The 221,484-nt window shown below is 60.9% G+C and carries 222 protein-coding genes, 2 tRNA genes and 14 pseudogenes (1 of these 238 only partly in view); 116 read left to right on the forward strand and 122 right to left on the reverse strand.

The features are described from left to right. Window positions 1-239: 239 nt before the first annotated feature. The 3 genes from AC1DPX_RS08190 to AC1DPX_RS08200 all read right to left on the reverse strand — a co-directional run bounded on the left by AC1DPX_RS08190 (window position 240) and on the right by AC1DPX_RS08200 (window position 3,833). Complete coding sequence (locus AC1DPX_RS08190) at window positions 240-1,667, reverse strand: hypothetical protein (protein WP_477235804.1); 1,428 nt, start codon at window positions 1,665-1,667, stop codon at window positions 240-242. Then, the gene (locus AC1DPX_RS08195) at window positions 1,633-2,838 is read right to left on the reverse strand and encodes an MFS transporter (protein WP_477235806.1); all 1,206 of its coding nucleotides are present in this window, start codon (window positions 2,836-2,838) and stop codon (window positions 1,633-1,635) included. Before AC1DPX_RS08195 ends, AC1DPX_RS08190 begins: the two co-directional genes overlap by 35 nt. A gap of 107 nt (window positions 2,839-2,945) precedes the next feature. Continuing rightward, window positions 2,946-3,833, reverse strand: a complete 888-nt coding sequence (locus tag AC1DPX_RS08200) for a helix-turn-helix transcriptional regulator (protein WP_477235808.1) — start codon at window positions 3,831-3,833, stop codon at window positions 2,946-2,948. 278 nt (window positions 3,834-4,111) lie between these two features. Between AC1DPX_RS08200 and AC1DPX_RS08205 the strand changes: the two genes are divergently transcribed. Both AC1DPX_RS08205 and AC1DPX_RS08210 read left to right on the forward strand, forming a co-directional pair. Beyond that, window positions 4,112-5,107, forward strand: coding sequence for a class I SAM-dependent methyltransferase (locus AC1DPX_RS08205; protein WP_477235810.1), 996 nt, complete (start codon window positions 4,112-4,114; stop codon window positions 5,105-5,107). An 11-nt stretch (window positions 5,108-5,118) separates the two neighbouring features. Continuing rightward, the gene (locus AC1DPX_RS08210) at window positions 5,119-6,078 is read left to right on the forward strand and encodes a LysR family transcriptional regulator (protein ID WP_477235811.1); all 960 of its coding nucleotides are present in this window, start codon (window positions 5,119-5,121) and stop codon (window positions 6,076-6,078) included. 44 nt (window positions 6,079-6,122) lie between these two features. Here AC1DPX_RS08210 and AC1DPX_RS08215 read toward each other — a convergent pair whose 3' ends face one another. The 6 genes and pseudogenes from AC1DPX_RS08215 to AC1DPX_RS08240 all read right to left on the reverse strand — a co-directional run bounded on the left by AC1DPX_RS08215 (window position 6,123) and on the right by AC1DPX_RS08240 (window position 10,954). Beyond that, a complete protein-coding gene (locus AC1DPX_RS08215; protein WP_477235813.1) occupies window positions 6,123-6,347 on the reverse strand; it encodes a DUF2274 domain-containing protein in 225 nt (74 codons plus the stop codon). 1 nt (window position 6,348) lies between these two features. Next, window positions 6,349-7,590 carry a TraB/TrbI/VirB10 family type IV secretion system protein gene (locus AC1DPX_RS08220; protein ID WP_477235815.1) on the reverse strand — a complete coding sequence of 414 codons (1,242 nt, stop codon included), beginning with the start codon at window positions 7,588-7,590 and terminating at the stop codon, window positions 6,349-6,351. Further along, the gene (gene trbG, locus AC1DPX_RS08225; protein WP_477235817.1) at window positions 7,587-8,726 is read right to left on the reverse strand and encodes a P-type conjugative transfer protein TrbG; all 1,140 of its coding nucleotides are present in this window, start codon (window positions 8,724-8,726) and stop codon (window positions 7,587-7,589) included. Before trbG ends, AC1DPX_RS08220 begins: the two co-directional genes overlap by 4 nt. Further along, window positions 8,723-9,007: pseudogene (gene trbF / locus AC1DPX_RS08230) on the reverse strand (conjugal transfer protein TrbF); the annotation flags it as partial. The gene trbG and the pseudogene trbF, both read right to left, overlap by 4 nt. Window positions 9,008-9,010: 3 nt before the next feature. Next, window positions 9,011-9,850: pseudogene (locus AC1DPX_RS08235) on the reverse strand (ParB/RepB/Spo0J family partition protein); the annotation flags it as partial. Between the two features lie 141 nt (window positions 9,851-9,991). After that, window positions 9,992-10,954 (reverse strand): ArdC family protein, encoded by a 963-nt coding sequence (locus AC1DPX_RS08240; RefSeq protein ID WP_477235819.1) that lies wholly within the window; start codon window positions 10,952-10,954, stop codon window positions 9,992-9,994. A 319-nt stretch (window positions 10,955-11,273) separates the two neighbouring features. Between AC1DPX_RS08240 and AC1DPX_RS08245 the strand changes: the two genes are divergently transcribed. The 3 genes from AC1DPX_RS08245 to AC1DPX_RS08255 all read left to right on the forward strand — a co-directional run bounded on the left by AC1DPX_RS08245 (window position 11,274) and on the right by AC1DPX_RS08255 (window position 13,366). Next, a complete protein-coding gene (locus AC1DPX_RS08245) occupies window positions 11,274-11,999 on the forward strand; it encodes a hypothetical protein (RefSeq protein ID WP_477235821.1) in 726 nt (241 codons plus the stop codon). Between the two features lie 83 nt (window positions 12,000-12,082). Further along, a complete protein-coding gene (locus AC1DPX_RS08250) occupies window positions 12,083-12,676 on the forward strand; it encodes an SOS response-associated peptidase (RefSeq protein ID WP_477237455.1) in 594 nt (197 codons plus the stop codon). Window positions 12,677-12,784: 108 nt separating this feature from the next. Next, window positions 12,785-13,366 (forward strand): HD domain-containing protein, encoded by a 582-nt coding sequence (locus AC1DPX_RS08255; RefSeq protein ID WP_477235823.1) that lies wholly within the window; start codon window positions 12,785-12,787, stop codon window positions 13,364-13,366. Between the two features lie 212 nt (window positions 13,367-13,578). Here the strand turns inward: AC1DPX_RS08255 and AC1DPX_RS08260 are convergent, their stop codons facing one another. The 3 genes from AC1DPX_RS08260 to AC1DPX_RS08270 are packed head-to-tail and all read right to left on the reverse strand — an operon-like array spanning window position 13,579 to window position 19,041. After that, window positions 13,579-16,845 (reverse strand): error-prone DNA polymerase, encoded by a 3,267-nt coding sequence (locus AC1DPX_RS08260; RefSeq protein ID WP_477235825.1) that lies wholly within the window; start codon window positions 16,843-16,845, stop codon window positions 13,579-13,581. Beyond that, window positions 16,842-18,365, reverse strand: a complete 1,524-nt coding sequence (locus AC1DPX_RS08265) for a Y-family DNA polymerase (protein ID WP_477235826.1) — start codon at window positions 18,363-18,365, stop codon at window positions 16,842-16,844. Before AC1DPX_RS08265 ends, AC1DPX_RS08260 begins: the two co-directional genes overlap by 4 nt. Further along, window positions 18,277-19,041: an ImuA family protein gene (locus AC1DPX_RS08270; protein ID WP_441935411.1), complete on the reverse strand. Its 765-nt coding sequence runs from the start codon at window positions 19,039-19,041 to the stop codon at window positions 18,277-18,279. The genes AC1DPX_RS08265 and AC1DPX_RS08270 overlap by 89 nt, the downstream gene beginning before the upstream one ends. Window positions 19,042-19,218: 177 nt before the next feature. Between AC1DPX_RS08270 and AC1DPX_RS08275 the strand changes: the two genes are divergently transcribed. Continuing rightward, a complete protein-coding gene (locus AC1DPX_RS08275) occupies window positions 19,219-19,509 on the forward strand; it encodes a hypothetical protein (protein ID WP_156388968.1) in 291 nt (96 codons plus the stop codon). Between the two features lie 794 nt (window positions 19,510-20,303). Here AC1DPX_RS08275 and AC1DPX_RS08280 read toward each other — a convergent pair. Next, a pseudogene (locus tag AC1DPX_RS08280) lies at window positions 20,304-20,554 on the reverse strand (SDR family oxidoreductase); the annotation flags it as partial. A 138-nt stretch (window positions 20,555-20,692) separates the two neighbouring features. Between AC1DPX_RS08280 and ku the strand changes: the two are divergent. Beyond that, window positions 20,693-21,517 (forward strand): non-homologous end joining protein Ku, encoded by an 825-nt coding sequence (gene ku / locus AC1DPX_RS08285; protein ID WP_057143716.1) that lies wholly within the window; start codon window positions 20,693-20,695, stop codon window positions 21,515-21,517. Between the two features lie 34 nt (window positions 21,518-21,551). After that, window positions 21,552-21,857, forward strand: a complete 306-nt coding sequence (locus tag AC1DPX_RS08290) for a helix-turn-helix domain-containing protein (RefSeq protein ID WP_320410763.1) — start codon at window positions 21,552-21,554, stop codon at window positions 21,855-21,857. Between the two features lie 27 nt (window positions 21,858-21,884). On the opposite strand, the pseudogene AC1DPX_RS08295 reads toward AC1DPX_RS08290, so the two are convergent. Together AC1DPX_RS08295 and AC1DPX_RS08300 are read right to left on the reverse strand one after the other, a co-directional pair. Continuing rightward, window positions 21,885-22,189, reverse strand: a pseudogene (locus AC1DPX_RS08295) (hypothetical protein). Beyond that, window positions 22,156-22,401 carry a hypothetical protein gene (locus AC1DPX_RS08300; RefSeq protein WP_477235827.1) on the reverse strand — a complete coding sequence of 82 codons (246 nt, stop codon included), beginning with the start codon at window positions 22,399-22,401 and terminating at the stop codon, window positions 22,156-22,158. The pseudogene AC1DPX_RS08295 and the gene AC1DPX_RS08300 overlap by 34 nt, the downstream one beginning before the upstream one ends. 110 nt (window positions 22,402-22,511) lie before the next feature. On the opposite strand from AC1DPX_RS08300, the gene AC1DPX_RS08305 reads away from it, so the two are divergent. The 4 genes from AC1DPX_RS08305 to AC1DPX_RS08320 all read left to right on the forward strand — a co-directional run bounded on the left by AC1DPX_RS08305 (window position 22,512) and on the right by AC1DPX_RS08320 (window position 24,217). After that, complete coding sequence (locus AC1DPX_RS08305) at window positions 22,512-22,751, forward strand: hypothetical protein (protein ID WP_441935417.1); 240 nt, start codon at window positions 22,512-22,514, stop codon at window positions 22,749-22,751. A gap of 2 nt (window positions 22,752-22,753) precedes the next feature. Next, a complete protein-coding gene (locus tag AC1DPX_RS08310; RefSeq protein WP_477235829.1) occupies window positions 22,754-22,909 on the forward strand; it encodes a hypothetical protein in 156 nt (51 codons plus the stop codon). After that, entirely contained in the window at window positions 22,906-23,310 is a 405-nt protein-coding gene (locus AC1DPX_RS08315) for a GFA family protein (protein WP_477235831.1), read from the forward strand. The genes AC1DPX_RS08310 and AC1DPX_RS08315 overlap by 4 nt, the downstream gene beginning before the upstream one ends. Before the next feature lie 343 nt (window positions 23,311-23,653). Beyond that, entirely contained in the window at window positions 23,654-24,217 is a 564-nt protein-coding gene (locus AC1DPX_RS08320; RefSeq protein WP_477235832.1) for a hypothetical protein, read from the forward strand. 476 nt (window positions 24,218-24,693) lie between these two features. Here AC1DPX_RS08320 and AC1DPX_RS08325 read toward each other — a convergent pair whose 3' ends face one another. The 4 genes from AC1DPX_RS08325 to AC1DPX_RS08340 all read right to left on the reverse strand — a co-directional run bounded on the left by AC1DPX_RS08325 (window position 24,694) and on the right by AC1DPX_RS08340 (window position 32,393). Further along, a complete protein-coding gene (locus AC1DPX_RS08325; RefSeq protein ID WP_477235834.1) occupies window positions 24,694-25,713 on the reverse strand; it encodes an ATP-dependent DNA ligase in 1,020 nt (339 codons plus the stop codon). Then, window positions 25,710-28,379, reverse strand: a complete 2,670-nt coding sequence (gene ligD / locus AC1DPX_RS08330; protein ID WP_477237457.1) for a DNA ligase D — start codon at window positions 28,377-28,379, stop codon at window positions 25,710-25,712. The genes AC1DPX_RS08325 and ligD overlap by 4 nt, the downstream gene beginning before the upstream one ends. Window positions 28,380-28,655: 276 nt before the next feature. After that, window positions 28,656-30,197: an alpha,alpha-trehalose-phosphate synthase (UDP-forming) gene (locus tag AC1DPX_RS08335; RefSeq protein ID WP_477235836.1), complete on the reverse strand. Its 1,542-nt coding sequence runs from the start codon at window positions 30,195-30,197 to the stop codon at window positions 28,656-28,658. 165 nt (window positions 30,198-30,362) lie between these two features. Next, window positions 30,363-32,393 (reverse strand): sensor histidine kinase, encoded by a 2,031-nt coding sequence (locus AC1DPX_RS08340; RefSeq protein ID WP_477235839.1) that lies wholly within the window; start codon window positions 32,391-32,393, stop codon window positions 30,363-30,365. 311 nt (window positions 32,394-32,704) lie between these two features. Here AC1DPX_RS08340 and AC1DPX_RS08345 point away from each other — a divergent pair, with 311 nt between their 5' ends. Next, window positions 32,705-33,574 carry an alpha/beta fold hydrolase gene (locus AC1DPX_RS08345; RefSeq protein ID WP_477235841.1) on the forward strand — a complete coding sequence of 290 codons (870 nt, stop codon included), beginning with the start codon at window positions 32,705-32,707 and terminating at the stop codon, window positions 33,572-33,574. A gap of 61 nt (window positions 33,575-33,635) precedes the next feature. On the opposite strand, the gene AC1DPX_RS08350 is transcribed toward AC1DPX_RS08345, so the two are convergent. From AC1DPX_RS08350 to AC1DPX_RS08365, 4 genes are read right to left on the reverse strand one after another with little or no spacing between them, the layout of a single operon-like run. After that, entirely contained in the window at window positions 33,636-33,971 is a 336-nt protein-coding gene (locus AC1DPX_RS08350; protein WP_477237459.1) for a hypothetical protein, read from the reverse strand. After that, the gene (locus tag AC1DPX_RS08355) at window positions 33,971-34,330 is read right to left on the reverse strand and encodes a hypothetical protein (protein ID WP_477235843.1); all 360 of its coding nucleotides are present in this window, start codon (window positions 34,328-34,330) and stop codon (window positions 33,971-33,973) included. The genes AC1DPX_RS08350 and AC1DPX_RS08355 overlap by 1 nt, the downstream gene beginning before the upstream one ends. After that, window positions 34,330-35,550 (reverse strand): NRAMP family divalent metal transporter, encoded by a 1,221-nt coding sequence (locus AC1DPX_RS08360; protein ID WP_477235845.1) that lies wholly within the window; start codon window positions 35,548-35,550, stop codon window positions 34,330-34,332. The genes AC1DPX_RS08355 and AC1DPX_RS08360 overlap by 1 nt, the downstream gene beginning before the upstream one ends. After that, window positions 35,547-35,945 (reverse strand): hypothetical protein, encoded by a 399-nt coding sequence (locus AC1DPX_RS08365; RefSeq protein ID WP_477235847.1) that lies wholly within the window; start codon window positions 35,943-35,945, stop codon window positions 35,547-35,549. Before AC1DPX_RS08365 ends, AC1DPX_RS08360 begins: the two co-directional genes overlap by 4 nt. A gap of 348 nt (window positions 35,946-36,293) precedes the next feature. On the opposite strand from AC1DPX_RS08365, the gene AC1DPX_RS08370 reads away from it, so the two are divergent. Then, window positions 36,294-39,533 (forward strand): DEAD/DEAH box helicase, encoded by a 3,240-nt coding sequence (locus tag AC1DPX_RS08370; RefSeq protein WP_477235849.1) that lies wholly within the window; start codon window positions 36,294-36,296, stop codon window positions 39,531-39,533. A gap of 176 nt (window positions 39,534-39,709) precedes the next feature. Here AC1DPX_RS08370 and AC1DPX_RS08375 read toward each other — a convergent pair whose 3' ends face one another. Further along, a complete protein-coding gene (locus AC1DPX_RS08375; protein WP_477235851.1) occupies window positions 39,710-39,991 on the reverse strand; it encodes a hypothetical protein in 282 nt (93 codons plus the stop codon). A 353-nt stretch (window positions 39,992-40,344) separates the two neighbouring features. Here AC1DPX_RS08375 and AC1DPX_RS08380 point away from each other — a divergent pair, with 353 nt between their 5' ends. Beyond that, window positions 40,345-40,875 carry a YciE/YciF ferroxidase family protein gene (locus AC1DPX_RS08380; RefSeq protein WP_057143607.1) on the forward strand — a complete coding sequence of 177 codons (531 nt, stop codon included), beginning with the start codon at window positions 40,345-40,347 and terminating at the stop codon, window positions 40,873-40,875. A gap of 59 nt (window positions 40,876-40,934) precedes the next feature. Here the strand turns inward: AC1DPX_RS08380 and AC1DPX_RS08385 are convergent, their stop codons facing one another. Together AC1DPX_RS08385 and AC1DPX_RS08390 are read right to left on the reverse strand one after the other, a co-directional pair. Next, the gene (locus AC1DPX_RS08385) at window positions 40,935-41,615 is read right to left on the reverse strand and encodes a cysteine hydrolase family protein (protein ID WP_477235853.1); all 681 of its coding nucleotides are present in this window, start codon (window positions 41,613-41,615) and stop codon (window positions 40,935-40,937) included. Continuing rightward, window positions 41,554-41,799: a hypothetical protein gene (locus AC1DPX_RS08390; protein WP_082583231.1), complete on the reverse strand. Its 246-nt coding sequence runs from the start codon at window positions 41,797-41,799 to the stop codon at window positions 41,554-41,556. The genes AC1DPX_RS08385 and AC1DPX_RS08390 overlap by 62 nt, the downstream gene beginning before the upstream one ends. Window positions 41,800-42,033: 234 nt before the next feature. Here AC1DPX_RS08390 and lov point away from each other — a divergent pair. Next, window positions 42,034-43,052 (forward strand): annotated as a pseudogene (lov, locus tag AC1DPX_RS08395) (blue-light-activated histidine kinase). Window positions 43,053-43,214: 162 nt separating this feature from the next. Here lov and katE read toward each other — a convergent pair. The 3 genes from katE to AC1DPX_RS08410 are packed head-to-tail and all read right to left on the reverse strand — an operon-like array spanning window position 43,215 to window position 46,154. Beyond that, window positions 43,215-45,329 (reverse strand): catalase, encoded by a 2,115-nt coding sequence (katE, locus tag AC1DPX_RS08400; protein ID WP_477237461.1) that lies wholly within the window; start codon window positions 45,327-45,329, stop codon window positions 43,215-43,217. Window positions 45,330-45,364: 35 nt separating this feature from the next. Beyond that, window positions 45,365-45,832, reverse strand: coding sequence for a DUF6894 family protein (locus tag AC1DPX_RS08405; protein ID WP_477235855.1), 468 nt, complete (start codon window positions 45,830-45,832; stop codon window positions 45,365-45,367). Window positions 45,833-45,845: 13 nt separating this feature from the next. Then, on the reverse strand, window positions 45,846-46,154 hold the full coding sequence (locus AC1DPX_RS08410; RefSeq protein ID WP_477235857.1) for a hypothetical protein: 309 nt from the start codon (window positions 46,152-46,154) through the stop codon (window positions 45,846-45,848). 415 nt (window positions 46,155-46,569) lie between these two features. On the opposite strand from AC1DPX_RS08410, the gene AC1DPX_RS08415 reads away from it, so the two are divergent. The 7 genes from AC1DPX_RS08415 to AC1DPX_RS08445 all read left to right on the forward strand — a co-directional run bounded on the left by AC1DPX_RS08415 (window position 46,570) and on the right by AC1DPX_RS08445 (window position 54,653). Beyond that, window positions 46,570-48,966 carry an FdhF/YdeP family oxidoreductase gene (locus AC1DPX_RS08415; protein ID WP_477235859.1) on the forward strand — a complete coding sequence of 799 codons (2,397 nt, stop codon included), beginning with the start codon at window positions 46,570-46,572 and terminating at the stop codon, window positions 48,964-48,966. A gap of 30 nt (window positions 48,967-48,996) precedes the next feature. Continuing rightward, window positions 48,997-49,581 carry a c-type cytochrome gene (locus AC1DPX_RS08420; RefSeq protein WP_477235861.1) on the forward strand — a complete coding sequence of 195 codons (585 nt, stop codon included), beginning with the start codon at window positions 48,997-48,999 and terminating at the stop codon, window positions 49,579-49,581. Further along, window positions 49,578-50,567, forward strand: a complete 990-nt coding sequence (gene coxB / locus AC1DPX_RS08425; RefSeq protein ID WP_477235863.1) for a cytochrome c oxidase subunit II — start codon at window positions 49,578-49,580, stop codon at window positions 50,565-50,567. Before AC1DPX_RS08420 ends, coxB (AC1DPX_RS08425) begins: the two co-directional genes overlap by 4 nt. After that, window positions 50,564-52,474: a cytochrome c oxidase subunit I gene (gene ctaD, locus AC1DPX_RS08430; protein WP_477235865.1), complete on the forward strand. Its 1,911-nt coding sequence runs from the start codon at window positions 50,564-50,566 to the stop codon at window positions 52,472-52,474. Before coxB (AC1DPX_RS08425) ends, ctaD (AC1DPX_RS08430) begins: the two co-directional genes overlap by 4 nt. After that, window positions 52,471-53,073: a cytochrome c oxidase subunit 3 gene (locus tag AC1DPX_RS08435; RefSeq protein WP_477235867.1), complete on the forward strand. Its 603-nt coding sequence runs from the start codon at window positions 52,471-52,473 to the stop codon at window positions 53,071-53,073. The genes ctaD (AC1DPX_RS08430) and AC1DPX_RS08435 overlap by 4 nt, the downstream gene beginning before the upstream one ends. 292 nt (window positions 53,074-53,365) lie before the next feature. Beyond that, complete coding sequence (locus AC1DPX_RS08440; protein ID WP_477235869.1) at window positions 53,366-54,244, forward strand: cytochrome c oxidase assembly protein; 879 nt, start codon at window positions 53,366-53,368, stop codon at window positions 54,242-54,244. Window positions 54,245-54,275: 31 nt separating this feature from the next. Then, complete coding sequence (locus AC1DPX_RS08445; RefSeq protein WP_477235871.1) at window positions 54,276-54,653, forward strand: c-type cytochrome; 378 nt, start codon at window positions 54,276-54,278, stop codon at window positions 54,651-54,653. A 2-nt stretch (window positions 54,654-54,655) separates the two neighbouring features. Here AC1DPX_RS08445 and AC1DPX_RS08450 read toward each other — a convergent pair whose 3' ends face one another. From AC1DPX_RS08450 to AC1DPX_RS08460, 3 genes are all read right to left on the reverse strand, one after another. Then, window positions 54,656-55,576 carry a c-type cytochrome gene (locus AC1DPX_RS08450; RefSeq protein ID WP_477235873.1) on the reverse strand — a complete coding sequence of 307 codons (921 nt, stop codon included), beginning with the start codon at window positions 55,574-55,576 and terminating at the stop codon, window positions 54,656-54,658. Between the two features lie 49 nt (window positions 55,577-55,625). Beyond that, entirely contained in the window at window positions 55,626-56,519 is an 894-nt protein-coding gene (locus AC1DPX_RS08455; protein ID WP_477235875.1) for an SDR family oxidoreductase, read from the reverse strand. Window positions 56,520-56,883: 364 nt separating this feature from the next. Next, entirely contained in the window at window positions 56,884-58,038 is a 1,155-nt protein-coding gene (locus AC1DPX_RS08460) for a zinc-dependent alcohol dehydrogenase (protein ID WP_477235877.1), read from the reverse strand. 372 nt (window positions 58,039-58,410) lie between these two features. On the opposite strand from AC1DPX_RS08460, the gene AC1DPX_RS08465 reads away from it, so the two are divergent. The 5 genes from AC1DPX_RS08465 (at window position 58,411) to xth (ending at window position 61,894) form a co-directional block, all read left to right on the forward strand. Continuing rightward, a complete protein-coding gene (locus AC1DPX_RS08465) occupies window positions 58,411-59,151 on the forward strand; it encodes a DUF4142 domain-containing protein (RefSeq protein WP_477235879.1) in 741 nt (246 codons plus the stop codon). Between the two features lie 21 nt (window positions 59,152-59,172). Continuing rightward, window positions 59,173-59,769 (forward strand): hypothetical protein, encoded by a 597-nt coding sequence (locus AC1DPX_RS08470; RefSeq protein ID WP_441935460.1) that lies wholly within the window; start codon window positions 59,173-59,175, stop codon window positions 59,767-59,769. A gap of 609 nt (window positions 59,770-60,378) precedes the next feature. Continuing rightward, window positions 60,379-60,570 carry a DUF3606 domain-containing protein gene (locus AC1DPX_RS08475; RefSeq protein ID WP_441935462.1) on the forward strand — a complete coding sequence of 64 codons (192 nt, stop codon included), beginning with the start codon at window positions 60,379-60,381 and terminating at the stop codon, window positions 60,568-60,570. Between the two features lie 194 nt (window positions 60,571-60,764). Next, window positions 60,765-61,103: a SemiSWEET family sugar transporter gene (locus tag AC1DPX_RS08480; protein ID WP_441935464.1), complete on the forward strand. Its 339-nt coding sequence runs from the start codon at window positions 60,765-60,767 to the stop codon at window positions 61,101-61,103. Next, window positions 61,100-61,894, forward strand: a complete 795-nt coding sequence (gene xth, locus AC1DPX_RS08485; protein ID WP_441935466.1) for an exodeoxyribonuclease III — start codon at window positions 61,100-61,102, stop codon at window positions 61,892-61,894. Before AC1DPX_RS08480 ends, xth begins: the two co-directional genes overlap by 4 nt. Window positions 61,895-62,115: 221 nt before the next feature. Here xth and AC1DPX_RS08490 read toward each other — a convergent pair whose 3' ends face one another. Further along, the gene (locus AC1DPX_RS08490; protein ID WP_057143639.1) at window positions 62,116-62,364 is read right to left on the reverse strand and encodes a DUF6894 family protein; all 249 of its coding nucleotides are present in this window, start codon (window positions 62,362-62,364) and stop codon (window positions 62,116-62,118) included. Window positions 62,365-62,668: 304 nt separating this feature from the next. Here AC1DPX_RS08490 and AC1DPX_RS08495 point away from each other — a divergent pair, with 304 nt between their 5' ends. Beyond that, window positions 62,669-63,004: a hypothetical protein gene (locus AC1DPX_RS08495; RefSeq protein ID WP_441935470.1), complete on the forward strand. Its 336-nt coding sequence runs from the start codon at window positions 62,669-62,671 to the stop codon at window positions 63,002-63,004. Window positions 63,005-63,103: 99 nt separating this feature from the next. Here the strand turns inward: AC1DPX_RS08495 and AC1DPX_RS08500 are convergent. Continuing rightward, window positions 63,104-63,532: pseudogene (locus AC1DPX_RS08500) on the reverse strand (integrase core domain-containing protein); the annotation flags it as partial. 1,238 nt (window positions 63,533-64,770) lie between these two features. Here AC1DPX_RS08500 and AC1DPX_RS08505 point away from each other — a divergent pair. Further along, window positions 64,771-65,412: a methyltransferase domain-containing protein gene (locus AC1DPX_RS08505; protein WP_477235881.1), complete on the forward strand. Its 642-nt coding sequence runs from the start codon at window positions 64,771-64,773 to the stop codon at window positions 65,410-65,412. Between the two features lie 27 nt (window positions 65,413-65,439). Here the strand turns inward: AC1DPX_RS08505 and AC1DPX_RS08510 are convergent, their stop codons facing one another. Both AC1DPX_RS08510 and AC1DPX_RS08515 read right to left on the reverse strand, forming a co-directional pair. Beyond that, entirely contained in the window at window positions 65,440-66,636 is a 1,197-nt protein-coding gene (locus AC1DPX_RS08510) for a glycosyltransferase family 4 protein (protein ID WP_477235883.1), read from the reverse strand. Beyond that, the gene (locus tag AC1DPX_RS08515) at window positions 66,636-67,460 is read right to left on the reverse strand and encodes an amidohydrolase family protein (protein WP_477235885.1); all 825 of its coding nucleotides are present in this window, start codon (window positions 67,458-67,460) and stop codon (window positions 66,636-66,638) included. Before AC1DPX_RS08515 ends, AC1DPX_RS08510 begins: the two co-directional genes overlap by 1 nt. Before the next feature lie 171 nt (window positions 67,461-67,631). Between AC1DPX_RS08515 and AC1DPX_RS08520 the strand changes: the two genes are divergently transcribed. From AC1DPX_RS08520 to AC1DPX_RS08530, 3 genes are read left to right on the forward strand one after another with little or no spacing between them, the layout of a single operon-like run. Next, on the forward strand, window positions 67,632-68,798 hold the full coding sequence (locus AC1DPX_RS08520) for a glycosyltransferase family 1 protein (protein ID WP_441935478.1): 1,167 nt from the start codon (window positions 67,632-67,634) through the stop codon (window positions 68,796-68,798). Beyond that, window positions 68,791-69,921: a UDP-galactopyranose mutase gene (gene glf / locus AC1DPX_RS08525; RefSeq protein WP_477235886.1), complete on the forward strand. Its 1,131-nt coding sequence runs from the start codon at window positions 68,791-68,793 to the stop codon at window positions 69,919-69,921. The genes AC1DPX_RS08520 and glf overlap by 8 nt, the downstream gene beginning before the upstream one ends. Before the next feature lie 2 nt (window positions 69,922-69,923). After that, window positions 69,924-71,564 (forward strand): glycoside hydrolase family 1 protein, encoded by a 1,641-nt coding sequence (locus AC1DPX_RS08530; protein ID WP_477235888.1) that lies wholly within the window; start codon window positions 69,924-69,926, stop codon window positions 71,562-71,564. 91 nt (window positions 71,565-71,655) lie between these two features. Here the strand turns inward: AC1DPX_RS08530 and AC1DPX_RS08535 are convergent, their stop codons facing one another. Together AC1DPX_RS08535 and AC1DPX_RS08540 are read right to left on the reverse strand one after the other, a co-directional pair. Beyond that, complete coding sequence (locus AC1DPX_RS08535) at window positions 71,656-72,159, reverse strand: YciE/YciF ferroxidase family protein (RefSeq protein WP_477235890.1); 504 nt, start codon at window positions 72,157-72,159, stop codon at window positions 71,656-71,658. Between the two features lie 135 nt (window positions 72,160-72,294). Next, window positions 72,295-73,014 (reverse strand): Crp/Fnr family transcriptional regulator, encoded by a 720-nt coding sequence (locus AC1DPX_RS08540; RefSeq protein ID WP_477235892.1) that lies wholly within the window; start codon window positions 73,012-73,014, stop codon window positions 72,295-72,297. Window positions 73,015-73,091: 77 nt separating this feature from the next. Here AC1DPX_RS08540 and AC1DPX_RS08545 point away from each other — a divergent pair, with 77 nt between their 5' ends. From AC1DPX_RS08545 to AC1DPX_RS08565, 5 genes are all read left to right on the forward strand, one after another. Then, the gene (locus AC1DPX_RS08545; protein WP_477235894.1) at window positions 73,092-73,433 is read left to right on the forward strand and encodes a DUF6894 family protein; all 342 of its coding nucleotides are present in this window, start codon (window positions 73,092-73,094) and stop codon (window positions 73,431-73,433) included. Window positions 73,434-73,909: 476 nt separating this feature from the next. Beyond that, complete coding sequence (locus AC1DPX_RS08550) at window positions 73,910-74,059, forward strand: DUF2934 domain-containing protein (protein ID WP_441936139.1); 150 nt, start codon at window positions 73,910-73,912, stop codon at window positions 74,057-74,059. A gap of 87 nt (window positions 74,060-74,146) precedes the next feature. Next, window positions 74,147-75,931, forward strand: a complete 1,785-nt coding sequence (locus tag AC1DPX_RS08555; protein WP_477235896.1) for a thiamine pyrophosphate-requiring protein — start codon at window positions 74,147-74,149, stop codon at window positions 75,929-75,931. A gap of 690 nt (window positions 75,932-76,621) precedes the next feature. Beyond that, on the forward strand, window positions 76,622-76,915 hold the full coding sequence (locus tag AC1DPX_RS08560) for a DUF982 domain-containing protein (RefSeq protein ID WP_477237463.1): 294 nt from the start codon (window positions 76,622-76,624) through the stop codon (window positions 76,913-76,915). A gap of 123 nt (window positions 76,916-77,038) precedes the next feature. After that, window positions 77,039-77,227, forward strand: a complete 189-nt coding sequence (locus AC1DPX_RS08565) for a DUF982 domain-containing protein (RefSeq protein ID WP_477237465.1) — start codon at window positions 77,039-77,041, stop codon at window positions 77,225-77,227. Window positions 77,228-77,875: 648 nt separating this feature from the next. On the opposite strand, the pseudogene AC1DPX_RS08570 reads toward AC1DPX_RS08565, so the two are convergent. Both AC1DPX_RS08570 and AC1DPX_RS08575 read right to left on the reverse strand, forming a co-directional pair. After that, window positions 77,876-78,885, reverse strand: a pseudogene (locus AC1DPX_RS08570) (sensor histidine kinase). A gap of 68 nt (window positions 78,886-78,953) precedes the next feature. Next, window positions 78,954-79,409, reverse strand: coding sequence for a hypothetical protein (locus AC1DPX_RS08575; RefSeq protein ID WP_441935490.1), 456 nt, complete (start codon window positions 79,407-79,409; stop codon window positions 78,954-78,956). 155 nt (window positions 79,410-79,564) lie between these two features. Between AC1DPX_RS08575 and AC1DPX_RS08580 the strand changes: the two genes are divergently transcribed. Further along, window positions 79,565-80,020: a DUF982 domain-containing protein gene (locus AC1DPX_RS08580; protein WP_477237467.1), complete on the forward strand. Its 456-nt coding sequence runs from the start codon at window positions 79,565-79,567 to the stop codon at window positions 80,018-80,020. A gap of 225 nt (window positions 80,021-80,245) precedes the next feature. Here AC1DPX_RS08580 and AC1DPX_RS08585 read toward each other — a convergent pair whose 3' ends face one another. The 4 genes from AC1DPX_RS08585 to AC1DPX_RS08600 form a co-directional block, all read right to left on the reverse strand. Further along, complete coding sequence (locus AC1DPX_RS08585; protein ID WP_441935492.1) at window positions 80,246-80,605, reverse strand: hypothetical protein; 360 nt, start codon at window positions 80,603-80,605, stop codon at window positions 80,246-80,248. Window positions 80,606-80,717: 112 nt separating this feature from the next. After that, entirely contained in the window at window positions 80,718-81,179 is a 462-nt protein-coding gene (locus AC1DPX_RS08590; RefSeq protein ID WP_477235898.1) for a hypothetical protein, read from the reverse strand. A 77-nt stretch (window positions 81,180-81,256) separates the two neighbouring features. Continuing rightward, on the reverse strand, window positions 81,257-81,718 hold the full coding sequence (locus AC1DPX_RS08595; protein ID WP_441935496.1) for an Hsp20 family protein: 462 nt from the start codon (window positions 81,716-81,718) through the stop codon (window positions 81,257-81,259). Window positions 81,719-82,486: 768 nt separating this feature from the next. Continuing rightward, window positions 82,487-82,840, reverse strand: coding sequence for a response regulator (locus tag AC1DPX_RS08600; RefSeq protein ID WP_477235900.1), 354 nt, complete (start codon window positions 82,838-82,840; stop codon window positions 82,487-82,489). Window positions 82,841-82,993: 153 nt separating this feature from the next. On the opposite strand from AC1DPX_RS08600, the gene AC1DPX_RS08605 reads away from it, so the two are divergent. Further along, a complete protein-coding gene (locus tag AC1DPX_RS08605) occupies window positions 82,994-84,835 on the forward strand; it encodes a PAS domain S-box protein (RefSeq protein ID WP_477235902.1) in 1,842 nt (613 codons plus the stop codon). 1,065 nt (window positions 84,836-85,900) lie between these two features. On the opposite strand, the gene AC1DPX_RS08610 is transcribed toward AC1DPX_RS08605, so the two are convergent. Next, entirely contained in the window at window positions 85,901-86,269 is a 369-nt protein-coding gene (locus tag AC1DPX_RS08610) for a hypothetical protein (protein ID WP_477235904.1), read from the reverse strand. Between the two features lie 232 nt (window positions 86,270-86,501). Between AC1DPX_RS08610 and AC1DPX_RS08615 the strand changes: the two genes are divergently transcribed. Further along, a complete protein-coding gene (locus AC1DPX_RS08615; protein ID WP_477235906.1) occupies window positions 86,502-86,909 on the forward strand; it encodes a hypothetical protein in 408 nt (135 codons plus the stop codon). A gap of 544 nt (window positions 86,910-87,453) precedes the next feature. Here the strand turns inward: AC1DPX_RS08615 and AC1DPX_RS08620 are convergent. After that, on the reverse strand, window positions 87,454-88,314 hold the full coding sequence (locus tag AC1DPX_RS08620; protein ID WP_441935504.1) for a PRC-barrel domain-containing protein: 861 nt from the start codon (window positions 88,312-88,314) through the stop codon (window positions 87,454-87,456). 344 nt (window positions 88,315-88,658) lie between these two features. Here AC1DPX_RS08620 and AC1DPX_RS08625 point away from each other — a divergent pair. Further along, window positions 88,659-88,910 (forward strand): annotated as a pseudogene (locus AC1DPX_RS08625) (GlsB/YeaQ/YmgE family stress response membrane protein). A gap of 147 nt (window positions 88,911-89,057) precedes the next feature. After that, window positions 89,058-89,321: a YMGG-like glycine zipper-containing protein gene (locus AC1DPX_RS08630; protein WP_258589630.1), complete on the forward strand. Its 264-nt coding sequence runs from the start codon at window positions 89,058-89,060 to the stop codon at window positions 89,319-89,321. A 276-nt stretch (window positions 89,322-89,597) separates the two neighbouring features. On the opposite strand, the gene AC1DPX_RS08635 is transcribed toward AC1DPX_RS08630, so the two are convergent. Next, window positions 89,598-89,816, reverse strand: coding sequence for a hypothetical protein (locus AC1DPX_RS08635; RefSeq protein ID WP_477235908.1), 219 nt, complete (start codon window positions 89,814-89,816; stop codon window positions 89,598-89,600). A 75-nt stretch (window positions 89,817-89,891) separates the two neighbouring features. On the opposite strand from AC1DPX_RS08635, the gene AC1DPX_RS08640 reads away from it, so the two are divergent. Further along, a complete protein-coding gene (locus tag AC1DPX_RS08640; RefSeq protein WP_477235910.1) occupies window positions 89,892-90,119 on the forward strand; it encodes a hypothetical protein in 228 nt (75 codons plus the stop codon). A 712-nt stretch (window positions 90,120-90,831) separates the two neighbouring features. Here AC1DPX_RS08640 and AC1DPX_RS08645 read toward each other — a convergent pair. Then, window positions 90,832-90,969 (reverse strand): annotated as a pseudogene (locus tag AC1DPX_RS08645) (integrase core domain-containing protein); the annotation flags it as partial. Between the two features lie 1,352 nt (window positions 90,970-92,321). On the opposite strand from AC1DPX_RS08645, the gene AC1DPX_RS08650 reads away from it, so the two are divergent. Both AC1DPX_RS08650 and AC1DPX_RS08655 read left to right on the forward strand, forming a co-directional pair. Beyond that, window positions 92,322-92,480 (forward strand): MucR family transcriptional regulator, encoded by a 159-nt coding sequence (locus tag AC1DPX_RS08650; protein WP_477235912.1) that lies wholly within the window; start codon window positions 92,322-92,324, stop codon window positions 92,478-92,480. A gap of 75 nt (window positions 92,481-92,555) precedes the next feature. Continuing rightward, complete coding sequence (locus AC1DPX_RS08655; protein WP_477235914.1) at window positions 92,556-92,852, forward strand: hypothetical protein; 297 nt, start codon at window positions 92,556-92,558, stop codon at window positions 92,850-92,852. 30 nt (window positions 92,853-92,882) lie between these two features. Here the strand turns inward: AC1DPX_RS08655 and AC1DPX_RS08660 are convergent, their stop codons facing one another. The 3 genes from AC1DPX_RS08660 to AC1DPX_RS08670 all read right to left on the reverse strand — a co-directional run bounded on the left by AC1DPX_RS08660 (window position 92,883) and on the right by AC1DPX_RS08670 (window position 94,574). After that, on the reverse strand, window positions 92,883-93,113 hold the full coding sequence (locus tag AC1DPX_RS08660; RefSeq protein ID WP_477235916.1) for a hypothetical protein: 231 nt from the start codon (window positions 93,111-93,113) through the stop codon (window positions 92,883-92,885). Beyond that, on the reverse strand, window positions 93,110-93,325 hold the full coding sequence (locus AC1DPX_RS08665; RefSeq protein ID WP_477235918.1) for a DUF768 domain-containing protein: 216 nt from the start codon (window positions 93,323-93,325) through the stop codon (window positions 93,110-93,112). The genes AC1DPX_RS08660 and AC1DPX_RS08665 overlap by 4 nt, the downstream gene beginning before the upstream one ends. 883 nt (window positions 93,326-94,208) lie before the next feature. Further along, entirely contained in the window at window positions 94,209-94,574 is a 366-nt protein-coding gene (locus tag AC1DPX_RS08670) for a hypothetical protein (RefSeq protein ID WP_477235920.1), read from the reverse strand. A 191-nt stretch (window positions 94,575-94,765) separates the two neighbouring features. On the opposite strand from AC1DPX_RS08670, the gene AC1DPX_RS08675 reads away from it, so the two are divergent. From AC1DPX_RS08675 to AC1DPX_RS08690, 4 genes and pseudogenes are all read left to right on the forward strand, one after another. Next, window positions 94,766-95,026 carry a helix-turn-helix domain-containing protein gene (locus tag AC1DPX_RS08675; RefSeq protein WP_477237469.1) on the forward strand — a complete coding sequence of 87 codons (261 nt, stop codon included), beginning with the start codon at window positions 94,766-94,768 and terminating at the stop codon, window positions 95,024-95,026. A 238-nt stretch (window positions 95,027-95,264) separates the two neighbouring features. After that, window positions 95,265-95,514: pseudogene (locus AC1DPX_RS08680) on the forward strand (GlsB/YeaQ/YmgE family stress response membrane protein). A gap of 244 nt (window positions 95,515-95,758) precedes the next feature. Continuing rightward, window positions 95,759-96,352, forward strand: coding sequence for a BA14K family protein (locus AC1DPX_RS08685; protein ID WP_477235922.1), 594 nt, complete (start codon window positions 95,759-95,761; stop codon window positions 96,350-96,352). A 485-nt stretch (window positions 96,353-96,837) separates the two neighbouring features. After that, on the forward strand, window positions 96,838-97,035 hold the full coding sequence (locus tag AC1DPX_RS08690) for a hypothetical protein (RefSeq protein ID WP_477235924.1): 198 nt from the start codon (window positions 96,838-96,840) through the stop codon (window positions 97,033-97,035). A gap of 375 nt (window positions 97,036-97,410) precedes the next feature. Here the strand turns inward: AC1DPX_RS08690 and AC1DPX_RS08695 are convergent, their stop codons facing one another. The 4 genes from AC1DPX_RS08695 to AC1DPX_RS08710 all read right to left on the reverse strand — a co-directional run bounded on the left by AC1DPX_RS08695 (window position 97,411) and on the right by AC1DPX_RS08710 (window position 99,408). Beyond that, the gene (locus tag AC1DPX_RS08695) at window positions 97,411-97,764 is read right to left on the reverse strand and encodes a hypothetical protein (protein ID WP_477235926.1); all 354 of its coding nucleotides are present in this window, start codon (window positions 97,762-97,764) and stop codon (window positions 97,411-97,413) included. Between the two features lie 124 nt (window positions 97,765-97,888). Next, the gene (locus AC1DPX_RS08700) at window positions 97,889-98,098 is read right to left on the reverse strand and encodes a hypothetical protein (protein WP_477235928.1); all 210 of its coding nucleotides are present in this window, start codon (window positions 98,096-98,098) and stop codon (window positions 97,889-97,891) included. Between the two features lie 493 nt (window positions 98,099-98,591). After that, the gene (locus AC1DPX_RS08705) at window positions 98,592-98,855 is read right to left on the reverse strand and encodes a hypothetical protein (RefSeq protein ID WP_477235930.1); all 264 of its coding nucleotides are present in this window, start codon (window positions 98,853-98,855) and stop codon (window positions 98,592-98,594) included. Between the two features lie 31 nt (window positions 98,856-98,886). Then, a complete protein-coding gene (locus AC1DPX_RS08710) occupies window positions 98,887-99,408 on the reverse strand; it encodes a hypothetical protein (RefSeq protein ID WP_477235932.1) in 522 nt (173 codons plus the stop codon). Window positions 99,409-99,616: 208 nt separating this feature from the next. Between AC1DPX_RS08710 and AC1DPX_RS08715 the strand changes: the two genes are divergently transcribed. After that, the gene (locus AC1DPX_RS08715; RefSeq protein ID WP_477235934.1) at window positions 99,617-99,922 is read left to right on the forward strand and encodes a DUF1236 domain-containing protein; all 306 of its coding nucleotides are present in this window, start codon (window positions 99,617-99,619) and stop codon (window positions 99,920-99,922) included. 435 nt (window positions 99,923-100,357) lie between these two features. On the opposite strand, the gene AC1DPX_RS08720 is transcribed toward AC1DPX_RS08715, so the two are convergent. Continuing rightward, window positions 100,358-101,929 (reverse strand): TadE/TadG family type IV pilus assembly protein, encoded by a 1,572-nt coding sequence (locus tag AC1DPX_RS08720; protein WP_477235936.1) that lies wholly within the window; start codon window positions 101,927-101,929, stop codon window positions 100,358-100,360. A gap of 864 nt (window positions 101,930-102,793) precedes the next feature. Here AC1DPX_RS08720 and AC1DPX_RS08725 point away from each other — a divergent pair. Both AC1DPX_RS08725 and AC1DPX_RS08730 read left to right on the forward strand, forming a co-directional pair. Next, window positions 102,794-103,399, forward strand: a complete 606-nt coding sequence (locus AC1DPX_RS08725) for a hypothetical protein (RefSeq protein ID WP_477235938.1) — start codon at window positions 102,794-102,796, stop codon at window positions 103,397-103,399. 792 nt (window positions 103,400-104,191) lie between these two features. Beyond that, the gene (locus AC1DPX_RS08730; protein ID WP_477235940.1) at window positions 104,192-104,458 is read left to right on the forward strand and encodes a hypothetical protein; all 267 of its coding nucleotides are present in this window, start codon (window positions 104,192-104,194) and stop codon (window positions 104,456-104,458) included. Between the two features lie 573 nt (window positions 104,459-105,031). Here the strand turns inward: AC1DPX_RS08730 and AC1DPX_RS08735 are convergent. Further along, window positions 105,032-106,321 carry an NRAMP family divalent metal transporter gene (locus tag AC1DPX_RS08735; RefSeq protein WP_477237471.1) on the reverse strand — a complete coding sequence of 430 codons (1,290 nt, stop codon included), beginning with the start codon at window positions 106,319-106,321 and terminating at the stop codon, window positions 105,032-105,034. A 295-nt stretch (window positions 106,322-106,616) separates the two neighbouring features. Here AC1DPX_RS08735 and AC1DPX_RS08740 point away from each other — a divergent pair. Beyond that, window positions 106,617-106,783: pseudogene (locus AC1DPX_RS08740) on the forward strand (MBL fold metallo-hydrolase); the annotation flags it as partial. Window positions 106,784-107,162: 379 nt separating this feature from the next. Here the strand turns inward: AC1DPX_RS08740 and AC1DPX_RS08745 are convergent. The 3 genes from AC1DPX_RS08745 to AC1DPX_RS08755 all read right to left on the reverse strand — a co-directional run bounded on the left by AC1DPX_RS08745 (window position 107,163) and on the right by AC1DPX_RS08755 (window position 109,594). Beyond that, window positions 107,163-107,780 carry a DUF2062 domain-containing protein gene (locus tag AC1DPX_RS08745; protein WP_477235942.1) on the reverse strand — a complete coding sequence of 206 codons (618 nt, stop codon included), beginning with the start codon at window positions 107,778-107,780 and terminating at the stop codon, window positions 107,163-107,165. Window positions 107,781-108,086: 306 nt separating this feature from the next. Continuing rightward, the gene (locus AC1DPX_RS08750; protein WP_477235944.1) at window positions 108,087-108,491 is read right to left on the reverse strand and encodes an MAPEG family protein; all 405 of its coding nucleotides are present in this window, start codon (window positions 108,489-108,491) and stop codon (window positions 108,087-108,089) included. Between the two features lie 80 nt (window positions 108,492-108,571). Continuing rightward, window positions 108,572-109,594 (reverse strand): IS110 family RNA-guided transposase, encoded by a 1,023-nt coding sequence (locus AC1DPX_RS08755; RefSeq protein ID WP_477235946.1) that lies wholly within the window; start codon window positions 109,592-109,594, stop codon window positions 108,572-108,574. 409 nt (window positions 109,595-110,003) lie between these two features. On the opposite strand from AC1DPX_RS08755, the pseudogene AC1DPX_RS08760 reads away from it, so the two are divergent. Continuing rightward, window positions 110,004-110,414, forward strand: a pseudogene (locus AC1DPX_RS08760) (phosphatase PAP2 family protein); the annotation flags it as partial. A 108-nt stretch (window positions 110,415-110,522) separates the two neighbouring features. Here the strand turns inward: AC1DPX_RS08760 and AC1DPX_RS08765 are convergent. From AC1DPX_RS08765 to AC1DPX_RS08860, 20 genes are all read right to left on the reverse strand, one after another. Continuing rightward, complete coding sequence (locus AC1DPX_RS08765; protein WP_477235947.1) at window positions 110,523-111,524, reverse strand: YihY/virulence factor BrkB family protein; 1,002 nt, start codon at window positions 111,522-111,524, stop codon at window positions 110,523-110,525. Between the two features lie 107 nt (window positions 111,525-111,631). After that, complete coding sequence (locus AC1DPX_RS08770; protein WP_477235949.1) at window positions 111,632-111,841, reverse strand: hypothetical protein; 210 nt, start codon at window positions 111,839-111,841, stop codon at window positions 111,632-111,634. Beyond that, the gene (locus AC1DPX_RS08775; RefSeq protein WP_441935508.1) at window positions 111,831-112,241 is read right to left on the reverse strand and encodes a DUF4112 domain-containing protein; all 411 of its coding nucleotides are present in this window, start codon (window positions 112,239-112,241) and stop codon (window positions 111,831-111,833) included. Before AC1DPX_RS08775 ends, AC1DPX_RS08770 begins: the two co-directional genes overlap by 11 nt. 25 nt (window positions 112,242-112,266) lie before the next feature. Further along, a complete protein-coding gene (locus AC1DPX_RS08780) occupies window positions 112,267-112,752 on the reverse strand; it encodes a YidB family protein (protein WP_477235951.1) in 486 nt (161 codons plus the stop codon). 126 nt (window positions 112,753-112,878) lie between these two features. Continuing rightward, window positions 112,879-113,421 (reverse strand): dihydrofolate reductase family protein, encoded by a 543-nt coding sequence (locus AC1DPX_RS08785; RefSeq protein ID WP_477235953.1) that lies wholly within the window; start codon window positions 113,419-113,421, stop codon window positions 112,879-112,881. Window positions 113,422-113,529: 108 nt separating this feature from the next. Next, window positions 113,530-114,177: a hypothetical protein gene (locus tag AC1DPX_RS08790; protein WP_441935514.1), complete on the reverse strand. Its 648-nt coding sequence runs from the start codon at window positions 114,175-114,177 to the stop codon at window positions 113,530-113,532. Next, on the reverse strand, window positions 114,158-114,571 hold the full coding sequence (locus AC1DPX_RS08795; protein WP_477235955.1) for a phage holin family protein: 414 nt from the start codon (window positions 114,569-114,571) through the stop codon (window positions 114,158-114,160). Before AC1DPX_RS08795 ends, AC1DPX_RS08790 begins: the two co-directional genes overlap by 20 nt. A gap of 16 nt (window positions 114,572-114,587) precedes the next feature. Beyond that, on the reverse strand, window positions 114,588-115,103 hold the full coding sequence (locus AC1DPX_RS08800; RefSeq protein WP_477235957.1) for a hypothetical protein: 516 nt from the start codon (window positions 115,101-115,103) through the stop codon (window positions 114,588-114,590). Between the two features lie 577 nt (window positions 115,104-115,680). Continuing rightward, window positions 115,681-115,935, reverse strand: a complete 255-nt coding sequence (locus AC1DPX_RS08805) for a cytochrome C oxidase subunit IV family protein (RefSeq protein ID WP_477235959.1) — start codon at window positions 115,933-115,935, stop codon at window positions 115,681-115,683. Then, entirely contained in the window at window positions 115,932-116,570 is a 639-nt protein-coding gene (locus AC1DPX_RS08810; protein WP_441935522.1) for a cytochrome c oxidase subunit 3, read from the reverse strand. Before AC1DPX_RS08810 ends, AC1DPX_RS08805 begins: the two co-directional genes overlap by 4 nt. Next, complete coding sequence (ctaD, locus tag AC1DPX_RS08815; protein ID WP_477235960.1) at window positions 116,570-118,210, reverse strand: cytochrome c oxidase subunit I; 1,641 nt, start codon at window positions 118,208-118,210, stop codon at window positions 116,570-116,572. Before ctaD (AC1DPX_RS08815) ends, AC1DPX_RS08810 begins: the two co-directional genes overlap by 1 nt. After that, window positions 118,207-119,166 carry a cytochrome c oxidase subunit II gene (gene coxB / locus AC1DPX_RS08820; RefSeq protein WP_477235962.1) on the reverse strand — a complete coding sequence of 320 codons (960 nt, stop codon included), beginning with the start codon at window positions 119,164-119,166 and terminating at the stop codon, window positions 118,207-118,209. The genes ctaD (AC1DPX_RS08815) and coxB (AC1DPX_RS08820) overlap by 4 nt, the downstream gene beginning before the upstream one ends. Beyond that, window positions 119,163-119,918, reverse strand: a complete 756-nt coding sequence (locus tag AC1DPX_RS08825) for an SCO family protein (RefSeq protein ID WP_441935528.1) — start codon at window positions 119,916-119,918, stop codon at window positions 119,163-119,165. The genes coxB (AC1DPX_RS08820) and AC1DPX_RS08825 overlap by 4 nt, the downstream gene beginning before the upstream one ends. After that, complete coding sequence (locus AC1DPX_RS08830) at window positions 119,915-120,415, reverse strand: hypothetical protein (protein WP_477235964.1); 501 nt, start codon at window positions 120,413-120,415, stop codon at window positions 119,915-119,917. Before AC1DPX_RS08830 ends, AC1DPX_RS08825 begins: the two co-directional genes overlap by 4 nt. After that, window positions 120,408-121,538 (reverse strand): hypothetical protein, encoded by a 1,131-nt coding sequence (locus AC1DPX_RS08835; RefSeq protein WP_477235966.1) that lies wholly within the window; start codon window positions 121,536-121,538, stop codon window positions 120,408-120,410. Before AC1DPX_RS08835 ends, AC1DPX_RS08830 begins: the two co-directional genes overlap by 8 nt. Continuing rightward, on the reverse strand, window positions 121,535-122,074 hold the full coding sequence (locus AC1DPX_RS08840; protein WP_441935534.1) for a c-type cytochrome: 540 nt from the start codon (window positions 122,072-122,074) through the stop codon (window positions 121,535-121,537). Before AC1DPX_RS08840 ends, AC1DPX_RS08835 begins: the two co-directional genes overlap by 4 nt. Further along, window positions 122,071-122,598, reverse strand: a complete 528-nt coding sequence (locus AC1DPX_RS08845; RefSeq protein ID WP_477235968.1) for a DUF3341 domain-containing protein — start codon at window positions 122,596-122,598, stop codon at window positions 122,071-122,073. The genes AC1DPX_RS08840 and AC1DPX_RS08845 overlap by 4 nt, the downstream gene beginning before the upstream one ends. Further along, window positions 122,595-123,974, reverse strand: a complete 1,380-nt coding sequence (gene nrfD, locus AC1DPX_RS08850; RefSeq protein WP_441935538.1) for an NrfD/PsrC family molybdoenzyme membrane anchor subunit — start codon at window positions 123,972-123,974, stop codon at window positions 122,595-122,597. The genes AC1DPX_RS08845 and nrfD overlap by 4 nt, the downstream gene beginning before the upstream one ends. Further along, a complete protein-coding gene (locus AC1DPX_RS08855; RefSeq protein ID WP_477235970.1) occupies window positions 123,967-126,951 on the reverse strand; it encodes a TAT-variant-translocated molybdopterin oxidoreductase in 2,985 nt (994 codons plus the stop codon). The genes nrfD and AC1DPX_RS08855 overlap by 8 nt, the downstream gene beginning before the upstream one ends. Then, window positions 126,935-127,591 carry a cytochrome c3 family protein gene (locus AC1DPX_RS08860; protein WP_477235972.1) on the reverse strand — a complete coding sequence of 219 codons (657 nt, stop codon included), beginning with the start codon at window positions 127,589-127,591 and terminating at the stop codon, window positions 126,935-126,937. The genes AC1DPX_RS08855 and AC1DPX_RS08860 overlap by 17 nt, the downstream gene beginning before the upstream one ends. A gap of 195 nt (window positions 127,592-127,786) precedes the next feature. Here AC1DPX_RS08860 and AC1DPX_RS08865 point away from each other — a divergent pair, with 195 nt between their 5' ends. From AC1DPX_RS08865 to AC1DPX_RS08910, 10 genes and pseudogenes are all read left to right on the forward strand, one after another. Continuing rightward, window positions 127,787-130,252 carry a membrane-bound PQQ-dependent dehydrogenase, glucose/quinate/shikimate family gene (locus AC1DPX_RS08865; RefSeq protein WP_477235974.1) on the forward strand — a complete coding sequence of 822 codons (2,466 nt, stop codon included), beginning with the start codon at window positions 127,787-127,789 and terminating at the stop codon, window positions 130,250-130,252. A gap of 77 nt (window positions 130,253-130,329) precedes the next feature. After that, the gene (locus AC1DPX_RS08870; RefSeq protein ID WP_477235976.1) at window positions 130,330-131,298 is read left to right on the forward strand and encodes an SDR family oxidoreductase; all 969 of its coding nucleotides are present in this window, start codon (window positions 130,330-130,332) and stop codon (window positions 131,296-131,298) included. Window positions 131,299-131,308: 10 nt separating this feature from the next. Further along, a complete protein-coding gene (locus AC1DPX_RS08875; protein WP_441935546.1) occupies window positions 131,309-133,021 on the forward strand; it encodes an HAD family hydrolase in 1,713 nt (570 codons plus the stop codon). 20 nt (window positions 133,022-133,041) lie between these two features. After that, complete coding sequence (locus AC1DPX_RS08880; RefSeq protein ID WP_441935548.1) at window positions 133,042-133,242, forward strand: hypothetical protein; 201 nt, start codon at window positions 133,042-133,044, stop codon at window positions 133,240-133,242. Between the two features lie 112 nt (window positions 133,243-133,354). After that, complete coding sequence (locus tag AC1DPX_RS08885; protein ID WP_441935550.1) at window positions 133,355-134,548, forward strand: HlyD family secretion protein; 1,194 nt, start codon at window positions 133,355-133,357, stop codon at window positions 134,546-134,548. Further along, entirely contained in the window at window positions 134,545-136,137 is a 1,593-nt protein-coding gene (locus AC1DPX_RS08890; RefSeq protein WP_477235978.1) for a DHA2 family efflux MFS transporter permease subunit, read from the forward strand. The genes AC1DPX_RS08885 and AC1DPX_RS08890 overlap by 4 nt, the downstream gene beginning before the upstream one ends. A 69-nt stretch (window positions 136,138-136,206) precedes the next feature. Then, window positions 136,207-136,524, forward strand: a complete 318-nt coding sequence (locus AC1DPX_RS08895; protein ID WP_441935554.1) for a plasmid stabilization protein — start codon at window positions 136,207-136,209, stop codon at window positions 136,522-136,524. Window positions 136,525-136,541: 17 nt separating this feature from the next. Further along, window positions 136,542-136,985: a PPC domain-containing DNA-binding protein gene (locus AC1DPX_RS08900; protein WP_477235980.1), complete on the forward strand. Its 444-nt coding sequence runs from the start codon at window positions 136,542-136,544 to the stop codon at window positions 136,983-136,985. Beyond that, a complete protein-coding gene (locus AC1DPX_RS08905; RefSeq protein WP_477235982.1) occupies window positions 136,978-137,409 on the forward strand; it encodes a GFA family protein in 432 nt (143 codons plus the stop codon). Before AC1DPX_RS08900 ends, AC1DPX_RS08905 begins: the two co-directional genes overlap by 8 nt. A gap of 24 nt (window positions 137,410-137,433) precedes the next feature. Continuing rightward, a pseudogene (locus tag AC1DPX_RS08910) lies at window positions 137,434-137,802 on the forward strand (HD domain-containing protein). Window positions 137,803-137,861: 59 nt separating this feature from the next. Here the strand turns inward: AC1DPX_RS08910 and AC1DPX_RS08915 are convergent. From AC1DPX_RS08915 to AC1DPX_RS08925, 3 genes are all read right to left on the reverse strand, one after another. Further along, window positions 137,862-138,272 carry a DUF427 domain-containing protein gene (locus AC1DPX_RS08915; protein WP_441935559.1) on the reverse strand — a complete coding sequence of 137 codons (411 nt, stop codon included), beginning with the start codon at window positions 138,270-138,272 and terminating at the stop codon, window positions 137,862-137,864. An 81-nt stretch (window positions 138,273-138,353) separates the two neighbouring features. Continuing rightward, on the reverse strand, window positions 138,354-138,536 hold the full coding sequence (locus AC1DPX_RS08920; protein WP_477235984.1) for a hypothetical protein: 183 nt from the start codon (window positions 138,534-138,536) through the stop codon (window positions 138,354-138,356). A gap of 59 nt (window positions 138,537-138,595) precedes the next feature. After that, entirely contained in the window at window positions 138,596-138,784 is a 189-nt protein-coding gene (locus tag AC1DPX_RS08925) for a DUF2934 domain-containing protein (RefSeq protein WP_477235986.1), read from the reverse strand. A 251-nt stretch (window positions 138,785-139,035) separates the two neighbouring features. Between AC1DPX_RS08925 and AC1DPX_RS08930 the strand changes: the two genes are divergently transcribed. The 3 genes and pseudogenes from AC1DPX_RS08930 to AC1DPX_RS08940 all read left to right on the forward strand — a co-directional run bounded on the left by AC1DPX_RS08930 (window position 139,036) and on the right by AC1DPX_RS08940 (window position 140,085). Continuing rightward, window positions 139,036-139,296 (forward strand): hypothetical protein, encoded by a 261-nt coding sequence (locus AC1DPX_RS08930; protein ID WP_477235988.1) that lies wholly within the window; start codon window positions 139,036-139,038, stop codon window positions 139,294-139,296. Between the two features lie 119 nt (window positions 139,297-139,415). Next, window positions 139,416-139,517: pseudogene (locus AC1DPX_RS08935) on the forward strand (MgtC/SapB family protein); the annotation flags it as partial. A gap of 55 nt (window positions 139,518-139,572) precedes the next feature. Continuing rightward, window positions 139,573-140,085 carry an MgtC/SapB family protein gene (locus AC1DPX_RS08940; RefSeq protein WP_477235990.1) on the forward strand — a complete coding sequence of 171 codons (513 nt, stop codon included), beginning with the start codon at window positions 139,573-139,575 and terminating at the stop codon, window positions 140,083-140,085. Between the two features lie 38 nt (window positions 140,086-140,123). Here the strand turns inward: AC1DPX_RS08940 and AC1DPX_RS08945 are convergent, their stop codons facing one another. Further along, the gene (locus AC1DPX_RS08945; RefSeq protein ID WP_477235992.1) at window positions 140,124-140,552 is read right to left on the reverse strand and encodes a DUF6894 family protein; all 429 of its coding nucleotides are present in this window, start codon (window positions 140,550-140,552) and stop codon (window positions 140,124-140,126) included. Between AC1DPX_RS08945 and AC1DPX_RS08950 the strand changes: the two genes are divergently transcribed. After that, window positions 140,551-141,270, forward strand: a complete 720-nt coding sequence (locus AC1DPX_RS08950) for a Crp/Fnr family transcriptional regulator (RefSeq protein WP_477235994.1) — start codon at window positions 140,551-140,553, stop codon at window positions 141,268-141,270. The two genes, AC1DPX_RS08945 and AC1DPX_RS08950, sit on opposite strands and share 2 nt — an antisense overlap. A 3-nt stretch (window positions 141,271-141,273) precedes the next feature. Here AC1DPX_RS08950 and AC1DPX_RS08955 read toward each other — a convergent pair whose 3' ends face one another. After that, on the reverse strand, window positions 141,274-141,495 hold the full coding sequence (locus AC1DPX_RS08955) for a hypothetical protein (RefSeq protein WP_441935571.1): 222 nt from the start codon (window positions 141,493-141,495) through the stop codon (window positions 141,274-141,276). An 81-nt stretch (window positions 141,496-141,576) separates the two neighbouring features. Between AC1DPX_RS08955 and AC1DPX_RS08960 the strand changes: the two genes are divergently transcribed. After that, window positions 141,577-141,873 (forward strand): hypothetical protein, encoded by a 297-nt coding sequence (locus AC1DPX_RS08960; RefSeq protein WP_477235996.1) that lies wholly within the window; start codon window positions 141,577-141,579, stop codon window positions 141,871-141,873. 40 nt (window positions 141,874-141,913) lie between these two features. Here AC1DPX_RS08960 and AC1DPX_RS08965 read toward each other — a convergent pair whose 3' ends face one another. Both AC1DPX_RS08965 and AC1DPX_RS08970 read right to left on the reverse strand, forming a co-directional pair. Beyond that, window positions 141,914-143,263: a PQQ-dependent sugar dehydrogenase gene (locus tag AC1DPX_RS08965; RefSeq protein WP_477235998.1), complete on the reverse strand. Its 1,350-nt coding sequence runs from the start codon at window positions 143,261-143,263 to the stop codon at window positions 141,914-141,916. Then, window positions 143,260-143,700 (reverse strand): DUF2231 domain-containing protein, encoded by a 441-nt coding sequence (locus AC1DPX_RS08970; protein WP_477236000.1) that lies wholly within the window; start codon window positions 143,698-143,700, stop codon window positions 143,260-143,262. Before AC1DPX_RS08970 ends, AC1DPX_RS08965 begins: the two co-directional genes overlap by 4 nt. Before the next feature lie 487 nt (window positions 143,701-144,187). On the opposite strand from AC1DPX_RS08970, the gene AC1DPX_RS08975 reads away from it, so the two are divergent. Then, window positions 144,188-144,400 carry a hypothetical protein gene (locus AC1DPX_RS08975; protein ID WP_477236002.1) on the forward strand — a complete coding sequence of 71 codons (213 nt, stop codon included), beginning with the start codon at window positions 144,188-144,190 and terminating at the stop codon, window positions 144,398-144,400. Between the two features lie 113 nt (window positions 144,401-144,513). After that, window positions 144,514-144,918: an SRPBCC family protein gene (locus AC1DPX_RS08980; RefSeq protein ID WP_477237473.1), complete on the forward strand. Its 405-nt coding sequence runs from the start codon at window positions 144,514-144,516 to the stop codon at window positions 144,916-144,918. Window positions 144,919-145,377: 459 nt separating this feature from the next. On the opposite strand, the gene AC1DPX_RS08985 is transcribed toward AC1DPX_RS08980, so the two are convergent. From AC1DPX_RS08985 to AC1DPX_RS08995, 3 genes are all read right to left on the reverse strand, one after another. Next, on the reverse strand, window positions 145,378-145,566 hold the full coding sequence (locus AC1DPX_RS08985; protein WP_441935582.1) for a hypothetical protein: 189 nt from the start codon (window positions 145,564-145,566) through the stop codon (window positions 145,378-145,380). 314 nt (window positions 145,567-145,880) lie between these two features. Continuing rightward, complete coding sequence (locus AC1DPX_RS08990) at window positions 145,881-146,630, reverse strand: Crp/Fnr family transcriptional regulator (protein ID WP_477236004.1); 750 nt, start codon at window positions 146,628-146,630, stop codon at window positions 145,881-145,883. A gap of 168 nt (window positions 146,631-146,798) precedes the next feature. Further along, window positions 146,799-146,963, reverse strand: coding sequence for a hypothetical protein (locus tag AC1DPX_RS08995; protein WP_441935586.1), 165 nt, complete (start codon window positions 146,961-146,963; stop codon window positions 146,799-146,801). A 240-nt stretch (window positions 146,964-147,203) separates the two neighbouring features. Between AC1DPX_RS08995 and AC1DPX_RS09000 the strand changes: the two genes are divergently transcribed. Both AC1DPX_RS09000 and AC1DPX_RS09005 read left to right on the forward strand, forming a co-directional pair. Next, complete coding sequence (locus AC1DPX_RS09000; protein ID WP_477237475.1) at window positions 147,204-147,503, forward strand: PRC-barrel domain-containing protein; 300 nt, start codon at window positions 147,204-147,206, stop codon at window positions 147,501-147,503. A 148-nt stretch (window positions 147,504-147,651) separates the two neighbouring features. Then, a complete protein-coding gene (locus AC1DPX_RS09005; protein ID WP_441935588.1) occupies window positions 147,652-147,816 on the forward strand; it encodes a hypothetical protein in 165 nt (54 codons plus the stop codon). Between the two features lie 757 nt (window positions 147,817-148,573). Here AC1DPX_RS09005 and AC1DPX_RS09010 read toward each other — a convergent pair. After that, on the reverse strand, window positions 148,574-148,807 hold the full coding sequence (locus AC1DPX_RS09010) for a type IV toxin-antitoxin system AbiEi family antitoxin domain-containing protein (protein ID WP_477236006.1): 234 nt from the start codon (window positions 148,805-148,807) through the stop codon (window positions 148,574-148,576). Window positions 148,808-149,236: 429 nt separating this feature from the next. After that, complete coding sequence (locus AC1DPX_RS09015) at window positions 149,237-150,130, reverse strand: LysR family transcriptional regulator (RefSeq protein WP_477236008.1); 894 nt, start codon at window positions 150,128-150,130, stop codon at window positions 149,237-149,239. 149 nt (window positions 150,131-150,279) lie between these two features. Here AC1DPX_RS09015 and AC1DPX_RS09020 point away from each other — a divergent pair, with 149 nt between their 5' ends. Genes AC1DPX_RS09020 through AC1DPX_RS09040 form a run of 5 tightly spaced genes read left to right on the forward strand, consistent with a single transcriptional unit; the run spans window position 150,280 to window position 154,409 of the window. After that, entirely contained in the window at window positions 150,280-151,470 is a 1,191-nt protein-coding gene (locus tag AC1DPX_RS09020) for an MFS transporter (protein ID WP_477236010.1), read from the forward strand. Next, window positions 151,467-151,937: a cyclophilin-like fold protein gene (locus tag AC1DPX_RS09025; RefSeq protein WP_477236012.1), complete on the forward strand. Its 471-nt coding sequence runs from the start codon at window positions 151,467-151,469 to the stop codon at window positions 151,935-151,937. The genes AC1DPX_RS09020 and AC1DPX_RS09025 overlap by 4 nt, the downstream gene beginning before the upstream one ends. 19 nt (window positions 151,938-151,956) lie before the next feature. Next, window positions 151,957-152,352 (forward strand): (R)-mandelonitrile lyase, encoded by a 396-nt coding sequence (locus AC1DPX_RS09030; RefSeq protein WP_477236013.1) that lies wholly within the window; start codon window positions 151,957-151,959, stop codon window positions 152,350-152,352. Between the two features lie 31 nt (window positions 152,353-152,383). Then, window positions 152,384-153,127, forward strand: coding sequence for an SDR family oxidoreductase (locus AC1DPX_RS09035; RefSeq protein WP_477236016.1), 744 nt, complete (start codon window positions 152,384-152,386; stop codon window positions 153,125-153,127). Between the two features lie 46 nt (window positions 153,128-153,173). Next, window positions 153,174-154,409: an arabinose transporter gene (locus AC1DPX_RS09040; protein WP_477236018.1), complete on the forward strand. Its 1,236-nt coding sequence runs from the start codon at window positions 153,174-153,176 to the stop codon at window positions 154,407-154,409. A gap of 365 nt (window positions 154,410-154,774) precedes the next feature. Here AC1DPX_RS09040 and AC1DPX_RS09045 read toward each other — a convergent pair whose 3' ends face one another. Both AC1DPX_RS09045 and AC1DPX_RS09050 read right to left on the reverse strand, forming a co-directional pair. Beyond that, on the reverse strand, window positions 154,775-155,128 hold the full coding sequence (locus AC1DPX_RS09045; protein WP_477236020.1) for a type IV toxin-antitoxin system AbiEi family antitoxin domain-containing protein: 354 nt from the start codon (window positions 155,126-155,128) through the stop codon (window positions 154,775-154,777). 136 nt (window positions 155,129-155,264) lie between these two features. After that, window positions 155,265-155,627: a hypothetical protein gene (locus tag AC1DPX_RS09050; RefSeq protein ID WP_202354056.1), complete on the reverse strand. Its 363-nt coding sequence runs from the start codon at window positions 155,625-155,627 to the stop codon at window positions 155,265-155,267. A 107-nt stretch (window positions 155,628-155,734) separates the two neighbouring features. Here AC1DPX_RS09050 and AC1DPX_RS09055 point away from each other — a divergent pair, with 107 nt between their 5' ends. Beyond that, window positions 155,735-155,887: a hypothetical protein gene (locus AC1DPX_RS09055; RefSeq protein ID WP_202354055.1), complete on the forward strand. Its 153-nt coding sequence runs from the start codon at window positions 155,735-155,737 to the stop codon at window positions 155,885-155,887. Between the two features lie 82 nt (window positions 155,888-155,969). Further along, entirely contained in the window at window positions 155,970-156,401 is a 432-nt protein-coding gene (locus AC1DPX_RS09060) for a cupin domain-containing protein (RefSeq protein ID WP_202354054.1), read from the forward strand. A 104-nt stretch (window positions 156,402-156,505) separates the two neighbouring features. On the opposite strand, the gene AC1DPX_RS09065 is transcribed toward AC1DPX_RS09060, so the two are convergent. Next, window positions 156,506-156,961 (reverse strand): carboxymuconolactone decarboxylase family protein, encoded by a 456-nt coding sequence (locus AC1DPX_RS09065; protein ID WP_202354053.1) that lies wholly within the window; start codon window positions 156,959-156,961, stop codon window positions 156,506-156,508. A 259-nt stretch (window positions 156,962-157,220) separates the two neighbouring features. Here AC1DPX_RS09065 and AC1DPX_RS09070 point away from each other — a divergent pair, with 259 nt between their 5' ends. The 3 genes from AC1DPX_RS09070 to AC1DPX_RS09080 all read left to right on the forward strand — a co-directional run bounded on the left by AC1DPX_RS09070 (window position 157,221) and on the right by AC1DPX_RS09080 (window position 159,035). Then, a complete protein-coding gene (locus AC1DPX_RS09070) occupies window positions 157,221-157,991 on the forward strand; it encodes a copper homeostasis protein CutC (protein WP_202354052.1) in 771 nt (256 codons plus the stop codon). After that, window positions 157,988-158,476 carry a GNAT family N-acetyltransferase gene (locus AC1DPX_RS09075; protein WP_477236022.1) on the forward strand — a complete coding sequence of 163 codons (489 nt, stop codon included), beginning with the start codon at window positions 157,988-157,990 and terminating at the stop codon, window positions 158,474-158,476. Before AC1DPX_RS09070 ends, AC1DPX_RS09075 begins: the two co-directional genes overlap by 4 nt. Window positions 158,477-158,537: 61 nt before the next feature. After that, window positions 158,538-159,035, forward strand: a complete 498-nt coding sequence (locus AC1DPX_RS09080; protein WP_477236024.1) for an SRPBCC family protein — start codon at window positions 158,538-158,540, stop codon at window positions 159,033-159,035. Window position 159,036: 1 nt separating this feature from the next. Here AC1DPX_RS09080 and AC1DPX_RS09085 read toward each other — a convergent pair whose 3' ends face one another. From AC1DPX_RS09085 to AC1DPX_RS09100, 4 genes are all read right to left on the reverse strand, one after another. After that, window positions 159,037-160,059 carry an acyltransferase family protein gene (locus AC1DPX_RS09085; RefSeq protein WP_477236026.1) on the reverse strand — a complete coding sequence of 341 codons (1,023 nt, stop codon included), beginning with the start codon at window positions 160,057-160,059 and terminating at the stop codon, window positions 159,037-159,039. A gap of 215 nt (window positions 160,060-160,274) precedes the next feature. Then, complete coding sequence (locus tag AC1DPX_RS09090; protein ID WP_477236028.1) at window positions 160,275-161,072, reverse strand: FAD binding domain-containing protein; 798 nt, start codon at window positions 161,070-161,072, stop codon at window positions 160,275-160,277. A 108-nt stretch (window positions 161,073-161,180) separates the two neighbouring features. After that, window positions 161,181-163,529: a xanthine dehydrogenase family protein molybdopterin-binding subunit gene (locus AC1DPX_RS09095; RefSeq protein WP_477236030.1), complete on the reverse strand. Its 2,349-nt coding sequence runs from the start codon at window positions 163,527-163,529 to the stop codon at window positions 161,181-161,183. A 115-nt stretch (window positions 163,530-163,644) separates the two neighbouring features. Next, window positions 163,645-164,145, reverse strand: a complete 501-nt coding sequence (locus AC1DPX_RS09100; protein WP_477236032.1) for a (2Fe-2S)-binding protein — start codon at window positions 164,143-164,145, stop codon at window positions 163,645-163,647. 314 nt (window positions 164,146-164,459) lie between these two features. Here AC1DPX_RS09100 and AC1DPX_RS09105 point away from each other — a divergent pair, with 314 nt between their 5' ends. Further along, window positions 164,460-165,596: an FIST N-terminal domain-containing protein gene (locus AC1DPX_RS09105; RefSeq protein ID WP_477236034.1), complete on the forward strand. Its 1,137-nt coding sequence runs from the start codon at window positions 164,460-164,462 to the stop codon at window positions 165,594-165,596. Window positions 165,597-165,614: 18 nt separating this feature from the next. Next, a complete protein-coding gene (locus AC1DPX_RS09110; RefSeq protein ID WP_477236036.1) occupies window positions 165,615-166,955 on the forward strand; it encodes a hybrid sensor histidine kinase/response regulator in 1,341 nt (446 codons plus the stop codon). Between the two features lie 119 nt (window positions 166,956-167,074). Here the strand turns inward: AC1DPX_RS09110 and AC1DPX_RS09115 are convergent, their stop codons facing one another. Beyond that, entirely contained in the window at window positions 167,075-167,758 is a 684-nt protein-coding gene (locus tag AC1DPX_RS09115; protein ID WP_477236038.1) for a response regulator, read from the reverse strand. Between the two features lie 225 nt (window positions 167,759-167,983). Here AC1DPX_RS09115 and AC1DPX_RS09120 point away from each other — a divergent pair, with 225 nt between their 5' ends. Genes AC1DPX_RS09120 through AC1DPX_RS09130 form a run of 3 tightly spaced genes read left to right on the forward strand, consistent with a single transcriptional unit; the run spans window position 167,984 to window position 169,794 of the window. After that, on the forward strand, window positions 167,984-168,679 hold the full coding sequence (locus tag AC1DPX_RS09120) for a fumarylacetoacetate hydrolase family protein (protein ID WP_477236040.1): 696 nt from the start codon (window positions 167,984-167,986) through the stop codon (window positions 168,677-168,679). Window positions 168,680-168,683: 4 nt separating this feature from the next. Further along, complete coding sequence (maiA, locus tag AC1DPX_RS09125) at window positions 168,684-169,334, forward strand: maleylacetoacetate isomerase (protein WP_477236042.1); 651 nt, start codon at window positions 168,684-168,686, stop codon at window positions 169,332-169,334. After that, on the forward strand, window positions 169,324-169,794 hold the full coding sequence (locus AC1DPX_RS09130; protein ID WP_477236044.1) for a DUF4262 domain-containing protein: 471 nt from the start codon (window positions 169,324-169,326) through the stop codon (window positions 169,792-169,794). The genes maiA and AC1DPX_RS09130 overlap by 11 nt, the downstream gene beginning before the upstream one ends. Here AC1DPX_RS09130 and AC1DPX_RS09135 read toward each other — a convergent pair whose 3' ends face one another. Next, on the reverse strand, window positions 169,795-171,039 hold the full coding sequence (locus AC1DPX_RS09135) for an MFS transporter (protein ID WP_477236046.1): 1,245 nt from the start codon (window positions 171,037-171,039) through the stop codon (window positions 169,795-169,797). Between the two features lie 100 nt (window positions 171,040-171,139). On the opposite strand from AC1DPX_RS09135, the gene AC1DPX_RS09140 reads away from it, so the two are divergent. After that, window positions 171,140-171,601: a winged helix-turn-helix transcriptional regulator gene (locus AC1DPX_RS09140; protein WP_477236048.1), complete on the forward strand. Its 462-nt coding sequence runs from the start codon at window positions 171,140-171,142 to the stop codon at window positions 171,599-171,601. Window positions 171,602-171,710: 109 nt separating this feature from the next. Then, window positions 171,711-172,751: a zinc-dependent alcohol dehydrogenase family protein gene (locus AC1DPX_RS09145; protein ID WP_477236049.1), complete on the forward strand. Its 1,041-nt coding sequence runs from the start codon at window positions 171,711-171,713 to the stop codon at window positions 172,749-172,751. A gap of 21 nt (window positions 172,752-172,772) precedes the next feature. On the opposite strand, the gene AC1DPX_RS09150 is transcribed toward AC1DPX_RS09145, so the two are convergent. Continuing rightward, window positions 172,773-173,636 carry a DMT family transporter gene (locus AC1DPX_RS09150; protein ID WP_477236051.1) on the reverse strand — a complete coding sequence of 288 codons (864 nt, stop codon included), beginning with the start codon at window positions 173,634-173,636 and terminating at the stop codon, window positions 172,773-172,775. Between the two features lie 105 nt (window positions 173,637-173,741). On the opposite strand from AC1DPX_RS09150, the gene AC1DPX_RS09155 reads away from it, so the two are divergent. Beyond that, window positions 173,742-175,157: an aminotransferase-like domain-containing protein gene (locus AC1DPX_RS09155; protein ID WP_477236053.1), complete on the forward strand. Its 1,416-nt coding sequence runs from the start codon at window positions 173,742-173,744 to the stop codon at window positions 175,155-175,157. 2 nt (window positions 175,158-175,159) lie between these two features. Here AC1DPX_RS09155 and AC1DPX_RS09160 read toward each other — a convergent pair whose 3' ends face one another. Next, window positions 175,160-176,050 carry a LysR family transcriptional regulator gene (locus AC1DPX_RS09160; RefSeq protein WP_477236055.1) on the reverse strand — a complete coding sequence of 297 codons (891 nt, stop codon included), beginning with the start codon at window positions 176,048-176,050 and terminating at the stop codon, window positions 175,160-175,162. Window positions 176,051-176,179: 129 nt separating this feature from the next. Between AC1DPX_RS09160 and AC1DPX_RS09165 the strand changes: the two genes are divergently transcribed. Both AC1DPX_RS09165 and cml read left to right on the forward strand, forming a co-directional pair. After that, window positions 176,180-177,622 (forward strand): MFS transporter, encoded by a 1,443-nt coding sequence (locus tag AC1DPX_RS09165; RefSeq protein ID WP_477236056.1) that lies wholly within the window; start codon window positions 176,180-176,182, stop codon window positions 177,620-177,622. A 243-nt stretch (window positions 177,623-177,865) separates the two neighbouring features. After that, the gene (gene cml / locus AC1DPX_RS09170; RefSeq protein WP_477236058.1) at window positions 177,866-179,083 is read left to right on the forward strand and encodes a CmlA/FloR family chloramphenicol efflux MFS transporter; all 1,218 of its coding nucleotides are present in this window, start codon (window positions 177,866-177,868) and stop codon (window positions 179,081-179,083) included. A gap of 26 nt (window positions 179,084-179,109) precedes the next feature. On the opposite strand, the gene AC1DPX_RS09175 is transcribed toward cml, so the two are convergent. From AC1DPX_RS09175 to AC1DPX_RS09185, 3 genes are all read right to left on the reverse strand, one after another. Next, complete coding sequence (locus AC1DPX_RS09175) at window positions 179,110-179,607, reverse strand: MaoC family dehydratase (protein ID WP_095772891.1); 498 nt, start codon at window positions 179,605-179,607, stop codon at window positions 179,110-179,112. A 257-nt stretch (window positions 179,608-179,864) separates the two neighbouring features. Then, window positions 179,865-180,293, reverse strand: a complete 429-nt coding sequence (locus AC1DPX_RS09180; RefSeq protein WP_202354030.1) for a phasin family protein — start codon at window positions 180,291-180,293, stop codon at window positions 179,865-179,867. 104 nt (window positions 180,294-180,397) lie between these two features. Continuing rightward, window positions 180,398-181,693 (reverse strand): DUF445 domain-containing protein, encoded by a 1,296-nt coding sequence (locus tag AC1DPX_RS09185; RefSeq protein ID WP_477236060.1) that lies wholly within the window; start codon window positions 181,691-181,693, stop codon window positions 180,398-180,400. A gap of 311 nt (window positions 181,694-182,004) precedes the next feature. Here AC1DPX_RS09185 and rirA point away from each other — a divergent pair, with 311 nt between their 5' ends. Next, complete coding sequence (gene rirA, locus AC1DPX_RS09190) at window positions 182,005-182,466, forward strand: iron-responsive transcriptional regulator RirA (protein ID WP_010909941.1); 462 nt, start codon at window positions 182,005-182,007, stop codon at window positions 182,464-182,466. Window positions 182,467-182,476: 10 nt separating this feature from the next. Here the strand turns inward: rirA and AC1DPX_RS09195 are convergent, their stop codons facing one another. The 5 genes from AC1DPX_RS09195 to hemP are packed head-to-tail and all read right to left on the reverse strand — an operon-like array spanning window position 182,477 to window position 186,612. Then, on the reverse strand, window positions 182,477-183,265 hold the full coding sequence (locus AC1DPX_RS09195; protein ID WP_477236062.1) for a heme ABC transporter ATP-binding protein: 789 nt from the start codon (window positions 183,263-183,265) through the stop codon (window positions 182,477-182,479). Window positions 183,266-183,304: 39 nt separating this feature from the next. Continuing rightward, window positions 183,305-184,408 carry a FecCD family ABC transporter permease gene (locus AC1DPX_RS09200; RefSeq protein ID WP_477236064.1) on the reverse strand — a complete coding sequence of 368 codons (1,104 nt, stop codon included), beginning with the start codon at window positions 184,406-184,408 and terminating at the stop codon, window positions 183,305-183,307. Window positions 184,409-184,419: 11 nt separating this feature from the next. After that, a complete protein-coding gene (locus AC1DPX_RS09205; RefSeq protein WP_202354026.1) occupies window positions 184,420-185,310 on the reverse strand; it encodes a heme/hemin ABC transporter substrate-binding protein in 891 nt (296 codons plus the stop codon). Window positions 185,311-185,321: 11 nt separating this feature from the next. Continuing rightward, window positions 185,322-186,383 (reverse strand): hemin-degrading factor, encoded by a 1,062-nt coding sequence (locus AC1DPX_RS09210; RefSeq protein WP_477236066.1) that lies wholly within the window; start codon window positions 186,381-186,383, stop codon window positions 185,322-185,324. Window positions 186,384-186,405: 22 nt separating this feature from the next. Beyond that, window positions 186,406-186,612: a hemin uptake protein HemP gene (gene hemP / locus AC1DPX_RS09215; RefSeq protein WP_010909946.1), complete on the reverse strand. Its 207-nt coding sequence runs from the start codon at window positions 186,610-186,612 to the stop codon at window positions 186,406-186,408. Between the two features lie 200 nt (window positions 186,613-186,812). Between hemP and AC1DPX_RS09220 the strand changes: the two genes are divergently transcribed. From AC1DPX_RS09220 to AC1DPX_RS09240, 5 genes are all read left to right on the forward strand, one after another. Continuing rightward, window positions 186,813-188,999: a TonB-dependent hemoglobin/transferrin/lactoferrin family receptor gene (locus tag AC1DPX_RS09220; RefSeq protein WP_477236067.1), complete on the forward strand. Its 2,187-nt coding sequence runs from the start codon at window positions 186,813-186,815 to the stop codon at window positions 188,997-188,999. A gap of 4 nt (window positions 189,000-189,003) precedes the next feature. Continuing rightward, a complete protein-coding gene (locus tag AC1DPX_RS09225; protein WP_202354023.1) occupies window positions 189,004-189,447 on the forward strand; it encodes a hypothetical protein in 444 nt (147 codons plus the stop codon). A 98-nt stretch (window positions 189,448-189,545) separates the two neighbouring features. Then, window positions 189,546-190,577, forward strand: a complete 1,032-nt coding sequence (locus AC1DPX_RS09230) for an energy transducer TonB family protein (protein ID WP_477236069.1) — start codon at window positions 189,546-189,548, stop codon at window positions 190,575-190,577. A gap of 60 nt (window positions 190,578-190,637) precedes the next feature. Beyond that, the gene (hmuQ, locus tag AC1DPX_RS09235; RefSeq protein WP_019858631.1) at window positions 190,638-190,952 is read left to right on the forward strand and encodes a heme-degrading protein HmuQ; all 315 of its coding nucleotides are present in this window, start codon (window positions 190,638-190,640) and stop codon (window positions 190,950-190,952) included. Between the two features lie 2 nt (window positions 190,953-190,954). After that, complete coding sequence (locus AC1DPX_RS09240; protein WP_477236071.1) at window positions 190,955-191,326, forward strand: bleomycin resistance protein; 372 nt, start codon at window positions 190,955-190,957, stop codon at window positions 191,324-191,326. Here AC1DPX_RS09240 and putA read toward each other — a convergent pair. After that, the gene (putA, locus tag AC1DPX_RS09245; protein WP_477236073.1) at window positions 191,323-194,931 is read right to left on the reverse strand and encodes a bifunctional proline dehydrogenase/L-glutamate gamma-semialdehyde dehydrogenase PutA; all 3,609 of its coding nucleotides are present in this window, start codon (window positions 194,929-194,931) and stop codon (window positions 191,323-191,325) included. The genes AC1DPX_RS09240 and putA overlap by 4 nt on opposite strands. 164 nt (window positions 194,932-195,095) lie before the next feature. On the opposite strand from putA, the gene AC1DPX_RS09250 reads away from it, so the two are divergent. After that, on the forward strand, window positions 195,096-195,548 hold the full coding sequence (locus tag AC1DPX_RS09250; protein ID WP_202354020.1) for an Lrp/AsnC family transcriptional regulator: 453 nt from the start codon (window positions 195,096-195,098) through the stop codon (window positions 195,546-195,548). 1 nt (window position 195,549) lies between these two features. Here the strand turns inward: AC1DPX_RS09250 and AC1DPX_RS09255 are convergent, their stop codons facing one another. Both AC1DPX_RS09255 and AC1DPX_RS09260 read right to left on the reverse strand, forming a co-directional pair. Then, entirely contained in the window at window positions 195,550-196,749 is a 1,200-nt protein-coding gene (locus AC1DPX_RS09255; RefSeq protein ID WP_477236075.1) for a cytochrome-c peroxidase, read from the reverse strand. A gap of 7 nt (window positions 196,750-196,756) precedes the next feature. After that, window positions 196,757-197,206, reverse strand: a complete 450-nt coding sequence (locus AC1DPX_RS09260) for a FixH family protein (RefSeq protein ID WP_202354018.1) — start codon at window positions 197,204-197,206, stop codon at window positions 196,757-196,759. Between the two features lie 151 nt (window positions 197,207-197,357). Here AC1DPX_RS09260 and AC1DPX_RS09265 point away from each other — a divergent pair, with 151 nt between their 5' ends. After that, a complete protein-coding gene (locus AC1DPX_RS09265; protein ID WP_477236077.1) occupies window positions 197,358-198,278 on the forward strand; it encodes a sugar kinase in 921 nt (306 codons plus the stop codon). A gap of 138 nt (window positions 198,279-198,416) precedes the next feature. On the opposite strand, the gene AC1DPX_RS09270 is transcribed toward AC1DPX_RS09265, so the two are convergent. The 3 genes from AC1DPX_RS09270 to AC1DPX_RS09280 form a co-directional block, all read right to left on the reverse strand. Continuing rightward, complete coding sequence (locus AC1DPX_RS09270; protein WP_477237477.1) at window positions 198,417-199,439, reverse strand: aldose epimerase family protein; 1,023 nt, start codon at window positions 199,437-199,439, stop codon at window positions 198,417-198,419. A gap of 90 nt (window positions 199,440-199,529) precedes the next feature. After that, window positions 199,530-200,987: an NAD-dependent succinate-semialdehyde dehydrogenase gene (locus AC1DPX_RS09275; RefSeq protein ID WP_202354016.1), complete on the reverse strand. Its 1,458-nt coding sequence runs from the start codon at window positions 200,985-200,987 to the stop codon at window positions 199,530-199,532. A 198-nt stretch (window positions 200,988-201,185) separates the two neighbouring features. Beyond that, window positions 201,186-202,136, reverse strand: coding sequence for an AEC family transporter (locus AC1DPX_RS09280; RefSeq protein WP_202354015.1), 951 nt, complete (start codon window positions 202,134-202,136; stop codon window positions 201,186-201,188). Between the two features lie 127 nt (window positions 202,137-202,263). On the opposite strand from AC1DPX_RS09280, the gene AC1DPX_RS09285 reads away from it, so the two are divergent. After that, entirely contained in the window at window positions 202,264-205,284 is a 3,021-nt protein-coding gene (locus AC1DPX_RS09285; protein ID WP_477236079.1) for a caspase family protein, read from the forward strand. Window positions 205,285-205,444: 160 nt separating this feature from the next. After that, window positions 205,445-205,993 (forward strand): histidine phosphatase family protein, encoded by a 549-nt coding sequence (locus tag AC1DPX_RS09290; protein WP_202354013.1) that lies wholly within the window; start codon window positions 205,445-205,447, stop codon window positions 205,991-205,993. On the opposite strand, the gene AC1DPX_RS09295 is transcribed toward AC1DPX_RS09290, so the two are convergent. Together AC1DPX_RS09295 and AC1DPX_RS09300 are read right to left on the reverse strand one after the other, a co-directional pair. Further along, on the reverse strand, window positions 205,990-206,460 hold the full coding sequence (locus AC1DPX_RS09295; protein ID WP_477236080.1) for a hypothetical protein: 471 nt from the start codon (window positions 206,458-206,460) through the stop codon (window positions 205,990-205,992). The genes AC1DPX_RS09290 and AC1DPX_RS09295 overlap by 4 nt on opposite strands. Further along, the gene (locus tag AC1DPX_RS09300) at window positions 206,444-206,710 is read right to left on the reverse strand and encodes a hypothetical protein (RefSeq protein WP_202354011.1); all 267 of its coding nucleotides are present in this window, start codon (window positions 206,708-206,710) and stop codon (window positions 206,444-206,446) included. Before AC1DPX_RS09300 ends, AC1DPX_RS09295 begins: the two co-directional genes overlap by 17 nt. 244 nt (window positions 206,711-206,954) lie before the next feature. On the opposite strand from AC1DPX_RS09300, the gene AC1DPX_RS09305 reads away from it, so the two are divergent. The 9 genes from AC1DPX_RS09305 to AC1DPX_RS09345 all read left to right on the forward strand — a co-directional run bounded on the left by AC1DPX_RS09305 (window position 206,955) and on the right by AC1DPX_RS09345 (window position 214,743). After that, window positions 206,955-207,030, forward strand: a tRNA-OTHER gene (locus AC1DPX_RS09305). Beyond that, window positions 207,031-207,098: transfer RNA gene (locus tag AC1DPX_RS09310), tRNA-Met, on the forward strand. A 360-nt stretch (window positions 207,099-207,458) separates the two neighbouring features. Then, window positions 207,459-208,601, forward strand: coding sequence for a slipin family protein (locus tag AC1DPX_RS09315; protein WP_477236082.1), 1,143 nt, complete (start codon window positions 207,459-207,461; stop codon window positions 208,599-208,601). Between the two features lie 234 nt (window positions 208,602-208,835). Continuing rightward, a complete protein-coding gene (locus AC1DPX_RS09320) occupies window positions 208,836-209,129 on the forward strand; it encodes an acyl carrier protein (RefSeq protein ID WP_027029416.1) in 294 nt (97 codons plus the stop codon). A gap of 56 nt (window positions 209,130-209,185) precedes the next feature. Further along, complete coding sequence (locus AC1DPX_RS09325) at window positions 209,186-210,376, forward strand: beta-ketoacyl-ACP synthase (protein ID WP_096446918.1); 1,191 nt, start codon at window positions 209,186-209,188, stop codon at window positions 210,374-210,376. A 50-nt stretch (window positions 210,377-210,426) separates the two neighbouring features. Beyond that, window positions 210,427-211,704 carry a beta-ketoacyl-ACP synthase gene (locus AC1DPX_RS09330; protein ID WP_477236085.1) on the forward strand — a complete coding sequence of 426 codons (1,278 nt, stop codon included), beginning with the start codon at window positions 210,427-210,429 and terminating at the stop codon, window positions 211,702-211,704. Window positions 211,705-211,739: 35 nt separating this feature from the next. Continuing rightward, window positions 211,740-212,768, forward strand: a complete 1,029-nt coding sequence (locus tag AC1DPX_RS09335) for a zinc-binding dehydrogenase (RefSeq protein ID WP_477236087.1) — start codon at window positions 211,740-211,742, stop codon at window positions 212,766-212,768. 13 nt (window positions 212,769-212,781) lie between these two features. After that, complete coding sequence (locus AC1DPX_RS09340) at window positions 212,782-213,774, forward strand: lipid A biosynthesis lauroyl acyltransferase (RefSeq protein ID WP_477236089.1); 993 nt, start codon at window positions 212,782-212,784, stop codon at window positions 213,772-213,774. Window positions 213,775-213,909: 135 nt separating this feature from the next. Then, window positions 213,910-214,743: a class I SAM-dependent methyltransferase gene (locus AC1DPX_RS09345; protein ID WP_477236091.1), complete on the forward strand. Its 834-nt coding sequence runs from the start codon at window positions 213,910-213,912 to the stop codon at window positions 214,741-214,743. On the opposite strand, the gene AC1DPX_RS09350 is transcribed toward AC1DPX_RS09345, so the two are convergent. The 3 genes from AC1DPX_RS09350 to AC1DPX_RS09360 all read right to left on the reverse strand — a co-directional run bounded on the left by AC1DPX_RS09350 (window position 214,728) and on the right by AC1DPX_RS09360 (window position 217,926). Next, on the reverse strand, window positions 214,728-215,945 hold the full coding sequence (locus AC1DPX_RS09350; protein ID WP_477236092.1) for an NAD(P)-binding domain-containing protein: 1,218 nt from the start codon (window positions 215,943-215,945) through the stop codon (window positions 214,728-214,730). The two genes, AC1DPX_RS09345 and AC1DPX_RS09350, sit on opposite strands and share 16 nt — an antisense overlap. 1 nt (window position 215,946) lies before the next feature. Then, a complete protein-coding gene (locus tag AC1DPX_RS09355) occupies window positions 215,947-217,230 on the reverse strand; it encodes a carboxylate--amine ligase (RefSeq protein WP_477236094.1) in 1,284 nt (427 codons plus the stop codon). Window positions 217,231-217,494: 264 nt separating this feature from the next. Beyond that, a complete protein-coding gene (locus AC1DPX_RS09360; protein ID WP_202354005.1) occupies window positions 217,495-217,926 on the reverse strand; it encodes a L,D-transpeptidase in 432 nt (143 codons plus the stop codon). Window positions 217,927-218,146: 220 nt separating this feature from the next. Between AC1DPX_RS09360 and AC1DPX_RS09365 the strand changes: the two genes are divergently transcribed. From AC1DPX_RS09365 to AC1DPX_RS09375, 3 genes are all read left to right on the forward strand, one after another. Beyond that, a complete protein-coding gene (locus AC1DPX_RS09365) occupies window positions 218,147-219,424 on the forward strand; it encodes an acetylornithine deacetylase/succinyl-diaminopimelate desuccinylase family protein (protein ID WP_202354004.1) in 1,278 nt (425 codons plus the stop codon). Window positions 219,425-219,565: 141 nt separating this feature from the next. Next, on the forward strand, window positions 219,566-221,044 hold the full coding sequence (locus tag AC1DPX_RS09370) for an ABC transporter substrate-binding protein (protein ID WP_477236096.1): 1,479 nt from the start codon (window positions 219,566-219,568) through the stop codon (window positions 221,042-221,044). Between the two features lie 252 nt (window positions 221,045-221,296). Further along, window positions 221,297-221,484, forward strand: partial view of an ABC transporter permease gene (locus AC1DPX_RS09375; RefSeq protein WP_477236098.1) — the start only. The gene runs 760 nt beyond the window's last position; only the first 188 of its 948 coding nucleotides appear in the window; it begins with the start codon at window positions 221,297-221,299; its stop codon lies off the right edge, out of view.

Raw genomic sequence — 221,484 nt, forward strand, 5'->3', positions numbered from 1 at the left:
ACCCGTGAATATCTCAAGCCGTCGAACCGGCTCCTCGTCCCTGGACTTAAGCGTAAGCTCTGAAATCGTCATGTGTCGAAGCCCTCAAAGGCACCGAGCATCGTCGCTCACGACAACGCGCGAAAGGTGCCAACGGGACAGCGCTTACGGTGGCGCATCAGACAGTCCGAGATTAGGCGCGAAGCAGCCATTCGCAATCGGGCTTGCACATGCCAGTTGCTGGGAGCGCATAAAGCATTTCAGGAGAAGGCCCATTCCGTATCGGCCGGCGTGACCAACCCCTGCCGAAGTCGTCTGTGAAGTTCATGCCACGACGGGTCCGACACGAAGCCTTTCATGCTTCCACATGCCTCGGCGAAGGAAATGTCGCCCAAACGGTCGATAAGATCACTCATCCCGCCGTTTAGGAACAACTCCAGCGGATCATCATCACACTCAATTACTCGATGTCCCCAAGCACCCGGTACGTCGTCGGTTGCGAGAGCCTGCCGAAGATCCCCATCCACGCCTGCGGACTCGAGCGCCCGGCAGACGACATAGCGCATAAGGGGATAGTAGATCGGCTGATAGCTGCCTCCAAGCGCGCGCACGCCGGGCAGGATCGACAAAACCAGAAACATCAGCAGGAGATTCGGGACAAGACTGCGGTTTGCCAGCCGCTCGAGGATGTCGGGGGCTGTGAAGCACGCCACCTTCATACCGGTCGCAGGATCGATGAGTTCGCCGGCGATCAGACGCAGCGGACGGCGTTTGCCGTTTTCGTAGAACCAGAAGAAATCAGTACCCCGAGCGAGCCAGCCGCTCCAGGGGCCGGACGCAAGCCGATCGAGGCCGGCAAGGACGCTGGAAGCGAACTTCGGGTCTTCCAGCAGTCTCATGCGTAGCCAGGAATTTTCGTCCGACAGATGGTCGGCCACCAGGTCTGCAACATCCTCGTCGTCGATCTGCAGGAAGGCAAAGCGGCCTCCGAACATTTTTAGCCAGAGGAGCTGATTGGCTGCCTTGATGGCATGCGCGGGCCGCTCGAATTGCGTCTTCGGCAGAAGGCTACGAAGCAGCATGAGCGCGTCTCCCCCAGTGTTTGGCTCCGTCGGTAACAACTCGAACCTAAAGGGTCCCGGCCCGGCTAGCAGGCTGTATCCGATCATCCGGCTTCGGCTGAGGCCAAAGACGTTGACCGGCTTCCCGTCAACGGTGAGCCAGCCTGGCCCCTTGCGTGGCTTTTCAACGAGATTCACCGTCGAAACGGCGTAGGAAACATAGGTCGAACAGCCATGCGCCGAGAGACCAAGGAGGCTGAAGACGTGTGTGTAAAAGGCTTCCGGCTCCATGAGGAGAAACAAATGAGGCCCGGTCTGCATCACACGGCGCCTTTCGAAATCCCTGCAGATTTCCGAGGCCGTATCGGTCGATAATCCGTTTCGTGTCGCTGCCTTCCTGATGATGTCGAGTAGTTTGGTGAAGGCTCGAAGCCGGATTTCTGGCATGTACGTGGAAGCTGGCGCCTCGAACAGGCGAAACGCATAGTCGCGTATCGGCCGGGAATGATATGGGCTCATCCAGGGGTAGAGTGCCGTCAGCGACCCCAGGACTGCCTGTTTCGCATCTGCACCTGCTGTTAGCTCTTCCACCTCACGATTCACCTTTTTCTTGTGGCTGACCGGCACCGACGCTCAAACACAAAATACTGATGAGAAGCACCACTCCGAAGCTGAAGAAAATCGTCGAAGGAAATGCTCGATCTCCTGCAGCGGCGGCGATGCCAAAGACGAGTAACCCGAGCACCACGGCCACACTATGCATAATGCCTTTGGCCCGGCCCAACAGATAAACGGACACATGCGACTGCAATGTGACTTCAACGCTGACGCGTCCAAGATTGTATAGAAATCCGATCGTGGCAAAAAGGATCACTGTCCAGGGCGTGGGCAGAGAAGTCAGCGCCATGAGTACCAGAGCCGTTAAGCCCAAAAGCAAGAGATGCCGCGCGTGGGTACTCATCGCTCTTTCAATCCGGCATAGTGAGACCGCGCCGATCAGTGAGCCCGCCGACCATGCAGCCTCGAGGTAGCCGAAATCCACGGCAGTACCCTTCTGCTCCTGGAAGACGAAGCTCGATCCCATGACGCTGACAAGCACCGCGCTTGTATAGAGAAGCGCGTAGACGACGATGAGACGACGCAGGCTCGGATCGATTAGTGCTGCAGAGATCTTGGCGACGCGGAGATCGCGCGAAACCGATTCCAGCCGCATCAAGGCAAGGCAGCCCGCCGAAAATAGGAAGAAGGCAGCAAGAACGGTGAATGGCAGGGCTGGTGAGCGCTGATGCAGCAAAGGCCCTGCAAGCAGAGCTGCGCCGAGATTGCCGAACTGCATGACGAAAAACACAGCGGAATTCGAAGCCACCAGATCGCGGCCGTCAGCTATCACGGGGATCATTGATTGAGAGCTCGTAAGCGCGACACGGTCGCAAAACGAAAACAGGACCGCTGACAGGCAGACAATCAGAAACACGTCCATGTAGAGGAGCGCGCAAGCGGTCGCCAGCATAACGACGAAGCGGCTGAGGTCTGCCGCAACGTTCAAGCATCGCCTGTCAAATCGATCCGCCGCTACGCCGGCCAGTGGGCTCGCGATGAATTCGACAATGCTTGCGATCGCAAGGAAGGTTGCCACGCCGGCAGTTCCGTACCCTCGTTCGACGAGAATCCAGGCGGATACGATGTAGTAGCCGTTTCGGGCCACAGCCGCCGATAGCGTGCTGGCCAGGAATCCGAGGCAGGGTTTGGCCCGGCCGGCCCGTCCTTTGGCATGATGAATTCGAACCAGGTTTGACATGAGCGGCGTATCCGGGCTGACCGCCGATGGATACCTTCTTCCGCCAAGCCTGCTTTACTGTGATGTTGGGGTTTTCCGATACTTGCTGAGAACCGACAAGCGGCGGCCTAGATTCTGCACTTACGACGAAATTCCGTGGGGGCCGCGCCGAAGGCCCGCTTGAAGGCGGTCGTGAAATGGCTCGAACTGCCGAAACCGCATTCCATGGCGATTTCCGTCGCCGACAAATCTGTCGATCGCAGCATATCCGCGGAGTCCTCCAATCGGCGCTGCGCAATGAATGCGTGCGGTGTCATGCCTGTCGACTGCTTGAAGGCCCTCCAGAAATGGAACCTGCTAACTCCAACCTCTTTTGCCAAATCGGCGAGCGTAGGCCTGCCGCCCGACAAGGCCTCGATCATTCCCACCGCTCGCTTGAGATCGAACGATGACAAACCGCCTTTTGCCGGTTCCTGATGGACGCCGTTCAACCTGAACATTTGCCCGAGCAATTGCGTGGCCTGGCATTCCACCATCGTTGCGCTGATGGGGTCAGGCTGCTTGAGCTCCAGGACAATCCTCTGCAACGCCAACTCTACAGTGGTGTCCCGAAACCCGATCGAAGGCGGTAGCACTACCGCGCGATTGCGAGCCATTCCCGCAAACACGTCATCGGCGAACCCTCTTTCAATCGAGACCAGGAGGTAGGAAGCGGTCGCATCCCCCTCGTCCCACCCATTCCAATCACTGCCGGCGGGCATGAAGATTATCGAACCGGCCCGGCGCGGCAAAAAGGCAATCCGGCGCCCGTCCACAATGTCTTCTCCGCGGCACGCCGTGCCCTTCAGGTTCATCAAGAACACATGGTTTGGCTGGAGGATTCTTGTCTCCTGGCGCTCGAGCCCGGTCCTTTTGACGACGTCGGCGCGCACGCTCCCCCAATTTTCATACTTGTGGGAAAGCGATTGGTGGTGTGAACGGCGGTTCTCGGTCGGGTCGAGGGCAAGAGTACTCACGTATCCACAGTCTCCTTACTGGCGAATGGCCAGTCGTTGCGTGATGTGGCGAACCACCGGTTGCTGAACAACACGCAAATAACTCTGGATTGGTAGAAGATGTGACTTTAGCGAAAAAATGACAATCGAGTGAAAGCCGTCTGTATCCGGCAGGCCTACCAGTTGGCTCAGCCGATACTTGAGCAAGGTGAAATATTAGACCACTCTTATCTTAGTGGAATTTCCCCCGTCGACGTATCGGCATCTCACCAATGGAACGGTGCTGGAGGCATACTGCGATGCGTGGACTCGACGACTTTCTGGCTGAGTGCGACCATGGCCCACGGATCAACGGACTAGCCGGCTTTTTCGCGGCGACCGCCGCTGGCAAGAGCGGGATGCCAATCCGCAAACCCGTCGTCGACGCCCGCCTTCTGCCGAGCGATGAAATCTTACGCGACCTGGTTGCCCTGCATGCGGCACGACAAGGTTTTTTCGACCAGCACTATCACGGCAGCATTCCCTACAGACTAGAGGAAGAGTGCCGGATGGCCTACGCAGTGCTGAAATATGCCCGTCATCGTGGCGCTCCGCTTTCGCTAAACAGCCTTGGAACGGCGGAAGGCACGATGGCGAGAACGTTGTCGGAACTGTCCGGGGGACAGATACGCACGCTGTCGTGCAGCCCGAATGCGGAGAATTACAAATGCTTCATGGCCTATGGCGAACCGCAGCACGCCGACTTCTTCGTCGGCCCCTTCCATCATTTGACGAAGGACGTCCTGCGTTCAGATCCGCGACTGGCAAATTTCGCCCACGGCTTCGATATTATTCTGGAAGATACGACCTTTCAGATGTACTCGCCAAACAGAGCAAGCCAGATCGAGTTCGTGACCCAGCACCTCAAGCAGGACGGAATCTTCGTCTTCGTCGAGAAGTTCCGGGCTACCGAGGAGCCGGACTACAGGCGTCGCGAATACCAGAAGGATTTCGGCTTCAAGGCGCGCTATTTTCCCCCAGACGAAATCGAGAAGAAGCAAACCCTCGTTCTGGATACGATGTTCGGCAATGAGGTCACTTTGGCGCAGATGGCTGACGCGATACGCGCGCATTTCAGCCACTGCTCCCTGACGTGGAACAGCGGAAATTTCTGTAGCCTCGCTGCGAGCAATAGCGAGGAAAACCTGAACCGGTACCTCTCCCAGATGGCCACGCCAGCCATTCCGCACGAGTACGTCTACGAAACCAGCTTGTATCCGACCCTGCCGGTGAGCCGCGCCGCCCCGCAGAAATAGGCTCCTGAGCCTTGGGACAGGTCAACAACACGCTCCGCCGTTTGGACCATGTCTTCGCAGCTGTCGATCACGGCAGCCTCAGGCAGGCTGCAAGAGTTCTCAGAGTTAGGGAATCCTGTGTCAGCCGCAACATCGTTGCTCTCGAGCAATTGCTCGACATGCAGCTGTTTGACCGCGACGCCCATGGCGTTCGGCTGACCGAGGCGGGCCGGGCCTGGACTGACCTCGTCCGGGCTCATTATGAAGGCTTGCAAGATGCCCTGGCTGGAGGTGGTCGTGGCTACCAGGATGCCAAAACAGTCAAGATAGGGTTGTGCGGCCAGATAGGCCGGGCATTCGTTGCGCGCCTTGTCGATCGATTTTGCAGCTTACATCCGGACGTGAGCATCGCCATCGAGGACGTGCAACATGAACAGTGTCTTGCGGCAATACGTCGTCGGCGCCTTGACGTCGCCTTCACGCACGGGCTCGAGAACGGCGCCTTATGCCGTAGCGAGCTATTTGGACACGAGCGCCTGTTCGTTCTCCTGCCCGGTGGCCATCCGCTCGCTGAAAGTCCGGCAGTCAGATGGATGGATCTTGCAGATACTGGTCTGCTGGTTTCGGTCGGATCGCCGCAGGATCCGGTTTTGCTGGAAAAGATTGCCGCAGATGGTGGCCCCGCTATTCAAATATGTCGCGCGAGCGAAGCGACGGTCATCCTCAAGGTGCAACTCGGTCAAGGCGTGACTCTGGCAGGCGAAGGTTTTGCCAGGACAGTCGCCATCGACGCTACGGTGTGGAAACCCATCGACGGTCCAAACAGCATCGGCTCGATCAAGGCAGTGTGGCTGGAATCGAACCCAAAGCGCGCGCTTTTGCGACTGGTTGGGACGGCAAGAAACATGGTGACTGCAACGCAACCCGGCCCTACCCCGGTCAATGCAGGAAGTACGGAACGCCGCGGCTCGATTTCTGAAATCACGTCATGACTGGGAGGCGCGCCTGACCCGGTTCGACTTCAGTGTTCCGGCCTCTAACCACCCTCCGAACGCTTTGCCCTGGCAAAACCCCGATCCGTCGCAATGAACCGATCCAACATCGCAACGATGAGGCGCGGCGCATCGGCTGGCCGTTGCCCCGCGTCGCGGCCGAGTATCTCGGCATAGGCGGTCAGATCGCGGTGCAGTGCCGCCGGGAGTTCCACCATGACCTTGACGGGTTTGTCGTCGGCGATTGGTCCCAGTTTCAGCTTGGCCATTTCAGCCTCCATAAGGTTCGAGCAAGAGATCGCGCGTGACGATGACGCGCACCGGGAATCCCGGCCGGATGGTGAGTGTCGGCGCTATGTTGAGCTGCCGCTGGACGATCTGCTGGCCTGTCTGGCTGATGCTGTCGGAAGCACCCTGGCGAAGGGCGCGCATGATGTCGCTCTCCTGGCCCGATGAGCCTGCCTGCGCCCCGATGCTCAGAACCGTGGAAAGTGCTGCAGCCTTGAACAGTTCGCCCCAGTGATAGTCGACGCCGTCCTCGAGGCCAGCATAGCCCTCGGCGTCCGCGCCAGGCTCGCGTTCCAGAACGATGGAGCGGCCGTCTGGAAAAATCAGTCTGGTCCATACCAGCAATACGCGACGCTGGCCGTAACCGACACCATTGTCGTACTGGCCGATGAGGCGCGTCCCTTGGGGAATGAGGCGGATTTGTCCGGTGGGGCTGTCATAGACATTCTCCGTCACCTGCGCGGTAATCTGACCCGGCAGGTCGGAACGAATGCCGGTGATGAGGGCGGCTGCGATGACCGCGCCCGCCTGCAGGACGTTCTTCGACGCCGGCGCCGCGACACGATCCGACGAGACGGTGCGTTTGTCCGGTGGCTGATCGAGGAATGCGCGCTGGCGGTCCTGCGCCGAGGGCGTCGCTGGCTGCGGCGCGAGGCCAAGGCTGGCGAGATCGGGCCTTGGCATGGTCTCTGTCGTGGCTTGAACGGCAGTCGCCTCACCCGCAAGCGTTTGCGTGGACGCGAACAGGCGCGCGGTCCTCGCCGCTTCCAGCTCCTGCTCCCGGCGCTGCTGCTCAGGGTCGGGTCCAATGGGCCCTGCCGACAGCGCGGGGCCGCCATTCTGTGCGGCGAGGATCGGGCGGCCGAGATCGCCGGGAAGTGGTGGGCCAAGCTTCGGAACGCCCGCATAGTCCTTTGGCAGGCCGGCGAGCCCATCGGGCGTCGATCGATTGTCGGTGGAATACAGCTGCTGCCCCTCGCCTTGGTGACGGTTCTGCAGCGCGTAAATCAGCGCGCCGCCGACAGTCAGGCTTGCGGCGAGCCCTAATCCGGCCAGCGCCTTGCGGGACAGACGCGTCACGCGCGGCGGCTCGGCGCGCAGCCGCATGGCCGCGGCCGGCTCGCCTGTCAACGGCCGGGGGTCATCCTCGACCGGTGCCTCCGGCCGGGCGTCATTCATCGGCCCCCGGCCTTCTTCCTTCCCGGGATCCACTCTGTCGCTCATGATGATGACCCTCCCCTGTCTGTTCGGAGGCTCGTCGCTGGCGGGGTCTCACCAGGGCCACGCATCCATGAAAATCGACTGCTCCTTACCCCATCGCTGCGGGAGATGCGGATGCGCTGCTGGTTCTTGCCTGCGCCGAAGCGCAACTCGGCGGCGGCAAACAGCCGGTCGACGATCATGTAGTTGCCGCGGACGCGATAGTTCACCAGTTCCGACGTATCGCCTTGCGGCCCGACCACGAAGAGTGGCGGCATCTCGCCCTGGCCGATGCCCCGCGGGAACTCGATGAACACCTGCTTGCCATCGTCGAAGGCGCGCAGCGGCCGCCACGGTGCGCGATCGCCCGTCACGTCGTAGCGGAAATTGACGCGAGAAAGATCGATGCCCGTCGAGACCGGCTGCGCAGCTTCAGCCTGCTGGTTCTGCGTGCGCAAGGCGATGAGTTGGTCCTGCGGGTATTGCCAGGAGACCAAGGCCATATAGGTCGACGGCGTCGAGCGAAGTTCCATGTGATAGGTGCGCCGATCGGTATTGATGACGAGATTGGTTATGAGTTCGGCGCGCGTCGGCTTGACAAGGATGTGGACTTGCTTGGTCCCGCCTGTACCGCTCTCGGTATCGCCGATGATCCAGCGCACGGTGTCACCGGCGGCGACGGGGCCGGAGCCGACGAGCTGCTCGCCGGGCTGGAGCGCGATGTCGGTGATCTGTCCCGGCGAGGCATAGACCTGATAGAGCGCGCCATCGACGAAGGGATAGACCTGCATCGAGTTGATGAACCCGTTGCGGACAGGCTGCATGCGCGCGGCCGCATTGGCCAGGTTCACGCGCGCGGTCGGATCGGACGGTTCCGGCTCGGGCTTTGCGTCCTTGCCGACCGGCTTCAACTGGCCTGGAAGCGGCAGCGGCTTTGACAGCTCTACCACCTTGACGGGCGGGGGCGGATCGACGGCCTGCACGGCCGGGATCGGATCGTCATAGGAAATCTCCGGCGGCTTCTGCCTGGTGGCACAGCCTGCAAGCGCCGAAGTGCAAAGCAGCAGTGCTGGAAAGGCCATCTTGCGGAAAGCCGGCACTGCGTGGATGAGGAAAGTTGGACACCCCCAGCGGGCGGCCTTGAAGAGTGCGGGCGTCATTGTCCAAGCTCCTTCGACCAGTTGATGGCGTTGATGTAGATGCCGAGCGGGTTCTTCCTCAGTGCGTCGGCGTCGCGCGGGGGCTGCACGACAATTGTAAGGATCGCGGACCAGCGCTCCGTGGAGGCAAGGGAACCGTCCTGATAGCGGCGTTCGACCCAGGCGATGCGGAAGCTCACTGGGGATGCGCGGATGACCGACGACACGTCGACGGCGATCTGCTGTTTGCCGACCTTGGTGAACGGGTCATTGGCGCGCGCATAGTCGTTGAGAGCCAGCGCCCCGCCCTGCGTCGCGAAGTCATAGGCGCGCAGCCAGAGCTTTTCGGTGACAAGACGGTCGAGCAGCGGCACGTCTTGGAGCCACCCGCCATCATCCGATTGGAAGAGATCACGCAGCACCTGACCGCCTGCCGCTTCATAGGCATCGAGCCCTACGAACACGGCCCGTTTATCGGACGCTCGGACGGTGTTCTCCGTCAACATACGGCGGATCTGGTATGGCTCCCTCGACCAGCTATTCTTGATCGTCTCCCACACCTGCTCTTGGCGCGCGTGATCATCGCTGACCGAGAAGGCTTCGAGCTGGGCGATCGTCATGCCGTCGTCGGCATAGATGTCGAGCAGCGCCGGCGACACGGCGGTGAGCTTTAGGCGCTGCTTGACGATGGTGATAGAGATGAAGAAGGCGACCGCAATCTCCTCCTCCGACATGCCTTTGTCGCGCATGTCCTTGAAGGCGCGGTATGCATCGAGTGGATGGAGCGGAGCGCGATCGATGTTCTCAGCCAGCGAGATTTCCTCCGCCAGATTCGTGCTGCTGCCCAAGACACAAGGAACGGATGCAGTCTTGGCAAGCCGCTTCTGTTTCACGAGCATTTCGAGGGCACGGTAGCGGCGGCCGCCGGCCGGCACCTCGAACATGCCGGTCTCATCGCCGCCGGCATCGAGCACCGGACGAACATGAAGGCTCTGGATCAGGCCCCGGCGGACGATCGACGCTGCCAGGTCCTCCAGCGAGACGCCGGCCTTGATGCGCCGGACGTTGGACTGGGCCAGCACCAGCTTGTTGAACGGAATGTCGCGCGAGGACGACAAGGTGATCTTTTGGACAGCCGTAGCCATGGTGTTTTCTCCGCGACGGGCGCCGAGAGCCTCTCTCTCAGCCCTGAACCCGTCATGAAATACCGGCGCGCCTCTCACTCTCCGGCCACCGAAGCGGGAAAACTGAGAGGCGCATTCGCGACGGCGGTCCGGCGTGACCTTTCACGCCGCCTCCCTCTCGTCGTTCGCTGTCGCTGCGGTCGCTGGCTCATCGGCGCCAGGCTGGAAAGCGAGGATGAACTCGGCGGCTTTCGACGCCGCGCTGGCAGCGCGGAAAATGGCGCGATTGTCCTCGCCCAGGACCTCCAGCCATGAACCGATATAGTCCGCATGGCGCACCGTCGGCACGATGGAGAGCGAGGCACAGATGAAGGCGCCCGCCATTTCGGCCACCAATTCCTCCCGCGAATAGGATTTGGAGCCGAAGGAACCGGCCATGTCACGGCCGAGCCGGGAGGAATGACCCGACCAATGCCCCAGTTCGTGAAAGGCGGTGCGGTGCCAGTTGATCGTTTCGAAATAGGCGGCTGGCGGCGGGACCTGCACGAAGTCGCTCGCAGGGCAGTAGAATGCGCGATTGCCTCCGATCCGAAAATCCGCGGCGGTGGACCGGATCAGTGCCTCTGCTTGCGGTTCGATCATGCCGGGCGGAGGTGGTGGTCCGACGGCGGCAACGTCCTGCGGCAGGTTCTCACATTGATCTGCATTGAAGACGGTGAAGCGTTTGAGGAATGGGATAGCCTGCGCTTCATCACCGCTTTCGCGGGCTCGCTTCCTCTCGTCGTTGGGAATGAAGCGGTCGGCGTAGAAGACGGCCGTACCATGCTCTCCCTTCCTGACGTTACCGCCGAGGGCGATCGCCTGCCGGAAAGTGAGCCAGCTCTGGCCGGTGAATCCGTGCTCGATGACCGCGCCCCACAAGATCAAGACGTTGATGCCGGAGTACCGCCGATGCGTCGACGCATTCCGCGGCATGGCGAGCGGCGCCTTTGCCGCCGCGGTTCCCCAAGGCTGCACCCAGGGGATACGTCCGGCTTCCAGTTCGGCGATGATCTTGCCGGTGACTTCCTGATAGAGGCCCGTGCGGTCGTTACCGGAACGGGCGCGAGCGGTGTCTCTGAACATCGCGATTCTCCGCGACGGGCGCCAGGAGCCTCTCTCCCGACCTTCAACCCGTCACGGCAAACCCGGTCCGCACTCTCACTCTCATCGATCCGTCTCAATACCCACCGGCGGAAGGAAGGAACGTCGGCGTGACCGATCTCGCGTCAGGGACGGAAGCCCGCATGGGGAAGACCCGTCGCAGGCGGGGCTTCAGCTTTGCTGACGGCCCGGCCCCAAAAGAGAGGGACGCCCTGTAGCACCCTCGCTCGATCAGCTGCTTCCACGCGGAACGAAATTCACCCGCGGCAATTATCGGTGCAAACCGAGCGTGGGTGTTTGCATGCCTAAGGTTCACGAAACATGGCAAGTTGAGCCGCATGGCCGATTGGAGACGGTTGCTACCGGTCTCTTGACAGTCAGCGGCGAGATTCAGATGCCGCTCGGCCATTTTCCGCGGCGAATGACAGTGATCGGCCTGACGGGAGAGCGCACGGCGATCTGGAGCTGCATACCTCTTGCAGAGCCGGAAATGCGGGAAATCGAAGCGCTCGGCGATCCAGCCTTTCTCATCGTGCCAGGCGCTGGCCATCGGCTCGACATCAAGCCTTGGAAGCTTCGCTATCCCCAGGCGAAAATTGTCTGCCCGCCGGGGGCGCGGGAGGCTGTGGAGAAAGTCGTCAAGGTCGATTCGACTGCCGATATCTTTGATGATCCTTCCGTTCGGATGGAGACGGTCCCGGGTTTAGGGGAGAAGGAGGCGGCTCTATTCGTGCGGCGTGACGGCCACACCACCCTTGTCGTCAACGACATCCTCGCCAATGTGCGCCACCCCCATGGAATTGGCGCCCACATCATGGCGCGCGTTCTTGGCTTTGGGGTCGACCGGCCGAGCACTCCGCGCGCTGCCAGATGGTTTTTTGTCCAGGACGGAAAGGCGCTGGGAGCGGCTTTTCGCAAGTGGTCAAAAGATCCCGACCTGGAGCGCATCATTGTCAGCCACGGCGATGTCATCGCCAACAAACCGCGCAAAGTGCTCGAGCGTGTCGCCCAGGATTTCGGAGCATAGCAGAAAATCACAGCGTGCTGGCGCCGCGGCCAAGCCGCGCTATTTTGCATAACTCTGCAATAGACCGAACGTATGGGGCAGCCATGTGCAATGACTACGAGCAGCATGTCGTCTGGGCCGAATATTGCCGGATGATGCAATCGCTGGCGCTCGATATTCCCACTCATCAGACGGAACTTGATTTGCCGCTGTCGGATGATATCCGCATCAGTGACCCCGCCCCGATCATGCGCGCGGCTGGCGACGCGATCGAGCTTACGCGCATGACCTTTGCCTTTCCGCCGTCCGGGCCAAAGGGCGGGCCTGTCTTCAACTTCCGCTCGGACGGACGGAGTTTCGCCAACAGCAAGCGCTGCCTCATCCCGGCATCGGCGTTTTTCGAGTTCACCGGAAAGAAGTCTCCGAAGGCGAAGCATCGCTTCACCCTCAACGGCACCCCGTTCATGGCGATTGCCGGACTATGGCGCGAAGGCGAAGGCAACAGGCCGCCCACATTCGCCATGCTCACCACGGAACCCGGGCCTGATGTAGCGCCCATCCACAATCGCCAGATCGTGGTACTGCGGCCGGAGGACTGGGCACCATGGATACATCTCACAAAACCCGAGGCAGAACTCTTGAAGGCCTTGCCAGCTGGGTCGTTGGCGGTCGAAACCGTACGGCAAGGGAGCGACTGACCCCGGGGGCCGGCACTCCTCAAGCCAAGAAGTGTATTCTTCGATTTGATGAGGTCGGAACAGGCTGGACGAGATTCACTGGATATTGCGGGTGATGGGAACTGTTGCATGAGCGCTCGTGAAATCACCCCACTTGACGTGAGGCAGATCGCGGAAGCGGCACTTTTTGCCTCACATGCTCACAAGGACCAGATGCGGGAAGACATGAAAGATCCTTACATCGTCCATCTTTCCGAGGTGGCAGCGATGTGCGCAAGCATCGAGCCGCTGGATCCAGTTCTGGTGGCCGCTGCGTGGCTGCACGATACGCTCGAATACACTGATACCGATGAGAGCGCCCTCCGTGAGCATTTCGGCGAGGCAGTGGCTGATCTCGTCGCCGATGTAAGCGATCCAGCGGGGCTCAAAGGAAAAGCGCGTCGTCAGCGACAGGTTGACCACACCGCCACGGCCTGCCTTCGAACCAAAAGGCTCAAGCTGGCGGATCGGACGTCCAACGTCGAGGAGGTTCTAAACGGTCCCGATGATCGTTTCAGGGCAAAGAGCGGAGCCAGATATCTGAAATGGTCGCGCCGCGTCGTTGATGTTTGCCGTGGCGCCGCTCCCACGCTGGAAGCGCGCTTCGACAAGTCGGCAACGCGGCTTCAGGAGCGCCTCGACAAAGTTTTCGGCCAAAGCGTTTCACAATAGCGCTAGCTGAACCCGCATTATCGCAAGTTCACACCAAGAGAGGAGCTCCGGGTGTCGAACAGCGCACGCTCGACGGCCGCATCCCAGAGCTCATCTATCGGCCGACCTTGCATCGCTAGGACAACCTCGCTTCTTCCCGTCAGCCGCCTTTCGGCTGGCAGAGCGGCGTTGGCCAGCGTGCGCATCCTCGTCGGCAAAGCTGAAACCCCAGCCTATTTGAAATCTCGTGTCTTCACCTTGATCTGGTCGATGTGCAGATAGGGGTCGATGATGTTTCGCGGCCTCGGCCCCTTCGGCAGTCCGCGCGGATCAGGCGTCGGGCTGCCGTGATGGAACTCGTCGCCACGGCCATGCGGCAACGGGAAAGCGGCATTCCGATCACCGACGCTGGCGAGATCGACTGACAGATCGGTGAGCCGATGCGCGACGAGATGGACCACCTCGCCTTCTCGCTGAATGCGCCCATAGACGCCAATCATGCCGGCACCAAGGACTACCCTGCGATATTTTTCGAAGACCTTCACCCAAACGACCAGATTGGCGATCCCGGTCTCGTCCTCGATGGTGATGAACATGACGCCCTTGGCTGAGCCCGGCCGTTGGCGAACCAGTACGAGGCCCGCCGCCTCCAGCCATTGTCCGTCACGCGCCTGCATGGCCTGCCGGCACGAGACGATGCGTTTGCGCCGCAGATCTGCACGCAAGAAGGACACGGGATGATCGCGCAGGGTCAGCCCGACATGACCATAGTCTTCAACGACCTCGCCACCGGCGGTCATGGCACGCAATGTGACGCCGGGCTCCTGGAGCTCGGCCACCGTCCGCTGCTCGCGTGAAGACGCGGCGGCAAACAGCGGCAGCGGTTCGTCGCGTAGTCCCTTGATCGCCCACAGAGCTTCACGCCTGGCCAGCGACAATGACGATTGAAACCCATCGGCCTGCGCAAGTTTAACCAGAGAGGCAGCGGGAACGCCGGCTCGGCGCCATAAATCATCGACCGAAGTGAACGGCCGGTCAGCGCGTGTGGTTACGATGGTGGCCGCGTCAGCATTGGCCAGGCCGCGAACCATGCGCAGGCCAAGGCGAACGGCAAACCGATCCTCGTCCTCAGTGGGCTCGAGCGTGCAATCCCAGCGTGAGGCATTCACACACACCGGGCGCACCTCAACCCCATGGTCGCGGGCGTCACGAACGATCTGCGCCGGCGCGTAAAAACCCATCGGCTGAGCGTTGAGAAGGGCTGCGCAGAAGACATCGGGGTGATGGCATTTCAGCCAGGACGAAGCGTAGGCGATCAGCGCGAAGCTCGCCGCGTGACTTTCCGGAAAGCCGTAGCTGCCAAAGCCCTCCAGCTGCTTGAAAGTTTTTTCGGCGAACTCGCGCTCGTAGCCGTTCTTGACCATACCGCCGATTAGCTTGGCGCCGAAGCTGGAGACGCCGCCGGTATGCTTGAAGGTCGCCATGGCGCGGCGCAGCTGATCGGCCTCGCCCGGGGTGAAGCCGGCGCATTCGATTGCCACCCGCATCGCTTGCTCCTGGAACAGCGGCACGCCCAGTGTTTTTCCGAGCACCTTTTCGAGCTCGGGCTTGGGATAGACGACGTCCTCCTTGCCTTCGCGCCGACGCAGATAGGGGTGCACCATGTCACCCTGGATCGGCCCCGGGCGAACGATCGCGACCTCGATGACCAGGTCATAGAAGGTGCGAGGCTTGATGCGCGGCAGCATCGACATCTGCGCGCGAGATTCGATCTGGAAGGTGCCGAGCGTGTCGGCCTTGCGGATCATCGCATAGGTGCGCGGATCCTCGGCCGGGATCGTTGCGAGATCGAGAGTGATGCCCTTGTGTTGCGACAGGAGATCGAAGCCGCGCTTCATGCAAGACAGCATGCCCAGCGCCAGCACGTCGACCTTCATGAACTTCAGCGCGTCGATGTCATCCTTGTCCCATTCAATGACCTGACGATCCTTCATCGCGGCCGGCTCGATCGGCACCAGATCGTCGAGCCGGTCCCGGGTCAGCACGAAGCCACCAGGATGCTGCGACAGGTGGCGCGGGGCGCCGATCAACTGCCGGGCCAGATCCAGCGCCAGGCGAAGGCGGCGATCGCCGAGATTGAGGTTCAATTCCTCGGCGTGCTTGGGCTGGACGCCTTCGTCCGACCAGCCCCAGACCTGCGACGACAGCATCTTGATGAGGTCTTCAGGCAAGCCGAGCGCCTTGCCGACATCGCGCAAGGCGCCTTTCGAGCGATAGCGGATGACGGTCGAGCAAAGTGCGGCGTGTTCACGGCCGTAGGTGTCGAACACCCACTGCATGACGATTTCTCGCCGCTCATGTTCGAAATCGACATCGATGTCGGGCGGCTCGCGGCGTTCCTCCGATACGAAGCGTTCGAACAGAAGATCGTTACGGTCGGGATCGATTGATGTGATGCCAAGCACATAGCAGACGGCGCTGTTGGCGGCAGACCCCCTGCCCTGGCAGAGAATGTCCTGGCTGCGGGCAAAGCGTACGATTGAATTCACCGTCAGAAAATACGGCGCGTATTGCAGCTTCTCGATAAGCTGCAATTCATGTTTGAGCGTGCCGACAACCTTGTCCGGCACGCCCTCGGGAAAGCGCTCCGTGGCGCCTTCCCATGTGAGTTTCTCCAGCGCCTGCTGCGGCGTCAGGCCGGGCAGCATCCGCTCCTCGGGATATTGGTAGGCAAGCTCGTCCAGTGAAAACCGGCAGCGATCGGCGATTTCAAGTGTCCGAGCGATCGCCTCGGGATAGCGGCCGAACAGCCGCGCCATTTCCTCGGGCGGCTTCAGATAGCGATCGGCATGCCGCTCGCGCCGAAACCCGGCATCATCGATCGTGACATTGTGCCTGATGCAAGTAACGACATCCTGCAGGATGCGCCGTGACGGCTCGTGGAACAGCACGTCGTTGGTGACGACTGTTGGCACACCGGCCTGCCCGGCGAGGTTGGAGAGGTTGTGCAGCCGCAAAGCGTCATTGGGACGGCGCCGCAAGGTCAGCGCCATATAGGCGCGCTCGCCAAATGCCTCGCGCAGTCGCCGCAGCCAGAGCGCGCATGCGTCGTCGGCCTGATCGGGAACGAACAACGCAATAAGGCCCTCGCCGTAAGCGACAACATCGGCCCAGTCCAGCACGCATTTTGCCTTGCCCCCGCGCTTCTTGCCCAGCGACAGCAACCGGCACAGCCGCGAATAGGCGGCCCGATCGGTTGGATAGACCAGGATGGAAATCGCCTCGGCCAGATCCAGCCGGCAGCCGACGATCAGCCTTACGCCAGTCGCTTTCGCTGCTTCATGGGCACGAACGATGCCGGCTAGGCTGTTGCGATCGCAGATGGCGAGCGCCGGCATATCCGAGACGGCAGCCTGCGCAAACAACTCCTCGCAGGAACTGGCGCCGCGCAGAAAGGAGAAATGCGACGTGCATTGGAGTTCAACGTAGGGCGTAGTCATCCGAAGATGCCGTGCAGGAACCAGCGATGGGACCCGGTCGCGACATCCTCGCCATCGCCGGCGCGATAGATCCAGAACCGTTCGCCGGCGTCGTCCTCGACCTGGAAATAGTCGCGCGCGGCCGCAAGCTCGGCGTCACGCTTCCACCACTCGCCAAAAACCCGCTCGGGACCATCGGCGCGCCTGACCCGCCGCCGGATGCCTCTCCAGGTGAAGCTCGCCGGCGGATGATCGGGCAACAGCGCTATCGCCTCGATCAACTCCGGCACGGCAAACAAACGCGCCGGACGCGGCCAATGGTCAGGCCAAGCGTCGCCGGTTTCAACCGACGCGGGTGCCACGCGCCGAACAGACCGTTCGGGCACGTCGCTGGCAACAGGGGTAAACCGATAGAGCCTTTCCTCACCGACACGATTGCCGAGGATGTCGATCAGATCTGAGATGTCCGCGTCGCGTTGCTCGATGAGCGATGAAATGGTCTGTCTGGGCGTCAGCGGTTCAGCCAGCGGCGCCGACAGGCGCATCAGTTCGATGCCGAAGCCCGGGTCGATTTTCTCGATCTTGTCGCAGATGAGACGCGTCAACCGCTTAACATCTCGGACCGGCAAGGCTGTGCCGACGCGAATGGCTTCGATCCGATTGTCGACGCGGTAGAGCAGCAGGTCAAGCCGCCGCGCGCCGAGGCCCTTGGCCTCCAGCTCGAGACAAAGCGCTTGAACAAGCTTGCCGACATAGCGCGCGATTGTCTCGGCGGCACCGATGGGTTCGCCAAAGGCACGCTTGACCTCGATCACATCAGCCGGCCGGACCGGCTCTATCGGTTCGGCGAGGCGCCCCGTCGCCTGGTCAAGGCGGCGACCCAGTTCCGGTCCGAAGCGCAGGGTCAGCGGCGCGCGCGGCTGCTTCAAAAGCTCGCCTACCCTGTCGAAGCCCAAGACACGCAGACCGCTGACCATTGCATCGGGCAAGCGCAGCGCCGGGATAGGGAGCGAAAGGATTGCATCATAGGTAGCGTTCACGGCAACCACGCTGACGGTCTGCCTGACGTATCGCGCAACGGCGTGTGCGGCACCCCAGCTGTCCGCAACTGCTGCCCGCGCCAAGATGCCGGCCTGGCTGAGACGCTTGACCATATCAATCAGCATCAACTTCTCGCCGCCGTGAAGATGATCGGCGCCCGTGGTGTCCATGACCAATCCGTCCGAAGGATCTGTCGCGACGATCGGCGCGTACCGCCGCAATGCCCATAGCGCCAGCCGCTCCAATGCCTCCGCGTCGGCATCGGGTTCGGCATCCATGACCGCCAGCCCCTGGACCAGTGCCTGCGCCTTCGTTGCAGGCATTCCGACCCGCAAGCCGGCTTCCAATGCGGCGCGATCGACCGCGGTCACCAGGCGACGATTGCCGTGCCGCCCCACTGTCACCAACGGCTTATCCGATGGCGGCGAGACGTCGCCCAATTTCCTTCTGAGCCGGTCGGTCGACCAGCTTGGAAGGAAGAGCGAGACGACCCTTGGCATCACAAGCCTCCACTTCGATATCGAGCGTTTCCCCTCCACGGGATCTGATCAATTCAAGTTGCCATCGTGCCCGGCCAACACCCGGAACGGGGAGCGGCCGCGATGGCAAAACAGAAACCCGCCAGCGGCTGACGGAGGCTGTCGGCTGGCCGAAATCGGCAGCTTCGGTCTGGCGGCGCCAGCGGCGGATTGCGATGCCCATCGCTCCCGACGCTTCTGACGCAAGCTGCAGGCGTCGCGAAGCCGTCATCGACAGCCGCGCAACCTCAGCGACCACAGCCCCAAGTCCGACATGCCGCAGGCCTTCCTCGAAGCAGGCGAGCAAGGATTTGTCGTCACCGGCCTCGACATAGATTACCCGATCAGGGTGAAGTCCGACCTGTGCGATTGCCGGCGCAAACAGATCCTGGCGCGTCACACACCACAGCACCTTGCCTTGCGTCCTAGCCGCAATGCCTGCAGCAAAAAGCGATGCAGCAGCGCCATCGATTGCACCATTGCCGCCACCGGCCACCTCATGAAGAGCACCAAGCGCCACCCCGCCCCCAGGCAGATGGCTGTCGATGGAAGCGACACCGAAGGGAAGCACCGCTCGTTCGCGCGTGCTTCCGCCTTCGAGACGCGCAATGCGATCTCGGAGATCGGAAATGGCAGCAGTCGGCGTCGATGCACTCATCTGTCCTCTGAACGCGAAATGCTGATGGCATGTTCCTCATTTGTTCTCTTCCTGACAAAGAGTCAATGGGACGTGAGGTCGGCGGGAAGATCGGATATCGGTCTTCGAGCTTCCCCGTACGTCGGTTCTCGGGAACCCAATTTGTGCACGGACATTGCTTGGTGACAGGAGATGTTCATGCCGAAGTTCCGCTTTGAGACCACAGAGTTCGACCAGACCACAACATTCGAGGAAGAGTTGGCGAGTCCCGATTTGGCTAGCCCACGAGCAATCGAAAAGGCCCACGCGGCGCTTGTTGCTGGTGCTCCCACCGGTCTCGACCAATCCGGATCGGTCACAAGGGTCTACGACGAAGCCGGCTATCTGGTTGCCACAGTCAACTTTTCAGACGTGGTGCTCGACAGCTCCCAGCAGCAGCCAATCAGCGATCAGCCGACAGAGGAGCCCGGTGTTATGCGGTCGGGCTGACTGCGCTGGCCTTCCAACTTTGAACCAACCGTCACACCGAGTTCGATTTCCAGAGAGTGTCCAATGCCCATTATCACCGGAATCGCTTTTACCTTGCTGATTTTGTTCGTTGTCCTGTTCATGACGCACGCCGCGCGTGACTTGCAGAGCTCCCCGGCGTTCTATCGCTTGAGGCGCCGGCTGCGTTACTAGGTCGTGGAAACGAAGTTCAGAGATTCGATGTAGACTCAAAGGTCGCGGTTCTGCGGGCCGCTGGACGGGTCGAAGACCCCTTCTCGATGTAAACCCTCGGTCGGCCCTCTAAGGAAAGACGGCGTATAAGCCGCAGTTCTGCGCGCGTCCGCAACAGCGGACAATTGTCGCGCGCGGGACGGAGGAAATTCGCCCCGCCGCGGGCGGTGAACGGGACAGCCGTAGGAGCGTCAGCATAGCGCCGGCCGCAGGACGGGACGCGGGACCGACTGTCCCCGTCCGCGGCGGTCCGCATGAAGCATCGGCCAATGAGTGAAGTCGCCTTGGATGGCCCACGCCGGCAATGGTGTATTTCTCGATCACCTCGTTGCCATCGACGTCGCTCCAGACCTGCCGCGTTTGTCCATCGACGGTCTCTTTTCGAGCAGGGCTTGCCCCCAACGCGGTGAACGCCCTGCCATTGGGCGACAAGGGCGTCAGCATTCGCCGGCGCCACCGTATGGTCGGCCGTGCCCTGCTAGTCAAAATCTTCGGCCAGCTTCCGTGATGTGGCGACGCCTGCGCCAGGCGACTGGAGATTGCAGCGATGCCAGAAACACTTAGGCGGGTGCAATTTCTTCCGGCTGCGCGGGCCGTTTCATCGGCCTTCGCGCCAAATTTCGAGACGTCCGCGGCCTGCTTTTCCGGCGGGTTGAGCGGTGGCGACATTGGACCGGAGCAACGTCGTTCACGCGGATTCCCTTATCTGTCAGATTGCCAGATAGCACCCTGGCGAAGGCATGGATTCCGCTCTTCGTCGTGTCAGTACCTTGGAGCCGTCGAAGCCGGTTGCCGAACCGCTGTTGACGATCGCTGGCGCCGCGACACGGTCGATCCCGCCATCTTGGCTTTCAAGCTTCTTGCTGGATCTAGTCGACTCCGCCGAACCCGCGGCGGAGGGAACGATTTGAAAGAAAACTCGTTTGCACTGACCGGAAACAGGATGAACGACATGGCTGCGCCACGTGCTGTCTGGAAGGGCTTTTTGAAGGTTGGATCGGTGACTTGCGGGGTGAAGATTGTCGGCGCCACCAGCGAGGCATCCAAGATCCACTTCAAAATTTTGAACCGCAAGGACGGTCTTCCTGTCAAAAGCGTCTATGCCGACGAGAAGACAGGAAAGACCGTCGACGCAGAAGACCAGGTCAAGGGGTTCGAGGTCGAGAAGGATGAATTCCTTCAGATCGAGCCCGCGGATATCAAGGCGCTTAAGCTCACCTCGGATCACACGCTCGAAGTAGGCGAGTTTGTCGCGATCAGCGAGATCGACACCCGCTATCTCGAGAAGCCCTACTACCTCATTCCCGCCGACGGCGCGGCCGTCGAAGCCTACGGTGTGATCCGCGACGCGATGAAGAACAAGGGCGTCGCAGCACGGTCGTGCATCGTGCTCTATCAGCGCGGCCGGGAAGTTGTGATCCAACCCTATGGCAAGGGCATGGTGATGACCGAGCTGCGAAACCACAACGAGATGGTCGCCGAGGACAGTGTTTTTGAGGGCTTGACCAAGGCGAAGTACGATCCCGAGTTGCTGGAAATCGCCGGCATGCTCATCGACAAGAAGGTGACCACTTTCGATCCCTCGAAATTCGAGGACACCTACGAAGATGCGCTGATTGCCATGATTGACGCGAAGCGCAAGGGCAAGGCGCCACCGAAGGCGGCTCCTAAGCCGAAAGAGAACGTTATCAACCTGGCTGAGGTGCTTAAGAAGAGCCTCAAGCAGGAGGGGCTAGCGACACCCAAAAAGAGCGAGCCGAAGCGCAAGAGCGCGTAGGCCAACGAGCACCGTGTCGATCGAGGAGAAGTTTGTGACCCAATTGACTGTCGAGCAATGCCGGGCGGCGCGTGCTCTGCTGGATTGGTCACAAGCCAGGCTTAGCGCCAAAGCGCAGGTCAGCGAGGGGACGGTTCGGGACTTCGAGAAAGGGAAGCGCATTCCGGCCGCCGGCATGATTGTCGCGATGCGATCGGCGCTCGAACTGGCGGGGGTTGCCTTTCTAAGTGATGGCGAGACGATCCATGGCGGCCCTGGCGTTCGGCTCAAGAACACAACGGTATCGCGCAGGCCTATCCAAGATGGCGAAGCGGGAATTATTCAGAACAGCGAGATGTAAGCCGTCACCGAAATCGAGCCATCGTGGTTACCGCTGATCGTTATACGGCTCTTTCGTTTGTCCAACCATCTTTTTTCCGAGAACGGTGGAATGTCGGATTCGCCTTGGGCATTGTTTGCGATCTGCAGAAGCCGGATCGGGAAGCAGATGGCGTCGCGATTGGCCGGCGACATATCTTCATAAGTCCGCTCGTCGCCCGTCACATTGGCCTCGGCCTTTCGCAGCGCAATATCGATGTCGTCGATCGAAAGCAGGCCTCTGTGGACAAGCAAATTGTTGATCGACGCGACTGCCATCATCAGACCTTCAAGCTGAAGATTGGCGACGTACATGGCCGAGCACTCTTTACCTGTCCTGATGGGTTCTGTCCGTCCGATTGATGCGTCTTGTCATCGACTTCGTCCACGGGACGCGTCAATCCAACTCCGCCCTTGGGCTTCTTGTTTCCAGCTGCGTCCTGGGAGAACGCATCCGATGGTTCGGCACCCGTCTTGGCGGGATATTTCGTCGCGCCGGTTTCACGATGGTTTTCATTGTCAGACATTTTTCGGTGCTCCTCTGTGATCATCGATAACAGGCCTGCACCCCTGCGAGTTCCGCGCGGCATGGAACATTCCTGACGGCCGGTCGTTGGCCAGCAAAGGAGATGACGGGATGGCCAAGATCAAAAACCTCAACGCTGCAATTGCCAAGGAACCAGAGGCAGCCGGTGTCGAAATCCAGCGTAAAAACCCTGGCACCAATGACTCCGGCCAGGCGCCAGCCAGCCCCAAGACGGCAGGCGCTCCGCCCAAACGTGCCAGCGCTTTGGCGGACCCCTTCACGACCAGACGAAGCGACGCACGTCCGGTGGCTGGCAAGACACCTCGCCCAACCGACACACCAGGAGAATAGGCATGCCGCCCAAACCAGAGCCGAACGACGAACCGCCGGTGGATGCGCCAAGCTGGACACCAGACGTGCGCGAGCCCGACCCGGAGCTTTTGCCGGACGAGTTGCCAGTCCCCAACCCCGACGAGAACCGTGATCCTCCAAAGCGAGCTCTGACATGAGCGAAGATGATATTCGCAGAGGTGAGTGCCTCTGTGGTGCGGTTCGCTTCTCGGTCACAGGCGCTCCGCTTCGTGTTGGCCTTTGCCATTGTCAGGATTGCCGCCGCTCGAGCGGCAGCGCGTTCAACTTCTTCGGTGTTTGGGCGCGGTCGAATTATCGGGGCACTGGCGACCTACGGGCGTTCAATGGCCGAAGCTTTTGCCCCAATTGCGGATCGCGCATCGCCTCATTGCGGGACGACGAGGCGGAGATCATGCTGGGCGCTCTGGACCTCGCCCCGAGCGACATCATTCCAGGCTATGAACTCTGGATCGGCCGGCGCGAGCCTTGGCTGATGGATCTGCAATGGGCAGAGCAATTCCAACATGATCGAGAGGCCGAAACGCCCGACTCGGCTTGAGCCGCCGGACACATCTGCTCCCGCGGTCCGCTCTCTCGATCTTCTCGCGATCGATACGTCTTGTCATGGCAGCCTCCCTTGGTCTGCCCCAGAAGTGCGACCGGGTGCAAATATTCCCGACAAATAAGCGTTTCCGTCAAATGACATTGGCGGATGTTCCGCGATATTTCGTGGCGGATTACACGATTGCTGGGTGGGGTGACTGTCGAATGTGTTGCCGTTCTGCCGGGTACGGGAACCGCGCCTCTCGACGCTCGTTACTTCCGTGCTGCGCAGACTAACGGCCCGACAAAGCTTGCATGCGCGGCCGTACGCTGTTCCATCGATTTCTCAGGACATCATGATGACCCACGACGACACCGAACTGACCGCCCGTCTTGCGCGCGAGCATGGCATCTCCGAAGGCGCTGTCACCGCTGTTCTAGACGCTTTGCGGCGTGGCGGCGGGACCATGGCCCAGTTCAGCCATGTCGACTTCGGAGGCATGTCGCAATGGTCTTCCGGCATGACGATGGTCGGCGACATGTTCAACGGCAGCCTCAAGGCGAAGCTAAACGCTATCGCGGGCGAGCTCTCCGCCTACCTCCGCGATCATCCAGCCGAGGGGCGCAACGACGATACGAATGTGAGCTATCGCTCGGCTGGTTTGGCAACCGCCGGCTCGTGGTGGCCTGACGAGTTTGGAAGCCCGTCTGCCGCTGGCTCCCAGAACCATATGCGCTACGCGGCGTTTAACGAGAAGCGCCGTCTGGTCATCGACGATCATGGAAATACGATAATCTACGATACCGGAGATCATCGCATATCTGGTGTTTCACAGAGCCAGAGCACGGACACGACCCTGACCTTCGTCAGCCAGCACGGCGTGGTCCGCGTCTCTGATCTCCAGCGCGTCGATGCTGCTTAGGTCAGGCCCGCAATTACGCAAACAGTAACGCTCATTGGCGCACGTGCAGCGCAGTAACCGGAGGACTCCACAATGACGCAATCGACACCGATGCCACCTAACCCAATGGTTGAGCAGCCTGCCAGCGAGGTTTTTCGGACCATCAACGGGGGAGAGCTCCCGCTGTCTAAATCCGGTCAGCAGCAGGCGCTGCAACCTCAGCACTCACCGAAGGCACCAAGCGGGTATGAGAACTTTCGGTGACGCCGAACGAGTCACTGCAGCGGAATTTGGCTCGGCGGATTAAGGAATGGATAGTTCCAGGCGGATTGACGCGCTGATCGATTAGCGCCGCCGCCGGAGCCAGTGGGTCGTTGCGGGAATCACGCCAGAGGCCCAGCCTAACTACGAAAGGAGGTCAAGAAGCGAACACTGGGCAGTCGAGCGCATGGGGCTAAGGTTTGAGCGCAACGCGCGCTACAGACCGCGTGCCGATTTCATGTTTTCAGCATCTGTTCGAAGGTGCACTGCTTGGGATTCTTGTCGGGGCGCCATCGCAGAAATTTGGTACCGTGCCGGAAGCGATCATTCGTGACGTGATCGAAGCGAACTTCGACCACCAATTCGGGGTGAACCGGTTCCCACTCCCCACTCCTCTCGGTGCTCCAGCGGCTTGGGCCGCCCGGAGCCTTGCCGGTAAAACCAGGAGGCGACCGCAAAGCTTCGAGTTGTCGGGTCAGCTGCGGTCGATCCTCCCGCGCGATTGTCGACGTGAACCCCACATGGTCGAGCTTGCCCAGGTTATTGTAGAGACCCAGCAGCAAGGAGCCGACCTCACGCGCATTTGCCAGATAGCGAAAGCCTCCGACTACGCAATCGGCTGTACGCAGCCGTTTGACCTTGACCATGGCGCGTTCGCCGGGCCGATATTCGTCGTCGACAAGCTTGGCGACAACGCCGTCCGTCGAACCATGACCGGATGCGCCAAGCCACTTCGTTGCTGTCGCCAAATCCCGAGTACAAGGAGACAGTTCGATATCGGCATGACCAGCCGATTCTGCGAACAGTTCCAGAGCTTGGCGCCTTTCGGACAGCGGCTGGTCCATCACGTTGAAGTCCGCCCTAGCCAGCATATCAAACAAGATCAATCTGGCGGGGGTTTCGACTGACAGCTTTCGAACCCTGCTTTCCGCTGGATGCAATCGCATCTGCAGCGCATCGAAAGAGAGCGCGCCATTCACCTCGATGACGATCTCACCGTCGACCACGAAATCAGTGGCCCTCAGAACACGCAGCATCGAGACGACTTCCGGAAAGTATCTGCCGAGCGGCTTGCCAGACTTTGCCCTCAGGTCGACCTCATCGCCAGCTTTGAAGGCAAGGCAGCGGAAGCCGTCCCATTTGGGTTCGTACTGCCATTGGCCAGCGCTGTCAGGCAACGTGGCGGCGGCCTTTGCCTCCATCGGTTCCGTGTCCAATGGGACGGCGAAAGACGGTTTTGCATGTTTCGATGTCATGCCGCTAGCTTTGCTGAACCGAGCCGTTTGATCGCGCTCGCGATAGACCTTTCGCCATCGTCGTAGTCGGCCCAGGCAACCGTCTTCTTCAGCAACCCCGGCACGGTGCGGACTGTGTATTTTTTCGGGTCGAGATCCGCCTTCACCTGGCTCCAGGTCAGTGGCATGGAAACAGTTGCACCTTCTCTGGCACGCGGTGACAGGGGTGCAACGGCCGTCGCCATGCGATCATTGCGGAGGTAGTCGAGAAAGATCCGGGACGTCCGCAACTTCTTGGCCATGTTGACGAGGTAGAGATCCGGACGGTCCGCCGCCATTTGCACGCACACCGCCTTCGCGAAGGCCTTGGCCTCGGGCCAGTTCGTTTTGCTGCGCTGGCCGGCCAGCGGCGTCACAACGTGCAGGCCCTTGCCGCCCGTGGTCTTGCAAAAGCTGACCAGCCCCAAATCTTCGAGACGGTCGCGCATCTCCTTGGCGGCCGCGACAACTTCGCCAAAGGAAACCTCCGGACCGGGATCCAGGTCGAAAACCAGCCTGCCGGGAACCTCGGGATGAGCGGGGTGGCAATTCCAGGGGTGCAGTTCCAGGCCGCCGATCTGGGCGATCGCAGCCAGGCCCTCGACGCGGTCGATCTGCAGATACGGCTTGTGGTCGCCGAAGACTTTCACCAATTCCAGCAGATTGGACGTGCCAGGCATGGCGTGGCGCTGGAAGAACTGCTCGCCGGCGTAACCGTCCGGCGCGCGCACGAGTGAACAGGGGCGGCCCTTGAGATGCTTGATCATCCAAGGGCCAACGGCCTCAAAGTATTCCGCGAGGTCGAGCTTGGTGACTGGCTTCCCGCCATCACCGGCATTCGGCCAAAGCGGCTTGTCAGGTTTCGAGATGATGACGCCCATGACGATTGGGGTTTTTCCGGTCCGGCCGGACCCTCTGGCAGGTTCGGCAATCTGCGTCTCTTGTGGATTGGCGGGACGCTCCGCCTCTACCTCCTTTGCTGGCTTGTCTTCGCGAAGGCCCTTGAAGGCCGCCTGCCTGACATTGCCGCCGCCGGTCCAGCCGGCGAACTCGATTTCCGCGACCAGTTGCGGCTTCGTCCAAAAGACGGTTGAATCCTTTTTCGGTGCGCCATCGCCTGTAAACGGCGACTTCGCTGTCTTCATCTCCTTCAGCCGCGGCAGCAGCTGCTTGACCTTTGCCTCGCTGTATCCAGTCCCGACACGGCCGACATAGGCGAAATGTTCGCCCCTGTTGACGCCGACCAGCAATGAGCGGAATTTTCCGTTGGTCGTCGACCAGCCGCCGATAACAACCTCATGCCCGGCGCGGCATTTCGACTTTGCCCAGGTGTCGGTTCTGCCCGAGACGTAGGGTGCATCAGCTTTTTTGGAGATAATGCCTTCGAGTTCAAGTCGGCAGGCAGACTGCAGCACAGCGTCACCGCCATTGGTGAAGTGCTCGACATAGCGGATGAGGTTCTCCTCACCGCGCTCAACCTCGCCGATCATCTTGCTTAGCCTTACCTTGCGTTCCGAGAGCGGCAGCTTTCGCAGATCGACACCGTCCGAAAACAGCAAATCAAATGCAAAGAAGATCAAATCCTTTGTCCGGCGCTCCGACAACGCCGCTTGCAAGGCGGCGAAATCCGGTGCGCCATTTTCGCCGAGCGCCACGATCTCACCATCCACGATAGCGTTGGGAAGGCTGGCCGCCTCTTTGGCAATGGCGCCGAACTTCTCTGTCCAGTCCAGGCCTTTTCTGGTCTTCAGCGTGGCGACGCCATCTTCGACCCGCAGCTGGACGCGATAGCCATCGAACTTGATTTCGTGAACCCAGTTTGCTCCTACAGGCGGCCGGGAGAGCGTCGCGCAAAGCTGTGGTGCGATGAAGTCGGGCATCTTGACCGCATCGGCACGAACGGCGCGTTTCGGACGTGGCGATGCTTTCGGCGACGGCTTTGGCGATGCCTTTGACGACTTTGCGCGTTCCTCGGCGGCGAGGCCGCGATTGCTGTCCCACACGGCGTCCGAATCGGGCACCGATGAGCCTTGCATCATGAACGGCTTCGGGCCGGCCCCCTTCCCGGCTGCAATCTTTTCCATGCTCCGGCCCGAGGCGACGGACCGGTCCTGCATCAGCACTGCGTCGCCATTGCCATCAGTCGCGTATTTGTCGCGGTGCTTGATCAAAAGCCAGTTGGTTCGCTTTCCGCCATTGCGGTCGTGCTTCATGCGCACGAGAACGAAGCTTCCATGCAGGCGCTTGCCGTCAAGCGTGAATTTCAGATCGCCTTTCTCCAAGGCTTGTTCAGGAGACATAGCGCCTTCTGGCTCCCAATATCCACGGTCCCACAGCTGCACGGTGCCGCCGCCATACTGTCCCTTTGGGATCGTGCCTTCGAAGTCGCCGTAGTCCAGCGGATGGTCCTCAACCTCTACCGCAAGGCGTTTATCCTGGGGATCGAGCGATGGACCTTTGGTGACGGCCCAGGACTTGAAGACACCGTCGAGCTCGAGGCGAAGGTCGTAGTGGAGCCGTGTGGCTGCGTGTTTCTGGATTACAAACCGTAGCCGGTTTGATTTCGCGATCAAACGCTCGCCGCTGGGTTCTTTCGTTTTGGTGAAATCGCGTTTGGTACGATAGGTAGATAGCTCGCCCTTTGTCATGGAAATGCCCCCGGCTGATGACGCAACGCGACTCAACGTCTTTGACGACATTTGGTTCGGTCCGCGGCGTTCCAGTCCGGTTTTGCAGTGTTCCGGTTGGAACTCTGGCGCCGCCTGCTTCGGAAACGGCGGCGCCGGATATTTCGCGCACCAGCCTGCATCGCGCCGCCGAACTTGGTAATTCCGCATGAAAGCGGCCTGCTCGCCGCCACACAGCTGCTTCCCTTTGTAAACTCGGTTTAGTCAGGCCGCTTGCAGGATTAGTGCGAACGCACACTACCCCTCGCCCGCGAGCGCGGCGAGAAATGATCGCCGCCATTCTGCTGCGTCATTGCGCTTGATGCGCTTGAGCAGTGCGCCGTGCCTAGCAATTCGTTCATCAAGTGGCATCACGAGCGCTTTTGCGATGGCATCGGCAACCTCGTCAACCGCATAAGGATTCACGATCAGGGACTCCGCAAGCTCTTCCGCCGCACCTGCAAAACGAGACAATACAAGCACTCCGGGATCGGCTGGATCCTGGGCGGCTATGTATTCCTTTGCCACGAGGTTCATCCCGTCACGCAAAGGCGTGACCAAGCCGACCTGGCTAGCGCGCAACAGACCAGCTAGCCGCGAGCGCGCTACGGCTCGGTGGATGTAGCGGATCGGGGTCCAGGCCAGATCGGCGTACTTCCCGTTCACCGCGCCAGCAGTTGCCTCTAGCTGTGACCGGATGTCAGCATAGGCGCTAACCTCCTCGCGCGTGGGCGACGCAATCTGCAAATAAGTTGCCGCCCGCTCTTGTTCAGGGTGCCTTTCCAGGAGGCGAGCGAAAGCCTGCATGCGGCCGGGCAGACCTTTGGAGTAGTCCAGCCGGTCGACGCCGATGATTTGTTTCAGTCCCAGAATCTGGCGGCGCATGGAATCAATCTGGACATCCTCGGCCGCGTCGTTGGCCATGCGAGAGAATGAATCGACGTCGATGCCTATTGGGAAGCACTTCGACAACACTGTCCGGCCATTTGCCTCAGCTGCGCCGTTGGTATCAAAGGTCGTGGAATTGGTGGCCTGCACCGAGCGCCGAAAATTCGCCACGTCCGTTTCGGTCTGGAAACCCACAACGTCATACTGAAGCAGATCGCCGATGAGCTCTTCATGGTCGGGTGTGGCTGCAAACAGGTCAGGCGGCGGGAACGGAATGTGCAAGAAAAAGCCGATCCGATTGCGGATTCCGAGCCGCCGCAACTCGGCGGCCAAGGGGATAAGATGGTAGTCGTGAATCCAGATTAGGTCGTCGTTGCCCGACAATAGTCCCACGAGCGCTTTCGCAAACCGCGCATTGATCTGCCGGTAGGCGGCTAGAAACTCTGCCCGGTGGTTCACCAGGTCTAGCCGATAATGGAACAGCGGCCATAGCGTACTGTTTGCGTAGCCGTTGTAATATAGCGAATACTCCTCGCGCGGCAGGATGAGCGCAGCCGTCTCGATCCTACCCAAGCGTTCGAGGCGGATCAGCGGTTGGTCGCTCGCGACAGAGTCCTGATGTTCGTCGCTTGCTCCGAGCCATAAGCCACCACGCTCGGCCAACGCATCCTCGACACCAACCGCCAGCCCGCCAGCTTGCGACAGATCGCGAATGTTACCCAACCTATTCGAGATGACAACCAGTCGGCGCGCAACGTTGGCGATTTGCCTGGGCTCGGCCAATCCGCCCTGGCCATGAGTGGCATCGCCAGACCTTTGCGAGGTAGCGAGACTTTCGTTGGGTCGCTGGAACAAGGCAAATCCTGAGCTTGAAGACCGCTTGGCAACGGTCTGGGCATCCGATTGTTCCACGAAATTCGCCGTAGATTGTATTGCTATGCCACGCAAATTCGGCCTCGCGCCGGCCATGCCAGAAATGCGCACGCAACGACGAAAGACCTGCGCGCGCCAGGGAGTTGGGCCGGAGCCAGCGTCCGCAATCCCACTCGGCGTAGTGTCTCACATTGAGATGAGCTCTTAGGTCGTTGCCCCCGCAATTGTCTGCCTGGAGAGGCTCACATGGAAAACGCAAAGCAGGCCGGATGGCTCGTATCGCAAGACAACTCCGCCAGATTGCTCATCGTCGAAAACGCGCGTCAACAATTGCGTACCAAAGCCCTTGCGCGTTGCAGGTATGACCGGAGGCCCTCCTGACTCACGCCATTCCAGCTTGAGTTTACGCCCATCCTCCTCGCCGGTAATCGTCCAGGCGATTGAAATTGTCCCGGCCCCGTTGGAGAGCGCCCCGTACTTGATGGCGTTGGTCGTGAGCTCATGAAGTGCCAAAGCAAATGAAAGCGCTACGGTTGGCGCAAGCCAGACATCCTCCCCGCTGATCCGAAAACGGTCGAGCGGTGCGTGCGCGGTGATCGAGTTGGCGATCAGATCGCCGAGGTCCGCACCGCTCCAATTTTGGCGTGTCAGGGCATCGTGAGCCTTCGCCAGCGAGACGAGCCGGCTGGACAGGTTGCGTCCTGCCTCCGGCAGATCCGCGGCGTTGCGGATTGTCTGGGTGGCGATCGACTGGACAACCGCCAGCGTGTTCTTCACCCGGTGATTGAGTTCGTTGAGCAGCAGCTGACGTTGCTCTTCGCCACGCTTACGCTCCGAGATATCCAAACTGATTTGCACGGCACCAATGATGGATCCGCTCGGATCGCGGATCGGACGTGCGCTGGAGAGCAGGTAACGGTGAACACCCGACGGCAGAATGTATGCAAATTCCTGGTTGTCGATCGTCTCACCGCGCATCGCCCGGCTCAAAGGACGATCTTCGCGAGCGACACGCTGCCCGTCCTTGACGGCCACTGTGTCAATAACGAGATCGGGTTCGCCGAATGACTTGGACGTTACTGTCGGTAGACCCATCAACTCGGCCGCGAAGCGATTTCGGATAACCTGGCGAGCTTGAGGGTCATAAGTAAACCATACGGCTGCCGGCACCGTCTCAAGCACGGTCTGCAGCTCTCGCGTGCGTTCCGTAATAGCGTGCTCTGCATTGACCATCGCCTGGGCGATCGTGGCGAACTCGGCGACCGAGGTGGACATTGGCCGAACTTCGCGGCCATTACCAAGCGACTCTGCGCGGCCAGCAAGATCAATCGTGGCTTGGGTCAGCTTTTTTCCAACGATGTAAGCGAGGGCAAGGGAGATGAGCAGCGCCGCCGCGCCAATTCCACCAATCGCTGCGAGCGAACGCCAAAGCGGCGCCTGGACTTCCGAGAGCGGCACATTGGCGGTGTAAAACCATCCAGAGTACGGAGAACGGTAGTAACCTGCCAGCAGCGTTGTCCCTTCGAAATTGCGGGCCGTGAAACTGCCATGAGGCCTGACGATTTTTTCGACGTACTCCGGCAACCCAGGCTTTCCCGTCATCTCCTCGTGTTGCTTCGACCGTGCGACGTAACTGCCGTGGCGATCGCCAATGCCCACAGTCCAGCCTTGCGGCACGGCGGGCAACATGACATCGCGAATGCGGGCAGTCGGCACGGATACCGAAAGCAGCCACTCTTCGCCGTTCGGTCCGGACACGCGTCTCTCGACCGCCGCCCGATAGTCCGTGGTGTCTTTGGCCGCGAACACATTGCTGACCGAGATGCCGCCCGATTTCAGCTTTTCGCGCTCGTCGGTCGTCACAGGGTCGACGGGCGGCAATGGCTCTCCCTGTGCAATCTGTGTGTTTGCAAGTTGGCGGCCATCGAGGTCGCGCAATGCGATGATCTTATCCGTGCCCTGCGCAAGCCGACGCGCTTCATCCTCAAACGCTTTCAGATCCCCCTTTGCGAGAGACCCCGATTTTGACAACCCATCGAGGATCGTCTGTAAATTGAGGAGTTCGGCCTCGACCACCAAGGAGACCTGTCGTGCCGTCTGCAATGCATCCTGTTCAAAGCGGCTTTGTTCATGAAGCGCATATTCTACAAGGAGGTAGGCAGCAAACAGCCAGACTGGCAAAACGGCCACCGCGATGAGACCAAGCAAATGAGCCCGAGCCGATCGACGAGGCATGCCACCCTCCGGAAATGGGCTAACCATAGAGACAAGAAAACAAACAACAAGGGACAGCGCGGAGGCATGAGAGCGCCAGCGATACCCCGAGGTTTAGTTTGCTTTGATACTACCGACCGGCGGCTCTGCAACGGCTTGCAAGCTTTTCGCTCCATCAAGTGTTGATGGCAAGGACAAATCTATCTGACGGGGAGCCCGTCACGTCCCGGGATTATTCCGACTGGGGCACGGAGAAATGGCGATCCCGCCGTGAACCGTTCCTCGGTGAGAAGGTTTTATAAGCTCATGGTTGACCCGTGGGTAGATGGTACATGTTCGACAACTTCGAGCTTGAAATGATTGATACCGAGGGCGGACCGATACGGCTTCGGCACGGCGGATCTGGGCCGCCTCTCCTTTTGATCCATGGCCATCCTCGCTCGCATATGACGTGGGGCCAGGTCGCGGACTTGCTGTCAGCACATTTCAGGATCGTGTGCCCCGACCTTCCGGGCTTCGGGCGCTCCTACATACCGGCCGATGACCCCGAGAGCAGGTTATCGTCCAAGCGAGCAAAGGCTTCGGCGCTGGTTGAGATGATGGAAAGATTGGGCCACCACACTTTCTTCGTCGCCGGGCATGATCGTGGCAGCCTGGTCGCTTTCAGAATGGCGATGGACCATCCCGACCTGGTGCGAAAACTGATTGCCGTGGATGGATTGCCAGTCATCGAGCATCTGGAGCGTGCCGACTGGAAATTTGCCCGCGATTGGTACCACTGGTTCTTCTTCGCTCAACCCGAGAAGCCAGAACGGGCCATCCTGGCAGACCCAATGGCATGGTACAGCGCCTTGCGGCCAGATCAGATGGGACGTGAGGCCTATGACGAGTTGGTTTCCTTCATCCACGATCCTGCTGTCGTCCATGGGATGATCGAAGACTACCGCGCAGGTGTCAGGATCGACCATCGCCACGACCGTGATGATCGAGATGCAGGCCGGAAGGTGCGCTGTCCGATGCTTTGCCTCTGGTCGCTCGACGATGACTTGGAGCAGATCTATGGCGATCCGGTCGCAATATGGAAGCACTGGGCCGACGACGTGGGAGGCTTTGGGATAAAGAGTGGGCACCATGTCGCAGAAGAAAATCCAGCCGCTCTCGCAGCAGCATTCAAGGCCTTTCTCCAATATGATATCGGTTGATCGATCGCCGTTGCGTGCCAGTTACTGATCGTCTGAAGCTCGACTGACCGGTGACCGGACCTCAGCGTTCGACCCGCACGCTGGATTGCATCGCTGCGAGCTCCTGCTCGGAGCAGCGAAGGACGGGCCGCGCGGGGTCGGAAATGTCAAGCTTGTCCCACGGAATCCGATAGATCCCTTTGCGATGGCGCAGCCGGACGAGGTCGAGCAGGGCCGTGCCGATTGACGAGGCGGACAGACGCTCGAACACCGCGAAAATACCGACATGATACTCAGTGACGACAAGGTCGTCGCCATCTGCTTCGGCGACGATCTCTTCCAGATGGCCGATGCATTGACCCTCCTTCGAGAATACGCGCCGACCTGCCAGTTGGTCGAGATTTGCGGTTGCCATCATCAAGCTCCCGGAATCCTTCCGACGACGTGGTCGCGCAACCAGCCCTGCCAGTCAAAAATCGCAGTCTTGCGCACATCGACATCGACCTCGATGTCAAGGCCGATGTCGCGAACCTTGCTCCATGCCACCCGATGAGGCTTGGCATGGCGTTCGCCCCCCAGCTTGGCGGCCAGAATGACCATCCAGCGTCCAGGGAGCGGTCCCAAGCGGCGCGCCAGCGCAATCGAGCCGATCTCGACGGCGATGATCCTTGGGGGCTTACCTTGTCTCAACTGGGCCACTATCCCGTCCACCTTGCCGATCTTGACCTGATTGCGGTCGACAACCTGCTTGTCCAAAACGTCGCGTATCATGAGCATCAACTGCCTCCAAATATTTGCAGGGGAATGGTGACAACCGCGAGGATGAAGCCAAGTGCGATAACAAAGAGCACTGCCGCGTTGGAGATCACGCCGTTGCGATGTTCGCCCATATAAGACCGGTCATTGAGCAGAAAAAGAAATGGCACGACTGCCAGAGGCAGGCTTGCGGCCGTAAGGGCCATTGAAAAGATGGTAAGCTTCAGCGGATCAAGGCCGAGCGCAATCGGAATGGCGGCCGCGAAGATTGTGACGGTATAGACAATCGTGAAGCCTGGATCCTCGCGAGGCTTGCGGTCCTCGCCCCAATTCCATCCGAACCCCTGCGCGACGAGGTATGCCTGCTGAAGGGCGATCTCGACCGTCGCGCCGAAGCAGGCGATGCCGAGCGACGCAACGAACAGCACAAAGCCCCAGAAACCGAACACCGGAGTCAGCATCAATGGCAATTGGTGGTAATCGTCCACTTGGGTGATGCCGTTTGCTCCAAGCACCAGCGCAGCGACAATAAGCACGGCTATGGAGATGGTCCCGCCGAAACTCATGCCGAGCCCGGCAATGGCGCGATTGATACCGAGATAACTCTTGTCCCATTTGTCCTCGATTGCACCCGCGGAATAGAACATGAAGAGATATGGCGAGATGGAAGCACCCAGAATGCTGACAGCCATAAACCAGTAAGTAGCGGTGTCGTGATGTGGCAAGGAAGGCACCGAACTGACGGCGACCCGCGTCCAGTCGGGCTTGAGGAGGACCGCCGCTACGACGAAGCAGAGCGTTACCAGCCCCAACAGCGAAACGCCTTTCTCAATCAGGCCGAAAGTGCCTTTCCACAGCAAGAGCCACGCAATGAAAGCTACCGGCAGCGCCCACCATTGGAAGCCGATCCCGGTGGCGAGTTCAGCAGCAACGGAGACACCGCCGATTTCAGCAGACAGCACCAGGAAATTGACCAGCAATGTACTGACCAGAGGCCAAAGGAACGCATTGAAGCCGAAGCGCTCGCGAATGCCGTCGGCTATCGTGTGCTTGCTGACGGCTGCGAAACGGCCGGCCATCTCCACCAGGAAAATAATGCAGATAGTCCCAAGGAGAATCGCCCAGACCAGCTGAAAGTGGAACAATGCACCGGCCTGGGCTGCTGTCGCCAACGATCCGACCTCAAGGAATCCGCCAACGCTGGTCACCACGCCGAGCGAGATTTCAAGCAATTTTTTCATGGATTTGGCGCTTGATCGGCGGGATCTGCCATAACGAACTTGGCAATGACAGTTCGAAGCTCCTGACCGGCCTGCCCCGCTTGTGCTCTGTCGCCGCTCGTGACGGCATTTTCGGCCCGCTCGGCAGCGGCTGTGAGTTGTCGCGCCAGTCGCCTGGAGGAGTCCGAACCGTCCGCCGTTTGTAGTTGCCGATCGTAGTCAGCTAACGCTTCGGCCAAAGACCGCAACGTGGCTCCCGCATAGTGGGAAGGTGCGGCGCCGGCGGTCCAACTGTCGATGACCATGATCGCTGAACTGGCGGTGGACTTGGCGTTCTGCGCCTGCTTGTCTTCAGCATCGGACGAAGAACAGGCAGCTACGCCGGCGAGCAACAAAGCCGCCAGCAGACGCGACATGATGGTATTGGCGAACGTTACGACGCTGCGTGACATCGGATGCGTAAAGCATTGCGGTCGAAAAGGTTCCGCAAGCGTTCGGCTCAGGAACTACCCTCCCTGCTTGTGATCGCCACGTTCGCCGCGATTTCATTACGGGCTTTGCTAACGACCGTATCCGGAGGCCCGACTGCATCCTGCACGTCCTGCCGCCGAGGGGTCACTCGCGAACGGTCGAAGAACAGCCACTCGCACGCTGTCCGTTGGCCGCCGCATTCGGGCTACACGCCTTCTCGGAGCGCGCCCGCCGCCTTTGGAACACACCGTGCGCAAGCTCGTTAGAAGCGGGCAACCTCGGACCGATATTTCATGAAACGACAAAAAAACTCAAAACCGCCGATCGACGTGGTTGGGTCGAGCACGCTTTCAGAATCGGGTGTTCCGAGCGAAGCACACGCAACAAGATCGCGTCGTATACCAGCTTCGGCGATTGCCGCGCGGCTGCTCCAGGCCGTACGGGATAGCGGCGCGGATGACATGATTTTCATCGCACGGAGCGAGAACCAGGCCGAAGAAGTCTCAATTTCTTTCAAGCAGTTTATGCCGGAAACGCAGGTGATTTTATTGCCGCCGTGGGACTGCCTGCCGTACGACCGTATCCAGCCATCGCGTGAAAGCATGGGACGACGCGCAACCGCGCTTCTCGCTTTGGCCAAGGCAGCCAACAATCGCGGTCGCCTGGTCGTCATGTCACCCGAGGCGGCGCTGCAGCGCTTTCCTCCCGCCGATGCCATTGCGAAGGCCTTCACATCCCTGGCCACCGGCGACCGCGTTGATGTTGAGGCATTTTGCGATCGCCTGCAGACTTATGGCTACCTGATGGACGATCGGGTCGACGAGCCTGGGGAATTCGCCTTGCTTGGTCAGGGCATCGAGGTGTTTCCATCAGGAGCGCCACATCCCTATCGCATTCTAATCGAACGTGGAGCTGTAGACAGCATTCGTTCATACAACCCTGTGTCGCAACGCACAGATGAGAGTTTCGAGACCATCATGCTCGCGCCTTCGACGGAGTTGCTGGAATGCAGCTCAGCGCCGGCTGGACCTACGGAAGCACAATGCATGGAAATGCTGATGGTCGGGGCCGGGTACAAGCTCAACACCATTTTCGAACTCTTGTCGCACGCCCGTATCGCAATGGAGCCGGCTGTGGACGAACGCTTCGACGCCGCGATCGCGTTGATCAATGACGCCCGCCGGATGCGCGACAGGCAGCAAGGCCGCAAGCCGACCTCGGAGCGCTTCTACCTGGATCGCCCGACCCTTGATAAGCACCTGGCGAAACGTCGGATGAAGATCGATTTGCAGGGCTTGTCGCCAACGCCCGATTTTATCGTTGAGGTCAACCCGTCAAAGGCCATGGGGAACTTTATTGCCGAACAGATCCAAGGTGGCCGGCGCGTCGCCCTCGCCGGCCCTGCGGTGGACCTCGATCGAATGGTCAAGACGCTGCAGCGTCATCTGACGCTTGATGTCGGCCACGCCGAAAGCTGGGCATCGGCACTGGGCGCCGAGCCCGCAACCTTGGTCAGCCTCAATGTCGATATCGATGACGGCTTTGTCGATGACAAGGCCGCTCTTGCGGTCGTATCGGCCGCCGACGTCTTCGGTACACGATTAAACCCGGGAGATCATGGAGCCCCCTCTCTCGCTCAGGAGCCAGAGTTGCGAATCGGCGACGTCGTTTTGCATGAAGGTCACGGCATCGCCGTTCTGCGAGACCTTGAAACCGTCGAGGTCGAGGGGATGGTCACCGATACCGTACGGCTTGAATATAATGGAGGAGCCACGCTTCTGGCGCCCGTAGAGGAATTCGGCCGCATCTGGCGTTACGGGGCCGATGAAGAGGCAGTGACACTCGACAGGTTGAAAGGGGATGGCTGGGCCAAGCGCCGGGCACAGCTCGACATGGAGATTGCTGAGGCGGCAGAACAGCTTGTCAGACTGGCTGCCGAGCGTGACAGAACTGGTGCCCGAGCGTTGAAACCACCGCGTATTCCTTATGCTCGTTTCGCCGGAAGGTTCCCTTATCCGGAGACCGCCGATCAGGCCGAGGCGATTGCCGCAGTCATCGACGACCTGTCATCTGGCAAGGCGATGAACAGGTTGATTTGCGGCGATGTTGGTTTCGGCAAGACTGAAGTGGCCTTGCGCGCTGCCGCCGTTGTCGCGTTGAATGGTTGTCAAGTCGCGGTCGTCGCACCGACTACAGTGCTGGCGCGCCAGCACTACGAAACATTTTCCCGCAGGTTTGAGGGCACCGAGGTGAGTGTGGCCCTTCTTTCGCGCGTCGTCAGCGAGGCCGAGTCAAGAAAGGTCAAGGCAGGGCTCGCCGACGGATCGCTTCGAGTCGTCGTTGGGACGCAGGCAATCGCGGCCAAGGACGTCACCTTTGCCGACCTCGGTCTGCTCGTTATCGACGAGGAGCACCGCTTCGGCGTCAAACTCAAGCAAACGCTTCGCGGCCTCGGCCAGAAGCTGCACGTTCTGTCGATGAGTGCCACTCCCATACCGCGTACGCTTGCGGCAGCCATGGTTGGTGTGCAGGAAGCCAGCCTGCTTTCTACGCCACCGGCAAGGCGGCGTCCGGTGCGCACAGAACTTGCCCCATTCGATAGAGCGTCGGTCAAGACAGCACTGATCCGCGAGCATCGACGGGCTGGCCAAAGTTTCTGCGTGGTCCCACGCATTGAGGACATCGAGCCCACGCTTGCTGAACTGCGCAAATTGCTGCCCGAATTATCCGTGCTGGTGGCCCATGGCGACATGAACGCCGCCGAGATGGACGAGGCTATCGTGACCTTTGCCAACGGGGATGGCGACATCCTTCTGTCGACAAACATCATCGAGAATGGCCTGGATGTGCCACGCGCCAACACCATCGTCGTGTTTCGAGCGGACCGGTTCGGGATGGCTCAACTGCACCAGTTGCGCGGCCGTGTCGGCAGGGGGCGGGTGCAAGGTTTGGCATACTTGTTAACCGAGGCTGGGAAGGACATCGCGCCGCAAACGCGCTCGCGGCTCTCGACACTGCTCGCTTTCGACCGGCTCGGTTCAGGGCTTGCCATCAGTGCCCGCGATCTCGACCTGCGCGGCGCGGGCGATCTGGTTGGAGAGCAGCAAGCCGGCCACATGAAGTTGATCGGGTTGAGCCTCTATCAGCGGCTGTTGGCGCGGGCGGTCGATAAGGTGCGGGGTAATGATGACACCTCGACCCTTGAAACCGAGATCGAACTGCAATTCTCGGGCACTCTTCCGTTCGACTATGTTTCCGAGGCTGTGGTGCGCCTCAATCTCTACTCGCGTCTGCAACGCTTTGAGACCCTCGCTGAAATCGATGCTTTTGCCGAGGAGCTTGAAGATCGGTTTGGAAAGCCGCCACCTGAGACGGCCATGCTACTCGATTTCGCACGCCTCAAGGTTGCGGCGGTGAAGGCCGGCATCTCCAAGATCGGCGCTGGCCCCCGTTGCCATAGCCATCGAATTTACGACGCCCGGTTCCAAATCCTACAGCCGCTTGGCCCAGCGCACGGACTGCGTTCGYCGTGACGGGCGGCTCATCTTTAAGATCGCCACCCAGCCCGGGCCGGAGCGGTTGGCCGCTGTTCATGAACTGGTGCTAGACGCTTTGGAACCAGCCCATCCGGCGTGATCGAAGCTCAACACTGGCTGGGCAGGTCCACAGACGATACCTCGTCCCACTGAGGGCCTGCCACGGCGAGCGCCTAGCGCGATACTGGCTGGTCCGCTGGCAAATCCGACTGAACTTGGCTTCCTTCACTGATCGATATGATCCCGTGCTTGAAAAATACCGTGTTTGTCTCCCGGCCGGAATGCTCGAGCTCTCGCGGCCTGACAGCCAGTTCGCAATAGCCTTTCGTGCTGCACTGGTCTACGAGGCTCGACAACCGGGCATTCTCGCTGCTGGCACGAAATTGCCTCCCATCAATCGTGGTCACCACAAAATCAGTCACCTTGTTCTCCCATGGCCTGGTGAATTGTTTCATTGATGTCTCGGATTCGCTCGGCTTGCCAGTCGGCCTCCCCGACACAAGAACGATGCGTAACCCGCGCCGAAGCAGTTCGTTCCCCTGCAGCGTCGGTGAAGCCCCCGTATGTCGCCCTTCGTCGTGCATCAAGGCGGTCATCCGTTGAAACGCCCAGCAGCAAACAGGAGTTCAAACGATAGCATCGAGCAGGTGCGCCGAGCACAAAAGTCGGTCACGTTTCGCGTCGCTTTGGAGGGGTTCTCGAGGCTAAAAAGAAAATTGATCTCACCTGATTTCCGGAGGAACCCGGTGCGACCATCCGAGTTGGATTAGCACCCGAAGGGGTGATTTCAACCAAAGGAGATTGTCAGATGGCAGCCACCAAGAAAGCCAGTGCCGGCACCAAGGGCCTCGAGGATCTGTTCCTCGACGGCCTCAAGGACATTTACTACGCCGAAAAGAAAATTCTCAAAGCCCTGCCGAAGATGGCCAAGGGCGCAGAGGACGCCCAGGTGTCCGCCGCTTTCGAGAAACATCTTGTCGAGACGGAGGGCCAGGTCGAGCGACTTGAGCAGGTGTTTGATATCCTTGGCATCGCTGCGCGCGGCAAGACCTGCCCTGCGATCGACGGCATCATCGAGGAAGGATCCGAAATCCTGGAGGAATACAAGGGTTCGACCTCGATCGACGCAGGCCTTGTAGCCGCCGCGCAGGCGGTCGAACACTATGAGATCGCACGCTATGGCACGCTGATCGCCTGGGCAACATCGCTGGGCAAGGATGACATCGTCGAACTCCTCAACGCCACACTCGAAGAGGAGAAGGCCACCGACGATGCCCTGACCTCACTCGGTGAGTCCGGCGTGAACGACAGGGCGGCCGAGCAGCAAAAAGCGGCTTGATCTACGCACTTAAAAAAGGGCCACGGCGACATCGTCGTGGCCCTTACCGTTAGGATCGGTCACCCACCAATCCAACAGTTTACAAGCTGCTCAGTGGTCGCGGTCTCGATATGCTGGCCGTAGCGATTGCTGAACAGCCCGATCATGGCATCATGGGCCTCATCCGAGGCGCTGCAGACCGCATCCTGGACCACGATGGTACGCAAGCCATAGTCTGCCGCGCCCAACACCGTCGAAAGCACGCACATATCTGTTTCGCCGCCGGTGACGATTACGGTGTCGCAGCGCCGCTGCGCCAGTAGAGTGCGAAGGTTCGAGCCAAGCCAAGGCGAATACACCGGCTTGTCTACAACTGGCGCCGGCGGCGTAAACGCTCGAAGTTCCGGGACCAAGTCCACCTTTCCCGGGCCAAGGCGCTCAAGCGTCATGTCTGCCCATCGTTCATAGTAGCGTTTCCAAGTCCCCTGCCCGGCGCCGGGCCGCCTAGCCGGTATAAACCGCGTGAAGACCAATCTCGACGGCTGTGTGCTGCAAAGATCTACGATCCTGGGAAGCACACGGTCCATCCATGGCAACGACCATTGCGACGGTTCGCGGAACATCGCCTGCATGTCGACGCAGATGTGCACTGCGTTGCTGCCAATGGGTTCCTCGCGCAGCGTAGGGTCAGCGGCCATGTCAGCGCGAGATCGAAAATTGTGGCGGGGATTGCTGCGCATCGAACGCAACACCCAGGCCATGAGCCACGGCGCTTGCGGCGATCATGTCGTCGAGCTCGCTTCTGGAAACCGGACAGGCTTTCATGACAGTCAGGACAGCCGCTGCTGCCTGCCTCACCGACACAACATCGTGCCGCTTCTTCCGCACCTCGACGTACTGCTCGATAAGCATTTTGAGGCGGCGCTCCTCTACCTCGTGTGACATCTTGATCCTCCACCCAGATCAACCGCGACCGGCGGTGCCCTTGTGGCACCCGCCGGGATTTCGATTGCTGTTAATTTGCGGCCCCGATCCTTGTTCCACCGCTCGGGCAGAAGGGCGTCAACTTCGTCAACGATTGTCGCGACCAGATTGGCGTCCGCAGCGAATTCGCCAACGATCGGCAACGCTTTTACGCCTCTCACGTTCAAGGTTTTAGTCGGTACCAAGGAAGCCTTAATGGACGAAAAAGACCTGTCCCATATTCACGGTGATCAGCCGGCCGCGGTGACGGCGGATGCGCTGCCAGACCGCAAGGAGTTGGCGGCCACAGCGTTTCAGCGGACACGCATGCCGATGGTGGTCACCGATGCCACACAGCAAGATTACCCTATAGTCCTGGCAAACGAAGCTTTCCTGAAATTAACAGGATACGATGCAGGAGAGGTTCTCGGCAAAAACTGCCGGCAACATCCAAAATCGCCGTTTCCGAAATACGAGCCGCGATAAGAGAGGAGCGCGAGGCCAGTGTCGAACTCCTCAACTACCGCAAGGATGGATCGCCCTTCTGGAACCAGCTCCATTTCAGCCCAATTCACGATGACAGCGGCCGTGTTGTGTATCACTTCGGCTCTCAAATCGACCGCACAGACTATCGCAGGATCCAGTCTCTGGAAGACTCCGAGCACCGGCTTCTTCTAGAGGTAGACCATCGCGCCAACAATGTGCTTGCGCTTGTCGACAGCATCGTTCGGCTTACTCGATCGGACGACGCTGCCTTGTATGCGGCCTCCGTACAGCAGCGTGTGCAATCTCTGGCCCGAGCCCACACTTTGCTTTCCCGGCGCGGCTGGCATCAGATTCCGCTACGGGAGGCCATTCGCACTCAGATAGAGCCCTACGGGGCGTCACGGGCAGTTTTGAGCGGCCCAGAGATCATGCTTGCAGCTCATGCGGTCCAACCGCTTGCGTTGTTCATTCATGAGCTCGCCGTAAACGCGGCGTCGCATGGCTCGCTCTCGCACGACACCGGCCAGGTCGCAATCAGTTGGAACGAAATCCCGCAAACCAAAGGGCTCGCGCTCGTTTGGGAAGAAACGGGAGGCCCGCCGCCTGCGGGCATCCGAAAGGCAGGCTTTGGCACCGTGATCGCCGAAGCTACGATACGGCGGCAGCTTCAAGGATCTACCGAGCGCGAATGGTTAGATCGCGGCGTTCGAATCGTCGTCGAAGTACCTAACGTCACCAGCGAAACGTAGCAACCGTTCATCCCACATGAGCGGGCAGTCGTAGCGGCAAAAGCTGCGTCGGTCAGCGCCGACACGATGTGCACACCATTCGGAGCTGTGCTCTGTCAGAAATTCAGCAAAATGAAGGGCCCACTTTGCGGGCTCCTCTTTTGCAAGCCTGAAGACGCGGCCTCACAGCTTGACTGCGGCTTCCCGCGCCCACAGCCGCAGACCCCTGCAACTTTCAATGAAATCCGTGGCACTCGCCTTGTCAGCCAGCGGCAGCATTCCCTCGTCAGCCCCGGGCTCGACGCCCGCTTTGGCCAGAAGCGGCACGGCGCCGGGCGTGAAGCCGATGAACTTGCAATGGGAAAAGGCATCCGCCACGAAATCGCGAGCCGCTGCTTCGCCGGCCAGCAGATTGGCACTCTCTTCGGTGAGCAGGATGGCGACCGCGTCAAACAATACCGATGGGCCGCCATCGATCATATGCTTAGCCACAATCTTGGTGCCATCGCTGGCCACCGCGCCGCCGACCTTTGCCGCGATAACTTCCATGGCGGCCCCCTCATTCTCAATGGCAGCCTGCAAGGCTTTGAAGAGACCGGCGTCCGTGCCGGTGCCGATCAGGACGCCAACCTTGCGGCCAGCAAAGCTCTCCGGGCCATTGGCAATGATGCTCAGCGCTGGCGAGGGCTCGAGATCCGTGCGCGGCGATACAGCGGCGTCGGCCGGCTTCGGCATCTCGGTGATGCCAAGCTTGTCGGCGACCGTGACAGCCAGTCCCTCATCGATGTTCAGCAAGTGCGCGATCATCCGCTCGCGGATGGCTGGGGTTTCAACCTTGCTCAGTTCAAAGGTCAAGGCCTGAGCGATGTGGCGTTGCTCGGGTGGGGTCTGGCTGTTGAAGAACTGAGCGGCCTGGCTGTAGTGGTCGGCGAAACTTTCGGGCCGCAGCCGGACCTTCTGGCCCTCCTCTCCGTCAGCGAAGGACCGAAACCCACGCTCCGGGGATTCGCGCGGGCCGACGCCGAATGAATTCGGCTGGTAGTTGGCCCGTCCAACCGGATTGCGCATCGCCATATGGCCGTCCTGCTGGAAATGATGGAATGGGCATTTCGGCGCGTTGATCGGCAGATGCGTGAAATTGGGGCCGCCCAGGCGTTTCAGCTGTGTGTCGAGGTAGGAGAAGTTGCGGCCCTGCAGCAGCGGATCGTTGCTGAAGTCGATACCAGGCGGAACATTCTGGGTCATGAACGCGACCTGTTCGGTCTCGGCAAAGAAATTGTCCGGCATCCGGTCGAGAACAAGACGCCCGACAGGTATCGGCGGCAGGATCTCCTCCGGAATGATCTTGGTCGGATCGAGGATGTCGAAGTCGAAATTGTCGGCAAACTCCTGGTCGAACAATTGCAGGCACAGCTCCCATTCGGGGAAATCGCCTGATTGGATGGCGTTCCAGAGGTCCCTCCGATGAAAGTCGGGATCGGCGCCGTTGATCTTGACGGCTTCGTTCCACACGACTGATTGCATGCCAAGCTTGGGCTTCCAGATGAATTTCACGAAGGTCGATTCATCGGCCGCATTGACGAGCCGGAAGGTGTGCACGCCGAACCCTTGCATGAAGCGGAAAGAGCGCGGGATGGCGCGATCCGACATCACCCACATGATCATGTGCATCGATTCCGGCGTCAGGCTGATAAAGTCCCAGAACGTGTCGTGCGCCGACTGCGCTTGCGGGAAGTCACGGTCAGGCTCCGGCTTGACCGAATGGATTACATCGGGAAACTTGATCGCGTCCTGAATGAAGAACACCGGGATATTGTTTCCCACGATATCCCAGTTGCCCTCTTTGGTATAAAGCTTCACGGCAAATCCCCGGACGTCGCGGGCAAGGTCGAATGACCCCTTGCTGCCGGCCACCGTCGAGAACCGCACGAATGCCGGCGTTTTTTCTCCAGCTCGCTGGAAGATGTCGGCGCGCGTATATTTTGCGAGCGACTCGTAGGTTTCGAAAAAGCCGTGGGCGCCATAGCCACGCGCATGCACTACCCTCTCAGGAATGCGCTCATGGTCGAAGTGGAAAATCTTCTCGCGGAAATGAAAATCCTCGATCAGCGTGGGACCACGTGCGCCGATCTTGAGCGTGTTCTGGTCATCTGAGACCGGGCCGCCCTGGGCTGTTGTCAGGACGTCAGTGTCGCCCTCCGCAACTTGATGCAATTCCCCGCCTTGGCCTCTGGCCAAGGTCAAGTCGTGGACGGTGGCTGTCGGTGCGTTGGCTTCGGCTGCTGGCTTACGCGGCATAGTGCTCTCCTTTGAAACGCTTGAGAATGACGGGTTCAAATTTCGGACTGAGGTCGTTGATCCAGCTCGGCGGCGGCGCGTTGCAAGTCGGAAAAATCGACCGTGGCGACGATGTCACCGCGACGGTCACGCGCCCTGACGGCCCAGCCCACCGGTGCTTCACCCCGAGACAGGGCGTCTTTCCACAAATCCTCCGCCGAGCGCCTGCATTCGTCGCGCACCGCGTCCAGATCGGGAAAGACCAGGCCACTCACGTCACGGATCTCCCCATTGTCATGATACTCAAGCCGATACTCATCCCCCGCATCGGCTATTCGCTGTTCGCCAGAATTCTCTTCCTCGACACCAAATTTGGCGGCATGCAAAAGCATGATCTTGGATTTTTCGATCAGCTCTTCAGGGGATAAAACCGCCGGTTGCGCGACAGTGACGAGTATATTGTCACCACCCTCGCCGCGGAATTCCACCACGTTGTTGGCAACGATGATTTCCAGAACCTCCATACCTATGCTCCCTTCACATCTGGTCGTTGTAAGGCTGTTTGGTGATCCCAACCTGCTTGGCCAACTCTGAAAACGGTGGCACGCCGGCTTCGAACTGGCTGGTGTTCGCGAGTTGCAGAAGGCGCAAAGGGAAGCAGACGGCATCACGGTTTGCCGGTGACATGTCCTCGAACAGGCGCTCGTCGCCGGTGAACGAGGTTTCCGCGGTTTTCAAGGCCCTATCGATATCATCGATCGAGAGGAGTCCCTTCCGTACCAGGGCATTGTTGACCGCTGCGACCGCCATCAGCAGCCCCTCCAGCTGTAGGTTGGCGACGTTCATGGATTTTTCTCCATCACATACGTCCGATGGTGGGCGGGACAACGGGTCTGCTAGCTGGACGCGCCATGGCGGAATCTCCTTCGGGACGTTCGACAACTTTCCACACGAGACGAGGTTCCAGAGCCGCCATGCATCCCGAAGCGGCCGACGCAACGCTTCTCCGACGCCAGGAATCGGTGGCAAAAGTTGAGGAAAACGAAGTCGGTCCCATGCGTGGAACCGTCAGGCAGATCCCAAGTTTCATATTGCCGGGAAACGTCGATTGGCCTGCCTTTCGCATTGTCGCGCATGTCGCAGCCAGCAAGTCATCCCGTGCCGGCGGGAGGACGCCGTGGGCGAGGTAGCGTTGCTTGCGCGTCCACGGCAAATGAGAGCGAGACCGACGGAAATCTCGCTGTGGCAAACGAGGCAGGAAATGGCGTCGAACACGAGAACAGCCACTATCAAGCCGTATAAAGGGCCCGCCGGTGGGTGGGGCTCAGCGAAATCCGTGGCTGGTGTCCTCCTCAAGGAACATGTTCCCTCGAAAGGGAGCCGATTGCTGTCGACGCAGAACAAGCCCGAAGGCTATATGTGCGTGAGCTGCGCCTGGGCAAAGCCGGCGCAGCCGCATCCGCTCGAATTCTGTGAGAACGGCGCCAAGGCGACAGCCTGGGAAACCACGTCGCGACGTGCAGGCCCGGCGTTCTTCGACAAGCACACGCTGAGAGAACTCGAGCGATGGTCGGATCACGACCTCGAAGAGGAGGGTCGGCTGACGCACCCGATGCGCTGGGACGCTGCCAGCGACAAATATGTGCCGGTCGAATGGCCCGCTGCATTCGAAGAGATCGGCAGGGAGTTGCGCGCTCTGGACCCGCATCAGACTGATCTTTACACATCCGGGCGGGCGTCACTCGAGGCGAGCTACATGTACCAGCTGTTCGCGCGGATGTACGGCTCCAACAACATGCCCGACAGCTCGAACATGTGCCATGAAAGCTCCTCCGTTGCGCTTCCCGAGAGCATCGGCGCATCGGTCGGCACCGCCATTTTGTCCGATTTCGAGAACACGGACTGTATATTCTACATTGGCCAGAATGTCGGGACATCCTCGCCACGCCTGCTTCATGATCTGCAAGACGCAGTCAACCGAGGCGTGAAGATTGTTACTTTCAACCTGCTGCGGGAGCGCGGGCTGGAGCGCTTCGTCAATCCGCAATCACCCGTCCAGATGCTGACCGGGAAAGAGACACCGATTTCGTCGCAATATTATCAGGTCAACAACGGCGGCGATATCGCAGCGTTGTTCGGCGTCTGCAAGGCTCTCATCGAAGCAGACGACGCCCTGAAGGCCTCCGGTCAAAACCCTGTCGCCGGACGCGATGCGACGCCAAAAGATCCGGACAACGCAGCCATGATTGCCTTTGCGGCATCGATGGCATCCGCTGCCAAGAAGCACGTTCTCGATCACGATTTCATCAAGGAACACACGACCGGCTTCGAGGAATTCGCAGCAGCTGCGCGCGCCCACCAATGGAACGAGCTTGAGCATGTATCGGGGCTGGCACGCGCCGAAATGAAGGAGGCCGCCGCCACCTATGCCAACTCAAACGCAGTCATGATGGTCTACGGCATGGGCCTGACACAACAGCTCATGGGCGTCGAGAACGTTCACATGGTCTGCAACCTCGCGCTGCTGCGCGGCAACATCGGAAAGCCCGGGGCGAATATTTGCGCCGTTCGCGGTCACTCCAACGTGCAGGGCCAGCGCACCGTCGGGATTACGGAGAAGCCCGGCCTGGCGCCCCTCGACAAACTTTCCGAGCTCTATGGCTTTGAGCCGCCGCAATGGACCGGCCGCTCGACGGTGGAAACGTGCGAAGCGATTATGACGGGTCAGTCCCGCGCGTTTATCAGCCTTGGCGGCAATTTCCTCAGAGCGGTGCCAGACACCGCGGCCATGGAAGAGGGATGGCGCAAACTTCGTTTGAGCGTTCAGATAGCCACCAAACTCAACCGCAGCCATGTTCTGCACGGAGAGGTCGCATATCTGCTGCCGTGCCTTGGCCGCATCGAACTCGACCAGCAGGCGAGTGGGCCGCAAGCGGTGTCCATGGAAAGCTCGATCGCTCATTTCCATGGTTCGCGGGGCAAGACCAAACCGGCAAGCTCTGAACTTCTGTCCGAACCGGCCATTATTGCCGGCATTGCCAAGGCTACGCTTGGGCAAACCAAGGTCCCATGGGACGCCTGGGTTGGCGACTACGCCGAGATCCGCAATGCCATTGAGCGGACTTACCCCGAAACTTTCAAGGATTTCAACGAAAGGCTTTTCAAGCCCGGTGGATTCGCGAGACCGCTGCCGGCGCGCGAGCGCAAATGGGTGACGAAAACAGGAAAGGCGAACTTTATCACCCCGGGCAAGCTTTTCCCCGACTTTTCAACCGCCGACAGAGCAGATGTTTTGCATCTCGCCACGCTGCGCTCCAACGACCAGTTCAACACCACCATCTACGGCTACAGTGACCGCTTCCGTGGCGTTGAAGGCACGCGCCGGATTGTATTCATGAATGCACAAGACATCGCTCGCCTGGGCTTCGTCGATGGTGACATCGTCGACATGACGACAGCAATCGATGACAGCAGCGTTCGCAGCGTCGGTGGCCTCAGGATCGTCCGATACAACATTCCCAAGGGCTGTTGTGCGGCTTACTATCCTGAGACAAATCCGCTGTTTCCCTTGGCGCATCACGATCCAAAGTCCAAGACCCCTTCGTACAAACTTTTGCCAGTGCGTTTGAGCCGATCAACCCTGTCCCAGGATGGTTGAGTCCCTTGTAGGCGAATGATGAAGAGGGAGATGAGCTACTCGAATGGCGCCTTTGCGGCTGCGGCGATAGCGCTCGGCATCGCCAGCGCCGTCTTGGGATGGCTTGGCGAGCCCCGAGAGCTTCGGCTGGATCCGCCTGTTGCTTCTGATCTTGATGGATTTCGGCTGATGCCAAATGGCATCAGCGGAACGCCGCCCGAGAGTTATTTTGCGTCGGGCAAGCCATACGAAACGGACGCCTACAATTTAAGCCAGGGCAAGCGGCTTTACGCCTGGTTCGGCTGCCCGGCATGCCATGGTGATGGTCGCGGCGGCGCTGGCCCGTCGTTCCTGGACGGCTGGTGGCTGTACGGACCCGAGATCGTGTCCATCGTTGCGTCCGTCAGGGACGGCCGGCCGCATGGGATGCCGGCCTTTCGCGACCGGATGACGACCGAGCAGATATGGCAGCTCGCCGGCTATGTTCAAACGATTGGCGCTTATAAGCCCAAAGTTGCGGCGCCCAGTCGCAACGATGACAAACAGACCCGCCCTGCCGAAAATCGTGGTCCGGCGAAAATCCTCTTCGACCAGGGGCCGGCGGGGGTTCACCCTGACCAGGGGCCATCGCCGTGAGAGCCGCGGGCGTCATCGCGTTGTGGGCCGCTACGACCGCGTGCGGCTGCAGCGGAAACCAGTCCGCGCTCGACCCCTCTGGCGCGCCCGCGCTCCATATCGAACACCTGATTATCGGCATCGTGGCCCTGTGCTCGGTAATCTGGCTTGCTGTGATGCTCGTGCTTGGTGGCGCACTGTGGCGCAGACGCCAGCAGGACGAAACGGAAATCCGGCAACGGCGGCTGACTGTGGTCGTAACTGCGGCAGTGGCCGCGACCGCCATTATGATTGCCGGCATGACGGTTGCCAGCTTCTACACCACCCGCGGCATCGGCCTTCCGGAAAAAGCCTCTATAACGATCACTGTAAGAGGGCAGCAATGGTGGTGGCAGGTAATCTACGCCGATTCCTCCGAAACACCTGGCTTTCAGACCGCCAATGAAATTCACATCCCTGTTGGTCAGGATGTTCATGTTCGGCTTGAAAGCGCCGATGTCATCCACTCATTTTGGGTCCCCAGTCTTGCCGGCAAGCAGGATCTCGTCCCGGGTCGTTCCAACAGCCTGCTGCTGCGGGCCGAAAAGCCCGGTGTCTATCGCGGTCAGTGCGCCGAATTCTGCGGACTGCAGCACAGCCATATGGCGGTGATGGTCATCGCCGAGGCGCCAGCCGACTACGCACGCTGGATCGCATCACAGAGTGCTGATGCAATCCCGACGACGGGTCCTGACGTCGCCGCCGGACGCGCGGCTTTTCTGGCAAAGCCGTGCGCCGCCTGCCACACCATTCGGGGCACAGCCGCCAACGGCACCACCGGACCTGACCTTACCCATGTCGGCAGTCGTCAAACAATCGCGGCCGGCCTCGTCGAGACCACGCGCGGTTCAATGGCGGCATGGATCGCCGATCCGCAGACGCTGAAGCCCGGAAACAACATGCCGATGGTGCCGCTGACCAGTATCGAGCTCCAGGATATCTCGGCCTATATGGAGAGCCTGAAATGACCCGCTCGAAGGATGATGGGCTCAGGGACACGGCATTAAGCGACAAGGAACTCAACCGCGCCCTCGCCTCGACCTGGTCAGCGCAGCCTGGCCTGTGGGGCGCCCTGTCGACGGTGGATCACAAGGTGATCGGCCGACGCTACATCGCGACAGCTTTTGTTTTCCTGGCGTTTGGAGGGGTGCTGTCGCTGCTGATGCGGCTGCAACTGTCGCAGCCTGAGGCCAGGTTCATCGGACCCGATCGCTACAACCAGATCTTCACCATGCACGGTTCGAACATGATGTTCCTGTTCGCCGTCCCCGTCATGCAGGCAGTGGCCGTCTACCTCGTGCCTTTGATGGTGGGGACACGCAACATCGCCTTCCCGCGCCTCAACGCGTTTTCCTACTGGATCTATGTCGCGGGCGGCTTGCTCTTGTGGATTGCCTTCATCGTCGACACCGGCCCAGACGTCGGATGGTTCGCTTACGTGCCCTTGTCGGGGCCGCAATATGGCGTGGGAAAACGCGCCGATATCTGGGCACAGATGATCACCTTCACCGAGGTTTCCGCCCTCGCCATCGCCGTCGAGATCGTTGTGACCGTGTTCAAGCAGCGCGCGCCAGGGATGTCGCTCGACAGGATTCCATTGTTTGTCTGGTCGATGATGGTGACGTCGTTTCTTATCATTCTGGCCATGCCGGCGATCATGATCGCAAGCACAAGCCTTATCCTCGATCGCCTTGTCGGCACGCACTTTTTCAACCCTGCCGAAGGCGGCGATGTGTTGCTGTGGCAGCATCTGTTCTGGTTCTTCGGTCATCCCGAGGTCTACATAATCTTCCTGCCGGCAGTGGGCATGGTGTCGACCATTGTAGCGACGTTTACGCGTCGGCCAGTGTTTGGCTACCTGGCGATGGTTATGGCCTTGGTGGCGACGGGGGTCCTCGCCTTCGGCCTTTGGGTCCATCATATGTTCGTTGCTGGTCTTCCACGACTGGGAGAGAGCTTTTTCACCGCCTCCAGCATGGCGATTGCAGTCCCGGCCGGATTGCAGATTTTCTGCTGGCTTGCCACCATCTGGGCGGGAAAGCCGATCTTCAAAACGCCGTTCCTGTTCGTCATCGGCTTCATGGTGATCTTCGTGATTGGCGGCCTCACCGGCGTCATGGTGGCCTCGGTTCCGTTCGATACCCAGGTCCATGACACCTATTTCGTTGTCGCCCATTTCCATTATGTCCTGGTCGGCGGCGCGGTTTTTCCGCTGCTCGGCGCGATTTATTACTGGTTCCCGAAGCTGACGGGCAAAATGATGAGCGAGACCCTTGGCCGCTGGGTCTTCGGCCTGATCTTTGTCGGCTTCAACCTGACGTTTTTTCCCATGCACATCCTGGGTCTTCAAGGCATGCCGCGTCGCATCTACACCTATCAGCCCGAGATGCCTTGGGCCGGCCTCAACATGTTCATTAGCCTTAGCGCAATCGTCCTGGCCGCTGGCTTCCTTCTGTTTTTCATCGATGCCATCCGCAGTGCCAGGTCAGGCGCCGTCGCGAGTGCTAACCCCTGGGGAGCCTCTACGCTTGAATGGGCGACGGCGTCGCCGCCGCAACCTTACAATTTTGCCAGGCTACCCGTGGTCGGCAGCAGTGAACCCCTGTGGGCGGAGGAGGCCGCCCCGCCCGTCGCCGCCGGCTTGCGGGTCGACCGTCGTGAGCTTTTGATCACCAGCGTCGTTGAGGGCATTCCGGAAGCGCGGGAATCATCGGTCGGCAATTCTATCTGGCCGCTTTGGGCAGCGCTTGCGACCACCTTGACGCTGGTCTGGTCCATATTCAGCCCATGGGCGGTTGTCTGGGGTTCCATCCCGGTAGCGGTCTCACTGATAGGCTGGTTCTGGCCCAAGGGCGTGCCGGAGGACGAGTCATGAAAGAAAACATCGTGCTCGATCTGACCGAGCTCCCAGCGCATGGCCTTGGCACCGCAAGCCCGTCATGGTGGGGAACGCTCGCTTTCATGCTCATCGAAGGGACCGGCTTTGCGCTCTCGATCGTGATCTATCTCTACCTGATGAGCCTGGAGCCGCGATGGCCATTGGGCGCCCCGCCGCCGGATCTGTTCGCCGGCACGGCCCTGACGGCCCTTCTGCTGGCAAGCGTTGTTCCCAACATCCTCGTCGCACGCTGGGCGCGCGAGCAGGATCTGCAAAAAGTTCGCCTCGGATTGATCGTCATGGCCGTACTGGGAATAGTGCCTCTGGTCCTGCGTGTCTTCGAGTTTCCGGCGATGCATATTAAGTGGGATCAAAACGCATACGGGTCGATTGTATGGGTCATGCTTGGCCTCCACACCACCCACATCCTGACGGATGTGATCGAGACGCTGGTACTCGCCTGCCTGATGTTTTCCCGGCATGGCGACACGCCGCGCCGGTTCGGAGATGTCAGCGACAATGCGATGTACTGGAACTTCGTGGTTGCGACGTGGTTGCCCATGTACGCCTGCCTCTATTGGATACCTCGGCTTTGAGAAAAACATGGCTGCAATGGACCGGACTTGGTGTCGCGCCGCTAGCCTGGGCGCTCAGCACCCAACTTGGCCAAATCATGCCCTACATTGACTGCCGACAGAATAGTTCGTGGAGCGCCGTCCTCTGCGGGGTTCTTCTGGTTGTTTCGATCGCTGGCCTAACTGCAGCGCGTACGGCTTCACACGGGACGGTCCAGACAAGGCGCTTTATTGTTGACGCGGGATTTCTGATCGCGCTGGCATTTGTCTTTGCCCTGGTGTTGCAGGAGGCAGCCACGATGCTGCTGGACGCATGCCAACGCTGATCTGCGCCCTGATCTGCGGTATGATGGCCTGGCCGGCCATGGCGCATGGCGACGATGCGCATGGCTTGGAGCCTGCCTGGACTTTCGATCCGTGGATGGTGGTGCCACTCGGGACGCTGGCCGTACTTTATTGCGTGGGAGCGGCAAGGCTGGCCCGACGCACAAGGCGGACCGGGGGTATGCACCGCCGCATCTGCCTTTACAGCGCTGGAATGCTCACCCTGGCTGGTGCGGTGCTGTCCCCGCTGCACTGGCTTGGCGAACACCTCTTTACCTTTCATATGATCGAGCACGAGATCGTCATGGCTGTATCGGCCCCTTTGATCGTGTTGGCGCGGCCGATTGGAATCCTGCTGTGGGGATTGCCCGCCAGGACCCGTATGGCGGCGGGAATGCTGATGCGGGCGCCTCTGATGCGCGAGTTGTGGGACAGGGGCACAAGCGCGACCAGCGCAACCATTTTGCATGGCGTTGCAATCTGGGCCTGGCACGTGCCGATAGTCTTCGACGCCGCCGTTACAAACCCCGCAGTGCATCGCTTTCAGCATCTCACTTTCTTCGCCACGGCGATCTTGTTTTGGTGGGCGCTTGTTTGGCGAAGCGATTACGGCTCGGCTGCCTGGCATCTGTTTTTCACTATGATCCACACAAGCGTTCTGGGCGCATTGATGGCTCTCGCTCCCCGCGTCTTGTACGCCGCGCAGACGCAAGCCGCGATGGCATGGGGCTTGACGCCGCTTGAAGACCAACAACTGGCAGGCATGATCATGTGGATCCCCGCCGGCACCGTCTATGCAGGTGCGGCACTGACGATGCTGGCGCTTTGGATCAGAGGCTCGAGCGAGAGAAAGGCGCAAAATGTCTAGTCCGCTCGCATCAGCCCCCGGCGGGGTCGCCATGGCCACGGTGTTTATCGTCGTGGCTTCCGCCGCGTTTGTCACGACCAGTGTCGTGCGTGACAACCATACCAGAGCTGCCATTGCCAGGGTGATGACCGGGGGCGATCCCGGTCCAGCGCCGGCGATCTTTCGTCGCTATGGCTGCGCCGGATGTCACACGATCTCCGGGATTCCTGGGGCGGACGGCCAGGCTGGGGCGCCACTGACGGAACTGTCGAAGCGCGTCTATATCGCGGGTGTCCTGGAAAACCGTCCAGACAATCTGGTCGCCTGGATCGTTTCGCCGCAGCGCTTCTCCCCGCAAACGGCCATGCCGCAATCGGGGATTTCTGAACAGGAAGCGCGGGATCTTGCAGCGTATCTTTATGCCCAATGAACCTATGGGTGTGGGGTCGCGACCGGCGGAAGCGCTTTGATGTAGTGCGCGATCGCCTCGCGGTCGCCTTCAGGCAGCATGGCGGTATTCGTCACCACGTCGGCCATGGACGATCCCACCCGGCCGTGGTTGGGCGTCTCTCCGGTTCTAAGCATCGTGGCAATATCGGTCTYGGTCCAAGCGCCCAATCGTTCCTGCGTAATGTTGGGCACGAACCCGGCGCCTTGCGGGTCGATGCCGCCGGCAAACAGCGTATCGGACCGGATTGCTCCAAACGCATTTCGGCTGGAGTGGCATTCCGCGCAATGAGAAACGGTTTCGACGAGGTATGCGCCGCGATCAGGCATCGTCTTGACTTCTGCGTTCGCAGCCGACCGGCCCTGGCGGAAAAACATCAGCTTCCAAAATCCGACGGACCGGCGAATGCTGAACAGGATTGCGGGATCGTGCGGCGGCGCACGTCCAGACACTTTTGGCAGCGTCATGAGATAGGCGTAGACATCGTTGATGTCGGCGACGGTCATGCCGGTGAAGCTGGTGTAGGGGAAGGACGGGTAATAGTGTTCGCGCCTGGGAGACACTCCACCGATCAGCGCATTTGCCAGATCGGCGGCGCTCCATCTGCCGATACCGTCAACCGGATCAGGGGAAATGTTGGGCGGCCTGAAAGTGCCGAACGGCGACCCAAGCGCCATGCCACCGCCCAGTTGTAGTCGATCTGACTGTCCGGGGGTAGCGTGGCAGGAGGCGCAGTCCCCCGCCGCGAAGACCAGCTTGCCGCGGCCCACATCCCCTTTCACTTCGAATCGCGGATCGTCTGGCGAGAACGGCGGGCGAGCCGAGGTCACCAGGAACGCGGCGATCGCAGCAGCCGCTGCGGTCAGGAGAATGGCGACAGCAACTTTGTATGCAATGCGCCCCATGGCGTCCCTAAACTTCGATGTCTCTATATGGGGTCACGCGAATATAGGGTCACGCGACACCCTTGCCGCCAGTGACGCCATAAACTTCGCCATTTATGAAACTGGCTTCCCGCGAGGCCAGCAGCACATAGACGGGCGCTAGCTCGACCGGCTGTCCAGGACGGCCGAAATCGCTGTCCTCACCGAAATGCTTGACCTTTTCATCTGGCTGACCGCCGCTTGGCTGCAGCACTGTCCAGACAGGCCCGGGAGCCACGACATTGGCCCGAATGCCCCGCTTGATCAATTGCTTGGCGAGCGCCTTGGTATAAGCGACAATGCCGGCTTTGGTGGTGGCATAGTCGAGCAGGATCGCCGAAGGCTCGTAGGCCTGGATCGATGCCGTGGTGATGATGGAGGCGCCGGCAGGGAGATGCGGCGCGGCTGCTTGAGCGATCCAATGAAGTGCGTACAGATTCGTTTTCATGGTCTTGTCGAAGTCGTCTGTCGTCAACTCATCAATGCTCTCGCGATATTGCTGCCTCCCGGCATTGATCACAAGCAGATCGAGGCCACCGAGGGCGGAGACAGCTTTGTCTACCAAACCCCGACACCAAGCCTCGTCCTTGATGTCGCCAGGCAGCGCCAGCGCCTTGCTGCCCGCGGCTTCGATAAGGTGGATGACCTCCTTGGCATCCGCCTCCTCTTCCGCGAGGTAAGAAATGGCTACATCCGCTCCTTCCCGCGCAAAGGCTATAGCGACGGCCCTCCCTATCCCGGAATCGCCCCCTGTCACGAGCGCCTTGCGCCCAGCTAGCTTACCAGAGCCCCGATAGCTTTCCTCGCCGTGATCCGGCACCGGATCCATATTTCCGGCAAGGCCAGGAGTGGTCTGCGGCTGTTTTGGAAAAGGCGGCGCCGGATACTCCTGACGCGGATCCCGAAGTAATGCACGATCATTCACCGTGAAGCCTCCATATCCTCGTTGACCTTGCCGCAACGCGAGGAGAAACCCTTTGTTCCGCTGAGAGTCTGGTTAGAAAAACAGTCGCCGCGCAGCAAAAGTCATCTCCCGCCCAATAGTTGCGTCGGCCTCGGAACGCGACAAAGCCGCAAAGGTTGACATCAGCTGGCGTGGCATCAGATTCGCTTCGGTCTACCGCGCAAAGGAACACACAAAGTTGCTGCATGTCGTAACATGGCAGGAAGCTTCATCTCGGGCGGTTCGCCCCCATGCAAGATGGAATTCCCCGCCGCAGCCCTCAACGTTGCGCAATCGAAGTAAGTTTCCATCGAATTGAAGGCGATTGCCGGGCKGGTGATTGAGCCTACGGTTTGATGACGACCTTGATGCAGCCATCCTTCTTGTCGCGGAAGGTCTTGTAAGCCTCCGGTCCTTCTTCGAGCCCAATGCGGTGGGTAATCAGAAAGGACGGGTCGATTTTTCCGTCCTCAATGAGCTTCATCAACGGCTCCAAGTAGCGCTGGACATGTGTTTGGCCCGTTTTCATTGTCAGCCCTTTGCCGACGAACATTCCCATGGGCACAGTAACGCTTCCAACGAACACCCCCGGCAACGAGACAGTGCCGCCCGGTCGGCAGGCCATCAGCGCCTGTTGCAGCGCATAAGGCCTCTCCATCGCCGTAAGGTCCGTTTGCAAGGTCTCCATGACGCCACCGGGGCCATGGCTTTCCATGCCGACCGCTTCGATCACAGAATCCGGCCCTTTACCGCCCGTCATAGCCAGGATCTGCTTTTGCAGATCTTCGTCGTCGTATCTCAGCGTTTCCGCTCCCGACGCTTGCGCAAGCGCCAGCCGTTCGGGGACGATGTCCAGCGCGATGACCCGGCCCGCGCCTAGGAGAAAGGCTGACTTGATTGCGAACTGGCCAACTGGTCCGCAGCCGAAGACCAGCACTGTATCACCGGGTTGAATGTTGCAGTTTTCCGCCGCCTGATACCCGGTGGGAAAAATATCGGAGAGAAACAGTACCTGCTCGTCTGTCAGGCCATCTGGCACCTTGATAGGGCCAACGTCGGCATAGGGTACGCGCAAGAATTCTGCCTGGCCACCCGCGAAGCCGCCATACATGTGCGAATAACCGAACAGCCCAGCAGTTGGATACCCCATCCGCTCGGCTTGCTTGGCGCCGGCTGGATTCGACCTCTCGCAGAGCGAAAACAGCTGCCATTTGCACATCCGGCAATCGCCGCAGGCGATCGTGAACGGCACCACGACGCGCTCGCCCATCCTGAACTTGGAGTGACCCTTCCCGACTTCAACGACCTCGCCCATTGTCTCGTGCCCAAGCACGTCATGGGCGTGCATTTCTGGGACAAATCCTCCCATCAGATGAAGGTCTGACCCGCAGATCGCACAAGCCGTAACCTTGATGATAATATCGCGGTCGTTCTCAATGATCGGGTCATCCACCTGCTCGCACCGTATGTCACTTTTGCCGTGCCAGGTGAGCGCCTTCATCGTCATTCTCCGTTGGTTGTGCCTCGCTAACCTGCCGCTTGACAAAATGTTCCTGATCCAGCGCGAACCTTTGCTCGGTTTGAATATTCATACCGCAAACAACCAGTGAACTCGCCCGTACGGACTTGACCTGACACCACGTCAGCCTGTGAGAGGACGCATTTAGCACCGAGAAGGCCGCTCATAGGCTCGATGGCGAACCACCGGCTCTTCCGCGCAATTCGCGCCGCGCCAAAACTTTTTCGCCTGCTTCACCGCATGTGAACGACGAACAGCGCCTTCAGTCAATTTGGCAGCGCGTTCGTATTTGCCTGGGAACAAACACGCCGCGAGCAGGTTTGGATTCACCAATCTCAACTGAGGAACATCACCATGAGAAACAGTCTTCGTCTGGCGTCGCTATCGTTAGCCGCGTCGGTGGCATTTGCCTGGCCATCGCTCGCTGCCGAGACCACCCAGGATTTCGTCACCAAGGCCGCGATCGGCGGAATGTTCGAAGTCCAGTCGAGCAAGGTAGCCCAAGACAAGCTGCAGGACCAAGGCCTGAAGGACTTCGCCCAGAAGATGATCTCCGATCATGGCGCCGCCAATGCGAAGCTTGAGAGCATCGCCGGCGAACAGAAGCTGAAGGTGCCCGCCGACCTCGATGCAGCACACAAAAGCGATGTCGACAAGCTGCAGGCGGCTGCGGCGCCAGTAGACGCATCTTATGCAGACATGCAGAAGGCGGCCCATGCCGATGCAGTCAGCCTCTTCGAGGCCTATGCCAAGGACGGCGACAACGCCGCCCTGAAATCCTTTGCGGCTGACACGCTGCCCACACTCAAGATGCATCAGGACATGATTCAGAAGGTTGCAACGACGGCGCCTGCTTCTGAAGGCAGCACACCGGCTGTCGCCAGCGGCGCCACCAATCCGGCAGCTCCAGTTCCCGGCGCCAACAGTTTTACCGAAGCCCAGGCCAAGAGCGCGATCGAGAAGGCGGGTTATGCCGACGTCTCTGCCCTGACAAAGGATGACAACGGCATCTGGCGCGGAACAGCGAGCAAGGACGGCAAGTCGACGCCGATCGCGCTCGATTACCAAGGCAACGTTGTTGCCGGCACCAAGTGAATAGAAAGCCAGGAGAACCAGATGAAAACCGTAACCGGACTGTTCGACAATTATGACGATGCCAATGATGCCGTAGGCGAACTCGTGGCCACCGGCGTCCCGCGCGATGACATCAGCATTGTGGCCAACAATGCGACCGGCTGGCACAAGGATGAGGAGAGCGAAGCCGGCGAGGACGCGGCCACTGGTGCTGGCGTGGGCGCCGTCATTGGCGGCGCCGGCGGCCTGGCAACAGGCCTCGGCCTGATGGCCATTCCTGGGGTGGGACCTGTGGTTGCAGCCGGGTGGTTGGCTGCCACTGCTGTCGGCGCGGTTGGCGGGGCCGTGGTCGGTGGTGCAGCAGGGGGCATCATCGGCGCCATGACAAACGCCGGCGTCCCTGAAAACGACGCCCATGTCTATGCCGAAGGCGTTCGTCGCGGCGGGACGATGGTCACGGCCAAGGTCGACGATAATCTTGCGCCGAATGCCGAACAAATCCTCAAGCAATACAATTCGGTCGACGTCGCTGGCAGACGCAATGAATACGAGGCTGGCGGCTGGACCGGTTTCGACCCGAACGCCGACGTCTATAGCGGAGAAGACCTACAGCGGGATAGACGTGGACGCGATCTTTGATGTGACACTCGCAAGGGGCCAAGGCCGCCTTGCTCCTTTCAGATCCGCTCATCGCTCATCAGCGGGAGCGTGAATTTACGTGCTCTAAGCGGCTGCAATCCCGCAGCCGAGCCGTGGCTAGGAGCAGGGTTCAATTCTATGAGCGTAAACAAGTCGAACGATTCAAGTCGCGTCGTAAAAGGGCAAGAGCTTGAGATCGACCATCTTACACAGGTCGCATCGATAACACCGAGGCAGGCACGCAGGCTTCTTCAAAAGCACGGCGCCGACTGGCCCAAACTCAAGCGGGAAGCAGAAGCACTAAAACCAAAGACTGACGATATTTAACGTCAGCAGCCGCGTCAGTCCAACACCGTCGATAAGATGGAAAATGGCCTTGGCCTCGCCCGGCTTTAGCTTCTGGATACGTCTGTCAGGTTCGACGATATCTTGTATATATGCGTCGCACTTCCACGTCTCGACAAGATGCGCCCCAAGAGCCCGGCGGGTAGCCTCACGAATCCGGGGTCCAAGTCAGCGTCAAAAAATCTGCCAGCCCGCCAATGAGATAGATTGAAACAAATCGCCTCGAATGGCGTTTCCGTCGATCGCTTTGTATGGAGGAACAAAATGGCTGATGATAAGAGCAAACGAGACTTTCGCGACCGCGATCGTGTATCGGCTGACGAGGACTACGAGGTCGAATATTTCGCCAGCAAGACAGGCATCACCCCCCAGCAAGTGAGGGAACTCATCGCAAAGCACGGCAACAGCCGTGAGATACTGGAAAGGGAAGCACTGGCGCTGAGAGGCCGAGCCTGAGGTAGGTGTTGAACTGGCCAGTCCTGTTGGTTGCGTTGCGTATTCCAGCGCGTTTCACGTTATTGAGCAGGCGGAAAAGTAACCGAAAACCCTATTCCCGGAATGGGTCTGCAGCTTAGGCGGGAAGCTCCGGCGCCTGCTTGCGCGACAGCTGGCACGCATGTCCGAAGACCAGCTTCATTAGGGCGGCACGCATGAACGCAGTCACGCTTATTGGTTACCTCGCAACTGTCTGCTCCATGACCAGCTTTACACCACAGGCTTGGAAGATCATCAAAACGCGAGACACAGGCGGGATCTCCGCGCCGACGTATGGAATCACGGTTTTGGGTTTTGCCCTGTGGTTGGCTTTTGGCATGATTAAGCTGGAATGGCCCATAATCATAACCAACGGCGTCTGCCTTTTGCTGTCAGCCTTCATCTTTACGATGACGGTTCTACCTCGCGATGAGAAGGATGCAGTCGCCGACGTTCTTGATCCGGATCATCAACGCGCATCCAGAACTCAACAGGGCAATAAGAGGTCCGCATGACCCGTATTGCAACTTTCAATGTAAACGGCGTCAACGGTCGACTGCCAGTACTTCTCAGATGGCTGGATGAAGCCAAGTGCGACATCGTTTGCCTTCAGGAACTCAAAACATCTGACGAAAAGTTTCCGTTGGATGCGATCAGCCACGCTGGATACGGCGTTATCTGGCACGGCCAGAAGTCCTACAACGGCGTTGCAATCCTTGCCCGCGGGACGGATCCCGTAGAACGCCGACGCGGTCTGCCTGGCGATCCCGATGATACGCATAGCCGCTACATCGAGGCCGACGTAAATGGGCTTGTGATCGGCTGCCTCTACTTGCCTAATGGCAATCCAGCGCCCGGTCCCAAGTTCGATTATAAGCTCGGCTGGTTTGAGAGGCTTATCAGCTACGGTCAGTCTTTGCTTAAAGCCGGCAGGCCAACTGTGCTCTGCGGAGATTACAATGTGGTTCCGACCGCACTCGATGCGGTCGTGCCGAGGCGATGGACCGGCGACGCGGTGTACTTCCCCGAAAGCAGGGACGCCTACAGCCGGATGCTTGCTGAAGGATGGATCGATGCCGTTCGTCACACTCATCCAGGGAACGCCATCTACACCTACTGGAACTTCTCCTATCGAGGCGGATACGACCGGAGTTCAGGACTTCGAATGGACCATCTCCTGGTGAGCCCTTCCCTCTCTTCCCATTTGCGCAGTGCCGGCGTCGATGTGGAGACACGCGGATGGGAGAAACCAAGCGATCACGCGCCGGCCTGGATCGAGATCGATGAGCAGAACGGCCGAAGCTGAACGGTGCGCAATGCTATATGGCATCCGCAAATTCCGCATCAGTTCCCCACTCTCACGACGGGTCAAGCGACATTTCTGGGCTTCAGGTCGCATGGAGGGCCGCAAAGAAGATCGTCGAGCAATGCCCGCGCCAGACCAAGCAACAACGACGAGCGGTATCGGCAGGTCCACACCTCAAGCCGCGACCAGCCTAAAAACGTGACGTCCTTACGGTCGCCGGGTTAATGGCTTGCCATGGAAGGATGGCCCGGTGCATCCCTCCATTCAAGCGTGATGGTAAGGTGCAGATGGTGTCGGCCTGCTTCATCACAAACGTTGAATTCGAAGGCACGCTTGGTGCCGTCCGGATGTGATTCCCTCATGATCGCTGCAAGGGCCCGAAGTCCTGCCTCACGCGCGTCGTGCACGTCGACAAGATCGTTTGGATCAGCGATATCGGCATCCGGCACGTCGAAGAAATATCTCGCCATAGCCGTCTAATTTGCGGAATTGGAAAAGGTTCAATGTTGAATTTTTTCCGACCGCACGCACGAGCGATCCGCAAGGGTACCCCTTTGAACGAACAATTCGAACGGCAATGCCACTTCTTGGCACGTCGGAAGTTGTCCTGCTGTTCCAAGAATTGGCTGGGTCTCTCATTGGCCGGAACCTTTGAGACCAGTCAAGGTTGAACTGACGTACTACGTTTCATCGGTCCCTGCCGCTGGCCAAGATGTTCCTCGGCCGGCCCGCCTGTGGCAGGCAAGGGACAGACTTCCTTCCCCGAGGTGTCCTATGACGAACAACGTTCCCGAGAACCAAGCCCGACAAGGCCCTCTTGGCAGGCCCGTCCTTGTTGTGCTCATAGCCGCGCTGCTGCTAGCCATTGCCGCCTGGGGTGTCGCCGAAATCTATGGCGTGGTCATCAAAGGACCGTCGACAGACCAGCAAGACAGCCAGGCGCATGCGAGCACCAGTCCAAACCCGGCCTCGACTGATCCAGTTCAATCTCAGTCTGACAACAGCCAGCCGATAGACCAAAATCCCAAGGTGGACAAGAATCCAACACCGCAGTCCAGCACAGGCGGTGACCAGCAAGGGGTGCAGCCCTCACAACCCGCGGCACATTGATGATTAAATCGGGTCCACCGACGCCGACTATCGTCGTTAAGTTCTCGTCCGCATTGAATCGGTGCGGGCTCTGATCCGCAGGGATCCGCGCGACTGGGTGTTTGGTCCCAACATGTCATGGGTTGGGGTTCGATTGAAGGTTTCCGGCTTTTTGTCACTGAGTTGCCGGATGGCTTCGAAAGGGGTTTTGAATCGCAGCGCCTTGAGCTGCTTGGCATAGTTGTAGGCTAGCAGCCAGTCCCTGACGTGACGACGGAGGTCGATGATTGAGGCGTAGTGGAAGGATCTAACGGTCGCGTCTTTGATCGTCCTGACCATTCGCTCGGCCTGGCCATTGGTCCATGGGTGGTAGGGCTTGGTCCGACGATGCTCGATACCATTCTCTACGCATACGGCGCCGAAGATATGATCGACGAACCCACGTCCAGTACGCTTGTCATGCTGCACGAACTGCACCCCGTTATCCGTGAGCACGGTGTGGATTTTATAGGGTACCGTTTTGACCAAAGCCTTGAGGATCGCTGTAGCTCTGCTCGAACGGCGTGCGTGGTCTTGGCGCTGCCGTGAAGAAATTGGCCCATAGGGTTTCCCTCTGTGATCGCGACAACAATACGCCATCACACTCTGGGACTAAACACCTAGTCGATGTCGAGGAGGTTTATCAACCGGCCTGCTTGCCGCTGTGCGACCGCGTCTTTGAAAGCCACTGCAGCGGCATCGCATGCCGGCCTGGATGGCCCATAGAGATTTAGAATGATCACAGCGGACTTCTCGGACAAGGCGTGCTTCGATGCGAATTCATCTGCGCCGTATTGCCCCGTCCGCTCGTGTGACCTTCGGCCCTGCATTGCCCGTTCCTCGATCGCCAAGGTGGATCGGCGATCACAAAATTCGCGCGCATTGCGGCAAACGTCAAGACTTTAGCCGGCCGGCTTTTGCAACGGTAGTTGACCAATGACAATCGCTCGCCGTCTGTTGAACCGCGAGATACCGGTTGCTTAGGCAATTCGCTCTATTGGACATCGGGCCCACCCATGCGGTGAACGCTTCCCTCAGTGCATCTAAGCCAACAAGCCGCCAACAAGGGGCGACGTTACAGACCGACCTTGACGCGTCGAGACGAGCGTCCAATTCGCACAACTGCGCGATCTTTTCCTCAGTCGAAAGCATTACGTCTTCAGCTATCTTTTGAGCCTTGGTCTCGGCGAACATCACCATACCGAAGTGTCCTCAAGTGGAGGTCATCGGCAACGTTGATCGGTTACGGACGTTCCACAGCCTCGGTCGCAAATCGACGTCCGCCATAAAGCGACGCATCGCGCGAGCCTGCTCGATTTGAACGACATCAAGCCTGCTCCTGGAGGGAACAAATCATCTCCCGGAAAATTCCTATTAGGCATTTCTGAAATGCTTGAACGAGGAGGAAATGATGGGGTTTTTTGGGAAGTATTTTTCCGGCCTCTTGGGCAAAAAGGAACAGCCAGCAAAGCGCAGCGGCGACATGCGTAAGGCGACCGGCGCTGGTCCCGCTTTGGCAGCTCACTCAAAGGACGCAAAGACAACGGCTCCCAGCGGTCAAAATGCGACGGCAGCGAGGAAGAAAGCGGATGGCTGATCCAGAAGGACTCCGCAGAGATGCCTCACCGTTGTGCCAGCGATCTGCCCCCAGGTCGGGTGGGCCTGAACGGTGCGACCCGGTACGATCCTTGCTGCGCTACGCCCCTGCGGTTTAATCACACATGCGAACTATCCCGGCGCCCGGTACGGTGGTTTTTGGAGACCTCGGCGATATCGAGCCCCTAAGCCGTAAATTTGGCGGCGATCGCGGCACGCCACTTGACCGTTACTACATCGAGAGTTTCCTGCAGCGTCATGCGGAGGACATTCGAGGACGCGTCGCGGAGATCGGCGACAATGTCTACACGCTCCGTTTTGGTTTGGCACGAGTCGTCACTTCCGACATTATCGACTCACCCGAAAGCGCCAATCCTCAGGCCACGATTTGCATCGATCTCCAGAACGAGAAAGCCGTGGAGGCCGGGCGCCTTGACTGCATCATCGTGACCCAGACGCTGCACATGATCTACGACGTGCGTGGTGCAATTACTACGATCCATCGCGCCTTGGCACCAGGTGGCGTCGTGTTGGCGACGGTACCAGGCATCACTCCCATCGACGCGCAGGACGGGCCAGAAAAATGGTTCTGGGCCATGACACAGAGTGCCGCACGACGCCTGTTCGTGGAAAGGTTCGGGGCCGCCGGAGTGGAGGTACAGCAATTCGGCAACGTGCTTGCCGCCACAGCCTTTCTGCAAGGCCTCTCATTCGAGGAGATGGACCGCGCAAGCCTTGACGTTGTTGATCCGCTCTACCCTGTCATTACCGGAATCAGGGCCACCAAATTCTGATCCTGCTGTGCTCGTGCTACCCTGAGGTTAGGGAACGGAGTGGAGGCGCGCCTTGTCGGAACGAGGTCCCAGCAACTGACGGAAAATGTGGCTCGTCATAGTGGCCGACTGACGGATATCGAAGCTGGATTGCGCCCGCCTCACGCTCGCGCCAGCCATCGACTTTAGCCTGGCGGGATTGGATAGCAGCGAGATTGCCGCCAGGGCAACACCTTCCCAGTCGCCAGGATATTCCGAGACGATGCCGGGCCATTCGGTGGTTCCTATAAGAATCCCGGTCTCCCCCGCAGAGACGATTTCCGGGACGCCGCCGACGCCGATAGCCACGACCGGCACGCCAGATGCCATAGCTTCCAGAATGGTAAGCGGCATCGCGTCAGCGCGCGACGTATGCAACAGCAAATCTAGGGCCGGATAGATCCGATGGGGTTCGCGCGCGAGCCCGACCATATGGATGCGCGACTCGAGTCCCGCACGCCGAACGGTGGCAGTCAAATCCTTTTCCATCGACCCCGTGCCAACCACTGCGAAGTGCACCTCGGGCCGCCTTTGCAGTATGAATTCGGCTGCTTTGAGGAATTTGTCGGGGCCCTTTTCCCAGGCCAGCCTGCCAACGAACCCGACCAACATATCGTCAGCGGCGACGTTGATCGTTTGCCGGAATTCAAAGGGGTCAGCCGACATTGGATGATATATTGCGAGATCGACCCCGTTAGGAACGAGACTTACATTCTCAGGCGACAATCCCACCGCAAGTGCTTGCGACCAGGCTTCGCGGCACACCACAATGGTGTGGCTCCCGGTTGTGCGCGCCACACTGATTTCCTGCGGATGCAAGCTCATCCCATGCAGCGTAGCAACTGTCGGCGTCGCGCTCAGTCGGCCGGCCATAGCAGCCACGGTATGCGCGTTCATCAGGTGAGCGTGGAGCAGGTCGATACCGGTTTCGCGAACGAGCGTGCAGATGAGTTCGATTGTCTTCCAAGGTGGATCGTCACGCAGGGGCGCAATGTAGACGTCCCTGCCCTCAGACCGCAGCAATGCGGTGTATGGGCTTTCATACGGGCACAGGAGCGAGACTTTGAACTCGTTCGAGGGCAGGTTCGCAGCCAGATTGCGCACGTAATTTTCCATGCCGCCAACAATGGCGTTGCCCAAGACCTCAAGGATATGCGCGCGCTCATCGGTCTGGYCGCCTGGCAGGACACGCGGGGTCCGGGCCATCAGTTTCCTCCTTGCGACGGGTGCAGCCTCAGCCAATCCATTGCCGTCCCCGACATGATCGCAATTCGGTCATCGGATGCGACTTCGAGTTGATCTAGAATTGCCGTGACCTCGTCTATTGCCGCGTGGATGTGGGCACCGCTGCACGGCAAGAAACGGTCGCTGCCGAATTGCAGTGAGCGTGGGCCGATCACGTCGATCGCCTTGCGAAAGACCTCGCCGCGGTAGATCGGAGGCGGTCCAAAGGACAGGTCGAAGCGAAACTGGCTCTCGGCTGGCTCGACGCCATTGATCCGATCGATAACGCCAACTGCGTTGGCTTCGTCACACCATGGCCAGCCAAGGTGAGCCAAGGTGACGCGAAGGCCGGGGTGATCGCGAACCGCCTCGTAGAAGGATGGCCGGCAGAACCGGCCAGATCGGCCGTCAATGAAAATTCCGCTATGAAACAGGATGGGAAGATCTAGCTTTGCGGCGACCGCGTATACACGGTGAGCGCACTCATCATAGGGATACCATCCGGTCGGAACCATTTTCAGCGCGCGAATACCGGGGAGCGCAGCTGCCTCCTCAAGATCGTCGGCTGCTTGGGGATGCAGCGGATTGACAACCGCGAACCCGATGAGCCGATCCGTGTGGCCTTTGACAAGCTCGGAAAGGTACCGGTTGCCAGCGCGCAGCGACTCCCGGTCATTAAGCGAATAGGGTGGTGTCAGGAACGGCGCCAGCAGGAACGCGATATCCACGCCCGCATCGTCAAGTGATTGCAGTACATCCGCCGTTGTCTCGCGGCCCGACGTATGAAGATGTGCATCGACGATCATTGGCGCCTCCCCGCCGACAACTTACGGAGGCGAGGCCCGTTCCAGCCATAACGAGAAATCGTGGCGCCTTTGATGTTCGGCTAAGAAAGACAAAATTCCGCGTTGCCGTGGAACCCGATCTGCGAACGGAGCTTGATCCACCATAAGCCAACCCTAATGCGGATTGTTGCAATGGATCAGACTGTATCCAACCCCTTGCTCGTGCCTTTTGACAACCCACTCCTGATATGTTTTTCCCACCTGCGGTGGGACTTTGTTTTTCAACGCCCGCAGCATTTGATGACGCGCGCCGCGGCCGACTACGCCGTTGTGTTCTTCGAGGAACCCCTGTTCGAGCCTGTTCAGATGCCTATTCTGCGCCGCAAGGCGGTGGCGCCAGGCCTGGAAGTTGTGACGCCAATACTGCCGCAGTGTCACTCCGGAATTGAGGTCGACAGAGCTATCGCCATTCTGCTTGAGAATCTCGTCGCAGGCATCGAGCACGACCAGTTGTTGACTTGGTACTACACCCCCATGGCCCTGAAGTTCACCGATGCGCTGCAGGAGGATGTCTGCGTCTATGACTGCATGGACGAACTTTCTGCCTTCAAAAACGCGCCTCCTGAACTCGAGCGACTGGAAGAGCAGCTCTTTGGCAAGGCCGACGTCGTGTTCACCGGTGGAATGAGCCTTTATGAGTCCAAGCGCCGCCGGCATCCCTCCGTCCACGCGTTTCCAAGCAGCATTGACACGGCACACTTCCATCAGGCGCGCCGGCCTCAGGCAGACCCTGCAGATCAGCAGAGCATTGCGCATCCCCGCGTCGGCTTCTTCGGAGTCATCGACGAGCGGTTCGATATTGACCTCATGGCTCGAACCGCTGCAGCGATGCCTACCGTCCAGTTCGTCACGATCGGTCCAGTGGTCAAGATCGACCCGGCCACCCTGCCCGCCGGCTCAAACATTCATTGGTTGGGCGCCAAGCGGTATGCCGAGTTGCCCGGATACATGGCCGGTTGGGACGTAGGGTGGATGCCTTTCGCCTTGAACGATGCGACGCGTTATATCAGTCCGACGAAGACCCCTGAATTCCTTGCCAGCGGACTGCCTGTAGTATCGACTGCAATCGTTGATGTGGTGGAAACCTACGGCCGTCGCGGCTTGGTCGACATTGCTGACGCAGGCTCGATGCCAGCCGCCCTCGATGCCGCTCTGCGAAAGGGCTGTGAAACGGCCAAGGTCGACGCGTTCCTTTCAGGAATGTCTTGGGACACGACCTGGAGCACAATGCACGATTTGCTCAAGCCTGCGAAGGTTTTGCGTCATCAGGAATTCAGGAGCTTGGTCGACCATGTTTGATTGGCTTGTTGTCGGCGCAGGTTTTGCCGGAAGCGTTTTGGCAGAGCGCCTGGCCAGTCAGCGCGGAGAGACAGTGCTGGTCGTCGACCGTCGCAGTCACATCGGCGGCAACGCTTTCGATTGGTACGATGAAGCCGGTATTCTTGTGCATCGGTATGGGCCCCACATCTTCCACACCAATGCTGAGGCCATTGTCGCCTACCTGTCCCAATTCACGGCGTGGCATCCCTATGAGCACCGTGTGCTGGCAAAGGTAGATGGTCAGCTTTTGCCAATCCCGATCAATCTGGACACGATCAACCGCCTCTATGGCCTCGACCTGACCTCCGACCAGATGGAGCGGTTTTTGGCCGAACGCAGGGAGAGCGTGGAAGAGATCCGCAGCGCCGAGGACGTGGTCGTGGGAACGGTGGGGCGGGAGCTCTACGAGAAGTTCTTCCAAGGCTACACGCGAAAACAGTGGGGCGTCGACCCCTCGCAACTGAGCAAGTCAGTGACCGCGCGCGTGCCGACACGAACCAATCGTGATGACAGGTATTTCGCCGACACGTTCCAGAGCATGCCGGCGGGCGGGTACACACGCATGTTTCAACGGATGCTGGCCCATCCCAATATCAAGGTGATGCTGCAAACTGACTATCGCGAGGTTCGAGAAGTCATCCCCTATCGCCGCCTCATCTATACCGGTCCAATCGATGAATTTTTCGACTTCAGGCTGGGGAAATTGCCGTACCGATCGTTGCGTTTTGAGCACGTCACACTCGACACGCCACGGTTTCAGCCGGTCGCCGTCGTCAACTACCCGCAGACCGAGGCCTTCACCAGGGTCACGGAATACAAGCATATGACGGGACAGCACCATCCGCAAACCAGCCTGACCTACGAATATCCGACCGATGACGGCGATCCTTATTATCCGGTGCCCCGCGCCGAGAATGAAGTGCTTTACAAGCGATATGAGGCACTCCCTGCCCAGCAAACCGATGCGATTTTCGTCGGTCGGCTGGCAACCTACCGCTACTACAATATGGACCAGGTGATCGGTCAGGCGCTGGCGGCGTTCAATCGCATTCAGAAGACGGGCGCGCCGGAACTATCCCTTGCCAAGGGCGCGGCGGGATAGTCATGGTGGAAGTTTGGGGCGGTATTGAATGCAGTGTGGTTCGCGTCGGTGGCGTGATCCGCGATCAGCTCGCCGAAACCGGTCATTCAAACCGCATCGAGGATTTAGACCTCGTCGCTTCCCTTGGCATCAAAACGCTTCGATATCCTGCGTTGTGGGAACACGTCGAGGTAGTGGAGGGGCGGGATGACTGGAGCTGGCACGACGAGCGATATCAAAGGATGCGCCGTCTCGGCATCAGTCCAATCGCAGCCCTTATCCACCACGGGAGCGGGCCATCCTGGACGTCCATCCTCGCGCCGGATTTTGCAGAACGCCTCGCGGCGTTTGGAGGGCGGCTTGCTCTTCGGTACCCCTGGGTAAAGACTTTCACGCCGATCAACGAACCGATGGCAACCGCCCGTCTAAGCGGCCTTTATGGGTTTTGGCATCCGAACCGCGCTGACGAGCCAAGTTGCCTGCGGCTTCTTGTTGCCCAGTGCCGTGCGATAGCCATGACAATGCTGGCTATCCGAAAGGTCATCCCCGATGCCCGCCTTCTGCAGACCGAGGATTTCGGAAAGATTTTTGCGACGCCAAAGCTGGCATACCAGGCTGAGTACGAGAATGGCCGGCGATGGTTATCGCTGGATCTGCTTTGTGGGCATGTCGACGCGCGCCATCCGTTCCATGGGCGCCTCCTCGACGCTGGTATCGATCCTGACCATTTGGCCGATTTGGAGGCTGCGCCCTGCCCTCCGGACCTTATCGGCGTTGATTATTACCTCACCAGCGACAGGTTCCTCGAGCATCGTGTCGAACGGCATCCTCGAGAACCCGTTGGCGGTAACGGCACAGAACCTTATGTCGACGTCGCCGCTTTCCGCGCCGGCGTACCGGCCGGTGCACTCGGGTTTGCCTCCCGCCTGCGTGAGGTGTGGCGCCGCTACGCCCTGCCGGTGGCAATCGGAGAAGTGCACAACGCTTGCACCCGTGAGGAACAGCTGCGCTGGTTCATGGAGGGATGGCAGGGTGCAGTCGAATGCGCGGCTGAGGGCATTGACGTACGTGCCGTCACGGCTTGGTCACTGTTCGGCGCCGTGGATTGGAATTCCATGATGATGCGCGAGGATGGGTACTACGAATGTGGGGTGTTCGATGTGAGGGCAGACCTTCCGCGCAGAACAATTATGGCTGATGCCATCTCGGCCTTGGTGAATAAGCAGTCGTTCGGCCATCCCGTGCTTGCACAGACGGGCTGGTGGCGTGCGCCGCGCAAGAGGTTGGGAAAATCGCCGACAATCCGGCTCCGAGGATTTGACCGGCGGCTATCGATCCTGGGAGAATGTTGCAGCCGCCGGCGACTTCCAGCCAGAGCCGCATCCCAGCAGGCAGGATCGCCGAATGCATGGGTTGAGCTGAGCATAGGGGACAGCGGAGGCAGCTTACCAGTTGTCTTGTTTGCCAGCTATTGCTCCGGCAAGACTATCTCGCTCGCGGTGCGTGACGGTGTGGACTGGGTTGCCGTCTGCGACGCGTTCCTCGACCTTGTGATCGACGGACTTACCGGGACCTACGAGTTGGTTGCCGCAAATCGCGACAACCAGTACCGGGTCGCCGAACACCCGCCACCACATACCTCTGCCACGGCACATCAGCGCTGATCCATCCTGGTAACATTGCCGGCCGGAGCTATTGACCTGCCTAAAAAAGCGCGGCGGCGGGGAACGGTGATCCGCCGCCGCGCCTGGGATTTTATGGTGCTTGGCGGTTCACGCCGCTTTCGGCCATTTCGGTCAGTTTCTGGTCCGTCGCCCGCTCTTCCTCAAGCGTCTCCGCCAATATCCTGGCAGAGTCTTCATGTCCCAATTCCTTGGCCCAGGCGATCAGCGTTCCGTAGCGGGTCATCTCGTAGTGTTCGACCGCTTGCGCCGATGCAATCAAAGCCGCATCCAGCACCTGTTTGTCATCAACGTCACCGCTCACGTCGTCGGCTTCCTCAAGGATGCCGTCGATGGCCGGGCAATCGACGCCTTTCACGGCTTCGCCATGAATTTCAAATACCTGTTCAAGGCGGACGATATGCTCCCTCGTTTGTTCGAGGTGCTCTTCGAAGCCAGCTTTCAGGTCGGGGTCGGTCGCCTTTTCGACCATCTTGGGCAGTGATTTTTCGATCTGCTGCTCGGCATAGTAGATGTCCTGCAATGTGTGCACGAACAGGTCATTGAGCGTTTTGATGTCCTTGGAGAAAAATCCCATGGCGTTATCCTTTTTTTGTTCCAGTGGCAGTTGACACACACAGGCGACGGCGCGGGGGCGACCGCGGTTCAGCGCGTATCAGGGCGGCAACGTGCAATAAATGCGACGGTTCCGTTGCTGAGGTGATGGCGCCGGTTAGCGCGGATCTCGCACCATACTGAGGTAGGTCGGATCAAATTCCGCAATCTCCTGGAGGCGCTCCCAGTCGACAATCGTCAACGACTGATCCGCCCAGGTGATGGCGCCGAGCTTGCGAAGTTCGCCCACTATGCGATTCATATGAACGACCGACAGTCCCAAGACGTCGGCGAGTTCCGTTTGCGTTATCGGCAGGCGAAAACTCAGGCCAGTTGTGCGATTCACCACCTTCAACCGGACGTAAAGTTCGCAGATGAGATGGGCCAGATGGGAGATCTTTGACCGGCGTCCCATAGCAACGATCCATTCCCGATGGATCGCCCCGTCGACCAGCGTGTCCAACCAGAGAAGGCGCGTGAGATGTGGCGCGGTCTCCGTAATCTTTCGCAGCCGGTGATGATCGGCGAAAAGCACACGACAAGCCGACAAGGCGATAATGCCATGGTCCATGGTTTTGAGCAGGAAAGCGTGAAGGTCGACGAAATCGCCCGGCACCTGAAGCGACGTGAATTGTCGGCCGCCGTCCTCCAGCATTTTGTAGCGCGCTGCCAGTCCTTCGACCAGCAGGGTGCTGTAGGTCGGACGGGATCCGGCAGCCACCAGATCCTGGCCGATGGCGAAATCACGTCCGGTTGATATCGCCTGCGTTAGCAAAGCCCGTTCGGAATCTGACACAACATCGTGTTGTTCAAGCTGCAAAAAAAGAGATTCAAGCATCACGGCTCTCGCGGCTTAGGCGGAGATTGCCGCCTTGGCGGATCAACCCGGAAGAGCTGCAAGGCCGCCAACTCCAAATGCATTCGCCGGAACAATCTGATGTATTTTTTACCGAAACGCCAGCAGTGAAGGGACCACGATTCATCGAGGAGATTTATCTGATCTCTTGGGGTGGTCTCTCAATGAACCGATATTTTTTCGATGTTTACAACAGTGACGGCCAGGTTCTCGACGATGACGGCCAATTATTCGAGTCGCGCGACCGCGCCCGAGCCGAGGCCCTGCGAATCCTGCACGACATAGCGCGCGATGAGATGCCTGACCGCGACCTGGTCAAGCTTACAGTGAAGGTCAGGAGTGATGGCGGGGCACAGATGTTCGAAGCGTCTCTGATCCTGACATCGGGCTGGAGTGCTTAGGATCGTGGCACAGTCGCGCCGGGATGTTAGCAGCCACGACGAAGATGGCGGCGATCCGTTGTTGCCAGAGCCTTGCGAGAGGCCTTGCATAATCCAGCACCCAACGCTTCTAAGGCGTAGGCTCCCGGCACCACCACACCAGTCGCGTCCTAAGTTGTTCCGAGAGTTTTCCTTCGGCCATTTTTCGCGGAAAGAATGGACGAAATGGAACTTCATCGCGCTGTCGCAGTTCGGTCACTGATGTAGAAAAAAGAGGCATCGTCATGAGCAAAAAACCGAAAGACGGCCCACCGGGCACAACTGATCAGTCTCCGCGTTGGGAGGGTCCCCCGGAAACAAGGCCCCGGGGCTATCTCCCACCGAGTGATGACCCGAGAAGCAATCCGGACGCAGCTGGCGAGGTCCTAAAGGACTCCGACGGCGATCTGGGCGATGCTTTCGGCCGAGACCCGCCAGCGGACAGGCGAACCGATCGCATTCGAACCAGAGCTTACGAAATCTGGGAACGCGAAGGCCGTCGCCACGGCTCCCATGAACAGCATTGGCACCGAGCTGCGACAGAGATTGACGGCGAAGAGGCAGATGGCGCTGTGCCTGACGAGCCGAACGTTGAGCGGGATTCCTAACGCGCCACAATCGCTCCAACTCGCAGACCTGCTTTCTGCCAGTGATTGGCCTTTGCGTTCACAACAGCAGTTACAAGGTTCTTCCTCATGTCTCGGACCGTTGGCGATTTTCTTGTCTCACGCCTTCACGCCTGGGGCGTACGGAAGCTATTCGGCTACCCGGGTGACGGCATCAACGGCGTGTTCGGCGCGCTCAGTCGGGCGGAAGGCGCAATCGAATTCATCCAGGCCCGGCATGAGGAAATGGCTGCTTTCATGGCGTCCGCTTACGCCAAGTTTTCCGGCGAACTGGGGGTGTGCATTGCGACCTCAGGTCCAGGCGCTACGCATCTTGTGACCGGGCTCTATGACGCGCGGCTTGATCACCAACCAGTCCTTGCCATTGTCGGCCAGCAGGCGCGCGCTGCCATCGGCGGGCACTACCAACAAGAGGTCGACCTCGCGTCCCTGTTCAAGGACGTCGCCGGCGATTTCGTTCACCAGGCTGCCGTCCCCGGGCAAGTGCGCCATCTCATCGATCGCGCCATTCGGATCGCGCTGGCAAACCGCACGGTGACAGCGCTGATCCTGCCCAACGACCTGCAGGAGATGGCGTACGAAGAACCGGCGCGCGCGCACGGCCCGGTGCATTCCGGCATCGGCTACGCACCGCCGTTGATCGTTCCCCACCGTAACGATCTGGAGGCCGCGGCGAGTGTTCTTAACAACGGCAAACGTGTCGCGATTCTCGTTGGCGCTGGCGCTCTTGGCGCGACGGCGCAAGTGATTGCCGTTGCCGACCGCCTGGATGCTGGCGCCGCCAAGGCACTTCTCGGCAAAGCTGTGCTAGCGGATACCCTTCCCTGGGTCACGGGCTCCATAGGACTGCTCGGCACCGAGCCGTCCTGGGATCTTATGCGCGACTGTGACACGTTGCTGATGATCGGGTCGGGATTTCCGTATTCGGAATTCCTTCCGAAAGAAGGCCAGGCTCGAGGCGTTCAGATCGATATCGAACCCGGCATGATGTCGCTACGCTATCCCATGGAGATCAACCTTGTCGGCGACGCCGCCGAGACGCTCAAGGCCTTGCTGCCGTTCTTGAAGCAGAAGAAGGGCAAATGGCGCAAACAGGTCGAGAAGGGTGTTATCGAGTGGTGGAAGCTCCTCGACAAGCGGGCACACGCGAAGGCCGATCCCGTCAACCCTCAACTGGTCGCATGGGAACTGTCGTCAAGGCTGCCAGACGACGTCATCCTGACCAGCGACTCAGGGTCCTGCGCCAACTGGTATGCGCGCGATATCAAGATGAGACCTGGAATGATGGGCTCTCTTTCTGGCGGGCTTGCTTCGATGGGAGCAGCCGTTCCCTACGCGATCGCCGCGAAATTCGCCCATCCAGGTCGGCCGGTGGTCGGACTGGTTGGCGATGGCGCGATGCAGATGAACAACATGGCGGAGTTGATCACCGTAGCGAAATACTGGAAGGGTTGGGCAGACGGCCGGTTCGTCATCTGCGTCTACAACAACCAGGACCTCAATCAGGTCACCTGGGAACAGCGCGTGATGCAAGGCGATCCGAAATTCGAGGCCTCGCAGGATATTCCGGACGTGCCCTATCATCGGTTCGCCGAACTGATCGGTCTCAAGGGGCTGTTCGTCGATCGCCCTGAAAACCTTGCGGCTGCGTGGGACGAGGCACTCGCGTCGGACAGCCCGGTTGTGCTGGAGGTCAAGACCGATCCCGAAGTGCCGCCGCTGCCGCCACACCTTACATTCGCGCAAGTCAAAAACCTGACGGCGACGCTGGCGAAGGGCGACCCGGATGAAGCCGGCGTCATCCGGGGGACGGTAAATCAGGTGCTCAGTTCGATCTTGCCGGGCAAAGGCTAGAGTGCGATTGGTGCCCCGCGTTCGTGCAGCGACGGCTCTTTCACCTCATCTGGTCTGGAAAACACACGGGGGCTGTCGAACCCTCGGACAGGGCGGCTTTGGCACCGTTGTTCCACCCTCTGCGGTGGGCGGGCAAGGAAATCTTGATTACGGCCGCATGAATTCGCATGGAAGCTGGAGGCACCGCTGGCTGGGGTTCGATTGCCAATCGCGCCTTAAGCACAATCCCTCCCACCGGCTATCGTCACTCGATTCGCTTGATGCGACCTTTTTCAAGACGGAATACCCCCGAGTTGCCGCCCTGCTTTTCAAAATCTGTCTGAAGGTCGTCCCAAGTACCTAGGGATTCGCCGCAATCACTGCAGACTATCCACGTGTCGGGCTGAGCATCAGCTGGGATTCTCAGCCGGATGGTCAGGCAGTGTGGGCACTCGAGGCGATGATTGAGAAATCGGTTAGTCATGGCGGACGGCAATTTACGCTCCAATGCCCCGTTTGCAAGCGAGATGGTGTTGCCGAAAACCCTAGGCGGCGCGTCATCCCGACAATGGTTCAAGGCGAGGTGGTACGAATGAAACTCGCTAGGCCCGAAATCCTAGACCCATATCCGCTCCGGGTGATGACCTTTGACGGCTCGCCCACTTCAAAATTTATGGTTCGTACGACTTAGAGGATCCTATGAACGATCGGATGTTCGACAAACCTGTTTTTGTGCAGAGTGGGGACACCCTCATAGAGGGAATTACAGGCATCGAGGATGCCTTGGAGTTCCTATACTCGTGGCCGAAAGACAGACACGGGGTGATTTACGAAACTGCTCTTAGGGCTTGCCAGAGGGCATTTGATAGCGGGTATCCGCTGTCGGCTGCGCGCGAAGCATTTTGCGGCTTTGCAAAGTCAGCCCGGATTTACGAGGACGTGAGCACTGCTTCGCTGTGGACGATCCCGGGCAACCGGGGCCAAGGCGGCGGCTTGTCCGCTTAGTGGCATTGCGAAAAAAGGGGTTCGCGATGCTATCAAGACCTTTTGAAAAACCGATCCGCGTCTGGGTTGGATTTAGGCTTCCCCTGCCAACTCAACACAGTTGCCGACGCCTATCATTTTGCCATGGAATGGTGCGGCAATAGCCCGGAGCAGAAAGCGGCTATACGCACGTGTAAGGCTGCTCTGACTGGGGAAGTCGAAGCGGAGACTGCACGAGGCAAATTCATCGCCTTTGCTCGCAAGAAGGACATTCTCATGCAGGACGGTGACACGCCCTCGCCTCTTGGAAAACTGACGCCGACCCACGTTTGACACCACCGCAAAGCAGGCGGCCATCATCAGGTTGGCCGCCTCCCGTCATTCATTTTCGCGAGCAAGTTGATGACAAAGGAAACGGCGATCAGGGCGCCCATCTATGAAGTAAACGCAACTCCCTATGACACCGACTGCCAAGCCGCCTTGGCCTCACGCGTGGATGAATTGATAAGCCTTGCAGAGGGTGCGGGATGGGACCGGAATCGTGCGGCTTCAGCATTAATGTACCTGGCTGCCAAGCGACTCACTTCGCCTTCTTAAAGCACCTAATTGCCTGGCGCGCAGCGCCGAATGGCCGGCCCAATAGGCGATTAACCAAGACGCCCGTTGGGCCAGGCAACTTGGCGTAATGTCTCCATATCTGCGGGGACACCTTTGAATGCAACGACTGCGAATATGACACTACTTTGGCCGCCAGGATTTGTAGACCGAAGCACGTACCTGCAGCCCGTTGTTTACACAGCGGTAAATGTCATGCTTGCCGCGATTTTTTGGTGATGCTGCCATGGTTCAGGTCGGAAGGACTGGGTATCGCCGGCTTGCCTGTGAGAGTCGTCTTACAGCTCCCCAGGCGTCGAAGGAGCGGCGACAGTTTCTGCGTACTGTCGGTGGCATTCTGGGCGATGTCCATCTGGAGCGAACCAGCTATTGTGCGAGGCGCTCTGGCCGGACCTTGAGGGTGCCAATCAGGCCCTGTTTTGACCAATCGTAATCGATAGACCCACGCAGATGTCCTGTGACACTCCGCTCAACCAGCCTGCTGCCATAGCCGGGCGCAGCGGAAGGTGCCTCGACGAGCGGCCCCCCATTTTCTGTCCAGACGATGATCACCGCTTCGTCCTGCGCCGTGCAGGAAACATCAAGCGTACCGGCCTCGGCCGACAGGGCACCATATTTGAGAGAATTGGTGGCAAGTTCATGGATGATAAGCGCCAGAATGGTTGCTGAGGACTCACCGACGCTCATCCGAGGCACCGACACCCGGATGCGCCCACTGAACGCTCCCAGGTCGTCATAAGGCGCGAGCAGGACAGTCAACAAATCGCCAAGCAGCGCCGAGGCGGCCTCGGTTTGGCCGGGCACCGGCCGCACCAGATCGTGGGCGCGCCCCAAAGCCGTCAGTCGCTGGGTAAGCTCGCGGGCCATGTCATTGGTCGTGGTCGTCGAACGCGAGCTGATCGCCGTAAGGCCCGAGGCTATGGTGAGCAGGTTCTTGACGCGGTGGCTCATTTCCCCGGCGAGAAGCTCACGGCTCTCTTCGGCCTGTTTGCGTCCGGTCACATCAATGAAAATACCGAACATCAGCCGCTGGACATTCCTTCGTCGTCGCCCTGGCCACGGGCGGAGATCCACTTGAGTTCGTCGCCGATCATGATCCGGAAATCGATCTCGTAGGGGCCGACGATCGAACGGGTGGCGTTGAAGGCCGCTCGAACCCTGTCGCGGTCGGCAGGATGGATGTGCGCGGACAGGTCTTCAAACTTGACGTCGTTGGTGCGCGGGATGCCCCAAAGGTCATAAGCGCGGTCATCCATGGCCAACGCATCACTGTCCACGTTCCAGGACCAAAGGGTCACGCCTGGGGCTTCGACAGCTCGGATCAGGTTCTTGGGTTCCCAAAGGAGAGGTTTGAGATGTTCAGCGCTGGTGGTCATTGCAACTCGCAAGGATGTCGAACGAACAAAACGGATTCGATGCTCAGAAACTGGCTCGGCCGACCTGGTCATTCCAGGTCAGTGAAGAAGTCGCAGATCAGGTCTGCAACTTTAACCGCCTCGAAATCCGTCATATGCGCGGCTGTTTCCACTGCAGTCGTTTCCAGGTCATCGTTATCGACCGCCAGAAGGTCGAGGATACGGGCGAACCTGATCTTGAGTTCCCGGTTCTCTTCGAATTCTGTGATGGTGACCCGCAGGATGTTTGGGGTGGCCTCGATCAGGCGGGTCTGGATGCTGTCTGGCGATGCCGCAAGGATGCGTATCGCCGCGAAAAAATGCTCTCGCGCATTGGAGTGGGTTTCGTCCATGTGAATACCTTCTTCGCTTTCAGGCACGCCTTGGACGTGTGGCGCGGCGGCGATGATGAGCTCGGGGATGCAGTAGAGCGAGACTGACCGCGCCTTGGCGGCGCTTGGCCCTGCCTCCCCTTCTGTATGAGGAGGTCGGCCAGTCTGTAGCATAGGTTTGTCCGATTACCTATCCGAACTGGGGTCCGCGAAGGCCAAGGAACTCTCGAGAGCCCACCTTGCTGCAACATGGAACGAAAACCTCGCTCCATCGTTCGCGTTGCCCATCCGGACGAGGCAGTACATGAACGATGTGTTTTTGACGTTCCCTGAATGTCGAGACGTCAAAGCCAGGAGAGTTCCGGAGGTTGGCCAGTGTGGCTCAGGCCGCCGTATTCATGATGGAGCGCTGGCCCGAACCCCATGGTCCCCGCTATCGCGCCGCCCTCCAGGCCTGTACCGGGAGATTGACGTCCAACGACGATGTCGAAAACGCCCGCTGCGCCTTCCTGGCGGCAGCCAACGAAGCTGACCTCCTGGTGAAGAATGAGGATGAGGACGCAGACTTGGATCAGGCGGGCGACCGTCGGGCAGCGCCGCCATCACCGAGCGATCAAAAGCGGCGGGAGCGCGCGCGAATGGAGGAGGAAGAGGACTTTCTGGTCCCGGTTCGTCGACCGGGAAACGGGTATTACAGAGGCTCAGGCCCGCGAACTCTTCCACATGGTTGGGGACGACGGGGCTTGTGGCTGAGCGAAGCGAAGAGGTTGAAGACCCAGCATTGAACGCTCCAAGAGAATCCTGCTGGCGCGTTGCATTGATCGTAATTCCCCGACCAATCGGTCGGCACCGGTTGTAGGGGCATCCGTTCTTCAACTAGCCGGAACGAAATGCGTGGGCAGTCGTTCGATCCATGCGGGGATGGCATACCAACGTGAGAAGGGACGTCTCACCATGGGTGACGATAAAGACCAAGGCGCTCCGATGACGGAGCGCAACAAGCTTGCAGATCAACTTGCCAAGGAGACGGGGATCACAGAAGCGCAGGCTGCAGACCTCATCAAAATGCTTGGTACGGATCGCAATTCGCTGCTTCGCGAAGCGCGCTTGATATACCGCAGGCGCCTTCGATAGGCGCCAACAGGCCCGCCTACCGCCCAGTCGATAGGCGGATCAATAATCCCGAAATCCGTGGATTTTGCGGGCCACTCTGCGCTGTCGCCCGGCGCATCCTGACCAAGTCGCATCAACTCCCGCACCGCGTCGGAACGGCTAGGCATGCGTCTTTCGAAGCGCCAAGCATCCAGAACCGCGAGTTCATCGGTATTCAGCATGATCTGCAGACGATAGGTGCGCTTTGGAATTGTCATCCGCTCTCCGCTTCGTTTTCGGCCCCATTCTCTGCGCCCAGGCCTCCTCTCCCGCGATTGCATCCATACGGCTGCCCTCCGAGGCAGCCGTATGGATGGTGACAAAAAAATGTCAAGCACAGGCGAGTTCGACGCTGGCGGTTGCGCCCACTCCACCTGGCGCGCGTGGACGCGGCGCGACTGCTGCAGGGCATGGCGGCGGATCGTTATCACCGTCGGGGCCGAAGAACCGGCCGCTCCGTCCCCAGCCCGCGCCACGACGTGAAGACAACCGCCAAGGCAGGACGCGGGCCGAAAATTTGTCCACGGCCTCGGGCGTCTTATCCAAGGCCTTCAAAGCGCTCAGAATGCGCTCGACAGGGATAACCGCACCGTTGTCCAGCCGGCGTAGGGTTGGATGGTTCTCCACCGCATAGACGTCGGATGCCCAAGAGGCGAGCAAGGCCCGTTTCTCCGCACGACTGAGACGCGGATGGTCGACCACCTTAGCCGGATCGTCGAGCAGACAGAAAAGTGCTTCGAGCTTGCCAAGGCATGGCAAGAAGTGTGTCGGTGTCTGATAGCGTGTGTTCATCTCCGTTCTCCGCAATCTGGGCCTCCCGGCCGTGACCGGGAGGCGGACCGCAGTATTATGGTGAAAAGTCGCGTTGATCAGGCGGCTTTGCGTGCGCGTTCCGTATCCTGCGAGATCTGCTTGCTGACCGCAGCGTCCCCTGACCCGATGCTGATGCGGCGGGGCTTCAATTCCTCGGGAACCTCCCGGACGATGTCGATGGCGAGCAGGCCGTTCTCAAGGCTTGCCGCCTTGATCTTCATGTGGTCGGCCAATCTGAACGACTGCCTGAAGCTGCGGTAGGCGATCCCCTGATGGAGCAACTGGCGACCACTCTGGTCATCGGCCTTCTGGCCGACAACGAGCAGTTCGGGTCCATGCTGGGTCAGTTCAACCTCGTCCGGGCTGAACCCCGCAATCGCCATGGCGATCCGATAGTCGTTCTCGCCGACCTTCTCGATGTTGTAGGGCGGCCAGTCGGACCGGGTGCCGCTGTCGAGCATGTCGAACAGACGGTCGAAACCAACGGTGGTGCGATACAGAGAGTCAAAGGTTCTCATAGCCACATTCTCCTTAAAGCAACATGGGTACAAGGGACGCCGCCCTATGCGGCGCCGCCAGTCTTGCCGAGCCATACGGCCTCGACGGCGGATCAGTTAGGAACGGACCAAAACGGCTTCAAGAGGCTAAGTTGCAAAAAAATTCGAAGAATCTGAATCACCATTCTCCCGAAAGGCAGTTGAGCCTCGCCGTGCCTCGCAGGCTTGGCGACCGGCCCCTCAAGTCGGCATGGCGAGGCACCGACATGCTGGAACCTCTCTAACTGCAGGTTGGCAAGCACGATACGCTTTCCGACGACGAGAAGGCTCTTTTGGCCGACGTGTGCTCCGGGGAAAATGCCCCATCTGGCCGCCGCCCCACTGGGCACACAGCGAACGCATCCGCCGGTCCGGCAAATTGCGGTGGCAAAGCAAAATCCTCGGCGTGGTTAATGAAATTCCAGCGAGAGACCGGCCTGAACGCGGGTTTTACTCGCCCAAGCCCGGGCTGCGGCCGGCGACGAGAATGGACATTCGCCAGTGTGCGCTTGGCGTGCAGTGCCTATTACCGAACGCCGTAAGAGTTTGAGAAGAAATCAGCTGGAAGTCGCCGTCTTTTCCAGGGTCGCCAAGGGTCAATCGTGGCCGTGAAATGAGACGCTTGCGCAGTCCATTGCCAGGGAGCCTGGCATCACCGGGGCCACGCGCGAGAGCTATCCGCCTGATCGACACGACCGCAATGCGCGGCAGGTGCTACCGCAGCTGCGTGACGTCCGCAGAGCCGCTCTGCTATCCAGTCATCTTCTGTTGCCGCCCGGTGGCCATGGCCTTGAGAAGCCGGACGACTTCTGCCGGTTCGGTTGGCTTGAGCACCGTAACCCCATGGGCAAAGGCTTCGTGCATATCGACCGCGCCCAAGCCGGTATATACCACGAAGGGTACGCCGCGGTCAGCCAGCGTGATCGCCGCCTCATGGCACTCGCCATCCGGGAGTCTGACGTCCAGGACCACGGCGGCGGGCGTGTGGCCCTTGAGGAACCGAATTGCCTCGCCGCAAGACGTCGCCACCGCGACCGTGAAACCGGCGTCGGCAAGGGCACACTCCACGTCCAAGGCAATCAACGCTTCGTCGTCAACGACCAAGACAAGAGGTTTTTCCATGAGCGTAGAGTTGCACAGCTGTAGCTAAAACACGAGTGAAGGCCGATGGCCTCATAAGGGTCAAGTTTGCGCGGCCACTGTTTGATGTCAGGTTGAGCTTCGGGCACGGCATCAAGGGCGGGACTCTGGAACGGAATGATCACCAGCCGCGTTGTGGGTGGTTATGGTCAGACGGGGATTGGGATGGATGAAGTAGCGCAGGCGAAGGTTATCGCCTTCAAGAAGCCGGAAGTATCCGGCGAGGAAAGCCGCGAGTTCGACTATGAGGATTTTTTCGAAAACGGCGCCCTAGCACTCCATCTGGTGAGCGCAGATGGCGTCATTCTGCACGCCAACAAGGCTGAGCTCGATCTCCTCGGTTATCCCGCAGAAGACTATGTAGGCCGCCATATTGCCGAATTCTATCCCGACAGGCACGTCATCAATGACATTCTCGAGCGGCTGACCAGAGGCGAGAAGATCGCGAGATATCCGGCGCAGTTGCGGGCCTGTGACGGTTCGATCAAGCATGTCGAAATCACGTCGAGCGGCTATTTCAGGGACGGCAAGCTGATTAACACAAGGTGCTTCACAGCCGATGTAACCGATCTTCAACAGACCCGCTCCGAACTTAAGCAGCAGGACAGCACTTACCACCAGATTCTCGACGGCCTTCCGGTCGCCATCTACACGACGGATCAGCATGGGACGATTACCTACTACAACCGCGCCGCGGCCGATCTTGCAGGCAGGGAGCCCGTTATCGGCAAGGACAAATGGTGCGTGACATTCAAGCTGTTCACTGCCGACGGCAACGAATTGCCGCACGACGAGTGTCCTATGGCGATCACGCTCAAGGAAAACCGGCCGATCCGCAATCAGCAGGCCGTAGCACGGCGTACGGACGGATCCTTCTTTCCGGTTCTGCCCCACCCCACGCCGCTGCGGGATGAGCAGGGCAACCTGATTGGTGCGGTCAATATGCTGCTCGACCTGACGGACCGCCAGCGTGCCGAAGAAGCCAGGCAGCATTTGTCAGCGATCGTAGAATCCTCGTTCGACGCAATCGTCAGCAAGGATCTCAACACCATCATCAAGAGCTGGAACCACGGTGCTGAGCGGCTGTTCGGCTATACCGCCGCCGAAGCGATCGGCAACTCCGTTACCATGCTAATCCCGGATGACCATCAGGACGAGGAACCCCGCATTCTCGAACGCATTCGGCGTGGCGAACGCGTCGAACCGTTCGAAACGACCCGCCAGCGCAAGGATGGCAGCCTGGTTCCGGTTTCGCTGACGATATCGCCCGTGCGTAACGCAACAGGGCAGATCGTCGGCGCATCGAAGATTGCGCGGGACATCACGTCCGCGAAGGAGAATGAATACCGCATCCGCATGCTGATGCGCGAGGTCAACCACCGCGTGAAAAACCAGTACTCGGTCATCCTCTCGATGATCCGGGAGACCAACAAGCGGTCGGAGACGCCCAAGCAGTTTGAATCCCAGGTGCGCGAGCGCATCATGGCGCTGTCGCGATCCCACGACCTGCTTGTGTCCGCCGACTGGAAGGGCGCCTCCGTTGATGGGCTCTTGAAGGCCCAGGCCCAGCCTTTCCCAAGGGGCGACGTGATCGATATGTCAGGCCCATCATTGGTCCTCAGTCCCAATGCGGTCCAGTATCTCGGCATTGCCTTTCACGAATTGGCGACGAACTCGGCCAAATACGGCGTGCTTTCAGGGGACGATGGTAAGATATCCGTCACCTGGAGCATCAGCGGTTCCGGTGCTTCAAGACTCTTTCACCTCACCTGGGCAGAAATCGATGGGCCGCAAGTCCAGACCATCGGACAGGGCGGTTTTGGAACGGTGGTCCTCAAGCGGGTGGCGCCTGCGGCGGTTAGTGGGCAAGGCAGTCTCGAGCACGGCCCGCATGCGGTGACGTGGAGCTTGGAAGCACCGTTGGCCGCCGTGGAGGCGTCGGTTTCCGGTGGAAGCTAGAGGTCAGCGTCTCCGCATCTGATTGCTTTGTATTGATCGCAACGCCATGATGCACGTGGACGTTCAGTTTGCTCTCGAAAACGGTACCTTCGGCCCCTTCCGCTCGCCGACGGTCTGCCCGAAACGCACAAGAAGTCCCGTAGCGATCTGGCGCGCCGTCCAGGAAGCAACCGAGCGTGGCGTCACGCTGCGAACAAGCGAGACTGTATGGATTCGGGTCACGGACGAAAAGCGCGGTCACGTCTTCGAATACAGTTTCAGCCTATGACAAAGCTTTCTGACCTTGGCCCGCCAATCCCCGGCACGCTACACGGGCCGGAGCCTGCCAACGACGCCCATTTCTATCCGTGCTCCTACTGCGGCCAGAAGGTCGACCAGCGCGATTTGCGCCAGGTGTTTTGGCACGAAGAGCCGGGGCACGAGCCCGCTTCAGTCAGATCCCGAGGGGACAGTCTTAAATAGGGGGTAAGCGGCCCGCGCCCGCCGCCCCATTCACGGCAGCGGCGGGCCGTCCGGGGCTCTGGTCCCGGCCATGCAGCGCTACCCAGGGAAGGGACGCTGCAATGCTCCTCGACTTGCCGATGATTTCGCGGTTCCATATTGAAAAACAGGACAGAACCCGCATACGACCCTGCGCCGTTGCCGCTGATCAAGAGGACATGATCACAAGGCCCAGGAGAGCAGCAGCAGGCCAAAGGCGACGGGCAGAACGGCAGCTAAGACGCTCTAAATCATCAGCAATTCGTTATGTTTGAACATCGGAACCTATGCCATTGAACTTGGGTAGAATTTCCAAATCGCCAGAGAGTTCCGCTTGTTGCAGGATTTCCTGGATGGCCAAGGCACGCGGCGCTTGAGCCAAGAAGCAAGGGGAAGTTTTGAGTTCCGCAATCCCCAAATGAAAGAAGCCTCGCCGGTGGGACACAGCGAGCTTTGCATTGGTAATCGGCTAGATCAAAAAACGCACTGTGCGGTTCCCCGGAAAGGAAAAACCCGCCGCCGTGAGGCGACGGGCTTTCGAGCGCGAGGTCTGGAGAGTGCGGGGCAAGCCTCGCGCTCAGTGACTTATCGGCTGGCGATCAGCAGGCAGAGTTGACGCAGATCGCGATCGTAGGCGCCTTCACTGCTGAGCACGTCCGCGCAGCGCTTCTTAAGGCGTGCGATTTTGCCGTCCGACATCTGGGCCACCCTGCCCGGCGGACTTGGATTGCTGGGGTTCGAAGGATTGCTGGGGTTACTCGGATTGCTTGGGTTTGACGGATTGGTTGGGTTGGCGCCGCCAATTCCCACCCCCACGCCGACGCCAACACCGCTTGTCCCGCCGACGTTGGCGCCTAAGCCAGCTGTAATGCCACCTGTGCCGCCAACATTGGCGCCAGCTCCGGCGTTCACGCCGTTGTTGCCGCCGACAGAAGCGCCGAGACCAGCGCTCACGCCGTTTGATCCGCCGACGTTGGCGCCGGCTCCGGCGTTAACGCCGCCAGCCCCGCCGATGGATGCGCCGGCTCCAACGCCAATACCTCCGGCCCCGCCAATGGATGCGCCGACACCCGCATGTACACCGCCGCCGCCCCCTACGGATGCGCCAGCGCCCACGCCGATTCCGCCCGCGTTTAGGAGCCCCTAATGTCAGAGACTAAGAATCGGCATTCTAGGAGGAAATGTCATGCCTAAGGTTTCGGATCTCTTTTTCAAAACGGCCGTAGTCTGGCTCATTCTGGGAATTGCCGCCGGCCTGCAGATGGCGATTTCGGGCGACCACGGCGCCTTCCCGGCGCATGCACACATCAATCTGCTCGGATGGGTCACAAGCGCAATCTTTGGCGGCTACTACGCCCTTAACCCGGAAAAGGCAGAGCGGAAACTCGCGATGGTCCACTACGGCCTCTACAACGCCGGCTTGGTGGTGATGCTACCGGCGCTGTTTTTGATGCTGCAAGGGAATACGGCACTTGAGCCGGTCGTCGCCGTAGGCTCGCTGACCGTGGCTGCTGCGGTGTTACTGTTCGCCTTTGTGGTCTTCTCAGGTGCCAGCGTGCGCTCGGCATCTGGGTTGTCGCCGGTCCCGCGCTAATCGGCCGCTTAGCGACGATAGCACGACACCGCGAGGCAGGGAGCTATCGTCCCCAACTTGCTCCCGCCGGATATCAACGGCACGCCGATCGAAGATCTGCATATTTGAGTTACCTCCGTTGTGCCCCAGTGATTACAAGAATGCCGCCACCGCTAGCCAGCACGGAACGGTTACTTGGGGCGGCGATGCCGCAACATGATCAAGGACATCGCTACGATCATTGTGCCGATCGAGGTCAAGGGGACCAAGAAGCCGATGGTTCGTGTCTCCTACCAGAAGGCGACCATAGCGGCCGTCCGCCCAGCGCGGCGAGCCGCCCAAGGCGCCATAAGCGCCTGCAGACATCGCTCTGAGGACCGCTGGACGACCTTCTTGAGAACGTGGCTGCGAGCCACCGATAAGCACCCTGAACGTGCTAGCTTTTCAGGCGATCGAAAGATCGAGATGATCTCGTCTTGTGCTCACCAGCCCGGAAGGCTCAGATCGCGCATACACGATTGAAAAAAACGTGGCCCGCTCCTAAACAGCGCGGGCCACGTTGGGGTTACTGGCCAACAATGATCCGCTGTTTGTCGCGGTTCTGCGCGTAGGAGCCCTTGTCATAGGCGGTCTGCGCCTCGAGCTGAGCCTTGGTGAAGTTGGTGTAGAGATACCGGTTGCCGTCCTTGTCCGACATGAACTTCAGTTTCTCCAGGCCGATGGCGACTTGTTTTGCCCCCATGCCGAGGAAGCCGCCCACGTCGACGATGACGGCATCGACTTTCTTGTCGCCGGTCATCACCACGTCGCCGATCTCGCCAACCTTTGCATCGTCCGCGCCATAGACGTTGGTGCCGATGAAGTCCTTGGTGCTGATTTTATCCATCGGCATCTCGGTCAGCGAGGACTTGTCGATAGCCGCGGTGGCCGTCTTGTCTGTCGTCGCCGCGGCCGGTTCGTTTTTCGCGATAGCAACATTGTTGCCGGACGCCGATGCCGTGTCGTAGGCCTTGAGATCGAAGGCAGGCTGCGCCTGAAGGTCTTCCTTGGTGGTCTTGGCGACCAGCCACCGATCCCCCTTCTTATCTACCCACTCGGCCTTGCTGAAATCGTAGGCGACGTTCTTTTCACCAATCCCCAGGAATCCGCCGACGCCGATGATAATGTACTTGGCAGTGCCGTCCTTAGAGAGGACGATGTCTTTGACGTCACCGATCTTGGCGGCATTGTCCGCAGCGCTATCATAGACGTCGGCGCCTATGATCTTGGTGACGAGGCTGCCGTCTGCAACAGCCGCCGGTGCCGTTGCCGCAGTGGTCGTAGCGGTGGCAGGTTTGGTGGCATCTTCAGCGGCGGCCCCTGATACCCACAGGCCAGACGACAGCAGGGTTGCTATTGCGGTGGTGGCCAAAAGTTTGCCGATCATGGTACGTTTCCTTGTGCGTTAGTGTTGATGCACGCCGCGTTCGGCCGAACCATTGCAGGGAGGCTGAACGCGGCACTGTTTGCGACGTCACAACGACCCGCACGATGCGAAGTTCCCCTTGGAATTCGGACGTTGCGTGAGATAGCTGGGATGACTACCGATAACCGCGGCGACGTTGTCGAGATCCGAAACACCGCGCAAGGCTCGCTGCTGCGGTTCGCATTTTTCTGAGCGGATACGGCACATGTATCGCGGGGAACTTGTTGGCCCCTCAACGCTCCCCTGTCGAACAATTTGCGGTTCGAGGAACGGGGGACAATTTTGCAGAATCGTGGCTCGGCTGGCTGGCAGCGATCATCATCGGCGGTATCGCGGGATGGGTCGCCGAGATGTCATGAAGAGCAACATGGGCGTGCTCATGAACATCATTTGGGGGTTCGTGGGTGCCATTGTCGCCAACCTCATCCAGAGCGTGATTGGCATATCGCTGGCTCGGCTGTTTGGTCGCCGGCTTGATCGGCGCCTGTATCCAGATCGCGGTGGCTCTACCGATAAAAACGCCGATCTGCGAACTATTGCGGTCACGCTCAAGCTGAGGCCTTCGCCCGGCGAAGGGCTGTCCCTCAGCCTATGCAGGCCCCTTCGAGCGGAGACGAGATGTTTGATGAAGGCGACACGGCCATGGATCGAAAAACCCCTTGGCGCATTTATTCTCCGGCCAATTAAGGCTTCAGGAGAGGACCATGAAAAAGACACTGCTCATTTTGAGCCTGCTAATTCCGCTCGTAGCGTGTTCCCGTACCGAACAAGGTGCCGCCGTCGGTGGCTTGGGAGGTGCCGCGATCGGTGCCGCGGTGGCCGGCGATCCGGTACAAGGCGCTGTCGTTGGGGGTGCAGTCGGCGCGATCGCCGGTGCGGTGATCGGGCACGCCAGCGAGGCTGGCCAATGCCGATATCGCGATCGTCATGGCCGGGTTTACATTGCCCGGTGCCCGGACGGCTACTAATACCTTACTAATACCTAAGGCGCGTGATCTGTTGCGATCACGCGCCTTCCGCGAGCCCTAACGAGATGGCGCAGCGTGTTGGCTGCTGCCGAATTCAGGCCTATCGACTCCACGCGGCCTATACCGCACGGATGCTGCCGCCTATCGCTTCTCAAGCTGGAAAGGTGGTGGTCCGGCACGACCACCACCTTCAACGTTATGGTTGCCTTATTCGCCGAGCTGCTTGGTCATCTTGCAAAAATCAGCGTGCGCCTTGGACATTACCGCGTCTCCGCATTACTTTATCATCTCGGCGCGATCTTCCTTCCTCATCGCTTTCCACGTGGTTCTGATTTCTTTGTCCGACTTCATCGTTTTCATCCCGGAATCGGTGAAGAACGGCGACAGCTTCCCTGGATCGTCGAGTGCCGACGTTCCGGTCTCGGACCCCGCGAGCGCGGCACCGGTGACTAATGAAAGCGCCACGACGCCCGTGCAGAGCTTCTTGATATTCATAGTAGGTTTCCTCCTGAGTGAGAGACTTTAGCCGCACACTCTCGTGCGCTCGACTACCCGGTGATGATGACGCCAATGCGTAGTTACAAATATGCGGCAACCATGGTGGTGGTGGTGATACCGCCTATATTGTCCGTCGTTGTACTGGCTATCATTGTACTGACCATCGTTGTAGCTGTCTTGATAGTGATGCCGATGGTGGTGACGGTACTCGCCGCCATTGTCCGAGGAGTACTGGTCAGCGTAACCTGCGCCGTTGTCAGGCTGAATAATTACGCTTTGGGCAGCGGTAGGCGCCAATGATATAAGTGTCGTCGCAGTCGCGATCGCAGCTCCCAATAAAAGTTTCATCAATTTCCTCCGTGTCTGGATTTAAGCGTTCTCACAACGACGTGATGAATTGTATGTTCCCAGCTTCCTTGTTTACAAATTCGTAAGCCACGCAGGCCCGCTCCGACGCTCCTTCGACGCTTACCGAAAGCGAGGCTTAATCTCTGGAACCCTTATCAGATACGAGCACTGGTTCGGCTTATTTCTGAAGCTTGCCATCCCCGACGATGCCTGAGTTGACGGTGGCGATTAAGTCTGGGAAGTGCGCAGGAAGGTCAGGCCAATGAAACGCTTTGCGAGCAGTTCGAGATGGAGGGTCGACCGACACTGAAGCCGGGCACTACGACCTGCTGATGCGAAAATCGCATGGAAGGCGTCATATACCGGAGGCGAGCGCAATGCAGATAGCGGGAAAAAGAGTATGCGAACTGCCATCGCAAAAACCACCACAGTGGCMATGCGCTCAGTCCGTGGGACAAGCGCTGCAACCTCCTTCTCGTCATTTGCCAACGAAATGAGTGGATAACCGAGAGGGATCAAGGAACATGATCATGGTTGTCGTTTGCAGCGTGGACGTCAGCGGTAACTGGGTTGCTCCATAAGACCTTAGTCGGCGTCGCAACAGACCTTAGCCCTAGTACGGAACCCTGGACGTGGAGTTGCCCCTATTTGACCGGACAGTCGGCTATTGAGTTTGAGCTCGGATGAACTCCCTTGGGGAGCGCATTCTGAGCCCTGAATGAGGATGGTTTTCGTTGTAATCCTGGAACCACCCGGCGATTTTGCCGAGTGCGGTGACCGCATCTGGCAAAGGATTGACGCGATCGTTGTCTTGCTGGTTTTTACCGGCGTCATCAACATCCATGGAGGAGGCGGAAAGGACATCAACGTCAAGGTTGAAGCGCCAAAAGTGGAGGCTCCGGCCGCCCCAGCTAAGCCAGCGGCACCTGCCCCGGCCAATGGCGGCTGATGCCCGCGCGGTTACCGAATGACTTGATCTAATTACAACCCACCGTTTCCCTCGCCGACAGGGTGGGTTCTTCGCACTTCGCGAGAAGGGCACGGCCTCCATGAGAGTCCGTTATAGAAAGTTGAGGACTCGCCAGCCACTGCGAGGGGCTCGCGAGTCCTATCAGCACAGGATGGGACTTTAGCTGCGCCGATTCACGGCGGTACAACCAACAGAGAGGTGAGTCGTTCCGGGCAAGTCGATAATAAGACCTTTGCTTTTTTAAACGGGACCTTGGTCCTATCAGATTCAGACTGAAGGAGGGTCACGGGGCAGACCCACTTGGCGTGGTACTGATCGGGCATCATTCCTAGCGCTCTGATGCCCGATGTCGAAGCCAGACTCTCCAAAATCACACGCGTCGGGGACGCGCGTTGCTGCCGTCAAAAACCGTTTCCAGCAAGATGTAACAGCGGGCAACATGCAAACCTCTCAGCGGGTCTTCTCAGATGCTAGACCACTATTCTCCGGAACCCACAGTTCAAATGCCTCCAGTTTCTGCGGAGCCAAGACGCTGTTGAGTGCAGTCGCTTCGGCGCCCTAACGAACCGACGATCAAGCTCAAGTTCACACAAAAGACCTGAGGCGCGTGGCACGAGGAACAGCTTGGCGTCGGCCGAGCGGTTAGCACTTCGATCTCTTCAAGCTGATCCCAAGCAATCTTGCCTCGGCAAACATGCGGGTGTAGCTTCGGCTACCCGAGATCACATCCTCGTTCGTGATAGCGCCAAGTTTTCGCTTAGCCATTCGTCTAGGAAGTTTGTGCCGCGTGTGCTCCTGTCGCCATAAGCTCGATGTGGCGGTTAAGGTCCGGGGCGCTGCTGCCCGATCGCCCATGCGGCTTCCTGGTAAAAATTCGCGAAGGCTTCGGGACGGCCTGACCTCGATCCACTACCAACCATATCGCGCTGCGTCACGGACTATCGGGCGAATCGCGCTGAACTAGTCGCCAAATGTGGTAATGTCCCGGTCGCTCTCCTGATCGTAAATGATGTACTCCGCTGCCTCATCGGCGGATATCGGACCGTCCTCAGGCTCAGTCTTCGATGTACACGTTCGCGGCTCAGGCCTGGTTGCATCAGTTCACTTGTCCCTGACGGGGCGTTGGCGGGCCAATCGCGCCTGTCGTTAAACCACAAGCTCAAGCGGTCAACCCGAAGAAGTCGGTGTTCCCCGACTACGTTATCTGCCTGGATGACGGCGAGAAATTCAAGTCGCTGATACGGCATCTCAGAGCGCTAGGAATGATGCCCGATCGGTACCACGCCAAGTGGGCCTGCCCCGTGACTATTCCATGGTTGCAGCGAGCTATGCTGCCACGCTAGCTAGGTTGATCGGTTTGGGCCGCAAACCTGCGCACGTCCCTCCAGCGAAGAAGTACATGCGTTGATCCGACCGACTTGAACATCTGCCAAGGTGTCTTCGATCAGGTGATTGACGAAGAGATCGTCAGCCACGGCCGCATCGATACCAACATATTGGCAGCAACGACATTTCAGGAGTTCTATCGTCAACCCAAACGGGACCACGCGAACCTGCTGATCGCGGTTAGGATCCGTAAGAGCGAGGATTCGCATCCTGCCGCCCAACGAGCAAACGCTGATCGTTTAGGTGTCGCCAACGCCAACCGAAGGTCCGGTCAGGAGGTCTCGCGAGAATCACTGTTGCACACCCCGTCCACAAAGGAATGTTCCTGACGACGCACAGGATGGTTCCGGGGCCGCTACCTACTGCTCCAGCGTCGGCGTTCTATTGCCCCCCCATATGAAGCCGACGAGACCTTTATCAACTTCGTCAAAGCTATCCGAAAGTTCTTGTTCGTCGATGCCTTCAGCTTCGGCTTCGAGGAACATCTGAGTGGCAAGTTTGGAGATTTCGACATCGTCCACCGCGCGGTAGTCCAGCAGATCATTTCGCTCCAACCAAAGGTGCAAAAAACGGATAGCTCGTTGGGTCATTCAAGGCGTGCCGCCTTCACGATGATACATCGCTTCAGCGATGACCTCGAAACGCCGGAAACTTCCTCGCTGATTTCCGTGGTGGGAATGCCCGCCTCCTCGGCCGCCCTCATGACCTTGTACGCAAGGTCGCTAATGACCACAGGATCGTCGGTCGCGGGCAGCTGTTCCGCCATCCATTTGTCGAGAAAATCAATCCCACGTGTGGTCATGAGGGTCTAAGTTCGATTGCCGCCTTAGGTTCCGGTCAGCCCAATTTTTAGGCCGGTGGATTTATGGTTCGAGGGAGGTGCTTGGCATGCCGTAGCTAAATCCTATCGACCGGCCTTTGCATTTCGGGCAGCGAACCTTTGGCGAAAGGTCAGATGCCATCGCCGATGCGTCCGGGCCATGCATTTCGCGCCAGCGAACTAGTTCTAGCTTCACAGTATGGCCGCAGCGAGCGCAGTGCGCCCTGAGCTCAACGCCTGCATCGATCAAGCTTTGAAAGGTCCACCTCATACCAGCTCCAACTCGTTCACCGTCCGAGTTGAACGATTTGGTATCGAGGTGGGTTTCGGATCAGCGCGCGGACAGACTGTCGCAGTCGCGCACGAGAGCCTGGATAGGGCGGGCGAGCGGCTCGTTCACTCACTTCTCGACGGCAGATTCATCGACCTCCGCCTCCATCTGATCACTAACCGACGTGCCCTTGACTGCACCGTCTAGCGGTACGCCGTCGAAGCCTTGCAGCCAGGCGTCGCGCCACTATTCCCAGTCTTCGGGCACCGCACGTTCTTTGCCGTCCTTGCATGACTGCGCCATACATCCAGGCAATGAATTCGTGCCGCAGACCCTCCTCTCCGCGTAAGCGCCTTACCCGGCCGATGATGCCCGGCGTCACCCATTGCGTCGCCGGCCGCTTCATGCCCTTCGGCGCCGTGCCGGCATGCTCCTGAACGCGCTTCCACGGCCTGTCGCGCACCGCGCTTTTGGAATTGATGAAGGCAGACCCGATGTATTTACCTTTGGTTCGGTCGGCCATCAGTTGGTCGTCAGTGCAACCAAATTCCGGCTTTGACGCAAGGGCGTACGACGCCAATGTCTCAACCGCATCTACAAGCGCGACGCCGTCCGCAAGCACAGCCCCGACGACGAATTCGTTCGCGGCGGTCGAAACAAAACGCTGACGGAAATGCCCATCAACAAGATCCGTGGGGAGGACCTGATGGTACAACGGTTTATGGCGCTGCCGACGCCAATGTTGGCAAAATTCGCGATGTGGTCCTCACCGGTAATAAGAAAATCGATGCCGTCATTATGCTGCGAAAGGCCGTCTTCAGCGAATTCCAGCCGCAATGCGTTCACCTGAGTTTTTGCTGGCGAAAGAGCAGCCTTCCATCGATCGCCGCCAGGCTGTTGCTCGCCGCCTACAGTTTCAATTATCCAGGCGGAGGCGAGCGTTAATGTGGCTCGGAACATGTATGGCACGGGCTCCTCGCGCGCGACTGACCGAGATTATTCTCCTCGGACCATGGATATCGAAAAGTATTGGGCCGCATTGTTCGCCCAAGTCCGATTGTCCCAAAGCCACGCCTGCTTGTCGGAATGGCACGCTTAAAATGCAGAAGGTCAAGGGGAACATTTTAGCCATATTGAATGTTCGTGTCCCTATGGACAGACGAAACCCAATCTCAGCAGCTCAATTGAGAGCAGCACGATCCCTATTGAACTGGTCGCGCGTGCGACTTGGCGCAAAAGCAAATCTTAGCGAAATGGCAATCAGCGATTTTGAGAACGGCGTTAGGACACCGCGCCCGCACAATGTCATGGCTATACGCCAAGCGATCGAGGACGCCGGAATCGTCTTCACTGATGAAGGAACTCCCTCGATCGGACCCACTGGTGAGACCGGTCTCGCCACCAATCGATAGAATGTTTAGCTAACGCCAGCAGAATCAAGGCCGACCCAGACAGTTTCCCCCCGCGAGAGGCAGGTTGTGTGGCAGCCTCCTATCTCGGAGATGCGGCGACAGGTGACGTCTCGGCCTATATGGTGTTGCGCACCAACGCGACCGGGCCTGATTGCAGCTCAGTAACTCACCCAGGAACTTTTTTCGTTTGTCGCACGTTTTCCCGCCGAACCAATTTCGGTTCCAGTGAAGGGGAAATATGGAAAATCCGGGCGTAGGTTGGGTAGCGGCTATCGTCATCGGCGGTATCGCCGGCTGGCTCGCCGAGATGTTCATGAAAAGCAACATGGGCGCTTATGAACATCATTTTGGGTATCGTCGGCGCCATCGTCGCCAACGTCCTTCTGGGGCTTCTGGGCGTGTCATTGACCGGCTGGATTGGCTATCTTGTCGCCGGCTTCATCGGTGCATGTATTTTGATTGCCGTGGCCCGAATGATTAAACGCTGAACCAACAATCGACAGCGTATTCGCCTCTGTGTGATTGAAGCGCGTGGTCTCTGCGATTACGCGCTTTTTCACATCTCCCATGCGACGCCTGCCCCTCAGTTTCACTCGCAATCCTGAAGCGGGCGCATCGGCGCTTACGCGGGCGCATCGACACCCCGCTCCAGTTGCCGACCCTTGCCATGTGCTCGTGCTCTGGAACCAGTCTTCATGCTCCGCATTCTATTGGCTGGGGCTCAAGGAGTGTATGATGAAAGCGGGTTTGGCACTGGTCGGAGGCTTCGTTCTGACCCTTGCGGTCTTCGCCAGCGGGCTGGCTTTCGCTGCCTGGCTGATTGTCGCCAAGCCCGTGCCTCAGGCAAGCCCCGCCAACAGTGTCTCGCAGCTTTGGACCAAGGATGCACAGCCAGTGGACAAGGCCGCCCTAGGCCTGGAGCGCGTGGCCGCCGTGCAACCTGCGGTACCCGACGCTGCCGCTAGGGTGCAGGCGCCCCCGACGAAGACAGGCGCGGTGGCGCCGGACGCCGGCGAGCAGCAGGCCGCCCTGCCGCCTGCCCATGTCGGCTGGTGCGCCGACCGCTATCGCTCCTATAATCCCCACGACAACAGTTACAGGTCCTATGGAGGACAGCAGCGGCCCTGCGTGTCGCCCTATCTCGACATCGCGGCCGCGCAGCCAGCCGAAGCCAGCTATGTCGAAGGCGGCGCCAGCCCTCTGGTTGCAACAGCGGACCTTTCGAACGACCACGTCCAATCTTGCTTCAGCCGGTACAGGTCCTACCGTCCCGAAGACAATAGCTACCAGCCCTATTCCGGAGGGCCTAGGCGCCAGTGCGAATAGGCGCGGCGCTGTGATCTACCCTCTCTGAAATCGACCCGTGCCACTTGCCTGCGAGGTCGCCGTCGGGACGCCCGCATCGGATGCGAGACACGACCTTTTGCCTCGCCCATATCCACCAGAGAGCCAATTTGGCAAGTATTGAAATCAAACTCTGACGGAAATTTATTTGGAAGCGGCGGCACCGGCCGACATGGGCCTGTTATGATTGGACCACTTAGCCCGTCCAAGTGCCAAGCCCACACCCCGCTGGCGGATGTGGCGGGCGCGGGAGGTCTCGCTATTCCCTCGTCGAAACCGGCCTGTGAATTCGATAGATCTTTATCCTGGAACAACCGTCGCTCCGTGCTATTTCCGACGCACCGTATCCCGCTCCGTCAACCTCAGACCATCATGTTGACGTTGCGCCCATTGGGGTACAACATCAGGGTGCGCGTGGTAGTGTGTTAAAATCGAGCGGTATGCTTCGGATATCGGTGAAACCTCGAATGAGAAACTATCGCGTAGACGAAATGGAAGATGACAACGTGCGCAAGACTCATGCAATAAAAGCGCCCACTCCGTTCAAAGCTGCGGGAAAAGTCCTTGGCCAAAACGTGAAGCTGACCAAGCAGCCTGGAGGCGACTGGGTAAGGGTTTCCGACGAAGAGAAGGGGCTGGTTTTCAGCTACATTGCCACGTTGTGATATCATGCCGGGTGCTCCACTGCGATGTGAACGGGGACGCCCGAACCGAGCTGTCGGTCCATCGGTATCGGCAAGTGACAGTCGAGGGCAATTTACAAAAATGTAAATTCGGCTAGGTCCTGGTGGACGGCGCTGCTGTCGCCGGCAGCAATTGTCCTGTAATCGCGGCGTGGTCGATCATCCTCGCCGATCATAGTGAATTGCTAGCTCAGCAAGTCTGATACCGGCGCCGCCCTTTCCAAAGCGCTCTGCACTTTCGTCTCGGGCTCCCGCGCTGACGAGGAGTCGGGGACCGCGCCGCTCCATATGGATCATGTTTCGCCCGACCACTCGGCTAGCTGTTGATTCAGAGGCGCCAGCGCCCGGGTCGCTGGATTAAAGAATGATCCCGCCGCGCTGGCACAACTCGACCACTTGTGCGTGTTTTTCCGCGTCCTCGCCGAGGAGGACGAGCTTGAAGCGGCCGCCAGGTTCCATGGCTCCGATAAAGGGAGTGGAGCCGCTACTTTTCTTCACGAACCCACACACATTCACCAAGCCGTTACGGGTCTTAGTGGCCTGCAGGCTCGATAGTTCGGCCGACAATGAAACCCCTCGCACGCCGGTTTCGACGGTTTTCACCTCCGCTTGTGAAAGCGGGTAGAATTCTCCGTGCTCGATATCGACCGCATAGGCCGCCGCGCTACCAGCCGCGAGTAGGATGCCTGCAAGAAGAATTCGACGAAACATTTGCAACTCCAACCATGCGGCAACCGGCGGCACGGACAAGATTTAGGCTGCGAGGCTTATCTCATTGGCCTGCCGGAAGGACGCGGACGCCGGGCCGGCGTCCCGCAAAACAGGGTGGCGCTGCTCAGCCGCCGCCATGTAAAAAACCACCGCCGCCCGCCAAGCTAAAAACAACCGTGCCATCGTGTTTGCGAACTTCCACCGCCATGATGCCGTCATTCTGCTGCCGAGCAGCGAACGACATCTGCGCATGATCCCGGGCGTCTTTCTCGGCATCGAAGCGCTGCTTTTCGACGACGCCTTGTTGCCCGTACCAAATCACTGTGAAGACCATCGTTACGCTCCCGGTCCGAGCGCGAAACTATGCGCCATGTCGCTGGATGGGTCTACAGTGGGCTGGTGCTGCCAACCCTGTCGAGGCAACGAACTCATGTCGCTTTGTGAAGGCCGGCACCGAAGGGTGGTATATCTTTGGTCCAGCGCCGACTACGAAGACAATTTTCTGAAGAGGCGAGATAGCATTTTCTCGGGTTCTCACGAATATGATCCCATAGTGCTTATCCAAACCAGCCAAACGTAAGGGTGGCCATCAAAACCGCGATCACGATTGAGAGGGGCACAGCGACGAACAGTCCTGCCTCAAGAAATCGTGTCTCTTTGTCACTGAACATCGGGCCTCCCTTATTCACCTTCGGCGAATGCTAGGAAGCTGCGACCCGTGATACGGTTCCGTGCGCCACCTTACAAATTCGTATGACTTCGCCGCCGCCGTCTTTCCCGTCGCCGAAGGGTCTTTCCCTGGGATGCGTCGCTCACCTACAAGAACGCTACGACCTGGTCCTGCCGAACCCCGCCCTGTCGCCGCCATCTACACCAACGCGTAGCCCGCGCTGCGATCCGACAAAAAGGATGTGGTCCGCCAGTTTGTAGTCACCGAATTCCAGCACGATCCGGATCTCAGCGCGCCGACCACTGACTGCGACAAGGTAGCGCTCACGCAGGAAAAGGATGTCAGCACAGCAAAGCTGCATGGTCTTCGCTGCGATTGGAACCGTCTGGAGAAACGAATGCCGGTGCGGGAACAGCGACATCTGCGGCGTCGATTGCACCTGCGTCCGGACTCTAAATGAGCAATGCGTAGCCAGTATCTGGATTCCGCCGGAAGAGCATTCCAGACATGAATACGTGATCATCACGCCCGCTATGAGCGCTCGACGATGAACGATTGGGAGCACATACCCATCCCGCAAAATGAGTCCTTATTCGTTGCCAGACCAAGAACGGCTGCGTGTGGCCAACGAACTCGACCTTAATAGAGCAATCATAGTGAGGCCGCGTCATCGTCGTATTCGATGCATCTGGTTTGCTTGCACTCTCGTTATCCAGTTCGGATCGGTTGCGTGCTGTCTTAGATGAACCAGTGGGTTTGCTCGGTCGCGTATGCTGGCTGACAATCTTCGTTTTTTCTCGATTGGATGAGGTACCAGTTGCTGCGAGTTTCTTGAGTGTACTCTGCGTCAGATGCTCCTCAAGCTCCTCGACCTCGACCCAGTCGTTAAGCAGTGCTTGCACCGCGCGGCTATAGAGGCCGGCGTTCTTGGCTGCGGCGCTTCGCGCTGCTTTCGCTGAGATGGGCGATCTCAAGGCCTCCGTTCCTTCTCAGTGGGCTGTTGCAACGGCCGGCTAGGGTCCACCATGAATGCTGCATGCCGGGCGGTGATTCCTCTGATGGACCGCTTAGCACCTCGTGCACCTCCTGAAGGGATCGAGTGCTGACGGGAACAAAAGGGCAGCGGGCACCTTATATTCGCGGCGCCTAACGTAAGCGCCATAAAGCGGAAAGGAGACAAAGATGAAAAAGTATCTGATCACTGTAGCGACCGGCGCCATGCTGGTGTCGGGATTTGGCGCGGCAATGGCCGACACCATCATCGTGAAGCCGGAGGACCAGAAGGTATACCGAGAATATGTCCACAAGAACCCGATTGCCTCTATCAAACTTCCCGGCGTCGAGCTGAATGTTGGCACGAAACTTGACGACAAGGTGGAACTGCGCGAGGTGCCAAACGAGCGTTACCGCTACACTGTCATCGACGGAAGAACGGTGTTGGTTGATCCCGACACCCATCAGATCGTCCAGGTGTATGACGCAGACTGATCTGCTGCAGCCTAGCGAAACTCCGATGAGAGCCCGCCGCCGGAGCAAAACTGGCCGCGGGCTTTTGCACGAAGCGCCACGATACCGATTCGGCGAAAGGGGAGATCCTTTGTGATAGTCTCGGCACGCCGGCCGAAGTGGTGACCATGCGATACCGGATAATCGGATTGCCGAGCGTTCAGGGCGTCGCGCGCCAGGACCATCGCCTTCAGCGCGTCGATCGTGTGGAGGCTTGTCAGCAGTCATCGCCATGACCGGATCAGATTGACGGGCTGCCCCCCGACAACGGGACCCGGATGGGTTCACTTCGTCGTGGTTCAGGGTGGAATCAATCACGTAAGGCGGTACGTTATCCTTCATACACGGTGTCGCCTTCGGTCAATGGTCGCAAGCGCGTCGGTGGCTACCACTCGAGCACACCAATGCGAGGTGAACTCAGTTGACGAGTTGCAAAGCGGTGAATTTTCCTGCGATTTCTTGAAACACGTTCGGCAATTTGCTGGGGTCATTGACGGCGTAATAGTCAATTGGATCGCTAGCGCACTTTCCATACAGCGTCCGGTTGGCCGCCGTGTCCGATTGCAGGGTAATCGTATAGATCTGAACTTGCTGAGCCTTCAGTTTCTGGCACACGTCAAGGGTCCACCGATCCACCGTGCGCGCGGCATCTGTCTGATTGCTGGACCCGAAGCGGCCGGACGAAAGAAAGCCGTACGAGGTATAGTCCGACTTCTCCGGTTCGTCGCTGGCGCCAAAGACAACATTCTCGCCATCCGTCAGCAGCACGACAATCTTGCTCGTGTTGGGAGACTTCCATGCGGCCCCGTCTGTGTAAGGTGGGTCCGGCGACAAAACACGCATACCCCAGGAGAGCCCTTCAGAGACATTAGTGCCAGAGCCATTCCATTCTTGCATTTGGGCGGCAGCAGTGCGCAACTTGTCGAAGTCGGTGGTCAACGGGACCACTGGGGTTGGGCAGGCACGGTTAGGCCCGACTGTGAGCGGCCCCTTTTTATCATTGATTTTTTTGGCCTTGGGATTCTTGTATTTCGCAATTTTCTTGTCTTTTCCTTTCTTGTCCGTGCCGTCCTGGACGTCATCGGAGAGATAGGAGTTGTTGTAGACCTTGGTGTCGTTGCCATAGCTCGCCGATGGATCCGTGGCATCGCCGGGATCATCAGGAGCGAGGTAGGGCACGAACAAGGTGTCGCCATCAGATTGGTTTGGCGTAACATCGGAGATGCCAGCATTTCCTGGACGTGCTTCGACACAGCCTTTCCAGCCTGTGCCTTTCCAACCAGTCCCCTCTGCCAAGTCCTTGAACAGGTTCATGTGATTGACGCGATTGCCGTCTGGCAGCAGAGGGACGTTCACTCCGTTGTTGGGCGACTTGCCATCCATGTCGATCCAGGATGGGTCAAACTCGTCGCCATTGATGTTGACGGCGGTGACAAACGGGACAAGTGCAGCAGTCACCTTCCGGCTCGGTGACGTTGCTGCCTCCAGGTTGTCGAGCAGTGCTTTGGCAGCGTCGCGCAGCGCCTTGATCTTTGGCCCTGCCATAGATCCGGTGTTGTCCAAGACCATTACGACTTCGAGGTTGTTGGTGGCCTCTACCGCCCCCGCGTCAACCTCGATGTGCTGGTTGGCCCCGAATAGGAAGGCGAAATTCAGGGCTACATCGGCGGATGCGACGGCTTTGGTCTTGACGTAATTTAGACCTTTGTCCACGGAAAGCGTGACTTTCGCGTTCAAGAGCTCGCGATGATTGGCGACGTTCACCTGAAAATAGCGATCGAAAGCTTGCCGACGATCTGCTTCGCCGTCCGACAGATGCGATGACGCAAGGGTCGCCGTGTCCAGCGAATTCTGCAGGTTGACCTTTGCCCGCATGATGGTGGAGACATCGATCGCGAAGCCGACTGCCGCCAGAATAGCAGGCAACGCCAAGCCCATTAAAATTGCAAAATTACCCGTCTGGGAACGCCAGAATTCCTTGAGAAACATATCAACCCCCGCCGTCTCTGTCTTTTTGAGCCAGCTTGGTTGATGGAAAGTTGAGAGCTGTAGACGACGGGACAAAAACCACTTGGGTGGTTAAAAAGATATTCGGTCGAACCTTCCAATCGGGGTGCACTTTCCACCTTCCTGCCGGATTGCAAGCCCGCGGCGCCGCCGCCCGGGCGACCACTCAACTGCATCATCCGTCAGCTGGCGGATTGGCTCGAAAGGCTCGTGTTCCGAGTTACGGAATCATAGAAGTCGGCGGCCCAGACCAGAACAGCCTGCTTCTGGCCGCGGAGCTTTAATTGGACGGTGCATTGTAGGGACAACGAGACTTCGGAAATGATCTAATCACCGCCAACGTGAGGTGAAGTTCATCAGATGCCCGGTTGGCCTCGACCGGCATTTCCACCCCCAGACTTCGCCCGCTGCCGAGAGGCGCCGGGCTTTGTTTGCGCCAGGGGGATGCCGGGCTTTCAATACAGCAAGTCTGCGAACTGAAATTCGAACACTCTCCCGCTGCTCTCATTGGTCACTTCGAGGAAGTAGTCTCCCGATCGGTGGAGCGTTACGGAGCGACCCGTCGCCTGTTCGGCCGCGCGGTATGACGTGGGTGCCTCAGCGCGATATACCGCTATCACCTGTCCCGCCAAAAATTCTCGAAGTTGATACGCCACGGGTGGGCCTCGCTTCGAATCAATGATCGGGTGTATTTCGCCTTTAATCTAAATATTAGACATATCTGATATAAAAAAGAAGTCGTCTTTTGACGAAAGCTTTTCCGTTAAGCACCCGAGAAGCTCTGCCTATCGTTATTAGCTCACAGTCGAATTTCCGGCTGTCGAAGCAACGCAACAGGAGAGTGCCATGAAATCTTTCGTGAGGACCTTCGCCAGGACTCTGGCTAGCAGTGCATTCGTTATTGCAATTTCATTTCCCGTGAACGCTGGCGGAATCGGCGTGGGCGCTGGGGCATCCGTCGGCGGCAGCGGTGGCGTACATGCCGGCGTTGGCGCCTCTGTCGGCGGAGCTGGTGGCATCGGCGTTGGAGCCGGGGCATCCATTGGCGGGGCGGGCGGCGCTAACGCCGGAGCCGGCGCCAACGTCGGCGGATCTAATGGCGTGAGCGCTGGTCTCGGCGCTTCTGTCGGCGGCAGCAACGGCGTGAATGCCGGGGTTGGAGCCAATGTTGGCGGCACAGGCGGGATCACCGCTGGGTTGGGGGCCGACGTCGGCGGCACAAGCGGTGTGGGCCTGGGTGTAGGTGTTGGCATTGGTGGAACAAATCCGAGCACCCCGTCAAACCCAAGCAATCCTTCAACTCCGACCAATCCTGGCTTGCCGAACAGGGTTGCCCAGATGTCGGACACCCAAATCGCGCGGATGAAGAAGCGCTGCGTCGATGTTCTGAGCAGTTCAGGCACTTATGACCGGGATCTTCGCCAGCTCTGCCTATTGATCGCTCGTCGATAGCAGCTACGGGACTGCACAAGCTTTCCGCGAGGCCTTTACGCTCTCCTGGCCTCGGTCGGTGAGATGCCCGCCACCTGAGGTGGCGGGCTTCTTTCATTTATGGCATGGAAATTCAATCACCTCGGCTGTCGGCTCTGGCTCGAGCGGCTCATGCCCCCGGCTCTTCAAGCCGCGAATCGCGCTGAGCGACCCTGCGGCCACAGTTCGGGCAATTGTAGAAACGCCCCTCTTCGCGGATCAGATCGTGCCCGTGCAGCGCGCCAGGGATCGGGGGTCCGGGGTCTAACAGCTTCGTCATGGCTATCGAATTCAATTCGTATAAAATGTTCCGGGAGCTATTTTAGCACATGCTCATTGAATTGCGATTTCGTGTTCGAGCACCTGCATGCGTCTGAAATTCGTCCCGCCATTGATGCCCATGATGGTCGAGCAGCCTCAGAAGGCGCTCGTATTCCGACATTGATGACGGCGTGCGCACCTTCACACGCAATGGCATCAACTGGACACACAAATACCGAAGTTTTGCCGGCGCAAAGGGCCTCGGCGTTGAGAATGCTATCGTCGTCTTGAATGGCTTCCTTCAGTCGAGCGCCAGCGACGCTGACGCCGCGCTTACCGTGCCGAGTGTGTCTTGAGGGAAGCCGAAGCCGGCACCGGGGCTTACGGCCGGGATCATCCCGATGAGGACGCCGTCGACCTTGCCGAAGCCGCCCTGCGGGGCAGCGCCCGCGAACTGGGCAGTGTTGGAAACGATCTCCTGTTTTCGTCGTTTGGAATGACAGTTGCGTACACATGGACATTGCTCATTACTCCTTCGGTATTGGGGCAAGTGAAATGGGGGCGCCGGGACATGGCGAGTGCGAAGTATTACGTTTTCAAAGAAGGGAACCGCTGGAAGGTCCGTTACGAGACGGCACCGAGTACGATTATATATCGAACGTCGCCGCCGCCGTAGCAGCCATCAAGGCAGCAAGAAGTGCCGCTTCGTATGGCTACGAGGCAGAGGTTTTACTGCAAGGGGTAGACATGAAATGGCGCACTGAATGGGCGAGTGAATAGCGGCGCTCACGGTTCTTTCGAGTCATTTGTAAACGATCCAGCTACGATAATATTTTCTTGCGGACCGATCAGGTCGTAAGGTTGTGGGCGGATCTGAAACAACGAGGACAGCCCTGCGATGCACCGTCTATAACATAACAAGCCGAATCGATCAGAACGTGTATGCCAAAGCTGCGCGTTTTCCTTTGGCCATTAGGCGTGCATGAGCGCCACGCGCTTTCAATGATCGTCGATTGCAGCACTCGCTGGCCGCGGCACTCGAACGTCAGGGCTTACTTTTTGCGGAACGTTACGTCGCCTTGCCGCATGTTGCCGATAGCTTCGTAGCCGGCTGCCTGCCATGCCTTGCATTGGACGTGGAGCGTCCTCTTGACGTCCTCGTTCGCCCACCACGGGCCGTTGCTTCGAGCCGCTCGCGGCAAAGGCAACAATCTGGTCGACCTCATCGAACGTCAATGTGATCACAGCTCCCGTCTGAGCCGCGAGATAGTCGCGTAGCGCGTCATACTTGGACATAGCCCGTTGTAGACCAGCGCGGAAATTCGGCAACGTCCCATCTTCATGGCCGGGCCGTTACAAGACAAGCTGCATGACCATCACCGCCGCCGCTGCCGCCATTACAGCGGTTGCAACCCAGCCAATGACACGCATGACCAGCGGCACGGTCACTTTGCCCATCACGTCGCTCCGCGCCGTCATCAGCATCATCACCGCCATGACCGGCACAGCCACTATGCCGTTGACCACGGCGCTCCAGTACAGCGCCTTGAAGGGGTTGATCGGCGTGAAATTGAGGCCCACGCCAATGATCGTTGCGACGGCTATCGTGGCGTAAAAGGCTTCGGCTGCCAGCGGCTCGCGTTCGAGGCCTACGGGCCACTTTCGCGCCTCGCCGAGAGCGTAGCCTGCCGAACCAGCAAGGACCGGGATGGCGAGCAGCCCCGTCCCAATGACGCCGAGAGCGAAAATGGCGAAGGCGAAGACGCCGGCGACTGGCCGTAGGGCTTCGGCTGCTTGGCTTGTGGACTCGATGTCCGTAATCCCTTTGGCGTGGAGAGTGGCGCCAGCCGTGATCATGATGGCAAGGGCGACGATGTTGGAAAATGCCATGCCGACATAGGTGTCGAGCCGGATGCGCTCGATGGCATTCTGCGCCTGCTCAGGCGCTTTCTTCAACGGCTCGCGCTTGGGCTTGGCCTTCTGGTCTTCGACCTCCTGAGAGGCCTGCCAGAAGAAGAGGTAAGGGCTGATGGTGGTGCCGAAAATTGCGACGACCGCCGTCCAGAACGACGAATCAAGCTTGAATTTGGGAATGATCAGGCCTTGGGCGACCTCGCCCCACGGCACATGCACGAACAGGACGGTGCCAAAATAGGCGAACAGCGAAAGGGTCAGCCATTTCAGGATGGAGACGTAACGGCTATATTTGAGGAACACCTGCAGCAAGACGGAGATGGCGCCAAACAGGATAACGTAGAGCAACGCGGGGCCGCCAATGATGAGTTTCAGTGCATCGCCCATGGCACCGAGATCGGCGCCGATGTTGATGATGTTAGCGATGAGGAGCAGCACGACGACCGACTGCAGCAGCCAGTTTGGATAGTACTCGCGCATGTTGCCGGCGATACCGCGCCCGGTGGTGCGGCCGATGCGGGCACTGATTTCCTGTACGACCGACATCAGCGGATAGCTGAAAACCATCGTCCAGAGCAGGCCGAACCCGAACTGAGCGCCAGCCTGGGAATAGGTAGCGATCCCGCTCGGATCATCGTCAGAGGCGCCAGTAATAAGGCCAGGACCGAGGACCCCAAGCAGCCGTGGCTTCGAAGGTCCAACGACCGATTTACGTGTTTTCGTGCTCATGACGCCTCCCCTGCCCAGTTGCGTTAGTAACTCCGCATGTTCGGAAAAGCTCCACTCCAGCCTGCCATAGAACCATCTGCAAAAAATCAGGGCGCAGCCGCCGCAAAGCTGGGGGCCGGCTATGGTAAGGTTGGGGTAGCCGGGAAACGTCCGCTCCAAGATCAATACGCTAAGGGTACTGGCCAGCGCGATTGCAGCGGCAGCCCCGGTCAAGCGCGCAACATGCGGTGGTCGACGTTGTAATGATCGCCTGATTGCAGGGAGTGCCGCCATGCGGCAGGGGCGGCGTCGCAGTCCACCGGATGACTTTGATTGGGCGCTGAACGCGGTTGTGGTGAGTAGCGCGATCGGACGATCCTGATTGACGCCGGGCTCGGGCTGGATCCCGAATTGAACTTTCCCCCGAGCTGGGCAGCTGATCAACTCGAGAACGCCGGCCTCGATGTTGGGACCGTGACCGACCAATAGCCCACCTGCCTGCGGTGTCCGATGTCTCACATTGGGCCGGAACCGGCCGGTCCGCTATCGGGGCGAGTTCGGCGGATAGCTGCCATTCGGCAGACGACCTCTGAGCGTACGTTGATGCGAGTTGCATGCATAAAGATGCCCCCGGGGCCCTGATGGGGGTTCTCAGATAGCGCTGTCTGTACAGGGAGCTTCATGAGCGTCTATCGGCCTGACATCGCGCCAAACAGACAGGGTGGGGCGTTCATCAATAAAAGTGCGGCGAGGAACCCATGACGGAGGCTCCAGGATATCCGGGCCGCCAATTGTAGGGAAGCCCTTATAGCGGCGATATTGCCGACGAGCGGACGCATTTCTACAGCTGCCATACCCGCAATCACCCTCCAGAGCGGCGATGTCGAGTGGGCAGAGGGGGTGATAACACGATGTCTTCCTGCTGCCGGAGCAGGCTCCCCTTTTCAGCCAGTCGCTTGCGCCTCTGTTCGCGGAAGGCTGTCATGCCATAGCGGGTGATGCCGTAGAACAACAGGCCAAAAATCAGCCCGAGTGGCACCGCGCCGCACAGCATGGGCTTTAAGACCGGTGCCCACAATTGCGAAATTGAAAGGGTCTGCAACATCTCACTCAGATGGGCTGGCCGTTCATGACTTTGCATGTGGCCGTGCAACATGATCTTGCCAGTCTCCCAAGTCGCTCCCAGAACAAACGGGAGGGTCAGCGGATTGCCAAAGACAAATGTTCCTAGCCCTGCCGCCACCATGTTTCCTGAAATCAGCCAGCACACTATGGCGGCAATGGCGAAATGAGACCCTAGTGGAAAGAAAGACGCGAAAACCCCAGCCGCCACCCCAGCCGCGACGGCGTTTGGAGTGGCTTTCAGACGGAGGATACGCTTTGAAACATACTGAAACGATCGCGAGAAGGAGCGGCGCGGCCACATATAAATGCGCAATCGCTCGAAGAGATCATCAGGATTTCGGCGTCTAAAGAGCACTCTCTTGCCCGCTTCAAACGCGGTCGGTTGAACGGATGGACCTCGTCTCTGAAAAACGCAGCCTGTGCTGCTTTGTTCCGAATTTGCTGATCAACCGGGTGTCCGAAAGCGCAAGTGCGGATAGTCGGGCAACAGTCGGAAAAAACCCAGACTGAGAACGCGGGATAGTTTTGTAGTTGAATGGGTAGAGCGTCTGGTTATCGGCATTCCGCCAATCCGCTAACCCGCCCCTACGTCGGGCGCCCCGTTTTTCGGCTCCTGCGCAATGCGCCACTGGCCGCTGGGCTTCTGAAGTGGCAGCACCTTTCACCTCAACAGCGCCCAGGACCAATACGCACCAATTACCATTTGCACAGCGAACGCAGTGAACCTGAGACTGACTGCGACCTGGGTCGTGGAGATGAGGTGAACTATCGATTGAACTATTCGCGCGCCTAACAGTGTAGAGGCCAGCGTATCCGTGACATCTGTCTTTGAAATAATGATCGCGACTCCGAGCAGACCTCCGAAAATTGGAAGCCCTTCTATGCAGTTGGCGTGGGCGCGGGCTAACCTCTGCATAAAGGGGGAAAGAGCCGCGTTATCTGGCGTAAAGCCGTTTGCTGCGACCTTTCCAGAGATCACCAAATACGTACGGATCACTTCCATCACGATCAGCAGTCCCAGTGCCCACGAGATGAATCCAGTCAATGCAAACGCAGTCGCCGACATATGCCGTCCCCGTTGCTAGCAGTCTCGGTCGTCGTAACCAACCAACTAGTCTACCGCTATGCGTTGGTGGAGGCCAATGGCTATGCGATGACCGGCTCCCTGTAGCGCTCGCCGCCGGTCATCAATGCCCAGACCATGCGGGCTGTCTTGTTAGCCAGCGCAACCGCCGCGACCTTGGTCGTTCGTCGTGCCATCAACTGCACGAGCCAGGGCCGCCTGGTTCCGTTCCGCTCGGCGTAGCGAATGACTGCCATCGCCCCGACGACGAGCAACTGTCGCAGGTAGCGATTGCCGGCCTTGGAGATGCTGCCGAGCTTCTCCTTGCCCCCGCTAGAGTTCTGCTTCGGCACGAGTCCGATCCAAGCCGAGAGGCATCGCCCCGACTTGAACGCGTGCGGATCGGCGACGGTCGCAACGAACGCACTCGGCAGCAGCGGGCCAACACCCGGAATCTCCATCAACCTGCGACCCAGTTCGGTCTCTCGCGCACTCGCACGGACCCGGCGATCGTTTTCGAGGATCTGTTCCTTCACGACACGAAGCTGTGCTTCCAGCATCCTCAGGCAAAGCCGTGCGTCGGCCGGTATCCTGGCATCGTTCTCGTTGTTGATGACCACGAGAAGTTGCTCAATTCCATTACGCCCGATCGGCGCCGCGACCCCGAACTCGGATAGGTGCGCCCGCAACGCGTTCGATATCTGTGTCCGCTGGCGGTTGAGCATCAATCGAACCCGGTGCAGCATCATCACACTCTGCTGCTCGGGCGACTTCACCGGCACGAAGCGCATCGTCGGTCTTGTCACGGCCTCGCAGATCGCCTCTGCATCTGCAGCATCATTCTTCTGCCGCTTCAGATAAGGCTTCACATACTGTGCCGGCAGCAGCCGCACATCGTGGCCACGCGCGATTAGCTCGCGAGCCCAATAATGCGACGAACTGCACGCCTCGATCCCTACAAGGCATCGCTGCAAACTCTCGAAGAACGGCAGCACACGCCCACGCGTCAACTTCCTGCGAACTGCAACCTCCCCAGCCGCATCCACGCCGTGGACTTGAAACACGGACTTCGCAATATCCAGACCGATTGTCGTAACGTTGCTCATCATAGCGCTCCTCCAGCTCTAATCCCGCGATCATACCGCAGGAAGGGAGGAGAGCCGTCCACCGCATCAAAAGCGGAACGTCCGCTATTGGGAAATTTCGATGTGCAAAGCGCAGTTAGGACGAGCACTCTTCGATCACACATCGAAGGCCGTGTAGAAGGCACGTGTGGCTTCACGGGATGTCATAGCGTTCTGAAGCTTCACGCCTAGCCGTCACCCCGACGGCTGCCGCTGCAGCTGCGAACGGTGGCACCGCCGACATCCATCCAATCGAAGATAGGTTCATGTACACCCGGACCTCGCCGCCCCGATGGCCATTCCCTGGGTGCGATGTGGATTGACCTTTCCGCACTGCCTTCGAGCGACAAGGCGGACTGACATTTACGGACCCAGCATGGAGGAGGAGGATCTCCTCCTGATCCATAGGCGCGCTCTCGCCGCCTTGATGGCAGTATCGGTGGTCGGCGGCGAGCTACTCGGCACGATGCTCAAGAAGAGCTTCGACCGGCCTAGACCGGACATACCCCACGTCACGCAGGTGTTCACAGCGAGCTTCCCGAGCGGGCATGCAATGCTTTCAGCAATTACCTTCCTCACCTTGGGAGCCTTGCTTGCCCGCGCAAATGAGGATCTGCGCCTTAAAGCCTATTTCATGGCGCTCGCTGTATTCCTGACGGTGGCCGTGGGCGTGAGCCGCGTCTATCTCGCGGTCCACTATCCCACGGATGTCCTGGCAGGATGGTGCATCGGGTCTGGCTGGGCAATCTTGTGCTGGACGGTCGCTCTGCGGATTCAGCAGAACAACCGAATTCGTCGATGAAGGGTTTTGGCGCTCATCAACCAAAGTGCGAAGCGGGTGGTTCCCTGCACGGAATATGTCCGCCCGGGTGCCGAACTGGTCGTTAGGGATCGCCAGCCTATCGCCTGGTCAGCGTCGAAGACCCAGCATCAAGGTGGTCAGTGTTGCGCTCGCGCATGCCACCGCAAACAGCACGACAACGCCAGCAGAGTTGGACTTTTGCACTGCGCGCAATGCGACGACCTGTGTTGCAGGCAAAGCACTGTGAACCACCGCATCCAGATCGGGTCTGCTGCCATGTCGAACGGAATAGGCGCGAGTGATTTCCGCACCGAGGAGAAAGATTTCCGCCGAGTAGTAAACCCAGAGCAGAATGACGAGCAGCCCGCCGGCGGCCCCATAGGAGGAAGCGATCGCGCTGGAGCCGATATACCAACCGATAAGCGATTTGCCGAGCGTGAACAGGGCAGCGGTCACAACAGCGCCAATCCCGACATCGCGCCATTCCAGGGTTCGATCAGGCAGGATCTTGTAGATGGCAGCGAACATGGCTGCGATCAGAACAAATGAAACAACCGCATTGATCACGCTGAGGACGATTGTGCCCAACGGCAGCTGAGCGTTGATGATGTTGCCCAGTGCCAAGATCGCCGCGCTCGCCACGAGAGAGACGAGCAACATGAAACCAAGTGCCCCGACCAGTCCTAGACTTGCGGCGCGTGCGCGCACCAGGCGCGACAACGAACTGCCCTGCGCTTCGACCTTCCAGATTGTGTTCAACGACTGCTGCATTTCGCCAAAGACCCCGGAAGCGGTCACGAGCAAGGTGATGATGCCAATGACCGCCGCCCAGGTGCCGGATGATTTTCCGGATGCGCTCTCTAGCGCGGTTCGAAGGAGATTTGCGCTCTCTGGACCCATCAGGCCCGAGATCTGAGCAGACAAAGCCAATTGCGCGGCTTCATGACCGAAGGCAAGACCTGCGATTGCCACCACGATAAGCAGAATTGGCGCCAACGATGTGGTGGCGTAAAAAGCCATTGCCGCGCCATGGCTAAGAGCATTGTCGTTTACAAAGCCAACGACGCTTTCTCGCATCAGGGCCCATGTATCCATCATCGCGCGTCGCATCTTGTGCCCCGTTCTGCATTGCCGTTCACTAGCAATGCAGTAGCGATTGCGACGTTCCGCTGGCGAGCGTCGCCAAGTTTTTGCAGGCCGCCAACTGAAATGACGCCTTACTGCACCTGATCAGCCGCTTCCACCGTTGGCCCCGAGCGTGGTGTTTTGCTCTCTTCAGCCACAACCAGCAAGGCTTCAAGCGTCAACGCGATGCCTGACATCAACGCGGCGATATCGGTGTTACCATCAGGCGTCGCCAACTCGGCAGCTCGGGCTTGCATGAGCGCGCGGTGATCGATCAACTTCTGTCTTAGATTATCGTCCATGTCGTTCTCTCCGGCTTTGGAGGTGACGGCGAAGCAGTCTGACGTTGCGATTGTTCGCCTTGAAATAAACGTCGAAGATTGAGCCGAGAATGGGAACGCTTCCTACGACCGTATCAAGCAGCACGTTTCCCAGCATGCGGGCGACGAGGCCGTTTCCAGCACCGCAGTTTCTGGCACGCAAAACGATGTAGGCCGAGACTACGCCCGTTGCGGCGTCTCCGAGGACGGGCACCAAACCCACGAGGGCATCCAGTCCAAAGCGAATTGATGTGCCCGGAATGAGCCAACCGGAATCGAGCAGTGCGGCCAACAAGTCTAACTCTGCAATGACTTTGTCGGTCTCGGCGCCACCATATCCATGCCTGTTCATCCCAACTGCCGGGCCTGCACGAATGGACATGGCTCCTCTGGATCGTGCCATAATCCTAGCGATCGCTTTGACCGGCTGAGGCCCGGGTCGTGCGCGGAGGCACGTCGTCAAGCAGCGTCGTCTCGTCGTTGCCTTCCGCAGGTGGCAATTCACCATTTGGCGTCATCTTGCTGACTGCCTCAGGCAAATCTCGAGTGATCCTTCTGATAAGTTCCTCGCGCGAAAGGCCGGTCTGCATCGAGAGTGCTGTCAACGTGTTTTCGTCCAGCGCTGCTTCCACCTCATTTGGCTTGATCGGCTCATTCGGCCCTGTGCCAACCCAAGAATCGACCTTTGATCCAGCCCCCGCCCCTCTAAACCGGTCAAGTATGTCGCCAAGCGCGGTCCCCGAGACGCCTTTGGAGATCTGATCCAGAATCCCGTCCTGCGTATCGTTTGGGTTACGCTCGCCCGCTTTACGGATCATGTCGCCGAGCTTGTCGCGATTTTGGTATGCCAGGACGCCAAGCATCGCGATCGCCAATTTACCCAGATTTGCCATTGCTACCTCCACGGTTCACAGGAGAAGGGCTAAACCCCACAAAAGTTCCGCCAGCGACGACCTTAAGCACACACTTCTATGATGCGACCTTGACGGTCTGGGTGCTTGGCCGGGCGACGGTCGTGGTCACTGTGGCTGGTACAAGTGAAGTGTGGTCCCGCTCGCGTAAGTTGTAGAGGCGAGGACTTCGAGGTGAAGTGCCTCCGGCAGATCGCGGAACATTGGCTTGCCGCCTCCATAGACAACCGGCCGCGTCACCACGACGTATTCGTTGACGAGTCCAGTTTGCGACAGCGACTGGGCAAAGCTGGCTCCGCCCCAGGCAATGATCTCCCCGCCTGCTTGTTTGCGTAATGCAGCGATTTCGTCGGTGAGGCTTCCGCGCGCAATGGAGCTTTCGGGCCAGTTGGCTGCCTGAAGCGTCTTGGAGAACACAACTTTGGGGATTTCATTCATCGGCGCGGCGTAGTCGTCCGTGGAGGTCGGCCAAAAGGAGGCCATCTGTTCATAGGTCACCCGGCCCATGATGTGCGTTCCGGCGGGCCGAATGCGCTCAAGTTTCCAGCGCTTCAGCTCTGCCGGTTCAGCCACCGCGCCGACGGCTATTCCGGCCGGCGCAACGACGAAACCGTCGATCGAGGCAGTCATGATCAGTACGACCTTGCGCATGTCTGTCCTCCCAATAAAGCGCCCAACGTCGTGATTGGGATGCGTATTCGCCGGACTTTGAACATGATCTCGCGATCACGGGCTTTTCCCAGGGCTAGATGACAACAGTCAGGTATTGCTACCGTCGTCCGGCTTGCGCATGTAATCGCTCATCGCCGCCATGATAGCCAGGAAAGCGGCAGAGTACCGTGCGAAGCCAAAGGCCTGCGCAGCCGCCACTTTCGCGCCATGCGAGTGCTGCCTGACGAATTCAGCAGCTGCGGTCTGAACTTCGGCTCCAGCCTTTCCGAACAACGAACGTTCCTTGTCCGTCGGCTCGAACGCCTGGCCGATCGCGCGGCCAATCAATAGCCCTCCGGCAGACGCGGCTAGCGCCTTGCCCCGATCAAGGTTCGTGACAGCCCTGTTGGGTGGCGCTGAGTAACGGATCGACGCCGCGTCCGCATGCTCGCCGCTCCCGAAGTTCTTCGGGGCCTCTTCGACATCAGCCCCGCCGTGAGAACTTCTCCTACCGGCATCGAAGACCGCGACAGCACCCAGGGCCACTGCGGCCGCTGTGCCGCCATTGTCCTTGATGGCATCGGAAACACCACCAACGACGTTTGCCACTTTTTGCTTGGCATAGTTGGTTGTCACCTCGACCAGGTGCCGAGGTTGCAGTCTACGGCTTAGCTCGCTGATCGGCTCAAACAGCGCCTGCCGCTCGGCCCGGCTTTGCACCATGATGTCGCGGATTTCATCGTTGAGTTGAGCCAAAGCGCACCCCCTGCTTCAATGCAGCAAGATCGCTGCGCACCTGGTTGACGGTCTCGCCCGGCGTAATGGTCCATCCAATCAGCGCGCGCCTGGCTAGATGAAGGGACAGCAGACCACCGCCGACAAGGGCTATGCCGACGATCAGACACGCAAACATCGCGCCGACGCCAAAATGGATCATTGCCAGGATTAGAAACTGGACAAGCGCGAAAGCGGCCAACACAAAGAAGAGCACCGCCACAACTCCGCATGCTCCCGAAGACGCGATCGTCGAGGCCTTGCCCCGCATTTCCGCCTCTAGCAGGCGCAGATCGAGCCGCATCAACGAAGCGAACTGACCGAACGCTTCATTGACTACGGTCCCGAACGGACGGCGATCGACACCATCATCCATCTGGCAAGCCCTTCTGTCAGGACCGATCGGAGCTTCGCATAATCCGGGTCAGCATCACGCCGGCGAGGATACCGACGCCGAAAAAGGCGGCGGGCTGGCGCTGCGCGAATTTCGTGACCGAATCGAACAGTTCGCCGACGTTGCGATCCCGGATGTCGGTCGAGATTCGCTCCACGCCTTCCGCCGCGCTGCGAACCATGCCTGCGACCTGCGGCGACTGCTTTTCGATACCGTCCGCGGCCTCCTTGACGGAATGCGCGATGTTGGCGATCGCGTCTGCGCCAGCGGTCTTGTTCGACTCGACGGCTTCCTTGAACGCACCGGCAGCGTCGGCCGCTACAGAGCCGGCATAATCCTTTGCGTCGGTCGATACGGAGGCGGCCGCATTTTTCAGATTCGTCGCGGTTTCCGCCGCACTCGTCTTCAATTTGCCGATGGCTTCGGCGCGTTTGCCGGCGCGCTCGGCATTCGTCTGCAGATCGTCTCCAGCAAAATCGGATCCGCCAAAATCGTTGGTGTTCAGCGTGTTCATGGGGTCATCCTCCTGTTGTTCGAGTTGAACTCCGCGAGCACCTTGCGGTTCCTAGCGTCGACGAATTTTCTTGCTGGAGGGGGCTGACACCGGATGATTGCCACCGAACAGGCGTGGACAAGTGCGGGCGCAGTTTCCAACGCCGTTCGCGCCCTAAGCGAAAGCGCTCAGCTGTAATCCCGGTTGACCCTTGCTTTGGCTATGTCAGTCCACGAAGGCAACCAAGCCAAACGGCATTCTCGGGTGTTTGGTGTACGGAACCGCGTGCGGATTTCTATTGTGCTGATAACGCTCCACTAGCAGTGACTGCACCTTTTCCAACGGTGCGGACAATGTCTGGTTTACAGTCAGTGCAGAGCTGAACTCTAGGTCCGATATTGGGCGCTAAGCTGTCGTATGGCCAGTCAAATGCATAAATCCGGTTCTGGTAGGCGAACGCCTTCAAGGTTCATTGCTCCTGGGAAGTTGGTGTACGTGTTGGTGGGCCTGTAGGACATCCTCCGGGCGGCGATTTCATTGGTTTTCATGGGCCAGAATCTGAAATCCGTACTGCTTCGTATTGTCCTGCGACCACATTTCACTGCCCAACGAACGCCAAGCCAAACAGAATGGCCATCCACAGGCCCGTCGCGGCAACGGCAAGGCGCGGTAGGATGCCCTCTTCCGCCAACTGCATGAACAGAATGGCTATGATGACGGCCTTGACAGCGGCTATCGCGAGATTGAGCGCGGAGTTCAGCCCGCCGAGGTCGAGGAAAGACGAGCCGACCGTCAGAGCCAACAGGGCCAGCAGTCCGCAATAGGCTAATGTGAGTTTGCGAAATTCGGTCATCGGTTGATCAGGTAGAGAATTGGGAACAGGAAGACCCAGACGATGTCGACGAAATGCCAGTAGAGACCGATCGCCCGCACGCGGCGGAGCCGGCTGGACTGCGTCGCGCGCGGCCAAAGCACCAGCATGCCCGCGATGACGACGATGCCGCACATGAGATGCAGCGCGTGCAGCGACGTCATCGCGAAATAGAGGCCGAAGAAGAACTCGGCGTGCGTGGGATCGGGTCCATCATAGGTGAACGGGGCGCCAAGCACCGGAGCGACGCCTTCGCGGAATTCCATCGTGTATTCCGCTGCCTTGATGCCGAGGAAAGCCAAGCCCAACAACGCCGTTCCAGCGAGCGACCAGGTCGATGCGCGCCAACGGCTCCTCCTGGCGAAGAGATGGGTGAGCGCCATGGCGAAACTGGACGAGATCAGCACGAAGGTGTTCAGCGTGCCGAGTGGGAGCGATAGGTGGTGTGATGCGGCGGAAAAGGCCGGCCCGTAGCTGATCCTCGCGATGAGGAATACCAGCAGGATCGCACCGAAAAGCATCGCTTCCGACCCGATGAAGATCCACATCGCAAAAGTATCGGCAGCCTGTTCGCGGGCCGGCGTGTCGAAGGCAACGCTTTCGGTCGGCGCGCCCATCAGGCTTCGTCCTTGTGCGGACTGAACTTCTCGTGTTGCAGCCCCTTCATGTCGTAATCGTAAGCAGGACGGCTGACCTTCGGCATGACGTCGAAATTTTGCGGCGGCGGCGGTGAAGCAGTCCGCCATTCCAGCCCTGTCGCGCCCCACGGATTTGCGGGCGCGCGGGCGCCGCGAAACAGCGACCAGCCGAGATAGAACAGCGGCATCAGGTAGCCCACCGCCAGCACGACGGCGCCGGCGGAGGACAGGATGTGCCAGAACTGAAACTCCGGCGGATAAGTGTGATAGCGTCTTGGCATGCCGAGGAAGCCGAGCACGAACTGTGGGAAGAAGGTGAGGTTGAAACCAAGGAAGGTCACGGTCGCGGCAATGCGTCCGCAGGTCTCGGAATACATCCGGCCGGTCAGTTTGGGCCACCAGAAGTGCAGCCCGGCCATGTAGGCTGTCACCATGCCACCGACCATGATGTAGTGGAAATGCGCGACGACGAAGTAGGTGTCGTGGACATGCACATCGATGGCGAGCGCCGCCAGGAACAGGCCCGCCAGTCCGCCGAAGGTGAACAGCGCCAGGAAGAACAGCGCGTAGAGCATCGGCGTCTCGAAGGTGATCTCGCCCTTGCGCAATGTCAGGCTCCAGTTGAAGACCTTGATCGCGGAGGGAATTGCAACGCAAAACGAGAGGAACGAAAACAGCACCCCGGCATAGGCCGACTGGCCGGAGACGAACATGTGATGGCCCCACACCAGGAAGCCGAACACCGCGATTGCCATCGACGACAGCGCGACAGCCTTGTAGCCGAACAGCGGCCGCCGGCTGAAGCAGGGCAGTACTTCCGAGACCACGCCCATGCCGGGCAGGATCATGATGTAGACGGCGGGATGTGAGTAGAACCAGAACAGATGCTGGAAGAGCAGCGGGTCGCCACCCAGCGCCGGGTTGAAGATGCCGATGCCGAACACACGCTCCAGCACGATCAGGATCAGCGAGGCGGCGAGCACCGGTGTTGCCAGCACCATGACCAGCGCGGTCGCATACATCGTCCAGACGAAGATTGGCAGCCGGAACCAAGTCAGCCCTGACGCCCGCAGCGTGTGAATGGTGACAATGAAATTGATGCCGGTCATGATCGTCGAAAAGCCGACGATGAAGACGCCAAGGGCCGCCATCGAAACGAAGCCGTTGGCGTAGAGCGTGGAGAGCGGTGTGTAGAAGGTCCAGCCGGTATCGACGCCGCCAAAGACCACAGAAGCCAGGGCAAACAGGCTGCCCAGGATGAAGACATACCAGCTTGCCAGATTGAGGCGGGGAAAGGCGAGATCCCGGGCGCCGATCATCAGCGGCAGAAGGAAATTGCCGAGCGTGGCGGGGATGGATGGCACCAAGAAGAACCAGACCATGATGATGCCGTGCAGGGAAAACAGCCGGTTGTAGGTGTCATCCGAGACGAGGTCGCCGGCAGGTGTCGCAAGCTCTATGCGTATGAGAACGGCAAAGGCGCCGCCGAGGAAGAAGAAGGCAGTGAGTGAGATGAGATAGAGCCAGGCGACGCGCTTGTGGTCGGTGGTCAGCAGCCACGCAGCAGGACCGGCACCCTCCCCCAGATAGCTCGATGGCCTCAATGCCTCGGTGCTCATTGAACTGCCTCGCTCTTGGCTGCCGCGCGCGGCGACAGGGATTTGAGATAGGCGAGCAGCATCTGCATCTCCCCCTCATCGACCACGCCGTCGAAACTCGGCATCACTGGATCATAGCCGGCGGCGATTTCCTTTTTCGGATTGAGGATGGAATCGCGGAGATAGCGGTCGTCGGCGATGACCGTCTGCTGATTGTCCAACGCCACCGGCTGTCCGAAGATACCGGCCAGATCTGGTGCCCTAACCTTGCTGGCATTGCCGTGGCATCCCGAGCACCCCAGTGCGCGAAACAGCTTTTCACCGTCGGCGGCAAGCGTGTCGCCCTGCCCCTGGTCGCTGAGCCACGCAGCATAGGCTTCCGGCGTCATCACCGTCACCCAGCCACCCATTTCGGAATGTTGTGTCCCGCAATACTGCGCGCAGAACAGATGGTAACGACCGGGCTCGTCGGCGATGAACCAGACATGCGTCGTGCGCCCCGGCACGGCATCCTGCTTGACCCGGAAGGCCGGCACGAAGAAGGAGTGGATGACGTCCTGCGACGCCAGCGACACGATCACGGCCTTGCCGACCGGCACATGCAGTTCGTTGATTTCACGCTGGCCGCCGGGATGGCGAAACTCCCACATCCATTGCTTGCCAAGGCCAGCGATTTCGAGCGCGTCGATGGGCGGATGCTCGCGACGCAGGAACAGCACGGCGCCCCAACCGAAGATGACGAATGCGATCAGCAAGCTGACGACTGTCCAGGCCACTTCCAAGGGCAGGCTTCGCGTCCGTTCGCCGGTCCGGTCGGCCTTCGAACCGGCACGGTATTTGATGGCGTAGAAGACGACGAGGCTGGCCAGGAAGAGACCTAGTGCGAAGGTGAAGGCCAGCAAGGTGTAGAACAGCGTGTCGACGCTGCTGGCGATCGACGACGCCTCGGGCGATGTGAAGGGGATGCCGAAGCTCAAACCCGCCTCCGTCGCGTAAGTATGAAAAGGCTGACGCCAAGACCCAAGAGTGTCGCTGCCCCTGCCATCTTCACAGCCGCCTCTATCGCGGACGTGTATTGCCCTTTCGACGTATCGAAGCCGGCGCAGAGCAGGAAGATATGGTCCGCGATCGAGCCCAGCCGGCCGGCCGATGCTTCGACGAGAGCAAGCTTGAGATCGCGCGGTTCGAAGTTCAGCGCCGGCAGCACCCGTGCGATCCTGCCCTGCGGCGTCAGTGCGATGACGGCGATCGGATGGACATATTGGGCGATCCGATCGCGCCGATCGAAGGTGATGCCGGCTTCGGCTGCAAGCGCGGCACCGGAATCGTCAGCGCTGGTTAGGAACCGCCAAGCCGCCAGCCCCTCCTCACCAGCGGACGGCGCGACTTCGGCTCGCGCCGTGATCGCGTCCTGAGTGGTTTCGGACGGATCTATCGAGACGAAAAGCGCCCGGTAGGTCTGGGGATCGAGGCCCGTCTTGTTCAGGTCCGAGGCAACCGCCTGCTGGGTGACGCCGCACAGATTGGGGCATTTGTCGTAACCGAAGATGACAAGCGCCGGTCGGCCGCCGAGAATTTCGGACAGTTGGCCCTCTCGGCCCGACGCATCGCGAAAGACCTTGTCGAGACCGAGCTGCGCGCCGATATGCGGATCGAAGGATGGGCGCCCTACCGCTCCGGCCGCGTTTGAAGCGAGCAGCACAGCCAGGACCAGGAGTGAGCGTATCATGGCCGCACCGCAGGGGCCGGCGCGACAAGGTCTTGCGGTCTCGCCGCGTCAATGTGGAGTGCCGGATCAGCAGCCGTGTTGCATTTGTGGGCTTGGGGCGTCCGGGGGACCTGCTGCTTGAGCAAAGCACAATCCTGACCTGTCGAAACGACTTGATTCGCCCAGTCCGGCAGTCCTTGAACGGTGACCAGTTTCATCGCGTCTCGGATCGGGATGCGTGCGATGCCGGCATTGCGGTCGACCCAATCGAGCTTTTCGAGTTCCGCGTCTTCCTGCTTGCGGAATGCAGCAAGGTCGGTTGCCGGCTCCCGTTGCAACATTGGATTTGTTTCACTGCTGTCCGCCCCAGCATATGTCAGCGGCCAGTATGGCGTCGTATTGAAAATCAGCTTCAGCGCTATCGCGGCCAGCGCCAGGAAGACGAGCAAGCCGGCGCCGAAGAGCAGCAGCGCCCGTGGCCGTACATCGCGCGTTTCGGGATGCAAGGCCTTAGCCACGGACCTGCCTCCCGCGCCAGAATGAAATCCGGTTCGGCTCTGACAAGGTCCAAAAGAACCAAGCGCACCACGCGCCACCGGCACCCGTGATGGCCGTCAGGTTCGTCCACGATATCGGCGCCGACAGAGCCGGGCGGATGCGCCAGACGACGTCGGCGAAATGTCCGGCCAGCACAAGCGCCCCAAGGCCGAGCAGGCCGCGATGACTGCGCTTGGCCGAGCGGTTGAGGAAGCCTGCGAATGGGACAACGAATTGCAGCGCGATCAGCAGCCACAGCAGGTATTGCCAGGCATGCTGGCTGCGGAGGATGTACCAGTGGATTTCTTCCGGCAGGTCGCCGGCCCAGATGATGAGCCATTGCATGAAGGACAGGTAGGCCCAGATGAGCATGAAACCGAACAGCATGTTGGCGACGTCTTCGCCCAGCGCCGTATTGTCCTCGCCGCCCGGCATCGTCTCGATCGCACGGCCCGCGGCCAGTACAGCCAATGCCAGTGCGCAGGCGCCGACGACCTCTGCTGAAGCCTCCAGCATGGCGTAAATCGTCGAATAGAAATCCGGCTCGATCGATAGCATCCAGTCGATGGCAAACACGGTCACGGCGAGGCCGTGAACGATGAGCCCGATTGCATAGGGACGGCTCGTTGTGGCTCTTGCCCTGTTTTTATCTGGCGCTGTCCATCCAAGGATCAGCCAGCCAAGCACCAGCCAGATCAAGGCGCAGACGATGGAGCGAATGATGAAGAACGGCACGTTGAGATAGGCAAGCTTTTGCCGCACCGTCTCCGGCAGCATGGTTGGGTCTGTTCCCGCCCATGGGAAAACCAGATCAACCCGTGTGACAACAGGCAAAAGCAACAGCAGGGCCAGCGGCAAGGTCGCGACAAGGGCCCGTAACGGCGCGCGCAGAGCTTCGCCCCAGCGACCGCCGGTCAATCCATGCACCATAAGGATCGTCATCGCCCCAAGCGGCAATCCGAGCAGGAAGAGCGCGACCGTCAGCCACCCGGCCAGCGTGCTCCGCGGATCGACGAACAGTCCAAGGCAGCACAGCACAAGCCCACCGGAGGCAACCAAGGCGGCGACAGCGACATAGCCATCGGGCCATGCGGGACGCGTCATCGCGTTGCCTCCGCATCCAGTTTCGCACGAAGATCGTCAGGCAATGCACTCGCAGGTGCATATCGTGAATATTGCAGCGTCCTGATGTAGGCGACGATCGCCCAGCGGTCGTTCGGGGGCACCCGCGCGGCATAGGAATACATGGCGCCATAGCCGTTGGTGATGACGTCGTAGAAATGTCGATCCGGCGCGTTGCGCAGCGCGTCCTGGTGATAGCTCGGCGGCGCCGGAAAGCCGCGCTTGACCACCATGCCATGGCCGTCACCGGTGCGGCCGTGACAGGGCGAGCAGAATATGTCGAAACGCTGCTGGCCACGCTGGAGCAGCGCCATGGTGATTGGATAGGGAATGCTGTTGGGCGTTGGGGTCAGGTCAGCGTCGCGCGTCACTGTACCTTCAACCGGTGTCCTCGCCGACATGCCGTCGGCGAACTGCGTGCTGCTCGCGAGCGGATTGTAGCGCGGCTGGTCGGCCATATCCTGCTTGCAGCCGGCGATCAGCGCTAAGAGCGACAAAAGGAGCGTCGGTGGCCTCATGCGTGGACCTCCTCGACCGTTTCGGCGCCAAGCCGCGTCAGCTGCGCTTTCGTGACGCCCTTCCGAAATTTCGGGTCGGCCGCTTCGACGAGCAGGTAGAATTTGCCGCCACGTGCATAGGTGAAGGTCTTGGCGTTGAAGACCGGGTGATAATATTGTGGCAGCCCGTTGGCCCAGAGCATGCCGGCGAAGCCGGCCAGCGCGGCCCCCAGAATGGCCGCCTCGAACGCGATCACCGTGAAAGGCGGCCAGGAGTGCAGTGGCCGACCCCCGACATTGAGAGGATAATCCACCTCGACCGAATAGAGGATCAACGCATAGACCAGCAGCCCGCCGGCAACAGCACCGATCAGCACCACCCATGGCAGTCGCGTCTTGCGCATGCCGAGAATGTCGGCAAGGCCATGTACCTCATATGGCGAGAACGCGTCCATGCGCCCGTAGCCCTTGTCGCGCATCGTCCGTGCCGCCAGCGTCAGCGCTTCCGGATCCGCGAATGCCGCTATGACACCATAGAGGCTCATGCCGCGCGGCCCTTCTCTTCGGCCAGTTCCTCGACTTCGAAGATGGTAATTGCCGGCAGGATACGGATGAACAGGAAGACGAGCGCGAAGAAGGTGCCGATCGAGCCGAACAGGATGCCGAAGTCGAGCCAGGTCAGCGATTGTTCGCCCCACGAGGACGGCAGGTAGTCGCGGCTCGGGCCAGTGACGACGATGACATAGCGCTCAAGCCACATCCCGACGTTGATGACCAGCGCGATGGAAAACAACAGCGGCATGTTGAGCCGCACACGGCGAAACCAGAGAAGCTGGAGCACGACGCAGTTGCAGAACAACATCGTCCAGAACAATGGCGCGTAGGGGCCGACCGCGCGCTGCGCCATCATGGCGCGCTCGTAAACCTGCCCGGAATACCAGGCAAAGAACGCTTCGGAGGCATATCCGTAAATGACGATCATGCCGGCTGCGATCATCAGCTTGGCGGCGTTGTCCATGTGCCGCAGCGTGATCAGATCCTCGACCGCGAATGCCCAGCGCAAGGGGATGGCGATCGTCAGCACCATGGCGAAGCCGGACAGTAGCGCGCCGGCGACGAAGTAGGGAGGGAAGATCGTGGAGTGGTAGCCGGGCGTGATGGCGAAGGTGAAATCGAGCGCGACGATCGAATGCACCGAAACGACGAGCGGCGTCGCCAGCGCCGCCATCAGGAAATACACAGTCTGATAGCGTGCCCAATGGAAGGCCGATCCACGCCAGCCGAGCGCCAGAATGCCGTAGAAGACTTGCCCTGCGCGCGAGGTGGCCCGGTCGCGTAGCACGCCGAGATCGGGCACCAGACCCATGTACCAGAACAGCAGGGACACGGTGGCATAGGTAGAAATAGCTGCAAAATCCCAGACCAGCGGGCTACGCCATTGTGGCCAGTGCATGTGGGTGTTGGGCAGCGGCAGCAGCCAATAGAAGAACCACGGCCGGCCAAGATGCAAGATGGGGTAAAGCCCGGCCATTGCGACGGCAAACAGCGTCATTGCTTCCGCGAAGCGGTTGATCGAGGCGCGCCAGGGTTGGCGCAAAAGCAGCAGCACGGCCGAGATCAGCGTGCCGGCGTGACCAATACCGATCCACCAGACAAAACTCGAGATCAGCGTGCCCCAGACAACAGGGATGTTGATGCCGTAGGCGCCGACACCGACCGAAATCAGGTAGGTGATGGAAAAGAGGAACAGCAGCACAAAGGCGAAGCAGACGAAAAAGGCGGCCCAGAACAGCCGCGGCAGCTTTCCGTCCAGAACAACGGCGCTGATGCGACCGCTGATCTCCGGAAAATAATGGCGGCCGCGCAGCACAGGCTGCCGCGATGGCGCCTTTCGGCCTCTGGCAACGGACGCGTCAGCCATTGCCGGTCTCCGCGCCAGGCTTGCCGGAAATTTGAGTGTTCGGGTTGGTGATTTTGCCGAGATAGGTGGTGCGCGGCCGCGTGTTGAGCTCCTCCAGCAGCGCATAATTGTGGGGCATGCTCTTTTCGCGCGCGACTTTCGAACCCTTCTTGCTAAGGTCACCAAAGCTGATCGCCTGGGTCGGACAGGCTTGCTGGCAAGCGGTGACCACTTCGTCGTCAGCGATCTCCCGGTTCTCGATCTGGGCGCGGATGCGTTTCTCGGAAATTCGCTGGACGCAATAGGTGCATTTTTCCATGACGCCGCGTGAGCGCACGGTGACATCGGGATTGTGCACGGCCTGCTGCGGCCCGGCAGAGTCCTTGTCGAAGTCCTGGTAGCCGAAGAAATTGAAGCGCCGCACCTTGTAGGGACAGTTCTGCGAGCAGTAGCGCGTGCCGATGCAGCGGTTGTAGACCTGCGCGTTCAGCCCGTCATGCGTATGGATGGTCGCGTTGACCGGACAGACGACCTCGCACGGCGCCCTCTCGCAGTGCATGCATGGCACCGGCTGGAAAAACATGTCGGGATCGTCGACGGTGCCCTCGTAATAGCGGTCGATGCGCAGCCAGTGCATTTCATGGCCGCGTATCGCCTCATCGGGACCGACGGTCGGGATGTTGTTTTCGGCCTGGCACGCCGAAACGCACGCCATGCAGCCGATGCAGGCCGACTGGTCGATCGTCATCCCCCAGGCTTCCTGATCGTACGTCCAGTCGGGATACAGGGACTCGGTGGGCGACGCCGGCACATTCTCGCGCACGAAATATGGATTGTCCCTAAAGGTGCCGAGCGTCGCATGACGCACGATCGCCCTGCCCTCCATCGCCTGATGGTGCTGGGTCGTGATCACACGCGCTGACCCTTCGCGCGGGGTTAAAACGTGGTCATCGGCAAACCAGGGAGCGCCGGCGGTCCGCAGGGCAAAGGCATCGTAACCACCAGCCAGCGCAGCGACCGATCCGACCTTGCGACCAAAGCCCAGTGATAGTGTAACGGTCTCTTCCGGCTGACCCGGCGTGATCCAGACCGGCGCATCGATATCCTTGCCGTTGCGCGCCAGGTTGATCACCTGCCCGTTCTCGAGCCCCAGACGCTCAGCGGTGGCCGGCGAGATCAGCGCCGCATTGCCCCAGACAAGTTTGCTCAGCGGCCGAGGCAGTTCCTGCAACCAGGAAGAATTGGCGTGGCGGCCGTCACGCAGCCAGGGATCGGCGACGAAGCGGACCTCCAATCGATCGGCAATGGAGGCTTGAGGAACAGATCCGCCAATATCTGACGGCATGGTGACGGTGACGAGAGCGGCGGCACTGTCCGGGACCACACCGTCACGCAGCGTCTTGTGCCAGGCCGGCTCGTCCAAGGTCTTCCACGTCGCGCGCACCAGTGCCTGCCCGTCAGCGTCGTAGTCACCGCCGAGCGCGGCTAGCAGCTGATGCAGGCTCTTGCCGCCAAACAAGGGCTGGACGAGCGGCTGCACGATCGAAGCCCTGCCGTCATAGGCGCGGATATCGCCCCAACTTTCCAGTTCGTGCGTGGCGGGAAGGTGCCAGTGCGCCAGAAATGCCGTCTCGTCGCGGTAGAGCCCCCAGTGGACAAGAAGCTTTAACCTGGAGAAGGCCTTGCGGACATCGATGTCCGATGGCGCGGTCTGCAGCGGATTGGAGCCGAACACGACGACCATGTCTACGGAACCGCCTGCGATGGCTTGGCAGAGCGCCGCAAGGTCACCATCGCTTGGCATGACATCAGGAGGCTCGATGAATTCCAGCGTGTTGCCGATGGCACCAAGCCTGGCATTGAGGGCAAAGGCCGCAGCATTGACGAACGGCGTTTGATGCGCCCCCGGCACCACCAGGGCGTTGCGGCCGGCGCTGCGGAGATCATCGACCAGCGCAATTGTCCACGTTGGCTCGAGCGGCGACGGACCGGCTGTCACTTTGTCGCCTTCGAGACCCGCTTTGAGCGCAGCCGCAATACCCTCTAACGCACCTGGCCTGACGGCACGACGATGATCGGCCGCCGCACCCGTGATCGTCGGCGTCGACTCGATGACGTAGAGACGGCTCATCGTGTCGGTCGATTTACGCATGCGTCGCCGGTTGGCGAAGTCTCGGGCATAGGCCAGACGACCTGGCCCTTCCCCCAGAAAGTCTGCATCCAGACTGACGATCACATCGGCGCGATCGAAATAGTAGATTGGCGTCAACGGCTTGCCGAACAGTTTCGCCGCTGCCTGCTCGCCGGAATTGGCCGCGAGCGCATTGTGTTGGAAGACGCGGAGATTGGGATATCGGTTCTTAAGCGCTTCAATCTGAGCTTTTGCTGTCGGTGATGTCGTCGCTTCGATCAGCAGAGCCAAGCCTTGTCCGCCTGAGGCCGTCCATCCACCGGCAAGCCCGGCGGTATCTTTCAGAAAGTCATCGTAGCTGGCCGGCTCGCCTTGCTTGAGCGGCGTACGCGACCGTTCTGGATCGAACAGCGACAACACCGCAGCCTGCATGACGGCATCGGTTGCACCGTGTGATGCCGGGTGATCCGGATTGCCCTCGACCTTGGTCGGCCGGCCTTCATGGCACTCGACAACAGCGCCGATGCCGTAGCCATCACTGGAGAGAGCTGTCGCGTAGTAGAGCGGCTTGCCGGGAATGACATTTTCCGGCTGGCGTACATAGGGCACGATACTTTCAGCCTCGCTGCAAGCAGTCAGGCCGGCAAGCGACAACGACGCTCCCATCAGCTTCAACATCATGCGGCGGTCGACAGTGAGCGGCATGCGCTCCGCAATTGCGGGAAACTCAGCTTCGACAAAGCGTTGAAATTCCGCGCTATCAGCCAGTTCATCCAGGCTTCGCCATGGTTCACGCCTCGCAGCGGCGAGCCGAAGTGCGGCAAGGTCGGAAGCCGCGACCGGCTTGATGTCAGCGGTGGCAGACATAGCAATCCGTCATGGTCTGGGTGTGAATGTCGAGAATGCTGATCAGCGAGCGCCTGACGTCTTGGACGTCTTGCGGCGGTTTCCAATGCATGAGGAAAACATCATGCGGCGGGCGAAGATTCGGGCCGGGATCGCGGTGGCAGCCGAGGCACCATTCCATCGACAGCGAATGCGCCTTTTGCATCAGTGGCATATCGTCGACCTCGCCGTGGCAGGTCTCGCAGGCGACACCCTTGGCGATGTGGATCGAATGGTTGAAGTAGACGTAGTCCGGCACCGAATTGACGCGCTGCCACTCCAATGGCTGTCCTGAAGCCAGACTTGCACGCACCGGCGCCAGCATGTCTGCATTGGTGAAGAGCTGCGAATGGCAGGTCATGCACACCTCGGTCGCAGGCAGTCCCGCCGAAGCTGATGTCTCCACACCGCCATGGCAATAGCGGCAGTCGAGCCCGATTTCGCCGACGTGGTGCTTGTGGCTGAAGGGGACTGCCTGGGCTATCGGTTGCCCGACCCCGGTGACGAAGCCGGAGCGCAAAAGCGCTGTTCCTCCGATAGCCACCACCATGGCGAAAATACAAGCTCCCCACAGCACGAAGCGGGCAATCCCATTGGCGTTGCTGGAAAAGACCTGCGGCATCCCCCTCGCCGATTTGCATGAGCAAGCTTGTGGATCGAGCGCCTAACGACGCCGATGTGGCAAAGGTTCCGTCAGGACGGACTGCTCACAAAATGGTGAGCCGCGAGCGTCTCCGAAAATCAGAACCGTTCGCAACCATGTGTAACGGCCGGCGTTCGGGATGATCACAATTGATCCGCATACGGAAATCTTGCCATGCCCCAAGTCGCCGCCGACCCAACCTCCACTCAGGCCCGCCGTTCCGGCCTCGCCTTCTGGTGGACCATGTTCGTGGCCATGTTGCTGGTGATCCTTGGCTTGCTGATCGGTGCCGGCGGCGCCTGGCTGATCGCGCTGGCCGGCTCGTGGTACTATCTGCCAACCGGAATTGCGCTGCTGGTAGCAGGCGCTCTTCTTATGAGCGGCAATGTCGCCGGAATCTGGCTTTACGTTCTGACCTGGATTGCCACGCTGGCCTGGGCCTATTGGGAAGTCGGCATGGACGGCTGGGGACTGGTGCCCAGGGTGCTGGCGCCGACGGTCGTCCTGGTTTTCGTGCTGTTGACCCTGCCCGCCTTTGGCCACGGACGCGCGAGGCGGCTTGGAGACGGCGGTTACGCGGCCGCATCGGCCGTTGTTCTGGTCCTCGCCTGCGCACTCGGGCTTCACCATTTCACCGTGGCGGCACAGTCCCAGGAAGCTCCGGCTCCAACCGGCTCGCCGGTGCCGAACCAGGCGAGCGCCACTGCCGCATCCGGTCAGACCGATTCAACGGTGCATCCAGCCGGGCCCGATTGGCCGGTCTATGGTGGCTCGGAACTGGCAGCCCGTTACTCGCCGGTAAAGCAAATCAACGCAGACAACGTTTCGCAGTTGACCACGGTCTGGGATTTCCACACCGGCGACATGCCTGACAAGGCGGCCAAGGATAAGTATTCGCCCGAAAACACGCCGCTCGAAGTGGGCGGTCACCTTTATGCCTGCTCGGCCAAAGGCATCGTCATCTCCGCCGACGCTGCCACCGGCAAGGAGGACTGGCGCTATGATCCGAAGGTCTCTGATGACGCCATTCCTTATGGCGCCAGTTGTCGCGGTGTCGCCTACTACGCCAAGCCGGGCGCCAGTGCGGACCAGCCCTGCGCTACGCGCATCGTCTGGGGTACGCTCGACGCCAGGCTCATTGCCATTGACGCTATGAACGGCAAACTCTGCACCGATTTCGGCCAGCAAGGCATAGTCGACCTCACGCAAGGGCTGGGGAAAACGGTACCAGGCTGGTACTCCGTGACCGCACCGCCGACCATCGTGCGCGGCATCGCCGTGCTGGGTGCGCAGGTTCAGGACGGCCAGGCCGAGGATGCGCCATCGGGTGTCGTGCGTGGTTATGACGTGGTCTCGGGCAAACTCGTCTGGGCCTGGGATATGGGCCATCCCGACCGCACAGGCGCGCCGCCGGAAGGCGACACCTATACGCGCGGCACGCCGAACATGTGGACGGTCGCAGCGGCCGATCCGCAACTCGGCTACGTCTATCTGCCGCTTGGCAACGCCGCCGTTGATTACTATGGCGTCGATCGCAAGGATTTCGAAAACCAGTACAATTCCTCGATCGTCGCCATCGACGTCACGACAGGAAAGCCGGTCTGGCATTTCCAGACCGTTCACCACGATCTTTGGGACTACGACCTCGGTTCGCAGCCGACGCTCGTCGATGTCCCGACAGACGCCGGCAAAGTGCCCGCGATCATCGTGCCGAGCAAACAGGGTCAGATCTACGTACTCGACCGCAAGACGGGCAAGTCGCTCTTCCCGGTCGAGGAGCGGCCGGTGCCATCCGGCGGCATTGAACCCGACAAGCTGTCGAAAACCCAGCCCTATTCCGGCTATGCGCATCTCGACCAACCGGTGCTGACCGAAAAGAAGATGTGGGGCATGAGCCCGCTTGATCAGCTGTACTGCCGCATCCAGTTTCGGCAAGCTTTCTACCAGGGAGAGTTCACCCCACCGACGGTCGACAAGCCCTTCATCGAATATCCCGGCTACAATGGCGGTTCCGACTGGGGCAGCGTTGCGGTCGATACTAACGACGGCATCCTGATCGCCAACTACAACGACATGCCGAACTACAATCAGTTGCTGCCGCGCGAGAAAGCCGACCAGATTGGTTTCAAGTCGATCGAACAGGGCGGCGGTTCCCAGAAATCGAAGGATATGGGCAACCCGCAGATGGGATCTCCCTACGCCATAGCAGTCAACGCCGGCTGGCGGCTATCGACCGGATTGCTTTGCTCCGAACCGCCATACGGCCACATACGCGCCATTGATCTGAAAACGGGCAAGACGCTGTGGGACGAGCCGCTTGGCAGCGCAGTCAACAACGGGCCGTGGGGCATACCGTCGATGCTGCCGCTCGACATCGGCACGCCCAACAATGGCGGGCCTCTGGTGACGGCGGGCGGCCTGATCTTCATCGCCGCGACAACGGACAACAAGCTGCGGGCCATCGATATCAAGACTGGTAAAGTCGCGTGGCAAACGGACTTACCTGCCGGTGGTCAAAGCACGCCAATGACCTATGAGGTCGACGGCCGGCAGTACGTCGTCATAGCTCCCGGCGGTCATCATTTCATGGAGACGAAGGTCGGCGACGATGTCATCGCTTACGCGTTGCCGAAAGGCTGACCAAGGCTCTTTCGACATGCTGTGCAAACCTTTTTGCTCGCCGCACGTTCTCTGTTCTCCAAACCGAGGAGACAGCCATGCAAACGAAGTCGCAGACATCAGCGGAAGCCGCCAAGCAACGCCATATCCAGCGGGGCATCGACACCAAGGACAAATCGAAAGGCAACGGCAAAACTCACGCAATGCAGGCCGGTGCTCGCACTTATCCGGAGCCACCTTTCCCCAAGCAGCATCAAACCAAGCCTGGGCATGAATGGGCGGTCGAGCCAGCGCCACTGTATGATGCGCCGTATTATCTCGGATCAAAAAAACTCGACGACAAAGTAGCCCTCATCACGGGCGGCGATTCCGGCATTGGCCGCTCCGTCGCGGTGCTCTTCGCCCGCGAAGGGGCCGATATCGCGATCGTCTATTTGGCTGAAGACAAGGACGCCGAAGAGACCAAGGCCGCTGTCGAAAAAGAAGGCCGGCGGTGCATGCTGGTCAAGGCCGACGTTAGCAAGCGCAAAGATTGCCGCGGCGCGGTGGCAGACATTGTGAAGGAATTCGGCCGCATCGACGTGCTGATCAACAATGCTGCTTTCCAGATTCACTCCACCGATTTCAGCGACCTGACCGAGGAACATTTCGACACGACGTTGAAGACCAATCTTTACGGCTATTTCCATATGGCGCAGGAAGCCGTGCCGCACATGAAACCGGGTTCGGCAATCGTCAACACCGGATCGGTGACCGGCATCGATGGCTCGAAGGCACTGGTCGACTATTCGATGACCAAGGGTGGCATTCACGCGTTTACGCGCGCCCTCTCAGGTAATCTCATCGGCAAGGGCATTCGTGTGAACGCGGTTGCGCCGGGACCGGTGTGGACACCCCTCAATCCCTCGGACAAGGAAGCCGATGACGTGTCGAAATTCGGTGCGGACACGCCCATGAAACGGCCGGCGCAGCCGGAAGAACTCGCCCCGGCCTATGTGTTCCTGGCCYCGTCGCAGTGCTCGAGCTACATCACCGGCGAAATCCTGCCGGTTGTCGGCGGCTACTGAGGCCAAGGCGATGTATTTCATTGCATTGGCGACAGACTATGACGGCACGCTGGCGCATGATGGGATCGTCACCAAGAAAACACTTGCGGCGCTCGAGCGATTCAAGAAAAGCGGCCGCAAGCTTATTTTGGTCACCGGGCGCGAGCTGCCCGACCTCAAGCGTGTGTTTCCCGAAATTGGCCTGTTCGACAAGGTCGTCGCCGAAAACGGCGCGCTGATCTACACGCCTGCAAGCGAGGAGGAACGGAAGATATCACCGTCGCCCGATCCCAAATTCGTCGCCAGGCTGAAGAAGGCCGGTGTCAAGCCCTTGTCGGTCGGCAGCTCGATCGTCGCCACCTGGGAACCGCACCAGGCGACCGTGCTCGAAATTATCAAGACGATGGGGCTGGGGCTCGATATCATCTTCAACAAGGGCGCCGTTATGATCCTGCCGAGCGGTGTCAACAAGGCCACCGGACTGGCCGCGGCATTACAGGACCTTCGGCTGTCGCCGCACAACGTCGTTGGTGTCGGCGATGCCGAAAACGACCATGCTTTCCTCAAGGTTTGCGGCTGCAGCGTCGCCGTCGACAACGCGATCCCCGCCGTCAAGGACACCGCCAATTTGGTCATGCGCGGCGCACGCGGAAAGGGCGTCGAGCAACTGATCGATAGAATGATCAAGCGCGATCATGGGATCGTGTCGAGGCGCCATGACGGCATCGTTCTCGGATCGGCCGGAGGCGACGACACCTATCTGTCGCCGACAGACACGGTCCTAATCGCCGGCAGCTCTGGCATAGGCAAATCCACATTGGCGACCGCGCTGACTGAACGCTTTGTCGAAGGCAAGTTCCAGTTCTGCGTCTTCGACCCCGAAGGCGACTATGACGGGCTTGAGGGCGCCGTCCGGCTGGGTGATGGATCCACACCACCAACCAAGGCGCAGGTTCTGGACCTGATTGCCAAGGCCGACAGCAATGTCGTCGTCAATGGACTGGCGCTGCGTGTCGACGAGCGGCCGGATTTCTTTGCCAACCTCCTGCCCGACCTCGGCAGTTTTCGCAGGCGTACGGCGCGACCACAATGGCTCGTCATCGACGAAGCCCATCATCTTCTGCCCAAGCGACGCGACGATACGCGCGCGATCCTGTCCCTAGAGTTGCCAGGCACCATCCTGATCACGGTTCATCCCGAGGCGATCTCGACCGACGTCTTGCGTCTGGTGACGGCTGTCATCGCGCTTGGTCCCAAGGCGAAGGATGTCGTTAAGGCCTTTTGTCACGAGACCGGCATTGAGCCGCCGAAAGAGTTACCCAGGCCGAAGGGCTCACGCGTGCTGTTCTGGCGACCGCAGTCCGGCAAGAAGCTCAAGACGGTGAAGGTCACGGAGCCACGTCAATCGCTCAAGCGGCACAGCCGCAAATATGCCGAGGGTCAGCTCGATGAAGCCGGCAGCTTCTATTTCCATGGCCCCGACAATGCGATGAATCTTCGGGCTCACAATCTGATGATCTTTGCCCAGATCGCCGATGGTATCGACGACAAGACCTGGGAGTTCCATCTGCGCGCCGGCGACTATTCGCAATGGTTCCGCCATCAAATCCGCGACAAGGATCTCGCCCGCGAAACCGCCGAGGCGGAAAAGGACAAGAAGCTCTCGGCCGAGGAAAGCCGGAAACGCGTGCTCGACGCCGTCCGCCGGCGGTACACGGCGCCGGCGACCGCGCCCGAGGGGTAGCGCGAGACAGGAGACGACCCGTGAGCGACGATCGGCATGATGATCCCGGCGACGACAGGCGCAGCCAGCCTGCCTACAGCGAAGACGGCCCCGTGTTCTCGGCGCAGCAGGCGCGACAGGGCGAGATCATCCTGCGGACCCGCACGCGTCGTATCATCTTCATCGCGGGCTTGGTTGGCATCCTGGTCCTCGCGGTCGTGGTCAGGTTCGCAATCGGCTGATTGACCTTACCTGATGCGCAATCCTGTCGGCTGGTCAGGAACTTTTCCAAACAGTTGTCGTTAACTCGCCGCTGCCAAAAATTGCGGTCGGCGCTTTCTTGAGAGTTCTCCCGTGGACGCGAAAACCGAAATCAAAGAACCCGGCGAAACCAGCGATGCGCGCGGCTCATCGCACAAAGTCAAATCCGACGCCTCGCCAAAACGCAGCAAGGATGCAACTGAGGCCGACGATCCAAAGGCCAAAGAGCCCGACGAGCAGGCGGAAAAACCAAAGCCCAGCCTGCTGAGTTTCCCAAGGAGACACCCGTTCATCTCCATCGCGATCCTGATCGTGTTGCTGCTCGCTGCCATCGGGCTGGTTCTGTGGTGGCTGAACGCGCGCCAGTATGAATCGACTGACGACGCCTTCATCGATGCCCGCACCGTAACGATCGGCGCCGAGATATCGGGCCGCATTACCGATGTTGCGGTGACCGACAACCAGCCGGTCAAGGCCGGCGACGTGCTGTTGCGCATCGACGATAGCGACTATCAGGCGTCGCTCAAGCAGGCGGATGCAGCAGTCGCATCCGCGGAGGCCGATATCGTCGACGTGGCGGCCCAGATCGAGGCTCAGAACGCCAAAGTCGATGAAGCGCAGAAGCAGGTTGCGCAGGCTCAGGCCGCGCTTGATTTCGCCAAGGCCGAAGACAAGCGCAACAGCGAACTGCTGGCGAAGGGCGCGGGCACACAGCAGCAGGCGCAGCAGGCCTCATCTACCTTGCGGCAGGATCAGGCGGCATTCGACAGTGCCGAGGCCAGCGTCGCCGCCGCCAAGAGCCAGATCACCGTGCTGCAGGCGCAGGGTAAGAGTTCCCAGGCGAAGCTCGAACAGTCCAAGGCCAGCCAGGACCAGGCGCGCACGACCTTGTCGCGTGTCACCGTGGTGGCCCCTGTCGCCGGTCGCGCGACCAGCATTTCAGCGGCCAAGGGCACTTATGCCCAACCCGGCCAGGTGCTGATGATGTTCGTGCCCGACGATGTCTGGATAGAGGCCAATTTCAAGGAAACGCAGATCGATCTGATGCGGCCTGGCCAGCCCGTCGACATTGATATCGATGCCTATCCGGACAAGACATTCCGGGGTCGCGTCGACAGCATCCAGGCCGGCAGCGGCACGGCGTTCAGTGTACTGCCAGCAGAGAATGCGACCGGCAATTTCGTCAAGGTCGTGCAACGCGTGCCGGTCAAGATCGTGTTCGACAACCCGCCGGACGTGCTGCTTGGACCGGGCCTTTCCGTCGTGCCAACGGTCAAGGTGCGGTGAGCGATCAGGCACAGACGCAAGGCGACGAGAGCCGGTCGGCGGCCGGCGGCCGCAATCCGTGGATCATCGCAGTCGTCGTGTCGATCGCCACCTTCATGCTGGTGCTCGACACATCCATCGCCAACGTCGCGTTGCGCAACATCGCCGGCAGCCTGGCGGCGGGCATGGACGAGAGCACGTGGATCATCACAACCTATCTCGTCGCCAACTCCGTGATCATTCCGGTCAGCGGCTGGCTCGCCAGCGTCATTGGCCGCAAGAGCTATTACATGATCTGCGTCGCGACCTTCACGCTCGCATCGCTGCTTTGCGGGCTCGCGACAAACCTGCCGATGCTGATCGTCTTCCGCATCCTCCAGGGGCTCGGCGGCGGCGGCATGGCGCCGAGCGAGCAGTCCATTCTCGCCGACACGTTCCCGCCGGCCAAGCGTTCGCAGGCCTTCGCGCTCTACGGCATCGCCGTCATAGTCGCGCCAACCGTCGGACCGACAATCGGCGGCTGGCTGACCGACAATTTCTCCTGGCACTGGATCTTCTTCATCAACGTGCCGTTCGGCATCATGTCGCTCGCCCTTGTTCAATGGCTTGTCGTCGAACCCGACGTGCTGGAGCGCGAACGCAAGGAGCGGCTCGAGGGTGGCCTGAAAATAGACTGGGTCGGATTCATCCTGGTCGCGACGGCCCTAGGCTGTCTGGAAATCTTCCTTGACGAGGGCCAGCGCAATGACTGGTTCCAGTCGAGTTTCATAACCACCTTTGCCGTCATCTCGGCAGTCGCATTCCTCGTCCTCATCCCATGGGAATTCCGCAATCGGGATCCGATCGTCGATATGCGTCTGATCTTCAGCCGTCAATTCGGCACCGCGTTCACGGTGATGATGGCTGTCGGCGCCGTCCTGTTCAGCACCACCCAAATATTGCCGCAGTTGCAGCAGGAGACATTCGACTATACCGCGACGCTTTCGGGCCTTTCGATGATGCCGGGCGGCATCGCCATGCTGATGCTGATGCCGATCTCTGGCTTCGCCTCCGGCATGGTGCAGCCCAAATACCTCATCATGATTGGCATGGCGGCCGTGGCGGTTGGGCTGTGGCACCTGACGACGCTATCGGGCGATGCCGGCTTCAGCTATTTCGTCTACGCTCGCATTTTCATCACCATTGGGTTGCCCTTCCTGTTCATCCCGATCTCGACGGCTGCCTATGTCGGGTTACCGCCGCAAAAGACCAATCAGGCCTCCGCGCTGATCAACGTGGCGCGCAACATCGGCGGCAGCATTGGCGTGTCGCTGTCCAACACCGTCATCGCGCAGAACGCGCAAATCCATCAGTCGAACCTGGTGGCCCATACCGCGCAATCGTCGCCCGCCTACCAGAACGCACTCCAGCAGGCGACGCAGCATTTCGCTGCACAGGGCGCTTCGATGATAGAGGCCAAGCAGCAAGCGATCGGCTGGCTGGCGCAGATGATCGGGCGTCAGGCATCCCTGCTCGCCTATATCGATGTCTTTCGCTACAGCGCCATAATCACAGCCCTTCTGGTGCCGATCGCCCTGCTGCTGCGCTCGCCAAAATCCGAAAAAAATTAGCCCGCGATCCGCGGTTGGAACCTGAGGGGCGGCATGACGTTCAAGCTCCGTTGAAGAGGAGAAACCGCCATGCCACGAGGCGACAAATCGAAATACACTGACAAGCAGGAACGCAAGGCCGATCACATTGCCGAAGGCTATGAGAAGCGCGGGGTTTCCGACAAGGAAGCCGAACGGCGCGCATGGGCGACCGTCAACAAGGACGACGGCGGCGGCAAGAAGGAAGGCGGCTCCGGACGCGGAGAGCACACGGGTCATCCCGCAGCCCACAAGGGCGGCAAGATCGGCGGCAAGGCATCAGCTTCGCGTTCAGCCTCAAGCCGGTCGGAATCGGCAAAGAAGGCCGCGGCAACCCGCAAACGCAATGCCGAACATCGCGCTCATTAAACGATCTGGATAGAGCTATGAAAGCGCAGCTCGTCAACGAAGTCGGTGAACAAAGAACCTTCGTCGTGGTGCTCGATCCCGGCGAAGAGGCATTTGGTGTGCTGACCGCATTTGCCGCTGAGCAAAGGATTGGCAGCGCTTCCCTGACAGCCATCGGTGCGTTCGAAAGAGCCACCGTCGGCTGGTTCGACCTGAACACCAAGTCCTATCGCAAAATCCCCATTGACGAACAATGCGAAGTGCTGAGCGCGATCGGCGATGTTGCGCTGGGGGACGATGGAAAATCCAGCCTCCACGTCCATGCGGTGCTTGGATTGAGCGATGGGACCACCAGGGGCGGGCATTTGCTTGAGGGCATTATTCGGCCGACGCTTGAGGTGACATTGGTGGAATCGCCTGGCCATCTGCGTCGCCGCAAGCGTGCCGGATTGGGCGTCGCTCTGATCGATCTGGATGGCTAACGCCGGCAGCCCGGATTCCGACAACGGCATGGCCATGATCGGTGGCTGTCTTTGCGGCAATATCCGTTTCAGCGTCACCAGCGAACCGAGAGTCCACTACTGGCATTGCGAGATGTGCCGGCGCGCGACCGGCAGTGCCTTCGCGGTGCTGGCATGGTTGCCGTCCGAATGCGTGACCTGGACTGACTCAGCACCAACCTATCGCCGGTCATCGCCGATTGCCCAAAGGGGGTTCTGCCCGGCCTGCGGCTCGCCGCTTACCCTCGCTTACGACGCTTCACCCGGCGAAATCGCTTTGCATGTCGGCACATTCGACGATCCGGCGTGCCTGGAACCTCGCTACAATTATGGATCGAGGCAGCGGCTCGGTTGGGTTTGCTGCGGATTGAACCTGCCACACCACGACACCGAAGAGCGATGGTGAAGTCATGCCACGGAGCCGCAGCAGATGAGCATTTTCTACCGGGCAGCCAAGATTGCCGAGGAGGTTCACGCCGGCCAGCACGAAAAAACAGGGCGGCCCTATATCGAGCATTGCCGCCGTGTCGCCGATGCCGTCGAAACCATCGACCAGAAGGCTGTGGCCTACCTCCATGACGTGCTGGAAAAGGTGATGGCTGGAGCCGGACCAGGATCGAGCAGGCAGGTTTTGGTCCAGCGATTGCTTCTGCAGTCGACGCCATGTCGCGCAGGGATGGCGAGGATTACTTTGTATTCGTGCGGCGCGCGGCATCCATTGGCGTTTCCGGTCAAGCGCGCGGATCTGCAAGACAACATTTGGCAGTCGCAGCAGATCGGAGCGTCGGCGTCCAAATAGAAAGAAGGACTACGAATCCTCGATAAGGAATTCCTGAGCCGCTAGCCCACCCTTCATTCCTACTCGATCACATGAGGCGTATGCCGCTTGTCTTCCGATGGCTCGACATCGATCCGCACCTTTTCAGGATCGAACGCGCCGTGACCCACGATCGCCCTCGCCGCAGTGTCTGGTGTCTCATAGGCCCACAGGACGTCGTCCGCCGAACTGCCCACGGCATGGACGCGCCAATAGCTTGCCGTGCCTTTCAGCGCACATTCGCTCGTGGTGTTGGTCTTTTCGAAAAGCTCGAAATAGATGTCCTTGAACGGGATATAGAACACCGGTTCGTGTCCTTGTTCCCGCAGCACCTTGGCACGGTCCGTAGCGGCGACGATGGCATCGGAAAATTTCACCGTCACCGTGCCAGCAAACGGTTCTATCACCAGGTGACCTTGGTGGCGTGTTGTGGTGGCGATTGAAGCATGCATATCGGTTCTCCTGCTGTTGCCAGGTGTTGCGGCTCAAAAACGGGCGACGGACAACACCAACGTGGCGTTACGGGACGAGGGTCATTTACCAGCCGGCGCCATGGCCGGTTGATCGCCACCAGTCGTCGATTTGGGTCTGGCGTCTTGGTCGACCGGTGGGTTCTTGTTGATGGTGTCGGTGTTGGCCTTTGTCGGCTCGGTGCTGTTGTCGCAGGCAGCAAGCGCCAGACCAGCGACCAAGATCAGCAATGACAAGGGTCTCATTGTCGAGGCCTCCTCTGGTTGATATCGACAAATGAAGCTCCGGCGGCCGGGCCAGGCCTTCAACCGCTGGTGCTTTTCGACCCAACTCCAACCACTGGAGCGGCTTCCCTGCGTTCAGTCTCTGGGCCTTCCGCTTCTATTTCCTGCACTGCTTGGTCCCAGTGCTCCTGATCACGGCCGGCTGGGCGCCCTTCGCGCTCCCAGATTTCGTAGGCTCGCCGTTTGATGCGCTCTTCCCTGCTGTCCATGGCTTGATCCTCCGATCCTCCAACTCCAATTCGGCAGGATATTTTTTGTTCCTCTCTGGCCGCGAGGAGAACGGCTGGAGCGCTGATATCTGTCAGATGAGTTCGGTTGGTAATTTTCGTACAACAATTTTTCCGTGACACTCCTACGCTGGCAGATTTATGAATTGGCTCGGCGCACGGGCAACCACCCCATGCCTGCCGCTATGCCTGATTGTCCGCAGCGCGGGCTGTTGCGATGCCACGGTGACGCCATGCGAGAATTACCGAAGGACATTGACGCTGACGTGGTGATCGAAATCGGCAGGCTGCTCGACGAGAATGCCGCGTTCGTTCCCGTCCGGGTCCATGAGCTTGCAGCGAGGGTGAGGCGGAAAGTGACGACACGGTTGCCGGACTCGTCGATCGAGGAACTGATCGTCGAGATGGCCTCGGCGCGGCAGCTGGCCATGGCGTTCGATCTGCCCGACACCGAAAATGTGGTGCAAATCCCCGTGCACCGCCCGAAACGCTAGAACAGCTGCCCAATTCCAGCCTGAGTCCTACCAACCGGCCGCCGAGCGGCACGGAGAACTTAACGTGCGGCCAGGCATTGGATTTGCACAATAGTTGACCTTCGAGCCCAGGCCTTTCGATGCCTCTTAATCCCGACTGGCAAGATATCGCCGCGCGCCTAATTCTGATTGTGATTGCCGGCGCGCTGATTGGATTGAACCGCGAGGTGCGCAGTCACTCAGCCGGTTTCAGAACGACCATTCTGGTCGGTCTGGCCGCCGCTCTCACAATGGTCCATGCAAATATCCTACTCGGCGTCTGGCAAGAATCCGGATTCATTTGCCTCCATGGATGTGTTGCGCTTTCCACTTGGCGTGTTGACGGGAGTCGGATTCATCGGCGGCGGCGCGATTCTTCGCCGTGGCGATCTTGTGAGTGACGTCACCACGGCCGCCACTCTGTGGGTGATGACGGCGATCGGCTTGGCATTCGGAGGTGGTCAATATGGATTGGGGACGGCCGGAACTTTGCTGACTTTGCTGACGCTTCTTGTCCTGGAGTGGATCGACGTGCGTATTCCACGCGACCATCGTGCTGATTTGGACATCATCTGGAAAGGCGGCAAGGCAGGCGACCTGTCGGACATCATCGAGCCGCTCGGATATCGGGCACGCCTGGTGGGCACTGAGCGCCGCCGAGATATCGAGAGCCAGGTGTTTTCCTTCGAAATCGGCTGGACGCGAGCTGACCACAGCCGGCCACCAACCGATCTGCTGGAACTCGTGGACAAGCATTGCGAGATCACATGATTCCGTCTCGTCCGCGAGCCCATGCATTGATGGCGTCGTCAGCTGCTCCAAGCGGCGTTGAGCGTAAGCGACGCTTCGAACGCCTCTGTTCCAGCTTCATCGCGCATTTTGACGGTTATCTTGACCAGGTCACGATCCGGCATCTCGTCGCGCGCCACGTCATGCAAGATGCGAAGTGCTTCAGCTCTTGCGCGATCCCTGGATTCGAAAAATTGGCCGGTCTCGTCCGCAACCAGCCCATCACTGTTGTAAAGATCGAAATAGTAGCGTTTCATTCGTCTCTCGCCGGAAAGCTCCAACGTTCTAAATACGTTGAAATGGTTATTGTTCCCGTCCAAATCGGCGTTTCCGCGAAAACCGGCGCAGCCTGTCAAACGAGAGCGTTCGTCCTTCTCCCGATGGTTAAGGTTTTGAGCTCTCACACACAGGCGATCGCCGTCCCACGTCGATTGCCGCGAGGTAGCCATGCTGGAATCCCTTTATCTGCAACTCGGCCAGCATGACGAGCTGTCGAACGAAGAGAAGGCTCTGCTGGTCGAGACAATCGCCTTTGGAAGAGATTTTGAAAAGGGTCAGGATCTCGTCTCGACTGGCTCGCGACCAGCCTACAGCACCATGTTGCTCGACGGCCTCGCGGCACGCTACAAAGTGCTCGAGGATGGTGGCCGGCAGTTCACCTCCCTGCAGGTGCCTGGCGACTTCGTCGACCTCCACGCCTTTCTGCTGAAGACAATAGACCACGGCATCGTTGCGCTCTCGCCTTGCCGTGTCATGTTCGCGGACCACAGCAAGTTGAGGACAATTACCGAACGCGCCCCGCACCTAACCCGCTTGTTGTGGCTCGACACGCTGGTCGACGGCGCCATACACCGCGAGTGGATCGTGGCAATGGGCCGCCGCTCCAAGACCTCGCATCTGGCTCATCTCATCTGCGAGCTCTTCTTGCGCCTGCGGGTGGTCAAGCGCACTAGCGGCATGAGCTTCAACCTGCCTCTTTCGCAAGCCGAGATGGCCGATGTGCTGGGGTTGTCGGTGGTGCATATGAACCGGGTGATCGGATCCCTGAAAAAGACAAAGGTAATCACCTGGACGAACCACACAGTCACCATTCTGGATTGGGATCAACTTGCAGAGCTCGCTGAGTTCGATCCAACGTATCTGAGCATGAACAACGAACCCAGATAGGGCTTAAGTCGCCGCGCTGTTACCCTCGTCGAAGAATTGAATGCCCCGCACCGCCGCCTTCTTGGTGATCAAGCCTTTCAGATCGGCGTCCGATCGGCTTGTTCCGGTCTGCTCGCGCAACATGGCTATGGCTGCCTGCATCGACAGAAAGGGATTTTCCAACACCGCGTCGAGTATGGTGTCCACTGACGCAGCAATATCGGTCGGTTCAGGATTTATCGCCATGGCTACTGGTCCATCTTACCCACCCGTCGAACTCGACGGCGCCTAAAGGCGCCTGATCTCGGCGAGCTTCAAGCGAAGCCGTTGACCTTCGGCGTAGGCAAGCGCGAAGGATTCAAGATCGAACTGGCTAGTGGTTTCCCGGCCATTGTTTATCACACGCACGAACCATTCACCGCACGCCTCGACGACCTCAATCTGCGTTCCGACACTGCTTCCGTTTTGGGGGTTATCCACGGCATCCTCCCATGGCTGATGAAAGCGGAATTATCCCACCAACCCGCGGTTCCGTCATTCAAATTTGATGAGTTTTCACTGTACGAATATTACCAAGCGGTTTCCTTGCATGCCCGCTTTTGCCAATCCGTGATTTCCAGATAGCGGAGATCTCATATTTGGCACTCGATAATGGATTGGGTGCCTATTGGGTTGCGGACGTCACGCGCCAGACGGTGTTTCCGACGTCGTCGGCGATCAACAGCGCACCCGCCTTGTCGACGGCAACGCCCACAGGCCGCCCGTGCGCCTGGTTGTCATTGTCCAGGAACCCGGTGACGACATCTTGTGGCTTGCCGCCCGGATGGCCACCCTTGAACGGGACGAAGACGACCTTGTAACCGTTGAACTTCTTGCGGTTCCAGCTGCCATGCTCACCGACAAACGCGCCGTTGCGATAGGAACCCGGGAGGTTGGTCCCGGTGTAAAACGCCATGCCGAGGGGTGCGACATGGGAACTCAGGGCATAGTCCGGAGGGATGGCCTTCGCGACCAGATCCGGCCGCTGGGGCATCACGCGCGGATCGACATGCTGGCCGTAGTAGCTGTACGGCCAACCGTAGAACGCGCCATCCTTGACCGATGTCATGTAGTCGGGAACAAGATTGGGACCGAGTTCGTCGCGCTCGTTGATGACGGCCCACAGAGCCCCGCTCTGCGGCTCCCAGCTCAGCCCATTGGGATTGCGCAGTCCACTTGCGAATATACGATAGCGCCCGGTGGTTCTGTCGACCTCCCAGATGGCGGCCCGGTCCTTTTCGGCCTGGATGCCATTCTCGGTGATGTTGCTGTTGGAGCCGACGCCGACATAGAGCAACGATCCGTCAGGACTGGCGACCAAGGATTTGGTCCAATGGTGATCGATAGGCCCGCCGGGCAGCGGCGTCAAAACGGTACCCGGCGCCGTGACCTTGGTGTCGCCAGGCGTGTAGGGATAACGCACGATGGCGTCGGTGTTGGCGACATAGAGATCGTTGCCGACCAGGGCCACACCGAAGGGCGAACTGAGATGGTCGAGGAACACGTCCTGGACGTCAGGCACGCCATCGCCGTTGGTATCTCGTAGCAGCGTGATGCGGTTACTTCCTTCGGTGCCACCGCCCGAGGTCGCCATCGACTCGATCCAACCCATGATCAGGTCTTTTGGTCGCTTGATCGAGGCGCCGGGCGGCGCCACGGACTCGACGACCAGAACGTCGCCGTTGGGCAATGTGTAAAGCGAACGCGGATGCTTCAGGCCTTTGGCGAAGGCCTTGATCTGCAGGCCTTTGGCGACGGTTGGTGTCTCATCCTGTTTCCAGCCGATGATTGACGCAACATGCATCGGTGGGACTAGATACTGGGCGGGCTCGGGCAGCGTCGGATTGGCTCCGACCTGATCGCCGGGGTCCGGCTCGTTGTCGCTGCATGCGGGCAGTGCGAAAAGCGATCCGCACAGCAAACCGAGACCTGCTACGCGCCGGATGTATCTGCTGGACGACAACGCGGAATTCATTCGACCACCTCCACTTGAGCACCGCCGGAACGCCATCCCAGCAGTCCGCCGAGGAGTAGGACGATTACGGCTGCGGCCGACAGAGAGAGCCCTGTCGGTACGACCGAGGTCCAGGCATCACGGCTGTGCACAAGGGCATTGAAAAACGATATGATGAGCACGACCAAGCTACCGAGGAGATATGGCCATACGGGCCTGCTCGCACCCGAAAGTCGGCCGGTGAACAAATCGACAATCGCTGCCAAAACCGCAAGCACGCCTACGACCAGGCCGGCAAAAAGCAGCCAGGCGGAAAAGTCTGCCCACATCATCTCAGCGCTTCGCCAATAGGTCACATCGGTCAGCAACGCGCCGATAAAACACCCATTGGCGATCGCCATTGGTGTTCTATGAAGCGGAGGCTTGGTGACGACCACCATCGATCGCGCGCTGGCCATGGATATCCTCCATCCTGAAAGCTGGGCCTTTGCTCCAAACCAACTTGCGGTTGGGAGGTTCCCGGAGCGGCTCGAGTTCAAGAATTCGTGATGGCGGCCCAACAACGCCGGACAGTTTAAAAACTCACCGCTCGGTCTGGCCTTGCCGGCATCACCGCACCAAGCGGAACAAAGCCATCCGATCCAGAGTTTTATCGGCGAATGCCGGAGAGGCGAATGCCGGAGACAAGGGATTTCCGATGGCAACGACAGAGACGCCACGCGCCCGGGCGAGCATTATCATTCGGGTAGCGCCTGACGACATCACCAAAGCATTGATCGAGCCTGACCGGCTCACACAGTTCTGGCTGGCTTCGAGCAGCGCCCCCCTCGCCGCTGGGGCCAAGGTCCATTGGAAGTTCATGGTCCCAGGTGCGGAAGTCGACACCACCGCAACGCGGCTGATCCCGGGTCGGAAGATCGATTGGAATGGTCGGATGGAACCAACGTGAATATCGATCTGGAGGAAGTCGACGGCGGAACTGCGGTGACTATAGTCAGCTCGGGATTTAGGGGCAGCAAGGACGAGGCGGTCGAGCACGCCTTGACCGCGACTGAAGGGTTCGCCTTCGTTCTCGCCGCTCTGAAAGACGTGCTGGAATCTGGCAAAGCCAGCAACATCGTGCGCGACAAGGCACGACTGATCGAGTTGCGAAGATAACGCGAGATGCCAGTTTCCAGCAATCTTCGCTCGCAAGCGGGCAATTCTGGTTTGCTGCGCACACGTCGTTCTTTCGATCATTCACGAGAGGCCGTGTATGCTGCTTGGTCACCATGGAAATCGTCCGTCGCAGGCTTTTCTTCAGCCCGAGCAACAAGATAATTTCGGTTCAGATCGAACCGCATCTGGCCGGATTGGTCTCGGTCGATGAATTGAACAATGAAGAGATGATCAAACATTGGGGACATTTCACGCGGATCGACCCACCGCGCCGACTGGCGTTCACCCTGAATGTCCCGAAGCATTTCCATGGCGAAGCCCGGATTGCGGTCGACATAGCTAAGACCGCCGAGGGATGTCGCCTCACCTTGACGCAGAGCGTTGTTGGTCTAGAAACGCCGAGCGGATATGGCAAGGCATGTTCGACGGCCTCACCAACGTTTTGCAAGGCCGGCAGGCGTTCGAGTGACTATAAGGTGCTAGCCATTCCCGGACGGCCAGTAGCGACCACCTTATAGTGACAATTTGGACGGTCGGTATGGATCCAACGGCTGGTAGCGCCTACAGGCGGCTTTACGGCCAAAGCCTCCACCAGAAACTCCTGGCGCTTCCAGCCCTTGCATAGCCTTGTACAAGGCCGTTGTAGCGGCTGCTAGGTGATCTTCCGAATTGCCATTGTCATTGGCGAGGTCTGGCGCGTGAGGCTTCATAGGCGAATTATGCGCCTTGCTTGGTCGTCGGTGCACTACTGCCGGGCGCGAAACAATTCTCTGTCGAGGCCGTTCGGACGAGTGGGGAGCAATCGATGGTTGATGAGCTAGGCAAGCCGCCGACCGATGGTAGAGTCACCATGGCCCGCCGCCTGGTCGATGAGACTGGCATTACGGAAGCGCAAGCCCGCGAGCTTGTCAGCTTCCTTGGACTGGAATTGGGCCTCCTTGGTTCGCGAGGCGCGGCTGTCGAAGAAGCCTTAGCCGCTACTTCCGCACGATCCATTCCAGCAACTCTGCGTCAACGTCCTCGCTGCCGGTGAGGTCGCGGATAAAGTCCGAAGCCAATTCGCGCCATCTATGTTCGGGCACATTGTCCTCGATGACGGATTTGATGAAGGCGTTGCGCAAAATATCGCTGTCGAAAGCCGATATCGGAATACTCGGTTGGGGCATGGCCAACCTCCCCATGATAAGGGCGGGAGCTTAGCGTTACTCTCAACCACCGGTGCGCCGTAAACCCCTAGCCGGTAGCGGCCCGATTATACGACTGCGGAAACCGGTACTGAATATCAAATGTTTGTACGTTTTTAACCAAGCAATTGCCGGCCAATTGGCGCGCTCTACCTCGGGCAGGCGGCAATCCCCTCAAAGTTGCCGCAGTGGCCGGCGCGGGCTTAGGCAATGATGTCTCACCGGCATCATCGCGTCGGCCACTTGCACCTTAGGAATTCCCGGCCGCGGACGCGCCTGTCCCGTTCCTCAAACGCTCAGGCGATGGGCCGTTCCTGCCTTGCAGGGGTCTTTGAACCGAGGTCTCCGACAAGCCGGCGATACTGAGCTTCGGGCGGTCCGTAGGCGTCGCGCGCCAATTTCAGCAGGCCATTGCGATCGCGGATTGTGATCTCTCCGCGACGGGCACGAATATAGCCATAGCTCTCGATGACCTGGAGACCGACCGTGACTCCGGGACGCCTCACGCCGAGCATGATGGACAGAAATTCATGGGTTATCACAAGCCTGTCGCCGATAGTGCGGTCAGAGCACATTAGGAGCCACCTCGCCAGTCGGACTTCCAGGCTTTGCCGGGCATTGATCGATGCGGTGTAGCTCGTTTGAACATGGAGATATTGGACGTAGCGCAAGAGAAACGGCCGTAAGGTATGGCTGGCCTCCAAGGCCGCCAGGAATGGGCCGGTGGCTATCCGCAACGCCTCGCTCGTCGACTGGATATAGCAATTGAAATTTGCCTGGTCGTCCCCCATGATCAGTGCCGACCCGGTCATGCCTTCGAACCCGATGATTCCGACTTCCGCTTCGTCTTTCCCTGAAGTCTTCGCCACCACCGAGGCCAGCCCGCTTTCAAGAAAATAGACGGCTTCGATCTTTCGGTCTGCAGTCTCCAACGGCGCGCGCAACTCTAGAAAAACGCTCTCGAGATGTGGCTGCAAGCGCGCAAAATCGTCCGCGTTCATGCGGCGCAACAATTCGCTCCTGGCTTGCAGGACCTGATGATCCACGAGACGCTCTCCCTGAGGGCAAGAGCACTGGGATCTCTTAGCCGGCCGCGCCCGTTGATTGAGCGGCCGGTGGCGGACCATAGACTGCGCATCACGCAGCACTAGTCTGGCCAGCATGTTGGTATTAAACCGACAGTTACTGTCGCGAAAAATCGAAGCTTCGGATGGCTAACCATCTTTCGCCAGGAGACGAGCTTCCCGCAGGATGGAGGCACGATCAAACCCGACCAGCGATATTATTTCGCGGATTTGCTGTTCAGTAGCGCCGGATTCGCGCGCCATTGCGCGGACCATCGCTTGCGGCGGACCGGGCCGCTCGGGTTCGTTCGCCATGACATCCTATGCCTCGTGATGGGCAGGAGTGCGATGGTCGCTCCCAAGCGTCAGCGCCCGCATTGCGCCTCTGACGATTTGCTTATGTACGCTTTCGTACCAAAACTTGCGAGTCAATTCGAGGTGCGACCGAATTGGACGGTTCGGACGCCCACTTACTCCAAATCTCCCAAAATCGTTCGGAACAATTGCGTCACTGGGAGGTTCAAAATGTCCCACCCCAACCAGGAGTTTCGAACGATGGACCATACCAATCATGTGCGCCTTGCGAGCACTGAACTGACGCCCGACGTTCTGGAAGATGCCACGATATATGACGCCGACGACAACAAGGTCGGCAGCGTTTCGCATGTCCACGGCTCTGGAGCCTCCAGCCAAGTTGTTATCGATGTCGGCGGCTTTCTCGGCATCGGCGCCAAACCGGTGGCCGTGCCCGGGAGCCAGTTGGAATTCATGCGCGATGAAGACGGTGACGTCCATGCAGTGACCAACTGGACCAAAGACGAGCTCAAGAAAATGCCCGAGCATCACGACGCCTGATACCGACGGGTTCGCCTTGACCGAGAGCGGTCGCTTGGCCGCTCTCATCACCTGTACCGGCGTGTGGCCAGAGGCCGGCTGCAGCCCGAGGAGACTTCGCGAGCACCGTCCCGTCGACCACCAAAATAACCGGCACGGAGTTACAGCCATGACGGCCAAAAAGCCGAACATAGAGAGCAAAGATAAGAAAGCACAACGTTTGGCAGAGACCACCGATGTTTCACCTAAACAGGCTAAAGATCTTATACGGAAGCACGGGAAGGACAGTCCTGAGGTCGAGAAGGAGGCCAAGAATTTCAAAGCCGAGGGATAGGCGCGGCTAGCGTCAACTTCAACTAATGAGTCCGCCACCGGACCGCGTCCCGTAGCGGGCTCGACGGTTGTTGCCGATCCCGACGAGCCCGCGCCGGCGGACAAACTCTTCTGCAACAGCACATACGCGCCTGCGTCCCAGCCGTCGCCATGCAACCAAACATCGAGTTCCGTCGTTTTGTCCGGTTCGATATTTGGGGGGCGTCTTGTCACGATTGAGCGAGGACAGTACGAGCGCTGCGCTACTCACTGCCGGTGAGATGGTTGCGCGTATCGGATCCCTTGCCTGGGACGAGAGTTCGATCGGCTCGATGTCATCGTGGCCCACTGAGCTCAAAACACTCGTTGACGTGATCCTCAGTTCCGCACAACCGATGTTTGTTGCCTGGGGTTCGGAGCGTATCTGGCTCTACAACGACGCCTTCATCCCGATCCTCGGTAGCAAGCATCCGACGGTACGCGGACGCAAAGTTGACGTCAACGACCGAAATAGAGAGCAAGGCAGTCGTTCCAACCTTCGTGATAGGATTGTATTTTGCTCTTCTAAAGCGACATCGGTCTGTCCGGAAAATGACCGTTTCCGTCCATCGGCAAACGGTGGGCGTTTGGCTGTGGACAGAACCCCTTGGTGTCCGAAAATATGTTCGGAAATCTGCTGTCGGATATCGCTTACCTAAATCGTGCGCGGATCCGCATCAGATCGTAACACCTCTCAGCGTGAAAATCGTATTTCACACTGCCGTGCGGTCGCCTGCGCCTCAAGATGATGCATCTACCACCGCGGCGCAATACCGCCCGTAGCCGACCTTCACGAGCAGGCCTTCCTTGCACATCCGGGACAAGTAACAGCGGGGGATTCCTGCATTTGACAACTCACAGGTCCGCACCTCACCGCCCTTGCGAGCCAGAGCAACAGCTTGGTCGCGAAGTGACGGCTGGCGAACACCCGCAAGGCGAAGTGCCTCCGCACGGTCTCGGTCGCGTTTTCGCATCTTGAGTGCTTGCGGCGCATTCTGGCGAAGAGCTATAGCGAATTCGTAATTCGCGGCTTCACCGATCCCGGCGAACCACCGCCTTTCCTACGCCATGACGCGATAGCGCACACTACGATCCCATTGTCCGTGCACTTCGAAGACACTTTAGTTGGCATCGCGCCCCTGCCCTCCGCCCGAACCATCCTCAACGGCAGATTCGACCCCAGTATCTAAAAAATGCAAAGGCACGATTGGGTGCCGGGAGCGGACTGTCCGGTGTCAGGGCGAAACTGCCTGGAGCAGCCATCGCAAACAAGCTCAAAGTTGGCTGGGTGATGATCGTTGCTGTCGCAAGATCTGAACGGTGAAGGCCTCCGCGATCTGCGGTGGAACGTCGCCACCCGCATCGTCCCCTCAGCAAACCAGCGAGGAGTGGCTTGGTTGGGGTCAGATGCGATGGCGGAGCGCCTCGACGATTACCGCCATCGCAGGCGAGAGCTGCCGCCTGCTCGGGTAATAAAGGTGATAGCCCGCAAATGGCGGACTCCAATCGTCAAGCACGAGCCTAAGCCGTCCCTTGGCAATGTGCTGGCTCACCAGATTCTCCGGAAGATAGGCGATCCCGCAGCCGCGCATCGCAGCCTCGACCATCGGAATGCTCGAATTGAAGGTGAGTTGGCCTTCGACCCGCACACGAAGGTCGCGGCCATCCCTGGCGAACTCCCAGGCATACAATCCGCCGAACGTCGCCTGACGCATGTTTATGCAGTCGTGATCGACCAGATCCTGGGGCGCGGTCGGAACCGGATGGCGGGAAAAGTACTCCGGCGAACCCACAGCCACCAGCCTCCAGTCCGGACCGATCCGCACTGCGATCATGTCCCTGTCGATGCTCTCGCCGAGCCGCACGCCTGCGTCGAAGCGCTCCTCCACAATGTTCCTCATGCCGTTGTCGCTATAGAGCTCGACGCGCACGTCGGGATAGTCGCTGAGCACTGGCTGCAGCTTCGGCCAGACGGTTGTCTGAAGCGCATGGTCGGACAGCGTGATGCGGACCGTTCCGGAGGGTTTGTCGCGAAAGGCCACCAGACTTGCAAGGTCGGCTTCAATTTCGTCGAAGCGCGGAACAAGGGATTGGAAAAGCCGCTCGCCGGCCTCCGTCGGGGCGACGCTCCGTGTCGTGCGAGTCAGCAGACGGACGCCAAGACGAGCTTCCAGATCCTTGATTGTCGAGCTTAGGGTCGATTGCGAGGTGCCGAGCTTGGCCGCCGCCTTGGTGAAGCTGCGCTCCCGGGCGACCGCCACGAACCACAGAAGATCCTTCATGCCATCGCGCTGCATAGGTCACCTCCAACGGCATTTATATCACAAGCAGATAAGTCCATGCGAATTCCTCAGTCTAATAGAATGGGTTCCGCATCGATATATTCCGGCATGGCGACGGGGATCGCGGGTGATCCGCTCCCGGTCGCCTTGCAAGGATGCCAATTATGGAAACGACCTACGACACAAGGTCCCTCGAAGACCGCTCCGCATGGGGAGCGGTGCTCTCGATGTCGTTGTGCGTCTTCGTGCTTATTGCTTCGGAATTCATGCCGGTCAGCCTGCTATCCCCGATCGCGGCCGATCTCGGTATCACCGCCGGGCACGCCGGACAGGCAATTTCGATTTCGGGGGCTTTTGCCGTCGTCACCAGCCTGCTTGTCGCCGGCCTCACCCGGCGAATTGACCGCCGGCTGGTCGTCACCGGCTTTACGGCTCTCCTCATTGTCTCCGGGCTCGCCGTCACCTTTGCGCCGAATTACGCGCTCCTCATGGTTGGCCGCGCACTGCTCGGAATCGCGATCGGCGGCTTCTGGTCGATGTCGACCGCGATCGTCATGCGCCTGATGCCGCAAGACATGGTTCCAAAAGGCCTCGCCATGCTGAACGCTGGCAATGCCATTGCCGCTACGATTGCCGCACCGGTGGGTAGCTTTCTTGGCGCCTATATCGGCTGGCGCGGCGCTTTCTTTCTCGTCGTGCCGCTCGGTCTGCTGGCGCTGGTCTGGCAGTGGATCAGCCTTCCAGCGCTGCCCCCGCGCCAAAGGAAACGTCCAGGCAATCCGCTGGCGCTGCTGGGCCGTCTTCCAGTCGCCATCGGCATGGCGTCGATCATGATGCTGTTCATGGGCCAGTTCGCGCTTTTCACCTATCTGCGCCCCTTCCTCGAGAGCGTCACACAGCTTGATATCGCCGCGCTTTCGGCGATCCTGCTGGCGATGGGGCTGGCGGGAGTCCTCGGTACCTGGTGCGTCGGCCGGCTTTTGCGGACGCGCCTGTTCGGCATTCTCATAGTCATCCCGCTGGTCATGGCCGCGTTGGCAGTTGCGCTCGTCGCCCTCGGTGCCTCGCCAGTTCCCACAGCGCTGCTGCTCGTTGCCTGGGGTTTCTTCGGTACGGCCGCGCCCGTTGGCTGGGGCACGTGGCTCAGCCGCACGTTGCCGGAGGATGCGGAGGCTGGCGGCGGGCTGCAGGTCGCCGTCATCCAGCTCGCCATCACCGGGGGCGCCGCCATCGGCGGCACGCTCTTCGATACGGTCGGCTGGTGGGGAGCGTTCACTTTTGGCTCGGTGTTGCTCTGCGGATCGGGGCTCGGCGCCTTCGCCGCATCGCACATGGCCCGGAGATCCTCGCAATGATCATCGAGCATGCGACGCTCAGCCGCCGGACATTGCTCGGCGCCGCGCTCGCGGTGCCGGCCTTGCCGCGCGCAGCCGCCAGCCAAGAGAGCAAGGCCCCAGTCAGCCAGGAGCCCTCCGACATGAAGATAGGGATGACTTTTAACGGCCGCACCATGACCGCCACGCTCTACGACAATCCGTCGGCGCGCGACTTCTTCTCCATGCTGCCGCTGGACCTCAAGATCGAGGACTACGCGCATAACGAGAAGATTGCCTATCTGCCGCGCAAGCTAACGGAGGAGGGAAGCGGTCCGTTCGCCAACGAGCAGCCCTATGACCTCTGCTATTTCATGCCCTGGGGCAACCTGGCGATGTTCTACGATGACTACCGCCACCCCGGGCTGATCAGGCTCGGCCGTTTCGACGAGGGCGAGCAGGCCCTGCATGTGCGCGGCGAGTTCCCGCTTCACATCGAACGCATCTGAGGACGCAAAGGAGATCATGATGGACATTCTTCGCGCGGGCAGCAGGCCTTCCGGCAAGGGACCGGCTGACTGGTTCACCGGCACGGTGCGGATCGATCCGCTCTTCAACCCTTTCGACGCCGCGCGAGTCCAAGGCGCTCAGGTGACCTTCGAGCCCGGCGCGCGCACGGCCTGGCATACTCATCCGCTTGGCCAGACGCTGATCGTCGCCTCCGGCCGAGGCCGCGTTCAGCGCGAGGGAGGCCCGGTCGAGGAGATTAGGCCCGGTGACGTCGTCTGGTTCGCGCCGGGAGAGAAGCACTGGCATGGGGCGTCGCCCGAGACAGCGATGAGCCATATCGCGCTCCAGGAGGTTAAGGACGGCAAGGTCGTCGACTGGATGGAGCATGTGACCGACGCACAATACGGCGCCTGAGAAGTCAAACCATCAACTTTGGAGAACTGCCATGATCAAGGACAAGGTCGTAATCATCACCGGAGCTTCATCGGGCATCGGTGAGGCAACCGCGAAGCTGCTCGCGAACAAAGGCGCCAAGGTCGTGCTTGGCGCGCGGCGCGCTGACAAGCTGAAGCGAATCGTCGACGAGATCGCGAACAACGGCGGTCAGGCGGCCTACAAGGAACTGGACGTGACGAAGCAGTCCGACAACGACGCGATCGTCGAGTTGGCAAGGAACGCGTTCGGCCGCGTCGATGTCATGTTCCTGAACGCCGGCCTCATGCCGATCTCGCCACTATCGGCACTGAAGACCGACGACTGGCACCAGATGGTCGACGTGAACGTCAAGGGCGTCCTGAACGGCGTCGCCGCGGTGCTGCCGGAGTTCCTAGCACGCAAATCCGGACACATCATCGCCACCTCTTCAGTCGCCGGGCTCAAGGCCTACCCGAACGGCGCGGTCTACGGAGGCACGAAATGGTTCGTGCGCGACTTCATGGAAGTGCTGCGCATGGAGTCCGCCATGGAAGGGACTAACATCCGCACCGCGACCATCTATCCGGCCGCGATCAACACAGAACTGCTTGAAACGATCAGCGACGAAGGCACGGCCACCGCGATGCAGAACACCTATGACAAATACGGAATCTCGCCCGATCGGATCGCTGACGTGGTTGCGTTCGCCATCGACGCACCGGAAGACACCACGATCAACGAGTTCACGGTCGGGCCCGCCAACCAACCTTGGTGATCCGAACCGAAGCCCCGCAAACAACGTCATCAGATTGCTTCCGAAAATGACACACCTGCCGACATCGTCAACACCATTGCGTTCGGTCGCGGTTAGCCTGCTGGCCCCCATGGCAGCGGTGTTGGCCGGGTTTGTTGTCATCGGCGCAGCATTGCCTGTGCTTCCGCTGCACGTCAGCCACAATCTGGGGTTCGGTAGCGTCATTGTCGGCATGGTGGCAGGAACGCAGTTCGCGGCGTCCCTGGTTTCACGCGTGTGGTCGGGTTCCTTTGCCGACGAGAACGGAGGAAAACGAGCCGTTCTGCTGGGGCTGGTTACCGCAGCGGCTGCCGGGTTGTTCTATCTTGTGTCCTTTGCCGTCGCGAATTCGCCCGTTCTCTCCGTCATGATCCTGGTCGTTGGGCGCGCGGTGCTCGGCGGTGCCGAGAGCTTCATCATCACAGGTGGCGTGGCCTGGGGCCTGGCACTCGTGGATGCCGGGCATTCCGGGAAAGTCATTGCATGGGTTGGCACTGCGATGTTCGCGGCATTGGCCTTCAGCGGACCTTTCGGAACCATGCTGTTCACCGCCTACGGTTTTGCGGCGATAGGACTGCTGACCACATTATTGCCGTTGCTTGTATTGGGATTGCTGATGCGAGCGTCAAACCCTCGGACAAAACTGCGGCAGAGAAAATCCGATTTGAGAGCAGTTTTTGGCGCGGTATGGCTGCCAGGCGTCGGTGCGGCACTCGCCAGTATCGGCTATTGCTCAATCCTTGCCTTCAGCTCCCTTCTCTATGCTGATAATCATTGGCGACCGGTCTGGGTTGGATTTACAGCGTTTGGAGCTGCGCTAATCGTAGCGCGTGTGGTCTGCGGTCATTTGCCTGACAGATATGGCGGTGCAAAGATCGCCCTCCTGTTCGTGGTGGTGCAGTCAGCCGGGCTTCTGCTCATCGCGTTGGCACAAAGCAGTTTGCTTGCTTCTTTGGGAGCCGCGCTGACGGGCCTGGGTTACTCCCTGGTCTACCCCGGGCTTGGCGTGGAGGCGGTTGGTGGCACATCGGCGCAAAACCGCGGCTTGGCAATGGGCATCTACACGGCCTTTCTGGATGTCGCGATGGCTCTTGGAAGCCCGGCTTTGGGATGGGCTGCCGATCGAGCAGGTTTGAGCGCCGTGTTCTTTATCAGCGCCGGTGTCAGCTTTTGTACAACCGCCATTGCTTTGCATTTAGCGTACAACGCGCATCGAAGCCAACAAGTGGACGGCTTCCCACGTCCACTAGACCGGCCAAAGTAGCCATTTAATCGCAAGGTTGAAAGTGACCGCGGGCGACGGGACGGCGACCTCCCGAGCGGTCGCCAGCAAGTCGGCTTTCGGAACAGGCATAGTTGGCCTCCAGGTCCGCTTCGAGGCGCAAATTGCTTCTGGCCAATAAGCGACATCGCTATGTCCAGTAATCGACCGTTTTCCGCACATCGGCAAACCGTGGGCGTTTGGCTGCGGGCTGAACCCCTTCGTGTCCGAAAACTATGTTAGAAAATCTACTGTCTGGATATCGCTTACCTAAATCGCGCGCGGCAACCGACCACTGCTCCGCATCCGATCGTAATATCTCTCAGTGTGACAATCGTATTTTACACTGGCGTGTCGTCGCCTGCGGTTCAAGATGGCGCATCCACCACCGCCGCGCGATATCGCCCGTAGCCGACCTTGACGAGCAGGCCTTCCTTGCACATCCGGGACAAGTAACAGCGAGGGATTCCTGCATTTGAAAAATCACAGGTCCGCACCTCACCGCCCTTCCGAGCCAGAGCAACAGCTTGGTCGCGAAGTGACGGTTGGGGGACACCCGCAAGGCGAAGTGCCTCCGCTCGGTCTCGGTCGCGTTTTCGCATCTTGAGTGCTTGCGGCGCATTCTGGTGAAGAGCTATAGCGAATTCGTAATTCGCGGCTTCGCCGATCCCGGGGAGCCAATATTTCCAAACGCTTTGTAACGTGATGGGCCTGCGGCCCATTGCCCGAACGGCCAGCCGCTTCAGGCAGCCTGCGGGTCGTATTGGAACTCGTTTCTCGTCAGCGCCCTTCCGGCGCGTTCAGGATTTGGGCAAAAGTCTCCATTCCGCACGTGCGATACCGTCGGGTGGAGCGCCCTTACGCGATACCGACAATGCTTTGCGCATGGTCATGGAGTTGTTGGGCGGCTCGCCGGTATTCGATCGCGTCACCGCTGCAGACAACCAGGAACTGCGCCGCGAACTCGTGCGTATTTGCAGCCGGGATGGCGAGCATGGCCTTCACGATCTCCGACATGTCTTGATAAACGCGTTTCAGATCGCGGTCGGAAATGTCGAGGGAGATCGAATTCATCAGTGCCTCCCAGCGTCGAAAACCCGCCAGAACGGGACTTTCGTTCGAGTTTGCGGCAAGAATCTTTTCCGCGGCAGCGGCTCCCATCGGCGCAAAGGAGACCGTCGTGCCCACCACCGTGCGTCTGGTCATTCCATCAAACATCATGTCCGAGTTCCTACGACTGAGGGCAATTCTGTAGGGCCGGCGATCCGGTGGCGCATTGTCTTGCGTCAAATTTCTGCAACGTCGAAAGCCGGCATTGCCTCCGGACTATGACGGATAAGCCGACCGAACTCGGTCGCTCGCTGGCCGAAAACCATCGAACGCCCGCCGCCTGGCCGCGCGATCGCCGCCATGAAGATGATCCGAACCTGCTCGAAGCGGAGCAGCTGGAGCATGAGGGAGGACTTCGGCCGGTGGATTGATGGAGCCATTCATCGCAATGTCGCGCGCCGCTTGCGCTTGGATATCCGCCGCGCGATAGATGCGTCGGTTCAGGGAGGACTCATGCGCAAAATCCTGGTTTCGGTTCTGCTGGCCGCGGCAGCACTCTACGCGAATTGCGCTCTGGCCCTCGACAGCGGCAGCACGCCTGTCGTCGTCACCCCGCTCGCATCGCGCACCACCACCGCCTCCGGCCAGCCGATCACGCTGCCGCAGAAGAACGTGCAGGTTCTGGTGTCGACCTTTGACATAGCGGTGGGCGCGACCTTGCCGGTGCACCGACACCCCTTCCCGCGCTACGCCTATGTCGAGGCCGGAACGCTGAAGGTCACCAATGTCGAGACCGGCAACAGCAACACCTACAAAACGGGCGATTTCATCATCGAGATGATCGGGCAGTGGCATCAGGCGACCAATATCGGCGATGGCCCGGTCAAGCTCCTGGTCATCGACCAGGTCGAGGAAGGCGCGAAGAACACGGAATTGCGCCAGTAGCCGCCAGGCGCCACGCTGATGCGCCGAAAGGCGAGAGGCAATACGCCGCCCGCCTTCCCGCGCCGCAGCGGATAGCCGTCCTGTCCCAGGCGCTGGACCAGCGCTCAGCCCCAGGTGCCGACCATCTGCCGTGTCGTCGCGTTCAGCCGGTTGAAGGCGTTGATCAGGGCGATCTGGACAACCAGCGCGGCCAGCGCCTTTTCATCATAGTGCCGGGCAGCTTCGTCCCAGACATCATCCGGCACGGCGTCCGGCCGGTCGGCGAGCCTCGTGCCGGCCTCGGCCAGCGCCAGGGCGGCACGTTCGGCTTCGGTGAAGTAAGGCGTCTCGCGCCATGCGGCGAGTGCAAAGATGCGCTCGTCTTTCTCGCCGGCCTTCTTGAGTTCGCGCGCATGCATGTCGACGCAGACGGCGCAGTTGTTGATCTGGCTCGCCCGCAGATGAACGAGCTTGCGCGTCAGATAGGGCACGTCGGCGGCGTCGGTCGACTTGTCCAGCGCCATCAGCGCCTGCAGGGCGCCTGGGATGAGCATCACGGGATTCTTGAGCCTGGCTTGCATGGTTTTCTCCTTTTGAAGCGTTTCGTCAGGACGTGTTTTGCCGAGCCCGGAAGCGGTGCTTCCGGATTTCAGCAGATGGAATTTCGGCTCCCGCCTCACTGCCGACGGCAAATCCATAACCGCTCAGCTATGAATTACTCATAACCCTGCAGTTATAAGACTGTCAAGCCGGGAAATGTCGCCTGGTCCACATGGCGGTGTGCCGCTCACGCTTTCGCGCCGGCCGCCCGGGTGCTAGGGCTTTGCGCAACATCATGAAATGGATCGCCCCTTGACCTCGCAAACCCGCCTGCCCCTCATCGAAATCTGTGTCGAAGGCATCGATGGCCTGCTCGCCGCGCAGGCTGCCGGCGCTGACCGGGTGGAACTCTGCGCCAGCCTGGTCGAGGGCGGCATCACGCCGAGCCTCGGCACGGTGCGCGCGGCGCTGGACCAGGCAACCGTGCCGTTCCATGTCATGGTGCGGCCGCGCGGCGGCGACTTTCTCTACAGCGAGACCGAATACCGCTCGATGCTCGCCGACGTCGCGGCACTGCGCGATCTCGGCGTGCCGGGCTTGGTGTTCGGTTGCCTGAACGCCGACGGCACCATCGACGAGAAGCGCATGGGCGAACTGACGGAAGCCGCCGGCTCCCTGAACGTCACCTGCCACCGCGCCTTCGACATGACACGCGATCCAACGCAAGCGCTGGAAGCGCTGATCCGCTGCAAGGTCGGTCGCGTGCTGACCAGCGGCCAGCGCGACACCGCCATCGAAGGCTTGCCCTTGCTGGCCGATCTGGTGCGGCAGGCCGACGACCGCATCATCATCCTCGGCTGCGGCGGGCTCGATCTCGGCAATATAGCCGAGGTGCGCCAAAAGACCGGGCTGGCCGAAATGCACTTCGCCGCGCTGAAGGATGTGCCGAGCGCCATGCACTACCGCAATCCCAAGGTCGGCATGGGCGGCTCCGATCTTGATCGCGAATACCGCAACACATTGACCGACACATCGCTGGTGGCGGCAACGATCGCGGCGGCCAAGGCATGAGCTCTCCGATAGATCGCATAGCGCAAGGCGACGAAGCGGACATACTGGCGCTCAACAACGAGCATGCCGCCGAACTGTCCTGGCTCGAAGCCGAACGGCTGTCGTTCCTGCTTGGCGAGGCGTTTTATGCGCGCCGCATCGGCGATCTCGAAGCCTTCATCATGACCTTCGACCAGGACGCCAACTACGACAGCCCGAATTTCCTCTGGTTTTGCGAGCGCTACGAACGCTTCGTCTATGTCGACCGCGTCGTCGTGGCGGCGCACGCAAGGGGCCGCGGCCATGCGCGCCGGCTCTATCAGGACCTGTTCGAACATGCAGAGCGCGCCGGCCACGCGCTGGTCACCTGCGAGGTCAACACCGATCCGCCCAACCCCGCCTCGGACGCCTTCCACGCCGCGCTGGGCTTCACTGAGGTCGGCCACGCGGTGATCCATGGCGGCAAGAAAGCAGTGCGCTACTACGTCAAGCAGATCGTCGCCTGATTGCTGGCCGAATAAACAAGATCATCCTAATATAAGCGTTCCGCCAAATGGAGGAACCGCGATGCCAAGCAACGTCTTCCGCTTCGACGAAAGCTGGGACATTCCCGAGGGCACGCCGCAGCAAGTGTGGGATGTGCTCTCCGACGCCGAACTGCTGCCGCTGTGGTGGGGCGACGTCTACAAGGAAGTGGTGCCGCTCAACGGCAAGGGCAAGCGATCGGTCGGCTCACGGGCAAGGGCACGGGCGCGCGGCGCCCTGCCCTATGAGTTGAATTTCATCATCGAAGCCGCCGAACTCGAGCCCGGCCGGCTGGTCGTCGTGAAAACCTATGGCGATTTCGACGGGCTGTGGCGGGCTGAACTGTCGCCGTCGGGCAGCGGCACCCATGTCCAATTGACCTGGCAGGTCACGGTCGAGAGGCCGATCCTCAAATTCCTGGCGCCGCTGCTGCGGCCGGCTTTCGCATGGAATCACCGCTGGACGACGCCGCGCGGCGAAGCCGGCCTGCGGCGTTATCTCAGGCTCGCAACAACAGTGCCGCGGCGCGATGAGGCCTGAATCACCAATTGCGGTTCAGCCATTCACGCGCCGGCCGCTCGACAAGGTAGTAGCTGCACAGCGCGCAGGCAAAGACGGCGGCCAGCATCGGCCATGGGCTGATGCCTTGCTCATAGACGAATTTGTAGAAGGGCTGCTGCCACAGATAGAGCGAGTATGACCACAGGCCCAACGTCGCCATGGGCCAGGACGACAGCAAATTCGAAAAAATCGCGGTGCTGAAGTCGAGCGCATTAACGGACAGCGCCAGCAGCGGCACCGCAAGAAGATAGTGGATCGGCGTCGGGACAGGGTCCATGAACAGGATTACCGCGGCGGTCRCCGCCGCCAGAGCGACATAGGGCCCCTTCAACCAGGCCGGCAGCCGACCCTCGGCCTTGAGCAGGCAGATCGAAGCCGACAACAGGATCGAGGCGATGTGCACATCGGTGCGCCAGTAAGTGGCCTCGTAGTCCAGCTCGAACACCCAGTACGACACCGCGCCATTGGCCATGGCGAGCAGGGCCAGCGTCAGCAGCAAGGGGATGACGCGGTTGCGGCTGGAGACGAGCGCGCTGATCAAGGCCAGTATGATGTAGGCGTGCTCCTCGACACAGAGCGACCAGATATGGTCGAGCGCCCCGGCGCGGGTGACGAGAATTCCGGCGTAATTGTAGGTGAATGTCAGCGCCGTCAGCGCCGCCTTCCATTTGAAGGCGATGAACGTGCCGGACAGCGCGATCATGGCAATGACGACGAAGACCAGAAGTGCGGGGTAGATGCGCGAGAAACGGCGTTTGAAGAACTTCTTCAGCGGGTAGCGCTCGATGAACAGGATTTCGGCCATCAGCCGGCCGCTGAGCACGAAGAAGAATTCGACGCCCAGCACGCCAAGATTGATTCCGGGCACCGGGAAAAAATGACCGATCAGCACCAGTGCGATCGACAGGCCGCGCCAGCCATCGAGATAGGCCAGTCTTGTCCTGGCCGATCTGTCGAGGACGGATCGTGACGGAACCATCTGGGTCGCGGTAATTTCGGACATTCCGATCCCTTCGCATTGGCATGCGAAAGGGCACGGCGGTACACATCCGAACCCGGCTCGCATTCCCGCCCCGATCCATACTGCAGTGCAATATAAATTTGTGCAAGTGCGAGATTGTCACTGATGCAGCTCCCAGCGGACATCGACCCGTACGAAAAAGGGGCCGCGAAGGCCCCTTTCCTTGTCCACAACGGCTCGTAAACCGATGAACCGCGTCAGGCGTTGGCTGCAGCCACCGCGCGCTTGGCCATGACCGCGATCAGGTTGGCGCGGTAGTCGGCGGAGGCGTGGATGTCGCTCATCAGGTTCTTCGCCGGCACTTTCACGCCGGCGAGCGATGCGGCGTCGAAATTCTTCGCCAGCGCTGCCTCGATCTCCTTCGAGCGGAAGACGCCGTCGTCGCCGGCGCCGGTGACGGCGACGCTGACGCCGTCCTTGCCCTTGGCCACGAACACGCCGACGATCGCATAGCGCGAAGCCGGGTTGCGGAATTTTTCGTATGCAGCCTTTGCCGGAGCCGTGAAGCTAACTGCCGTGATGATCTCGCCATCCTTCAAGGCCGTCTCGAACAGGCCCTTGAAGAACTTGTCGGCCGAGATCTCGCGCTTGTTGGTGACGATGGTGGCGCCCAGGGCCAGAAGTGCGGCCGGATAGTCGGCCGCCGGATCGTTGTTGGCGATCGAACCGCCGATCGTGCCCTTGTAGCGCACCGCCGGATCACCGATCAGCGACGCCAGATGGGCAAGCGCCGGGCAGGCCTTGCGCAGCTTCTCGTCGTTGGAGACGTCGAAATGCGTGGTAGCCGCGCCGATGGTGACCGTCTTTCCCGACACCTTGATGCCTTGCATCTCCTTGATGCGCGACAGATCGACGAGATCGGAAGGAGCCGCCAGTCGCGTCTTCATGGCGGGTATGAGCGTCATGCCGCCGGAGAGCAGCTTGGTATCGCCGCTTTTCGCGAGCTTGGCGGCATCCGCGACCGAGGCGGCACGGTGGTAGTTGACTGCGTACATTGGCTTTCTCCCTTCGGGGAAAGAGCGAATAGGGAGTAGCGAATAGCGAATAGGAACCATCCTGTCGCACCGCCCTTTCTTCCCTATTCGCTACTCCCTATTCGCTTTTCAGTGCTTCGCGGCGCGGATCGCGGCCCACACGGTGGGCGGCGAGGCGGGCATGGCGATATCGGCGATGCCGATGGCATCGGTGATGGCGTTGATCACCGCCGGCGGCGAGCCGATGGCGCCGGCCTCGCCGCAGCCCTTGATCCCCAACGGATTGCCCGGGCATGGCGTGTTCGAGGTCGAGACCTTGAACGACGGCAGATCGCCCGCGCGCGGCATGGTGTAGTCCATGTAGCTCGCCGTCAGCAGCTGTCCGCTGGTATCGTAATAAGCGCCTTCCAGCAGCGCCTGGCCGATGCCTTGCGCTATGCCGCCATGCACCTGGCCCTCGACGATCATCGGATTGATGATGTTGCCGAAATCGTCGGCGGCCACGAACTGGACGATCTCGGTCGTTCCGGTCTCCGGATCGATCTCGACCTCGCAGATGTAGCAGCCCGCCGGGAAGGTGAAGTTCGACGGATCGTAGAAGGCCGTTTCTTTCAGCCCGGGCTCCATCCCTGCCGGCAGGTTGTGGGCGGTGTAGGCGGCGAGCGCCACCTGGAACCATGGCACGTTCTTGTCGGTGCCGGCGACCTTCAGCGCACCGTTCTCGATGACAATGTCGCCCTCATCGGCTTCGAGCAGGTGAGCGGCGATCTTCTTGGCCTTGGCCTCGACCTTGTCGAGCGCCTTTGATATCGCCGACATGCCGACCGCGCCCGAGCGCGAACCGTAGGTGCCCATGCCCATCTGCACCTTGTCGGTGTCGCCATGGACGATCGAAACCGAATCGATCGGCACGCCGAAACGCTGATTGACCAGCTGCGCGAAAGTCGTCTCGTGGCCCTGGCCATGGCTGTGCGAGCCGGTCAGCACCTCGATCGTGCCGACGGCGTTGACCCGCACTTCGGCCGATTCCCAAAGGCCGACGCCGGCGCCGAGCGAGCCGACCGCCGCCGACGGCGCGATGCCGCAGGCTTCGATGTAGCAGCTCATGCCGATGCCGCGCAGCAGGCCCTTCTTGGCGGCCGCCGCCTTGCGCTTGGCAAAGCCGGCATAGTCCGAAGCTTTCATGGCCGCATCGAGCGAGGCGCCATAGTCGCCGGCGTCATAGTTCATGATCACCGGTGTCTGGTGCGGGAAGGAGGTGATGAAGTTCTTGCGCCGCAGTTCAGCCGGGGAAACGCCGAGCTCGCGCGCCGCCGCTTCCATCGTGCGTTCCAGGAGATAGGTGGCCTCCGGCCGCCCTGCCCCGCGATAGGCATCGACAGGCGCGGTATTGGTGTAGACCGTGCGCACATTGGCGTGGATGGCCGCAATGTCGTACTGGCCCGACAGAAGCGTCGCGTAGAGGTAGGTCGGCACGCAGGACGAAAACAGCGACATGTAGGCGCCGAGATTGGCGATCGTGTCGACCTTCAGCCCGGTGATCCTGTTGTTCTTGTCGAAAGCCATTTCCACCGTCGAGACATGGTCGCGGCCATGCGCGTCGGAGAGAAAGCTTTCGGTGCGGTCGGCGACCCATTTGACCGGCACGCCGGTTTTCTTGGAAGCCCAGAGGCAGACGATCTCTTCGGGATAGATGTAGATCTTGGAGCCGAAGCCGCCGCCGACGTCAGGCGCGATGACGCGCAATTTGTTTTCCGGCGCGACATTGTAGAAGGCGCTCATCACCAGCCGCGCGACATGCGGGTTCTGCGAGGTCGTCCAGCAGGTGTAATGGTCCTCGGCCTTGTCGTAATGGCCGAGCGCCGCGCGCGGTTCCATGGCGTTCGGCACCAGCCGGTTGTTGACGATCTTCATGCGGGTGACATGCGCCGCTGCCTTGATCGCCGCGTCGGTCGCCTTGGCGTCGCCGATCTCCCAGTCGAAGATCAGATTGTTCTCGGCCTCGGCATGGATCTGCGGCGCGCCCTTTTCGAGTGCCTTGGTGGCTTCGACGACGGCCTTCAATTCCTTGTAGGTGATCTCGACCGCCTCGGCCGCATCGCGGGCCTGGCCCTTGGTCTCGGCAACGACGACGACGACGGCGTCGCCGACATAGCGGACCTTGTCGACGGCCAGCGGCGACCAGGCGCCCATCTTCATCGGCGAGCCGTCCTTGGAATGGATCATCCAGCCGCAGATCAGGTTGCCGATGCCGTCGGCCTTGAGCTCCTTGCCGGTCAGCACGCCGATGACGCCGGGCATGGCTTGCGCCTTCTTCACGTCGATCTTCTTGATCTGCGCATGCGCGTGCGGGCTGCGCACGAAGGCCGCATGCTTCATGCCGGGAACCACCATGTCGTCGACATAGCGGCCGGCGCCGGTGATGAACCTTTTGTCTTCCTTGCGCGCGACCCGAGCGCCAACACCTTCAATGCCCATCAGAAATTCCTCCCGAATTTAGGGGAGTAGGTGAGTAGGGCAGTAAGGCAGTAGGGAAATTTTCTTCTGGTTCCCTACTGCCTTACTGCCCTACTGCCCTACTGCCTTGTTCATCTCACGCTGCTTGCTTGGCCTTGCCCTTGGTCCCCTTCGCCATCGTCTTCGATGCGGCGAGGATCGCCTTGACRATGTTGTGGTAGCCGGTGCAACGGCAGATGTTGCCTTCCAGCTCGGCCCGCACCGTCGCCTCGTCGAGGCCTTCGGGATGGCGGTTGATCATGTCGGTTGCCGTCATGATCATGCCAGGCGTGCAGAAGCCGCATTGCAGGCCGTGATGTTCCTTGAAGGCGGCCTGCACGGGATGCAAATCGGCGCCGTTGGCGAGACCTTCGATCGTCACCACGCTCGAGCCGGACGCCTGTACCGCGAGCATGGTGCAGGACTTCACCGCCTTGCCGTCGACATGGACGACGCAGGCCCCGCATTGCGAGGTGTCGCAGCCGACATGCGTGCCGGTCAGGCCGAGATTCTCGCGCAGGAAGTGAACCAGCAGCGTTCGGTCCTCGGCGGTCCCGCTGACCCGCTTGCCGTTCACCATCAACGAAACGTCCGACATGAATCCTCCCTGGGTATCAACCTTGGTCATCACGCTGCCGACGCGCCGCTGGCACTTCGGCCATGCGCTATTCGTACACCGCACAACGCGCAAAAAACAGCGCGACGGAAAAGCTGGATCATTGTACTTTCGGTCATGGCCAAGGCACGAAGGTGCATTCCCCTCGCCCCATTGCCAAACCGCCGAATGGAAGCAACAATATCCTTCGACGCCTGCGCGCCAGAAGCCTGTAAAAACAGCCGCGTATAAAACAGCGTTGGAGGAAATGCGGGAGAACGCCGCTGACCAGTTCACGGACGCGCTACGCCTGCGGCTTGTCGGCGCTGACCACGGACGAGCCCGACCTGGATGCTTTCGCTCGCGCGGTGGCCAGCGAGGCTGCGGCAATCGACGCCGGCTTTGCCCTCGTGTTCTTTTCCCAGAGCCTCGTCGAGGCCGGCGCCCTCTCGCGGGCACTCTCGGCGCATGCGCCGGGGCTCCACCATGCCGGCTGCTCCACCGCCKGCGAGATCACGCCGCAGGGGCTTGAGGAGGGCCATATGCTGGCGATGCTGCTTCCCTCGGCGGCGTTCACCGCGGTCAGCGCCATGGTCGACAATCTATCCTCGTCGGGCATGGACAGGATCACGGGCGAGGTCGAGGCCTTGCGGCGCGCGCTGCGCGTCAGGGTGGGCGGCGAGCGGACCAGGAACACCTTCGCGCTCTGCTTCATCGATGGGCTGTCCTATGCCGAGGAAGCGGTCAGCTCGGCCATCCACTGGGGTCTTGACGACATCCCGCTGCTCGGCGGCTCAGCCGGCGACGATCTGAAATTCGAGACGACGCGCCTGATCTCGAATGGCAGGGTCACCTCGGACAGCGCCATCATCGTGCTGATATCCACCGAGATTCCGTTCCACGTCTTCAAGACCGACAATTTCGTTCCGACCGACGAAAAGCTGGTGGTAACGGCGTCCGATGCCGATCACCGCATCGTGCGCGAGTTCAATGCCACCAACGCGGCTGAGGAATATGCCGCTTCAGTCGGCATCCTGCCGCAGACCCTGACGCCGCTTAGCTTCGCCTCGCATCCGGTGGTGGTGAAGGTAGGCGGCGAATACTACTGCCGGTCGATCCAGAAGATGCACGCGGATGGCTCGCTGTCTTTCTTCTGCGCCATCGACGACGGCGTCGTGCTGTCGATCGCCCAGCCCAAGGACATGGTGGAATCGACACGCGCGGCCCTGCGCGAGGTCGAGGAGAGGCTCGGCGGCATCGACCTGATCCTCGGCTTCGACTGCGTGCTGCGCCGGCTCGACGCGCGCAACCGGCAGGTCTTTCGTGACATTTCGGAACTCTACCGGGTCAACAATGTCGTCGGCTTCGGCACCTATGGCGAGCAGTACCGGTCGATGCATTTGAACCAGACCTTCACCGGCATCGCCTTTGGCGAACGGCAAGCGGCGGAATAAGGGCCGCAGAATGACACGATGCCACTCAAGGACATAAACGACCTAGAAAAGCTGAAGAAGATCAACGCCGCCCTGGTCAGCCGCGTCGAGCGCTCGATGGACCAGCAAGGCAATGCCTTCTCGCTGTTCCAGACCGCCATCTCACTCGAAAACCGGGTGCGCACGCGCACCGAGGAACTGCACTCGACGCTCCGGCGGCTGGAACGGTCCAACATCGACCTCAGCGCCGCCAAGGAGAACGCCGAATTCGCGAACCTGTCCAAGACGAGGTTCCTCGCCGCCGCCAGCCATGACGTGCTGCAGCCGCTGAACGCGGCTCACCTGTCCGTCTCGGCGCTCGCCGAGGTGCAGACCAGCGACGAAGGCAGGAAACTGGTGCGGCAGGTCGAGCGCTCGCTGGAAACGATGGAGGACCTGCTGCGCACCTTGCTCGACATTTCCAAGCTCGATGCCGGCGTGGTGCACCCCGACATAGGCGATGTCAGCCTGGAGGCGCTGTTCTCGTCGCTGCGCTCGGATTTCCAGCCGGTCGCGGAAATCAAGGGGTTGTCGCTGAAATTCCGGCAGGTCAATGCCGTGGTCCGCTCCGACCGCACGCTGCTGCGCCGCATCCTGCAGAACATCCTGTCCAACGCGCTGGGCTATACCCGCTCGGGTGGCGTGCTCGTCGGCACCAGGCATCGCGGCGACACGATCCGCATCGATGTCGCCGACACCGGCTGCGGCATTCCCGAGGACCAGCGCGAGGCGGTGTTCGAGGAATTCCATCGCGGCACCTTGCCGGCCAATGCCGGGCTCGACGGCGGCGGCCTTGGACTGGGGCTCGCCATCGTGCGCCGCATGGCCGGCGCGCTCGGCCACCCCGTGACGTTCTCATCAAAGGTCGGGCGCGGCACGATCTTCCACATCGATGTCCCTGTCGGCATCGGCGCGCCGGCCGACGCCATCGCCAGCGCCACCAGCCTGGAACGGTCGCGCGGCTACGGCCTTTTCGGCACCAAGGTGCTGCTGGTCGAGAACGACGCCGAGGTGCTGGAGGCCATGACCTTCCTGCTCGAGCGCTGGCAGTGCCTGGTGCGGTCCGCGACCTCGACCGACGATGCGCTGGACCTGCTCGGCGACACCGACTGGGTGCCAGACATCATCATTGCCGACCAGCATCTCGACGGCGGCGATCTCGGCACCGCCACCATATCGGAAGTCCGCGACTATCTCGGCCGCGCCGTGCCGGCGCTGATCGTCACCGCCGACAGTTCCGAAGCCGTCGCCAAGGCCGCCCGCGCCGGCGGCATCGAACTGATGCGCAAACCGCTGAAACCGGCGCAGTTGCGCGCACTGCTGGCGCATCTGCTGGCTTAGCTCCATACCCTCCCTTGGGGAGGGTCGGCGCGCAGCGCCGGGGTGGGGTGCGGCGCCAAGCTCTCCCACCCCGCTCCGCTTCGCGGATCGACCCTCCCCACGTGGGGGAGGGTAAAAGATCAAAACCCCGCCTGATCCCTGAAAAGCTCCGCATTGTCCAGCTTCGAAACCTCGATCACCGCTTGCGTGCGGCTGTAGACGTTGAGCTTGCGCAGGATCTCCGAGACATGCGCCTTGACCGTGGTCTCGCCCACCTGCAGCTCGTAGGCGATCTGCTTGTTGAGCAGGCCCTGGCGCAGCATTTGCAGCACGCGCAGTTGCTGCGGCGTCAGCTTGGACAAGCGCTGGACCATGTCGGCGCGGTCGATGCTGTCAGCGTCCGCCGGCTGGCCTTCATAGGTTTCCGGCACATAGATGGCGCCGTCCATCACCGAGCGGATGGCGGCGGCCAGATCGCTTTTGCGCGCCGATTTCGGGATGAAGCCGGCAGCGCCATAGGACAAGGCCTCGGAAATGATGCGCGGCTCCTCGTAGCCGGACACGATCACCACCGGCAGGCGCGGATAGCGGGTCCTAAGCTGCAGCAGCCCTTCGAAGCCGTGCACGTCGGGCATTGAGAGATCGAGCAGCGCAAGGTCGAAAGGCTTGGCGTCGGCCAGCAGATCGAGCGCCTCGGCGATCGAGCGCGCCTCGACCGTGTCGACCTCCGGATAGGCCATCTGCACGGCGCTGTGCAGCGCCTCGCGAAACAGCGGGTGGTCGTCGATGATCAGGAACCGGGCGCGATCATTGGGTGCTGTCATGTGGCTCGTTCCGGTTTACCGGCCACACCATAGCCCCGCGACCATGGCCGGATTATTAGCAAATAGTCTATCGCGAGTTGATAGGCCGCAGCAAAGTGATGGGAACCCTGAATTCCTTATACGGCCCCGGCAAAGCCCGTGCTTTATGAAAAGCGACGCCTTGCCCGCCCCCCGAAATCGGCCGAAGGTGCCGCAGACATTCCGATATCCAGCGCAGAGACAACCATGACCGCCTTCGTCCTTCCCGTACCGCCAACGCCTTCCGTCGCCATCAGCGGGTCGGCAGAGCGTTTTGCCGTGCGGCGCATTTTCTGCGTCGGCCGCAACTATGCGGCGCACGCCCGCGAATTCGGCAATGACGAGCGCGATCCGCCCTTCTTCTTCACCAAGCCGGCCGACGCGGTGGTCGATTCCGGCACCGTGATCCCCTACCCGCCGCTGACCGCCAATCTGCACCATGAAATCGAGCTGGTGGCCGCGATCGGCAAACCGGGCTTCCGCATTGCGCGTGAGCGGGCGCTGGACCACGTCTGGGGTTATGGCGTCGGCATCGACCTCACCCGACGCGATCTCCAGGACGAGGCCAAGAAGGCTGCGCGGCCCTGGGACTGGTCGAAGGCGTTCGACCGTTCCGCCCCTTGCGGCCCGCTGGTCCCGGCGCAAAAGACCGGCCACCCGACGAAAGGCCGCATCTGGCTCGCCGTCGACGGCAAGGTGCGGCAGGACGCCGATCTCACCGAGCTGATCTGGCCGATAGCGGACATTGTCTCGATCTGCAGCGAGGGCGTGGAATTGCAGGCCGGCGACCTGATCTTCACCGGCACGCCGGCCGGTGTCGGCGCCGTGAAGTCGGGTGAGACGATGACCGGCGGCGTCGACGGCATCGGCACGATCGAAGTGACCATTGGCCAGCCGAAGTGAGCGCATGAGCGAACTCGTCCTGCACAATTACTATCGCTCCTCCACCTCCTATCGGGCGCGGATCGCGCTGGAGATGAAGGGGCTGCGCTATGACTATGTCCCGCATCATCTGCGCCACGGCGAGCATCTGGAACCAGCCTATCTCGCGGTCAATCCGCAAGGGCTGGTGCCGGCATTGGTGCTCGACGACGGTACGCTGTTGACGCAGTCGCTGGCGATCATCGAATATCTCGACGAGATCCATCCCGAGCCGCCGCTGCTGCCGAAGGACCCGCTTGGCCGGGCGCGCGTGAGAATGCTGGCGCAGATGATTGCCTGCGACATCCATCCGGTAAACAATCTGCGCGTGCTGACCTCGCTGCGTACTTTGTTCGGCGCCGGCGACCAGGACATCACCAACTGGTTCCGCCACTGGGTGAACGAAGGCTTTCAGCCGCTTGAAAAGATTCTGGCTTCCTCGCCTCAGACGGGAACATTCTGCCATGGCGAGGCGCCGGGCCTCTCCGATATCTGCCTGGCGGCGCAGATCGCGAGCAACGCCCGCTTCGGCGTCGACCTGACGCCCTACCCGACGATAGCCCGCATCAACGGCGCCTGTATGGCGCTGCCGGCTTTCCAGAAAGCCGCGCCGCAGAACCAGATCGATGCCGAGTAGAGAAGCCAAAGACCCCGAGGAAGCCAAGGCGCTCGCCGATATCGAAGAGTATGGCTGTCATATCCTCTATGTGCTGGAGGAGAACGAGCATCCGCCATTCGCGTACTCGGTGGGGATAGAACACAATTTCAAAGTCCCTGAACTGGTCGTCGTCGGACTCAAGCCGGAACTTTCGCAGACCATCATCAACGAGTATTGCCGACGAGTGCGCAGCGGCGAGAGGTTCAGCGTCGGAGGGCGGGCGTCAGGGTTCTTGGGAGGCGGCTTCGACTGTCAGTTCGGCTCGGTCCATCCGGACCACTATCCTGAACATTTCGGTTGGGATATCTGGTTCTACGACGGCTCGGATTTCCGGATTATGCAGCTAATTTTTCCAACAACTTCCGGGGTTTGGCCGTGGGATGCCGAAGCTGGCGAATGGGTTCGCAAACGGCAACCGTTGCTTGATACCCCGCCCTAACTAGTGCCCTAGCCTTAGCGTCGCCACCCAGAACACCAGCGCCGCCAGAGCGACACCGCCGCCAAGCATGCAAACACCGCTCCAGCCCCAGGCGCCAAAAATCATGGTCGAGGCGATGGAGCCTAGCGCGCTGCCGAGCGAATAGAAGATCATGTAGCCGCCGACCAGCCGGCTGCGCGCATCCGGCCGGCGCGCGAAGATCAGGCTCTGGTTGGTGACATGGACGGCCTGGATCGCCAGGTCCAGCATGACGATGCCGGCGACAAGCAGCCACAGCGACGCGCCCATGAAGGCGATCGGCAGCCAGGCTGCGGTCATCAACAGCAGGCTGAGGCCGGTGACCAGCTGGCCACGGCCGCGATCGACGAGGCCGCCTGTCCAGCGAGCACCGAGAGCGCCGGCGACGCCGGCAAGGCCGAACAACCCGATCGCGGTGTGCGAGAGGGAAAATGGCGCGGCACTCAGCGGCAGCACCAGCGGCGCCCACAGCACGTTGAAGCTGGCGAAGATCAGCATGGCGAGCACCGCGCGCACGCGCAGCAGCGGCTCTTGAACGAACAGCAGCACCACCGAACCCAGCAGGCGCGGATAGGATGTGCGTGGCCGCTCCGCCTCGTGGCGCGGCAGGATGAGGTAAAGAACCAGCGCCATGACCAGCGTCAGCCCCGCCGAGACCAGATAGACCCAGCGCCAGCCGGCGAGGTCGGCGACGACACCGGCGGCGAAGCGGGCAAGCAGGATGCCAAGGATGACGCCGCTGGTGACGGTGCCGACCGCCCGCCCCCGCTCGGACGGAACGGCGAGGTCGGCGGCATAAGCCACCAGCACCTGCACCACCACGGCAAGCAGCCCGACGACCGAGAGACTTGCCAGCAGCATCGCCGCGCTCGGTGCGACCCCGACCGCGATCAGCGCCACGGCGGAAAGCACTGCCTGCCCGGCGATCAGTTTGCGGCGGTCGAACAGATCGCCCAGCGGCACGATGAAGAACAGGCCGAGCGCATAGCCGATCTGCGTGACCGTCACCACGATGCCGATCGAGGCCGGCGCGATGGCGAAATCATGCGCCATGGCGTCGAGCAGTGGATGCGCGAAATAGACATTGGCGATGCTCAGGCCACAGGCAATGGCGAAGACCAGCGCCGTCATTCCCGACAGTCCCGGTGGTGACCCCGGCGCGACCTGTGGCGGCCCATCGGACCGCTGCGCGCCTGTCGCCACGCCGTTCACTACCTGCATGTTCATGTCGCTCTCCGCAAAGAGGTTTTAAGTTGAAACCACTTGCTGGATAGGCAGAACAGTTTTATCTTGCAACCGAAATGACGGATCTGGACCAACGATTGCCATGGTGAAACGAACGAGCCACCACGAAGCGGATTGCCTGATCGCGCGGCCGCTGGACGCGATCGGCGACTGGTGGTCGCTGCTCATCGTGCGCGACGCCTTTGACGGCTTGCGCCGCTTCGGCGAGTTCCAGAAGAGCCTCGGCGTCGCCAAGAACATCCTGTCGGCGCGGCTGCGCAATCTGGTCGCGCACGGCATTCTCGAGACGGTGCCGGCACCCGACGGCAGCGCGCACCACGAATATGTGCTTACGGAAAAGGGGCGCGGCCTTTTCTATGTCCTGGTTGCCTTGCGGCAATGGGGCGAGACCTATTTCTCCGGGCCGGGCGAGCCCTACACTTTCATGGTCGATACGCGGAGCGGCCGGCCGATCAGGCGCCTGGAGGTGCATGCCGAGGACGGGCGGCTGCTGGTCCCCGGCGATACGAGGCTTGCCGATTTCCGCACCCAGGAAAACAGCTGACCGCGCTTGGTGGACGGCGGACTGGCCAGACTGGCGGAATCGATTTCCGCTTGACCGGGCGGGGAATCGGCTATCGTTTCCCCGGACAGTACGCAGGGTGGAGTGACCGATGAAAGCCGTCGTCTTCGAGAAATTCGGCGAAGCGCCGACGATCCAGACCGTTCCCGATCCGAAGCCGGCTGCCGATGGCGTCGTCATCAAGGTCGAGGCGACGGGGCTGTGCCGCAGCGATTGGCATGGCTGGATGGGCCATGATGACGGCATCACCTTGCCGCATGTCCCGGGCCATGAGCTGGCGGGCGTCGTCGTCGCCGCCGGCAAGCAGGTCAGCCGCTGGAAGGCCGGAGACCGCGTGACGGTGCCGTTCGCCGTCGGCTGCGGCCGCTGCTTCGAATGCACCTCGGGCAACTATCAGGTCTGCGAGCACCAGACGCAGCCGGGCTTCACCGGCTGGGGCTCGTTCGCCGAATATGTCGGCATCGAACATGCCGACACCAATCTGGTGCGCCTGCCCGAGGAGATGGAATACGCCACCGCCGCCAGCCTCGGCTGCCGTTTCGTCACCTCGTTTCGCGCCATCGTCGACCAGGGCCGGGTCAAGCCCGGTGAATGGGTGGCGGTGCATGGCTGCGGCGGCGTCGGCCTGTCGGCGATCATGATCGCCAGTTCGCTGGGCGCCAACGTCATCGCCATCGACCTCACCGACGAGAAGCTGGAGTTCGCCAAAAAGATCGGCGCCGTGGCGACCATCAATGCGTCAACGACACCGAATGTGGTCAAGGCGGTCAAGCAGATCACCAATGGCGGCGCGCATATGTCGATGGACGCGCTCGGGCACCCCACCACTTCCTTCAACTCGATCGCCAATCTGCGCCGGCGCGGCCGCCATGTGCAGGTCGGCCTGATGCTCGGCGAGCACGCCCGCCCGCAAGTGCCGATGGATAAGGTCATCGCCTTCGAACTCGAAATCCTCGGCAGCCACGGCATGCAGGCCTACCGCTACCAGGCGATGATGGAGATGATCCGCCACGGCAAGCTCAAGCCCGAACTGCTGGTCGGCAAGAAGATCAGCCTCGACGAAGCGCCCGCGGCGCTGATGGCGATGGGCGGCTTCGAGGGCATTGGTATCGGGGTGGTGACGAAGTTCTAGGCGCCGGCGTCGCTTTCCGAACTACCGCGCAAACTTCTTCGCGCCGAACACGCAGGCCACCACGCCGAGCGTGACCACCACCATCAGCGGGCTGACCTGCTCGTGCAGCAGCGTCGCCGCGAGTGCCAGGCCGAAGAACGGCTGCAGCAACTGCAGCTGGCCCACGGCGGCGATGCCGCCCTGAGCCAGGCCGCGGTACCAGAAGACGAAACCGATCAGCATGCTGAACAGCGAGACATAGGCGAGCCCGATCCAGGCGTGGGAGCCGACGGCGGCAAAGGATGGCGGCAGCGTCGCGAAAGTCAGCACCAGCATGATCGGCAACGACAGCGTCAGCGCCCAGCAGATCACTTGCCAGCCACCGAGCTTGCGTGACAGCGCCGCGCCCTCGGCATAACCCAGGCCGCAGACGACGATGGCCGCGAGCATCAGGCCATCGCCGACCGGTGAAGCCGTCACGCCCTGCATGAGCGCGAAGCCGGCGACCAGGGCGCTGCCGATGCAGGAAAACAACCAGAACGCCGGTCGTGGACGCTCGCCGCCGCGCAGCACGCCGAAGATCGCGGTTGCCAGCGGCAGCAGGCCGACGAAGATGATCGAGTGGGCGGAGGTAACGTGCTTCAGTGCAAGTGCGGTAAGCAACGGAAAGCCGACCACCACGCCGAGCGCCACGATCACCAGCGACAACAGATCGCCGCGCTGCGGGCGTTTCTCCCGGAACAAAAGCAGCATTGCCAGGCCAAGCAGTCCGGCAATCGCGGCGCGGGCTGATGTCACGAAGGTCGGGTCGAAATCCATCACCGCTACGCGCGTCGCCGGCAGCGAGCCTGAGAAGATCAACACGCCGATAAATCCGTTCAGCCAGCCGCTCGCGGTCTTGTCCATTCCAGGCTCCATGTCTTTCGCCCTCTATCGGGCAGATGCCATGGCATAGCCAGAGACAATGGGGTACAATTGCGCGAAACTGTAATGGCATATCGAGCAGTACAGATGACAGACTTTGCCTTGGAGAAGGACGATGCGCCCGCACTCACGACCACTCTGGTCGAGACTGTCATGGCGACCATCCGCCAGCGGATCGCCGCGCGCAGCCTGACACCGGGAGCCCGGCTGCCATCGATCCGCGCCTTCGCCCAATCCATGCAGGTGTCCAAATCCACCGTGGTCGAAGCCTATGAGCGGCTCGCCGCCGAAGGCACGATCCGCTCCCGGCCAGGCTCGGGCTTCTATGCCGCCGGCACGCTGGCGCCGCTGTCGCTGGCCGAGATCGGTCCCCGGCTCGACCGCGCCGTCGATCCGCTCTGGGTCTCGCGCCAGTCGCTGGATGCCGGCGACGAGGTCCTGAAACCCGGCTGTGGCTGGCTGCCGGCCTCATGGATGCCGCAGGCCGCGCTGCGCCGGGCACTGCGCACGGCAGCGCGCGCCGACGATGTCACGCTTGCCGATTACGGCACGCCGCTCGGCCTGCCGCCGCTGCGGCAGTTGCTGGCGCGGCGCATGGCCGGGCATGGCATTGAAGTCTCGCCTGAACAGATCATGCTGACGGAATCGGGCACGCAGGCCATCGACCTGTTGTGCCGGTTCCTGATCGAGCCCGGCGACACGGTGCTGGTCGACGACCCCTGCTATTTCAATTTCCAAGCGCTGCTGCGCGCCCACCGCGCCAAGGTTGTCAGCGTGCCCTATACGCCGTCGGGACCTGATATCGAGCTGTTCGCGCAGGCCCTCGCCGAGCATCGGCCGCGCCTCTACATCACCAACTCCGCCATCCACAACCCGACCGGCGCGATCCTGTCGCCGGTCACCGCGCATCGTTTGCTGAAGCTCGCCGACCAGTCGGACCTGACCATCGTCGAGGACGACATCTTCGCCGATTTCGAACATGCCCCTGCCCCGAGACTCGCGGCCTTCGACGGCCTCAGCCGCGTCGTCCAGATCGGCAGCTTTTCCAAGACGCTGTCGGCATCGGTGCGCTGCGGTTTCATCGCCGCGCCCCGCGATTGGATCGAGGGCCTGACCGACCTCAAGATCGCCACGACCTTCGGCGGCGGACGGCTGGCGGCCGAATTGGTGCTGACATTGCTTAAGGACGGCAGCTACCGCAAGCACATGGATCTGCTGCGCGCCAGGCTCGCACGCGCCATGGCCGAGACCGGCGCCCGTCTGAAGGCGATCGGCATCACGCCCTGGATCGACCAGCCGGCCGGCCTGTTCCTGTGGTGCGGCCTGCCCGATAGCATTGACGCTGCCGACGTCGCCCGCCGGGCGCTGGCCGACAATGTCGTGCTGGCGCCCGGCAATGCGTTCAGTCTGTCACAGACGGCCAGCCGTTTCCTGCGCTTCAACGTCGCCCAGTGCGAAGACGGGCGGATCTTCAAGGTGGTCGAGGCGGCGATGGCGCGCTGATCTCAGCGGCTAGCACAGACCTCCCGCACGCAGTCGCGCATCCAGCGTTGCGCCGGGTCGGCATCGAGGCGCGGATGCCAAAGCATCGAAATGGTGACTTCCAGCGTCGTGACCGGCAGCGGAAAACTGTGCATGCCGGCCCGCGCGCCGGCCGTGTGCCGCTCGGGCACGCTGGCGATCAGTTCCGAGGCCCGCGCCATGGCGAGCGCGGCCGAGAAACCCGAGACCATGCACACCACCGTCCGCTGCAGGCCAAGCCCGCTCAGGGCTTCGTCGATCGGCCCTCGCTCGCGGCCGCGCCTGGAAATACTGATGTGCCGGCCAGCGGCGTAGCGCTCGGGCGTTACCGTGCCTTCGCTCAGCGGATGGCCCGCTCGAACGGCGCCAATGAAACGGTCGCGAAAAAGCGCCTGGATGCGCACTTCGGGCCCGGTTTCGCCGGCAACGCCGATTTCCAGGTCGATCAAAGCGTCGCGCAGCGACATCACATCCTTGTCGGACTTCGGCGCGAAACGCAGCCGCACGCCAGGCGCTTCGGCCTCGATGCGGGCGACCAGGCGAGGCCCGAATTCCTCGACGAAGCCTTCATTGGTGCGCAGCGTGAAAACCCTGTCCAGGCTTGACGGATCAAGAAGTTCAGCAGGCCGCAGCAGCGCCTCCGCTTCCTGCACGACCGGCCCGACCTGACGGCGCAATTCCTCCGCGCGCGGTGTCGCCACCAGGCCGCGGCCGGCGCGGACCAGCAGAGGATCGCCCGTTGCCTCCCGCAGCCGCGCCAGCGTCCGGCTCATCGCCGACGGGCTGAGCCGCAGACGGCACGCGGCGCGCGCCACGCTGCCTTCCGCGAGCAGCACGTCGAGAGCGAACAGCAGGTTGAGATCGGGAGATGTCATCGCCTGCTCATAGCATGATGTGGCGTCTCATGCACTGACATGTTGCAAATGCTGCGCCTTCCGCCATGTCAGCCGCAGGACTAGATCTCCGATGGCTCCGGTTCAGGAGCGAAGGAAAAGGAGATCGCCATGGCAGTCGCAGCGCAAGATCGGGATGGGATATCAGCCCCGCAACAGAATCAATCGGTCGGCTGGGCGCTGGCAAGCCTGTCGCTCGCCACGCTGCTGTCGTCGCTCGGAACCAGCGTTGCCAGCGTCGGGCTGCCCTCGCTGATGCAGACGTTCGGGGCGTCGTTCCAGGCCGTGCAATGGGTGGTCCTGGCCTATCTCCTCGCCATCACCACGCTGATCGTCAGCGCCGGGCGGCTGGCCGACATGTTCGGGCGCCGGCCGCTGCTGCTTGGCGGCATCGCGCTGTTCACAGCGGCATCCGTGCTCTGCGGCCTGGCGCCGACGCTCTCACTGCTGATCGCCGCGCGCACCGTGCAGGGGCTTGGCGCGGCGCTGATGATGGCGCTGACGCTGGCCTTTGTCGCGGAGACGGTGAGCAAGGAGCGGACCGGCAGCGCCATGGGCCTGCTCGGCGCCATGTCGGCGATCGGCACGACGCTCGGCCCCTCGCTCGGCGGCCTCCTGATCGCCGGCCTCGGCTGGCGGGCGATCTTCCTGGTCAACGTGCCGCTAGGCCTGCTGACCTTTGCCCTCGCCTGGCGCGCCCTGCCCGCTCGCAACAAGAACGCGCAGGCCGTTAAAGGCAAGTTCGACACGATGGGCACTGCCTTGTTGGCCATGACGCTGGCCGCCTACGCACTGGCCATGACGCTGGGCCGGGGCCATTTCGGCCCGCTCAACATCGGCCTGCTGGCCGCGACCGCCCTCGGCATCGGTCTGTTCGCCGTCGCCCAGAAGCGGGTGAGGAACCCGCTGGTCCAACTCGCCAGTTTCCGGGACCCGCAGCTCAGCGCCAGCCTGGTCATGAGCCTCATCGTCGCCACGGTGATGATGGCAACCCTGGTGGTCGCGCCGTTCTATCTGTCGCGTGGACTGGGGCTCGATGCCGCGATGGTCGGCGTGGTGCTCTCGACCGGGCCGCTTGTGTCGACCCTGTCGGCCCTGCTGGCCGGACGGCTTTCCGACCGCTTCGGAGCCCACAGGATGATGGTCGCCGGCCTCGCCAGCCTGACCGCGGGCACACTCCTTCTGTCGCTTGCCCTGACCAGGCTCGGCATTGCCAGCTATGTCGTGCCTATCACGGTCACCTGCTTCGGCTACGCGCTGTTCCAGACCGCCAACAATGCGGCCGTCATGACCGGTGTTGGTGCCGGCGAACGCGGCGTCATTTCAGGCCTGCTCAATTTGTCACGCAATCTCGGCCTCATCACCGGCGCATCCCTGATGGGCGCCATCTTCGCGGTCGCATCGGACGGTGGTCAGGATGTTCTCGGCCCCGCTTCGGCTGCCCGGGGCATGCAAATCACCTTTGAGACGGCAACGGCGCTGGCGCTGGTTGCGCTGCTGCTCGCGCTGTTCTCGCAGCGCCTTGCCGGCCGTACCCAGCCCGGGATTGCCTGACCCGTTTGGGCGTTTGCCGATGCAGCCCGAAGGTTGCCGGGCCGATCCCGGGCTGCTACTGGTCGGCGCGCGGGCAAATGCCTGCAACGTCAATTTCGGGGCAGCGCTATGGGAACCACCAAGGCAGCAGACAAGTAAGCCGCGACAACATCTCGTTGTTGCGGCCTTCTGCCCCGTCAAATCAGACCATCCATGAAACGGCAGATCGCCGCCAAATCTCACCATTTGTGCGGATGCTCAATCATGCCTTTTCCAAAACGCCCCTCTCCCCAAAAGAAGATATGGGCCTATTCCATGCCGTCGGCGCTGCTGCTGATGGCGCCTTTCGATATCCTGGCCTCGCTGGCCATGGACATCTACCTGCCGGTGGTTCCGCTGATGCCGGAAGCTCTCGGCACATCGCCCTCAGTCATTCAGCTGACGCTGAGCCTTTATATGATCACGCTTGGCCTCGGCCAGATAGTGTTCGGCCCGATCTCCGACCGGATCGGCAGGCGCCCAGTGCTGCTCGGCGGCGGGCTGCTGTTCGCGGCTGCTTCCATCGCGCTCGCCGGCACGTCATCGGCCGCAGCCTTCGTCGCGTTGCGCGTCGTGCAGGCCATGGGGGCGTCCGCTGTCCTGGTCGCGACCTTCGCCACGGTGCGCGATGTCTATGCGGAGCGGCCCGAGGGCGCGGTCATATATGGCCTGTTCAGCGCGATGCTGGCCTTCGTGCCGGCGTTGGGGCCAATCGCAGGCGCCTTGATCGCCCAGGGTTTCGGCTGGCGCGCGATCTTCGTCATGCTTGGCATTCTGGCCATGGCGGCCACGCTCAATGCATGGCTGCGCTGGCACGAGACGCGGCCCACGAACGGTTCCGGCCCGCGCCCTGCCTTCGGCCCGATCCTGCGCAGCTTTGCCTTCTGGACCTATACGCTTGGTTTTGCCGCGGCCATGGGCACTTTCTTCGTGTTCTTCTCGACAGCGCCGCGCGTGCTCATCGATCGTGCCGGCTTTACCCAGGTCGGTTTCAGCCTCGCCTTTGCCACGGCGGCACTGGTGATGATCGCGACCACACGGGTTGCCAGGCCGTTCATCGCGCGCTGGGGCACGGCGGGCAGCCTGGCGCGGGGCATGGCGACGCTGCTTCTCGGCGCCTCGATGCTGGCGATCGGACAGGTGCTCGCCGCGCCGTCCTTCGCCACCTTCGTCGTGCCCATGTGGGTGATGGCGGTGGGCATCGTCCTTGCAGGGTCGGTCACCGCCAACGGCGCGCTTGAAGCGTTTGGCGATGTCGCGGGGACGGCGGTGGCGCTCTATTTCTGCGCCCAGAGCCTGATCGTCGGCATTGCCGGCACGTTGTTCGTCATCCTCCTGGGTGGCGACACGGCATGGCCGCTGGCCGCCTATGCCACGGTGCTGGCCGCAACGACTTTATGGGCGTTGAAGCGTCTGCAGGGCCGGCAAGGAACCACGAACTGAAAACCCGCAGGGGCTGGGGCGAACGCTCAGGCCCCTGCCCGTTTGCGGCGCTCGTAAAGCATGACCAGCGTTTCGGCCGTCAGCGCCGGCTTTTCCTCGCCTTCGATCTCGACCGTGTTGGCTGCCTTCATCAAATACTGTCCGGGTCCCCTGTCCTCCATGGAAAGCAGGACAGTGCGCAGCCTGATGCGCGCACCGACCCTGACCGGCGCCAGGAAACGCACCTTGTCGAAGCCGTAGTTGAACGCGGCCTGGGTGTTTTCCGGCACGATGCCCATGCCGAGCGCCAGCGCGCCGATGATCGACAACGTCAGATAGCCATGCGCGATCGTCGTGCGGAACGGGCTTTGCCGCCGCGCACGCTCGGGGTCGACGTGAATCCATTGATGGTCGCCGGTGCATTCGGCGAACTGGTTGATCCGGTCCTGGTCGACCGTGGTCCATTCCGAGACGCCGAGTTCCTGCCCGGACATCGTCCTCAACTGCTCGTAGGTCGGCGGCGTTTTAGGCCGTACTTCGTTCATTCCTGCTTTCCCGATCGCTTGCCGTGCCTCCGGACCACGAACGGATGGCCCCTGTCAATTCACCCCTTGTGAATCGGTTCCGTCCAATTCCGGCTGAATCGTGCCATGCCTTGCCGCGCAATGGCAGGCCGAATTCGGATTTTCGCACCTTCCAGGGGCGCCGGCGCTTATAACGTGGCGCGGATGCAACTATGCGCAAGGTTGCGAAATTGCAAACCGGCATGTCCTGCAGAAGGCGAACGACGGGCCGCCGGGGCCTATTTCTGCCCGTAGCCGGCGCGGATTTCCTCCATCGCATCCTTGATGCGCGCGCGCAGGATCTCGATCGATTCGGTTCCGGATTTGCGAGCCAGTTCAGCCACTTCACCGGCATTCTTGAGCGCGGCCTCGAAGGATTTCCTGGCGAACTCCGTCTGCTTGGCCATCAGCTCCTGCGGGTTGCCCGGCGCGCGGTAGCTCTGCGCCATGTCGGCAATTTCGCGCAGCGTGTCCTGCAGCATTTCGCGCTGCCTCGACAACAGCGAGGTCGCGCCGGCGGCGCCGGCTCGCGCCGATTTCTCCAAGGCCTCGAGGTTCTTGCGATGATGGGCAAGGATCGCCTCGACATCGACATTGGGCACCTTCAGGTCGCGGCCGAACTTGCCGAACATGTCCATGAAGGAATCGGATTCCGGTTGTTTCGCCATGATGTCTTCTCCCCTTTTGCCGCGGATGCGGCTGCCCTCACGGGGAGCATAGCACTCGGATGCCGCGTGTCCATTTCGAACACGGGCATCTCGAACCATGCGCATCAATTGACCGGGAGCAGCAACTCGATCGTGTAGAGCACAATGCCCGCCAGCCCGCCGATGATCATGCCGTTGAAGCGGATATATTGCAGGTCCCGGCCGATGTTCATCTCGATCAGCCGCGTCAGTTGCGCCAGGTCCCAGCGTTTGACCTGGTCGGCGATGAACTTCGACACGCCGCTCTTCTGGCTTTCGACGAAGGAGGCGAGCGCCACGACGAATCCCTGGTTCATGTCGGCCCGAATCTGTGGATCGCCGGCGAGATGGCGGCCGACCTCGACGAACATGTTGGCGAGATGCGCGCGGATCACCGAATTCGGCGCCTTGGCGTCCTGCTCGATGAACAGGCTGAGGCTCTCCCACATGTCGCCGGCCAGCGTCCTGACTTCGGGTCGGGCGAGGAAATCACGCTTCATCTTCTCGGCACGCTTTGCATATTGCTTGGACGTCCGCAGCCGCTCGACGAAGGCTTGCGCGAAACGGTCGAACTCGGCCCGCATCGGATGGTCGGGATCGGCCCGCACCTCGTCGAGCAAGGAGCCCGCCGAGGCGACGATCTTCTTCAGGAGATAGGCGTCGGCGCGGAACAGGTTGAACAGCGACGGCAATTCCTCGCGGATTTTTTCGCGCATTGTCGCGAGCGCCTGTTCGTCGTTGAGGAACCGGCCGACCACCTTGATGAATTCGTCGAACAGTTTTTGATGACGGCGGTCGTCGGTCAGCGCCGACAAGAGTTCCGCCGCCAGCGGCGCCAGCGGCACCTTTTCGATCTGCTCCAGCATGCGGCTGGTGACGAAGCCACGCAAGCCGGATTGCTCGACGGCGGCGAGCGTCTGCGGCACCAGCCGCACGACGAAACGCGACAGGCCGGCGGCACGCTCGGCATCGGTCAGCCAATCGGCGACGAGCGCCGCAAAGTCGACCTCTGCGAGTTTTTCCCGCACCGGCTCCGGCGCCAGGAAATTGGCCTCGATGAAACGGCCGAGATTGTCGGCGATGCGGTTCTGGTTTTCCGGGATGATGGCGGTGTGCGGGATCGGCAGCCCGAGCGGCCGCCTGAACAACGCCACTACGGCGTACCAGTCGGCAAGGCCGCCAATGGTCGCCGCCTCGGCGAAGGCTGCGACGAACCCCAGCCACGGATAGCTGCTTTGGAACGACTTGGCCAAGGCGAACACCAGCACGCAAAGCACCAACGCGGCCGTGGCTATGAATTTGGTGCGACGCAGCGCCGAAAGCTTGGCGGCCGCGTCGCCATCGAAGCGGACAGGCGCCAGGGACGGAGCCGATTGGGACATGGATGAACTGCTCCTCGTCGATCTCTGGTCGACCTCTGGTCGACTTCGTTGTCGATCCCAAGCCTATTTAGGGTTTCATCAGCCGGAATGCCCGTAACGGCCGGTTTTCCCCGCCTTTTTGCTGGGCTGCGCACATAAAGTTGACGAGAATATTCATCTATGGCGCCTGGCTAGTCTGGAATTGTTCCAAGGTATAGGCCATATTCGGGTCGAGGCCAGTGCGGCGAATCCGAAACTCCGGATCAGAGCGTCGTCGGTAAAGTTCTGGAATCCGGCGTGGTTCTACCGCGCCGGCGCCTAGTGAGGAAAAAATGCGGCTTACACGCCAGACCAATTATGCCATGCGCATCCTGATGTATTGCGCCGCCAACAATGATCGGTTGAGCCGTATCCCGGAAATCGCGACCGCCTATTCGGTGTCGGAACTGTTCCTGTTCAAGATCCTGCAGCCGCTGGTCGAGAACGGACTGGTCGAAACGGTGCGCGGCAGGAACGGCGGCGTCCGGCTTGGACGCGCAGCCGAGGCGATCAGCCTTTTCGACGTCGTGCGCGTTACCGAAGAAAGCTTCGCCATGGCCGAATGCTTCGAGAACGATGCCGCCGAATGCCCGCTGGTCGACAGCTGCGCGCTGAACTCGGCATTGCGCGAGGCCCTCAACGCCTTCTTCGCCGTGCTCGCCCGCTACACGATCGCCGATATGGTGGCGGCAAGGCCGAATGTGCGCAACCTGCTCGGCATCGACATGCTGGAGCGCCGCGCCCCGGCCGCCTGACCGCACCGACCTAGGCGGCAGATTGCGGCAGCACGAACGGCATGTTGCCGGCCGGCAGCACGCCGACCCTGAGCCGGCAGTCGAAGACTTTTTCGATCAGGTCGTCGCTCAGCACGTCCTGAGGCGAGCCAGTCGCAGCCAGCCGTCCGCGGTGCATGACGAAGATCCGGTCGGCATACATGGAAGTCAGATTGAGGTCGTGCAGGATGGCGACCACGCCGCCGCCCCTTCTGGCGAAGTCGCGGGCGATGTTCATGATGATCAGCTGGTGCTTGATGTCGAGGCTGGAAACCGGCTCGTCGAGAAACAGGTAGCGCGGCTTGCCGTCGAGTACCGGCGCCCAGACCTGGCACAGCACGCGCGCAAGCTGGACGCGCTGCTGTTCGCCGCCCGAAAGCTCCTGGTAGAAACGCCCGGCAAAACCGTCGAGGTCGACACGCGCCAGCGCCCGCTCCGGCAGCCGCGCATCTTCGCCCGGCAAGGCTCCCGAGCGCCCGCCGACAAGGCCAAGCTTGACCACCTCGCGCACGGTGAACGGGAAGGACAGGGTCGTCGCCTGCGGCAGCACCGCACGATGCACCGCCATCTCGGCCGGCTTCATCGACGATACGTTTCGGCCGTTGAGAGCGGCGCGCCCGGTATAGGCGAGCTCGCCCGACAACGCCTTCAGGAAGGTCGTCTTGCCCGAACCGTTGGGACCGACGATGGCTGCCACTTCGCCGGGCCGCGCGTCGAAATCGACACCGCCGACGATGCGCTTGCCGGCGATATCGACGGAAACATCCCTTGCCTCGATCATAAAAGCCTCACAGGTCCCAACTCTTGCAGATCACAGGTCTCAGAGATCGATCACGCCGCGCTTGCGCAGCAGGATCCACAGGAAGAACGGCGCGCCCGCGATCGCGGTGACGATGCCGATCGGCAATTCGGCCGGCGCCACGATGGTGCGTGCCACGGCATCGGCGAGCAGCAGCAGCGACGCGCCGAGCAGCGCCGAAGCCGGCAAGAGATAGCGGTTGTCCGGACCGATCAGCAGACGTAGCAGGTGCGGCACGACGATGCCTACGAAGCCGATGCCGCCGCTGACGGCGACGGAGGCGCCGACGGCCGCCGAAACGCCGATGATCGCCGTGTATTTCAGCCGCTGTACCGGAATGCCGAGGTGGCCGGCGGTCGCCTCGCCCAAAGCCAGTGCATTGAGGCTCCGCGCCAGGAACGGCATCGCCGCCAGCGCCAGCATGATGATCGGCCCGACGGAACCGATCTTCGCCCAGGTCGCGCCGCCCAGCGATCCAAGTGACCAGAACGTCAGGTCGCGCAACTGGCGATCGTCCGCCATGAAGATGAGAATACCGGTCACCGCCATGGCAAGGGCGGCCAGCGCGATGCCGGCAAGCAGCATGGTGGCGACCGAGGTTTGCCCGCGTCGCGTCGCGACCTGATAGAGCACCAGTGTCGAGGCAAGGCCACCGGAGAAGGCCGCCAGCGGCAGCGCAAGCGTGCAGAACAACGCCGTCACCGGCGCCAGCACCGTCGCGCCAAGCACGATGATGGTCACCGCGCCGAGGCTGGACCCGGCGGAAACGCCGATCAGGCCGGGATCGGCCAGCGGATTGCGGAACAGTCCCTGCATGACGGCGCCCGAGACCGCGAGCGCCGCACCGACCAGCATGCCGAGGATGATGCGCGGCAGGCGGATGTCGTAGACGATCAGGTTGTCGCGCGCGCTCAGTGCGGTATCGCTTGGAATGGCCCCAGGCAGCCACTCCCTGAGGACGTTGACGGCCGAAGCATCCGACGCCCCTGACGTCAGCGACAAAAGCATGGCGGCCGCGAGCCCGAGGCACAAGAGCAGGATGACGATGCGGGCACGACCCGAGCGGTCGCCTTCAGATGCATTCGCCATCGCCTTCACCGGGCCGGCGATCGATTGATCGACCATGATATGCCTGCTCAGTCCGTGACTTCAGCGCCATAGAGCGAGACGGCGAGATCGTGGATGGCATCGGCCGCGCGCGGCCCGAAGCCGAGCAGATAGCCGCCATCGATGCGGATCAGCTTGCGCGCGGTTCCGGCCGGCGTCGATGCGATCGACGGATTGCCGAACAACTCGTCGTCCGACACAGGCGGCCCGGCATTGCTCATCATCAGGATCACGTCAGGCCTGGCGGTGATGATTGCCTCGTCGGACATCTGCTTGTAGCCGGAGAAACCTTCGACGGCGTTGACCCCGCCGGCCAGCTTGACCATGCCGTCGGCCGCGGTTTCGCTGCCGGCCGCCAGGATCTTGCCGCCCTGTATCGACAACACGAACAGGATGCGCTTGCGCTCCTTGATCAAGGCCGTCTGCTTTTCCGCGGCGGTCAGCTTGGCATCGAGTTCCTTGGCCAGCGCCTCGGCCTTGGCATCGACGCCGAGCGCCTTACCGACGATGCGGACCTTCTCGAGGATGCCTTCGTGGCTAAAATGCTCGGGCACTTCGATGAAGGGAATGCTGGCCTTCTTCAGCACGTCGACGGCTTCCTTGGGGCCGCTGCCCTGCAGCGCCAGGATGCCGGTCGGATTGACCGACAAGACGCCTTCCGGCGACAGCGCGCGCATATAGCCGACATCAGGCAGGTCGAGCGCCGGCTTCGGATAGCGGCTGGAGGAATCGCGCGCCACCAGATGCTTCTCCTCACCAAGCGCATAGACGATTTCGGTTATCGAACCGCCTATGGCGGCGATCTTCGACGGATCGGAGAAGACCGAAACGCCCTCGGCGGCGCCAGCCGATCGTAGTGCAGTGAAGGCCAAAGCGAGGCCGACCATCGGGCCGGCGACGATCCTGGAAAAACAGCCCATCGTCGTTCTCCTCAGGCTGCCGTCGGGCTTGGAATGCGCGGCAGGTTCTCGGCCAGGAACCGCCAATCGTCGCGCTCGCTTTCGCCTTCATGACGCTTGCCGAAGAACTGGATGATTATCTCGCCGTCATCGCCATAGACCTCGAGCGAGGTGACATGGCCGTCCTTGGTCGGCTTGCGCACCGCCCAGACTTCATGGATGTGGTCGGTGCGCAGGTGCAGGTGGAAGGTTTCGTCCAGCACATTGATCCACGGCCCCATCGGCTTGATCGACTTGACCGGGCCTGAATGGATCTGGATGCAGCCGCGGTTGCCGACGAAGCACATGATCGGCATCCCGCCTTCGGCGGCGTGGTGGAACATGGCGCGGACCGCGTCATTGTCGAGCAGCCAGGCATAGTCCGTTCCGACCATGCGCACCGCCTGGCGGCGGCTGAGCTTGAGCGTCTTCAGCATGCCGAAGAACTGGTGCACGTCGGTCAGCCGGCTCCAGCGGTCGCGCAGATCGTCTGGGCTGGCGGTGGTTGCCCCGGCCTCGCCCTGATCGTCGGAGATTGGGCCTGAAATATTGACCGTCGGTTCCTGGTTGGGCGATGCCAGCGAGGCGACCAGCTTCTGGTAGGCATAGAGGCTGGAGGCCGGCCGCAGATGCACCTTGTGCACCGCTTCGCCCGTCGCGTCGAAGAACTGCAGGCTGCGGCGGATCTCGTCGCCGTCGCGTTTCTCCACGGCGAAGCCATGCGCCCAGACCTTCGGGAAGATGCGCAGGTCGATGTTCTCGCCAAGCACCATGGCATTGTGGTTGCCGGTGACGACCTTGTCATAGACGCCGATCTTTTCGTGCACGGCGCTTTCGTTGCGGGTCAGCGCCATCACCTCGCCGACCGCCTCGAGACCGGTCAGGAGGTCGTTGACGCGCGGCTCAACGCGCACGACGCCGTCGCCGCAATGCGCGGCGACCAACTCGGCTTCCGAAATGCCGAGCTGGGCGGCCAGGTCACGCTCGCGCGTTTTCGGATTTTCCGTCCGTGCCCGCCGGATTTCATGCGGGGCGGGTTTTACGCGCTGGTCCATGTCTCGTCCCTACTGTCTTGTCTTACTTGTTGAGAATGAGCTTGCCCTGCCGGGTGATCTTCAGCCGGTAGAGCGCGCCATGATGCTCGATGCCGATCTCGTGCTCGCCCTGGAACAGCGTGTTGCTGGAGAGCGTTCGCACCGCCAGCGGGATCCGATCGAAGCGGGTGGAGGCATCATCGGAACGGCGGACGCGGTAGCGAAAATCGTTGGGATTGTGCGTGTTCATCTGGGTCGATCCCTTTCCTGTGCCGGGCACCTGGCTAGGCGTTGCGAAATTGCCGATTCATTTCTTGACTTGAATAATCATGTTTATTAGTCAGTGCAATACCGGAGTAAACGAGTCAACATTTAAGACGCCGGACACGATGAAAAATGCCAGCGAGCCCCGGGCCAGCCAGCATGAAACCTGGAATCTGGAGTTGGGGCATGGGGTTTTTGAACTGGGAATTGCGCGGCCGGTCGGCGGCGAGCGGCCTGGCGGCTTTGTTGGCGAGTGTGGCGGCGATCGCCCTGTCCGCGCCATCGGCGCATGCTCAACAGGCTACGCAGCCGGCGGGCGAGCAGACGGATCAATCGAAGAAGGCTGACCAGGAAGCCGCCCCCGCGGGCACGACGCTGCTCGACAAGATTCTCGTCATCAGCCGCACCGGCGAGACGGCGATCGAATCGCTGGCCTCGGCCAGCCATGTCGACCAGGAGCAACTCGCCCGCCGCATGGCGACGACGCCGAACGAGATGCTGCTGGGTGTGCCCGGTGTCGCGACGCAGGCCGACGCCAGGCGCGTCAGCACCAGCATCAACATTCGCGGCCTGCAGGATTTCGGCCGCGTCGCGGTCATCGTGGACGGCGCACGCCAGGACTTCCAGCGTTCGGACCACGGCACCCAGTCGACCTTCTATATCGACCCCGAGCTCGTCAAATCCGTCGATGTGATCCGAGGTCCGGTCGCCAACACCTATGGTTCGGGCGCCATCGGCGGCGTCGTCTTCTTCGACACCAAGGACGCCGCCGACTTCCTCAAGCCGGAGGAAACATGGGGCGCTTCGGTAACCGGGCGCTACGAGAGCAACGGCAAGGGCTGGACCACCAGCGCCACCGGCGCCTACCGTTTCAACGAGAACTGGGACGCGTTGGGCAACATCGTCTACCGCAACTACGACAACTACAAGGATGGCGGCGGCGACACCGTCAAAGGCACCGGCTTCGACGTGTTGAGCGGCCTGCTCAAGACCAGCATACGGCCGACGGAGAACAGCGAGCTGAAGCTGGGCTGGGTCGGCTCAAGCGACAGCTGGGACGAAACCAGCGGCGGCGTGCCGGTCAACGATGTCGACCTGAAGTCGAACACATTCACCGCCCGCTACAACATCACGGACGAGGACAAGAGCTGGCTCGATCTCCACATCAACACCTCCTACAACAAGACCGATCTCGATCTGACCAGCCTTGTCCCACAAAAACGGTTTAGTCCCATAACCGGCCTTCCCATTATCCTGCCGGCGGGATCGACATCGACTTTCGACGTCGGCACCACGGGTATCGACATCTGGAACACGTCACGCTTCGAAACAGCCGGGATCGCCCACGAATTGACCTATGGCGGCGACTGGGTCGGCGACAATGTGACGACGGGCGGCACGGCCGGCGGTGACAGTTTCTACACGCCTTCGGGCAAGCGCAAGGTGTCCGGCGCCTATGTCCAGGACAAGCTCAGCTGGGATTGGCTCGAGGTCATCGCCGGGCTGCGCTACGACAATTACAGCCTGAAGGACAGCACGCGCGAGACTTCGGGCGACCGGCTGTCGCCGCGCATCACCGTCGGCGTCTCGCCGTTCGAGAGCGCCGGCCTAGCGGGCCTGCAGTTCTATGGCACCTATGCGGAAGGCTATCGATCGCCGTCGCTGACGGAAACGCTGATCAGCGGCAACCATCCGGCGGGCGTCACCTTCCCGTTCCTGCCCAATCCCAATCTGCGGCCCGAGACCGGCAAGACGACGGAATTCGGCGTCAACTACAAGCAGAACGACATCTTCGAACCCGGCGACGCGCTTCGCGTCAAGGCGGCCTACTTCCACAACGACGTCGACGATTATATCGATGGCGTGACCCTGTCGCCGTTCGCTCCGGGCAGCGGCTGCCCGTTCGGGCCCGGCATCCCGATCTGCTTCCAGTATCAGAACTTCGCCAAGGCCAAGATCAACGGCTTTGAGCTGGAAGGCGTCTACGACGCCGGATGGGGCTATGCCGGGCTTTCGGCCTCGATCACCAATGGCCACACCATTTCCTACAAGGGTGTGGAAGCCGATCTCGCCACCATCCCCTCCTCGCAGGTCACCGCCCAGCTCGGGCTGCGCTTCCTCGAGGACAAGCTGACCGTCGGCGGCGAAGTGCAATACAACGGCAAGCCGAAGGGCAATGCGGTGGCCGAGAACTATACGCTGGTCAATGCCTTCGCCAGCTATCAGGCGACCGACAATCTGAAGGTCGATTTCCGCGCCGACAATCTGTTCGACGTCAAATACGCCAACCCGCTGAACGGCAGCACGACAGTCGCGGTCTACGAGCCCGGCATCACGCTGAAGCTGGCGGCAACCATGCGGTTTGGAGGCTGACGGCATGACGCGCTCGACGACATCCCTTCGTCTGCTGACCTCGACGCTGGCGATGTCGCTTGCGATGGTTCCGGCGCGGGCTGAAGGGTCCGCGCCGGTCCCCGCGCTGACCCTGGAGCTCAATGCCGCGCAACCCTCCGACAAGGGCTGCCGGCTGACCTTCCTGGTCAACAACAATCTCGGCGCCGACCTCTCCAAGGCGGCGTTCGAGATCGCGCTGTTCAACGAGGCCGGTGTCGTCGACCGGCTGACCGTGCTCGATTTCAAGGACCTGCCGGCAGGCAAGACCAAGGTGACGCGCTTTGATCTCGCCGGGACCGACTGCACCAAGGTCAGCCGCGTGCTGATCAACAGCGCGACCGAATGCGCAGGCGCCGGCGTCGAACCGACCGCCTGCATGCGCAAGCTGAAGACGGACACCAAGACCGGCATCGCTTTGGGCATCTGAGACCAGCATTGGGACTGCATCCCGCATTCACAGCAAACACCGTGGCCTGGCCGCTGGCCGGCCGCGGATCCCTGACGCCAGCGGCATACGATCTTGATTTGACTTTTGCCCGCCGGCCGCTGCAATTTCCGGCCCGCGACATGCAGGAAATCAGTCCCCTCCCCGACGCTGGCAGCGAGCTGGCGATAGCGCCGGCCGAGCCGCTCGCAGTCGCGCGGCCGGCGGCTCGATGGCCTGTTGCGCTCGTCGCCTCCGGTCTGCTTCATGCCGCCGTGGCGGCATTCTTTCTGATCTCGCCCTCCGGCACATTCGATTCCCGGAACGCGGAGCAACCGGAAGGCAGCGATCACGCAGGCGACAAGGTGGCCGGCAGCGCTCTGGACAAGGATCCGGCGGCGATCAATGTCACGCTGGAACCGAAACCGCAGCCGACCAAACCGGAGCCGGCGGTCAGACCGCTGCCGCCGACAAAGCCCTCGCAGGCTGAGCAGCAAGCCGCAAGGCAAGCTCCCCAACCGACACAGGAAGCAGCCAAGTCGCTGCCCAAGCCTTTGCCGGAAGCGGTCAAACAGCCAGCGGCAACGCCGGACATACTGGTGGCGGCGACCCCGCGCCCTGACAAGCAGAGCGTGGCTGCCAGGGCCGAACCACCGGCACAGCCAAGCGTCCAGGCCGAGAGCGCCGAGACGCCTGTCACCGTGCCGGACCAACCGCCGATCCCCATAGCCAGGCCAACTCCGGCGGCTATCCCTTCAAAAGCGGCAGACGCGAAGCGCGGCACGGCAGACGGCCAGGATCGGCTGGCGCAGGCGGCCAGCAAGGGCAAAAGGCAGGACGAGGCGGGCTCCGCTGCTGAGTCCAGCTACCGAAGCGACGTCATCAGCAAACTTGGCCGCGTGTATCGAGCAGTGCCGCCGTCGTTGCAAGCGACGGCGCGCAGCAACACCGTTGTCACCTTCGTCATCGGCAGGCAGGGCAACATCGATGAGCTGCGTGTCGTCGAAAGCTCGGGCTCGGCAACTTTCGACCAGATCGTGCTTGGTTTCGTTCGCAAGGCGGCCCCCTTCCCTCCGATCCCGCCAAAGGTTGGCAACAGTCTGGAATTCACCGGCGCGATCGGTCCGTTCTGAGAACCGACGCGGCGCCGCATCCTTCAATCGCAGCAGTCCACCAATTCAGAAAGGAACGCCATGTACATCGCCATGAACCGCTTCAAGGTGCAGAACGGCTCGGAGGCCGATTTCGAAGCCGTGTGGAAGAACCGCGATTCCAGCCTTGCCGAGATGAAGGGCTTTCGGGAATTTCACCTGCTGCGCGGCCCGGTCAACGAGACCGAAGGCTATACGCTGTTTGCTTCGCACACGGTGTGGGCGAGCCAGGACGATTTCGTCGCCTGGACCAAATCGGAGAATTTCCGCGCCGCCCACAGGAATGTCGGCACGACGAAGGTCCACTATCTCGGCCATCCGCAATTCGAGGGCTTTTCGGTCGTCGAGGGCGCCTGACGATGGCATCGCCCGTGGACGATCCCGCGCGCAGCATTCCGGTCCTGCCTTCGCCCGACATTGTGGCAACGCGTGATTTCTATCGCGACGAACTCGGCTTCGGTGTCGTCGAGCCGGAGATGGACGACTACCTGATCATGCGCCGGGGCGAGATCGAAATCCATTTCTGGAAAAGCGACGACCGCAAGCTGCCCGAACTCTCGTCCTGCTACATCAGGGGCGGCGAAGTGCCGGCGCTGCATGCCGAATTTTCAGCGCGCGGGGTCAAGGCGCTCAGCCCGTTCACCGTGCGGCCCTGGAACATGAAGGAATTCCATATCCGGGATCCCCACGGCAATCTCCTGAAATTCGGCTGCGCCCCCGAAGAGGTTTAAGCCGCAGCCAAGAGACTGGCATTGCCACCGGCGGCCGTGGTGTCGACGCAGACCGCGCGCTCATGCGCATAGGCAGCCGGGTTGAGCACCTCGCTGACCAGCGGCACGATCGGGCCAGTCCTGTCGGCGATCACCTTGCGCACGATGCGCGCGGCTTCCGGCGTGCCCGAAAAAGCCACGACATCGACGCGCAGCGAGCGCGCCTCGACCGGATCGGGGCGGCCATCGATAGCGGCGAGCGGCAAGCCCTTGCCGGTGAGCGCCGACAATGCAGCTGGTGCACCGGGGGCCACGGCCAGCACCGCATTGCCGGCGGCGAGCGCCTGGATGGTCTGGGCCAGCAGCGTATCGGCATCCGGCCCCAGGCACAGCACCCTCCCGCGCGGCGACAGCGACAGCGTGTTGGCCTCGCCGGTCGGTCCGGGCAGGTCGACCTGGCCGAAATCGATTGCAGCAGCGGCACCGATGGCCGCCGCGCCCTTGCCGCGCAGGTGCTTCCTCAGGATGGCGATCCGGTCCGGACGCGTCGACCAGCCGCCGAGCGTCGGATCGGGCAGATTGTCGGCCAGCTCGGTCGCCGTCACCTTGTGGCCCTCGCCAACTTCCGTGCCGGCTTCCGGCCCCTTGCGGAAGCGGCGCAGATAATGCGGGCCGCCGGCCTTCGGACCGGTGCCCGACAGCCCCTCGCCGCCGAAGGGCTGCGAGCCGACGACGGCGCCGATCTGGTTGCGGTTGACGTAGATGTTGCCGGCATGGATGCCGTCGACGAAATGCTGGACGCGGCCCTCGATGCGGGTGTGCAGGCCGAAGGTCAGGCCATAGCCCTTGCGGTTGATGGCGGCGATCACCGCATCGATTCCGTCGGCGTCGAAGGTGGCGACATGTAGCACCGGGCCGAACACCTCGCGCTCCATCTCCTCGATGCCCTTGACCCGGAAGACATGCGGCGCGACGAAGCGGCCGACCTTCGGCGCCTCGAGCTTGGCGATCAGCCGGCCCTCGAGCCCCTTTTTCGTGCAATAGTCGCTGATCGAGGCCTGCGCCTCTTCGTCGATCACCGGACCGACATCGGTCGAAATCCGCCAGGGGTCACCGATGTTGAGCGCTTCCATGGCGCCCTTCAGCATCTCCAGCATCTTCTTCTCGACATCCTTCTGGACATAGAGCACGCGCAGCGCCGAGCAGCGCTGGCCGGCACTCTGGAAGGCCGAAGCCAGTATGTCGCGCACCGCCTGCTCGGGCAGCGCGGTGGAATCGACGATCATGGCGTTGAGGCCGCCGGTCTCGGCGATCAGCATGGCGTCGGGCGCGGCGGTTTCGGCCAACTGCTTTTCGATCAGCTTGGCGACCTCGGTCGAGCCGGTGAAGCAGACGCCGGCGATACGCGGATCAGCGGTCAGCGGCGCGCCGACCGAGGGGCCGTCGCCGGGCAGAAGCTGGATGACGTCTTCCGGCACGCCGGCCTCGCGCAGCAATTCGACGGCGCGGAAGGCGATCAGCGGCGTCTGCTCGGCCGGCTTGGCGATGACCGAATTGCCGGTGACCAGCGCCGCCGCAATCTGGCCGGTGAAGATGGCGAGCGGAAAATTCCACGGCGAAATGCAGACGATGGCGCCGCGCGCCTGCGTGCCTGCCTCGGCGTTCGCCGCCTCGGCCGCGTAATAGCGCAGGAAGTCGACCGCCTCGCGCACTTCCGCCACGCCGTCGGCCAGCGATTTGCCGGCCTCGCGGGTGGCGAGCGCGAAGAACTCGACCGCATTGTCTTCATAGAGGTCGGCGGCTCGGTTGAGGATGGCGGCGCGTTCGGCAACCGGACGCTTTGCCCAGGCAGGCTGCGCGTCCACCGCGATGCGCACGGCAATGGCGACCTGCTTGGCGGCGGCCTCGTGAACCGTGCCGACCACTTCATCGGGCTTGGCCGGATTGACCACCGGACGCGGCTTGCCATAGCCGGCGGCGCGCGTGATCGGCTTGGCATGCCAGCGGTCCGGTCCGGCAAAGGCCGCCCTCGCCTTGTCGATGACCGCCAGCGTCACCGTGTCGGTGATGTCAAAGCCTTTCGAATTGCGGCGGCCGGCGCCAAAGATCTGCGACGGCCGGGCAATCGCCGGATTGGCGGCGGGGCCCTGACTCTCGATTGTCTGCAGCGGATCGCGCGCAATATCCTCCGGCTCGACATCCTCGTCGGTCAGTTGGTGCACGAAGGAGGAGTTGGCGCCGTTCTCCAGCAGCCGGCGGACCAGATAGGCCAAAAGGTCCGAATGCGCGCCGACCGGCGCATAGATGCGGCAGCGCGTGCCTTCGGCCTGGCGTACCGTCTCGTGCAGCGCCTCGCCCATGCCATGCAGGCGCTGGAATTCGAAGGAATCGCGATTTCCCGCCATCGACAGAATGGCGGCGACGGTGTGGGCATTGTGGGTGGCGAACTGCGGATAGATGCGGTCGGTCATGCCAAGCAGTTTCTTGGCACAAGCCATGTAGGACACGTCGGTGTTGGCCTTGCGGGTGAAGACGGGATAGCCGGTGAGCCCGAGCGTCTGCGCCCGCTTGATCTCGGTGTCCCAATAGGCGCCCTTGACCAGCCGCACCATGATGGTGCGGTCGTATTTCTTCGCCAGGGCGTAGAGCCAGTCGATGACGAAGGCCGCGCGTGGCCCATACGCCTGCACCACCACGCCAAAGCCGTTCCAGCCGGCGAGTTCCGGCTCGGCCAGCACGCGCTCGATAACGTCGAGCGACAGATCGAGGCGGTCCGCCTCCTCGGCGTCGATGTTGAGGCCCATGCGCGAATGCCGGGCCGCAAGCGCCAGCGACAGCAGCCGCTCGGCCATGACGGGCAGCATCTCTTCCTTCTGCGCCACTTCGTAGCGCGGATGCAGCGCCGAGAGCTTCACCGAGATGCCATGGTTCTGCCTGATGTCAGGCCCGTTGGAGCCGGCATCGAGCGAGGAAATCGCGTCGGCATAGGCCTTGTGGTAGCGCAGCGCGTCGGCCTCGGTGCGGGCCGCCTCGCCCAGCATGTCGAAGGAATAGAGATAGCCCTTCTGCGTCATCGGCCGGCCGCGCTTGACGGCTTCGGCAATGGTGCGGCCCAGCACGAACTGTTCGCCCATCTCGCGCATGGCGGCGGCCACCGCCTTGCGGATGACGGGCTCGCCCAGCCTGCGCACCATGGAGCGCAGCGTGCCTTCAATACCGCCCTCGCCCTCGTCCAGCACGCGGCCGGTCAGCATCAGCGCCCAGGTCGAGGCATTGACGAAGATCGAGCTCGACCCGCCCGAATGCGCGGACCAGTCATGCGGCGCGATCTTGTCGGCGATCAGATCGTCCATCGTCTCGGTGTCCGGCACGCGCAGCAGCGCCTCGGCCAGGCACATCAGCGCCACGCCCTCCTTGGTGGAAAGACCGTAAGCCGAGAGAAAGACCTCCATCAGCCGGGGATCGGACGAGCCGCGCACCGCCCGCACCAGATCGGCGGCTCGCGCCGAGATCGCATCGCGATCCGCGGCCGAAAGCCCTGTCGCCTCGGCCAGGCGCTTCACGGCCTCGTCTTCGTCGGGAAGATAGTTGGCGCGAATCTGCTGGCGGATGGCGTCGAGCGGCATGGCGGGATCCCGTGGAGCAAGCATCAGGGAACGGGCCGGCGGTCACCGGACCGAATGGCGCAAGCTAGCACAGGCGCGGATTTCAGTCGGTCCAAAGAAATCGACAAGGCAGTCCGATCGATCTATCATTGTGCCAATCCTTTAGCGTTTGGACTGTAATTTTGATGACAGAAGACCAATTGGACCGCATCGACCGAAACATCCTGGCCGCACTGGCAAGCAATGGCCGGCTTTCCATGTCGGAACTCGCGGCAAAGGTCGGTCTTTCGAAGACGCCGGTGCAGGCGCGCGTGAAGCGGCTGGAAAAGGACGGCTATATAAGGGGCTACCAGGCGATCATCGACCGCGAGCGCATGGGCGAAGGCCATGTCGCCTTCGTCCAGGTGAAACTGTCCGACACCCGATCGGCCGCGCTCGACGCGTTCAACCGGTCGGTGCAGGCCGTACCAGAGATCGAACAGTGCCATATGATGGCGTCGAGCTTCGATTACCTGCTGAAGGTCCGCACAAGGGACATCGCCGCCTACCGCCGCGTGCTGGGCGAGCGCATCTCGGCGCTCCCCCATGTGGCGCAAACCTCGACCTTCGTGGCGATGGAGACGGTGAAGGACAGGTAACTTACTCCGAAAGCGTCTTCAAAAACGCCACCAGCGCCGAGCGTTCGCGGTCCGACAACTGCAGCGGGTGAATTTCGGACACGCCCTCGACGCTCGGCGCCGCCTTGGCGTAATGCGCCACCACCTCGTCGAGCGTCGAAAACTGCCCGGCATGCATGTAGGGCGGCCGCGTCGCCGCGCCGCGCAGCGAGGGCGTCTTGTAGGCGCGGATCAGTTGCGGTGCATCCTTGACCATGAAGCGCAGCTCGCCGCAAGCGGCGACGTCGCCGTCGCGATAGGCGCCGAAGCAATTGAACGGATCGGCCTCGACCTGTGCCACCGCATCGACACGCCCGCGATCCGGCGGCAGATCCGCGACAGGCGGCACGCCCGTATTGTGAAAACCGTTGTCGGTGAAGCGCGGGCCGTTGTGACAGGTCACGCAATTGGCCTTGCCGATGAACAATTTCAGCCCAAGGATCTCTTCCCGCGTAAAGACCGCATCGCCCTTCGGCTCGGCGCCGGTTGCAAGGTCGAGCGCAAAGCGGTCGAAGCGCGTCTGCGACGGCTCGATCGAGCGTTCGAAGGCGGCGATCGCTTTGCCTATATTGGCATAGACGTGGTTGATGGCGTCGCGCTGCGCATCGCTCATCGTCTTCCAGGCAGCCTTCTCGGCATCGTTTCCGAGCGGGCTGGCATTCGGCGGAATGCCGGAAAAATCGGGCAGCGGCCCGAAGATGCGCTCATAGCGCTCGCCGAAGCGCGCCTTGATGTAATGCGCGTAGGCGGCGCGGTTTCCCGCCTGCTCCAGCGGGTTTTCGAGCGGTGTCAGCGCTTGCGCCCACAGGCTGTCGCGGCGGCCGTCCCAGAAGAACCAGGGGTCGCGCGCGACGCCGGCCAGCGGCATTGTGCGCCGGTTGGTGCGGCCGACGCCGACGGCTTGTGGCAGGTCGTCCTGGAACTGACGGTCGATCTTGTGGCAGGTCGAACACGACACCGTGCCGTCCCGGCTCATGCCCAGATCGAAGAACAGCGTCGAGCCAAGCGCGGCTGCCGCCGGCACGTCAGCGAAGCGGTTGGTGGTGTCGGGCTTCAGCGACGGCAGCGTGTTCAGCGCCAGCGAAGCGATGGTCTTCTTCTCGGCGTCGGAAAAATCCGGCTTGCCGCAACCGACGAGGATGACGGCGACCATCAGCGCCAGAAAGCAGAAAAGGCGCTTCATCGATCGCTCACAGCACCACGTTGAACAGCACCGTATCGGAGCCGGCGCCGGACGAGATGGCGAACCGAAGTTGCCACCAGCCGCTCATGGTGAATTTCAGCCCCTCGATGCGGTAACGGCCATCGCCGAGATAGTCGGTCACCTGCGGGCTGGTCGGCAGGCCGTGATTGTGTTGCGGCATGCCGCCGGAGATGGCGATCGCGGCGCGCTCCACCGAAGCCCCTGTCTTTGTTTTCAGGGTCAGCAGCCAGGATTCCAGTTCGCCCTGCCGCACCACGCCCCGTTCCGGTACGAAGCTCGCCATATACAGCCCGTTGTCGGTTTTCTTCGTCCGCGAGACATCCGGGCCGGCAAGCTGCGCCGATTGCGGCGCCGTCAGATAGACGACCGCGAGAACGCCCGCCAGCAGCGCAGCCAGACCAAGACCCGCCAGGAGATAACGCCATATCGATGCCAAACCGGTTCCTCTTCCGCGGATAACGCTCTGCCGGGTGGATCGCGTCCCGCCAGCCTGTGGGAAAACGCTGTGGCTGAAAAAACCCGTCTTGCCAACCATGGCGCTGCCGCTAGCAAAAAGCTACAGCACCGCAATCACTGGAGGGTTGCAGATGGCGGGAAACGGTGTCGCTTCGGTCGGCGAATGCATGCTCGAACTGTCGGGCCAGACCGGTCCGAACTGGCGCATGGGTTTTGCCGGCGACACGTTCAACACGCTGTGGGCCCTCCATGCGCTGAGCGGAAACCGGCCGGCAACCTATGTCTCGGCCTTCGGCGATGACCCTTTTTCGCAGGGCCAGATCGACTTTTTCGCTGAAAACGGCATCGGCATCGGTTCCAGCCCGGTCATACCAGGCGCAAGGCCCGGCCTCTATGCGATCACGCTGACCGGCGCCGAGCGCTCCTTCACCTACTGGCGCGGCGACGCTGCTGCCCGGCACCTTGCCTCGGATCCCACCGCACTGTCGAAAAACCTGGAAAATCAGGCGCTTGTGTACTTTTCCGGAATCACTTTGGCAATTCTGGACGACGCCGCGCGCAAAACGCTGCTGTCGGCTGTGGCCAAGGCGCGTGCCGATGGCTCCCTGATCGCCTTCGACCCCAATTATCGCCCACGGCTCTGGCGCCGGCGCGAGGAGGCGCAGGCAGCGATCGTCGAGGCGCTTGATGTCACCGACATCGCATTGCCGACCTTCCCCGACGAGCAAATGCTGTTTGGTGATGAGACACCGCGGGCGACCGCGGAGCGGCTTGGACAATGGGTCGGCGAAGTCGTCGTCAAGAACGGCGAACAGCCGGCGCTGATTGCTCAAAACGAAACATTGCACGACGTGCCGGCGATCCACGTCGCGGCCCCCGTCGACACCACCGGCGCTGGCGATTCATTCAATGGCGGCTATCTCGCGGCGCGGCTTGCCGGCCATGGTCCGCAGGAAGCGGCAGGCCGGGCGCATCGCGTCGCCGCCGCCGTGGTCCAGGTTCGCGGCGCCCTGGCGCCATTCGAGACGCTGCGGGCGGCTTTCGACAGCTAAGGTCTGTTGAGATTCAGATCAGGCCGAGTCGAAAATGGCTGATATCGAGAACCGGAGCGGAGTGTACTGTTCGTACGTGAACACCGAAGCGCAGGTATTAGCCATTTGCAGGCCGGCATCACCTGAATCTCAACAGACCTATGGCAGGCGGAAACGATATTCCGTCACGTGGTGATAAATGGCACCTGGCCATAGCGTCGCCTGCGGGAAATATGGCCGGTTCGGCGCATCCGGCCATATTTGCGGCTCCAGGCAGAAGGCGGAAAAAGCCTTGTAGTCGCGGCCTTCCAGCCCCTTGCGCGGCGTCACATACTGACCGGTATAGAGCTGAACGCCTGGCTCCGTGGTCCAGACCTCCATCTCGACGCCGGAACTAGCCCCTTGCGTCCATGCCGCTTGCCGCAGCGGCCCACGCGTGGAGGCGAGGCAGAAATTCTGGTCATAGGGCAACTGCTCGCCCTCGGTCTCCATGCGCAGCGGCCGCGCCTGGCGGAAATCGAAGGGCGTGCCGTCGACCGGCTTGACCACGCCGGTCGGGATCATGTCGCTGTCGACAGGCAGATAGGCGCCCGCGTTCAGCATCATCCTGTGGTCGAGGACGTCGCCGGTGCCGCCATCGTCCAGGTTGAAATAGGAGTGCTGGGTGAGATTGCACAGTGTAGGCTCCTCGCAGGTCGCCGTCAGTTCGACGCTGAGCGTGCCGGGGATCTTCAGCCTGTAGGTGCAGGTGACGTCCAGCGCGCCGGGAAAGCCCATCGCGCCGTCGGGATCGTGCAGCGTCAGCGTGACGAAATCCCGGCCATGCAGCGAAACCGCCCACGGCCGGTGCGAATAGCCTTGCGACCCGCCATGCAGCGTGTGCTTGCCGAGGAAATTTTGCTCAGTCTGGTAGCGATTGCCATTGATGGTGAAGCGGCCATCGCGGATGCGGTTGGCATAGCGGCCGACCACCGCGCCGAAGAAGGCGTTGTCGGCTTCATAGGCGTCCAGAGTGTTGTAGCCGAGCACCAGCGGCGCATCATGACCGGTCAGGCGCAAATCCTGGATGATGGCGCCGAGCCCGATGATGTTGGCGGTGAGGCCGCCGCCCCTGATGGTGAAGCGGCGCACCGGCTCGCCTGCCTGCGTCGTGCCGAAAACCTCGCCGTCCTTCATCGCCATGCCCGCAAACGTCAGTTGATCCAAAGGATTTCGGCTGGTTTTCTCGACCCAGGGCGGCGGGCAAGGCCCGCCGACCCTGGGAATAAGCTATCAGAGGCCGAGGCCGCCGATACAGACATATTTGGTATCGAGGTAGTCCTCGATGCCCTGATGTCCGCCTTCCTTGCCGAGGCCCGATTCCTTGACGCCGCCGAACGGCGCCTCGGGCGTGGTGATGAGGCCTTCATTGACGCCGACCATGCCGTATTTCAGGCCTTCCATGACGCGGAAGGCGCGGCCGAGATCGCCGGTGTAGAAATAGCAGGCAAGGCCGAATTCGGTGTCGTTGGCGAGCGCTATTGCCTCCGCTTCCGTCTCGAACTTGAACACGGGGGCGACAGGCCCAAAGATCTCTTCCTTCATGAAGCGCATCTTGGGCGTCGCATTGGCGATGACCGTCGGCTGGAAGAACGAACCGCCCAGCGCATGGCGCTTACCGCCGGCGACGATCTTGCCGCCCTTGGAGGTAGCGTCGGCGATCAGTTCCTCGACCTTCTCGACCGCCTTCTCGTCGATCAGCGGTCCCTGCTGCACGCCTTCCTCGAGGCCGGAACCGACCTTCAGCCCGTTGCTGGCGGCGGCGAGCTTCTCGACGAACTTGTCATAGACGCCGGCCTGGACGAGGAAGCGGTTGGTGCACACGCAGGTCTGGCCGGAATTGCGGTACTTGGCGGTGATGGCGCCGGCGACCGCACGCTCGATGTCGGCGTCGTCGAAGACGATGAACGGCGCGTTGCCGCCAAGTTCCATCGACACTTTCTTGACGGTCACCGACGACTTCTGGATGAGAAGCTTGCCGACCTCGGTCGATCCGGTGAAGGTGATCTTCGACACCAGCGGATTGGCGCAGATCTCGTCGCCGATCTCGCCGGCCGAACCGGTCAGGATGTTGACGACGCCCTTGGGGAAGCCGACTTCCTCGGCCAGCGCGCCCCAGGCGAGGCCCGAATAAGGCGTCTGCGAGGCAGGCTTCACCACGGCGGTGCAGCCGGCGGCGAGTGCCGGGCCAAGCTTGCGGGCCAGCATCGAGGACGGGAAATTCCACGGGGTGATCGCCGCGATGACGCCGACCGGTTCCTTGGTCACCAGGATGCGACGGTCCGCCCATGGCGAGGGCACGACGTCGCCATAGGTGCGGCGGCCTTCCTCGGCGAACCACAGAATGTAGGCCGCGGCCGAGCCGATCTCGCCCTTCGATTCGAACAGCGACTTGCCCTGCTCGATGGTCAAGAGTTCGGCCAGCACGTCCTGATTGTCCATCATCGCGTCATGCAGCTTGCGCAGCAGCTTCGAGCGCTCGAGCGCGGTCGTCTTGCGCCAGGTCTTGAACGCTTCGTCGGCGGCCTCGATGGCGCGGCGGGTCTCGGCCTTGCCCGACTTCGGCACGGTGCCGATCTTGAGGCCGGTGGCCGGGTTGTTGACGTCGACCGTCTGGCCGCTGTCGGCCTGCACCCATTCGCCGTTGATGAGATTGGCCTGCCGCATGAAATGGCTGGTTTTCTGAAGCATGGTCTATCCTCCGTTCGGCGCACTGACGGGCCGGTCTGTGAAATCTTCGGTGAGCGTGCGCCATGATTTGAAGCCGGCACGCCGGAGCCACTGCTCTTTACCTAGGGCAAGGCGCGCAAGCAATCGCAAGATGGCATATAGGGGTTGGGCCAGCCCAAGGCTAGTCCTTCACATGTGAATTAATTTGAAAGCCGAGACCTAACCAAAGATATGAACCACCACCGTCAGCCAGAAAGCGGTGGTGACGGCCGCGCAGGCCGTGGCGATGGTCATTTGGTTCGATGCCAGTGCCTGGCCGGTGTTGAACTGCACGGCAATCAGGTAGGAATTGATGCCGGACGGCAGCGCCGCCACCACCACCGCGACTTTGGCGGTCATCGGCGGCAGGCCGAGCAGCCAGACGAAGACGAGAACCAGCGCCGGCATCAGGAACAGTTTCAATGCCGAAAGCGCCAGCGCCGGCCGGACATTGCCGGAAACGCCGAAGCGGCGCAGGCTGAGACCCATGGCAAACAGCGCCACCGGCCCTGCCGTGTCGGCCAGCGCATCGACCAGCCGCATGACGAGGTCGGGCAACGGCACGCCGCTCAGCCGCCATGCCAGGCCGAGCAGAATGCCGATGATCAGCGGGTTGATGAACAGCCGCCGCAGGAAGCTGCGCAGCACCCGCAGCGGATGCACATGTTCGCCACCGCTCCGGCCGAACATCTCGAACAGTACGATCGAGGCCATCATCATGACCGGCAGATGCACGGAGACCAGCAGCGACAGCACTTCGAAACCGCTCGGACCGAATATGCCGAGAATGAAGGGAGCGCCGAGCAGCACGACATTGGAATAGGCCGACGACACACCGCCGACGACACCGGCGCGCGCGTCGCGCCCGAAAATCCGCGTGGTGACGAGATGGCCGGCGGCCCAGGTGATCGCCACCGCCGTGAAATAAGCTCCCCATAAAGGCCATGGCGCGACGCCGTGGAAATCGGCGTTCACCATGGTCTGGAACAGAAGCAGCGGCATCGCCACCGAGACCGCGAAGTCCGATATCCCCTCACCGCTCGTTGGCCTGAGATAGCCGGTCAACCCGGCGAGATAGCCGAGTGCAACGAGGCTGAAGACGAAAAGCACGGTTTCTGTAAGCGGAGACATTTTTCAGGGATAGGCGAGCCACGTCAGCGGCGCAATCGCGCCCGAATTTGATCATGCCCAAGTTTGATCATGGTACACTGGCAGCGTTATAGAGGGTTTGGAGTATCAGGGCGGACACCAACGACAAATGACCTTTGTCGAAACCTCGGGACGCAACCTTTTTTCGCGTATGTGGCTGACGGCTTTCGTCGCCGCACTGTTTTGCCTTGCCGCGACGGCGTTCGCGCTTGCCGAAACGAAAAGCCTCAAAGGCGTGGCGCTGATCATCGGCCAGTCGAACTACTTGCACATCGCCGCCCTGCCCAACCCGGCCAATGACGCCCGCGACATGGCCAAGATGCTGACCGACCTCGGCTTCGATGCCCGCAACGTCACCGATCGCGATGCCGCCAAGCTGAAGCGCGATCTCGATCGCTTCGTCGAGGATGCCGAGGGTGCCGATGTGGCCTTCATCTATTATTCAGGCCACGGTATCGAGGCCGGCGGCGAGAATTACCTGGTTCCGGTCGATGCCGACATCTCGTCGCTCAAGGATGCAGGCCAGGCGCTGGTGCCGATCTCCGCCGTCATGGATGAACTGAAGAAGACCGTACCGGTGACGATCATGCTGCTCGATGCCTGCCGCACCAATCCGTTTCCGGCGGATGCAGTGGTGCGCAGGGCGCCGACCGCTTCCGCCGAGCCGATCGGCGCCGGCGGGCTGGAACCGGTGCGTGGCGCGAAGGCCATCGCCAATGCGTCGGCGCAAGATGCGAGCTTGGGCACCGTGGTCGGCTTCGCCGCCGAACCGGGCCGCCCGGCGCTCGACGGCGCGGCCGGCGAAAACAGCCCCTACGCCGCCGCCCTGCTGCGCCACCTCGCGGCGATGAAAGGCACGGAGTTCGGCTCGGTCATGCGCATGGTGACGGAGGAAGTCTATCTCGACACCAAGGCCAAGCAGCGCCCCTGGGTCAACGAAAGCTTGCGCCGCCTGCTCTATTTCGGCGTCGCGCCGCCGGAGCCGACCGGCGATGACGGGCTGATCACCGGTGAGCGACGGCAGTTGCTCTTGACCATTTCCGACCTGCCCGACCCGAAGCGGGCGCAAGTGGAACTGGCCTCGTTGCAGGACGGCGTGCCCCTCGACGCGCTCTATGGCGTGCTGAGGGCGCTGGGCACGGACAAGATTCCCGAGGATCCGACCGACCTGCAGAAGGTGCTCGACGCCCAGTCCGAGCGCCTGAAGAAGATGTTGTCGGAACGCGCGGCACTGCGTACCGACGATCCGGAGATCAAGCGGCTGGTCGAGTCCGCCGACAAGGCCATCGGCCAGGGCGCCATGGTGACGGCGCGCAAATTCCTCGATGACGCCGTCGGCAGGGTCGAGCAGAACAGCGGTGCCGTTGACGACGCCGAGGAACTGGTCAGGCAAAAACGCATCGCCGACGCCGCCATCTATGCCAAACGCGCCGACGCCGCCGCACTGGTCTTCGACTACAAAGCCGCCGCCAACGACTACGCCAAGGCCTTCTCGCTGGTCGAGAAATGGGACGACAAGCTGCGCTGGAACTACAAGAACCAGGAAGCCGAAGCGCTCAACTCTTATGGCTATGCCACCGGCGACCTCGACGCCTTGCAGCACGCAATCGAAGCCTATCGCGTCATCCTGAACTTCATCCCCAATGGCGAGCAGAATCGCGACTGGGCGATCACCCGCAACAACATGGCTGTGGTGCTGCAGACCATCGGCGAGCGCGAGACAGAGACCGCGCATCTCGAGGAAGCGGCACAGATCTTCCGCGATTCGCTTGTCGTCTTCGAGCGCGAGAAGGACGACCCCAACTGGGCCGCCGCGCAGAACAATCTCGCCAACGTCCTTTTGAAGATCGGCGAACGCGAAAGCGACCCGAAGCGGCTCAATGAGGCGGTGGCGGCGATGCGCGCCGCGCTGGAAAAGCGTCCGCGCGACAAGCTGCCGCTCGACTGGGCCGCTTCACAGAACAATCTCGCCCTCGCGCTCTACGCGCTTTCGGAGCGCGAACCCGCCGGCGAACATCTGAAGGACGCGGAAGCCGCCTACCGTCTGGCACTCGAGGAGTACACGCGCGAGAAAGCTCCCGTGGAATGGGCGATGGTCGAGAACAATCTCGGCAACACGCTGGTGACGCTTGGCATCCAGCTCAACGACAAGGCCAAGATCAACGAGGCGGCCGACGCCTTCCGCGCCGCGCTGACGGTTAGAACCCGCGAGACCTTCCCGGTCTCCTGGGCGACCAGCCGGCTCAACCTTGGCAATGCGCTGAGTGGTGTCGCCCGCTTCGACACGGGCACGGACACTCTCGAAGAGGCAGCCGCGGCCTATGACGATGCGCTGACGGTGTTTACCCGCCAGCGCTTCCCGATGGATTGGGCATCCGCCCAGAACAATCTCGGGTCGATCTACCAGACGCTCGGCCAGCGGACCCGCGACGCGGCCAGGCTCGAACAGTCGGTGGCAGCGTTCCAGGCAGCCCGGCAGGTCTATGTCAGGCGGAAATTCCCGCTCGACTGGGCCATGTGCTATTACAATCTCGGCAACACGCTGCAGCTGCTGGGCGGCGTTACGGACAAGCCCGAGCATTACAGCGAGGCGGTCGACGCCTACAGCAATGCGCTACGCGAGTACAAGCGCGAGACCAACCCTCGGCAATGGGCGCTGGCCCAGGCCGGCCTCGGTTCGACGCTGCACTGGCTGAGCATGAGCAATGCCGATCCGAAAATCCTGCGGAATTCGATCGCGGCCCGGCGGGCAGCACTTGAGGTTCTGACCATCGAGACCGCCCCCATCGACTGGGCCAACGCCCAGAACGGCATCGGCATGAGCCTGCTCAATCTCGGCAATCTCGAACGGACCGGCAAATATCTCGACGAGGCCGAAGCGGCGTTCACGGCGACGCTGAAAGTATTCACCAGAGAAAGCCAGCCCATGCAATGGGCCTTCGAACAGAACAATCTTGGCGACATCCATTGGAACCGCGCCACCTATGGCGGCGGCAAGGCGGAGTATCTCAAGGCTATCACGTTCTTCGAGAACGCCAAGCAGGGCTTTACCGAAGCCGGCTACACCGTCCCCATCCCACTGACTGACCAGAAGATCGATCTGGTGAAAAAGCAAATCGCCAAAAAGTGAGCCTGGGACGTGCGCAACGCCCGCTTGTCTTTGTGCCGGCCTTCCGATCCCTATATGCGAAGTGACCGGAACCCGATGTCGGGCTGCCTAGAGCAATTCCAGGAAAAATGTGAGCGGTTTCCCCATAGGAATTGCGTCAAGACAAAGAGTTAGGACTGCGATGATCCGATTTGCCCTGGCCCTGCTGCTGCTCGTCATTCCCGTTGCGGCTCACGCCACGGATGCCGGCTGGGCGCTGCTGCGCGATGGCGGCCATATCGTGCTTCTGCGCCATGCCATGGTCACCGGCACCACCGACCCCGCCAATTTCGACATCGACAGCTGCGCCACCCAGATGAACCTGTCGGCACGCGGCAAGCAGCAGGCTAGCAAGATCGGCGCCTTGTTCGCCGCCCGCGCCGCGCCGATCGAGCGCGTGCTGTCCAGCCGTTACTGCCGCTGCCTCGACACAGCGCGCATCGCCTTCGAGACCGAGCCGGAGCCGTTTGCGCCGCTCGATCTGCTGAAAGGCGACGATGCGCAGAAGGCGGCGCAGATCGCCGCGATCATGAAGGAAATCCGCGCCTATTCCGGCTCCGACAATCTGGTCATGGTCACCCATCTGGAAGACATCGTGGCGCTGACCGGCGTGTCGCCGCGCGAAGGCGAAGCCGTGGTCGTCGAGCCGCAGGGTGACGGTCTGCGCGTGCTCGGCCGCGTCACTTTCTAACGATGATCGGGGCCCGCTGACGTCTCACCGAGCAGCCATGCATCGATGCGGACTTTCCATGTCTCGATCATACCCGCGAAGGCATCCTCCGTCAGTTCAGACAGATAGGATTCTCCCGCCGCGTTCAGAGCCGTGAACGTATAGGCAATCGACGCTTCGGTGCCGCCATCGGCCGCCGAACGGCAGGTCACTTCGACAAATCCGAAACGCGAGTCCGGTGTGACCCTGACATAGCGGACACGGTGCGCGGTTGGATCCCAGTCGGCGCAGGCCCAGAGCGTCGTCTCGTCGCCATGGGCGGTTCGGAAGACCATGCCTTGCCCTGTTTCTCCACCTTGCGGATGCAGGAATTCCGGATCCCAGCCCTCCACCCACAAGGTCTCGCCGATTGGCGTAAACAGCGGAAAGACGCGATCGACCGGACCGGAAAGGACGATGCTGTGGCTGCGTTCAAGATGGCTCGTCATCTGCTTTTCCATGCCGTTCAATCAGACGGTGGCTGTCCGCCGCGCCAAGCTCCAGCCCGTAGATGCGTTTCAATTGGCTGATTGTTTCCAATGTCTCCGGAGAAAACGGCGTTTGCCCCTCGAAAGCGTGCAGCACGATGCCTTCGATGAGATCGCCGAGGCTCATGTCGCGATGCTCGGCCAGCGCCTTGAGCACCTTCACCAGCCGCTTTTCCAGGCGCACGCCCGTCTGTATACGCTCGATGTTCATGCCAACTCCTACCATGGTACATTGGTACAATCAAAGGCGTTGACCGTTGTGTTGCCGAAATGCCACTACTGAAAGAAGCCACGAATTCGCCGCGACAATGCCGCTTGCGACAACCCGTCGCAGGCTCTATAGCCGCGCTCCCGGTCACGAGAACCGAAGTGAGCACAACGGTTGGAGCTTTCGTCTCCGCCCGTGCAGGCGGCTTTGCCGCTCTGTATACGGCGCCGCTTTGGGGATTGGGATCGCGGATGTAGCTCAGTCTGGGAGAGCGCCGGATTTGGATCCGGAGGTCGCAGGTTCGAATCCTGCTGTCTGCACCACGGATAGCTCAGCTGGTTAGAGCATCAGACTCATAATCTGACTGTCGAAGGTTCGATTCCTTCTCCAAACGGCCTGATAAGCCGACACCTTTGGGTGGTGTTATCCAAAACGGTCCGGGGACCGGAATGCCGAAGACCTGACGGACAGCCGAAGCCTTCGGGTCAAGGCCGTGTCGAAAGGTCCGACGCCATCGGCTCGCGGCCAGGCCCGCGGTGATGGTCAAGGCGCAGTGTCGCCGGCAAGGGAGGCTTCGGCATCCGGCGCCCGCTTCGCTGTCCCGCGATCCGCTCCCGAAGGCCCGCCACGGATCGATGCCACCGGTCCCCGGATCATTCGTGCCCGGAAGACGTGTGAAACGAGAAACGAAGGGAAGATCGACGCATGAGTTGACGCCTCGCATGGGGCCATGCCCGACAGGAGTAAGACAATGACTGTTCTCGACAAGGTTCTTGGACGCGAGCGCGTCCTCGTAAGGGAAAACGAACGTGCCCTCACCCTCTACAAGGGTGAGATCAAGGCCGTCCTGCTGCCGGGCGAGCACTGGCTCGCCAACCGGCGCGGCAGCCTGGAAGTGTCACGGCACGATCTGAAGAACCCGGAATTCGTTTCGGCATACGAGAAGGTGTTGTTCGACAAGCTCCCGGATGTGGCCGCGCGTCATTTCACCGTTGTTCGCACCGGGCGCACGGATGTCGCCGTCATCGAGCGTGACGGAAACCTGCATGCCGTTCTGGCGCCGGACCGCAAGCTTGTGCTGTGGACGGATGCCGGCCCGTGGACGGTGACGATGGTCGATACCTCGGGTGATCTGGCCATCGATCCAGCGGTCATGCGCCGGCTCGGCCAGGCCCGGAAGGCGGAGTTGATGTCGGTCCATCCGGTCGTCGACGGCCAGGCCGGACTGCTGTTTGTCGACGGTGTCCTGGTCCGGACGCTGGCTGCGGGCGTGCATGGCTTCTGGAACGTCGGACGCATGGTGCAGGTCAAGGTCGTCGACCTCAAGCGCCAGTCGCTCGATGTCGCCGGGCAGGAAGTGTTGACGAAGGATCGCGTGACGATCCGCGTCAACATCGCAGCCGAATACCGGGTCGTCGACCCGGTCAAGGCGGTGAGCGCCGTGAAGGACTTCTCCGAGGCCCTTTACCGTGCCCTGCAATACGCGTTCCGCAAGACGCTGGGGTCGCTGACGCTTGACCAGATCCTTGAAAAGAAGGTGACGGTCGACGAGGAAGCCGCGGCCAAGGTCCGTGCCGACATGGCCGAGATCGGCGTCGAGGTCAGCGATATCGCCCTCAAGGACGTCATCCTGCCGGGCGAGATGCGCGAGATACTCAACCAGGTGGTTTCGGCCGAAAAGCAGGCCGAGGCCAACGTCATCCGCCGCCGCGAGGAGACGAACGCCACGCGTTCCCTGCTCAACACGGCCAGGGTGATGGCGGAGAACCCGGTGATGCTGCGGCTGAAGGAGCTTGAGGCTCTGGAAACCATCGCCGGCAAGGTCGAACGGCTGACCGTCCACAACGGAACGGGCGGGCTGCTGAACGATCTGGTCAAGCTCCGCGACAGCTGATGCATGTCGCCCAAAAGCGGTTCCCCGTTTTGGGGAAACGACATGCATCGAAACAGAGACTAACCTGACGTAATGGGAAGGGCCGCCGGGTTGACCGGTGGCCCTTCTTGCGTTTCTTGGGCACGCTTCCCATCTGCGCCCGGACTATCAGGCCTTTTCCTGCCGGGAAAAACCGATTAGACAGCGCCCAAACCAGATGCGGACAGATTCCGCCCGCAAAGAAGGAAAAGCCCCTTGTCTACCACGAACTCCACCACGTTCGACAAAGTCGCCAAGATCATTGCCGACACCAGCGAGATCGACATCGACACCATCACGCCCGAAAGCCATACGATCGACGACCTCGGCATCGACAGCCTCGATTTCCTCGACATCGTCTTTGCCATCGACAAGGAATTCGGCATCAAGGTGCCGCTGGAAAAGTGGACCCAGGAGGTCAATGACGGCAAGGCTTCCACCGACGACTACTTCGTCATGAAGAACCTGTGCGCCAAGATCGACGCGCTGGTCGCCGCCAAGACCGCCTGACGCCGGTTGAGCGCTCGACCTTGACGCGCTCTGCCGCCTGACCCACAAAGCCGCCCATGAGCAGCCCCCGCGACGTCGTCATCACTGGTATCGGCCTTGTCTCCTCGCTGGGAGAAGGCCCTGACGCCCACTGGCAGAAGCTCGCGCAACCGGGCCTGCAGCCGGTGCTCGAAGCCGCGCGCTTCGCGCCTTACACTGTCCATCCGCTGCCGGAGATCGACTGGAACCTGCAGATCGCAAAGCGCGGCGACCAGCGGCAGATGGAGACATGGCAGCGGCTCGGCACGTATGCCGCCGGCCTTGCGCTGGACGATGCCGGCATCAAGGGCAATGACGAGCTCTGCACGACCATGGACATGGTGGTGGCCGCCGGCGGCGGCGAGCGCGACGAGGCGGTCGACGCCGCCATCCTCGCCGCTTCGGAAAGCCGCAACGACCGCGATGTGCTGCTCAACGAGAAGCTGACCACCGAATTGCGGCCAACCTTGTTCCTGGCCCAGCTTTCCAACCTGCTCGCCGGCAACATCTCCATCGTCCACAAGGTGACGGGCTCGTCACGCACCTTCATGGGCGAGGAAGGTGCCGGCGTCGCCGCCGTCGAAACGGCTGCCGCGCGCATCCGCTCCGGCCAGTCGACGCACATCCTGGTCGGCGGCGCTTTCCAGACCGAACATTCCGACATGCTGCTAGGTTACGAGCTTGCCGGCTATTTGCATCGCGGCCCCTGGAAACCTGTGTGGCAAAGACAGGGCGCCGAGGGTGGCGGCATCGTCACTGGATCCGGCGGTGCCTTCCTGGTGCTGGAGCAGCGCGAACACGCGACAAGCCGCGGGCGCAAGATTTATGCCGAACTCGGCCCGGTCGTCTCAGGCCGCGCCAGGCGGCCACGCGGAGAGCTCGATGCCGAGATCGCTGCGCTGCTTGGCCAGGCCGCGCTGCCGAACGGCAAGCTGCTTGCCCTGTCTGGGGCTTCAGGTGCGCATGCCGCAACCACCGCCGAGAAGGCAGCGCTCGACGCCAATCCGGGGATCGCCGCGCGCGGCTTCTCGACACTGACCGGGCACATGAAGGAAGCACAGTTTCCTTTCGCGGTGGCGCTGGCGGCACTCGCCGTCGACCGCAAGGCCGCTTACCCTGTTTTCGATGCCGCAGCCGAGAAGCCGTTTGAAGGCATTCCCGCAAGCGTCCTTGCAACGGCGATCGGCTATCACCAATTCGAGGGCATGGCGCTGGTCAACGCCGCGTAACGCGGCGCTCGCGGTCCATGCTGCAACGATAAACGCTCGAGGGCTCCCGGATGGCCAATCTGAACGATCACATGGGCAGGCCAATCGTCGCCGTCACCGGCATCGGCGTGGTCACCTCGCTTGGCGTCGGCAAAACCGACAATTGGGCGGCATTGACCTCCGGCAAGTCGGGCATCCACCCGATCACCCGCTTTCCCATCGATCAACTGAACACCCGCATCTCCGGCATGGTCGATTTCCTGCCGTCGAGTTCGAAAGGTGCCAGCCCGCTCACCTATGAGCTGGCCGAGCTAGCGGGCCTCGAAGCGGTGACCGAATCCGGTCTTGATTCCAGCGACTTCGGCGGACCGCTTTTCCTCGCATCGCCGCCGGTCGAACTCGACTGGGCCGAGCGCTTCTCGCTCTATAATTCTGACAAGGACAAGGATGACACCGCCGCCGAAAGACTGCTTCGGGTGGCGCGTAGCTTGAAAGAGCTGGATATTTTCGAGACCACCCAGTTCGGTTCGATCGCCGACCGCCTTGCCGACCGCCTTGGCACGCGCGGTCTGCCGATCACCCTGTCGACGGCTTGCGCTTCAGGTGCTACCGCGATCCAGCTCGGTGTCGAGGCGATCCGACGCGGCGAATGCGACCGCGCGCTATCGATTGGCGCGGACGGTTCTGCCACCGCCGAGGCATTGATCCGCTTCTCATTGCTTTCGGCGCTCTCCACGCACAACGACATTCCCAAAAAGGCATCGAAGCCTTTCTCCAAGGATCGCGACGGCTTCGTATTGGCCGAGGGATCCGGGGCGCTGGTGTTGGAATCGCTTGAGGCGGCATTGGCTCGCGGCGCGACCATTCTTGGCGTCCTCAGCGGTTGCGGCGAGAAGGCCGACGACTTCCACCGCACCCGCTCGAAGCCGGACGCTTCGCCCGCCATCGCCGCGGTTCGCGCCGCCCTCGCCGATGCCGGCCTGAGTGAAGACGAGATCGACTATGTCAACGCCCATGGCACGTCGACCCCCGAGAACGACAAGATGGAGCATCTGGCGCTGTCGACCGTGTTCGGAGAGCGGATTGGCTCGATGCCGGTCTCGTCGAACAAGTCGATGATCGGCCATACACTGTCCGCGGCCGGCGCTGTCGAGGCGGCGTTTTCGCTGATGACGATGCGCGAAAGCGTCATTCCGCCGACCATCAACTACGACAATCCCGACCCGGCGATCGTGCTCGACGTGGTGCCGAACAAGAAGCGCAATGCCGAGGTTCGCAGCGTCCTGTCGAACTCCTTCGGCTTCGGCGGCCAGAACACTTGCCTTGTCATGGCGCGGGAACCGGTCTAAGCGACCTTTCTCAGCCCACTGAACCGACAGGCCCAATGCGCGCATTGCAACTTATCGAGGATCGCCGTCTTGAGACGGTGGACCTGCCGCCTCCCCCGCCACCCGCACTCGGCGAAGTCACGCTGCGCATCAAGGCGGTGGCGCTGAACCATATCGATGTCTGGGGCTGGCGCGGCATGGCCTTCGCCAAGCGCAAGCTGCCGCTGGTCGTTGGCGCCGAAGCTTCCGGCGAGGTCGAGGCGGTCGGTCCCGGCGTGTCCAGCCTGCTGCCCGGACAATTGGTGTCGATCTACGGCGCGCGCACCTGCGGCCTTTGCCGGGCCTGCCGTGAAGGCCGTGACAATCTCTGCGAACATGTCTCCGGCGTCCACGGCTTCCACCTCGACGGTTTCGCGCAAGAGAAAATCAATCTGCCGGCGCGCCTGCTGGTCCCCGCCCCGCCCGGCGTGACCGATGTCGGTGCCGCGGTGGCTCCCGTCACCTTCGGCACGGTCGAGCACATGCTGTTCGACAACGCCAAACTCCAGCCCGGCGAAACCATCCTCGTCCATGCAGGCGGCTCCGGGATTGGTTCGGCGGCGATCCAGCTGGCCAAGCGGATGGGCTGCACCATCATCACCACGGTGGGTTCCGACGACAAGATCGACAAGGCCAAGGCGCTCGGCGCCGACCACGTCATCAACTATCGCGAAGACCGCTTCGAAGGCGTCGTGCGCAAGCTGACCAAGAAGAAGGGCGTCGATGTCGTCTTCGAACATGTCGGCGCCGACACTTTTGCCGGCTCGATGCTGTGCCTGAAGCGCGGCGGTCGTCTGGTGACCTGCGGCTCGACATCAGGCGTCTCAACGCAGATCAACCTGATGCAGCTCTTCCAGCAGCAGCTGAAACTGTTGGGATCCTTCGGCTGCCGCATGGAGAACATGGCCAACGCCATGCAGAAAATGGCGGCGGGACAGGTCGCGCCGGTCATCGACACCGAAGTCGGCTTCGACGATATCGATGCCGGGCTGAAGCGCATGGAAGGCCGCGACGTCTTCGGCAAGATCATCCTGCGCGTCGCCTAAGGCCTTGACCTCGGTGCTCAAGAAGTTTCGCCGCGATCTCAAGTTTCGCTACGGCAGGCAGTTGCGCCAGCTGAACTACTGGCTGGTTGCCCGCGCGGCGATGATCATCATCTCGGTTCTGCGCCTGCTGCCGGTCGACAGCGCGCTGAATTTCGCCGACCGCGTTGCGCGCCTCATTGGTCCCAGAGTCGGACGCCACCGGGTCGCCATCGACAATCTGCGCAAGGCCTATCCGGACAAGAGCGAAGGCGAAATCCAGGCCATCGCCTCCGATATGTGGGGCAACATGGCCCGCCTTGCCGCCGAATACATCTTCCTCGACGCCCTGTTCGACTATGACCCGGCCGCCAGCAAGCCCGGCCGCATCGAGGTCAAGGGAATAGAACATTTCGTCGAGATTGCCGCGGAGAAGCAGCCGCACATCGTCTTCACCGGCCATCTCGGCAATTTCGAGCTGCTGCCGGTGGCGGCCGCCACTTTCGGCATGAACATAACGGCGCTGTTTCGTCCGCCCAACAACCCCTACCTTGCCGACTACATCCTTTCGACGCGGCGCTCGACCATGGGGGCGCTGCTGCCGTCGATGGCCGGCGCCTCATTCGCACTGGCCGGTGTGCTGGAGAACGGCGGCAATATCGGCGTCCTCGTCGACCAGAAATTCTCCAACGGCCTGGATACGACCTTTTTCGGCCGTCCCTGCCAGAGCAACCGGGTGCTGGGCACGCTTGCCCGCCACTATGACTGCGACGTCTATCCGGCGCGTTGCATCAGATTGCCAGGCAACCGCTTCCGCCTCGAGATCGAGGACAGGCTGGTCTTGCCGCGCACCGCTGACGGCAGCGTCGACGTCCACGCCACCACCCAGATGCTGAACGACGTGGTCGAACGCTGGGTGCGCGAGGATCCCGGCCAGTGGATGTGGTTTCACAAGAGGTGGGAAATCAGCAACTGGCGACGCAAAAAGCAGCCGCAGGCAAAGGCGCCGGTCGCTGATCGTCTCCCCTGACGTGTTTGGCGCCAGCTTTTCCGGCTCTGATGGGCCTGCGATCCAGACATTCGTAACGTTACTGGTCAGGGAATCTTAAACGAGCGGGGCGCACATACCCCGGGAGATGTTCATCGACTGGGGTGGAGCCGTGGCATGACGAATATCGGAATGCCGCGCCTGGACCGGGATGGCCTCGAAGATCGTTCCTTCGGCCGTCTTGGCCGGGCATGGTCCCATATCCGTCAGCATGGCCTGCTGGAGCCGATAAGGCTCGTCCACCGGCATGGCCTCGGCGCAAGCCTTGGTTTTGTCCGGCGCAACATCAGGCATATCGTCGCCGACCGTCTCGCCCGCAAATGGGATCGCCGGCACGGTGTCGATACGGCCGGCTCGATCCAGCTCGGCGCCCTCAACGTCGTCGGCCCGCACCGCGCCATGGGCAACGAAGCCGTCTGCACTTCGCCCAGAACCTTCGACTTCATCATGAAGTCGCTGCCGCGCGATCTCGATGGCCGTACATTCATCGACATCGGTTCCGGAAAGTCGCGAACGCTGCTGCTGGCCTCAAGGTATTCTTTCGCCGAGATCATCGGCGTGGAGTTCGCCAGGGAATTGGTGGACATCGCCCGGAGCAACATCGAGCGTTTCAGGGAGCCATCGCAGAAATGCCGGGCGCTCAGCGTCGTCGAGGCCGATGCGGCCGCTTACGATTTCCCCGAAGCGCCGCTGGTGGTCTATTTCTACAATCCCTTTTCGAAGGACGTCTTCGATCTCGTGCTGAAAAATCTCGTCTCGTCGCTCGAACGGCGCCCGCGGGATTGCTTCATCGTCTATGGCAGCTCAAGCCACCGCGCCATCGATTGGGCAAGGCCCGCCATCCGCGAGACCGGCATTTTCCAGGAATTGCCCGTGCCGGCCATGCCCGGCTTCCTCGATGCGGTCCGCACCATAGACTATGCAGTCTTCCGGGCTCACGCCGCGGCGTAAATTCTGTCTCTGGTCTTCTGGATGAAACGGGCGATGGTGCGCGCGGCAAACGGCGTGCCGGCGGTGAAGCGCATCAGCGGACCAAAGCTGCCGACCGCGCTCGCACCGACGAAATGCAGGCCGGGAATACTGGATTCGAACCCTGTGGAGAGCAGCGGCAACCCTTCCCGGCGGGCAATCGCGGCAAGCATGGCGGGCGCGAACAGACCGAGCCTGGCAATATCGATCAGGTAGCCCGTGCCGAGCAGGACGTGATCGAAGCTGGCGGCATCCTTCTCGAACCGCAGTTCGATGCCGTTGTCCTTGGCGGACGCACTGATGATCCTGCTGCCGGCCCTGATCTTTATCCCGTCGAAATCCGGCTTCAGCCAGCCCGTGGCTCCGGCGCCGAGGCTGCGCCTGTTGAGCCCTGCCCGGGCCACCTCTGGAAACCGGTGAACGAAGCCTGGGACTTCGACCAGCCAGGAAATCGGGAATGGACCGACCCTGGAAGGCGATGCGAGCCGCTCCGACAGGAAATCGCGCAAGCTCCAGCTCTGCTTTCCCGACAGCGCCCGATAGCCCAGCCAATGGATGTCGCCATGGCAGACGAGTTCGACTTCGGCTCCGCTGCGTTTGAGCAGCACGGCGGATTCGCAGGCGCTCTGCCCACGCCCGATGACGGCGACGCGCTTGCCGCGGAAGGCCTCATAGCCAGTATGTTCGCTGGCGTGACTGACGAGATCGTGTGGGATTCCGTCGAAGACAGCGGGGACCAGTTGCTGGTTCATCAGGCCGGTGGCAACGACGACGCGACGCGCCTTGACGGCATCGCCATCGGCCAGCGCCAGACGAAATCCGCCATTCGTCTTCTCGACACGGTCCACCTTACGCGTATCCAGATCCGGAACCGCCTGCGCCTGGATCCACAATCCATAGTCGACGAAGTTTTCGAGCAGCAGTGGTTCGCGAGGCGAGATTCCAAGGATTTTTGCATAGGAGTCGAGCGAGAGCGGACCTTTGGTGTGGCCGATATAGGTCGCGTGCCAGGGCGAGCGCAGCCTCATGCCTCTCGGCATATGGTCGCGCCAGAACGACATCGCGCCGCCGAGGGTCAGCGTATCGACGCCTGCCGTCTTGAGGGCGGAAGCGACAGCCAGCCCGAATGGACCGGCACCGATCACGGCCACCTCGCGGTCAGTCCTGGGCGTGAAAACGGTCATGTCAGCGGTCTCGCCTGTCTGGTTCTGCAGCGGTGGAACTCACTCCGTCACGCCGCCGTCCTAAGCATTTCCCGGTTAAGATTGCGGAAAGTACCCGTCGCGTCAGCACTCTCCAGGCCGTCAAGGGCACGTCGATCAGGCCCGGCACCGGGTCATTCGCCTGGAAGGTCGCCCATGCCCGCACTTTGGCGAATGAGCTCAAATAGGCCCGCTTCGCCAGCCGGCCAGTTGAGATCAGCTTGGCGGCCGCCACCATGTCCCGAACCAGATACATCCAGGACGTGGCGGGCCGCGCCGGCGCTGTCTTTACCGTCTGGCCCGATTTGATCGCCCAAAGCATGGCGCCAAGATCGACGCCGGCGGCGGCGCCCAGCCCAAACCATGTCCAGGGCCGCGGATTGACGTCTAGCACCTTCATCGAACCGTCGCGCGCATCGCGCTTGAATTCGACCTCGACCAGTCCGTGATGCGCGATCGATCCAAGCAGCAGACGCGCGGCATCGATCAATTGCGGTTCGTCGACGACCTCCACGAAGGTGCTGGTGTAACCGAAATCGACCGGATATTGCCGCGCACGGCGGGCGGTGAATTCCGCCACCGGCGCGCCCTCGTTCCAGAGTGCGGCGTAGGAGAACTGGCTCTCGCCTCCGCCCGGTATCATTGCCTGAACCACGACATTGTCGCTGCCGATCTCTTCGGCAGCCCAGCTGTAGGCTGTCAAGAACGATGCCTGGTCATTGGCGAGAACGGCCTTGGCGCGCGCAAAATGGCTGCGACCCCCCATGTTCGGCTTCAGGATAACGGGAAAGCGAAGGTCGGCGGCCTCCGCCTGCTCGAGCGACCTGATCGCATAGGTCAGCGGAACGGCGAGCCCCAGTTCGCGCGCCCGGCGATAGAGCAGCGGCTTTTCGCAGACCCATTTCAGTTGCTCCCAAGGGGGCAGCACCACGTCGAATGCGGCGGACAATTGGTCGATCGATTGCGATGCGAAGCGAACTTCGGGATCTCCGCCGGCGATCAGCAGGAAGCCATTCAGCCTGTGAACCTTGGCCAGATCGAGCAGGAAGGTGACGGCACCACCGTCGTCGGGGCCGGGCCATGTCATTGTCCGCTGGGCATATCGCGAAAGGCTGGGCAACGGGGTGTCGTTGCTCACCAGCCAGACAGGCACTTTCTGAACGCCGAAGCTCCTGGCCAATGCCAGCGTCCCGTGCGCCCCGCCAAGAATGAGCACCCCGGCGGGCCGACTGGGAAGACGATCGTCCATCTGAGACTGGGGATGCATCTGTCAATTCCGGCAACGGCACGCAATGGCAGGTTTCCCGGCGAATCGATTGACCCGCCGGCAATATTTAAGCCGCCCCTAATAATTCAAACGCCCGGTACCGCCGATTGTCCCCAGTCAGGCCGTTGGCATGGAAAGCACACCCCTTATGCCTCGGCAATAGCCGTCCATCTCGGAACAGGTAAAACCTTGGCCGATTGTTGTTGCCTCAATAGGAAGTCTCACGCCGGGCTACGGCCCGGCAGCGAGAATTCGCGATTGCTCCTAGTTCGTCACGACAATGCGCGTGTTGCCGAAGCCCACTTCCCGCACCATGGAATAGAAGGTCGCGGCATTGGACGTGTGCAGCCGCACGCAGCCGTGCGAGGCCGGACGGCCGAGTTGCCTGACGGCGCCCGTCCCATGGATGGCATAGCCGCCATGGAAGAACACGGAATAAGGCATCGGCGACATGTCATACTTGCGCGAATACCACATCCGTGCGGTCCGCTGCGGTCGATACGTGCCGCGCGGCGTGAAATAGCCCGGACGCGCGGTCGACACGACCCAGCGATAAACCTCCGACCCGTACCGCACCGTCATCGTCTGTGACGACACGTCGATATTTGCTTCCAACATCGCCGCGTAACTTGCGGACGGCGTACCCAGCAGCGCGGTTGCCAACATCGCCACTGCCACGAGAAAGAACTTCTTCATGCGATCAAACCCCTTTGATTGCCCCTTGCCTGCTTGCCATCACGTTGTTTTTCACCTTTTTAATGGCAGTGAACGAGTAGCACACAGTCCTTGATCAATTCGCCAATCCAAAGCAGCGAATTTGAACGATTTCCCGCGATAGTTGCCGCAACGACACGCCGCACCGACTTGATCGCCGGCGGGCTTGCAATGCAACGTCGTTCGTTGCTCAACTCCCCCGATGAATGAGCGACTCCTGCAAGTAATCGATGACAGGCGCGACGATATCGTCGCGCTGACCGCCGACCTCATCCGTTTTCCGACCATCAATCCGCCCGGAGAAGCCTATCGGCCATGCGCCGAATATCTGGGCGCGCGGCTGAGGAAGCGCGGTTTCGAGACCGAATTCATCCGCGCCGAAGGCACCCCCGGCGACACCGATCGCTACCCGCGCGTCAACGTCGTGGCCCGTTTCGACGGCCGCTCACCCGGCGGCTGCGTCCACTTCAACTCGCATATCGACGTGGTCGAGGCCGGTGAGGGCTGGACCGTCGATCCCTTTGCTGGCGTCGTGAAGGACGGCCGGGTCTATGGCCGCGGCGCCTGCGACATGAAGGGCGGTCTGGCCGCCTCGATCATCGCCGCCGAAGCCTTCATGGACGTCTATCCAGACTTTCCCGGCGCCATCGAGATATCCGGCACCGTCGACGAGGAGTCCGGCGGCTTTGGCGGCGTCGCCCATCTGGCCGGGCTCGGCTATTTCTCAAAGCCCAGAGTCGACCACGTCATCATTCCCGAGCCGCTGAACAAGGACCGCATCTGCCTTGGCCATCGCGGCGTCTGGTGGGCCGAGATCGAGACCAAGGGCGAGATCGCGCATGGCTCGATGCCGTTTCTCGGCGACAATGCGGTGCGCCATATGGGCGCCGTGCTCAGGGCCTTCGAGGACGAACTGTTCCCGGCGCTCGACCGCAAGATGACGCGCATGCCGGTCGTGCCCGAGGGCGCCAGGCGCTCGACCATGAACATCAATTCCGTCCATGGCGGCCAGACCGAGGATTTTCGGCCCGGCCTGCCCTCGCCCAACGTGCCTGATTCCTGCCGGCTGACCATCGACCGCCGCTTCCTGCTCGAGGAAGATCTCGCCACGGTCAAGGGCGAAGTAACCGGCATTCTCGAACGCCTGAAGCGCGAGCGCAAAAAGTTCGATTATGAGATCCGCGACCTGATGGAAGTGCTGCCGCTGATGACCGAACGCGACGCGCCGGTGGTGAAGGCGGTGGCGCAAGGCATTCATGCGATCTTCGACCGCGAGCCGGACTATGTCATTTCGCCCGGCACCTACGACCAGAAGCACATTGCCCGCATCGGCCACATCTACGACTGCATCGCCTATGGACCCGGCATTCTCGACCTCGCCCACCGGCCGGACGAGTGGGTCGGCATAGAGGACATGGTCGAATCGGCCAAGGTGATGGCGATCGGCCTCAACGTGTTGCTGCGCGGCACGACCGGATGATCGGCCTGTCGCGCAAAAACATTTCTCCTGGCGCGGCGCGACAGCACGAAACGCAATTTACTCCCGCGCGAAATCACGCTTCTATCCCCGGGCTTGAGCATTTGAGCACCTTGAGCATTTGAGCACATGGGGAGTTCAGCGATGAAACTTTGGAAGACCCTTCTGGCCGCTGCCGTACTAGCGGTCGCGACCGCCACTTCTGCGTTTGCCGCACGGACCGATCTCGTCATCGGCATTCCGCTTGAACCCCCGCATCTCGACCCGACGGCGGGAGCGGCCGCGGCAATCAGGGAGGTCACCTACGCCAATGTCTTCGAGGGCCTGACCCGAATCGGCCCCAATGGCGAAGTCTTGCCGGATCTTGCCGAAAGCTGGACCATCTCCGATGACGGCAAGGTCTATACCTTCAAGCTGCACACCGGCGTGAAATTCCACGACGGCGCCGATTTCAGCGCCGACGACGTGAAGTTCTCGCTTGACCGCGCCCGCGCCGAAAACTCCGTCAACGCACAAAAGCAGCTCTTTGCCGCCATCGACAAGGTCAACGTGGTCGATCCCGCCACCGTGAAGGTGACGCTGACCCACCCGCAAGGCTCGTTCCTCTACAATATGGGCTGGGGCGACGCGGTGATCGTGTCGTCGAAATCGGCCGACACCAACAAGGAAAAGCCTGTCGGCACCGGCCCGTTCAAGTTCGAGAGCTGGGCCAAGGGTTCATCGATCACCCTGGTGAAATCAGATCATTACTGGGGCGCCCCTGCCTTCCTCGAAAAGGTCGAGTTCCGCATCGTTCCCGATGCCGCCGCCTACGTGCCTGCATTGCTTTCCGGCGACATACAGGCTTTTCCGTTCTTCGATGCCGACAGCGTCGCGCAGGTCAAGGATGATCCGCGCTTCAAGGTGGTGGTCGGCGCGACCGAAGGCGAGACCATCCTGTCCATCAACAACAAGAAGCCGCCATTCGACAAGCTGCAGGTCCGGCAGGCGATCTCCTACGCGCTCGACCGCAAGGCGATCATCGACGGCGCCTCGGCCGGGCTCGGCCTGCCGATCGGCTCGCATATGTCGCCGGCCAACAAATATTATGTCGACCTCACCGGCCGCTATCCGCACGACGTGGCCAAGGCCAAGGAACTGCTCAAGGCAGCGGGGCTGGAGAACGGCTTCAAGGCCACGTTGAAGCTGCCGCCGACCTCCTATGCGCGGCTCGGCGGCGAGATCATCGCCTCGCAGCTCCGCGATGTCGGCATCAACCTCGAGATCATTCCAGTCGAGTGGGCGCAGTGGCTGGACCAGGTGTTCACCAAGAAGGACTACGACCTGACCATCGTGTCCCATACCGAGCCAAACGACATCGATATCTATTCGCGCAAGGACTACTACTTCAATTACGACAACCCTGCCTTCAACAAGGTCATCGCCGATCTGGAGCAGACGTCCGACGAGGCCAAGCGCAAGGAATTGTATGCCCAGGCGCAGAAGATTCTGGCCGATGACGCGGTGGTCGGTTTCCTCTACGAACTGCCCAAGGTCGGGGTCTGGGACGCCAAGCTGCAAGGGTTGTGGGAAAACGCACCGATTCCCGCCAACGACCTGACCAAGGTGAAGTGGAGCGAGTGAGGTTCGTTTCGTCATCCTGGGGCGAAGCAAGCGCGCAGCGACTGCGCAGACCCTAGGATCCATTCCGTGACTTACGAGCGCCCCGCCGGTGCAGCATTTGGGAGACTTCGCAGTGAAGACAGAAAGAGGCGACGCTGGTTATGGACCGTCGCGCTCTTCGAATTCCCTCACGGCATGGATCCTGGGGTCTCCGCGACGGAGCTTCGCTCCTGCTTTGCCCCAGGATGACGACACGTCTGTCGCCCCGTGTCGATGACCGCCTACCTCCTCAAGCGCCTCGCCATCTCGCTCGCCACGCTGGTGCTGGCCTCCATCGTGGTGTTCGCGGTGCTGGAAATCCTGCCGGGCGACCCGGCGCGGCTGATGCTGGGCATGAACGCCAGCGCCGACCAGGTCGAGCTGCTGCGCAACCAGATGGGCCTGAACGCGCCCCTCCTCTT

The sequence above is a fragment of the Mesorhizobium sp. 01N446 genome, from assembly GCF_056399285.1.

What these genes read in the sequence shown, in the direction of transcription:
- AC1DPX_RS08195 (WP_477235806.1), bottom strand. Translation starts at nt 2,838, where the DNA reads ATGTCAAACCTGGTTCGAATTCATCATGCCAAAGGACGGGCCGGCCGG.
- AC1DPX_RS08205 (WP_477235810.1), top strand. Translation starts at nt 4,112, where the DNA reads ATGCGTGGACTCGACGACTTTCTGGCTGAGTGCGACCATGGCCCACGG.
- AC1DPX_RS08215 (WP_477235813.1), bottom strand. Translation starts at nt 6,347, where the DNA reads ATGGCCAAGCTGAAACTGGGACCAATCGCCGACGACAAACCCGTCAAG.
- AC1DPX_RS08220 (WP_477235815.1), bottom strand. Translation starts at nt 7,590, where the DNA reads ATGAGCGACAGAGTGGATCCCGGGAAGGAAGAAGGCCGGGGGCCGATG.
- trbG (WP_477235817.1), bottom strand. Translation starts at nt 8,726, where the DNA reads ATGACGCCCGCACTCTTCAAGGCCGCCCGCTGGGGGTGTCCAACTTTC.
- AC1DPX_RS08240 (WP_477235819.1), bottom strand. Translation starts at nt 10,954, where the DNA reads ATGTTCAGAGACACCGCTCGCGCCCGTTCCGGTAACGACCGCACGGGC.
- AC1DPX_RS08245 (WP_477235821.1), top strand. Translation starts at nt 11,274, where the DNA reads ATGCCTAAGGTTCACGAAACATGGCAAGTTGAGCCGCATGGCCGATTG.
- AC1DPX_RS08250 (WP_477237455.1), top strand. Translation starts at nt 12,083, where the DNA reads ATGTGCAATGACTACGAGCAGCATGTCGTCTGGGCCGAATATTGCCGG.
- AC1DPX_RS08255 (WP_477235823.1), top strand. Translation starts at nt 12,785, where the DNA reads ATGAGCGCTCGTGAAATCACCCCACTTGACGTGAGGCAGATCGCGGAA.
- AC1DPX_RS08260 (WP_477235825.1), bottom strand. Translation starts at nt 16,845, where the DNA reads ATGACTACGCCCTACGTTGAACTCCAATGCACGTCGCATTTCTCCTTT.
- AC1DPX_RS08265 (WP_477235826.1), bottom strand. Translation starts at nt 18,365, where the DNA reads ATGCCAAGGGTCGTCTCGCTCTTCCTTCCAAGCTGGTCGACCGACCGG.
- AC1DPX_RS08270 (WP_441935411.1), bottom strand. Translation starts at nt 19,041, where the DNA reads ATGAGTGCATCGACGCCGACTGCTGCCATTTCCGATCTCCGAGATCGC.
- AC1DPX_RS08275 (WP_156388968.1), top strand. Translation starts at nt 19,219, where the DNA reads ATGCCGAAGTTCCGCTTTGAGACCACAGAGTTCGACCAGACCACAACA.
- ku (WP_057143716.1), top strand. Translation starts at nt 20,693, where the DNA reads ATGGCTGCGCCACGTGCTGTCTGGAAGGGCTTTTTGAAGGTTGGATCG.
- AC1DPX_RS08300 (WP_477235827.1), bottom strand. Translation starts at nt 22,401, where the DNA reads ATGTCTGACAATGAAAACCATCGTGAAACCGGCGCGACGAAATATCCC.
- AC1DPX_RS08305 (WP_441935417.1), top strand. Translation starts at nt 22,512, where the DNA reads ATGGCCAAGATCAAAAACCTCAACGCTGCAATTGCCAAGGAACCAGAG.
- AC1DPX_RS08310 (WP_477235829.1), top strand. Translation starts at nt 22,754, where the DNA reads ATGCCGCCCAAACCAGAGCCGAACGACGAACCGCCGGTGGATGCGCCA.
- AC1DPX_RS08315 (WP_477235831.1), top strand. Translation starts at nt 22,906, where the DNA reads ATGAGCGAAGATGATATTCGCAGAGGTGAGTGCCTCTGTGGTGCGGTT.
- AC1DPX_RS08320 (WP_477235832.1), top strand. Translation starts at nt 23,654, where the DNA reads ATGACCCACGACGACACCGAACTGACCGCCCGTCTTGCGCGCGAGCAT.
- AC1DPX_RS08325 (WP_477235834.1), bottom strand. Translation starts at nt 25,713, where the DNA reads ATGACATCGAAACATGCAAAACCGTCTTTCGCCGTCCCATTGGACACG.
- ligD (WP_477237457.1), bottom strand. Translation starts at nt 28,379, where the DNA reads ATGACAAAGGGCGAGCTATCTACCTATCGTACCAAACGCGATTTCACC.
- AC1DPX_RS08340 (WP_477235839.1), bottom strand. Translation starts at nt 32,393, where the DNA reads ATGCCTCGTCGATCGGCTCGGGCTCATTTGCTTGGTCTCATCGCGGTG.
- AC1DPX_RS08345 (WP_477235841.1), top strand. Translation starts at nt 32,705, where the DNA reads ATGTTCGACAACTTCGAGCTTGAAATGATTGATACCGAGGGCGGACCG.
- AC1DPX_RS08350 (WP_477237459.1), bottom strand. Translation starts at nt 33,971, where the DNA reads ATGATGGCAACCGCAAATCTCGACCAACTGGCAGGTCGGCGCGTATTC.
- AC1DPX_RS08355 (WP_477235843.1), bottom strand. Translation starts at nt 34,330, where the DNA reads ATGCTCATGATACGCGACGTTTTGGACAAGCAGGTTGTCGACCGCAAT.
- AC1DPX_RS08360 (WP_477235845.1), bottom strand. Translation starts at nt 35,550, where the DNA reads ATGAAAAAATTGCTTGAAATCTCGCTCGGCGTGGTGACCAGCGTTGGC.
- AC1DPX_RS08365 (WP_477235847.1), bottom strand. Translation starts at nt 35,945, where the DNA reads ATGTCGCGTCTGCTGGCGGCTTTGTTGCTCGCCGGCGTAGCTGCCTGT.
- AC1DPX_RS08375 (WP_477235851.1), bottom strand. Translation starts at nt 39,991, where the DNA reads ATGAAACAATTCACCAGGCCATGGGAGAACAAGGTGACTGATTTTGTG.
- AC1DPX_RS08380 (WP_057143607.1), top strand. Translation starts at nt 40,345, where the DNA reads ATGGCAGCCACCAAGAAAGCCAGTGCCGGCACCAAGGGCCTCGAGGAT.
- AC1DPX_RS08385 (WP_477235853.1), bottom strand. Translation starts at nt 41,615, where the DNA reads ATGGCCTGGGTGTTGCGTTCGATGCGCAGCAATCCCCGCCACAATTTT.
- AC1DPX_RS08390 (WP_082583231.1), bottom strand. Translation starts at nt 41,799, where the DNA reads ATGTCACACGAGGTAGAGGAGCGCCGCCTCAAAATGCTTATCGAGCAG.
- katE (WP_477237461.1), bottom strand. Translation starts at nt 45,329, where the DNA reads ATGCCGCGTAAGCCAGCAGCCGAAGCCAACGCACCGACAGCCACCGTC.
- AC1DPX_RS08405 (WP_477235855.1), bottom strand. Translation starts at nt 45,832, where the DNA reads ATGGAGGTTCTGGAAATCATCGTTGCCAACAACGTGGTGGAATTCCGC.
- AC1DPX_RS08410 (WP_477235857.1), bottom strand. Translation starts at nt 46,154, where the DNA reads ATGAACGTCGCCAACCTACAGCTGGAGGGGCTGCTGATGGCGGTCGCA.
- AC1DPX_RS08415 (WP_477235859.1), top strand. Translation starts at nt 46,570, where the DNA reads ATGGCGTCGAACACGAGAACAGCCACTATCAAGCCGTATAAAGGGCCC.
- AC1DPX_RS08420 (WP_477235861.1), top strand. Translation starts at nt 48,997, where the DNA reads ATGAGCTACTCGAATGGCGCCTTTGCGGCTGCGGCGATAGCGCTCGGC.
- ctaD (WP_477235865.1), top strand. Translation starts at nt 50,564, where the DNA reads ATGACCCGCTCGAAGGATGATGGGCTCAGGGACACGGCATTAAGCGAC.
- AC1DPX_RS08435 (WP_477235867.1), top strand. Translation starts at nt 52,471, where the DNA reads ATGAAAGAAAACATCGTGCTCGATCTGACCGAGCTCCCAGCGCATGGC.
- AC1DPX_RS08440 (WP_477235869.1), top strand. Translation starts at nt 53,366, where the DNA reads ATGCCAACGCTGATCTGCGCCCTGATCTGCGGTATGATGGCCTGGCCG.
- AC1DPX_RS08445 (WP_477235871.1), top strand. Translation starts at nt 54,276, where the DNA reads ATGGCCACGGTGTTTATCGTCGTGGCTTCCGCCGCGTTTGTCACGACC.
- AC1DPX_RS08460 (WP_477235877.1), bottom strand. Translation starts at nt 58,038, where the DNA reads ATGAAGGCGCTCACCTGGCACGGCAAAAGTGACATACGGTGCGAGCAG.
- AC1DPX_RS08465 (WP_477235879.1), top strand. Translation starts at nt 58,411, where the DNA reads ATGAGAAACAGTCTTCGTCTGGCGTCGCTATCGTTAGCCGCGTCGGTG.
- AC1DPX_RS08470 (WP_441935460.1), top strand. Translation starts at nt 59,173, where the DNA reads ATGAAAACCGTAACCGGACTGTTCGACAATTATGACGATGCCAATGAT.
- AC1DPX_RS08475 (WP_441935462.1), top strand. Translation starts at nt 60,379, where the DNA reads ATGGCTGATGATAAGAGCAAACGAGACTTTCGCGACCGCGATCGTGTA.
- AC1DPX_RS08480 (WP_441935464.1), top strand. Translation starts at nt 60,765, where the DNA reads ATGAACGCAGTCACGCTTATTGGTTACCTCGCAACTGTCTGCTCCATG.
- xth (WP_441935466.1), top strand. Translation starts at nt 61,100, where the DNA reads ATGACCCGTATTGCAACTTTCAATGTAAACGGCGTCAACGGTCGACTG.
- AC1DPX_RS08490 (WP_057143639.1), bottom strand. Translation starts at nt 62,364, where the DNA reads ATGGCGAGATATTTCTTCGACGTGCCGGATGCCGATATCGCTGATCCA.
- AC1DPX_RS08495 (WP_441935470.1), top strand. Translation starts at nt 62,669, where the DNA reads ATGACGAACAACGTTCCCGAGAACCAAGCCCGACAAGGCCCTCTTGGC.
- AC1DPX_RS08515 (WP_477235885.1), bottom strand. Translation starts at nt 67,460, where the DNA reads ATGATCGTCGATGCACATCTTCATACGTCGGGCCGCGAGACAACGGCG.
- AC1DPX_RS08520 (WP_441935478.1), top strand. Translation starts at nt 67,632, where the DNA reads ATGGATCAGACTGTATCCAACCCCTTGCTCGTGCCTTTTGACAACCCA.
- glf (WP_477235886.1), top strand. Translation starts at nt 68,791, where the DNA reads ATGTTTGATTGGCTTGTTGTCGGCGCAGGTTTTGCCGGAAGCGTTTTG.
- AC1DPX_RS08530 (WP_477235888.1), top strand. Translation starts at nt 69,924, where the DNA reads ATGGTGGAAGTTTGGGGCGGTATTGAATGCAGTGTGGTTCGCGTCGGT.
- AC1DPX_RS08535 (WP_477235890.1), bottom strand. Translation starts at nt 72,159, where the DNA reads ATGGGATTTTTCTCCAAGGACATCAAAACGCTCAATGACCTGTTCGTG.
- AC1DPX_RS08540 (WP_477235892.1), bottom strand. Translation starts at nt 73,014, where the DNA reads ATGCTTGAATCTCTTTTTTTGCAGCTTGAACAACACGATGTTGTGTCA.
- AC1DPX_RS08545 (WP_477235894.1), top strand. Translation starts at nt 73,092, where the DNA reads ATGCATTCGCCGGAACAATCTGATGTATTTTTTACCGAAACGCCAGCA.
- AC1DPX_RS08555 (WP_477235896.1), top strand. Translation starts at nt 74,147, where the DNA reads ATGTCTCGGACCGTTGGCGATTTTCTTGTCTCACGCCTTCACGCCTGG.
- AC1DPX_RS08560 (WP_477237463.1), top strand. Translation starts at nt 76,622, where the DNA reads ATGTTCGACAAACCTGTTTTTGTGCAGAGTGGGGACACCCTCATAGAG.
- AC1DPX_RS08565 (WP_477237465.1), top strand. Translation starts at nt 77,039, where the DNA reads ATGGAATGGTGCGGCAATAGCCCGGAGCAGAAAGCGGCTATACGCACG.
- AC1DPX_RS08575 (WP_441935490.1), bottom strand. Translation starts at nt 79,409, where the DNA reads ATGCTACAGACTGGCCGACCTCCTCATACAGAAGGGGAGGCAGGGCCA.
- AC1DPX_RS08585 (WP_441935492.1), bottom strand. Translation starts at nt 80,605, where the DNA reads ATGACAATTCCAAAGCGCACCTATCGTCTGCAGATCATGCTGAATACC.
- AC1DPX_RS08590 (WP_477235898.1), bottom strand. Translation starts at nt 81,179, where the DNA reads ATGAACACACGCTATCAGACACCGACACACTTCTTGCCATGCCTTGGC.
- AC1DPX_RS08595 (WP_441935496.1), bottom strand. Translation starts at nt 81,718, where the DNA reads ATGAGAACCTTTGACTCTCTGTATCGCACCACCGTTGGTTTCGACCGT.
- AC1DPX_RS08605 (WP_477235902.1), top strand. Translation starts at nt 82,994, where the DNA reads ATGATCACCAGCCGCGTTGTGGGTGGTTATGGTCAGACGGGGATTGGG.
- AC1DPX_RS08615 (WP_477235906.1), top strand. Translation starts at nt 86,502, where the DNA reads ATGCCTAAGGTTTCGGATCTCTTTTTCAAAACGGCCGTAGTCTGGCTC.
- AC1DPX_RS08620 (WP_441935504.1), bottom strand. Translation starts at nt 88,314, where the DNA reads ATGATCGGCAAACTTTTGGCCACCACCGCAATAGCAACCCTGCTGTCG.
- AC1DPX_RS08630 (WP_258589630.1), top strand. Translation starts at nt 89,058, where the DNA reads ATGAAAAAGACACTGCTCATTTTGAGCCTGCTAATTCCGCTCGTAGCG.
- AC1DPX_RS08635 (WP_477235908.1), bottom strand. Translation starts at nt 89,816, where the DNA reads ATGAATATCAAGAAGCTCTGCACGGGCGTCGTGGCGCTTTCATTAGTC.
- AC1DPX_RS08640 (WP_477235910.1), top strand. Translation starts at nt 89,892, where the DNA reads ATGCGTAGTTACAAATATGCGGCAACCATGGTGGTGGTGGTGATACCG.
- AC1DPX_RS08660 (WP_477235916.1), bottom strand. Translation starts at nt 93,113, where the DNA reads ATGACCCAACGAGCTATCCGTTTTTTGCACCTTTGGTTGGAGCGAAAT.
- AC1DPX_RS08665 (WP_477235918.1), bottom strand. Translation starts at nt 93,325, where the DNA reads ATGACCACACGTGGGATTGATTTTCTCGACAAATGGATGGCGGAACAG.
- AC1DPX_RS08670 (WP_477235920.1), bottom strand. Translation starts at nt 94,574, where the DNA reads ATGTTCCGAGCCACATTAACGCTCGCCTCCGCCTGGATAATTGAAACT.
- AC1DPX_RS08675 (WP_477237469.1), top strand. Translation starts at nt 94,766, where the DNA reads ATGGACAGACGAAACCCAATCTCAGCAGCTCAATTGAGAGCAGCACGA.
- AC1DPX_RS08685 (WP_477235922.1), top strand. Translation starts at nt 95,759, where the DNA reads ATGATGAAAGCGGGTTTGGCACTGGTCGGAGGCTTCGTTCTGACCCTT.
- AC1DPX_RS08690 (WP_477235924.1), top strand. Translation starts at nt 96,838, where the DNA reads ATGAGAAACTATCGCGTAGACGAAATGGAAGATGACAACGTGCGCAAG.
- AC1DPX_RS08695 (WP_477235926.1), bottom strand. Translation starts at nt 97,764, where the DNA reads ATGTTTCGTCGAATTCTTCTTGCAGGCATCCTACTCGCGGCTGGTAGC.
- AC1DPX_RS08700 (WP_477235928.1), bottom strand. Translation starts at nt 98,098, where the DNA reads ATGGTCTTCACAGTGATTTGGTACGGGCAACAAGGCGTCGTCGAAAAG.
- AC1DPX_RS08705 (WP_477235930.1), bottom strand. Translation starts at nt 98,855, where the DNA reads ATGTCGCTGTTCCCGCACCGGCATTCGTTTCTCCAGACGGTTCCAATC.
- AC1DPX_RS08715 (WP_477235934.1), top strand. Translation starts at nt 99,617, where the DNA reads ATGAAAAAGTATCTGATCACTGTAGCGACCGGCGCCATGCTGGTGTCG.
- AC1DPX_RS08720 (WP_477235936.1), bottom strand. Translation starts at nt 101,929, where the DNA reads ATGTTTCTCAAGGAATTCTGGCGTTCCCAGACGGGTAATTTTGCAATT.
- AC1DPX_RS08725 (WP_477235938.1), top strand. Translation starts at nt 102,794, where the DNA reads ATGAAATCTTTCGTGAGGACCTTCGCCAGGACTCTGGCTAGCAGTGCA.
- AC1DPX_RS08730 (WP_477235940.1), top strand. Translation starts at nt 104,192, where the DNA reads ATGGACATTGCTCATTACTCCTTCGGTATTGGGGCAAGTGAAATGGGG.
- AC1DPX_RS08735 (WP_477237471.1), bottom strand. Translation starts at nt 106,321, where the DNA reads ATGAGCACGAAAACACGTAAATCGGTCGTTGGACCTTCGAAGCCACGG.
- AC1DPX_RS08750 (WP_477235944.1), bottom strand. Translation starts at nt 108,491, where the DNA reads ATGTCGGCGACTGCGTTTGCATTGACTGGATTCATCTCGTGGGCACTG.
- AC1DPX_RS08755 (WP_477235946.1), bottom strand. Translation starts at nt 109,594, where the DNA reads ATGAGCAACGTTACGACAATCGGTCTGGATATTGCGAAGTCCGTGTTT.
- AC1DPX_RS08765 (WP_477235947.1), bottom strand. Translation starts at nt 111,524, where the DNA reads ATGCGACGCGCGATGATGGATACATGGGCCCTGATGCGAGAAAGCGTC.
- AC1DPX_RS08770 (WP_477235949.1), bottom strand. Translation starts at nt 111,841, where the DNA reads ATGGACGATAATCTAAGACAGAAGTTGATCGATCACCGCGCGCTCATG.
- AC1DPX_RS08775 (WP_441935508.1), bottom strand. Translation starts at nt 112,241, where the DNA reads ATGTCCATTCGTGCAGGCCCGGCAGTTGGGATGAACAGGCATGGATAT.
- AC1DPX_RS08780 (WP_477235951.1), bottom strand. Translation starts at nt 112,752, where the DNA reads ATGGCAAATCTGGGTAAATTGGCGATCGCGATGCTTGGCGTCCTGGCA.
- AC1DPX_RS08785 (WP_477235953.1), bottom strand. Translation starts at nt 113,421, where the DNA reads ATGCGCAAGGTCGTACTGATCATGACTGCCTCGATCGACGGTTTCGTC.
- AC1DPX_RS08795 (WP_477235955.1), bottom strand. Translation starts at nt 114,571, where the DNA reads ATGGATGATGGTGTCGATCGCCGTCCGTTCGGGACCGTAGTCAATGAA.
- AC1DPX_RS08800 (WP_477235957.1), bottom strand. Translation starts at nt 115,103, where the DNA reads ATGAACACGCTGAACACCAACGATTTTGGCGGATCCGATTTTGCTGGA.
- AC1DPX_RS08805 (WP_477235959.1), bottom strand. Translation starts at nt 115,935, where the DNA reads ATGACCGAATTTCGCAAACTCACATTAGCCTATTGCGGACTGCTGGCC.
- AC1DPX_RS08810 (WP_441935522.1), bottom strand. Translation starts at nt 116,570, where the DNA reads ATGGGCGCGCCGACCGAAAGCGTTGCCTTCGACACGCCGGCCCGCGAA.
- ctaD (WP_477235960.1), bottom strand. Translation starts at nt 118,210, where the DNA reads ATGAGCACCGAGGCATTGAGGCCATCGAGCTATCTGGGGGAGGGTGCC.
- AC1DPX_RS08825 (WP_441935528.1), bottom strand. Translation starts at nt 119,918, where the DNA reads ATGATACGCTCACTCCTGGTCCTGGCTGTGCTGCTCGCTTCAAACGCG.
- AC1DPX_RS08835 (WP_477235966.1), bottom strand. Translation starts at nt 121,538, where the DNA reads ATGACGCGTCCCGCATGGCCCGATGGCTATGTCGCTGTCGCCGCCTTG.
- AC1DPX_RS08840 (WP_441935534.1), bottom strand. Translation starts at nt 122,074, where the DNA reads ATGAGGCCACCGACGCTCCTTTTGTCGCTCTTAGCGCTGATCGCCGGC.
- AC1DPX_RS08845 (WP_477235968.1), bottom strand. Translation starts at nt 122,598, where the DNA reads ATGAGCCTCTATGGTGTCATAGCGGCATTCGCGGATCCGGAAGCGCTG.
- nrfD (WP_441935538.1), bottom strand. Translation starts at nt 123,974, where the DNA reads ATGGCTGACGCGTCCGTTGCCAGAGGCCGAAAGGCGCCATCGCGGCAG.
- AC1DPX_RS08855 (WP_477235970.1), bottom strand. Translation starts at nt 126,951, where the DNA reads ATGTCTGCCACCGCTGACATCAAGCCGGTCGCGGCTTCCGACCTTGCC.
- AC1DPX_RS08860 (WP_477235972.1), bottom strand. Translation starts at nt 127,591, where the DNA reads ATGCCGCAGGTCTTTTCCAGCAACGCCAATGGGATTGCCCGCTTCGTG.
- AC1DPX_RS08865 (WP_477235974.1), top strand. Translation starts at nt 127,787, where the DNA reads ATGCCCCAAGTCGCCGCCGACCCAACCTCCACTCAGGCCCGCCGTTCC.
- AC1DPX_RS08875 (WP_441935546.1), top strand. Translation starts at nt 131,309, where the DNA reads ATGTATTTCATTGCATTGGCGACAGACTATGACGGCACGCTGGCGCAT.
- AC1DPX_RS08895 (WP_441935554.1), top strand. Translation starts at nt 136,207, where the DNA reads ATGCCACGAGGCGACAAATCGAAATACACTGACAAGCAGGAACGCAAG.
- AC1DPX_RS08900 (WP_477235980.1), top strand. Translation starts at nt 136,542, where the DNA reads ATGAAAGCGCAGCTCGTCAACGAAGTCGGTGAACAAAGAACCTTCGTC.
- AC1DPX_RS08905 (WP_477235982.1), top strand. Translation starts at nt 136,978, where the DNA reads ATGGCTAACGCCGGCAGCCCGGATTCCGACAACGGCATGGCCATGATC.
- AC1DPX_RS08915 (WP_441935559.1), bottom strand. Translation starts at nt 138,272, where the DNA reads ATGCATGCTTCAATCGCCACCACAACACGCCACCAAGGTCACCTGGTG.
- AC1DPX_RS08920 (WP_477235984.1), bottom strand. Translation starts at nt 138,536, where the DNA reads ATGAGACCCTTGTCATTGCTGATCTTGGTCGCTGGTCTGGCGCTTGCT.
- AC1DPX_RS08925 (WP_477235986.1), bottom strand. Translation starts at nt 138,784, where the DNA reads ATGGACAGCAGGGAAGAGCGCATCAAACGGCGAGCCTACGAAATCTGG.
- AC1DPX_RS08930 (WP_477235988.1), top strand. Translation starts at nt 139,036, where the DNA reads ATGCGAGAATTACCGAAGGACATTGACGCTGACGTGGTGATCGAAATC.
- AC1DPX_RS08940 (WP_477235990.1), top strand. Translation starts at nt 139,573, where the DNA reads ATGCAAATATCCTACTCGGCGTCTGGCAAGAATCCGGATTCATTTGCC.
- AC1DPX_RS08950 (WP_477235994.1), top strand. Translation starts at nt 140,551, where the DNA reads ATGCTGGAATCCCTTTATCTGCAACTCGGCCAGCATGACGAGCTGTCG.
- AC1DPX_RS08945 (WP_477235992.1), bottom strand. Translation starts at nt 140,552, where the DNA reads ATGGCTACCTCGCGGCAATCGACGTGGGACGGCGATCGCCTGTGTGTG.
- AC1DPX_RS08955 (WP_441935571.1), bottom strand. Translation starts at nt 141,495, where the DNA reads ATGGCGATAAATCCTGAACCGACCGATATTGCTGCGTCAGTGGACACC.
- AC1DPX_RS08965 (WP_477235998.1), bottom strand. Translation starts at nt 143,263, where the DNA reads ATGAATTCCGCGTTGTCGTCCAGCAGATACATCCGGCGCGTAGCAGGT.
- AC1DPX_RS08970 (WP_477236000.1), bottom strand. Translation starts at nt 143,700, where the DNA reads ATGGCCAGCGCGCGATCGATGGTGGTCGTCACCAAGCCTCCGCTTCAT.
- AC1DPX_RS08980 (WP_477237473.1), top strand. Translation starts at nt 144,514, where the DNA reads ATGGAAATCGTCCGTCGCAGGCTTTTCTTCAGCCCGAGCAACAAGATA.
- AC1DPX_RS08985 (WP_441935582.1), bottom strand. Translation starts at nt 145,566, where the DNA reads ATGCCCCAACCGAGTATTCCGATATCGGCTTTCGACAGCGATATTTTG.
- AC1DPX_RS08995 (WP_441935586.1), bottom strand. Translation starts at nt 146,963, where the DNA reads ATGGCGAACGAACCCGAGCGGCCCGGTCCGCCGCAAGCGATGGTCCGC.
- AC1DPX_RS09000 (WP_477237475.1), top strand. Translation starts at nt 147,204, where the DNA reads ATGGACCATACCAATCATGTGCGCCTTGCGAGCACTGAACTGACGCCC.
- AC1DPX_RS09005 (WP_441935588.1), top strand. Translation starts at nt 147,652, where the DNA reads ATGACGGCCAAAAAGCCGAACATAGAGAGCAAAGATAAGAAAGCACAA.
- AC1DPX_RS09010 (WP_477236006.1), bottom strand. Translation starts at nt 148,807, where the DNA reads ATGCGAAAACGCGACCGAGACCGTGCGGAGGCACTTCGCCTTGCGGGT.
- AC1DPX_RS09015 (WP_477236008.1), bottom strand. Translation starts at nt 150,130, where the DNA reads ATGCAGCGCGATGGCATGAAGGATCTTCTGTGGTTCGTGGCGGTCGCC.
- AC1DPX_RS09020 (WP_477236010.1), top strand. Translation starts at nt 150,280, where the DNA reads ATGGAAACGACCTACGACACAAGGTCCCTCGAAGACCGCTCCGCATGG.
- AC1DPX_RS09025 (WP_477236012.1), top strand. Translation starts at nt 151,467, where the DNA reads ATGATCATCGAGCATGCGACGCTCAGCCGCCGGACATTGCTCGGCGCC.
- AC1DPX_RS09030 (WP_477236013.1), top strand. Translation starts at nt 151,957, where the DNA reads ATGGACATTCTTCGCGCGGGCAGCAGGCCTTCCGGCAAGGGACCGGCT.
- AC1DPX_RS09035 (WP_477236016.1), top strand. Translation starts at nt 152,384, where the DNA reads ATGATCAAGGACAAGGTCGTAATCATCACCGGAGCTTCATCGGGCATC.
- AC1DPX_RS09040 (WP_477236018.1), top strand. Translation starts at nt 153,174, where the DNA reads ATGACACACCTGCCGACATCGTCAACACCATTGCGTTCGGTCGCGGTT.
- AC1DPX_RS09045 (WP_477236020.1), bottom strand. Translation starts at nt 155,128, where the DNA reads ATGGGCCGCAGGCCCATCACGTTACAAAGCGTTTGGAAATATTGGCTC.
- AC1DPX_RS09050 (WP_202354056.1), bottom strand. Translation starts at nt 155,627, where the DNA reads ATGATGTTTGATGGAATGACCAGACGCACGGTGGTGGGCACGACGGTC.
- AC1DPX_RS09055 (WP_202354055.1), top strand. Translation starts at nt 155,735, where the DNA reads ATGACGGATAAGCCGACCGAACTCGGTCGCTCGCTGGCCGAAAACCAT.
- AC1DPX_RS09060 (WP_202354054.1), top strand. Translation starts at nt 155,970, where the DNA reads ATGCGCAAAATCCTGGTTTCGGTTCTGCTGGCCGCGGCAGCACTCTAC.
- AC1DPX_RS09065 (WP_202354053.1), bottom strand. Translation starts at nt 156,961, where the DNA reads ATGCAAGCCAGGCTCAAGAATCCCGTGATGCTCATCCCAGGCGCCCTG.
- AC1DPX_RS09070 (WP_202354052.1), top strand. Translation starts at nt 157,221, where the DNA reads ATGGATCGCCCCTTGACCTCGCAAACCCGCCTGCCCCTCATCGAAATC.
- AC1DPX_RS09075 (WP_477236022.1), top strand. Translation starts at nt 157,988, where the DNA reads ATGAGCTCTCCGATAGATCGCATAGCGCAAGGCGACGAAGCGGACATA.
- AC1DPX_RS09080 (WP_477236024.1), top strand. Translation starts at nt 158,538, where the DNA reads ATGCCAAGCAACGTCTTCCGCTTCGACGAAAGCTGGGACATTCCCGAG.
- AC1DPX_RS09090 (WP_477236028.1), bottom strand. Translation starts at nt 161,072, where the DNA reads ATGTACGCAGTCAACTACCACCGTGCCGCCTCGGTCGCGGATGCCGCC.
- AC1DPX_RS09095 (WP_477236030.1), bottom strand. Translation starts at nt 163,529, where the DNA reads ATGGGCATTGAAGGTGTTGGCGCTCGGGTCGCGCGCAAGGAAGACAAA.
- AC1DPX_RS09110 (WP_477236036.1), top strand. Translation starts at nt 165,615, where the DNA reads ATGCCACTCAAGGACATAAACGACCTAGAAAAGCTGAAGAAGATCAAC.
- AC1DPX_RS09115 (WP_477236038.1), bottom strand. Translation starts at nt 167,758, where the DNA reads ATGACAGCACCCAATGATCGCGCCCGGTTCCTGATCATCGACGACCAC.
- AC1DPX_RS09120 (WP_477236040.1), top strand. Translation starts at nt 167,984, where the DNA reads ATGACCGCCTTCGTCCTTCCCGTACCGCCAACGCCTTCCGTCGCCATC.
- maiA (WP_477236042.1), top strand. Translation starts at nt 168,684, where the DNA reads ATGAGCGAACTCGTCCTGCACAATTACTATCGCTCCTCCACCTCCTAT.
- AC1DPX_RS09130 (WP_477236044.1), top strand. Translation starts at nt 169,324, where the DNA reads ATGCCGAGTAGAGAAGCCAAAGACCCCGAGGAAGCCAAGGCGCTCGCC.
- AC1DPX_RS09135 (WP_477236046.1), bottom strand. Translation starts at nt 171,039, where the DNA reads ATGAACATGCAGGTAGTGAACGGCGTGGCGACAGGCGCGCAGCGGTCC.
- AC1DPX_RS09140 (WP_477236048.1), top strand. Translation starts at nt 171,140, where the DNA reads ATGGTGAAACGAACGAGCCACCACGAAGCGGATTGCCTGATCGCGCGG.
- AC1DPX_RS09145 (WP_477236049.1), top strand. Translation starts at nt 171,711, where the DNA reads ATGAAAGCCGTCGTCTTCGAGAAATTCGGCGAAGCGCCGACGATCCAG.
- AC1DPX_RS09150 (WP_477236051.1), bottom strand. Translation starts at nt 173,636, where the DNA reads ATGGACAAGACCGCGAGCGGCTGGCTGAACGGATTTATCGGCGTGTTG.
- AC1DPX_RS09155 (WP_477236053.1), top strand. Translation starts at nt 173,742, where the DNA reads ATGACAGACTTTGCCTTGGAGAAGGACGATGCGCCCGCACTCACGACC.
- AC1DPX_RS09160 (WP_477236055.1), bottom strand. Translation starts at nt 176,050, where the DNA reads ATGACATCTCCCGATCTCAACCTGCTGTTCGCTCTCGACGTGCTGCTC.
- AC1DPX_RS09165 (WP_477236056.1), top strand. Translation starts at nt 176,180, where the DNA reads ATGGCAGTCGCAGCGCAAGATCGGGATGGGATATCAGCCCCGCAACAG.
- cml (WP_477236058.1), top strand. Translation starts at nt 177,866, where the DNA reads ATGCCTTTTCCAAAACGCCCCTCTCCCCAAAAGAAGATATGGGCCTAT.
- AC1DPX_RS09175 (WP_095772891.1), bottom strand. Translation starts at nt 179,607, where the DNA reads ATGAACGAAGTACGGCCTAAAACGCCGCCGACCTACGAGCAGTTGAGG.
- AC1DPX_RS09180 (WP_202354030.1), bottom strand. Translation starts at nt 180,293, where the DNA reads ATGGCGAAACAACCGGAATCCGATTCCTTCATGGACATGTTCGGCAAG.
- AC1DPX_RS09185 (WP_477236060.1), bottom strand. Translation starts at nt 181,693, where the DNA reads ATGTCCCAATCGGCTCCGTCCCTGGCGCCTGTCCGCTTCGATGGCGAC.
- rirA (WP_010909941.1), top strand. Translation starts at nt 182,005, where the DNA reads ATGCGGCTTACACGCCAGACCAATTATGCCATGCGCATCCTGATGTAT.
- AC1DPX_RS09195 (WP_477236062.1), bottom strand. Translation starts at nt 183,265, where the DNA reads ATGATCGAGGCAAGGGATGTTTCCGTCGATATCGCCGGCAAGCGCATC.
- AC1DPX_RS09200 (WP_477236064.1), bottom strand. Translation starts at nt 184,408, where the DNA reads ATGGTCGATCAATCGATCGCCGGCCCGGTGAAGGCGATGGCGAATGCA.
- AC1DPX_RS09205 (WP_202354026.1), bottom strand. Translation starts at nt 185,310, where the DNA reads ATGGGCTGTTTTTCCAGGATCGTCGCCGGCCCGATGGTCGGCCTCGCT.
- AC1DPX_RS09210 (WP_477236066.1), bottom strand. Translation starts at nt 186,383, where the DNA reads ATGGACCAGCGCGTAAAACCCGCCCCGCATGAAATCCGGCGGGCACGG.
- hemP (WP_010909946.1), bottom strand. Translation starts at nt 186,612, where the DNA reads ATGAACACGCACAATCCCAACGATTTTCGCTACCGCGTCCGCCGTTCC.
- AC1DPX_RS09220 (WP_477236067.1), top strand. Translation starts at nt 186,813, where the DNA reads ATGGGGTTTTTGAACTGGGAATTGCGCGGCCGGTCGGCGGCGAGCGGC.
- AC1DPX_RS09225 (WP_202354023.1), top strand. Translation starts at nt 189,004, where the DNA reads ATGACGCGCTCGACGACATCCCTTCGTCTGCTGACCTCGACGCTGGCG.
- hmuQ (WP_019858631.1), top strand. Translation starts at nt 190,638, where the DNA reads ATGTACATCGCCATGAACCGCTTCAAGGTGCAGAACGGCTCGGAGGCC.
- AC1DPX_RS09240 (WP_477236071.1), top strand. Translation starts at nt 190,955, where the DNA reads ATGGCATCGCCCGTGGACGATCCCGCGCGCAGCATTCCGGTCCTGCCT.
- putA (WP_477236073.1), bottom strand. Translation starts at nt 194,931, where the DNA reads ATGCCGCTCGACGCCATCCGCCAGCAGATTCGCGCCAACTATCTTCCC.
- AC1DPX_RS09250 (WP_202354020.1), top strand. Translation starts at nt 195,096, where the DNA reads ATGACAGAAGACCAATTGGACCGCATCGACCGAAACATCCTGGCCGCA.
- AC1DPX_RS09255 (WP_477236075.1), bottom strand. Translation starts at nt 196,749, where the DNA reads ATGAAGCGCCTTTTCTGCTTTCTGGCGCTGATGGTCGCCGTCATCCTC.
- AC1DPX_RS09265 (WP_477236077.1), top strand. Translation starts at nt 197,358, where the DNA reads ATGGCGGGAAACGGTGTCGCTTCGGTCGGCGAATGCATGCTCGAACTG.
- AC1DPX_RS09270 (WP_477237477.1), bottom strand. Translation starts at nt 199,439, where the DNA reads ATGGCGATGAAGGACGGCGAGGTTTTCGGCACGACGCAGGCAGGCGAG.
- AC1DPX_RS09275 (WP_202354016.1), bottom strand. Translation starts at nt 200,987, where the DNA reads ATGCTTCAGAAAACCAGCCATTTCATGCGGCAGGCCAATCTCATCAAC.
- AC1DPX_RS09280 (WP_202354015.1), bottom strand. Translation starts at nt 202,136, where the DNA reads ATGTCTCCGCTTACAGAAACCGTGCTTTTCGTCTTCAGCCTCGTTGCA.
- AC1DPX_RS09285 (WP_477236079.1), top strand. Translation starts at nt 202,264, where the DNA reads ATGACCTTTGTCGAAACCTCGGGACGCAACCTTTTTTCGCGTATGTGG.
- AC1DPX_RS09290 (WP_202354013.1), top strand. Translation starts at nt 205,445, where the DNA reads ATGATCCGATTTGCCCTGGCCCTGCTGCTGCTCGTCATTCCCGTTGCG.
- AC1DPX_RS09295 (WP_477236080.1), bottom strand. Translation starts at nt 206,460, where the DNA reads ATGACGAGCCATCTTGAACGCAGCCACAGCATCGTCCTTTCCGGTCCG.
- AC1DPX_RS09300 (WP_202354011.1), bottom strand. Translation starts at nt 206,710, where the DNA reads ATGAACATCGAGCGTATACAGACGGGCGTGCGCCTGGAAAAGCGGCTG.
- AC1DPX_RS09315 (WP_477236082.1), top strand. Translation starts at nt 207,459, where the DNA reads ATGACTGTTCTCGACAAGGTTCTTGGACGCGAGCGCGTCCTCGTAAGG.
- AC1DPX_RS09325 (WP_096446918.1), top strand. Translation starts at nt 209,186, where the DNA reads ATGAGCAGCCCCCGCGACGTCGTCATCACTGGTATCGGCCTTGTCTCC.
- AC1DPX_RS09330 (WP_477236085.1), top strand. Translation starts at nt 210,427, where the DNA reads ATGGCCAATCTGAACGATCACATGGGCAGGCCAATCGTCGCCGTCACC.
- AC1DPX_RS09335 (WP_477236087.1), top strand. Translation starts at nt 211,740, where the DNA reads ATGCGCGCATTGCAACTTATCGAGGATCGCCGTCTTGAGACGGTGGAC.
- AC1DPX_RS09345 (WP_477236091.1), top strand. Translation starts at nt 213,910, where the DNA reads ATGACGAATATCGGAATGCCGCGCCTGGACCGGGATGGCCTCGAAGAT.
- AC1DPX_RS09350 (WP_477236092.1), bottom strand. Translation starts at nt 215,945, where the DNA reads ATGACCGTTTTCACGCCCAGGACTGACCGCGAGGTGGCCGTGATCGGT.
- AC1DPX_RS09355 (WP_477236094.1), bottom strand. Translation starts at nt 217,230, where the DNA reads ATGCATCCCCAGTCTCAGATGGACGATCGTCTTCCCAGTCGGCCCGCC.
- AC1DPX_RS09360 (WP_202354005.1), bottom strand. Translation starts at nt 217,926, where the DNA reads ATGAAGAAGTTCTTTCTCGTGGCAGTGGCGATGTTGGCAACCGCGCTG.
- AC1DPX_RS09365 (WP_202354004.1), top strand. Translation starts at nt 218,147, where the DNA reads ATGAATGAGCGACTCCTGCAAGTAATCGATGACAGGCGCGACGATATC.
- AC1DPX_RS09370 (WP_477236096.1), top strand. Translation starts at nt 219,566, where the DNA reads ATGAAACTTTGGAAGACCCTTCTGGCCGCTGCCGTACTAGCGGTCGCG.